Here is a 230,686-nt window from a genome sequence, read left to right as displayed (position 1 = left end):
GTGCCCCGCAGCACGAGCGGCGACGCAGGCCACCACGACCGCCGCGGCACCGCCGACGACGGGCCGGGTGCGGAGGAACTGAACGAAGCGGCCACCGCCTTCGGGCTGTTGGCCTCCCCGATGCGGCTGCAGATCATGTGGCTGCTGATCGCGGCGGAGAGCGATGTCGGCGGGCTGGCGGAACGGCTCGACGCGTCGATGCCCGCGGTCAGCCAGCACCTCGCCAAGCTCAAGCTGGCCGGGATGGTGCGCTCGCGCCGCGAAGGACGGCGGCAGGTCTACCTGGTGGACGACCCGGTGCTGGTCGACGTGGTCCGGCTGGTGCTGAGCCGCCGCACGGCAACCGAAAGCCGTCCCTCACTGGCCCGTCGCATCATCGGCGGCTGAGAACCGCTTCAGGCTTCAGCGCGCCGACCAGGCCGGGTGGGCGCGCAGCCAACGGCGGGTGGCCAGCAGCAACGCCGCATAGCCGACCAACACCGCGCCGAGCAGCGGGTAGAAGCCGAGCGGCAGCACGCCGAGGCCCAGCGCCGCGCCGAACGGCGTCGCCGGAAGCAGCAGACCGACGACCGCCAGGCCTCCGTTGGCGAGCCGAACCGGCCAGGTCGCCCGGGGGCGACCCTGCGCGCCGCCCGGAACCCGCAGCAGATGGACCGTCAGCGCCTGGGTGATCAGGTTCTCGGTGAACCAGCCCGAGTGGAACAGCAGTTCCTCGTGTGCGCCGGTCCGGCCGTGCGCGGTGGCCAACAGGACCGCGAAGGTCGCCAGGTCGGCGAGCGCGTTGACCACGCCGACGAGCAACGCGTACCGGGCCAGCGCCCCCCGCCTGAGCGGCCGTGGACGCTGCACGCCCCTGCCCGCGGGCTTGTCCGCGCGACCGCCCGGGCCCGCCGCGAGTGGCTGGTCGAAGGCGAGCGCGAGCTGCGCGGCGTCGAAGCAGAGGTTCTGCGTCAGCACCTGGGCGGGCAGCATCGGCAGGAACGGCACCAGCGCGCCGGCGGCCAGCATCGCCAGCACGTTGCCGAGGTTGGAAGCAAGGGTGATCCGCAGGTAGTTGCCGACGTTGGCGAGCGCCGTGCGGGCGGAGCGGACCGCGTCGCCGAGGACGGTGAGTCCCGGCGCGGCGAGGACCAGGTCGGCGCTGCTGCGCGGGCCCTCGTCCAGCGCGCCGGGAGAGCCGATCCCGACGTCCGCGGCGCGCAGCGCGGGCAGATCGTTGAGGCCGTCGCCGAGGAAGCCGACCACATGCCCGTTGGCGCGCAGAGCGGAGACGATACGCGCCTTCTGAGCAGGGGCGGCGAGCGCGAAGACGACCGTCGACTCCACCGCCCGGCGCAGATCGGCGTCGTCAAGGGCGTCGACGTCCGGTCCCAGCAGCGGGGCGCCGGGGTCGAGGCCGACATCCCGGCAGGCCTGGACGGCGGCCCCGGCCCGGTCCCCGGTGACGATCTTCACGGCGATGCCCTCGGCGGTGAGCTCGGTGAGTGCGGCGGCTGCGCTCGGGTCCGGCTCGTCGGCCAGCGCCACCAGGCCCAGCAGCGTCAAGCCGTCCAGGTCCGCGACAGCCGGAGCGGCGGGTCGACGTCCGGCCCCGGCCCGAGGCCGCGTCCCGGATACGGCGACGGCGAGCACCCGCAGGCCCTCACCGGCCAGGCGGTCGGCCAGTTCCAGCACACCGGCCCGCCGGTCGTCGTCCAACTCGACGGCGGCGGCGAGCAGTTCCGGCGGGCCGGTCGAGTGCTGGTGCCGGCCCGCGACCAACCGCAGGCCGCCGGTCCGACGTTCGGCGGGGTCGGCCCGCTCCGCGGGGTCGGCGTGGTCAGCATGGTCAGCGCGCTCTGCGGGGTCGGCCGACGGCGGGACGGCACCGGCCCGGACGCGCCCGCAGCGGGCGAGGATCTCCTCGACGGCCCCCTTGGCCACCAGGGCCTGCGCGGCCTGCGCCCCCGACAGCGTGAGCCCCGGCCCGGCCTGGGCGGCGACCACGACCGTCGCGACGCGTCGACCCGGATCGAACGGCAGGGCCGCGACACCCACCAGGCCTGCCGCGAAGTCCTCGTCCGGCCCGAGGCCGCCGGGCCCACCGAGACCGTCGAGACCGTCGAGCACCGACCCGGACGCGCTCGCTGCCGAACCCGAGCCCGCCTCGGCAGCGGCCAGCAACGCGTCGTCGACGGCGTCGAGTTCGGGCGGGTCGCCGAGCTCGGCGCAGATCAAGCTGTTGACGGCCGCCCAGCGCAGAACCTCCGGATCCGGACGGCCCGTCGCGTCCACGGCGGAGCGGAGGGTGAGCCGGTCCCGGGTCAGGGTGCCGGTCTTGTCGATGCAGACGACATCCAGCGCGCCGAGGTCGTGGACGGCGGTCAGCCGTCGGGCGAAGACGCGGCCCCTGGGACCGCGACGCAGCACGGCCGCCTGACGGGCCAGTGCGGCGGTCACTACCAGCAGCAGCATTTCGGGCGTCAACCCGACACCGACGGCCGCCGCATACGGCAAGGCCTCCCAGCGGTGGCCGTCCACCAGCGCGCCGACGAGCAGACCGGCCGCACCCGAGACCAGGGCGAGCCGGAGCAGCAGCCCGGACACCTCCCGCGCGGTCCCGTCGAACGCGGTCCGCCGCTCCCCTGCGGGCGCTCCCGCGCCCGACCCGGGCCGGCGGTCCGAACCTGCACACGCCCGGACCTTCGCGCGTGCCCCGGCGCTCGACGCCGCATTCGCTCCGGCGCTCGGCGCCCGATTGGCTCCGGCGAGGAAGGTGTCCGCGCCGGTCGCCAGGACGACGCCCACGCCGGTGCCGTGCGCCACCACGCTGCCGCGCAGGCAGAGCCGGGCGTTGTCCGGCGAGACCCGGCCGGTACGCACCGCGCCGCCACGGCCTGCGGCACGCTTGGGCACCGGCTGGCTGACGCCGGTCAGCAGCGCCTGATCGACCGTCAGCCCCTCCGCACGCAGCAACAGCAGATCTGCGGGGACCCGGTCCCCGGGAACCAGCCGCACCACGTCACCGGGGACGAACTGGTCGAACGGCAACTCCCGTTCGACCGATGACCCAGACCGTGACCCCGACCGTGACGCCGGTGACGGCGCCGGCCGACGGCGCAGCACCGTCGCCGTGCTGCCCACGTCGACGAATCGCCGCAGCGCGGCGGTCTCGCGCTCCGCCCGCAACTCGCCCACCAGGCGCAGCGCACAGCCCGCGGTGATCAGCAGCAGCAGGACCGCGGTGCTGGTGAAGGCCCCGGAGACGGCCGTCGCTCCGGCCAGGAGACAGAGGGTCATCGTGTAGGGGTCACGGAGCAGCAGCGCGACCCGCCGGGTACGGGTCGGACGCGGCGGCAGCGGCAGGGTGTTCTCGCCGTGCGCGGCGAGCCACAGTTCGGCGGTCTCCTCGGGCAGCCCCCTCCGGCTCGTCCCGAGCGCCCGCAGCACCTGAAGATCCGTCAGTTCGCTCAGTGCGCTCACCTCGCGGGGATCCACGCGCCGGGCGGACGGGGCCGAGGCAGCCAGGGGAACCTGGTCAGCGGAAAGGGCGGGAGCACCGTCCTTGCGGCGGTCCCGGCGTGCCCGCAGATCAGTCGGACCGGTCAGCGCTGCCTCCCCATCTCCACTTCGGCACCAGCGTAAACGCGCAGCCCGTAAGCATTTGACAGTGCCCTTACGCAAGGGCCATCATATGAATGTTCATTCATGAGACACCTCGTTCGGTGAGGCGTCTCCACGGACACAGGCCACTGATCCCAACCGTCGAGAGACGCTCCGGATCAGGACACCTCCTCCCGACCTAAGGGTTGAGGCCAAGTGGCTGCGCAGGCGGACCTGTCCCAGAACAGGCCTCGCGCTACGCCGTGGAGTGCCAAAGCTCTGACGAGTTGGGGTGTGCCGGACACGGCTGATGCCGTATTGGTCCGGGTTCGGTGTGCCCCCTGCCGCTGCGACGCGCGACGCGTCACGACCGGAGGGAGGCGAGAAGCAGTGGACTGCAGTCCGAGTAGCCCGGGCCATAAACGGCCCCACATCCGCTTGACCTCGTCTTCTTTCGGCATGCGGTAACCACCTGCTGATCCTTGATCCTTCTGCGCGCGCGGACGCTCGCAGGGTGGATGGATGCTGCATGCCCTCCGATCGGCCTTCACGGCCACAGGGAGGGACCATCATGACCACCACGATCGACCCGAAGGTCCAGGGCGACGCCGCCCGCACCACCGCGGTGCTGGACGACGCGCACCTCGGCGACATCCGCGGCGCGCTCGGCACCATCAAGCTGGACGACCACGGCGACCGCCGCGGCCTGTCCGCCAAGCTCAAGACGCTGCTCGCGATCGTCGGCCCCGGCCTGATCGTGATGGTCGGCGACAACGACGCCGGCGCCTTCGCCACCTACGGCCAGGCGGGCCAGAACTACGGCACCCACCTGCTGTGGACGCTGCTGCTGCTGGTCCCGGTCCTCTACGTGAACCAGGAGATGGTGCTCCGCCTCGGCGCGGTCACCGGCGTCGGCCACGCCCGGCTCATCCTGGAGCGGTTCGGCAAGTTCTGGGGCGCGTTCAGCGTCATCGACCTGTTCATCCTCAACGCGCTGACGCTGGTCACCGAGTTCATCGGGATCACCCTGGCCGCCGGCTACCTGGGGCTGCCCAAGGCCGCCGCCGTGGTGCTCGCCGCCGCGATCATCGTCGCCTCCGCGTTCACCGGGTCGTTCCAGCGCTTCGAGCGGATCGCGATCGCGCTCTGTGCCGGATCGCTGCTGCTGGTCCCGATCTACTTCATGGTTCACCCGAAGACCTCGCAGATGGCGCAGGACTTCGTGGTCCCGAACCTGCCGGGCGGCCAGGGCCAGCTGGCCACCGTGATGCTGCTGATCATCGGCATCGTCGGCACCACCGTCGCCCCGTGGCAGCTCTTCTTCCAGCAGAGCTACGTCATCGACAAGCGGATCACCCCCCGCTTCATGAAGTACGAGAAGGCCGACCTCTGGATCGGCATCGTGATCGTGGTCATCGGTGGTGCGGCGCTGATGGGCGCCACCGCCGCCGCCTTCGCGGGCACCAAGGGCTTCGGCAACTTCACCGACACTGCGGGCCTGGCCTCCGGCATCGCCGCCCACGCGGGCAAGGTCGCCGGTGTCCTCTTCGCCGTCGCGCTGCTGGACGCCTCGATCATCGGCGCCTTCGCGGTCTCGCTCTCCACGGCCTACGCCATCGGTGACGTCTTCGGCATCAAGCACTCGCTCCACCGCGGCGTCAAGGGTGCCAAGGGCTTCTACGCCGTCTACGCCGGCCTCGTCGCCCTGGCCGCCGGCATCGTGCTGATCCCCGGCTCGCCGCTGGGACTCCTCACCGAGGGCGTGCAGACCCTCGCGGGCGTGCTGCTGCCCTCCGCCACGGTCTTCCTGCTGCTGCTCTGCAACGACAAGCAGGTGCTCGGCCCGTGGGTGAACGGCCCGAAGACCAACGCCTTCACCTCCGCCGTGATCGGCATCCTGGTCACCCTGTCGATCATCCTGACCGCGTCGGTGCTCTTCCCGAACATCACCGCGGGCGCGATCCTCGACATCATGGCCGTCTGCGGCGTGGTGGGCGTCCTGGCCGCCGGGTACGCGCTGACCAAGCGCCGCACCGCGACCAAGGAAGACCCCATCGACCGCACGGGCCGCGACGACTGGCGGATGGCTCCGCTGGAGACGCTGACCCGGCCGGTCATGGCCACCGGCCGCAAGATCGGCATGAGCGCGCTCCGCAGCTACCTGCTGGTCGCGATGATCCTGGTGATCGTCAAGATCGTCGAGGTCGCCCTCGGCCACTGAGCCGAGCAGTTCCACACACCGCACGAGCCCGGTCCGGCCCCTCGGGGTCGGACCGGGCTCGCGTGCTGTTCCCGGGCGAACTTCCGGGGCGGAGTTCCGGGCGAAGTTCCCGTCCGAGAATGACCGAGAACGAGCGGTTGTCAGTCCGAGAAGCGTCCGGCGATCCACTCCGCACCACGGCGGGCGGCGACGAGCCGACGGTTGCGGCGGGTACGCGGCTGCGGCAGCCGCAGCGGCGAGGTCGGGCTCACGGGCGATTCGGAGGAGCGAGGGAGGGCGCGCTGCGCCTGGGCCGCCTCGGCAGCGAGGCGGGCACCGGCCTGGCCGAGCTCGGCCAGCAGCCGCTGCCGACGTCCCGTGCCCCTGGCCCGGAGCCAGGCGGTCCACAGCCCCTCGATCTCACCGACCACAGCGGCCAACCGCAGCTGCGACCGGCCGTTCTCACGCGACTCCCCCGACTGCACCTGAGAGTGCTTCCTCTCTCCCTGCACACAGATAAGCCAGTTGCTTATGTGCGCAAGTATAGAAAACACATCCGCTGATGCACCTTCAAAGCCGCTTCGGCCAAGGGCAGTCGGGACCGAGGGGGTGCCAGGCTACTCGTGCAGCTGTGGCGACGGCGTGCCGAGCAGATGGTGGAACCACCGGCCGGTGGGACGCACACGAGCCAACGCACATAATCTTTTCATTCACCGCCTAGGATGGCGTGAACCCGGGGGAATTGACCGACAAATCGGGCGAAAGAGAGCAACGTGAGGCGAGCCGGCGAGGCAAAAACCCTCCCCGACTACCGCGACTACCGCGCGGACTCGGGCCGCATCGCACGACTGCCCGTGCGACGGCACAACGCGCTGCTCGCGGGGTGGACGGTGCTCTGGTTCGTCCTGGTCGTGCACAGTGGCGGGGTGTCCTGGCACTACCTGCGCCAGGGCGAACAGCTGCTCTTCGGCAGCGATCCCGGCGGCGGGCTCTCCCTCTACGCCAACCACCCCGAGCTGCAGATCGGACCGTTCAGCCTGCTGGTGGCGCGGATCTTCGCGCCGTTCCCGCCCGCCACCGGCGAGTTGTTCGCCGAGGGGACGATGGCCGGACTGGGCCTGGTGATGGTGATCCTCGTCGGGCGGACCGCCGCCCAGCACTACCTCGGGACCGGCACCAACCACCGCCGTCTGCAACAGCGGATACTCATCGCCGGACTGGCCTTCATCCCGATGTGGATCGAGGTCACCGTCCGGTTCGCCCATCTCGACGACGCGCTGGCGCTGTTCTGCTCCACCCTGGCCGTCCACGCCCTGGCCCGCGGCCGGACCTGGGCGGTCGCCGTCTTCCTGGCACTGGCCGTCGACGCCAAGCCGTGGGCGCTGCCGTTCGCGGTGCTGCTGATGGCACTGCCGTCCGGCCGACGGCGCGGCCCCCTCCTCCTCTTCTGCGTCCTGGTCGCCGCCGCCTGGCTGCCGTTCTACCTGGGCAATCTGGACACCATGGCCGCGGCCAAGTTCGCGATTCCCAACCAGCCCGCGTCCTCGCTGCGGTGGCTCGGTGTCAGTGCGCCGTCCACGCCGTCGTGGGACCGGCCGGCCCAGTTCGCGCTCGGGGGACTGCTGGGGGCGCTCGCGGTGTGGCGGGGCCGCTGGCCGGCGGTGATCCTGGTCGGCGCGAACGCGCGCATCCTGCTGGACCCGAGCACCTACACGTACTACAGCGCCTCGGTGCTGCTCGGCACGCTGATCTGGGACGCCGTCGGACAGCGGCGACTGGTGCCGTGGTGGAGCTGGATCGCCCTGCTCTCCCTCTACGGCGGTGCCCTGTTCATCCCCGACGCGCCGACGCGCGGGCTGGTCCGGCTGGCGTTCGTGGTGGTCTCCGTCGCCTACGTGCTGCTGTGGCCGTCGAGGAACAACCGCACCCGCAAGCGCCGTCGCGTGGCGGAGTCCGCCTCGACGGGGGAGTCCGGGGCGACCGGGGAGTCCGGGGCGGACGCGCCGCCGACGGGGGCGTGGGACGGTTCCGGTGCGCGGGCGCACGTGGTCGCACCGCGCCGCTCCCCGGAGCTTGCCGACGCCTGGTGAGAACCGGGGGACAGAGCCTGGGCGCGGAGCCCGGGTGCTGCGACCAGCCCCGTCAACCTGGCCGTACTACCCGTGAGTTCGCCGATACGCTCGGCGAATGACCCAGATGACTGAGCGCCCTGACGATCCGGCAGAACTCGTTCCGGTGCGAGTCGACCCTGCGGAGCTCGCCGCCCTGGCGCGGCGCTACCCGCACCTGCACGCGCCGCAACGCTGGGCCTGGGGCAGTCTGGACGCCCGGTTCTCCGCACAGCTGCCCGAGGACCGGCTCATCACCAACATCCATCTCGTCGGGTTCCAGGACGACGGCGTGGTGCTCTGCCGCGACGAGCGCGACCACTGGTTCCTGCCCGGCGGGACGCGGGAGCAGGGTGAGAGCGTCCACCGCTGCCTGGCCCGCGAACTGCGCGAGGAGGCGGGCGCGCGGATGCTCGGCGCACCCGCGTGGATCGGCGCGCACCACTGCGTGACGGACAACCCGCGCCCCTACCGTCCCTGGCAGCCGCACCCGGAGAAGGCCTGGCTGTGGGGCTGGGCGGAGGTCCTGGTGGACTCCGAGCCGACCAACCCCGACGACGGCGAACCGGTCGTCGAGGTCCGCGTGGTGACGCCTGCGGAGGCCCAGCGGCTGCTGGTCAGGGAGCGCGAGCCCTGGTGGTCCGAGCTGGTGGCGCTCGCCGTCGAGTCCCGCGCCGGGGCGCGCACGCTGGGGAATTGACTGCTCGACGCGCCCCGTCACAGGCGTGACAGCGACGCCACCTTGCGGAACGATGTATGCCCTCTGTGCGTGTGTTGCACCTGGTACGCCAGAGCTGAGGGGATATGCCCGGTACACACCGCCTGTGGTGAGCAGTGAGAGGAGTGGAATGGCCGAGCAGTTGGCTCTGTCACACCCCGAGTCCGCCCGACCGCGACCTCCGCAGCGCGCTCAGGCGGGCACCCGGCCGAACCCCCAGCCCAAGCCGCGGCGGGCGTCGCGCTGCGGCGGACACACGGCCAAACCGCCCCAGCGCCGGGGCTGGCCGGTCGCCCGCCCGAAGCCGGGCTGGGTCCTCGTCGGACTGCCGCTCCTCGGCGCGGGCGTCGACGAGGTGCTGGGCAACCCGCTCGGCGTGGTCTTCGCCCTCTGCGCGGCGCTCGGCACCGCGTGGGCGGCACTCCTCTGCACCCGACGCGGACTGTGGTGGGTGCTGCCGATGCCGCCCCTGCTGGTGGCCGCGATCACGGTCGTCTCCCAACTGGCTCTGCACGGCGACCAACTCGCGGGCGGCCGGTCCCTCGCCACGGCCTCGGTGAAGTGGGCGGTCACCGACTTCCCGATCATGGCGAGTGCCGTTCTGGCCGCCGTGGCCGCCCTCGGCCTGCGCCGGGTGCTCGCGCTGCGCAGCGGCGAAGGCAGTGCGGTCCGCCCGCAGGACGCCCGCCCCCGCAGCGTCCGTCCCCGCGTCGTCCGCCCGCGCCGCGCGGACGCGGACGGAGGCCCGGCGTCGGCAGCGGCCTCAGCAGCGGCCTCCAGCGCGGCCGATGCCCAGCCGCAGGATCCGAGCCAGGTCCCCGTCCCGCGAAGGAACCACCATGGCTGACCGCCCCCGCAACCGCGCGGTGGGCCGTCGGTCCGCTCCGTCGCTGGTCCAGGCCGGACGCGCCGCCGTCGCCACCGCCTCCGCGGGCGTGCTGCTGGTCAGCGGCATCTCGTGGTTCGCCTACAACTCGCTGACGGACGGCCTGAACACCTCGGACGCCCTGGCGGTGGCGCAACGCCACGCCCCGCCGAAGATCGACAACTCGATCAACCTGCTGCTGATCGGCCTCGACAGCCGCAAGGACATGAACGGCAACGACCTGCCGAAGCAGTTCGTCGAGCAGGACCTGCACGCGGGGTCCAGCGACATCGGCGGGTACAACACCAACACCCTGATCCTGCTGCACATCCCGGCAGGCGGCGGCAAGGTGCAGGCCTTCTCCATCCCGCGCGACGACTACGTCCAGACGCTCAACGGCGACGGGACCAGCCAGGGCTTCCACAAGGTCAAGGAGGCCTACGGCATCGCCAAGGCCGCCGCCGAGCCCGCCCTCAAGGCGCAGGGCCTCACCGGCGCCGCGCTGGAGCAGCAGAGCCGCGAGGTTGGCCGGGAGGCGACGCTGGCCACCGTCCAACAGTTCCTCGGCATCCGGATCGACCACTTCGCCGAGGTCAACCTGCTCGGCTTCTACGACATCGCCCAGGTGGTCCAGCCGATCACGGTCTGCCTCAAGCACGCCACCAAGGACCCGGCCATGGCGGGCCAGGGCTCCGGCGCGGACTTCCACGCCGGCTACAACACGCTGGACGCGGCCCAGGCGCTGGCCTTCGTCCGCCAGCGCCACAACCTCACCAACGGCGACCTGGACCGCACCCACCGCCAGCAGGCCTTCATCTCCTCGGTGATGTACAAGCTGAAGCAGGAAGGTCTCTTCAACGACCTGGGCAAGATGCAGTCCCTCTTCGACGTGGTGAAGAAGGACGTGGTGCTCGACTCGCAGTGGAACATCCTGGACTTCGCCCAGCAGGTCCCCAGCCTGACCGGCGGCAACGTCGTCTTCAACACCCTCCCGATCCAGGGTTTCGCCACCCGCAACGGGGAGTCGGTCAACCTGGTCGACGAGCTGCAGATCCAGCGGATCATGCAGCGCCTGACCGGCCACGACGCGAGCCCGGCGGCGACGCCCGCGTCGTCCTCGCCCGCGTCCGGTGGTAACGGCGGCAGCGGCGGCGGGTCGGCGCCGCAGCAGGTCGCACCGGCGACGGTGGACGTGCTGAACGGCTCCGGGATCACCGGTCTGGCGGCGCAGAAGCTGAAGTCGCTGGTCGACGCGGGCTGGTCGCAGGGCCGGACCGGCAACGCCGCCCCGCACACCCGCACCGTGGTCCACTACGGCAGCGGCGCGCAGCAGGCCGCCCAGCAGATCGCGGCGAAGCTCGGCGGCAGCGGCATCACGGTGGCCTCCTCCAGCGCGGTCGCCCCCGGCCGCGTCGAGGTGGTCCTGGGCACGGACGCCACGCCGACGTCGCCCGGCGGCGCGGCGGCCTCCGGCGGGTCGGGCGGTGGGGCGGGCGGCCCCGGCGGCTCGTCCGACGGAGCGCAGGCCGGGACGGTTTCCGACATCCCCTTCCAGGGCTCGGCGGTCGAGATGGGCCAGGGCATCCCCTGCGTGGACTGACGGGCGCCCGGCCGGGCGCCCAGGGTCAAAACGGACTCTTGTGCGACCCGGCTAGGAGATCCGCAAACACGTAGGACACACTTGTTGTGATTGATCGCACTGTTTCCCGGTCGGGCATGATGGGGAACGCACCTCAAGCCTGCACGGCCGACTAGGAGGACCGAGTGGACGACGTTCTGCGGCGGGCACCGCTCTTCACCGCGCTGGACGATGAACAGTCAGCGGAGCTGCGTGCCTCCATGGCGGAGACCACGCTCGCGCGCGGCGAGTCGTTGTTCCACGAGGGCGACCCGGGCGACCGGCTGTACGTCATCGTCGAGGGCAAGGTGAAGCTGCACCGCGCTTCGGCCGACGGCCGCGAGAACATGCTCGCGGTGGTGGGCCCCAGCGAGATGATCGGTGAGCTCTCTCTCTTCGACCCGGGCCCGCGTACGGCGACGGCCTCCGCGCTGACCGAGGTCAAGCTGCTCGGCCTGGGCCACGGCGATCTGCAGCCGTGGCTGCAGACCCGCCCCGAGGTCGCGATCGCGCTGCTGCGCGCCATCGCACGCCGCCTGCGCCGGACCAACGACGTCATGTCGGACCTGGTCTTCTCCGACGTCCCCGGCCGCGTGGCCAAGGCGCTGCTTGACCTGTCGCGCAGGTTCGGCGTCCCGTCGGACGAGGGCATCCACGTCGTCCACGACCTCACCCAGGAGGAGCTGGCCCAGCTGGTCGGCGCGTCCCGCGAGACGGTCAACAAGGCGCTCGCCGACTTCGCGCAGCGGGGGTGGCTCCGCTTGGAGGCTCGCGCCGTGATCCTCCTCGACGTCGAGCGTCTTGCGCGCCGTTCGCGCTGAGCCCTTCGGGCAGACGAGGTAGTTGCACTATCCCAGTTGGGGCATGCGGGGCAGTTGCACTATCAGGGGCGCGGGGCTCTGCTGATCTGCGGCTCCGCCGCGTGGGCGCGAGTAACCACTGATGAGCGAATGGCCCTGTACGTTCGGGGCTCCACCTCGCAGGGTGGCTTGTCGCGCAGTTCCCCGCGCCCCTGACGTTTGCAACCAGATGCGGGAGCGAATCCGCCGCTACAGCGCGCCCTGCTCCCGCAGGTACTCCAGCTGCGCGCGCACCGACCACTCCGCCGCAGGCCACAGCGCGTGGTCGACGTCCGCGTAGACGTGGGCCACGACCGCCGCGGGCGTCGTGTGCCCCGCGGCCACCGCTGCGGCGACCTGGGCGAGGCGGGACTCGCGGTGGGAGAGGTAGTACTCGACCGCGCCGAGGGCGTCGGTGAGGACCGGGCCGTGGCCCGGGAGGATCGTGGTGACGTCGCGCTCCTGCGCGAGAGCGCGCAAGCGGCGCAGGGAGTCGAGGTAGTCGCCCAGGCGGCCGTCCGGGTGGGCGACGACCGTGGTGCCCCGGCCCAGGACCGTGTCGCCGGTCAGCACCGCGCCGTCCGCGGGGAGCGTGAAGCAGAGCGAGTCCGACGTGTGCCCGGGCGTGCCGACGACGCGGAGCTCCATGCCGCCGTACGTCAGCACGTCGCCGTCGGTCAGGCCCTCCTCGCCGAGCCGCAGGGACGGGTCCAGCGCCCGGACCCCGCTGCCGCTGAGTTCGGCGAAGCGGGCCGCGCCCTCGGCGTGGTCGGTGTGGCCGTGGGTGAGGAGCGTCGCGGCGACCCGGCAGCCGCGCGCCTCGACGGCGGCCAGCACGGCCGCGAGGTGGCCCTCGTGCAGGGGGCCCGGGTCGATCACCACGGCCTGGGTGGATCCCGGCTCGGCGACGATCCAGGTGTTGGTGCCCTCCAGCGTCATCGGCGACGGGTTGGGCGCGAGCACGAGAGCGGCTCGCTCGGTCGGCTGCTGGACGGTCACAACTTCCCCCGCAGCGCCAGACCCGGGTAGCCCGGCCAGCTGACCACGACCGCGCCGTCCTGCTCGATCCGCGCCTCGGCCATGATCGGCTGGACGGTGCGCGCGTCCGCCGCCTCCAGCGCCTGGGCCGGGGAGGCGAGCGGCTCCAGCTCGCGCAGCGTGGTGACGGTGGGCGGCAGCATGCCGAACTCGCCCGCCGCGTAGTGGGCCACCGCCTCAGCGGGGCTGATCCAGAGGACCCGGTCCGCCTCGCCCGGCACCTCGGCCGTGCGCTGGCCATCGGGGACGGTCGCGACGAAGAACCAGGTGTCGTAGCGGCGCTCCTCGAACGCCGGGGTGATCCAGCGCGACCACGCGCCCAACAGGTCGCTGCGCAGCACCAGGCCGCGCTTGGCGAGGAACTCGGCGAAGGAGAGCTCGTGCGCCTCCAGGGCCGCGCGCGCGGCGCGCCACTCCTCGCCGGAGACGTCAGCGACCACCGAGTGCGCATCCGGACCGGCCAGCAGCACGCCGGACTCCTCGAACGTCTCACGGACCGCCGCGCAGACGATCGCTCGTGCGTCGTCGGCGGGGACCCCGAGCCGCCTGCCCCAGGCCTCCGCGTCCGGACCGGCCCAGCCGACCTCGGGCCCGCTGTCGCGCTGGTCCACGGCCCCGCCCGGGTAGGCGTACATGCCGCCCGCGAAGGCCATGGAGGTGCGGCGACGCAGCAGGTACGCCTCGGTACCGCCCCCAGCGCCCTCAGCGCCCTCAGCGCCCCGACCGCCCTGCTCGGCGGCGCGCAGCAGCACGACCGTGGCCGCGCGGCGCGGCGTGACGGGGGTCAGTTCACCGCGTGCCTGCGCCGCGATCCGGTCCGCCCAGCTCGGCGGGAGTCGATCACTCATGGCCGGATCGTACGGCGCAGGCTGCGGATTGCCCATGGCACCCTTGTGCCCGGAGCCGGAAATACCCAGCTCAGGACGGGTACAGGCAGATTTGGGAACTCCGCGGGGTCAGTCGCGGACCTGGACCTGGATCTCCACCTCGACCGGCGCGTCGAGCGGCAGCACCGCGACGCCGACCGCGCTGCGCGCGTGCACGCCCGCCTCGCCCAGGACCGCGCCGAGCAGCTCGCTCGCGCCGTTGACGACGCCCGGCTGGCCGGTGAAGTCGGGGGCGGACGCCACGAAGCCGACGACCTTGACCACGCGCTCGACCTTGTCGAGGTCGCCGATCAGGGACTTGACCGCGGCCAGGGCGTTGATCGCACAGATCTTCGACTGCTCCTTGGCCTCCTCGGCGGTGACCTCGGCGCCGACCTTGCCGGTCAGGCTCAGCTTGCCCGCGACCATCGGCAACTGGCCGGAGGTGAAGACATAGTCGCCGGTGCGGACAGCGGGGACGTAGGCCGCAAGCGGCGGGGTGACCTCGGGCAGCTCCAGGCCCAGCTCGGCCAGGCGGCTCTCTACCTTGCTCATTGCTACTGCTTCTCCCGCTTCAGGTATGCCACCAGCTGCTCCGGGTTGTTCGGGCCAGGAACGACCTGGACCAACTCCCAGCCGTCCTCGCCCCAGGTGTCCAGGATCTGCTTGGTCGCGTGCACCAGCAGCGGCACCGTCACGTATTCCCACTTGGTCATGACACCGGACTCTAGCCCGTTCGCCCAACCCCCACGGGTTACGCTCGCCTGGACGGGACAAGACTGCTGGAGACAGCGACCACTGCCGAACACCGCAACCGATCGAACGAGATCGAACAAGACAGCCGACGCCCAGCGCCAGGGAGGCACGCCACATGCCCGCAGCCGCATCCGCCGGCCCGGACTGGGAGGGCGTGCGCCTGCACGTCGTCAGCGGAAAGGGCGGCACCGGCAAGACCACGGTGGCCGCCGCGCTCGCGTTGGCGCTGGCCAAGGAGGGTCGCCGGACCCTGCTGATCGAGGTCGAGGAACGCCAGGGCATCGCCGAGCTGTTCGGCATAGCGGCGCTGCCCTACGAGGAGCGCAAGGTGGCCGGCGGTCGCGGCCACGGCGAGGTGTTCGCGCTGGCCATCGACATCGAGCAGGCGCTGCTCGAGTACCTGGAGATGTTCTACAAGCTGGGCCGCGCCGGGAAGGCGCTCCGCAAACTCGGCTTCATCGACTTCGCGACCACGATCGCGCCCGGCCTGCGCGACGTGCTGCTGACCGGCAAGGCCTGCGAGGCGGTCCGCCGCCGACGCCCGGACGGGCGGCGCGTCTACGACGCGGTGGTGATGGACGCTCCGCCGACGGGCCGGGTGACCCGGTTCCTGAACATCAACACCGAGGTGGCCGGGCTGGCCCGGATGGGCCCGATCTACACCCAGTCGCAGGCGGTGATGCGGGTGATCCAGTCGCCGGAGACGGCCGTGCACATGGTCACGCTGCTGGAGGAGATGCCGGTCCAGGAGACGGTCGACGGGATAGAGGACCTGCACGCGGCGAAGCTCCCGCTCGGCGGGGTCTTCGTGAACATGGTCCGCCCGCCGGTCCTGGACGCGGCGGCCGTGCTGGCCGCCGACGGGGACGACCACGAGGAGGAGCTGGCGCTCGCCCTCACCGAGGCCGGTCTCGGCGGCCGTCGCGCGAGCGGCGGTCCGAGCGCGGCGGTGCGGAAACTGGTCGGCCCCCTCCTGGAGCAGGGCCGCGAACACGCGGCCCGGGTGGAGCTGGAGCGCGAACAGCGCCGCGACATCCAGGGGCTGAAGCTGCCCACCTACGAACTCCCGCAGCTGGCGGGAGGCGTCGACCTCGGCGGGCTCTACCGGCTGGCGACGGAACTGCGGAACCAGGGGGCGGCATGAGCACCGGCAACGGCGGCAGCAGCGGCAGCGGCAGTGCGGTGAACGGCGGCACCGGTGGTGAACTGACCGCGCGTCACCTCGATGTCGACGCGCTGATCGACGACCGCGGCACCCGGATCGTCGTCTGCTGCGGCTCCGGCGGCGTGGGCAAGACCACCACCGCGGCCGCACTGGGCCTGCGGGCGGCCGAACGCGGGCGCAAGGTCGTCGTCCTGACGATCGACCCGGCCCGCCGGCTGGCGCAGTCGATGGGCCTGACCGAGCTCGACAACACCCCACGCGTCGTCAAGGGCGTCAACGGGGACGGCGAGCTCCAGGCGATGATGCTCGACATGAAGCGGACCTTCGACGAGGTCGTGCTCGCCCACGCCGACCCCGAGCGGGCCCGGCAGATCATGGAGAACCCCTTCTACCAGTCGCTCTCCTCCGGCTTCGCCGGGACGCAGGAGTACATGGCGATGGAGAAGCTGGGCCAGCTGCACGCGACGGGCCGGTGGGACCTGATCATCGTGGACACCCCGCCGAGCCGTTCCGCCCTGGACTTCCTGGACGCGCCCAACCGGCTGGGGTCCTTCCTCGACGGACGGCTCATCAAGGTGCTGACCGCGCCCGCGAAGGTCGGCGGTCGCAGCGCGATGAAGATGCTGAACGTCGGCATGACGATGTTCACCGGCGTGCTGAGCAAGGTGCTGGGCGCGAACGTGCTCCAGGACGTGTCGACCTTCGTCTCGGCGATGGACTCGATGTTCGGCGGCTTCCGCGAGCGCGCGGACCGCACGTACGCGCTGCTGCAGGCGAAGGGCACGGCTTTCCTCGTCGTCGCCGCGCCGGAGCGGGACGCGCTGCGCGAGGCGGCGTACTTCGTCGACCGCCTCGAGGCCGACCATATGCCGCTGGCCGGCCTCGTCCTCAACCGCGTCCACCGCACGGGAGCCCCCCAGCTCAGCGCGGAGCGCGCGCGGGCCGCCGCGGAGTCCCTCGACGACGGCTCGGCAGGCGCGGGCGAGCAGTTGGCCGCGGGCCTGCTCCGGCTCCATGCGGAGCGCGTGCAGATGATGACCCGTGAGAGACGCATGCGGGACCGCTTCGTGTCCGTCTACCCGGACGTCCGCGTGGCGGAGGTCTCCGCGCTCCCGGGCGACGTCCACGACCTCGACGGCCTCCGCGAGATCGGCACCCGCCTCACCGGCGACTAGCCGCACCCTTGGGCAGACTGGCTGCCATGCACCATCCAGGGGCGCGGGGAACTGCGCGAACAACCACCCCATGCGGATGGCCCTGCTCGTTCGGCGAACCACCTACGTGGGTGGCTTGTCGCGCCCACGCGGCACAGCCGCAATCAGTAGAGCCCCGCGCCCTTGATGGTGCAACAGCCCGGCGTGCGAAAGGTCTCAGCCCGCCTCGGCGTAGTCCTCCACGTCGCAGACGCTGTAGCTCTGCTCGTACTCGGACCGGGCCGTCTCGAGCAGACGGCGCCAGGACACCACAGTCGGTCGACGGCGGAGCAGTGCTCTACGTTCGCGCTCGGTCATCCCGCCCCAGACGCCGAACTCGACACGGTTGTCGAGCGCGTCGGCCAGGCATTCGGTGCGTACCGGGCACCCCGTGCACACCGCCTTGGCGCGGTTCTGTGCCGCCCCCTGGACGAACAGTTCGTCCGGATCACTGGTGCGGCAGGCGGCCTGCGCACTCCAGTCCTCAACCCAGCTCATGCTGGCGCCGTCCTCTCCCGAATCGAGGCTCCCCCACGGCGGCAACGGCGAATATGCCGTTGCCAGTTGAGGACGTTACGGAAGAAGTGGGCGTTGCAACAGCCCCTTGGGGCCCAATCCTTATGGCCCATTTGGACTATGCGTGCTCGGGAGATCACCCGTTGGAGTGATCGCAGGCAGCAGGCCTGTGCGGGCTTCGGGGACCCGCTTCGCGCCTGCCGGATACGCTTCCGCCTGGCATATGCCGCTCATATGCCGACGATTCGGTCATCTCTCATCACCCACAAGAGTGAGTCGAGCGGGCAGACGGCGTCCTGCCGTGCGCTTGTGACAAGAGTAGGCGAACAGCTGCCCGCCTGTCCGGGGAACGCCGCGTATGGTTCTGCGCATGGCAGCGAAGCGGAAGGTATCCCCCCTGCAGCAGATCTCGCTCGGAGCCCGCCTTCTGGGCGCGAGCGTGCTGGCCGGTGGCCTGGTGGCAGGCCTGGCCCTTCCTGCCGTGGGGGCGTTGGGGCTGACGGCCAAGAGCGCGGTCAACGACTTCAACAACATCCCGGACGACTTCACCACGCCACCCCTCTCGCAGGCCTCCTACATCTACGACGGCCAGAACAACGTCATCGCCAAGGTCTACTCGCGCGACCGCACGGTCGTGCCGGAGAGCCAGATCGCCCCGCTGATGCGTGCGGCGCTGGTCGACATCGAGGACAACCGCTTCTACCAGCACGGCGCGATCGACCTGAAGGGCACCCTGCGCGCACTGAGCAACAACAGCGGCGGCGGTTCGACCCAGGGCGGTTCCACGCTGACGCAGCAGTACGTCAAGAACGTCTTCGTCGAGGAGGCGGGCAACGACCAGGCCAAGGTGCTGGAGGCGCAGCGGCAGACGGTCGGCCGCAAGATCCAGGAGCTGAAGTACGCGATCAAGGTCGAGGAGACCCTGACCAAGGACCAGATCCTCACCAACTACCTGAACATCACCTTCTTCGGTGAGCAGGCCTACGGCGTCGAGGCCGCCGCCGAGCGCTACTTCGGCGTCCACGCCGCCCAGTTGAAGGTGCAGCAGGCCGCGCTGCTGGCCGGCCTGGTGCAGTCGCCCACGTACTACGACCCGCTGGTCTACCCGGACGTGGCGCTCCAGCGCCGCAACACGGTGCTGGAGAAGATGGCCGAGTACGGCAGCATCAGCTCCGCCCAGGCCAAGGCCGCCGAGGCGACGCCGCTGGGCCTTTCCCCGCACAAGGCGCAGGAGGGCTGCATCACGGCCACCCACAACGGGGAGGCCTTCTTCTGCGACTACGTCGAGCACATCATCCTGCAGGACCCGGCCTTCGGTGCGACGACGTCGGACCGTCAGGCCCTGTGGGACAAGGGTGGCCTGCAGATCCACACCACCCTGGACCCGAAGGCCCAGGCGGCCCTCTACTCCTCCGTCACCAAGCACGTGTACGCGGGCGACCTGGCCGCCACGGCGATGACCATGGTCCAGCCGGGCACCGGCAAGATCCTGGCGATGGGTCAGAGCCGCCCGTACGGCGTCGGCTCCAGCCCGGCGGTCACCACGCTGAACTACAACGTGGACCGCACCATGGGCGGTGGCGGCGGCTTCCCGACCGGCTCGACGTTCAAGCCGATCACCGCGGCGGCGGCGCTGGAGCAGGGCCTCAAGATGGACAAGACCTATCCGTCGCCCTACCAGGAGCCGTACCCGTCCATGACGGACTGCAACGGCAACACCCTGGCCCAGGTCGACAACCCGCCGGACCAGAACGACTCGACGTCCCTGGTGGGCCCGTTCGACATGCCCGACGCCATGGCCAAGTCGGTCAACACCTACTTCGTGCCGCTGGAGAAGGACGCCGGTCTCTGCAACGTCGTCCACATGATGAACAGGCTGGGCATCACCAGCCAGGCGACCTACTCCCCGAACAGCACCACGCTGGCGCCGATCGCGCAGGTGCAGTCGCTGACCCTGGGCACCAACAACCTGACGCCGTTGGAGATGGCGAACGTCTACGCCACCTTCGCGGCCCGCGGCCTCTACTGTGCGCCGACCGCGATCACCTCGGTGACCACGGCGGACCACAAGTCGCTGCCGGTCCCGCAAGCCAACTGCCAGCAGGTGATGCAGCAGAGCACCGCCGACGCGATCACCACCATGCTCAAGGGCGTGGTCGAGGACGGCACCGGCGCCGCTGACGGCTTCTCCGACGGCCGCCCGAGCGCGGGCAAGACGGGTACCACCGACTCGCACTACCAGGTGTGGTTCGTGGGCTTCACCCCGCAGCTGGCGGGCGCGACCGTGGTGAGTGACACCGCCAGCTACGAGGACCTCTCCAACCAGTCGATCGGCGGCGTCACGCAGACCGCCTTCGGTTCGACGGTCGCCGGTCCGATCTGGCACGACGCGATGGACGGCGCGCTGGTGGGCGTCCCGTACGGGAGCTTCAACCTGGTGCCGCTGCCGAACAAGAAGCCCTCGTCGAGCGACGGGGCGAAGAAGGGCAAGAAGCCCGGCCAGAACGGCGGCCAGAGCGGTGGTCCCGGTGGCGTGGGCGGCGCGATCTTCGGCCAGGCCGGCGGCGCGACGGGTGGCACGACGGGCGGTCCGGGCGGCGGCAACGGCAGCACAGGCACCGTCTTCGGCGGAACGGGCGGTCCCGGCGGCACCGGAATCGTCGGCGTCGCCGGCGGCGGGCCCGGCGGCGGCAACGGCTTCGGCGGCTGACGCGTGCGGCGAGCAACGGCGGGACGTTGCAACACTTCTGGGGGCGCGGGGCTCTGCGCGAGAATCCACCGATGAGCGGATGGCACTGTTAGATCGGTGCTCTCCCTCGCAGAGTGGCTTGTCGCTCAGTTCCCCGCGCCCCTGGGTGAGTGCAACTTCCCTTATCGGAGAGCATTCAGCCCGCGAGGGCCTGCTTCACCAGGGCAGCGACCCTGCCGCCCTCGGCCAGGCCGGAGACCTTCGGGTTGACGATCTTCATGACCGCGCCCATCGCCCTCGGGCCCTCGGCCCCGCCCGCCTTCGCCTCGGCGACGGCCTCGGCCACGATCGCGGCCAGCTCCTCGTCGGACAGCTGCTTCGGCAGGTAGGCCGCCAGCACCACGCCCTCCGCCCGCTCGCGCTCCGCGGACTCCGCGCGACCGCCCTGGTCGAAGGCCTCGGCGGCCTCGCGGCGCTTCTTCGCCTCGCGGGTGATCACCTGGAGCACCTCCGCGTCGCTGAGCACACGCGCGGTCTTGCCGGCCACCTCCTCCTTGGTGATGGCGGCCAGGGTCAGCCGGATCGTGCCGGAACGAAGATCGTCACGGGCCCGGATCGCGGCGGTGAGGTCCTCCTGGAGCTGCTGCTTGAGCGTCGTGGTCATGACGTAAGTCTCGCATCTCCGGGCAAGCCTCCGCCCGGATTAACAGTCCGCTTCAGCAGTCCGGTCGCGCGTGCGGCACCTCGCGCACCGGCATCGCGCCGCTTCTGACACCATGGTCGAATGCGCACCCGATACGCCGTTCCGCTCAAGGCCCTGGGAGTCACCGCCGCCGTCGGCGCGGCCTGCGTCGGCTATGCCGCCGGGTACGAGGTGCGCTCGTTCCGGTTGCGACGGGTGGAGATCCCGGTGCTCCCGGCGGGTGCCAAGCCGATGCGGATCCTCCAGGTGTCCGACATCCACATGGTCAACGGCCAACGGAAGAAGCAGGTCTGGCTGCGCAGCCTGGCCGCGCTCCGCCCGGACCTGGTGATCAACACCGGTGACAACCTGTCGGACCCGGAGGCCGTGCCGCAGACCCTCGACGCGCTCGGTCCGCTGCTGGACTTCCCCGGCGCCTACGTCTTCGGCTCCAACGACTACTACGGCCCCAAGCCGAAGAACCCCGCCCGCTACCTGTCCGCGATGCTCTCCGGCAACCACGGCATGAACAACGCCGACGGCACGGCGCGACGCGGCATCGTCGGGGCCGTCCACAACCCGTGGACGGACCTGCGCGACGGCTTCGACGCGGCGGGCTGGGTGGACCTGACCAACCGCCGCGGCCGGTTGAAGGTCAACGGCCTGGACCTGGAGCTCACCGGGCTGGACGACCCGCACATCCGCCGCGACCGCTACCAGGCCGTCGCGGGCGGCCCGTCGGCCGACGCGGACGTCTCCTTCGGCGTGGTCCACGCGCCGTACCTGCGCGTCCTGGACGCGTTCGCCGCCGACGGCTACCCGCTGATCCTGGCCGGGCACACGCACGGCGGTCAGCTGTGCGTCCCCTTCTACGGGGCGCTGGTGACCAACTGCGACATCGACCGCGGCCGGGTCAAGGGCCTGTCCCGGCACGTGGCGGGCGGGCGCCAGGCCTACCTGCACGTCTCGGCGGGCTGCGGCACCAACCGCTACACCCCGGTCCGCTTCGCCTGCCCGCCCGAGGCCACCCTGCTCACGCTCCGGCCGCGCGACCGCGCCTGAAACAGACCGCGCCCGAAGCAGACCGCGCCTGAAGCGGGCCGCGACGACCGGGGCTACTCGCCGTCGGCCGCGCGTACCTCTCCGGGGACCTCGTACGCGCCGTCGATCACCCCGACGTCCGCACCGTCCAGCGCGCCTGCCGCGTGCAGGCCCAGCAGGGACGCGCCCCGCGCCGCCCGGGGCGCGCCGGACGCCTCGGCGGGCTCGCCCGCGTCCGTGGTGCCGCCCGGCGAGGCCACGTCGCCCGAGAGCCAGCCGTGCCGTCGCGACGTCTCCTCGGCGACCCGCAGCAGTCGGCTGACCGACGGCGAATGCTTGCCGGGGCGCGTCACCAGGTGCACCTCGATGAAGGCGCGCGGCGTCACCGGCAGCCAGACCAGGCTGCTCGGCAGCCCGATCCGGCCGGAGAGGCCGACCATGGTCACCGCGGCGCCGGACGCCACCGGCGTGTACGAGGCGTCGAAGTCCAGGCCCCGGTAGAGCACCTCCGGCTTGGCCCCGGCCCGCGCGCAGATCTCCATGATCTCGTCGTAGTGGCCTGGGTTGTGGTCGCGCGGGTGCAGCAGCAGCTTGAGGCCGTCCAGGTCGGCCGGATCGATCTCGGTGGCGCCCTGGGCCAGCGGATGGTCCCTGCTGATCACGATGCCCTGCGGCTCCCGGCGCAGCAGCGTCAGCTCCACGTCCACCGCCAGCGCGTCCAGCTGCGCGGAGCGGACCAGGCCCACGTCCAGAGTCCCGGCGGCGACGGAGTCGACGATGTCGGCGAAGGCCATGACCCGGGCCGACACCTCGATGCCGGGGGCTTCCTCGCTCATCGCGAGCAGCAGCTGCGGGGCGGTCTCGTAGCCCGCGCTCATCCCGTAGCCGAGGCTGAGTGCGCCGACCCGGCCGTCCGCGTACTCGCGCACTCCGCGCCAGAGGTTCTCCGCGGCCTCCAGCAGTGCGGGGCCGCGCTCCAGCAGCATCCGACCGGCCTCGGTCGGCTCGACCTTGTGCGTCGTCCGGGCCAGCAGCTCCACGCCGAGCTCGCGCTCCAGCTCCCGCACCTGTCGGCTGAGCGCCGGCTGCGCGATGTGGAGCCGCTCCGCGGCACGTGTGAAGTTCCGCTCCTCGGCGACGGCCAGGAAGTAACGCAGGCGGCGCAGCTCGGACATACGTCCATCTTAGGAGTACGGCCATGCCGTTCCGGTATGAAGCACCCGGTCCGTCCTTACCTCGGCCTCTCGGCCGGGCCCGGGGTGGGGCTCCTGGACGACTCCTGGGCGGTTTCCGAGCGACTCCATGGACCCTGCCCGAAACCACCCCCGCACGCACACACCCCGTCCGACCCCCGCCCGCCTGCGGAATCGGATTTCGTCTCCGGGGGGATGGTCCGCTAGAGTAACCATCGTTGCACCGGGGTGTAGCGCAGCTTGGTAGCGCGCTTCGTTCGGGACGAAGAGGTCGTGGGTTCAAATCCCGCCACCCCGACTGGTGACGCACAGAAGAGGGGGGGGGGGGGGGGGGGGGGGGCCCCCCCCCCGGGGGGGGGGCCCCCCCCGGGGGGGGGGGGCCCCCGGGGGGGGGGGGGGGGGGGGCGCCCCCCCCCCCCCCGGGGGGGCGCCCCCCCCCCCCCCCCCCCCGACCCTCTTCTCGTGTGCCCAGACCGTTCTCGCGCATTTTGTGTGCAGTTTTCGCACCGGTTGAGACCGCTTGAGGTCACTGTGAGCGGTCTCACCGAAGGGAACCGAACGGCCAGCCTCTGGTGTCTTCACCCGTCGGGACTAGGATCCCCGGAAACCGATTGCGTGTTGACCTATTGCGGCAAGGAGCGGGACCGTCGTGACACCACCCGAAGAGTCCTTCGGCGGCCGAGCCGCCGCCCGCCAGGCTGCGCGCGGAAAGTCGGTCCCCGGCCAGCGGACGGCATCAGGCGGCCACGGGGCGGGTGGCCATGGGGCACCGGGCGGTAACGGACGGCGCAAGCAGAAGGCCAAGAGCCGGGGCAAGCGGATAGCCATGGGCGTCGGCGCTTTCGCGATACTCGTCGCGGCGGCCGGATGCGCCTGGGTGTACCAGCTGGACGGCAACATCAAGCACACCGCACTGGACAGCGGCAGCCAGCCCCAGAAGGGCGCCGTCATCCCCGGCGCGCTGAACATCATGATCATCGGCTCCGACACCCGCCTCGGCGGGGACGCCACGCTCGGCGGCGCGGACAACTCGCTGCCGCACGCGGACGTGGAGATGCTGCTGCACGTCTCGGCGGACCACCAGAACGCGACGGTGATGAGCATCCCGCGCGACACGGACCTGCAGATTCCGTCGTGCACCGGGTCGGACGGGAAGACCTACAGCTTCCCGACCCACGACCAGATCACCAACAGCCTGAACTACGGGCCGGGTTGCACGGTCTCCGCGGTCAACTCACTGACCGGCGTGCACATCGACCACTACATGATGGTCGACTTCTCCGGCGTGGTGAACATGTCCGACGCCGTCGGCGGCGTCCAGGTCTGCAGCAGTGCCAACGTCTACGACCCGGGCTCGCACCTCAAGCTGACCGCCGGCACCCACACCCTGGTCGGCGCCGGCGCCCTCGCCTTCCTGCGCTCCCGCCACGCGTTCGGCGGGGCGAGCGACACCGACCGCACGCAGACCCAGCACATCTTCCTCAGCGCCCTGATCCACAAGATGAAGAGCGCGAGCACACTGGCCGACCCGACGAACGTCTTCAGCCTGGCGGAGTCGGCGTCGAAGGCCTTCCAGGTGGACGACGGTCTCGCCGGCGTGACCAGCCTGGTGAGCCTGGCCAACACCCTCGGGTCGATACCGACCGACCACATCACCTTCGCGACCATGCCGACGGCGCAGGACCCGTACAACCCGAACGCCTGGCTGGTCCCGGGCCCGGGCTCGCAGCAACTCTTCGAGGCGATCGCCAACGACCAGTCGCTGACGCCGGGCTCGTCGTCCAAGCCGACAGCGGGCTCCACCCCGTCCGCGTCCGCCACGCAGTCGATCGACCCGTCCACGATCGAGGTCCACGTCTTCAACGGGACCGGGGTCACCGGCAAGGCCGCCGCGGTGCAGACCGAGCTGGCCAACAAGGGGTACAGCAACGCCGCCGTCGAGCAGACGCCGATGTCGGTGAACGCGAGCGAGGTGGAGTACTCGACCTCCGACCCGAGCTACAAGGCCGAGGCCCAGCAGGTCGCCTCCGCCCTGGGGCTGCCCTCCTCCTCCCTCACCGTCGCCTCCGGCCTGACCACTGTCCACGTGGTCGTCGGCCCCGACCTCAAGGTCGGCGGCGGCTCCGGGAGCACCTCGAAGGCTCCGGTCAACATCGGCCAGGCGACGGCCCAGGCCCACACCGAGAACGCGGGCGCCGCGGTCCAGTGCGCCCAGGCCAGCCCCTTCCCGCTCGGCGGCCTCCCGGCCTCCGCCGCGGCCTACCAGGGCCTCACCGTCGAGCAGGCCTACGCGCTCGCCACCAGGAACGGCATCCCCGACTCCGACCAGACCAAGTAACTCTCCCGCCCGGGCCCCTGTCCGCGTCCCGGCCTTAGGCCTTAGAGGCCGGGGCCGGGCGGACGGAGGCTCCGGGTCGGGTAGAGTTAGCTCCCGTTGCACCGGGGTGTGGCGCAGCTTGGTAGCGCGCTTCGTTCGGGACGAAGAGGCCGTGGGTTCAAATCCCGCCACCCCGACTGGTGAAACAGTAGGTCAGGGCCGGTACTTCCCTTCGGGGAAGCTGGCCCTGACCCGTTTCCGGGGCGGCTTCGGGGAGCAGCGACGTCCGGTTCTCTCGCCGCTCCACACCGAGCTCAACTCCGGCCGTAGTGACCAACGGCGTTCAGCGGGTACGCCAGGCGCCGAGGAGGTCCTCAGGTCCGTAGGTCGCCTGGAGGCCGGAGCAGTTGACGCCGCTTCGGGATACGGCGACCAGGGGGATCGGGTCGTCGGTGAGTGCGGCCCGGTGCTTGTGCAGGGCGGCCAGGTCATGTGCGTCGAAGGGGGAGGTCTCCAACCACTTGATCGACCCCAGGAAGAGCAACTCTTTGGCGACGGGCTCGCGATCGGCGCCCACGAGATCGATCTCGACGTCGTTACTTCGGGTCCAGTAGCCGCCGACGACGGGAGCAGCGGGCAGTTCGCCGTCCGGCAGGATGCGGGCCAAGGCCTCGCGGATCAGGGGCTCGACTGCGCGTCCGCGCCAGCTCGTCCAGCGCTCTCTGATCCGGGCCAGGGTGAGGTCGCCGCGGATGCGCTCGATCTCTGCCATGTGCGGATCGAGAAACGCCAGCCAGAAGCGGAGGTAGGGGTCCGCCACCCGGTAGCGGCGCTCCTTCGAGGGATGGAGTGAGACGGGGAGTTCGGCCGCCACCACGCGCTTCTCGATCAGAAGGTCTGCCGCCCTGGTGAGAGTGGAGTGGGCGATGCCGCCCGCCACCCGGGCGATGTTGGTGAACGTCCTCTCGCCTGTGCCGATCGCCCGCAGTACCTCCCTGCCCATCGCCTGCGGGGGGAACTCGGCAGCCAGCGATCGCTCGGCGGAGACCAGGAGGGCGGAGATCGGGTTCTCCAGTGCTGCCTCAAGGAATTCCCACATCGTGGCCCCGGCCGGCCACTCCCGGCAGATCAGCGGGAGGCCGCCCGTGACGAGTGCGGCGTCGAAAGCGGCGGCCGGCTCCAGTTCGAGCATCTCGCTGAGGTCGGCCGGGTTGAGCGGTCCCACGACCATCTCCCGTCCACGCTGGTGGAACGGCCGGTCGTAGCTGTTGAGCGCCTTCATCATGGACAGATCCGAGCCGACCAGCAGCAGCAGGACGGGCTTGCGGCTGAGCAGGCGGTCCCACGCCCGCTGAAGCATCCCCTCAAAGGCGTCGATGCGTTCCATGAGGTAGGGCACCTCATCGATCACCAGCACGCTCGGCGAGTCGTCCGGCAGGATCTCCGCCAGCAGCCGGAAGGCTGCGTTCCACTGCTCCGGTGCCTCCTCTGCGAAGAGTGACTTCTGCGGCAGCGTGGAGGTGGAGACCGCGTCGAGCAGTTCCAACAGTTCGTCGTGGGCAGAGCCGCCCCCGGCGGTGAAGAACAGATGGGGGACTTCCGCTTGCTGCAGGAACTCCTCGACCAGGGTTGACTTCCCGACCCGCCGCCGTCCGCGCATGAGCAGGCACTGGCCGGGCCGAGCGGCGTTGCCCGCAGCACGGTGGACGTCTTCGAGCGCAACCGCCAGGGCCCGAAGCTCCCGGTCTCGGCCAATGAACCGATGCATGAGCGAACCCCCAATGAAGATGCGAAGACGGTATCCCTCAAGATAGTAGCACGAGAGATACTATCTCTAGCGCAACTATTATGGGGAGGTCGAGCCCTGCCTGTGGAGGAGGGGGTCAGGACGACGACGGAGTCGGCGCCGCCCTCTCCGGTGCGACCCGGACGTTGCCGCGTCACTGCCGCGCGGGGCGCGGGTTTCGGGGGAGGATCGCTTCGGCACGACGGGCAATCCGACAGTCAGTCAACGGTGGCGCGGAGGAGCGTGGCGATGGCAGAGCGCACGGTCGCGGAGCAGATGATCACGGTGCTGCGGCAGGCCGGGGTGGAGCGGATCTACGGGGTGGTGGGGGACAGCCTGAACCCCGTCGTCGACGCGATCCGGCGGACCGACGGGGCGATCGAGTGGGTGCACGTCCGCAACGAGGAGGCCGGCGCGTTCGCTGCGGCGGCGGAGGCGGAGACGACCGGGCGGCTGGCGGTGTGCGCGGGGTCGTGCGGGCCGGGGAACACGCACCTGATCCAGGGGCTCTACGACGCGCACCGGTCCCGGGTGCCGGTGCTCGGGCTGGCGTCGCACATCCCGTCGGCGCAGATCGGGACCGGGTTCTTCCAGGAGACGCACCCCGAGCGGGTCTTCGTCGACTGCTCCGGCTACTGCGAGATGATCGGCACGTCCAGCCAGATGCCCCGCGTCCTGCGGACCGCGATCCAGCACGCGCTGGGTGGGCGTGGGGTGTCCGTGGTCGCGTTCCCCGGGGACGTGGCCGCGCTGCCGGTCGCCAACCCAACCGGGACCAGCGCGTTCCTGACCGAGCACGCCACGCCGATCCCGCCGGACGCGCAGGTGTCCGCGCTGGCCGAGGCGATCAACGCGGCGAACCGGGTGGCGATCTTCGCGGGCGCGGGGGTGCGCGGCGCGCACGCCGAGGTGATGCAGCTGGCCGACACGGTGAAGGCGCCAGTCGGGCACTCGCTGCGCGGCAAGGAGTGGATCCAGTTCGACAACCCGTACGACGTCGGCATGAGCGGCCTGCTCGGCTACGGCGCGTGCCACCAGGCGCTGCACGAGGCCGACTTGGTGCTGCTGCTCGGCACCGACTTCCCCTACGACAGCTTCCTGCCCGGCCGGAACACGGTGCAGATCGACCACGACGCGACCCGGCTGGGCCGTCGCACGCCGCTGGAGCTGGCGGTGCACGGGGACGTGCGGGCGACGCTGCGTGCCGTGCTGCCGCTGTTGAAGCCGCGTCAGGACCGGTCGTTCCTGGACGACATGCTGCGGCGCCACGGATCGGCCCTGGAGAAGGTCGTCGGCGCGTACACCAGGAACATCGAGCACCACACCCCCATCCACCCCGAGTACGTGGCCTCGGTGCTGGACGACGTGGCGGCGGAGGACGCGGTCTTCACCGTCGACACCGGCATGAACAATGTCTGGGCCGCCCGCTATCTCACGCCCAACGGGCGCCGCCGGGTGATCGGCTCGTTCCTGCACGGCTCGATGGCCAACGCCCTTCCGCACGCGATCGGCGCGCAACTCGCGGATCCGGAGCGGCAGGTGGTGGCGCTCTGCGGGGACGGCGGGCTCGGCATGCTGATGGGCGAGCTGCTGACGGTGGCGAAGTACCGCAAGCGCATGCCGCTCAAGGCGGTGGTCTTCAACAACGGCGCGCTCGGGATGATCAAGCTGGAGATGATGGTCAGCGGCTATCCCGAGTTCGAGATCGACAACGGCAAGGTCGACTACGCCGCCATCGCCGCCGCCTGCGGGATCCACAGCGTCCGGGTCACCGAGCCGAAAAAGCTGCGCGGCGCACTGACCGAGGCCCTGGCCGCGCCCGGCCCGGCGCTGGTCGACGTCGTCACGGACCCGAACGCGCTCTCGTTGCCGCCGACGATCACCGCCGCCCAGCTCAAGGGGTTCGCCCTGGCGGCGGGGCGAACGGTGCTGGACGGCGGCGTGGGCAGGATGATCGACCTGGCCCGCAGCAATCTGCGCAACATCCCGCGCCCGTGAACGAAGCGTCAGGTCCGCTCGCGGGCGCGGTCGCGGGTGCGGGCGCGGTCAGGGGCCCGGAATCGTGGCAGCGCTCGGTTTACGCGCCCGGCGCGGGCGGCTGCTGGCCGTAGCCCGGCTGCGGGTAGCCGTAGCCGGGCGCGGGCTGTGGGTAGCCGTAGCCCGGCTGCGGCTGCGGCTGCGGCTGGCCCATCTGCGGTTGCTGAGGCTGCGGCTGGCCCATCGGGGGCTGCCCGATCAGGGGCTGCTGGGGCTGTCCGAACTGCTGCGGCGGCACCGGCTGCTGGACGGGCGGCGGGGTCGGCTGGAACTGTCCCTGCGGCTGCACCGGTTGACCCATCGGAGGCTGGCCTGGGAAGCCGGGCATGCCAGGCATCCCGACACCTGCCGGGCGCGCGGGGCGGCGGCTCGCGCTCATCTGGGCGAGGCCCATGCCGAGCGTCGCCAGAGCGACCAGCAACTGGACGATCGCGACCACGTTGAACAGGAGGTTGTGACCCTCCGTGAAAGCGCTGTGGATGACCGAGTCCAACAGGTCGGTGACGGTCGGATAGGCGAACAGCGCCATGACGGTGAGCACGACGGGCCGCCCCCAGGCACGGCCGCGGAACGCGCCGAACGCGCCCAGAGCCAGGGCAGCGCAGTAGGCGAGGTCAGCCGGTAGGAACTGGGAATCCGCGACGTACCGCACCAGGGTCACGCCGAACAGGCTGCCGAGCTCGGGGAGCACGCCGGTTTTCACCAGCGTCAGGATGAGCATCACCAGTTCCAGCCCCAGCATTGCCACCGCACCGAAGACGACCGTGTCCACGGTCGTCTTCTTGGGTGCGGGCGCGCCCATCGGCGGCGTGAACCCGACGGGCGGTGCCTGCAGGTACTGCGGACCGCCCGACGGGGGCTGCTGCAGCGGCGCCCCCGGCTGAGCCGACGACATCTGCTGTGGATACGACGGCTGTTGCGGCATCTGCTGCTGCATCTGCTGAGGCTGCTGCTGCGGTGCCATCGGCTGCCCCATCGGCGGTTGCTGCGGCTGCCCCATCGGCGGCTGCTGCGGCTGTGCGCCGGGATTCATCGGCGCACCAGGCCGGTCGAACGACATGAGGCCCTCCCCGTAAGTTCGGTGCGCGACCGTCGCGCCCAATCGGTCGTCGAGCCTATCTGCGGGCCTGCCTTCCGGTCACGCCCTCCTCAGCCAAGTCCCCCGCACGAGTCAGCGCGGTGCGGCCGGGAACGCTACGGTCGCATCGACCGCAGCGCACGGCACCACCGGACACGTACGTCAGCGCCGTACGTCAGAAGATCGACAGTCCCGAGAGTGTGGTGAAGGCGTCGAGCGCAGCGACCGCCGCGACGGAGTTGCCCGCCGGGTCCAGCGCCGGGCCCCAGGCGCAGATCGCCGCCTGGCCCGGGAGGATCGCCAGGATGCCGCCGCCCACGCCGCTCTTGCCGGGCAGGCCGACGCGGTAGGCGAACTCACCCGCGGCGTCATACGTGCCGCAGGTCAGCAGGATGGCGTTGATCCGCTTGGCCTCGCTGCGCGAGAGCAGGCGGCTGCCGTCGACACGGAGGCCGTGGCGGGCCAGGACCAGGCCGGTCTGCGCGAGGTCGCGGCAGCTGGCCGCTATGGCGCAGTGCGCGTAGTACTCGGTCAGCACGGTATCGACCGGGTTGACCAGGTTGCCGTGGCTGGCGATGAAGTGGGCCAGCGCGGCGTTGCGGTGGCCGGACTCGGCCTCGGAGGCGGCGACCTCCGGGTCGATGGCGAGGTCCGGGTTGCCGGACTCGGCGCGGACGAAGTCGAGGACGGCGTCGGCGGCGTGGCCTCCGGTCAGGCTGTGCAGGCGGTCGGTGACCACGACGGCGCCGGCGTTGATGAACGGGTTGCGCGGGATGCCGTGCTCCGTCTCCAGCTGCACCAGCGAGTTGAACGGGTTGCCGGACGGCTCGCGGCCGACCCGCTGCCAGACGTCGTCGCCGCCCTGGGCCAGGACGAGGGTGAGCGTCAGCAGCTTGGAGACGCTCTGGATGGAGAACGGCTGTTCCCAATCCCCCACGCCGAGGACGTCGCCCTCGACGGTGGCGACGGCCATGCCGAAGGCGTCGGGATCGACGCGCGCCAGCGCGGGGATGTAGTCGGCGACATGGCCGGTGCCACGGGTACGGCGGGCCGCCGCCAAGGCCGCGTCGAGGAGTTCCTGGTAGTCCACGTGCTCATTCTGGGGGTATTTCGTGCGTGAGCCGCCCGCCGACAGCTCGCCGACCGGCCACGGACGCATCACCGACCGCCTGCCCGCAAGCCGCCCCAAAAGCGACAGACAGCCGCAGAGGTCGCGGGTAGCATGACCGACAATTGGCTACCTGCTGGTAAGTCTCGTCCGGGGAAGCCGATTTCGAGACACCGCGCCACGAACCGACCAGTGCAGGAGCTGCGCCATGCCAGTGCTCGACCGCCAGGACGACGTCTTCGTCCTCGACATCGGGGACACCGAGAACCGCTTCCACCCCGACTGGCTGGCCTCCGCCAACGCGCTGCTCGACGAGGTCGAGGCCGCGGAAGGACCGAAGGCGCTGGTGACCGCGGCGACCGGGAAGTTCTGGTCGAACGGCCTCGACCTCGACTGGCTCTTCGCGAACGGCGACAAGGTCGAGGACTACGTCGCCGCTGTCCACGCTCTCTTCGCCCGCATGCTGACGCTGCCGTTCGTCACGGCGACGGCGATCCAGGGACACGCCTTCGCCGCCGGGGCGATGCTGTCGCTCGCGCACGACCTGCGGGTGATGCGCACGGACCGCGGCTACTGGTGCCTGCCCGAGGCGGACATCGACATCCCCTTCACGCCCGGCATGTCGGCGCTGATCCAGGCCAGGCTGACACCGCAGACCGCGCACGAGGCGATGGTCACCGCCCGCCGCTTCGGCGGCGCCGAGGCACTGGCACGCGAGATCGTCGACCGGACCGCGTCCGAAGGTGAAGTCCTGTCAGCCGCCGTCGAGTTGGTCCACCCGCAGGTGAAGAAGGCCGGGCCGACCCTGGGAAAGATCAAGCAGCGGATGTACGGGCCGGTCCTGGACGCCCTGCACGACAAGAGCGTCCTGATCGGCTGAACCGTTCGACGCCCTCTCCTCAGCTCAGTCCGACCGGCTGGGCCGAGCGGCTCGCGCCGGCCGGATCGAACCGGTCGGCCTGCGGGAGCGTCATCGCCGCGAGCCGACGTCGGCTCGCGGCGCTCTGCGCGACAGAGATACCGGTGACCGCCGCGCCCAGCACCGCCCAGCCGACCGGTCCCGCCGCCATCACCACGCCCGTGAGCAGCGGCGGACCGGCGGACTTCTGGATCGCCTGGGACATCCCGGCCACCCCGAGGTAGGCGGCACGGGCGTGCTCCGGGGCCAGCGAGACCGCGAGCTCCCACGAGGTCACCGAGCGGACCAGCTCGGCCAGGGTGACCACGACCGCCGCCGCCAGCAGCGCCAGCGAGGCGCTGATCGCGCCGCCCCCGGTCGCCGTGGCCAGGATCAGGCAGCAGGCCAACAGCGACACCCCGTACCAGACCACCGCGCGCACCGCCCGGCGCGGGCCCTCGGTCGCGGCGGAGATCCGCAGCTGCAGGACGACGACGAGCACAGTGTTGACCGCCAGGAACGCCGGGACGAACGCGTGCGGGGCCCGGGTGTGGCCGACCAGCCAGAGCGGCAGTCCGACGTTGAGCAGGGAGTCGTCCAGGCAGAGCGGGATGTCGCGGAGCACGAAGAGCAGATAGCCCTTGTCCCGCCACGGGTTGGCCACCGCCGACGGGCCCGGCGCGGCGGCGGCAGGGGCAGCGCTGGGCGCGTCCTCCGACGTGGCTACCGGCACTGGCACCGGGACCTGCTCTGGGACCGGGACCGCCGTCGTCCGCGCGCCGGGCTCGCGGGTGCGCCGGACCAGCACGGCGGCGAGCAGGTAGGTGACCACGTTGGCCAGCACCAGCGCCCGGTACGCGGCGAGCGTGCCGACGGCCAGGCCGATCGCCGCGAGGCCCGCGCCGAGTGCGTAACCCGCGTTGGCGGAGGTGCGGGTGAGCGCCTGGTAGGTGGAGCGCCGGTCGCCCGCGATCCGGGTGGCGAAGAGCATCTCCAGCATCTTCGCCGCGCGCTCGGCCAACGCGGTGACGGCGACGAAGGGCAGGAGCGCGGCGAAGCCGTGGCAGAACATCAGGGCGGAAAGGGCCACCATTCGGACGAGGTGACTGCCCATCAGTACCGTGCGCGCCGGCACGCGGTCGGCGAGCCACCCGGCGAGCGGTGATCCGGCGATTCCGGCGACGCCCGCAGCGCCCAGCAGCAGGCCGATCTGCTGGGCGTCGAGCCCGGCGACAAGGGCGAAGTAGAGGACGCCGGCGGCGGCCCACACACCGGTGCCGGCCCGGTCCACGAACTGGGCCACCAGCATGATCCGGGCGTCCCGCCCGCCGGGCGGGTTGCGCAGCTGGCTCCACATGGCGTCCCCCTCCGGACTTCCGGCCTCCCGCCTCCATCGCGGTATCTCGACATCAAGATACCTGGACCCGGGAGTCGTGTCGACATCAAGAATCTCGACATGGAGAGAAAATTGCGCCCGGTCGGCCGCGCCGGAGAAGCCAGGGGGAGCGCTTAGTGTTGATTTCCCGTTATACGTCCTGAATTCCACGGATTCCCGACCCGCGTCGCCACACCCAGCACCCAGCACCCGGAGCCGCTCATGACCGACCAGTCCACCGCGCCCGAGCCGGCCGAACCGGCTGAACCCACCGAACCGGCCGAACCTGACGAACCAGCCGACCGGCGGACCTGGCGCTCCCGTCTTCGCCCCGTCGGGCGGGTACGACGGGTACAACGGCGACGCACGCGACGGCTGCTGCTCTGGGGCTCGCTGACGGTGTGTGTGGGCGTGGTGGCGGCGATCGGCGTCCCGCTGATGAAGCACTACGAGATCCCGCCGTTCAGCCAGCGCGGTGAGCCGATCGTCTTCGACACCCCGGTCCCGGCGGGCCCTGACGGCCACGGCGCGGGCGACGGCGCGGTCTCGTCCGACGCGCGTACCGAACTGCCCACCGGCCCGGAGACGCAGTGGCGGATCGAGCACACGCTGGACGACGGGACGCACATCGCGGTCGCGACCATCACCGGTCGGAAGTCGGGCTACACCGGCAAGGTCTGGGTCTGGGCGCCGAAGGAGTACAGCGACCCGCGGTACGCGCACAGCGGTTTCCCGGTGCTGATCGCGCTTCCGGGCGGGCCCGGCTTCAACGACAACTACTGGAAGGACCCGGGCCTCAAGCTGGAGAGCAGCATCACCGACTGGTACCAGCAGGGGAAGAGCAAACCGTTCCTGCTGGCGATGCCGGTGCTCAACCCGGGCCCGGACGACCACTCCCACTACTGGGACGGCAGCGACATCCCCGGTCAGCCCAAGATGGGCACCTGGCTGGCGGAGGACATCCCGGACCTGATGCGGCAGAACTTCCGCACCCTCAGGTCCCGGGACGGGTGGGCCTTCATGGGGTCGTCGAGCGGCGGCTTCGCCGGGCTGAAGCTGGTGCTGCAGTACCCGGACCGGTTCAAGGCCGTGCTGGCCTCCGGGCCGGACATCGTGCCGGACTCGCCCTTCTGGAAGGGACACCCGGTCGAGCAGCAGCAGAACAACCCGCTGGTGCTGGCCCAGCAGCTGATCGCGCGCGGCGGCCCAGACGTCTACCTGGCGTTCCAGGTCGGCTCCCACGAGAACCGGGCGACGATCAGGGCGATCGAGAACTTCCTCGCGGCCTACGGCAACAAGGGGCCGGTCCACACCACGCTGAACCTGATCCCGGACGGGCGCCACAACGCGTACACCTACGTCCCGGCGATGGGCGCGGGCCCGATCGAGTGGATCAGCCGTCAGCTGGAGGGACCGGTCCCCTCCACCTGACGGATGGTCGGACCGACGGGAGTCAGCGGCGTTTGTGGTCGCCGGTCGCGCCGTCGATCAGCTCGCGCATGATGTCCATGTGGCCCGCGTGCCGGGCCGTCTCGGTGGTCATGTGGATCAGCACCCAGCGCAGCGTGACGGAGTCGCCGAACCACGCCGTACCGGCGGTGTCCAGGGACAGCTCGCCGATGGCCTGGTCGGCGGTGGCGCGGGCCCGGGCGTAGAAGGCGAGGATCTCCTCGGTCGACTCGTGCGGCTCGACGCGCATGTCCGGGTCGTCCTCGGCGTCGAGGTCGAACGGCAGCGGCCCCATCTCGCGACCGAAGGTCTCGCAGAACCAGGCCAGCTCGGCCCCGCTCAGGTGCTTGACCAGCCCGAGCAGGTTGGTCCCGGACGGGGTCATCGGCCGCCGGAGCTGCTCGTCGTCCAGGCCGCCGAGCTTCCACAGCACCGCGTCGCGGTGCCGGTCGAGGGCGACGTGCAGGCTTTCCTTCTCGGCACCGTGGAACGGGACTCGTTTCATGCGGCGAACGTAGCACCCGGATGCGCCGCCGTGTCCTGCGGGGAGGTCCACGGACGGTCACCTTGAATACCTCCCATGGAGCGAGAGCGGGTCCACGGCACCGGCGGCATCGGACGACGCATCAGAACCGCGGTCGCCTTCACCGCCCTCGTCGTGGCCGCCGCCGGGACGGCGTACGGCGTCGACATCGGCGGGCGCCACCACGCCGGGCCGGTCGGCGACGGCACCGCGTACACCCCGGCGGGCTGGCGGGTCGCGCCGGTCGGGCGGCAGACCGCGCTGGGCTCGCTGCCCACCGCGTCCGCGCTCAGCCCGGACGGTCGGCTGCTGTTGGTGCTCGACGCGGGTGACGCGCCCAAGGAGTCGCTGCAGGTCGTGGACACCGCGACCAGCACAGTGGTGCAGCGGTTCGACTACGCCAGTCCGGACGGCGTCTACGGCGGCGTCGCCTTCGCTCCGGACGGGCGGCACGCCTACGCGAGCGGCGGCGGATCCGGGACCGTTCACGTCTACTCCGTCGGCCCGGACGACCGGTTGACCCAGGCCCCGGACATCGCGCTGCCGACCGCCAACCCCGCCGGGCGGAAGGTGACGATGTATCCGGCGGGCCTGGCGGTCACGCCGGACGGCAGCCGACTGGTCGTCGCCGATCAACTGGCCGACGCCGTCACCGTGGTGGCCCTGTCGGAGGTGACCGGACCGAGAGCGGCCGCGCCCCCGACGACCTGGACCGTTCCCGTGGGCCACGACCCGTACGACGTCGCCCTCTCCCCCGACGGGCGGCTCGCCTACGTCAGCAACCAGGGTGCCGACACCGTCAGTGTGCTGGCGCTGACCGACGCGAGCCCGCTGCCGGTCCGCACTGTCACCGTCGGGACCCATCCCAACCGGATGACCGTCGACCCGCGTACCGGCACGCTCTACGTCGCCAACAGCGAGAGCGACTCGGTCAGCGTCGTGCACGCGGGCGGGCGCGCCCCAGCGCGCACCTTCGGCCTCGCGCCGTGGCGGGGCGCGCCCGTGGGGTCGAACCCGGACGGCCTCTCGCTCTCCCCCGACCGTCGCCGCCTCTACGTCGCCGACTCCGGCGACAACGACGTCGCGGTGCTGGACGCCGCCGACGGCCGGATGCTGGGCCTGATCCCGACCGCCTGGTACCCGACCGCCGTCACCCCGTCGCGCGACGGCCGCTCGCTCTACGTCGTCAACGCCAAGGGCCTCGGGGCGAGCCCGAACCCCCAGGGCCCCGACCCGTACACGGACGCGGTCCGTCGCGCCAGCGCGCACTGGATCGGCCAGTACTCCGGCACGATGATCGTCGGCAGCCTCTCCACCGTCCCCACGCCGGACGCCGCGACCTTGGCCGACTGGTCCCGCACGGTCGTCCGCGACGACGGGTTCGGCCGGTTCGACGGGTTCGGCCGTGCCGACCGCAGCGGGGCGCCCGGCACCCCTGTGCCGATGCGGGTCGGCGAGCGCTCGCCGATCACGCACGTCATCTACGTGGTGCGGGAGAACCGCACCTACGACCAGGTGTTCGGCAGCCTGGGCAAGGGCGACGGCGATCCGGCTCTGAACCTCTTCGGTGACGACTCCGCGCCCAACTCCCGTGCGCTGCAACGGACGTTCGTCACCCTCGACAACTTCTACGCCAACGCCGAAGTCAGCGCCCAGGGGTGGAACTGGTCGGTCGGCGCGAACAGCAACCCCTATGTGGAGCAGACCTGGGTGGGCGACTACTCGGGCCGCCACCATCCCTACGAGTACGAGGGAGGCAGCCCGGCCGCCGCGATGAACCGCGACCCGCTCGACGCGTACATCTGGGACCGACTGGCGGACAGGGGCGTCCCGTTCCGCAACTACGGCTTCTACGAGACCGGCCGGGTCTTCAACTCCGGCTCGTCCGGGCCCGATCCGCGGCTGGTCGCGCACAGCGACCCGGACTTCACCGGCTGGGACATCACCTGCCCCGACTCCGGCGGCACCTGGCCCAGCCGCAATCCGGCCTGCACGCCCCGGATCGACGAGTGGCAGCGGGAGTTCACCGGCTACGTGGCCCACCACGACCTGCCGACGGTCACACTGCTGCGGCTGCCGGGCGACCACACCGCGACCACCGCGCCCGGCATGCCGACGCCGACGGCGTACATCGCGGACAACGACTACGCGCTCGGGCGGCTGGTCGACACCGTCTCGCACTCGCCGTATTGGGCCTCCACCGCCATCTTCGTCGTCGAGGACGACGCCCAGGACGGACCGGACCACGTCGACGCGCACCGGACCGAGGCACAGCTCATCAGCCCCTACACGCAGACCGGCAGGGTCGACTCGACCTTCTACTCCACGGTCTCGATGCTGCGCACCATCGAACTCCTCGCGGGCATCGGCCCGATGACGCAGTTCGACGCGCTGGCCACGCCCATGTCCGCGGCCTTCACCGACCAGCCGAACCTGACCCCGTACACGGCGGTCAAGCCGTCGGCGGCGGTCCTCGGCGGCGTCAACCCGGCCACCGGGCCGCTGGCCCGGGAGGCGGCGGGCGAGGACCTGTCGCACGAGGACCAGTTGGACGAGCGGCAGGCCAACGAGGAGATCTGGGCCAGCGTCAAAGGCCTGGACAGCCCGATGCCCGGCAGCGGACCCGACGGCGGACCCGACGGCGGAACGAGCTCGCCGGACGGCGACGGGTGAGGTGTGACGGAGGTCACGAAGGGGCCTGTCACAACCCGACGCGCTGCCCCGTCGAGTGGGAGACAGCGCACCGAGGTCCCGAAAGGACGAAACCATGAGTGAGAACACCGCCGCCGCGCCGGGCCGCCTCAACTGGTACCGGATCGACCCCGACGCCTACCAGGCCATGATGCGCATGGAGGAGGTCGGCACCCAGCAGCTCGACCCGACCCTGCGCGAGCTGGTCAAGATGCGCGCCTCGGGGCTCAACGGCTGCGCCTTCTGCCTCGACATGCACGCCCGCGAGGCCGCCGCGCAGGGCGAGACGCTCCAGCGCCTGGTCGTCGTCGGGGCCTGGGAGGAGGCCGAGCACCTGTTCACCCCGCGCGAGCAGGCCGCCCTGGCGCTGACCGACGCGGTCACCCGGCTGGGGCAGCACGGCGTCCCGGACGAGGTCTGGGAGCGCGCCGCCGGGCAGTTCAACGAGAAGGAACTCGTTCATCTGCTGATGGCGATCGTTACGATCAACGTATGGAACCGGCTGGCCGTGACCACGCAGGCGTACGTCAAGCCGCAGGACTGAACCCCGTGCCGCCCGTCGCCGCGCCGGCCGAATCCGGCAGTGCCGCGTTCCTGGACCAGCGGCCGATGCTGCTGTCCCTCGCGTACCGCCTGCTCGGCTCGGTGCACGAGGCGGAGGACACCGTCCAGGACGCGTACCTGCGCTGGAGTGCGCTCGGCGCGGCGGAACGGGACGAGGTCGCCAACCCGGCGGCCTACCTCACCACCGTCACCACCCGGCTGGCCCTGGACCGGCTCCGCTCGGCCGCGTCCCGGCGCGAGCTCTACGTCGGCTCCTGGCTCCCCGAGCCGCTGCCCGCGTCGGTGGACGCTTGGAGCGACCGCGCCGACCCGGCCGAGCGGGCGGCGCTGCGCGACTCCGCCTCGATGGGCGTGCTGCTGCTCCTGGACCGGCTCGCTCCCGCCGAGCGCGCCGTCTTCGTGCTGCGCGAGGCCTTCGGCGTGCCGTACCCGGAGATCGCCGAGATCCTCACCCGCAGCGAGGAGTCCTGCCGCCAGCTGCTCAGCCGGGCCCGCCGCCGTGTCACCGCCGAGCCGCGCCGGACGGACCGGCTCGATCCCGAGCGGGGCCGACCGCTGGTCGACGCGTTCCTGGCCGCCGCCCGGGGCGGTGACCTCGCCCGGCTGGAGTCGCTGCTGCGCGAGGACGTGGTGGCGATCACCGACGGCAACGGCATGCCCGGCGCGGGGCGCAACCCGATCCACGGCTCGGCGAAGGCCGCCCGCCTCTGGACCAAGGTCTTCGAGCGCTTCTACAGCTCCGGCGACATCCGGCACGCCTGGTACAACGGCGCACCGGCGCTGGAGATCCGGACTCCGGTGCGCAGGGTGGTCTACGTCTTCGAGTTCGACGACGCGGGCCTGATCTCCCGTGTCTTCGCCGTGCTCACCCCCGAGAAGCTCAGCCACCTGAGCTGAACCCGGCCGTCCCGGCGGTGGACCCCGACGCGCCACGTCCGCGTGGCACGGTTACTCGGCGGCGAGCTGCCCCGTGGGCTCGATACTCTTGCCCCATGTCTGCTACTCCGGTACGTGTCCGCTTCGCCCCCTCGCCCACCGGCATGTTCCACGTCGGCGGCGCGCGTTCCGCTCTGTACAACTGGGCCGTGGCGCGACAGTCCGACGGCGGCGTCTTCGTGCTCCGCATCGAGGACACCGACGCCGCGCGCAACAAGCCGGAGTGGATCGACGGCATCATCAGCGCGCTCGCCGCGATCGGGATCAGCAAGGACGACCCGGCCTTCGAGGGCCCCTACTTCCAGTCCCACAACGCGGACCGCCACCGCGAGGCGGCAGCGCAACTGCGCGACGCCGGGCGCGCGTACTACTGCGACTGCACCCGCGAGGAGCTCGCCAAGCGCACCGGCTCCGAGCAGCTGGGCTACGACGGCTTCTGCCGCGAGCGGGGCCTTGCGTACGCCGAGGGCCGCGCGCTCCGCTTCCGCACGCCGGACGAGGGCGAGACGCTGGTCAAGGACGTCGTCCGCGGCGACACGGTCTTCCCGAACAAGGCCATCGAGGACTTCGTCATCGCGCGCGGCGACGGCTCCCCGGTCTTCCTGCTGGCCAACGTCGTCGACGACCTCGACGAGCGGATCACCGAGGTCATCCGCGGCGAGGAGCACCTCTCCAACACGCCCAAGCAGCAGCTGCTCTGGGAGGCGCTGGGCGCGACCCCGCCGGTCTGGGCGCACCTGTCGGTGATCGTCAACGAGAAGCGGCAGAAGCTCTCCAAGCGCCGCGACAAGGTCGCGCTGGAGGACTACCTGGCCGAGGGCTTCCTGCCGGACGCCATGGTCAACTACCTGATGCTGCTGGGCTGGGCCCCGGGCGCCGACGAGGAGATCCTGCCCTTCGCGGAGCTGCAGCGCCGCTTCCGGATCGAGGACGTCAACACCTCGCCGGCCTTCTTCGACATCAAGAAGCTGACGGCGTTCAACGGCGAGTACATCCGAGCCCTCAGCCCCGAGCAGTTCCTGGCCGCGTGCGCGCCCTACCTGGTCGCCCCGCACGCCAACTGGACCCCGGAGCAGTTCGACCGGGCCCTCTTCGAGCGGATCGCCCCGCTGGCGCAGACCCGCCTCGCGGTGCTGTCGGAGATCACCGCCAACGTCGACTTCCTCTTCCTGGACCAGCCGGTCGAGGACGAGGCCTCCTGGACCAAGGCGATGAAGCCGGGCGCGGCCGAGGTCCTGCGCGACGCCCGCGCCGCGTACGAGACGGCGGAGTGGGCGGCGGAGCCGCTGAAGCAGACCCTCCTGGAGATCGGCGAGCGCCACGGCCTCAAGCTCGGCAAGGCCCAGGCCCCGGTCCGCGTCGCGGTCACCGGCCGCACCGTCGGCCTCCCGCTGTTCGAGTCCCTCGAGGCGCTGGGCCGCGACCGCGTGCTGGCCCGACTCGACGCTGCGCTCGCGAAGCTGGAGCAGTAAGAGCACCGGGAAGTTGCACTGTCCGGGGGCGCGGTTCCCCGCGCCCCCGGACAGTGCATCTGACGATATGACTTGTTCCGCCCCGGAATTCCCGGGCAACCGCCCGGGTAGTCCCAGCGCGTGACTTCTGCCGCGCACGCGCAACAGCCCTTCGTCCTCCCCGAGTTCTACGTCCCCCACCCCGCGCGGCTGAGTCCGCACCTGGAGCGGGCGCGGGCCCACACCAAGGAGTGGGCCCGGTCGATGGGCATGCTGGAGGGCTCCGGCGTCTGGGACGAACGGGACCTCACCGCGCACGACTACGCGCTGCTCTGCGCCTACACGCACCCCGACGCGTCCGCCGAGGACCTGGACACGGTGACCGACTGGTACGTCTGGGTCTTCTTCTTCGACGACCACTTCCTGGAGCTCTTCAAACGCACGCAGGACCGTGCGGGCGCCAAGGCCTACCTCGACCGCCTCCCGGCGTTCATGCCGCTCGACCTCGCGGACGGGATGCCCGAGCCGACCAATCCCGTCGAGGCGGGTCTCGCCGACCTGTGGCGGCGGACCGTGCCGCATCTGTCGCCGGGCTGGCGGGCGCGGTTCGCGGAGAGCACCCGCAATCTGCTCAACGAGTCGCTGTGGGAGCTGTCCAACATCAACGCCGGGCGGATCGCCAACCCGGTCGAGTACATCGAGATGCGCCGCAAGGTCGGCGGCGCGCCCTGGTCGGCCGGACTGGTGGAGTTCGCCGCGCGGGCGGAGGTGCCGGAGCGGGTTGCGCACGGAAGGCCGCTGCGTGTGCTCCGCGACGCCTTCTCGGACGCGGTGCACCTGCGGAACGACCTCTTCTCGTACCAGCGCGAGGTCGAGGACGAGGGTGAACTCAGCAACGGCGTCCTGGTGTTGGAGACCTTCCTCAACTGCTCCACCCAGGAGGCGGCCGACGCCGTCAACGACCTGCTGACCTCACGGCTGCACCAGTTCGAGCACACCGCGCTGACCGAGGTGCCCGAGCTGGTGACGACGCAGCGGCTCGACCCCGTCGAGGTCGCCGCCGTCTTCGCCTACGCGAAGGGCCTGCAGGACTGGCAGTCCGGCGGGCACGAGTGGCATCTGCGCTCCTCCCGCTACATGAACGAGGGCGCGCTGGACGGCGCCGCCCGGACCCCGCTCGGACTCGGCGGCCTGCTGCCCGGCGTCGGCCTGTCGGCCGCCGACATCAAGGCGCTGACGAACCGTCTGGGGCTCAAGCGGATCCGCAGCTTCACCCATGTGCCGCACCAGCGCGTCGGACCGTCCCAGGTGCCGGTCCCCGCACCGCCGTTCCCGCTGACGCTGAGCCCGCATCTGGACGGCGCGCGCGAGCGGCTGCGGAGCTGGTGCGCGGAGACGGGGCTGTACAGCGAGGGCCTCTGGGACGACCAGTTGCTCGCGGAGATGGACTTCGCCCTCTGCGCGGCCGGGATCCTCCCGGACGGCAGCGCGGAGGACGTCGACCTGGCCGCGCAGTGGCTGGCCTGGGGCACCTACGCGGACGACTACTACCCGCTCGTCTTCGGCCGCACCGGCGACCACGCCGCCGCCCGGCTCGCCAACGCGCGACTGCGCACGCTGATGCCGGTGCGCCCGGACGATGCGCCCGGTCGACCGACCACGCCGCTCGAGCGTGGGCTGGCCGACCTGTGGCAGCGCACCGTCTCCGGCCTGGACCAGGGCGCGCGCTGGGCGGTCTTCGACTCCGTCGTCGTGATGCTGGACAGCTGGATCTGGGAGCTGGACAACCAGGCGCTGCACCGGATCCCGGACCCGGTCGACTACGTCGAGATGCGCCGCGACACCTTCGGCGCGTCGCTGGCCATGGCGCTGACGCGCCTCGGCAAGCCGGCCCTGCTGCCGAACGCCTTCTACGCGAGCGGCACGGTCCGCGCGATCGAGGGAGCGGTGGCCGACTACTGCTGCCTCCTCAACGACCTGCACTCCTATCAGAAGGAGGTCGAGTTCGAGGGCGAGCTGCACAACGCCGTACTGGTGGTGCAGAACTTCTTCGACTGCGACTACCCGACGGCCGTCGCCGTGGTCGCCGACCTGGCCGACTCCCGGCTGCGGCAGTACCAGCACCTGGTCACCGAGGAACTCCCGGTGGTCTGCGCGGACCTGGAACTCGACGCCGACCAGCTGGCGGCCGTGACCGGCTTCCTGCGGGAGCTGGAGGACTGGGCGGCCGCGATCCACCGCTGGCACGCGGAGAGCGGCCGCTACCGCGAACGCGAGCTCCTGGCTCGCTACGGCGGCGGACCGGCGGGCGCCCGGACCGGCCCCCGGCCCTCGGCCGGGGGTACCGCCATGGGCCCGAAGGCCCTCACCTTCCCCTCCGGCCCGTCGGGGCTCGGGACGCAGTCGGCGCGCATTCCCGTATTCGCGTCCCGGCAGGGGTGACGCGTCGGTCCTCGGCCAGAGGGCTGAACTCCGTACCGCTCGGCGGAGTTCAGCCCGACCGATCCCCCCTCACGCGAGGCAGCGTCAGGTCAGCACGACGCGAAGGATGGCGACCAGCCCGACCGCGACGATCACGCCGCGCAGCGCGGGCGGCGGCAGCCGTCGTCCGACCAGCGCACCCAGCTGGCCGCCGATCACCGAGCCGACCGCGACCAGCAGCACCGCCCGCCAGTCGATCGGCGCGCTGAACAGGAAGAACACCGCCGCGATCCCGTTGATCAGCAGTGCCAGCACGTTCTTGACCGCGTTGATCTGCTGGAGTCCCCTGTCCAGCAGCAGCCCCATCAGCCCGAGCAACAGCACGCCCTGCGCCGCGCCGAAGTAGCCGCCGTAGATCCCGCACAGGAAGACACCGACCAGCAGCGCCCGTCCGCCGAACTCCGGACGCGGCTTGTCGCTCTGCCGCGCCGCCAACCGCTTGGCCAGCAGCGGCTGCACCAACACCAGCACCAGCGCGGCCGCGATCAGCACCGGCACGGCCGCGGTGAAGGCCCCGGCGGGCAGCTCCACCAGCAGCGTCGCCCCGGTCAGACCGCCGAGCAGCGCTGCCGCGCCGAGCCGACGCAGCAGCCCGCCCTGGTCCGCGAGCTCGCGCCGGTAACCTATGGCGCCGCTGATCGAGCCCGGCACCAGGCCGAGCGTGTTCGACACGTTCGCCGTGATCGGCGGCAGCCCGGCTGCGAGCAGCACCGGGAAGGTGATCAGCGTCCCCGAGCCGACCACGGTATTGATCATGCCTGCGCCGATTCCGGCCGCACAGACGCCCAACTGGGTCCAGCCGGACGCACCGGCCAGCCCTGCTGCGGCAGTCGTCACCACTCCGCTCATTCATCGTCCCCTTGTTCGGTGATCCAGCCCGCGTACGAACAGGCGGTGCCGGTCATGGTCCGTACAGCGAGCTTCTCATCCAGCTCCCATGTAGCTCCCACGGGCGTCTCAGTGCGCAGGGGAAGTCTCGGAATGCGGAAGCAGACTTCGGCACCTCCGGTACCCCCGTAACGGCCGGTCACCTCCGCAACGAACGAACCCGGCGGAAGGGACACACCGATGGGCCTGCACAGCGGAACACGTCTGACGCGTGGCGTGGGCTACCGCTGTCGTGCAGGTGCGCTGGTCGGAAGCGGTCTGCTGCTCGCCGGGGTGACGCTCAGCTTCACCTCCGCACAGGAGGGGACGGCGTCGGCGGCGGGGACGCAGATGGTCCCGGTCGGGAGCACGACCCCGATGACACCCGCGCCCAGGTCCGCGCCCGAGCCGAAGTCCTCGCCCAAGGCGGCTCCCAAGGCCGCGCCCACGCACACCCCCACCCCGACACCAGCCCCCACAGTGACCGCCGTCCCGACGGCGGACGTGCCGGAGACCGCATCCGGGCAGTCGCAGGTGCTGTCCGCGTCCCAGCAGTCCGCCAAGGTCGGCGCGATCTTCTCCTCGTCCTCGATCGCCCCCGGCAACCACCACTGCACCGCGAGCGTCGTCGACAGCCCCTCCGGCGACGTGATCGTCACCGCCGCGCACTGCCTCTCCGCCGGCAACGGCGGCGGCGCGGTCTTCGTCCCCGACTACCGCGACGGCGGCACGCCGGACGGCGTCTGGCAGATCACGCAGGTGGTGGAGAGCAGCGGCTGGACCGGCGACGGCGACCAGGACGACGACGTGGCCTTCGCGGTCGTCGCCTCGCAGAACGGCCGCAGCCTCCAGTCGGCGGTCGGCGGCGGCTACACGCTCTCGACCCAGAGCACGACGACCGCCCAGGTCCAGCTCACGGGCTACCCGTCGGCGACGGACGAGCCGATCACCTGCACTGGCTCGGCGTCGGCGTTCTCCAGCACGCAGCTCACCATCTATTGCACGGCCTTCACCGGCGGCACCAGCGGCAGCGCGTGGCTCGCCGGCTACGACCCCGCGACGGACTCGGGCAGCATCATCGGCGTCATCGGCGGCTACGAACAGGGCGGCGACACCGCGGACACGTCGTACAGCATCGTCTTCACGCCGGCGACGCAGAGCCTGTACGACGAGGTCGCGTCCAGCTAGGCCCTGTCTGAGTGCCGTGAGGAGTTCACCAGAACCGTAACGACCGTGCCGCAGCAGGCCGCAGGCAGGCCTTGAGCAGGTAGGTTCCGGCTGTGCGATTCGATGCCGTGCCCAAGCCTCCGACCGTCGCCGACCGTCCGCAGGACGGGCGCGGCTACCCCGTGCCCGCGATCACCCCGTTCGAGGACGGGCAGCCGCAGTTCGCGCGGACCGACTACGCGCGCAGCGCGGACTGCGCGGTGCGGCGGCTCTGCTCGGTCTGCGGCACGGCCATGCCCGCCGGACCGGTCTGGCGGGTCGTCGGAGCGGGCGAGGCGGAGGCCATCGGCGCGGCGCGCGCCGCCGGGCGTCCGTACCGGAACCTGCAGCCCACCTGGGAGGGCCCGGGCCACCGGGCGTGCATGCTCTACGCCTCGATGGTCTGCCCGTACCTCGGCCGCCCGCAGGCGCGGCGCCGTGTCCTTGACCGCGGCACCGCGCGCGGCGCGACCGGCGCCGTGGTCGGGTTCGCCGACTACGAGTACGCGGTGCTGGAGTCCCAGGTGCTCTTCCGCTTCGTCGACGTCGTCGAGTTCCTCCCCCACGACGACGCTGCGACCACGCATCTGGCGGCACTGGAGACCGAACTCGCCTCCAGGCCGCCGAAGGAGCGCTCCTGAGCGAAGGAAGTGGCGAGTCCGGTGCGCGTGCTCAGGGACGGTAGGCGGGAAGGCCGGTCGCCGTGGTGACCAGGCGGGGTGCGGCGGAGCCGGTGAGCGGCAGGACCTCGATGCCCTGCGGAGTGCGGACGGCGACCGAGTGGCCGTCCGGAGAGACGGCCGGCTCGGTGTAGTCGGTGGTGGCGTTCGGCGTGAGGTCGACCGGGGTGGAGCCGTGCAGGCCGTTCTCCTCGAAGACGTGGTCGTGCCCGGCGACCGAGCGAACGAAGACCATATCCTCCGAGTCCTGGTCGGCCATCGCCGGCTCGGAGCCGTTGGTGAGCTTCCAGCCCATCTGCCGCAGGTAGTCGTCGCGGATGTAGACGTCGCCGTCGACGCTGTTGGCGTAAATGGTGTCGCCCATGTGGCCGCTGTTGATCCAGGTGTTGCCGGCCGTGGGCGGCGGCGTGGCGTTCGAGCCGAACATGCCGTTGAGCCCGAGGACCGTCGGGGTGGCGTCGACCGCGGTGGCCGGAACCTGCATCAGCTTGCTCGAAGCGCCGGATCCGGCGACGAAGAAGAGGTTGGCGCGTGCGGGAAGGTGGTCCGGGTTGCTCGCCGGGACGGCCTGCCAGGCCGGGTGCGACCACGGCTGGTTGCCGGGGTTGCGGGCGGCGGTGACCCGGTGGCTGCCGTCCGGGTCGGCGACGTCGAGGTTGCCGCTGCCGTCGATGAACGCGGCCTTGCTGCCGTCCGGCGACCAGGCCAGATCACGCACCACGACGCCGAAGTCGACCCAGGAGCCGTTGATCAGCACGCGGTCGGTGCCGTTGCTGACGGTCAGTCCGGCGGTTCCGGCCCCACTCCAGGAGGCGGTCGTCGCGGCGCCACCGCCGGTGGAGCCGCCGGAACCGCCGGTGGTACCACCGGAGTTGCCGCCGCCCTTGGCGGGCGCGGCGGGGGCGGACCCGGACCCCGAGGCGGTGGGAGCGGGAGGCGAGGACGACGACGCGGATCCGCCCCCGTTCGGTCCGCCTCCGTTCGGCCCGCACGCGGTAAGCAGGCCGCCGGCGGTCACGGACAGGACGAGTGCTGCGGCAGCTATGGTCGAACGAGCACGCATGACGGATCCCCCCAGAGATCAGGTCTCTCAACTGTGGTTCCGACCAAGCGTTCTGATCACTTCGGGATCATTGTGGGTTCGCTTGAGCGGCTGAGATGAGAGTGCCCGGATCCCGTCAGGAAACAGTCCGGCGGCTGTCACAGCCCTGCAACAGCCGCCGGTCATGCTTGCCACTCGACTCAAGGGCCGTCAGTCGACCTCGATCTGACCGCCGTTCAGCTCCTTGCGCTGCGGCTTGCGGTCCTCAGCGGAGCCGCTCGGGGTGCCCAGGTTGCGGCGGACCGAGTCCAGGATGGTCAGGCCCTGGCCGACCAGTCCGGCGGCGATCTCGCCCAGGCCGTCGGCACCGTTCAGCACGTTGACGTTGGCGCCCTGGAGACCGGCCGAGGCCTCCTTGACGATCTGCGGCAGCTGGTCGATCAGCATCCGGTCCAGCGCGACGCGGTCGTGCGACGCGGCGGCCTCGGCCTGGATCTTCATCCGCTCGGCCTCGGCCAGGGCCAGCACCCGGATCCGCTCGGCCTCGGCCTCGGCCGGCTTGACGATCTCGGCGACCAGCTGCTGCTGCCGCAGCTCGGCGGCGCGCTGGGCCAGCTCGGTCTGGGCCGAGAGCACCTCCTGCTGGGCGTGCGCGGCGGCCAGCGGACCGGCCTGCGCGGCCTGGGCCTGGGCCCGGTCGACCTCGGCGTTGTACTGGGCCTTGACGACCGCGGTCTGCCGCGCGTACTCGGCCTGGTTCCGCGCCGCCGCCTGCTCGGCCTCGGCCGCGGCCTGGGTGGCCTGGGCCTGGGCGATCTGGGCCGCCCGCTGGATGTTGGCCTTGTGCGGCGCGGACATCGCCCCGATGTAGCCGGTGTCGCCGTCGTCGATGGACTGGATCTGCAGCGAGTCGACGATCAGGCCGATCTTGGCCATCTCGGCCTTGGAGGTCTCCAGCACCTCGGTGGCCAGCTTCTGGCGCTCGGTGACGATCTCCTCGACCGTCATCGAGCCGATGATGGAACGGAGGTGACCGGCGAAGATCCGGCCGGTCAGGATCGACATCTGATCCTGGTCGGACAGGAAGCGCTGGCCGGCGTTGACGATCGACTCGTGGTCGTTGCCCACCTTGAACGCGATCACGGCGCGGACCGTGAGCGCGATGCCCTGACGGGTCACGCAGGTCTCGGCGACCTCCGACTCGCACATGGCGAGAGTCAGAAAGCGGGTCTTGCGGAAGACCGGCAGCACGAACTTGCCGTGGCCGGTGACGACCCGGAACGGTGCTCCCCCGAGCCCACGCCTGCCACCGGAGATCAACATCGCCTCGTCGGGGGCCGGAACGCGGTAACCGAACATCTCTCTTGTCTCCTCTGAAGAAGAAAAACCCCGTTTTTGCAGCTGTACGGCCCTCGTGGCGGGTTTCCCGTGGTCCCCATGGTTCCCTCGGATTCCCGGGTTACCCCTGGATTCCGTCGGTTTCCCTGGCTCCCTTGGGATTTCCCGCCCCGAGCCGCTTCCGGGCCGCCCCCGGACCTGGTCGCTCAGACCTGGTCGTCCGGGTCGGCCCACTCGATCACGTCCACCTGCCGCGCCCCGCGCGACTCGATGACCAGCACCGTGGCGCCGACCGGCAGTGGCTCCTCCGACCAGGCCATGAAGGCCTCGGTACCGCCGCGGACCCGGACCAGCACTTCACCGGGTCCGGCGCTGCCGCGGGTGGCGATGAGCAGTCGTCCGGTGCAGCCGATCACGGCCTCGTCGCCAGACATCCTCGCGCGCCCCTTTCCGGTGTTCCTGCCGTTCCGGTGTTCCTGCCGTTCCTGCTTGTCCCACGTTGCTGCGGATCAAGACCCTAGCGCTGTTCACCCGCGCTGAATGCGTCCGGGCGCCGGAAAACGTCCCAGCAAGGTTCAGCGCGGTGTGCAGCGAGGTGTGTGGGGCACCGAATGCGTCCGGGCGGCGCACTCTGCGTCTGCTTCCTATGCTGGTCTTGTCACTGGACTTGTCATCTCACCGGACACGTCACGTGCACAGTTGTCGCAGCCAGGCGCCGATATCGGTGGCGCCCCGTTCCCTCGGCCCGCTCGGGCGCCCCGATCGCACGGATCACCGGTATCGCCGACTCTGACCCGGTCGGAACGTCGGAACGAAGGTGAATCCGTATGGCTACCGCGACCGCGCCTTCCAAGGGGGCGCCCTCACACGCACTGAAACGTGACATCGGGCTGATCGGCCTGACCTGGACCTCCGTAGGATCCATCATCGGTTCCGGATGGCTCTTCGGCGCGCTGTTCGCCGCGCAGGCGGCTGGTACTGCGGCGTTGGTGTCCTGGGGCATCGGCGCCGGCGCCATCATCATCCTGGCCTTCGTCCACGCGGAGCTCGGGGCGGCCTATCCGGTCGCGGGCGGGACCGGCCGGTTTCCGCACTACGCCTTCGGCACCGCGGCGGGCGCGTCCTTCGGATGGTTCTCCTGGCTGCAGGCGGTCACCGTGGCGCCGATCGAGGTGCTGGCCGCGCTGAACTACCTCAGCGTCCACGCCACCTGGATCCAGACCGGTAAGAACCACCTGACCGGCGGCGGCTACGCCCTGGCCGTGGCCTTCATGGCCTTCTTCGTCGTGGTCAACTGGTTCGGCATCCGGGTGCTCGCGAACACCAACTCCGCCGCCACGTGGTGGAAGATCGCCATCCCGGTCTTCACCATCATCGTCTTCGCGTCCACCCATTTCCACGGTAGTAACTTCGCCTACCAGGGGTTCTCGCCGTTCGGGGCCAAGGGCGTGCTCTCGGCGGTGAGCACCAGCGGCATCATCTTCGCCCTGTTGGGCTTCGAGCAGGCCGACCAGTTGGCCGGTGAGAGCAAGAACCCCAAGCGCGACATCCCGGTCGCGGTGATCGGCTCGATTCTGATCGGTGCGACGATCTACATCCTGCTGCAGGTGGTCTTCATCGGCGCGTTGCCGCACAGCGCGTTCGCGCACGGCTGGGCCAACCTGTCCTTCGCTGGCAAGGCGGGCCCGTTCGCCGGTCTGGCCACCACGGTCGGCCTGGGCTGGCTGGCCACGATCCTGTACATCGACGCGGTGGTCTCGCCTGCGGGCACCGGCCTGATCTACACCACCGCGACGTCCCGCGTCTCGTACGGACTGTCCCGCAACGGCTATGTGCCGTCGATCTTCGAGCGGACCACCAAGCGCGGCGTGCCGTGGTTCAGCCTGTTCTTCGCCTTCGTGATGGGCCTGGTCGTCTTCCTGCCCTTCCCGACCTGGCAGAAGCTGGTCGGCTTCATCACCTCGGCGAGCGTGCTGATGTACGCGGGCGCGCCGCTGGCCTTCGGCGTGCTGCGGATCTCCGACCCGGCGCGCAACCGTCCGTACCGGCTTCCGGGCGGCGGGTTCTGGTCACCGGTCGCGTTCATCGTCGCGAACCTGATCATCTACTGGTCCGGCTTCGACACGCTGTGGCGCCTGGGCCTGGGCATCCTCCTCGGCTACCTGTTGGTGGGCACGTCGGTGGTGTTCAAGCTGAACCCGAACACGCCGCACCTGGACTGGAAGTCCGCACAGTGGCTGCCGGTGTACCTGATCGGCATGGGCGTCATCTCCTGGCAGGGCGGCTTCTGCAGCAGCGGCCCCGCCAGCACCACGTCCTGCGGAGCGACCAACCGCCTGCCGCTGTGGTGGGACATCATGACGGTGGCTCTGTTCAGCCTGGTCATCTACTACTGGGCCCGTGCGGTCCGGCTCCCGGCCGAGGAGACCCAGGAGTACATCGGCTCCGTGGACGTCGGCGGACCGGGCGAAACCGGCGGCGCGAACGGAACGGGTGGAACGGGTGGAACGGGCGGAACGGGCGGCGGCTCCGACAGCGATGCGGGCGGTCCGAGCAGCTCCGGCGGTTCCAGCGGCGGCCCCAGCGGCTTCGACGGCCCGACCGGACCCGGCGGCCCGGGCCTGTCCAAACGCTGATCCCCGGCCGTCCATCCGGCTTTCCCCGAAAGCTGCCTGACCTAGCGTCAGGCAGCTGTCCCTGTCGGCACCTTGGCGAGGCCGCTCGGAGCGTCAGCCGCGCAGGGCGGCCATCCAGGTCTCGATCGCGTCGGCGTCGCGGGGAAGGGCGGCGGAGAGGTTCTCGTTGCCGTCCGGGGTGACCAGGAGGTCGTCCTCGATGCGGACGCCGATCCCGCGGTACTCCTCGGGAACGGTCAGGTCGTCGGGCTGGAAGTAGAGGCCGGGTTCGACGGTGAGCACCATGCCCGCCGCCAGGGTGCCGTCGACGTAGGACTCGGTGCGGGCCTCGGCACAGTCGTGGACGTCCATGCCGAGCATGTGGCCGGTGCCGGCCAGGGTCCAGCGGCGCTGGAGGCCGAGCGCGACCACCTCGTCCACCGGCCGGTCGCCGAACAGGCCCCAGGCGACCAGGTGTTCGGCCAGTACGCGCTGCGCGGCGTCGTGGAAGTCACGGTAGGCCGCGCCCGGCTTGACGGCGGCGATGCCCGCCTCCTGGGCGGCGAGGACCGCGTCGTAGATCTTCCGCTGGAGCGGGGTGAACCGGCCGTCGACGGGCAGAGTGCGGGTGACATCGGCCGTGTAGAGGTGGCGGGTCTCCACCCCGGCGTCCAGCAGCAGGAGTTCGCCGGAGCGGACCGGTCCGTCGTTGCGGACCCAGTGCATGACCGTGGCGTGCGGGCCCGCGGCGCAGATGGAGTTGTACCCGACCGCATTGCCCTCGACGCGGGCACGCAGGTAGAAGACACCCTCGAGGTAGCGCTCGGAGGTGGCCTCGGCCTGCTCCAGCGCGCGCACCGCGTCCTCGAAGCCGCGGGCCGTCGACGCGCACGCGGAGCGCAGCTCGGCTATCTCGAACTCGTCCTTGACCAGCCGCTGTTCGGCGAGGAAGGCACGCAGCTCCTCATCCCGCCCGGCATCGGACCTGTCGCCCAGGGCGGCCTCGGCGCCTGCGTCGTGTCCACGCAGCACCCGGACCGCCGGGCCGGTGACGGCGGAGAGCTCGTCGGCGAGCGTGCGGACGTCGCGGCAAGGAAGGCCGAGCAGGCGCTCGTTCTCGGTCAGGCTGTTGCGGCGGCCGTCCCAGAGCTCACCGTGGTAGTCGAGCCAGAACTCGCCGGTGTCACGGTCGGAACGCGGCAGGACGTACGCGACGGCGTCATGGCCGCGGCCCTGCGCCGTCGGGGTCAGCACCAGCACGCCGTCCTCCGACTGGTCGCCGGTGAGGTAGGCGTACTCGGTCGAGGGCCGGAACGGGTAGTCCATGTCGTTGGCCCGGACCTTGCGGTTGCCGGAGGGGACGACCAGCAGTTCGCCCGGAAAGCGGGCGGAGAGCTCGGCGCGGCGGCGCGCGGTGTGCGCGGCCTGCGGGAGGGGCTCCAGGTCGTGCCGCTCGGTGTCGGCCCAGCCATGCCGCATGGCGTCGGCGAGCTCCGCGCTGACGCCCGGATAGAGGCCGTTCTTGCGCGCCTTGATGGCCGGCTCGGAACGCTCGGTCACGACTGCCTCCTGCACGACGGCCGGGACGCCCCGGACGATCTGGACGCCCCGGACGACCCGTATGGGTATCTGGCCCGTACGGTATCCCGCCGCACTGACAGCAACGGCGGTGCCGGCCTTCCGTGGCAGCCGGTGCGGAACCGGGACAACGTCAATGCACGTAGCCGTAGTTCACACGAGCAGGTGAGGTAGCCGTTGGCCACGGCGTTGCGCGGGCATGGCGGCCCTAGCATCGGCACCGCAACCGGACCTTCCTCTCCGGTTTCCGCCGACGAGGAGCGACGAGGAACGACGAGGAGTTCCGCGCCCCATGCCCAACCTCCCTGCCCCGACCGCGCACCTGCCGCTGCAGGCCGCACGTTGCCAGTACGAGGGCCTGCCGATCCATGCCCACCCGCCGTTCGGCGTGCTGCGCCCGACGCGCCGGATCCGCGAACACGCACGCATGCGTCTGTCCGGCATCCCCACCCAGGGCACCCCGTCGAGCTACTCGGTGGGCGACTGGGTCACCGTCCGCAGCGCGGAGGAGATCCGCGCCACGCTGGACGCGACGGACCGCCTGCGCGGCCTCTGGTTCACCGGCAGCCAGTGGAGCTTCTGCGGCGGCACGTACCAGGTCGAGCACGTGGTCCGGCGGATGATGGACGACCACTACCGGATGCGCCGCGTCGCCCGCACCGTCACCCTGCACGCCGCGACCTGCGCGGGTGCGGGCCCCGGCGACGCGGGCTGCGGCCTGGGCTGCGCGCTGCTCTTCCGCGACGAGTGGCTCCGACCGGCGCAGACGCCCGCGCCCCGGCCGGAACCCGCCCACTACGCCACCGTCCGCAGCCTGCAGGAGATCCAGCAGACACTGGACTCCTCGGGTTCGCTGTTGGGCGTCCCCTTCCACACGGCCATGGCGCGCTTCGTCGGTATGCGCCTGCCGGTCCTCGGCGAGGTCCGCTCGAGGGCGCTGCCGCGCTGGCAGTACCAGGTCGGCGAGTGGTACCAGCTGGACGGCGTCCGCTGCGCGGGCGAGCCGCTGGCCGGTCTGGGCTGCGACCGGCAGTGCGCGCTGCTGTGGCACCGCTCCTGGCTGGTTCTGGAGTAGCGAGCGGCGCGCCCTCACCTCACCGCTTCCGGTAGGCGAGCCGCTTCGGCGCGTCGAGCCCGGCGAGGTACTCCTCGAAGCCGATCCGCCCGTAGGGCTCGCCCGGCACCAGGTTGGCCCCGGCTCGCAGCGCGCCGAAGGCCCGGCCGGGGAGGCGCAGCGGCAAGAGTGGACGGCCCGCGCGCCCGGTCGCGGCGAGGTACGCGCGGGCCAGGTCCCGCGCGTCCCGAGCGGCAGGGCCGCCGATGTCCGGCGCCTGTCCGCCGACCGGCTCGGCGGCGGCCAACTCGGCGAGCCGAACTGCCACGTCCCGCACGTCGATCGGCTGGAACCGCACCGAAGGCACCGGCACCACCGGCAGTTTGGCCGCCGCCGCGAACAACGTCCGCACCAGGTCATGGAACTGGGTCGCCCGCTGGATCGTGTACGGCAGCCCGGACGTGGCGAAGACCTGCTCGGCCTCCGCCTTGGCCCGGTAGTAGCCGAGCGGGATCCGGTCGATCCCGACGATCGACACGTAGACCAGGTGCGGCCCGCCTCCGGAGGCGGTGGCCCCGGCAGCCCTGGCCCCCGCCACCAGGTTCCGCGCCAGCGCCGCCTCCTGGCCCCGCCCGAACGCGGTCGCGCAGTGCACGACCACGTCCGCACCGTCCAGCGCCTCGGCGACCCCGCTCCCGCGCTGCAGATCGGCGACAGCCCACCCGTACGCCCGCTCACCGCCGGTCGCGGGGCGACGACTGACCACCCGCACGTCCCGCCCCTGCTCCACCAGCCGCTCGACCACAACCCTCCCGAGCACCCCGGTCCCTCCGGTCACCACGACCGTGCCGCCGCTCATCCGCACCACGCCTTCCGCTCGCCTCATCTGCTGCCAACAGGAGGACAGCCGAGCGCCCCGGACCGTGACATGCCGCGCCGTACGGCAGTGCCTACTCCGCCGGATCGGCGGGATACGCGCCACCGCGGAAGAGCAGGCTCAGGTGCGGGCGCGGACGCGTCGCGTGGACATGGGCGGCGTCCGAGCGGTCCGCCGGGCGGTCGCGCTCCGGCGCGGCCAGGTCGCGCAGGCGGTCGAGTCCGGCCAGGACCTCGTCCCGGCTGTCGGCGCGCTTCATCCACAGCGGCAGTCGCGAGATCATCGCCAGGGTCGGCGTCGGTCCGCGCTCGCGCAGCCGCACGCCGACGAAGGCGGCCAACTCGTCGACGTGCTCCTCGTTGTAGGCCCACAGGATCCGCCCGACGCAACGGGTCTGGAGCCAGAGCGGTTCCCCGAAGAACGGGTCCTCCGTCCCGCCCGGCGTCACCCCGCGCAGGCCCGCGCGCTCCATGCCGGGCCGCCAACTCCGGTGCTCCCCGCACGCGGCGCAGGAGAGCCGACGCGGCAGGAAGAGCAGCGCGCTCGTGTACTTCACCTCCTGCGTCCCGGGCCTCGGCAACACCACCGCCCGTCCCTCGCACCTCGGGCACACCACGTACAGCCGCCCCGCGAACCCCGCCAACCACCGGCCGTCCCCCCGATGCCGCTCCGGGTCGCGCCCACCTCCGCCACCGCTCACGCCACTCACGCCAGTCATGCCGCCCACGCTGGCACGCCCATGCCCCGCCCCGCGACCGGATTCCCGCCCGCCGTCCCTCCCGTCCCCGCGCTCCCGGCGGGCGGGCGCAGACCCGCGGACCCATCCTGGAACCATGCGCCGCAGCAGCGTCGACTCCTCCTGCCTCCGCGCGGTCGGCTGCGACGCGTCGGGGCGGCTGCTGGAGCTGGAGTTCATCGCAGGGACGGTCTACGACTACGCCGCCGTCCCGCCGTCGGTCCACGACGGCCTGCTCCACGCGGAGAGCCTCGGCCGCTACTTCAACCGCCACATCCGCGGCCACTTCCGCTACCGCCGGGTCTCCTGATCAAGCCCTCTCAGACAACCCGGGCGCGACGGATCTCGCGGCCGATCTAGAGTGGCTGGAGATTTCCCGGTCCACGGGCACGGCGCGGAACCCTGCGCACCCTGCGCGTGGCCCGTTGCCAGCACCCACAAGGAGCTAAGGAGCACAGATGGCCAAGGCCCTCGCCGAGGCGGTCGCCTCGCTGATGCCGCGTGCGCGGGAGGAGCTCGCCGAGCTCGTCGCGTTCCAGTCGGTCGCCGATCCGCGGCAGTTCCCGGTCAGCGAGTGCGAGAAGGCCGCGCGCTGGGTCGCGGACGCGCTGCGCGCCGAAGGGTTCGCCGAGGTGGACGTGCTGGACACGCCGGACGGGACGCAGTCCGTCTACGGCTGCCTGCCCGGCCCCGAGGGCGCGCCAACGGTACTGCTCTACGCCCACTACGACGTGCAGCCGCCGCTGGACGTGGACGCCTGGGACACCCCGCCGTTCGAGCTGACCGAGCGCGACGGCCGCTGGTACGGCCGCGGCGCGGCGGACTGCAAGGGCGGCGTGCTGATGCACCTGCTCGCGCTGCGCGCCCTGCGCGCCGAGGGCGGCGTGCCGGTGACGGTCAAGGTGATCGTCGAGGGCTCGGAGGAGCAGGGCACCGGCGGCCTGGAGCGCTACGCCGAGGCCCACCCCGAGTTGCTCGCCGCCGACGCGATCGTCATCGGCGACTGCGGCAACTTCCGCGTCGGCCTGCCGACGGTCACCGCGACGCTGCGCGGTATGACGCTGGTCGAGGTCGGCGTCCGCACGCTCCGCGGCAACCTGCACTCGGGCCAGTTCGGCGGCGCAGCCCCGGACGCGCTCGCCGCGTTGATCCGGATGCTGGACTCGCTGCGCGACGAGACCGGCGCGACCGTGGTCACCGGCCTGGAGGCGCAGGCCGGGAAGACCTGGGAGGGCCTGCAGTACGACGAGGCCATGTTCCGCTCCGACGCCAAGGTGCTCGACGGCGTCGGCCTGATCGGTACCGGCACCGTCGCCGACCGGATCTGGGCCCGGCCGGCCGCGACCGTGCTCGGCATCGACTGCCCGCCCGTCGTCGGCGCCACCCCGTCCGTGCAGGCCGAGGCGAAGGCGCTGGTCAGCCTGCGCGTGCCGCCGGGTCTGAACGCCGCCGACGCGCAGGACGCGCTGGCCTCGCACCTGACGGCCGCCGCCCCGTGGGGCGCGCAGGTCGAGGTCACCCCGCGCGGCCAGGGCCAGCCCTTCCGCGCCGACGTCACCAGCCCGGCGTACGCGGCGATGTCCGAGGCGCTCTCGACGGCGTACGACGGCGAGGAGATGCAGGTGGCGGGCCAGGGCGGCTCGATCCCGCTGTGCAACACGCTGGCGTCGCTCTACCCGCAGGCGGAGATCCTGCTGATCGGCCTCAGCGAGCCGGAGGCGCAGATCCACGCGGTCAACGAGAGCGTCTCGCCGGAGGAGTTGGAGCGACTCTCGCTGGCCGAGGCCCTCTTCCTGCGCGGCTACGCGGAGAGCAAGGCGTAGCGGCAGCAGATACGCGCCCGGGCCCTCGCCGTCAGCTGCTCACCCCCAGGCGGGAGTTGGCGGCAAGGGCCACGGCGGTGGGGTCGGCAGCGTGGCCCCGTCCGCACCGGTGACGGCGAGCTCAGCGGCGAGCTTGCCGCCGGACTCGGCGCCCAGCTCGGCCCCGGGCTCAGCGCCGGGTTTGCCGCTCCGGCCGCTGAGCCAGCCGAGCAGCGCGTGGCCGGGGCCGGTCACCACCGGGTCACTCGCTGCGGCGGACAGCTGCCACTCCCGCCCCAGGTCGGTCGCCTCGATCCGGGTGACCGGGAAGTCCCGGGCAGCCAGGCCGGGGGCGGTGCTGTCGAGCGCCCAAGTGACGTACGCGGCAGGCCAGTCGGCGGGGCTGTAGTCGGCGGCGAGGTCGACGCGGTGGTGCTCCAGCTCGCGCCAGCAGCGGTACAGCGTGAACCACGCCGGATGCCGGTAGCCGCCGAGCGCGGTGACCAGCACCTCCCACCGCTCCGCCGGGACGGTCGCGGCGAGGTCCAGCAGCCCGCCCACGCTGCCACGCAGATCCGCCGCGAGCGCGGCGGCTCCGTGGTCGGCGCCCTCCGCGACGGCCCGCGCCAGCGCCGCCCCGTCCGCGCGCGGGCCGGGCTCACGGCCGGTCGCGGCCAGCGTCACCAGCCACTGGTACGCCTCGGCGGCGCGGGCCACATGGACCACGACCTGGCTCCGGTTCCACCCCGCCAGCGCTGACGGAGCCCGCACCTCGTCGTCGCTCATCCCGTCGAGCTGCCCGGCGAACCCGTCCAGCGAACGGCGTACCTCGTCGATGATCTCCCTCATGGCCGCACTGTACTGATCCCGCTCGGCCGTTGACGGCTGCTCAGCCGGACACGTCCTTCATCGCGACGACCTGGTCCACCCGCGCCCGGACCAGGTACTCGCCGGGAACGGCGTTGCGCGCGCCGAACTCCTCCGCCCGCGCCGCGCCCATGTAGCGACCACCGATCCGGGTCGCCCAGCGCCGCAACTGCTCCAGGTCCTCGACGAGTTCGAGCACCGTGCACTCCAGCATCACGAAGCTGAACGGCGGCTGCTGATCGTCCACGCAGAGCGCGAACCGCGGATCGCGCCGCAGCGCAGCGGCCTTGACCGACTTCTCCCCGGTGTTGAACAGCAGCACCGGCCGCCCGTCGACCTGCTCGTCCTCGTGCAGCAGGAACCACACGGGGGTGACGTGCGGCCGTCCGTCCCGCCGCGTCACGGCGAGCTTCCCGGTCCGCGTGCCCGCCAGCACGAACGCCTGCCACTCCGCCTCGCTCATCGTCGCCATTCCCGCATCCTGGCACGGCGCGGGCGCTTCAACCGGGAAGGAACGGGCCCGCGCCGTCTCCGACGATGTGTGCGCCGCTACGCCCGGACACTGGTGATCTCCGTCGTCATCACGAAAGAACGGTCCGGACGGAGTCGGGGACTACCGCGTCGTGTACACGGTGGAAAACGGTCAATTGAGCGTGTGGGTCCTGCGAGTCGGAAACCGCCGCGAGGTCTACCGCAACCTGTAGGAGAGGGACGTCCGCGACCTGCGCGTTTCGACGGTGGCAGACGCACCGCAACCGGGGCGGGCATGTTCATGCTCGGGCAAGACCTTGACGTGGGACGGGTGTGAATCCCTCCCAATCGGGCGGTTTCCTGAGGAAATTCTCATCTTGGCCGCAGAGCCTGCCCGCATGGCTACCAGTGTGCTCACCGCGCCTCCGGAGTCGGTGCCGGTCAGGCCCCGGCGTCGGAGAGCGTTCTGGCAATCCCCCGAAGACCAGCCCGGCTATGCCAGACCCGCGCTCCTCGGCATCGCCGTCGTCGCGGCCGTGCTCTTCGCATGGGGGATCGACCAGGCCGCCTTCCACAGCTTCTACGCGAACGCCGCCCGCAGTGGTTCGGAGAGCTGGAAGGCGTTCATCTTCGGCTCGTTCGACCCCGCGAGCACCATCACGCTCGACAAGCTGCCCGGCTTCGTCTGGCCGCAGGCGCTCTCCGCGCGGATCTTCGGGTTCCACCCGTGGTCGGTCGCGCTGCCGCAGGCGATCGAGGGCGTGCTGGCCGTGCTCGTGCTGTACAAGGCCGTACAGCGCTGGGCCGGAGCGAACGCGGCGCTGCTCACCTGCGGGCTGTTCACGCTGACCCCGGTGATCGCCGGCCTGTTCCGCACCTCCGTCGAGGACCCGGCGTTCACGCTGCTGCTGATCTGCGCGGCCGAGGCGGCGCAGCGCGCGGCGCAGACGGGACGGCTGCGGACGCTGCTGATGTCGGGCGTGTGGGTCGGACTGGCCTTCCAGACGAAGATGCTGGAGTCGTGGGCGGTGCTGCCCGCGCTGGCCGTGATCTACCTGGTGTCCGCGCCCTCGACGCTGCGCCGCCGGATCGGGCATGTGGCGCTGGCGGGCGTGGTGACGGTCGCCGTCTCGGCGTCGTGGATCCTGCTGGTGACGGTGACCCCGGCCAAGGACCGCCCGTACGTGGACGGGACGACGAACAACTCCGCGTTCAGCATGGTGGTCGGCTACAACTTCCTGAACCGCTTCTCCTCGGTCGGCATGAGCGCGTCCGACAGCGGCAGCGTCCAGGGCGGCATGTTCGGCGGCGGCAAGGGCGGCCACGGGGGCGGCGGCGCAGGCCTCGGCGCGCACTCGGGCACCGGCGCTGGCGCCGGGACCGGGACCGGGACGGCGGGTGGCGGCTCGGCCGCGTCCGGTGCCGGTTCCGGTTCCGGGACCACCTCCGCCAAGGCGATGGCCTCGGCGGCCATGGCGCTCGGCAACGGGAGTGCCGGCAGCGGCTGGGGCAAGATGTTCGGCTCCGCGATCACCTCGCAGACCGGATGGCTGTACCCGCTCGCCGCGCTCTCCCTCGTCCTCGGCCTGGTCTGGAGTCGGCGCAGGCCTCGAACTGACGCGCTGCGCGCCGGGTTTCTGATGTGGGGCACCTGGCTCGCCATGTTCTTCCTGGCCTTCAGCGCCGGAAGCGTCGGCGGCCACAGCTACTACATGGGCGTCATCGCGACGCCGCTTGCCGCGCTGAGCGGCGTGGGGCTGGTGCAGCTCTGGCGCGGGTACCGCGCGGGCGGCCGACGCGTGTGGGCGCTGCCCGTCGCGATCGTGTCGACGGTGGCTTACGCCGTGGTGCTCTCCGACCCCTACCCCTCCTTCCGGCCGTGGGCGATGTGGCTGGCGATCGTCGCGGGCGTGGTCTCGCTGGGGCTGCTGTACGCGGCGAAGATGCCGCGCTTCTCGGGTCGGCGGATCGCGGTGGCGGGCCTGGTGGCCGGTCTGGTCGCGGTGGTCGCGACTCCCGCCGCGTGGGCGACGTCGGTGCTGGGCGGTTCCGGCAGCGGCATGGCCGGGATGATGGGCACGGTCGGCCCCGCGTCCTCGCAGGGCTTCGGCGGCGGCGCTGCGGCGCCCGGCGGCGGACACCGTGAGGGCTTCGGCGGCGCAGAGGGATCCGGCGGATTCGGTGGCTTCGGCGGTGCCGCGGCCGGTGCGGGCGGATTCGGCGGGTTCGGCGACCGGTCCGGCAAGAGCGGCAGCGGTCGCGCCGGGATGGCCGGTGGCGGCGGGTTCGGATCTTCGTCCGGTTCGCTGACCGCGCAGCAGCAGCAACTGTTCACCTACGTCTCCGCGCACGCGGACGGCGCCCGTTACCTGATGGCGACCACCAGCTGGAGCACCGCGTCGCCGTACATCCTGGCCACGGGCAAGGAGGTGCTGCCGATGGGCGGCTTCTCCGGTGACGCACCGAGCCCGTCCCTGGCGCAGTTCCAACAGCTGGTCAGCAGTGGTCAGTTGCACTACGTGCTGCTCGGTGGCGGCGGCATGGGCGGCTTCGGCGGAGGCGGCGGCAGCACGTCGCCGACGACGGCCGTGCAGAACTGGGTCCGCCAGTCCTGCACCGTCGTCCCGGCCGGCGACTACGGCGGCACCTCGACCGGCACCTCGTCGACGAAGTCGCCCTCCGGAACCGCAGGCGGAGGCGGAGCCTTCGGCGGGTTCGGAGGGTTCGGCGGCGGCGGGTTCGGCGGAGGCGGGTTCGGCGCTGGCGGCTTCGGCGGCGCCCGCAGTGCCACGCAGCAGCAGCTGTACCGCTGCGGCACCGGCAGCTGACCTCGGCGGCACCGTCCCGCGTACGTGATCAGGCCCGGCTTCGGCCGGGCCTGATCCGTGTCCGCACCCCTTCGCTGATTCGCTCCTCGGATTCGCTCCTCGGATTCGTCCTCGCGAGCCTCCTGGCTTCCGCCCGCTCCCGTGGGTTAGCTGGGGATCCGGTCCAGGGTCCAGGGCCCAGGCCCCGTCACAGCACACCGCGTCGAGAGGCACTGCTTTGAAGGTGACCGAGATCATCCCAGGCTCTCCCTGCTGGGCGCAGCTGAGCACCAAGGACATGGAGGGGTCCAAGAAGTTCTACGGCGGGCTGTTCGGGTGGACCGCCGAGACCGACCCGGACCCCCAGTACGGCGGCTACACCACGTTCTCGCTTAACGGCTCCCCCGCAGCCGCCGTGGCCCCGCTGATGAACCCGCAACAGCCGGTGATGTGGCTGCTGTCGTTCGCCACCGCCGACGCCGACGCCACCGTCGAGACCGCCAAGTCGGCGGGCGCGCAGCTGTGGATGGGGCCGATGGAGGTCGGCGACCTGGGTCGCTGGGCCCTGCTCAGCGACCCGACCGGCGGCGCACCGCATGCGGTCTGGCAGGCCCGGGGGTTCAAGGGCTTCGGCGTGGTGAACGAGCCGAACTCCTTCGGCTGGATCGATCTGTCCAGCAGGGACCCGAAGGCTGCCGTGGAGTACTACAAGACCGTCTTCGGCTGGCAGGTCTGGCCGAACGACGTCTACCAGATGGTGGGTCTGGCCGACGACATGTTCGGCGGCGTGATGCAGATGGGCGACGAGTTCCCGCCGGAGGTTCCCTCCTTCTGGAGCCCGTTCTTCCTGGTCGCCGACGTGGACGCCTCGGCGGAGACCGCGAAGCGTCTGGGTGCCGAGCTCATGCACGGCCCGGTCGACGTCGAGATGGAGAACGGCCCGAGGATCGCCGTGATCCGCGACCCCGAGGGCGCCGTCTTCGGCATCTTCGCCCCGAGGGCCTGACACAGCGCAACGCCCGAACCCGAAGGCCCCGATCGCCGAGCGGTCGGGGCCTTCGCCGTGCCGCTGGGGAGCCGTGGCTATGCGGTCAGCGGCCACCTGGGCTTCGGCAACGCCGGCGAACGGGACAGCGCCCACGGCGTCGCAGCCGTCGGCCACCTGCTGACGTGATCTCCTCTTCCAGACCCGCCACCACCTGGCTGTCGGCGAGCAGTTGTTCATCTACTGCCCCGAGCTGCATGCCGTCCGAGGTCTACACGACTCCCCCGGCCCTGGCCGCGCAGATGACCCCGTAGCTACGTGGCAGGGCCCCGACCGGAACGCGGATGATGTTGGTCGATTCCGTCAACTCCGGGGACGGGGCGAAGTCGTGCGAAGTGGCTGGTACGGGTGCTGGTACGGGTGTGGGCCCGTGGCCGCAGGGCCTCCACCACATCTCCGCCGCTCCTCCGCCATGCCTTTTCTGCGCCTTTACCGCACCCACCCTCCGCAGAATGCGTCGATAACCCGTTCGCCTTGTCGCACGCCTGCTCTAGGATCCGTCCTGCCGAACACGTGACGCCTCCGCAGTCCCATCGCGGCAGGCCCCACGCGGCAACCACTCCTCCCGGTCATTCCGGGCTTTCCTCAGGGGGTACAACACTGTGCGCAAGCGCAGCCTCTGCACCGTGACCGCCTGCGCGGTCCTGCTCGGCGTCACCACCGCCGGGCCTGCGGCGGCGGCCGGATCGGCCGCCTCCGTCGAGCACACCAGCGGGGCCGGTCTCACGGCCCACATCACGGCACCGCCGTCGGGCACGGCTCATGTCGCGGTACCGGTTCCCGTCACGGCCCACACCGCCGCGGCGTCGGCACCGGCGGCAGCACACACCGCGACCCGCGCCTCGGCGCAGACCGCCGCATCGGCGCCGGTCACCGTCTCCGCCTTCGGCGGGATGGCCGTCGACGGACCCTTGGACCGGGTCTTCGTCGGCGACAGCACCGCCGGCTCGGTCACCGCCGCCGACTACTCGGGCGACAGCCTCGCCACGGTCAGCGGCATCGCCGGGGTCTCCGACCTGGCCGTCTCCACGGACGGCACGACGCTGTACGCCGCCGAGCCCACCACCCACGACGTGGTGGTGCTCAACGCGAGCACCCTCGCGGTCGAGGCCACCTACCCGGTGGCGACCACCAAGGGCCCGACCCACCTCGCCTTCACCTCGGGCAAGCTCTGGTTCACCTACGGCGACCAGTGGTCCGGCAACCTCGGCTCCGTCGACCCCTCGGTGAACACCTCCGGCGGGGCCGGCGCGGTGACGCTCGGACAGATGCCGGCGGGCGTCGGTGCCGGGCTCTGGAACCCGGCGTTGACGAGCACCCAGCCGTCCGCACCGGGCGCGCTCGCGCTCGCCGAGACCGGCCTGTCCACGGACTCGATGGCGGTACTCGACGTCTCCAGTGGGACACCTCAGCTGACCGCCTGGTACCAGGGCGACTACTCGCTGAACTCCGGCATCAACGACATCAGCCTCGTGCCGGGAGCCTCGCAGGTGCTCGTCAACGGCACCCTGCTCGACGGCTACGCGAACGGCAAGTTCAGCAAGGTCGGCAGCTACCCGAACAACGCCTCTGTGGGGACCGCCTCCCCGGACGGGTACGTCGCCCAGTCGAGCGGCGCGACCGTCTACGTCTTCAAGGCCGGCTCGCAGACCCCGCTGCACACCTACCCGTCCAACGCGAGTGCCCTGGCCTGGGCGCCCGACGACTCACGCGTCTTCGCGCTGGCCGGCCAGAACACCGCCACGGGCACCGCGTACGGCCTCCAGGTCCTGACCGACCCGACCAAGGTCCTGCCGACGCTCACCGCCTCCGCGCCCGCGTCGGGCACCGTCGGCAAGGCGTACACCGTCAGCGGCAAGGTGAGCTCGCAGCTGCCGATCCCGGCCGACACCCAACTCTCCGTCACCCGCGTCGACCTGGCGCACCCCGCGGGGTACCTGACCGCGTTCAAGCCCGTGACCGCTGCGGACGGCAGCTGGCACTTCACCGACACGTCCAGCATCGGCGGACCGGTCACGTACCGGATCGGCTACGCGGGCGACAGCGAGCAGAGCGCGGTCAGCGCGTCGGCAACGATCAACATCGCCCGCAGCGCGACCACGGTGAGCATCTCCGCCAACAGCAGCGGCTACTCCTACGGCGGCTGGGCCCACGTCACCGCCCACCTGGGCAGGACCTGGAACGGCCGCACGGTCGAGATCGACGCCCTGCCGGTGGGTATGCCGCAGACGCTCGTCGCGCGCGGCACGGTGGACCGGTACGGCAACCTCTCCGCCTGGTACAAGGTGACCCGGAACACCCGCTTCTCCGCCTGGTTCGCCGGTGACTACTTCTACGGCACCGCGTGGGCGGGCCGATGGGTCAACGGCTACGCGGAGATCGCGGACGTGCTCGACAACGCGTACGGCAGCAACTCGTACGCGGGCTACAGGTTCCAGCTGTTCCACCAGGCGAAGCCGCCGGTGATGGGCATCGCCGTGGGTCCGAACAAGGCCGACCAGTGCATCACCCTGACCGGCCAGTGGTACTACTCGGGCGGCTGGCACATCCTCACCCCGCAGGGCTGCTTCACCCTCGGCAGCAACGGGGTGGTCTGGATCCAGCTGAACCTCACCGGCTTCCCGCTGGGCTCGCACTTCCGGATCGCCCCCGAGTACGGCGGCGACGGCATCAACGCGGCGACCTGGGGCAACTGGCTCTACTTCAGCATCACCAGCTGACGGCCCGTCCGTCACCGACTGCCTTACCCGCCCGCACCGCCGGTCCCCGACCGGCGGTGCGGGCGGTCCTCATTCCCCGTGGGAACCTCGCTCACATCTGACGGAGCGTCAATACAGCACCGTCAGCCGACGGTCAGGCGGAACGGTCCGGCCAGGGCGGTGTAGCCGTTGTCGGCCAGGTAGTAGACGTCGTAGCTGCCCGCCCCGTTCAGCTTGCTGGTGGAGAGGGTGACAGCGCCGCTCTGGTTCGGGGCGTAGGCCCAGGTGAGCGAGGACTGCGCGCCCGGCTTCACCCCCGCCGGGTAGACGCCGATCCAGTTCTCCGCGCTCACCTGCGTGGCGGAGGGCAGCGAGTAGCGGAAGGTCACGTTGCCACCGTTGCTCACCGCGTTGAGATCGCCGGTCAGCGTCGGGGACTTCGCGGTCGAGGGTGCGAACGCGGCGTTCAGCGGGGTCGCGTACGTGTCGTTCGCGGTGAGGCCCGGCAGACCCAGGGCGCCCTCGATGGTGCGGGCGACGCTGTAGTGGTCGTAGTGGAGCGGGCTGGTGGTGCCGGCGGGCACAGTGCCCTGCGAGCCGACCGCGATGGTGGCGACGTGGTCGTAGCCCTCGTTCTCGCTCTCGTCCCAGGTGAGCAGGATCAGCGAACGCTGCTTGGTCCAGGCGGGCGAGGACATGATCGGCGCGAGCGTCTGCTGCAGCCAACCGTCCTGCGTCTTCAGGCTGGTGGCGTTTCCGTCGCCGGAGGACTCGCCGTCGTAGTAGTCGTCCGCAGCGATCCAGGAGAAGTTCGGCGTGGTCGCGGCCGACTTCAGGTCGGTGGACAGCTGCGTGGTGTCGAACAGGTGCGCCGCGCAGCGGGCCGCGTTGCCGCTGATGTCGGCGTAGTTGATGAACGGTGCGTCGTCGGGCTCGTAGTAGCTGTCCGCGCCGCCCTTGCTGGCGTTGCAGGGGGTGCCCATGCCCTGCTCGTACGCCTTCCAGGTCTTGCCGGCGGCCTCGATCGTGTCGCCCAGGTTCCGCTCGGGGGAGTTGATGTTCGGCCAGTAGGTGGCGCCCTTGGTGTAGGTGTCGCCGCCCGCGATGGCCAGATAGTTCTCGTCGCTGGGGTGGTAGACCGCGTGGGAGTCGGTCATCGTCGCACCCTTGGCCATCAGGCTGTGGATGAACGGCGTGTCCGCCGGGTCGTTCATGATCTCGGAGTAGTCCGTGTTCTCCATCATCACGGTGAACACGTGGTCGTAGCCCGGCACCTTCGAGACCGGCGGGGCCGGCGGCTTGGGAGCGGCGACCGGGGTGTCCAGGGTCAGCGCGAGGTTGTCCAGGTAGCCGGTCTCGTCGGAGGTGTCGAGGAACTGCACCTCGACCTGGATGTGCCGGGTGCCGACCGGCACGGATCCGGTGGTGCTGCGCGACAGGAACTTGCTCAACAGGCCCCGGTCGGTGGCGGAGACGGTAGGCAGCTTGGCGGCCGGGCCGACGGGGTTGCCGTTCGCGTCCTGGAAGTGCAGGCTCACCGCGACGTAGCCGCCGTAGACCGTCCAGCCGCCGAGCCAGCCGGACAGGTCGTAGTGCACGCCGCCGCCGTCGATCGCGGAGGCTGCGGAGGAGACGTCGACGTTCTGGCTCATCGAGCCGTCGCCGAAGTTGCCCGGCGCGAAGAAGGCCTTGCCTGGCGTGCTGCCGTCGCTCGGATAACCGAAGGACGCGACCGACTGGCACATCGCGTTGATGCCGCCGGACTGGACGGTCCAGCCGGGCACCGTGGTGGCCGCGCTCCAGTCGTTCGTGCAGAAGCCGCCGGCCTCCGCATCGCCGTTGACGATCAGGTTGCCGCTGGTCCTCGTCGCGGTCGCCGCCGTACTCCCCGCCGCCTGGGCGGGGGCCGGGGTGGCGACGATCAGCGTGCCGAGCAGGGCGAGCAGCCCGCCCAGGGCGCTCCGGCGCATACGCATGGTGTACCTCGTCCAGTCGTGAGGGTGGTGCCTGACGGGCGTCATGGACGGGACATAAGTACAGGCTGCCGCTGTCGACGGGAAGAATGTAGACCAAACTTGACCGGACAAGTTGCTGCAACTTTCCGCGACTTGATCAGACAAGTTCCTGCCCGTAAGCGGCATCAAAGCCGGCCCTACCGCAGTTCGCATCGCGCTCGTTCATCGATCCGACTCCGGAAGAGTCGCGCGCACGGCGCGCCGAAGAGGTCGATCGGGTCCCCGTCGACCTCGAACCGTCCGGCCGCGACCAGGTGCCGCATCGTCCCGTGCCAGAGCGGCAGGATCGGGAGTTCGGCGCAGACCGCAGCCTCGGCGTCCCGGTAGCGTCGCAGCCTCGTGACCGGATCGGCTGTGGCACGGGCCGCATCGATGAGCTCGTCGACGCGGGCGCTGCGGTAGCCGGCGTAGTTGCCACCGGCCTCGGCCGCGGCGGAGTGGAAGAGCGGAAAGAGCATGGTGTCCACGGACGGGTAGTCACTCACCCAGGTCGCCCGGAAGAGTGCGTCAGGCCGCTGCAACCAGCGCAGGTAGTCGGAGCGCGGCAGCGCGTCGACCTCCACCGTCCAATCGAGATGTGCCGCCAGCTGACGGGCGGCGGCGGCGACCCACTGGCCGTGTCCCCGGTCACCGTCGAGCACGATACGCACGGACCTCCGCTCGGCGCCGCACCCGGCCAGAATCCGACGCGCGGCTTCGGGATCGAACGGCAGCCCCGGCAGAGAGCTCTCGCTCCCTCCGGGGAGAAGTCTCGGCGGGATGACCGAAGCGGCCGGCAGCACTTCTCCTGCCCCCGCGATCTCGCACAACCGGCTCCGGTCGACCGCCATCGCCACCGCCCGGCGGACCAACGGGTCGTCGAAGGGGGCGTGTTGAACCGGGAACGCCAGATAGGTCAGCGAAGCACACCGGGTGACCCGGTACGCGTCCTGCGCGCGGCGGGCGTCCCCGGCACGGCCGTCGGCAACCTCCACGATGTCCACCCGGCCCGACTGCCAGGCCCGGTACGCGGCATCCGCGTCGTCGAGAACGTGGAACTCCACCCGCCGCGGCCCGCCCGCACCTCCCTCCGGGAAAGCCGAATTCGCGCCGTAGTAGCCGTCGAGGTGCTCCAGTACGAGCACCGCGTCCCCGGCGCCGGATCCCTCGGTGAAGCGATACGGCCCGGTTCCGACCGGGCTCCGACGGAACAGCCCTGGCCTGCCCTCGCACAGTTCCCGGGGCACCGCCGCGGTGATCGGATGGCTGAGAACCGCGGCGATCTCGTGGAACGGCCGGGACAGGGAGATCTCCAGCCGGTCGGCGGCGAGGGCCCGGACGCCGCTCAGGATCTCCGCACGGCCCGCGCGTACCTCGTCGAAACCGTCCACCAAGGAGAGGAGATAGGCGATCTGCGATCCGGTCGACGGCCGGACCGCCCGGGACAGCGAGTAGGCGTAGTCCGCTGCGGTGACCAGCCTCCCGTGGTGGAACCGGACGCCGGGCCGGAGCCGCAGAACGATCCGTCTCCCGTCAGGGGTGACCTCCCACGCTGCGGCCGCACCGGGCCGCAGCTCCCCGCTTCGGGGTTCGCAGGCCACGAGCGTGTCCGTCAGCAGTCCGAGGACGAGCGCTCCGTCGTGGTCGAAGCAGCTCGCCGGGTCGAGGGACTCCGGCGCGCCTATGCCGATCTTCAGGGTGCTTCTCGATGCTCTTGCCACCCTCACCGATCGAGCACCAGTTTTGTGACCGGCAACGAGGGGCAGCGCACCCGCGGCCCCGCGATCTCGCCCAGGGCGTCGACGCGTCGAACTGACGCTCCGTCAATTCATTAGCCAGGGCCGCAAGCCGCTGACGTTTCAGAACCGCTCTAGACAAGGCGAACCCCCCGATGGTGTAACAGGCACATCCACCGTGCTCTGGAGCCCCTGGAATCCCATAGAGCCAAATCGGGGCTCATGGCCAGGCAGCCGGGGGGCACTGCTCCGCTTCACCGGCATCGCCCCAGCAACCGAGCCGTCGAAAGCCCCGACTGCTGAGCAGTCGGGGCTTTCGTATGCCCTGACGGGCGAGGGGGGATCGGCCCGCCGCAGGGCGGTCAGGGCCTGCGTTCACGACGCGCTTCCCTCAGCGGTCAGCCGGCTCGCGATACAGCTTGTGCTGGGCGGCCTGTGCCCGGGGGCGGAGTACCAGGAGGTCGACGTTCACGTGGGCGGGCCGGGTGACCGACCACGTGATGGTCTCGGCGACGTCCTCGGCGGAAAGCGGATCCGCAACCCCCGCGTAGACCGCGGCGGCCCGTTCCGCGTCGCCGCGGAAGCGGTTGAGGGCGAACTCCTCCGTCCGCACCAGACCGGGAGCGATCTCGATGACCCGGACCGGCGCCCCGCACAGCTCCAGGCGGAGCGTTCCGGCGACGGCGTGCGTGCCGTGCTTGGCGGCGGCATAACCGGCGCCGCCCTCGTAGGGAGTCAGGGCCGCAGTGGACGAGACGATGACGAGGGTGCCGTCACCACTCGCCCGTAGCGCGGGCAACAGCGCCTGACTGACGTTCAGCACGCCAACGACGTTGGCTTCGAACATCTCCCGCCAGTCCTCCGGGTCGGAGGTCTCGACGGGATCGGCCCCCAGCGCCCCGCCGGCGACATTGACCAGCACGTCGCAGCGGTCCAGCCGGGCGGCGAGCTCGGCTACCGCGACTTCGTCCGTGACATCCAGCGTGTGCGCCTCCGCGTGGTGACCGGCGAGGGTCAGCTCATCGGCCAGCGCCTCCAGCCGGTCCTTGCGCCTGGCAGCGAGGACCACCCGGTATCCGGCCGCCGCCAACGCGCGGGCGGTGGCAGCGCCGATACCACTGCTCGCACCGGTCACCACCGCGCACTTCACGACGCGACCGCCTTCGGGCCGCGGGGCATGATCACGGCGGAGACCAGCGCCGGCAGCGCGCCGATCAGCAGCATCACCACAGGCCAGGAGGACACCGACAGCAGGGCGGGGATCAGCAGCGGGGTCACGAAGGCACCGCCGAAGACCATGGTGTTCTCCAGGCCGAGCGCCGTTCCGGAACGCTCCGCGCCGGCCATGATCGCGATCTCGGCGTAGTGCACGCCGTGCCAGCCGCAGGCCAGGAAGCCCGACACCACCAGGAGCGTCGCGTCCACCCAGCTCGGCGCGGACTGGAAGACCGCTGTCCCGATGAACCCGGCGGTGATCAGCCAGCTGTACACCACCACCATCATCCGACGGCTGCGTCCGCCCCGGCGGTCGGTCCAACGGCCGCCCCAGACCCGGGACACGGCGCCCAGCACCTGAACCACGACCAGCAGCACCGCGATGGTGGAGAGCTGCAGGTGCTCGACGGTGTGCAGGAAGACGGAGCCGAAGGTCAGCACGGTGAACTGCGGCAGGTCGAGCAGGAACGCGGTCAGGGCGACGCGCCAGATGTCCCAGCGCTTGAGGGGGTTGGCCACGGTGGTGGCGGCCATGCCGCCGCTCGCCTTGGTCGTGGCCAGCGGCGGCTCGTCCAGCCAGATGATCACGGCGAGCAGGGCGAGCAGGGTGAACACCGTGAGGAAGCCGAAGACCCAGCGGAAGCCCGCGCCCAGCGCCAGCGGCGGGAGCACGGCGGCTCCGATCGCACCGCCCAGCGGCACGGCCGCCACCCGCAGGCTGATCGCGAACCCGCGCTTGTGCGGCGGGAACCAGCCCATCACGGCTCGCCCGGACGCTCCGTTGACGCAGCCGCCGAACGCGCCGGCGAGGAAGAGCACCGCCGCCAGGGCCACGTACGAGGGGACGGCCCCGCCGTTCGGCACCAGGAACACCGTGACCGCGGCCAGCGCCAGAACGGTGCCGGTCAGGCCGGTGATCAGCACCTTCCGCTCGCCGATCCGGTCCGACACGATTCCCCAGAACACGTCGGTGATGAAGATGCCGCAGGTGACCGCGGCCATGACCAGGCCCAGCTCGGCGGGGCTGAGCCGGTAGGCGTTCTGAAGCAGCGAGCCGGACGTGGGGATGCCCTGAAAGGCTGCGCTGAAGGCCGCCTGGGCTCCGATCCCGACCCCGAGGATGCCCCATTTGTAGCGGGCGGAGTGCGTGCGCCCGGAGCGGCCGGTGATGATGTCGGGCGGTGCGGCGGTGGCTGAGCTCGTGACCGCAGCGGCGGACGAGGATGAGGTGGACGTGGACACGACGTCATCTCCTGGTGGTGCGTCAACGGGAAGGGGAGGGGCAGAGCGGCCGGCCCGGAACGTGACGGGCCGGCCGCCCTTCCCAGGTCACGCCGCCGGCGTGGACAGCGGGGCGCCGTCGAGGGCGAGTGCGGTGTCGGGCAGCTCGCCCTGACGCAGCGGCAGGGTGCGCTTCTCGCGGATCACGAGCATCTTGCAACCCTTCGGGCTGGAGACGCGGTGGATGCTGTCCGGGTGCTCGACGACGAGCGTCCCCGGCTGGTACCGGTCGCCGTTGTCGTTGACGAGCTCGCCGTCGAGGATGAAGAGCAGCTCGAAGCCGAGGTGGCGGTGGAGGTCGCCGTGTGCACCGGGCCGGAAGTGGGCTATGTACGCTTCGGCGCCGTCCGGTCCCGTGTCGTCGCCGGTGTAGAGCCAGCGGACGTCCACGGCCTCCCGGCCGGGCTGGACGTAGGGGCGCCACTCGACCTGGCCGTTGACCAGGCCCTCGCCGAGGAGGTCGGTCATCACCTCGACGCGGCGCGGCTGCGGGATGTACTCGAGTTCCGACATGACTGTCTGGTCCCTTTCGTGGATGCGGGTAGGTGCGACGGGCTCCGGGGGGCTGCCCGAAGCGCGCGAGAGCGTGGCGGGTGACCGCCCGGAGGGCGTCAGGCGAAGGACGTCAGGCGAAGGACGTCAACTGGCTTGTGTCACAGGCCCGGAGCGGACTGGAGGACGCCGCCGAGCAGGTCGTCCGAGTGCCACTCGGTGGTCTCGACGTCGGTGGCGTCGGTGGCGTCGGCCCGGGAGGTCGCCCGCCCGGCCCTGCGGGCCTCCTCGGCGGCGCGGAGTTCCGCACGGCGGATCTTCCCCGACGTGGTCTTGGGGAGGTCCGCGAACTCGACGGAGGCGATCCGCTGGTGCGGAGCGAGCTCCTCGGCCGCGAACTCCAGCAGGGAGAGCGCCGTCGTCCGGTCCGGGCTGGCATCCGCCGCGAGTGCCACGTACGCCTTGGGGACGAACATCCCCACCGGGTGGGACACCGGGATGACGGCCGCCTCGGCGACCAGCGGGTGCCGCAGCAGCACGCTCTCCAGCTCGAACGGCGAGATGCGGTGGTCGAAGGACTTGAAGACGTCGTCGCGGCGTCCCACGTAGGTGAGGTAGCCGTCGCTGTCGCGGTGGGCGATGTCACCTGTGTGGTAGTAGCCGTCCGCGAAGACGGCCGCCGTCTTGGCCGGATCGCCGAGGTACTCGGTCATCACCCCGGCCGGAGCCCGGGAGAGGTCGATGCAGATCTCCCCCTCGTCCGCGGGACGCTTGGTCTTGGGGTCGATGAGCAGGATCGGGTAGCCGGGCAGCGGCTTGCCCATCGCCCCGGGGCGGACGGGGAGCCCGGCGGTGTTGCCGACGAGCGCCGTGACCTCGGTCTGCCCGTAGCCGTCACGCACCGTCAGGCCCCAGGCGGCACGCACCCGCTCGATGACCTCCGGGTTGAGCGGCTCGCCCACGGAGGAGAGTTCGCGGAGCGCGGACGGGCGGCGGCCGAGGTCGTGCTGGACCAGGGTGCGCCAGGCGGTCGGCGGCGCGCAGAGGCTGGTCGCCCGCTCCTTGTCCAGGATCCCCGGCAGACGGTGCGGTTCGCCGGGCGGCAGATTCACCGCCAGGACGGTGGCCTCGGCGTTGAAGGGGCCGAAGAAGCTGGACCAGGCGTGCTTGGCCCAGCCCGGCGCGGAGATGTTGGCGTGCACGTCACCGGGGACCAACCCGTTCCAGTACATCCCGGACAGGTGTCCGATCGGGTAGGAAGCGTGGGTGTGGGCGGCCATCTTGGGCGCGGAGGTGGTGCCCGAAGTGAAGTACACGAAGAGCGGGTCGCCGGCCAGGGTGTCGCCGTCGGGTACGAAGCCCGCGGGGGCGGCGTAGGAGTCCTGGTAGCAGTGCCAGCCCGGCAGGCGGTCGCCGGTGGCTATCCGCACCAGGTGCGGCGGCGCCGGTTCGAACCGGTCGGTGAGATGCTCCTCGGTGATGACGTGGGTGACCTGACCGCGCGTCAGACGGTCCGCCAGGTCGGCGCCGGAGATCGAGGTGTAGGTGGGTATGACGACGGCGCCCAGCTTCATCGCGGCCAGGACCGACTCCCAGACCGCGAGTTGGTTGTCCAGCATGAGCAGGATCCGGTCGCCTCGCCGGGTGCCCAGTGCCCGGAACCAGTTGGCGACCCGGTTGGAGCGCTCGGCGAGTTCGGCGTAACTGACGCCGGTCGCCACGGGCACACCACCGGTGGTGTGCCCGGAGAAGGCGTCGACGAGGCGGACCGCGGTGCGGGTGTTGCCGACGGCGACCTGGTCGAACCAGTCCAGCGCCCAGTTGAAGCGGCTCGGGCGGGGCCAGTCGAAGCGCGCCACGGCGGCGTCGTGGTCCTCGCGCAGCTCCAGGAGGAGGTCGCGGGCGGCCATGAACTCGCGGGTCGCGTCGGGATTGTGACCGATCATGGTCATTCGCTCCGGGTGGCTCGGACGGCCGCCTGGAGACCGGGCAGGCGGGTGGCGGGCAGGTTGTGGTGGAGCTGCGTGTGTCCGGGCCGGCGGGGCTCGGCGAGCAGGTCGGCGGCGATGGCGTCCGCGTCGCTGTGGAAGGCGACCATCGGTCCGGGGCGGCCGTTTCCGATCTGGGTGAACCAGCGCAGTTCCTCGGTAGGGATGCCCAGCGCGTAGAGGCCTGGCGCAGGCCGGCCGGCCGCGTCGACGACGCGGAACGGCTTGCCGGTGACAGCCAGTGCCCCGGTGGTGAACCGGGCGCCGTCGCGAGGGCTGATGTTCACGTGCGGTGAGGCGAGGCTGTCGGCGACGAGCTGACGCATCAGCGGGGACGCGTCAGCGGTAAGGCTCGCCGGCGGGATCCGGGCGTCGATGAGCACCCGCGCGGTTGTCGCGGACTGCTGGACCCGGGGTGACGAGAGCACGAACTGCCCCGCGTCCTCGTCGGTTTCGATGCGCAGGTCGGGCCCGGCCACGGTGAGCACCCCGGCCTCGATCAGCGCGACGGTCTGCCGGATGCGCACGGACGGGGGCCCCGCCGAGACCATGGTGTTGATGGGGTTGAACCAGCGCAGGAACTCGTCGCGCTGCGACTCGGGGTGCAGGCTGGAGAACTCCACGGCCTCCCGCATGACGCCGCGGGTGTCGCGCAGGATGTCCAGCGCTGCCTTCAGCGGCCCGTCGACATTGCCCGCCTCGGCCTCGGCGGCGTCGCTGCGCAGCACCGCCAGCAGCCGCTCGTGGAAGGCATCCGGTCCGGTGAACTCCTCGCCGCTGAACGGTCTGGCCATTGCCTCCAGGTCGATCGGCGGCACATCGGACAGCCCGGTGTCGGCGAGCAGCTTGCCCAGCTCGCCCGGGTCGTCCGCAACACCCTGGTAGCGGGCGGTGAAGGCCTGCGCGGCCGTCTCGCCGTCGCGACGGCTGATGTGCGTGCGGTAGTAGACGTGCTCCACCTCACGCAGCACCAACGGCAACACGTGCTGACGGAACCTCAGTTGGAGGGTCCCCGCCTCAGCCATGGCGTCGGCACGGGCCTGCGCCACCGCCTCCGAGCTGAAGAAGAGCGGCGTGTAGCGGTAGTGGGCGTCCTTCTGGTTGCGGCCGCGGGCCAGCAGCGGAAGTCCGCTGCGCGACCCGGCCACCAGGTGCGGCTCCTTCCCCGAGGGGTGGTAGACGAGCTGTCCGTCCGGCGTCTGCTCGTAGCGCCCGCCGCGTCCCAGCGTGAGCAGGGCCGCCACGTCGTAGAAGGTGAGGCCGAGACCGAGGACGGCGACCTGCTGGCCCGCCTCGATGAAGTCCAGATCCATGTCGGCCGCGGAGTCACCCCGCAGATAGCGGACACCCCGGTGGCGAGAGGCGAAGTCGAGCAGGTCGCGGTCGAGCGCGCCTGCCTTGGTACGGGGGTGGCCGGTGGCCAGGACCACCCTGTCGGCGCGGACCGGTCGGCCGCCGACGGACAGGACGTACCCGCCGTCCTCCCCGCGCCGGACGGCACCGACCCGGCCCTGCACGGCCTCGACGGTGACCTGCGCCGGCAGGTTCGCGGTGATGTGGCGAAAGACGTCGCGCAGGTAGCGGCCGTACACGCGGCGCGGCGCATAGGTGTTGGACGACGGCTCCGCGTCGTCCAGGGACTCGTACCGGCCCTGCGCATACTCCTCGCACAGCCACGCGTGGAGCGAGGGGCCGGCCCCGGCCCGCCAGGGCCCTCCGTCCGGCTCGCCCGAGTAGAGGCTGACCTCCCCGGCGGCGGTGTTCATCAACAGCCATAGGGGCTGATCCGTACGCCAGATCCGGCCGGCGCCCGGCTCTCCCGGGTCGATGGTGCGGATCCGAACCGGGCGGGACTCCCCCGCAGCGGCCAGGCGTGCGATCAACCGCTCCAGCACGGACAAGCCGCGCGGCCCCATCCCGACGATCGCCACTTCCAGATGCTCGTGAGACATCGATGCCACTCCTTCCTTACCCGTTGCTCCGAACTGAACGCTCAAAATAATACCTTCGCAAAGGTATATTTCGAGAGCCCACGGAGTGACGTGCGCCACATCCAGTGGCACACGTCTGCCGCATCAACTCCGGCGCAGCACCACCGCCAGCACCTCGTCCACGCGCTCCCGGATGTCCTGACGGTCATTCAGAACCCAGGAGATGTGCTGCGCGCCGAAGAACGCGGAGACCAGGACCCGAGAGAGCACCTCCGGCGCGATCTCGGACGTGACCTCCCCGTCACGCTGCGCCTGCACCAGCAGGGCGGTGAGCATCTCGCCGTAGTCCACATACGGGGTGGGCAGCGCGGCGTCGATGAACGCCCGCTCGATCTGGAGCCGCGCACCGGCCCGGGTCACGATGTCGTCCGCGAACGCGACGGCGGTGCGGGTCAGCAGTTCCGTCACGGTGTCGCGCGCGGAGAGTCCAAGGCTCGTCACCTCCTGGGCCATGCGCGGCAGTCGGCGATAGAACGCGTCGGCCACCGCGAGAGCCAGCCCCTCCTTGTTGGCGAAATGGAAGTAGACGGCCCCCTTCGTCACTCCCGCCAACTGCGCCACGTCGAGCACGGTGACACTGGGGAAGCCCTTGTCGGCGAACGCCTGGGCGGCGGCGTTGAGCACGGCCTCGCGCGTGCGCAGCGCGCGTTCCTGCTTGAGTGCGTCCCCCTTCGCGTTGGTTGTCGCGCGGCTCCCCCGGTCCGGTCCGATGTCAGCAGTCGGCGTCACGTTTCCTCCTGGCACTGTTCTTGCTTGCAATATACCTTCTCGTAGGTATATTTTCCTTCTGCACCGCCTGCGATTCGAATGCTCGTTCGTAAGCTCGTGCCCATTTCAGGGGGATTTATACCATGCGCTCCAACGTGAATGGACAGACCCTAGTCGACACCGGCCGCCTGCTCGGGGTCAGCGAGTCGGGAGTCGACCCGAGACTCACGTTTCTCAGGCCGGTCCCGCGGCACCTGGTCCACCGGGCGGCGGTGGCGGAGGTGTTCCTCACCGACGCAGTGAAGGTGTCCGACGACCACTTCCTCGTCGCCGCCCAGTGGCCGCGCGACCACGCCCTGTACGCCCCGGACCCCGGCGGGCAGAGCGATCCACTGCTCTTCGCCGAGACGATCCGGCAGACGATCGTGTACCTCGCACACGAGTACTACGAGGTTCCGATCGGCCATCGGTTCATCGGACGCGACCTCAACTTCGAGATCACCGAGCCGGAACTGCTGCGCGTCGCGGGCGCCCCGCTGCCACTCGTCCTCGAGGCCACGTGGAGCTGGACCGACGGGTACCAGCCGAAGCGACACGGCATGCGCCTGGACGCAGTCCTGACCGTGGGCGGCCGGCCCTGCGGCCACGGCTCGCTCTCCGTCATAGCGGTGGACGATCGCCGCTACGGCATGCTGCGGCGCCGGTCCGGCCGCACCGCCGAACTCCCCTCGCCCAGCGCCCGCGAGGGAGCCCGACGGCTTCCCGCCCGCGAGGTGGGCAGGCTGCGGGACAAGGACAGCGTGCTGGAACGGACGCCCGACGGCGCGTGGCTGCTCGACGCGGATCCCGACCACGCCATCCTCTTCGACCACGCGACCGACCACATCCCGCTGATGGTCCTGCTGGAAGGCTTCCGGCAGCTCGGTCACGCGCTCTTCGACTCCGCACGCGGCCCGTTCGATGCGGCACGCGGCCCGTTCGATCCCGACCGTGGCCCGTTCGACGCCGACCGCGGCCCCGGCGCACTGACCGCGGTCCGAACCGACTGCCTGGCATTCGCCGAACTCGACGAGCCGATCGAGCTGGTGGCGCACCCGCACACGCAGGCAGCTCACGGCCCGCACGCAGCCGTGGTCAACAGCCTGCTGATCGAGGCCCGTCAGGACGACCGCGTCATCGCCTCCGCGACCGCCGAGTGGATCCGGTCCGCCGCATCCGGACGCGCGGTCGACTCCCCCTCCCTGTTGGCGAGCTGAGCCGGAGCACCACCGGCCTGACACCGCCTCAAACGATTGACGTGCTCCGCGCCGGAGCCGTCAGCGGTGCCCCCACGTCACGTCGCCGCCTCCGCCAACAGCAGCAGAACGCCCTGGATGCGGAGGAGCCGGTCGGGCAGATCCTCGACCGTGGAGCCCAGCCCCGGGCCGCAGAAGCCGAAAAGCAGAGCGAGAGCCAGATCGGCCACCGCCTCTGTGTCCGCGGCCCATCGGGGCTGGCCCTCCGGGCCCGCCACCTCGCAGACGGCCCGCACACCCTGCCGCACCGTCGCGACAACCATCGGCTCGCTGTCCGCGGCCCGGGCCTCCTCCAGGCAGAGCCGCAGGCCGGCCCTGAAGCGCACGTCCACGGCGATCCGCTCCCCGAACGCGCCGAACAACCGGCCCAGCGCGGTCGACACGGGCTGTCCCGGCGGAGCCTGGGCCACCAGGGCTGCGGCCACCTCGTCCACATAGTCGATCAGCACGTCAGCGAGCTGTCGCTTGGAGGCGAAGTGCCCATACAGGGCTCCCTTGGTCAGACCGGCCTGCTCGACGATCTGCTCCAGGACGGCTGCCGCGAAACCGTAGCGGTAGAACTCCACCGCGGCGGCAGCCAGGATCCGGTCGTGGCTACGCCGGGAACGATCCTGCTTCACAACGTCCTCCCTTCCACAGAGCAATCGTTGCGAATGAAACATACCGCCATGAACGAATTTTATGTACATCCACAACAGGACCCGACTCACAGGGAGCATTCCGTGCCATCCGCCAGTGTGACCGCCCTGGGGCAGGCCGCCGCAACAGCCGCTCTGCACGCCCCAGCGGCGGACCGGGACCGCATACTTCACCCCGACACCGTCGCGGCCGTCACCACCGCGGGCTTCCCCGGGCATTTCGTCCCACACCGCTGGGGAGGCCGAGCGGGAGGCTACGCCGAGCTCCTGACCCAGGTCGCGGCGCTGGCCGACGACTGCGCCTCGGCGGCCTGGTGCGCCGGTCTCTGGGCAACACACGGCCGCTACGCCGCCCTCATGCCCGAGAAATGCCAGGAGGAGATCTGGGGCGCAGGCCCCGACGTACGGATCTCAGCCGCTCTGATGCCGCCCAGCGGAAGCGCCACCGCCACGGCCGAGGGCTGGTCACTGCGCGGCGAGTGGCACTGCGTCAGCGGAGTCGAGCACGCGCAGTGGGTACTGCTCGCGGCACCCGTCCACGGCGAGGATGTCCGCGGCGGGGATGTCGACGGCGAGCAACCCCGCGGTCTCAGCGGCGACGTGACGGTGCGCGTCTTCGCCGTGCCGACCGAGCTACTACGCATCCAGGACACCTGGCACAGCACCGGACTGCGTGGAACGGGCAGCCACAGCGTCGTCCTCCCCGAGGTCGACCTGCCCCACTACCGCAGCGCACCGCTCACGACACTGCTCGGCGGGACGAGCGGGCCAGGCCTTTCGCGCTGCCACTCCGCGCCGGCGATGCTCGGCGGACCACTGCTCCTCGCGGCTCCCGCCCTCGGCGCCGCCCGACACGCCCTGCACGCGTGGATGACCTGGGCCAGCACCTCGCGGGCCCAGACCGCGGCCCAGACCGCAGGTCAGACTGCGGCTCAGACCGCGGGTCCGGCGGCCGAGACGCTGGCCCGTTCCTCGACCGAGATCGAGGCCGCCGCGCTGCTGCTGGAACGCGCGGCGGACCGGGCCGATGTCGAGCACCCGACTCCCGCCACGGTCGCGAGGAACCGCAAGGACGCCGCCTTCGCGAGCGACCTTCTGGTGACGGCGGTCGAGCGGTTGCTCCGCACCGGCGGCGCACACGTCCGCGACAACACCGGTGTGCTGCAACGCTGCTGGCGCGACGTGCACACGGTCACCGCCCACGGCGCGCTCCGGCTGGACACCGCCGCCGAGAGCTATGCGTCGACGGTCCTCATACCGGAAGCAGACGAGATGACCCTGACCTCGACCGTGGAGCCGGCATGAACACCCCGCGGCCCTACCTCGTCTTCGCGGACGTCGACGAGACCCTGATCCGCCCGAAGAGCCTCATCGACTTCCTCCCCTACTACTTCGCAGGGCGCCATGGCAGCACGGGCGCCGAGCGCGCCGACACCGTACTGCGGCACCTCGCGGCCCGCATCGCCGCGGGCGAGCCCCGAGCCGCGCTCAACCGCACCTACTACCGCACGTGGCGCGGGGAGACGGCCACCGCCCTGCACACCTGGGGTCGCCGCTGGTACGCCGAACAGACACGAGGTGGAGACCTCTTCATCCCCGCGACCCTGCAGGCCCTGCGTCGCCATCGGGAGCAGGGCGCGACCGTGGTCCTGGTCTCGGGTTCCTTCCCTCCGCTGCTGTCTCCCGTGGCGAAGGCGATCGGCGCGGCCCACACACTGTGCACCCGACCCGCCATCCAGCACGGCCGACTGACCGGCGAGATCACCGGCCCCCCGATGATCGGTGAGGCGAAGCGCGCCGCCGTCCGCCGCATCCTCGCCGAGCACCCCGACGTCGCCCCGACCGACTGCTACGCCTACGGCGACCACCCGTCCGACCTCCCCATGCTCGAGGAGGTCGGCCACGCGGTGATCGTAGGTCAGAACCCCCACCTCCACCGAGCCCTGCCAACTGCGGCACACCTGCCCACCGACTGACACTCCGTTCGGCCGGGGCGGGTCGGGGTCAGGTTCGGGGTCGGGATCGGGGTCGGGATCGGGATCGGGGTGGGCAACGGTTCACGCTGAGACGCTACGAGGTACTGAGCAGTCCTGCGATCTCCGCCGGCGCCCACGCGCCGACCGCGCCTGGACGGCTTGCCAGATAGTCGGCGATCTGCGCGGTGTCCCATCCGTGAGACTCCCGCAGCCCGGAGGCGAAGTTGAGGAGATAGGCAGCAGACGGCTTGTTGAGTGAGGCTTCGGACCTCCGCCATGCCGCTGTGAAAGTCAGTACGGGGTAGCCGTCCACCAGACCAGGGCAGACCAACGTCTCATATCGCCCCTCCCCCATCGTTGCCCGACCGACGGCGAGCACGTCGCCGAGGTCGAGATCCGCCCCGGGTTCCCGGTACATCTCCTGCGCGGCGATGTCAGAGAACTGCGAGACCGTCACGAGGTACGCCCGTGCCGGCATTTCCCCGGGATCGAGCGGGTCATAGAACCCCATACCTCCCGTCCACGCCCCTGACTCCAAAGCAAAATAGAGCTGACCAGGCAGTATGACGGGGATCATCTGCTGCGGCGGTCGCGGATCACGGCATCCCGGGTAGGTACGTGCACCGCCCGGAGGTCGGCCACCCGCAAGGTAGAAGTTGAGGCGGTCGAAGTGCATGTTGGAGCCATAGGCCGCGTACCACACCTGATCCGTGGTCGCGGTGCGTGTGGAGAGGCTCTCCGGTCTACGGGGGATGGTCACGGCTTCCAGTCTGGTCAGTCGACACGTCGTACCGGATCACTTCGACTACTCAGCGGGACGTCGGTAGCTCGTTGAGCGGCCCCTTCCCCCAAGTTGCTCTGTGCAGGCCGCCTCCAGACGGTGTCTGAGCTGTGGTTCTCCGCTTCCGCGCGCGAACTGGAAAGCCGATCCGCCGCTGGGCCCTCGATGGGATCATGTGACGCTTTTCGGCGCTGGAGCCAAGTAGAGACGTAGGCAGTCACTCGTTCGACCCAAGGAGCGTCCGTGCCCACGGAGCACCCAATAGCCCCACCCGTGGCAGACCCATCCGGGTTCGCCGAGTTCTACCAGCAGAACTTCGCCACGGTCCTCGGCTTCGTCACCCGGCGTACCGACAGCGTGCATCTGGCAGCCGACCTGACCGCCGACATCTTCATGACCGCGCTGGAACAGGTGGACAGCTACGACGCCCGGCGGGGCACGCCCGCGGCCTGGCTGTACGGCATCGCCCGCAACGTCCTGGCCACACACTTCCGTGGCAGCGCCCGAGAGCGGCGCGCTGTCTCCCAGATCGCCGGCCACCGGATGCTCGACGAGCAGGACGTCGCCGCGATCGAGGCCCGCATCGACGCGGCCCGCACCGCTCGGCGGTTGACCGGGCTCCACGCGGCGTTGTCCGAACCGCTGCGCGCCGTGCTGGACCTGGTCGCGGTCGACGGGCTGACCATCCGTGAAGCCGCCCAGACGCTGGGGATCAGCGCCGCCAGCGCACGGATGCGCCTGCACCGGGCCCGCAAGGCTCTGAAGAGCGTCACTCCGCAGACCAATCCATCTCTGAACACCCTTCTGGAGGCCGCCTCGTGAACACCCCCGTGGACACTCCCGTGAACTTCCAGCAGCGACTCGGGGACGAGCTGACCGCCCGAGCCGCAGCCCGACCCGTCCTCTCACTGACGCCCGTCCGGCAGCGCCACACCAGGCGTATCGCGGTCACCTCGCTCGGGTTGGCCGCCGCCGTCACCGCCGCCGTCCTGGGAACCCACGCCGTCGGCAGCCCCGCCACCCCCCAGGCAGCACCAGCTCCCTCCTCGGCCGGGAACAGCAACTCCACGCCCGTCTTCAGCGATGTCGGCTACACCGTGACGGTCCGCCCCGGCCACATCGTCGCCCTAGAGATCATCGGCACGAAACTCGCCGGGCTCCAGGCGGCGCTGCACCGAACGGGGTTGCCCGCCGTCGTACTGTCCCCCTCGGCCACCTGCCCCACCAAGGTCACCCCGGTCGACAGCAGCCACCTCGGCCAGGTGATGTCCTTGGACCCGAAGAACGGCCGCGTCGCCCTGCTCGACCCCGGCGCGGTCCCGCACGGCGACACCCTGCTGGTCGTCGACGAAGCCCCGCCAGGCGCACTCCACAAGTCCGTCGGGAGCCTGGCCGTCATGCTGACCAACCCGGCCCCGACCTGCTTCCCCTCCTCACAGGTCGACATCGGCGGGGGCTGATCGCACGTTCCGGCAGGCTCCGCACGCGCAGACCGATGAAGGGGTTCGCGCGGCCCATGGCGGACAACGCTGAGGGCAACCGCAACCCCGGAAAACGACGAGGACCCGGATGCAGAAGCATCCGGGTCCTCATCTGCCCTGGTGGGCGGGTGCGGAGGATACGAGATTCGAACTCGTGAGGGGTTACCCCCAACACGCTTTCCAACTGTTCGTCCGGGGGTTCAGCTGAGTACGCCACCGTCCCGACCTGCGGAGAAGTGCCCAGACGAGGGCTGGCCGGACACTCGCGGACGGAGGTGAATGCAACTGGAACTGCAACTGGCCGACATCCCCACCCGGGCCCCAACGCGTCGGGGCGATCAGGGCGAAACGAGCTACTTGCTGTAGTGGTAGCGGCAGGCGATGACGCACACCGTGTCGGCCTGCTCGTCTAGGACGTAGACCAGGCGGTGTTCCTGGTCGATTCGGCGGGACCAGGCCCCGGCGAGTTCGTGGCGCAGGGGTTCGGGTTTGCCGATGCCCTCGCGGCCGTTGCGGCGGATGTCGTCGATGAGTTGGTTGATGCGTTTGAGGAGGCGGCGGTCGTTCGCCTGCCAGTACAGGTAGTCGGTCCAGCCACCGTCGGTGAACTGGATCTTCATGCGGACTGCTCGGTGGCGTCCTCGGGGTCGATCAGTTCGCGGTTCTGGGTGCGACCTTCCTGGTAGTCCCGAAGGGACTGACGCAGATGGTCGGCGTTGGCGGGGGAGCGCAAGAGGTAGTCGGTCTCGCGGAGCGACGCGTAATCGGCCAGGGAGACGACGACCAGCGGCTCATGGCCGGCCCGGGTGATGACAAGTTCCTCGGCGTCGTTCTCGACAGAGTCGAGCGCGGCAGCGAGATTGCTGCGGAGCTCAGTCGCACTCATCGTCTTCATAGCGTACAGAATAGCGTACGTTCGTTGCCTGAGCTAGGAGGCGAGCCGCCTCGTGGCGTCGAGCCAGGGCTGGGGCTCGGGTGCATCCTCGGCCATCCTGACCTCCTCCTCTCACCAGCCAGTGCCGTCGAGCCAGGAATTCAGCCACTGTGCGAGTGACGGCGAGTCGGTGAACCAAGCCTCCGCCCAGTCTTCGGGGTCGGCGTTCGGCTCGAAGAGCAGGACCGGAGCATCTGGGTCCAGGCAGTCCACCGCGGCGTACATGCCGCAGCCCCAGTCCAGGATCGGCAGGACGCCGTGGGGCCAGTATTCGCAAGGGCCGTACCCGGCAACCGCTGTCCGGCTCTCGCCGACCAGGGGCAGCAGCAGGTACTCGGGACCGAAGCCGCCGTTGGCCACCTCCTGGTACAGCCGGACCAGCAATCGCGGTAGCGGGAAGCCGAGTTCGCGCTCCGCTGCGGCGACCTCTCACTCGCCGACCCGAGCGGGGAGCTCGCCCCTCTCTTGGAACGCGCGTTCGCGGACGCGAGCGACGATGTCCGAGGTGGCGCTCATGCCGACGACTCCCGCGTCGTGCTGATCGTCTATGCCTGTCATGGCCTGGAACATAGCGAAGGCCGCTGACGGCGTGACCTGTGGCTGCGGCGCCGTCGATTGAGACTGCAACTGAGACGAAAAAGCAGAGGGCCCGCGCCGCCGAAGCGGTGCGGGCCCTCTGACCTGCGGAGGATACGAGATTCGAACTCGTGAGGGGTTGCCCCCAACACGCTTTCCAACTGTGCGCACGGCCGTTCGATGGCGTCCGTGGGCGTTCAACACCAGGTAGGGATCGGTGAACGTACTCTGCTGAACAGAGGCGTCCGTCAGCGCACTGGACAAAGACCAGGACAACGCCACGCTCGGAAGGCGACCGGGTCGGCGCTGCCCAGCGGCGCGGTGGTACGCCGGGCAGCTCCCCTAGAGGAGATCATCATCTGCGCACAGGTCGATGGCACCCGCACACCAATCGGCCAGCCAATCAGGTCCGCGCACCTCCGCCACCAGCGCCTCAGCATCCTTTGTCAGCCGCTTGGAAGGGGAGGTCGATTCGAATCGAAGAGTCACGGCCCTGTCGAACCATTCGATTCCGTATGCACCGTCGAAGAACTCAATCGTGGGCCGAAACGTACTGGTTGCCTCAACGATAATGCAGAAGCACCAAAGCAGGAGTTCTTGCAGTTCGGCACCATGAGGCGCTGCAGCAATCTCCGCATAAGTGATCTCGCTGCGCCTTGCCATAATGAAGCTCAGCAGATCATCTATCGCCTCTGGGGAGGGGTCCGTCTCATACTCACGGACATGCGCTACCCATTGAGCGACAAGATGGCCATAAGTAAACTCATTGCCATCATGAGTCCAAATGGAGTCTTCCAGGTCCAATGCAACCGGCCCGGGCACCCAATCCCCAAAGGCCCGCACATAAACAGGCCAACAATCATCTACGCCTTCGATGGTGAAACTAAGGATGCCCTGGTCAAGCAGGAATCCCTTCAGGGCACCATCATCCGCAAGATCAGGGTCGAAGGAACGCGCAACTTCTAGGAGTTGCGTCCCCCAGCTCGGGTCAAAGTGTCCCTGCTCTCCCCGAAGGTAGAAACGGGCCCACCGCTCAAGTACAAGCCGAGCACGCTCCGGATTCTGACCAAGGCTAGAAATAAGTCGAGAACGGGGATCGCGATAGAGTTCAAACAAGGCTACTGAAGTAACCGCGGTGCGCTCAACGTCGCACTTAGCCCAGTACTTGAACACGGCATCGAAAATAAGGTCGGACGTAGCGCTCGGAATCGGCACCGCATTCATCAGACGCAAACACAACGGTATATATTTGTCAGCCTGCTGTCCGGCGATTTCCTTGGCCCTTTCCAACAGGGCCTTAATAATTTCTGTTGCGCCACCGTCATACTTGTCATCGGCGCACTGAAAGATGACGTCTGCCAGGACAGAACTCGCGTCTCGCTCGTATGCAGAAGTTACCTCCTCGACGATGTCGTCGAGACTGCGCGCCCTGCGGACGATTGCCTCTGCGGCGAAGTACTCCATGAAAGTTCTGTGAGTAAAGCCAAAAAGCCGGATTCCGCGCTCGCTTGCACCCTGAAGCGAAAGCAACCAAGCCCGATCTGCGCAAAACTCCAGGAAGTCTTCCGCGCGGCGCCTCGCTTCCTCTTCTTCGACAGAGGCCGTGTCGGTAAAGAACGAGGCTATGATCTTCCGCAGCTGTGGCTCTTCAACGCCGGCCTGAGCGTTCTGACTCCGACGGAAGAAGAGCGCCAGTTCCTGCATGAGCCTCGTACCATACTGACGATGGTCAGTCGGCTGCTCGATATGGCGCATGGCATCCCAGCGCTGGAACAGAAGGTCTGCGCAGGACCTGTAGACGTCTCGCCTATTCTGGGGAATGTAACCCCGAGCTCGATAGAGGGAGCAAAGAAGCGACAACATCAGCGGATTGACGCGGACGTCAGGAATAGTTTCCGTCTCCCGCAAGAAGTTCCAGCATTCCTGCTCTTCCCTCTTGGTGACTGAGAACCACTTCTGACTATACTCCACGACCTGCGCATTGCTAAAATCATCCAGCGCGAAAACCTGAAATTCCTTAGGATCGAGCGGAGCCTTCTGGTATCCCACGCGCCGTGCCGTTACGAGTATCGAGGTCAAGGGGTAGCGACGTCCGAACGACTCAATGGCGCTCACAAATACCCGACGGCGAGTTATGTCGATAATCTCGTCGACCCCGTCAAAGATGACGAAGAGCCTGCCCAAGGTGGCTAGATCATTGACGTGGCGCTGATCCACGTTATTGAGTTGCAGGCCTTCCTTGAGGGTTCTGACCATCGCTTCGAGAATGAAAGTTGACGTGTCAGCGCCCGCAAACTCCTTGCACTGAATTACTATGGGGGCATACTCGGCGTGCATCTCGTCGGACGAGGAGAGCTGCTGAGCCAAGTGGCGCACCATCGTGCTCTTGCCAACGCCCGGGCTCCCGACGACTACGCACCTGGGCCGCGTCACGGGTCGACTCAAGAACGAGTCATCAATGGCTTCGGGCTCATTCTGGACACGCAGAGTTCGAGAAACATATAGATCGGAGTATTCGAACCTAAAGCCTTCTGAATAATTAAGAGTATGAGCCAGGTTCAACTCGGTGTAATGAGAAGCGGAGGCGTCTCTGATGTCGTGGAGAGCCATCCTGGCCTCTGCATACCTGCGCGAATCTCCGGTTATGTCGACAATATCGCGGAAGGCGACGTTCGCAGGTTTGACACCCCCAGCGATCTTCGCAGTAACGCCGATATAGGAAGTCATACGAGCCAAGCCATCCGACGACAGGAACTGCACTGCCGATCGGCTTGGATACAGCGTTCCCATATACTGGAGCAGCAAATTCCAGATATCTTCGGCGAGGTTTCCCCAGTTGTAGCCATGCTCAGTGCAGAAATCTTCAGCCAAGGAGACGAAAGATTCCTTATAGTCTTCGGCTAGGGGCGCAGCATCGTTGTCGTTGCGGATTCCCAGCCGGAAGATCAATAGGAACTGGGTGAGTGCAATGCAGGATGGAAGGTCGAGAAAATCGCCTATTTGCATTACCTGATCTTGTGTCAGGATCGCAATTTCTTCACCGTTGGCATCCTGCAGGACAAGGCCACCGAAGAGGTCTAGGTCCTCTTCCCATTCTGGGAACCCAATGCCTTGCTGGCTTCTCACGGCGGCACCTGTGCGCTGGATGGCAGCGACGGCAACGCGCCCCAGTGCAGTCGCAACAGCAGGTTCCATCGGTGGCCTCCCCCAGTTGGCGATCAGAATGGCACAGACGGCCGATCCGTGGGATGACTTCTCTCAGTCTGCGCGAGCGCTGCGGCGGACACCAGTGGAGTCGGCGGCCGGCCGAAGCGTGCGAAGTTGGGCCAACCACCACGTTGGCATGCTCAGCGGCTGGTGGGCAGTGCCGCTGGCCCTGCGGCGCGATGGCGAGTGGCGGCTCTTGCCACCACCCGCCGCGGCATTGCTCAGCGCAGGCGGCCTAGCTAGTCGGCAACGCCAGCACGCTGGGCCAGACCCAGCAACTCAACAGGCGCGGAGCGCCCGGCGAGCAGGACCAGCTCTCGGATGCTGGCACGGGCCGCGGTGTGCGTCCGCACCGTCTCTGGTGCTAGCTCCTCCGCCCGCAGCAGCGAGTCAAGCGCCTCGCCGATATGTCGGCGCTGAGCGTGGGCCCTACCCAGGTCCATGAGCAACCGCGAGCGCCGTTCATTCGAGAGCGCGGATGCGTCGATCTGCTGCCCAATATCAAGCGCCTCCCCAGCGTCACCCAGGTCAACGGCGGTCGATACAGCTTGGATCTCCACATTTGTGGGTCCGAATTCCAGGTTGAAGTCGTTCCGGTCCTCACCGATCCGGGCTGCGACGCGGCGGGCATTCTCGATCTCCTGCCGCGCTTCAACGCGCTGGCCGGCGCGAGCGTGCACAAGGGCCAGCACGAGGTGCAGTCCGCCGAGTAGCGACAGCTCCTCAGGAGAGACGTCCTCAGCCACAGCATGGGGCCGAAGCGCGCTCACCGCAGAGGCGGCAGCGTGTTCGGCCTGGTCAAGGTGCTTGAGTCGGACGAACGCCTGAGCCAGTCGGTAGATGCCTGCGAAGACCTGCAGCGCCTGGCCCGACTGCTCTGCCGCCCTAATGGACCTGTCGGCCGCCACCCAAGCCGCGTCAGCCTCGTCCTGGCGAACAAAGGATGCGGCGAGGGCCTGATACGTGGTGCTCAAGAGCGTTTGGAACTCTGGCCGCAGTTCAGGTGCAGCCGTTCGACATGCCCGCTCAAGCCGCGGCAGGACGCGATTCAGGAGTGCGCTCAGTTCGGCAAACCGTGCGGCGTGCGTCAGGGCCCACACCTCGTCCACGGCCCCGCGAAGCTCTTCGAGGTCGGGTCGCTCCTGAGGGGCGGACTCCGCCAGGAGGGCATCAAGCGCGGGATGCCCGGAGATGAGCAACCGCGCTTCATCGAGATCGTTCTGTTCCTGCTCCTCAGGCGGAGGCGCAGGAAGCGGCGCCGCCGGCGCCTCCGGTCGGAGCGTCTGTGTCGAGACCCCCAGCCCGTCGGCAAGGAGTTGCAGCACGTCGAGGCGCACGACCGGCTGAACGCCTCGTTCGACCTGCGACACCCAGCTAGCGGTGCGGCCGATCGCTGCGGCCAGGTCTTCTTGCTTCATGCCGCGCTGCTTTCGGAGCTGCGCAACCATCGCCCCGAACGCGCGCCGCTCTTCTGCCTCTGTGGTCACTCAGCGGCTCCCGTGATCGATGTGCCTTTGCCTGCGATCTCGTCCAGGAACGTCACCTCGTACGAGGTGAGGTACTGCCCGCGCTCTTCGAGGAAGCGCCGCACGTGTGGCTGCTCCTCGTGCCGCTCGAACGCGGCGCGGTCCGCGTAGAGCTCATAGAAGACCCGGACGTTGGGTTCGTCGGGCACTGCGTGGTTGGCGTAGACGAGGGTCCCCGGTTCCAGGGTGCGAATCCCTTCCAGCGCTTCGGCTGCCAGCTCATCGAAGCCACGCGCGGCGGCTTCATCGTGAGCGACGAAACGGACGACAAGACCAAACCCCATGGTCACAGCCCTTCTCCTAGAAGCGACTCATAGTTTCGCATAGTCGCTGCGTCTCTGCGAGTAACAGTTTCCCTTGACTCGCAGAAACACTGTGAGTACGGTCGCAGTAGTTGATGCAGCGAATGCAGCAGCAACTAGGAGGGGCCTTCTTTGGGCTGCTCTGAGCTGTGCCGATGCGCCCGGAAGTCCTGCCTGGCAGGGCCAGGGATGCGCTCGTTCTTTGACAACTGCATGGGGATCACGCCGCCTCTCCTCGGTGCCAAGTAGGCGGCCACGCGGATCTCCGCGTGAGGAACAGCGCTACCCAACTTCCGTCGCATCGGCGCCGGCCGGTTGCCTCCTCCGCCCGTCTCGTACGGGCGGAGCCGAGGGGAGCCGGAATCAGCTGGTCCCACCAACGGCGCGCGGCTCCGGTGCGGGAACACCGGAGCCGCTGTAAGGGCCGTTCCTTGCGAAGGGAGCACGACCCGTGAAGTACATGGTTGCAGGCCATGAGGTCTACGACACGTTCGAGTTCACCGAGCTGGCGCTCGGCATCGACCGCGAGCTGTTCGCTGGTCTTGCGGACGAGACCGACACCGAGCACGCCGCCCGCCTCGACGCCGCCCGCGACGTGCTGACGGACCTGACGGGCGAGGACCCGGAGCTGGCCGCCTACGCCCAGTTCCTGATGCGTCAGGCCCCGGTCCCGCTCCGTCGCCCCGCCCCGGCGCGTCGCCGGACCCACCGGGCGGGGGTCGCGGCATGAAGCGTCGTCCGGTCTATGTCGAGGTCCGCCGCCCGGCGGCCACCGGTGACCGTCCGGTCGCCAAGGTCGCGGCCTGGTGCGCCGCGATCGCCGTGGTGTGGGCGTTCCACCGCTACGGCATTCCGGCGCTGGCTGGCGCTGCGGGGGCCTACCTGCTGGTTCTGATCGTGCTCAAGGCGTGGCTCGGGGGTGCCCGGTGAACGCCAAGAAGCTGGTGACCGTCGCTCCGGCTGTCGCCATGACGCTGGTCAGCATGGTCTTGACCCTGGCCGTGGTTGTGATGTGGCTGGGGGCCTCGATGCCCTGGCCCATCGCCCTGGTCGTCGGCCTGGGACTGGACGGCGGGTGGCTCGCCACGCTCGCCTACGAGCGCCGCCTCGCCGCGCAGGGCGACCACTCGACCGGCATCACGGCGGTCGGTTGGTGCTTCGGCCTGGTCGCCACCACAGTCCTGGTCGTCCACGCGATCGGGGAGCGATCCTCGGGTGCCTGGCTGGCCGTCGCCTGGCTCCCGATCGCGGCGAAGGCGCTGTGGCTGGTCCACGGGCTGTGGGAGCGCACCGCGCTGACCCCGAACGCCCTGGACGCCATCCAGTCCATTCAACAGGAGGCCCGGGACGAAGCCGCGGTGCTGCGAGCCCGGCTGCGCGCCGAGGCGGGCGCGGAAGAGACCCGGCTGACCGCCGTGACGGCCGCCGGGGCACGCGTCGCACGCGTGCAGGCCCGCACCGCCGGACACCTCGCGGAAGCCTGGTCGCGGCTGGAAGGGGCCCGGCAGGGTGACGGCACCGCACGCGCTCTGACCTGCGTGACGGACCGCGTCACACCCGGGGCACAGCCCCGCTGGACCCTGCCCGTGTGGGGGCCGATCGAGGCTGTCTTGCCCGCCCTGGAGGCCGCGCCCGGGCTGACCGATCTGACCGATGAGGAGCTGGACCGGATCGTCGCCGAGATGCGCGACAGCGAGACCCCGCCGCTCTCTTACCGCGAGCTGGCGATGCGGTTCCGCGCGGCCGGTCACAGCGCGGGAGAGACCCGCCTGCGGTCCGCCTGGCGGCGCGTCATGGCCACGGCCGAGGGAGCCTGATGCGTTTCTACGACCCGACCGGCGCCCGGTTCGGCATCCCCACGTTCCCGTTCCGGCTTGCCCCGGACGGCTACGCCACGCGCCGCCAGCTCCGCGCCCGTGATCTGCGCCCGGCCGGTCAGCCGGTCGCGGCGCAACTCCTGTGGCGGTCCCGCAAGGTCCGGGGCGGGATCCGCTGCGCGTACCTCTACCGCCTCGACCTCGCGCAACCGGTCCGGCCGATGACCGACGCGCAGCGCGCCGCGCTCGCAGCAGCCAACCGGGCCCGCCGCACCTGCCCGGGCTGTGCGCGGGATGTCGGCTACGTCATCCCACGCACGCTCGGAACCTGCGTGACCTGCCACGACACCACGGCACTCGCTGCCTGAGAAAGGACGCTTCAGTGAGCCACGACTACGAGTCGGCCGCCTCCGCGGTGGCCGTGGAAGACGCGATCCCCGACGGCTACGGGGCCGCCGTGCTGCCGTTCCCCGACCGGCTGGGCGAGAACGCTCCGGAGCCCAAGGCGGCACCGGTCCGGGCCCGGCGGATGCTGCCCCCGGGCCTGGTGCAGGCAGCCAGGAAGGTGCGCGCGGCGGCTACGCACGAGCGTACGAAGGCTGCCGCGCGGTTCACGGTGCGGCACGGCACGTTCGCCCTGGCCGGTGGCGGCATCCTGGCCCGGCGCGGTTGGGAGTCGCGCACCACCGCCCGGTACGAGCGGATGATGCGGGCCGCCGAGGCGGCCGGTCAGCCCGAGGTGGCGATGGAGTGGGAGCAGCGCGCCGCCGCGTTCCGTACCTCCCGGCACCAGCGGCGCATGGACTTCATCACCGCACCCGTGCGTCTCGCCAAGAGCCTGCTGGTCGGGTCGCTCGCCACCATGGCCGGTCTGCTGGCCCTGGGGATCGCCATGGCGATGACCAGCCATCACATCGCCGATGTGATCGCCCCGACCATGTTCGCGGTGCACCTGGCCAACATGGTGGTCTTCATCGCCTCCGTGGTGTGGGGACCGCTGCTTACCGCGCTGCCGTGGCTGGCGCTGCTGGCCTGCTGGAACGCGGGCCGCAAGCGCCAGGCCGCCCCCGCGTGGGCCCTGCCGGCGCGGAGCAGCGAGGGTGAGCCGGTCACGCCCGCTGCGGTGGTGCTGGCCCTGCGGGACCTGGGCATCTCCGCGCTGCGGAAGTCCATCCTGGAGATGGGCGACGGCGGCGGGAACATGCTCTCGTCGATCGTGATCGCCGGGTGCGGCGTCGAGGTCGACGTTCAGTTGCCGACGGGCGTCTCCACCGATGAGATCCAGAAGCGGCGCCGCAAGCTCGCGGAGAACCTGAACCGGCACGAGCACGAGGTGTTCATCACCATCCCGACCGCCGCGCGCACCGTACGGCTGTGGATCGCCGACTCCGGGGCGCTGGACGAGCCGATCGGCCCGTCACCGCTGGTCACCGACCCCACCACCACCGCGAACTACAAGACCGGACGCGCCCCCTGGGGGCAGGACCTGCGCGGGGATGCCGCCCGGCTCACCGTGTTCCAGCGACACATGCTGATCACGGGCCTGTCCAACCAGGGTAAGACCGCCTCGCTCCGGGCGCTGGCGCTGTGGCTCTGCCTCGACCCCGCGGTCGAGTTCCGCATCGGCGACCTCAAGGGCGTCGGCGACTGGAACATGTTCGACGGCCTGGCCACCGTGCTGATCCAGGGCCCGACCGATGACCACGTCATCGAGGTCACCGAGATGGTCGAGGACGGCGTGGAGGAGATGGAGCGCCGCCTGATGGCCCCGCCCGGAACCGTCCACCCACCGCTGGTGCTGATCGTGGACGAGGCGCAGGTGGCGTTCATGTGCCCGATCGTCGGGGCGGACAAGCGCCCCTACGGCGGCGTGAAGGCCACCAGCCGGTACTTCATGGCCGCCCGCAAGATTCACAACCAGGGCCGCGCCGTGAACGTCACCCTGTGGCAGGGCACCCAGGACCCCACCGACCAGAACCTGCCCAAGCTGGTCCGCGAGGGCGCGCACATCCGCGCCGCCCTCGTGCTCGGCACCGACTCGCAATCCCGCATGGCCCTGGGCGACAAGGCCGTGGACGGCGGCGCGTCCCCGCACCTGCTCCGCCAGGGCCTCGACAAGGGAACCCTGGTCGTCACCGGCGACGGCATCCAGATGGCCCCGGGCCAGTCCTCGGTGACCGTGCGGACCCACTTCATCGACGACGCCGCCGCAATCGAGATCACCGACCGCGCCAAGGCCGCCCGCACCGCCGTCATCACCCGCGCCGCCGAGAAGGACACGGAGCCCGTGGACCCCCTCGCGGACATCGCCGCTGTGCTGGGCGACACCGCGCGGGTGCGCACGCAGGAGGTCATCCAGCAGCTCACCGAACGCAACCGCGCCTACTACCAAGGCTGGACCTTCCAGACCCTCACCGAGGTCCTGGAGGCCGCCGGAGCCGCCCCCTACAAGTCCGGCGGACAGATGGTCGTCTCCCGCGCCAAGGTCCTCGCCGCCCTGGAGGAGCGCGACGCCGACACCGCCAGAAGTGACGCTGAGTAAAGGGAGCCACCGAGGGAGGCAGGGAGTTCTCCCTACCCGCCTCCCTCACCCTGCCTCCCCAACCTGACCTGTGACGACGCGTCACAGGGAGGCTGGGGAGGCACACCCTTCAACCTGCGAAAACCCCCGCCAGAACGCCTTCCCTGGCACCCCCATGCCCCCCTCCCCCTACACACAGTCACCAACCAGTCTCGAAGTGGAAGTGACTCCATGACCACACGCAGCACCACTCAATCGCGCCCGAGCGCGCTCCTGCTGCCGGACCTCTCATTCGTCGCCGACGGCGGCACCCTCGTGGCGGAGGTCGAGGCGTACTTGGCCTCTCTCCCCGCCACCGCGCGCACCCTCCCCGTGCCGCCACCGAACCCGTACGGCACCGTGGCCGCCGCGTGGGACCTGGGCATGGTCCGGCCGGTTCCTAACTGGCTCGACCGCATCCGCCACCGCACCCCGGCACCGACCCCGACCGACACCGCCACGCACCTGCGCCTGGTGGCTCGCTATCTCACCGCCCACGGCTGGACCCAGGGCCGCCTGTGGGACCAGTCGGGCGCGGTGTGCCTGCTTGGTGCACAGCTCATGGTGCTCCGCGCTGGATACGGCACCCCCGCCACCGCCTCCCGGGCCCGGGTGCTGCTCATGGAGCAGTTCGTCTCGCAGGGCGCGTTCCGCTCCGTCGACGACTGGAACGACCAGCCCGGCCGCCGCCTGGTCGAGGTCCACCGGCAGCTCGACATCGCCGCCGCACGCGCCCACTGACCGGAAGGACCCCACATGCAGACCAACACCAACAGTCCGGGTCGACCTCCGGTGGGCCTGCTGGCCGAGGCACTGACCCTTGCCGGGCGCGGCGTTCCGGCCCTGCCGCTCGCCGCCGGGAAGGTCCCGTTCGGGAACTGCCCCGCCTGCCGCAAGAGCCGGTGCGGAGACCGCCCGAACATGCTCAAGCCCGGCCCCTGCCAGTGCCCAAGGCCGTGCCACGCCTGGGCCGCCGCCACCACCGACCCGCACGTCATCACCTCGCCCCACTGGGCCGCCGCCTGGCGGCGCGCGGAAGCGCTGGCCTACCACCCCGGAGGCGCTGGCATGACCGTGCTGGACCTCGACAACGCCGCCGCGATCACCTGGGCCAGGGACGCCCTGCCACCCACCCGGACCGTGGCCACCACGCGTGGTGAGCACTGGCTGTACCGGGGCGTGATGCGCTCCCGCAACGGCGTGCGGGACGGCGTGGACATCAAGTCGCTGATGTCCTACGCCCGCTGGCTCGGCCCGGGCACGGGCACGCTGGTGGACCTGCCCGGCACCGTGCGCGCGCTCGCGGTCAAGGAGCCTGCCCCGGCCCGGTCGGCGCCGCAGGCCACCGCCATGCCTGGGGTTGCTGGCGGCGGGAAGTGCCCTCACCGTATGCCCGCCTACCTGGACCGTGGCGTCGCCATGGCGGAACAGCGCATCAGCGAGGCTTCCAGCGCGGTGCACGCCACCGTGTACCGGACGTTCCTCGCGGTGCTGTCCACGCACGGCCGGTGCGGCTGCCTGACCGACGCCCACATGGCGCGGCTGTTCACCGCCGCGGCTGCCAAGGGCGAAACCGCCCGGCACTGCACCGACGCGTGGACCAACGCCCTTAACCGCTTGGGACTGTAGCCATGTCCGAGGACGAGAAGACTCCCGCGCGCGAGGTCATCGCGGACTACGCCCAAGAGCACTTCCGGTACTTCCGCACCGCCGAAGGGACGGTGTACGCGCAGAAGAACGGCCACCCCGTGGCCCGTCCGATCCGCTCCCAGGGCACCACCGGCAGCCACCGCCAGGAACTCATGGTCGGCCTGTTCAAGGACGGATGCGGCGTGTTCAACGGGACCGCCCTCAAGGAGGCGCTGGACTTGATCGAAGCGCTCGCGCTATCCGAGGCGGTGCAGCCCGTCCACATCCGCGTCGCCCCCGGATTCGACGGGGCGACGTGGCTCGACCTCGGGCGCACTGACGGGCAGTCCGTTCGCATCCACCCGACCGGCTGGGACATCCTCACTCCCGACCCCCGCGAGGTGTGCTGGCGGCGCACCCAGCTCACGGGCGAGCTGCCCCTGCCCGCCAAGGACACCGACGGGAAGGGCATCGACCTGCTGTTCCGGCTGTGCAACTTCGCGAACGCCAGCTCCGAGTGCCTGGCCATGGCGTGGCTCATCGGCTGCCTCGGACCGTCCGTGCCCGTCCCGGCCCCGTTCCTCACCGGGCCGCAGGGCGCGGGCAAGTCCACCGCCGGCCGGATGCTCCTGCGGATCATCGAGGGCATGAGCGGTGACCTGCGCCGCGCACCGAAGGACGAGGAAAACCTGCTGGCCGCCGTGGCGGCCGGATGGATCACCGCTCTGGACAACCTCTCCCACATGACCCCGGACATGTCCGACGCGATGTGCTGCATCGTGACCGGGGCCGAGAACGTCAAGCGCGCCCTGTTCACTGACGGGGACGTGTTCCGCGTCGGCTACCGCCGCCCCATGCTCCTGACCGGCATCGACGTCGGTGTGATCCGGCCTGACCTCGCCGAACGCCTCCTGCCGCTACGCCTGGAACGGCCCGCCGTCCGCCGCACCGAAGCCGAGCTGTGGGCGGAGTACGCCGAGGCGCTGCCCGTCGTCCTCGGATCGCTGCTCGACCTCACGGTCCAGATTCGGGCGATGGAGGCGGAGACCCCGACCGATCTGCGGATGGCGGACTTCGCGCACCTGTGCGTGCAGCTCGACGCGGCCACCGGCCTCGGTTCGCTCGCCGCCTACCGGGCCAGCCTGGACGACCTCAACGACGACGTGATCGAGGGCGACCTGCTCGCGCAGACCGTCCTCAGGCACGCCGAGACCATCGAGTCGGGCACGGCGCAGCGCATGACCTCCACCGAGTGGCTGCACTGCCTTGGCCGTGTCTACAGCGGCGACGAGCTGCGGGCCCTGCCGAAGGGCTGGCCGACCACCGGCAAAGTGCTCTCCGACCGCCTCAAGCGCCTCCAGCCCACCCTGGCGGCCCGTCAGGTACTCATCGAGGCGGGCCGGACGAAAGAGGGGCGCTACCTCGAAATGATGCGCCCGGGCCCACCGCCCCCGCCCGAACAGCAGCGGATGCTCTGACCCGCGCCCACGCTCGCCCCAAACAGCAAGAGGAGCACCACCGCCCGCCCGGGTGCTCCTCTTGCTGTTCGGCGGAACGCCGCCCGAAGGACGAGCCGCGAAGCGGCTCCCTCTTTTCGCTCTGAGGCGCACCTAACTACCTACAGACACCCTCTTCTTTTTCCTAAGAGGGAAGACGCTGCGTCACCTGCGTCACCCGGGTCGGAAAACAGCCACTGACCTGCGGCAAAGGGGGTGACGCAGACGGCTGGCTCTGCGTCATCCTGCGTCACCTGCGTCACCCGGCCGCGTCACGGTGACGCAGCCGGTGACGCACCGATGACGCAGGCCCGGACCGCTGCGACACCCAAAGCCCCAGGTCAGAGGCGCGGATGACGCTGATGACGCAATGACGCAGAAATCCGCACCTCGGACAGCAGCGCACCGCCAACCCGCCGGTACGGAACCTCAGGTACCCCCGCCTGGAACCCCCGTCCATCACGCATGCCCGGATCGGGAGGAGTCCCCTCGTGACCACCGCCACGCCCGAAACCCCCATCGACCAGGACTCAACGCTGGTTCTCCTGACGGTCGAGGAGGCCGCGCGCCGACTTCAGATCGGCCGGACCACCTGCTACGCGCTCATTCGATCCGGCGAGTTGGAGTCCGTACCCGTGGGCCGATTGCGGCGCGTCCCGTCCGACGCGCCGACTGCCTACGTCGCGCGTCTCCGCGCCGCTCACCGTGCTGCTGCTTGACCCGCTGAGGCGGCGGCCCACACCAGCCGCCGCCTCGTCCCCGCTCCCGCAACCAAGGATCAGGAGTCTGCCTGTGGCAGAGGAGAAGAAGCACACCCGTCGGGCCAACGGCGAATCAGCCATCTACCTGGGGCAGGACGGTCGTTGGCATGCCCGAGTACCGATGGGTTACAAGGACGACGGAACGCCCTACCGCCGACACCTGACCCGCCCGACGCGCAAGGAGCTGGTGGAAGAGGTCCGGCGACTTGAGAAGCAGCGCGACGAAGGGTCGGCCCGCCAACCCGGCAAGCCGTGGACGGTCGAGAAGTGGCTCCTGCACTGGGTCGAGGACATCGCCAAGCCGGTCGTGAGCGAGAACACCTAGGACGGCTACGAGGTCGCGGTTCGCGTTCACCTCGTACCAGGCGTCGGCAAGCACCGCATCGACCGTTTGGAGCCCGAGCACCTGGAGAGCCTGTACCGCCGCATGCAGGCCAGCGGCAGCAAGGCTGCCACTGCCCACCAGGCGCACCGCACCGTCCGGACAGCGCTCGGCGAGGCGGTGCGGCGCGGCCATGCGGCCAAGAACGCCGCTGCGCTGGCGAAGCCGCCGCGGATGGAAGAGGAGGAGACGGAGGTCGAGCCCTACTCGGTGGAAGAGGTCCAGCGCCTCCTGATCGAAGTAAACAAGCGGCGGAACAGCGCGCGTTGGATGCTGGCCCTGGCTCTCGGTCTGCGACAGGGCGAGACGCTCGGACTGCGTTGGTCTGACGTGGACCTGGACAACGAGTACCTGAAGCTGCGCCGGAACCGATTGCGCCCGAAGTACGAGCACGGGTGTGGAGACGCCTCACCCTGCGGTCGGAAAGCGGGGTACTGCCCGGACCGCGTTCAGGTCCGGCGCGAAACCAAGAACACCAAGTCCCGGGCCGGGAGGCGTGCGGTGCCGCTTCCGGGCCCGCTGGTCACAATGCTGCGGTCGCATGCCGAGGTACAGGTGCGCGAGCGGGTGACTGCCGCGAATCTGTGGACTGAGTCGGACTACGTGTTCACCAAGCCGCTCGGTGGGCCGCTGAGCCCGAACACGGACTACCACGACTGGAAGCGTCTGCTCGAGGACTCGCGGGTAAGGGATGGCCGGCTGCACGACGCGCGGCACACGGCGGCCACTGTGCTGATGCTGCTAGGCGTCCCGGATCGTGTGATCGATCAGATCATGGGTTGGGAGCCGGGAACCTCTGCGCGGATGCGGGCGAGGTATCTCCACGTGCCGGACGCCATGCTCAAGGAGGTGGCCCGGAAGATCGCCGGTGCCATCTGGGGCCCCGCCGAAACGGGCCTTGTGGACAAAGACCAGAACAACGAGGGCTGAGAGAACAACGAAGGGTCCCACCGACATGCGGTGGGACCCTTCGTTTGCCCAGTTGGGCGGGTGCGGAGGATACGAGATTCGAACTCGTGAGGGGTTGCCCCCAACACGCTTTCCAAGCGTGCGCCCTAGGCCACTAGGCGAATCCTCCGTGGGAGAGCTTACTAGATGTTTGGGGGTGCTCGTGCACACGGTCGACGCAGGTGGGAGGTCGGCCCGACGTGGTGCCGAGGGGCGGTGAAGAGTGGGGCCGGGATCCGGTACTGTGGGGGTCAGCCCCTCGTGTGGCGCTATCTCGCTGAACCCCCCCAGGGCCGGAAGGCAGCAAGGGTAGGTGAGCTCTGGCGGGTGCACGGGGGGTCCTTGCGTTGTAGGCCACCGATTTGTCGGTGGGGACCGTTAGGGTCGGTGTCGTGTCGCTCGCTCTTTATCGCCGGTATCGACCCGAGACCTTCGCCGAGGTCATCGGGCAGGAGCACGTGACCGGGCCGCTGCAGCAGGCGCTGCGGAACAACCGGGTCAACCACGCCTACCTCTTCAGTGGGCCGCGCGGCTGCGGCAAGACGACGAGTGCGCGCATCCTCGCCCGGTGCCTGAACTGTGAGCAGGGTCCCACCCCGACGCCCTGTGGCGAGTGCCGGTCCTGTGTCGACCTGGCCCGTGGCGGGCCCGGGTCGATCGACGTGATCGAGATCGACGCCGCCTCGCACGGTGGTGTGGACGACACTCGTGACCTGCGGGAGAAGGCGTTCTTCGCGCCCGCCTCCAGCCGCTACAAGATCTACATCATCGACGAGGCCCACATGGTCTCGACGGCCGGCTTCAACGCCCTGCTGAAGGTCGTCGAGGAGCCGCCGGAGCATCTGAAGTTCATCTTCGCCACGACCGAGCCCGAGAAGGTCATCGGGACGATCCGCTCCCGCACGCACCACTACCCCTTCCGGTTGGTGCCACCGGGCGTGCTGCGCGACTACCTCACCGACGTCTGCGGCCGGGAGCACATCCAGGTCGAGGACTCCGTCTACCCGCTGGTCGTCCGCGCGGGCGCGGGTTCCGTGCGTGACTCGATGTCCGTCATGGACCAGCTGCTCGCCGGGGCTGACGAGCGCGGTGTGACGTACGCCATGGCCACGGCCCTGCTCGGCTACACCGACGCCACGTTGCTCGACGAGATCGTCGACGCCTTCGCCCAGCAGGACGGCGCCACCGTCTTCGGCATCGTCGACCGGGTGATCGAGGGCGGCCACGACCCGCGGCGTTTCGTCGCCGACCTGCTGGAGCGGCTGCGGGATCTGGTGATCCTCTCCGCCGTGCCGGACGCGGGCGAGAAGGGCCTGATCGACGCGCCCGCGGACCGGGTCGCGCTGCTGGAGCAGCAGGCGCAGCGCTTCGGCGCGACCGAGTTGAGCCGGGCCGCGGACATCGTCAACACCGGTCTCACCGAGATGCGCGGCGCGACCTCACCCCGGCTGCAGCTCGAACTGATCTGCGCGCGGGTGATGTTGCCGAGCGCGTTCACGGACGAGACGTCGACGCAGGCCCGGCTGGAGAAGTTGGAGCGGCGTGCCACGCTGCCGGCCGGCGTGGCGGGAATGGCGGGAACGGCTGGTACGACTCCCGCTCCCGTGTTCACCGAGGCGGCCGTGCCGACGCCGGTCCCCGCACCCACGCCCGCTGCGCCTGCACCTGCACCGGTCGCCCCCGCTGTCCCTGCCGCTCCGGCCGCCGCCGCGTCCGGCCACACGCCCGGTGCCTGGCCCGTGACGCCGAGCTTCGGCCAGTCGACTCAGCAGCAGACCCCCGCGCCCGCCGCCGCACCCGTTACGACGCCGGCGCCCACGCCTGCTCCCGCTCCCGCTCCTGCCGCGCCCTCCTCCGAGGCCTCCGGCGCGAGCGCTGCGCAGATCCGGCAGCAGATGTGGCCGCAGATCCTGGACGCGGTGAAGGGTCGTCGCCGGGTCACCTGGATGCTGCTGCAGCAGGCCCAGGTCGCAGGCTTCGACGGCGGCGCGCTGCAACTCTCCTTCGAACACGCGGGCACCCGGGACGGCTTCGTCAACGGCGGCCACGACGAGATCCTGCGCCAGGCGCTGCAGGACACCTTCAGCGTGAACTGGAAGGTCGAGTGCCTGATCGGCCCGACCAACGGCGGTTCAGGCGGCAGTGCCGCAGGCAACGGCGGCTTCGGCGGTGGGGGTGGGGGCGGGGTTCCGCCGCGCGCCGGGGGCGGCGGGGCGTCGTTCCCGCCCGCCGCCGCGCAGGCCGCGCGCCCCGCCTCCCCCGCGCCGTTCAGCGCAGGCCAGAGCCAGGGCTCAGGCGCGCCCGCACCCTCGACGTCGGCACCCCAGCCGAACGCGCAGGCGCAGGCGCAACCGCAGCCATACGCACAGGCGCAGGCGCCGGTGCAGCCCCAGGCTCAACGGCCGAGCGCCCCCGCCCAGACGGCGCCGTCTGCGCCCCCCGCGCCCGTGCCCTCCGCTCCACCGCCGTACGACGGTCCGGACGACGACATGCCGCCGCCCCCGTTCGATCCGGAGGAGGACATCCCGGAGCACGACACCACGTCCGTCTCCGGCCATGACCTGATCATCCGTGAGCTCGGCGCGACGGTGATCGAGGAGATCGAACGGAACCGCTGACACACGACCGCTGACACACGACCGCTGACGCACAGCCCGCTGAGATCGACCGCAGGCATCCGCGCGACTGACGCAGATCCGACACGGCGACCACGTAGGCTCGCCCTGGAGCGGTCCCGCTCCGCAAAACAGCGAACGTGCAGCAACGCCCGAGCAACACAGCAGCAAGCCAGACAGATGCAGGACAGGAGCGCCCATGTTCCCCGGTGGTGGCCAGCCCGACATGCAGGCCCTGCTTCAGCAGGCCCAGCAGATGCAGCAGCAGCTCGCCCGAGCCCAGGCCGACCTGGCCGCGGCGGTGTTCGACGGTTCGGCGGGCGGCGGCCTGGTCAAGGCGTCGGTCAGCGGTGCCGGCGAGCTCAAGGCCCTGGTCATCGACCCGAAGGCGGTCGACCCCGAGGACACCGAGACCTTGTCCGACCTGGTCCTGGCCGCCGTTCGTGACGCCACGGCCGCCGCGCAGCGCGCCGCCGCCGAGAAGCTCGGCCCGCTGGCACAGGGGCTGGGCGGCGGCGGAATCCCGGGCCTGCCGTTCTGACCCGCGTCCTGACCCGCGTCCTGACCCGCGTCCGACCTTTCTGACCAGCGTCCGACCCGCGTCCGACCCGCAAGCTCCGCGACGCGAGCGCGCAGGCGCCGCGCCCGAAGTGAGCGTGTCGGGACGGTGTGACAGCGGTCCGATCCGGAGGATGATGGGCCCCGAAAAGGCAGAAAGCGCGAAGCGCAGTGCGAAGAGCGAAGAGCGAGAGCGCAGAAGCGCACACGAGCAGCAGCAGCGACGAGAGCAAGAGAGCAGAGGTAGCGCGGCGTGTACGAGGGCGTGGTCCAGGACCTGATCGACGAGTTGGGCAGACTGCCCGGCGTCGGGCCCAAGAGCGCGCAGCGGATCGCCTTCCACATCCTGCAGGCCGATCCGGTGGACGTGCGCAGGCTTGCGCACGCCCTGGCCGAGGTCAAGGAGAAGGTGCGGTTCTGCACCGCCTGCGGCAACGTCTCGGAGTCCGAGCTGTGCCGCGTCTGCCAGGATCCGCGTCGTGACCCGTCGCTGATCTGCGTCGTCGAGGAGCCGAAGGACGTCGTCGCGGTCGAGCGGACCCGCGAGTTCCGTGGCCGCTACCACGTGCTCGGTGGGGCGATCAGCCCGATCGAGGGCGTCGGGCCCGACGACCTGCGGATCCGCGAACTGATGACCCGGCTCGCGGACGGAACCGTCACCGAGCTGATCCTGGCCACCGACCCCAACCTGGAGGGGGAGGCCACCGCCACCTATCTGGCCCGGCTGCTCAAGCCGATGGGTCTCAAGGTGACCCGGCTGGCCAGCGGCCTGCCGGTAGGGGGAGACCTGGAGTACGCCGATGAGGTCACCCTCGGGCGGGCCTTCGAAGGGAGACGACTTCTCGATGTCTGACGCCAGCGCCACGCCGCCCTCGTCATTGCCGTCGCCGCAGGCGGCGCAGTCGCCGACGGCGCACGACGACGCGTTGCCCATCGACGCCCTGCCCGACGAGTTCGCGGTGCAGATCGCGGACTCGGTGCAGAGCTTCCTGCTCTCCGTCCCGGAGATCGCCAAGGGCGACGAGCCCGGCAGCGCGATCAGTCTGCTGCTGCTGGAGGTCTCCCAGCTGCTGCTGACCGGCGGACGCCTGGGCGCCATCGAGGACGTGCTCCCCGAGGACCGCTACGAGCCGGACACCGAACCCGACGCGGACGAGGACGAGCTACGCCAGCGGCTGGCCCAGTTGCTCGCGCCCATCGACGTCTACCACGAGATCTTCGACCCGTACGGACCGCCGGACAAGCCGGTCCCGTGCCGGATCTCGGACGACCTGGCCGAGGTGGTCACCGAGCTGCGGCACGGCATGGTGCACTACCGCGAGGGCCGGATCTCCGAGGCGCTGTGGTGGTGGCAGTTCTCGTACCTCGCCAACTGGGGGTCCACGGCCACCAGCGTGCTGCGCGCGCTGCAGTCGCTGGTCGCGCACGTCCGGATGGACAGCCCGATCTCCGCGCCGGTGGACGGTACGGACACCGACCACGACGGCCTGACGGACGAACAGCTGGAGCAGCAGGCAGGCGACCTCATGGCCGCCGAGCTCGGCCTCTGACCAGCAGTCACACGCACTACTCCAGCCGACCCCGGCCAGGAACCGCCGCCGCTGCAGCGACCTGAGCCGGGGTCAGCTGCGTCCCAGCCGCGTCTCCGCCGAGCCGCGTGCCGACGTGCCGACGTGCCGACGTGCCGACGACCGCACGCGCCCCGTCCGCGCCTCACCGCAACCCGTCCCGCCCCCAGCCGCATCCCACCCGAACCCCACCCCGGCCCCACCCCGGCCACCGAACCCACAGAATGTGTCCAAGGCCACAGCCACCCGCCCCGTGACCTGCCCCGTCCGCAAATCCGGCAGATGCCTCCCCCGCCACCGGAAAATCTTCCGCCGCGGCCCGCATCACCCCGGACGCACCCCGAGCCCACGATGATCGCACTGTGATACGGCAGTATCAGCGTTCGGACACACCCCTTTCCCACCATCGCGCTCGCTAGACTGACGAGCGACCACAGGCCCACCGCGGAACGCCTCGCCCGGGCCCGGACCACAAGAGTCGAGGAGCGCACGTGGGCCTTGTCGTGCAGAAGTACGGCGGCTCATCCGTAGCGGATGCCGAGGGCATCAAGCGGGTCGCCAGGCGGATCGTCGACACCAAGAAGGCCGGCCATGAGGTCGTCGTCGTGGTGTCCGCCATGGGCGACACCACGGACGAGCTCATCGATCTCGCAGAGCAGGTCTCGCCCTTCCCGGCCGGCCGCGAGCTCGACATGCTGCTGACCTCCGGAGAGCGCATCTCCATGGCCCTGCTGGCGATGGCGATCAAAACGCTGGGCCACGAGGCACAGTCGTTCACCGGCAGCCAGGCCGGCGTCATCACCGACTCGGTCCACAACAAGGCCCGCATCATCGACGTGACGCCCGGCCGGATCCGGGCCGCGCTCGACCACGGCAACATCGCCATCGTGGCCGGTTTCCAGGGTGTCTCCCAGGACTCCAAGGACATCACCACGCTCGGCCGCGGCGGCTCCGACACCACCGCCGTCGCGCTGGCCGCCGCCCTGGACGCGGAGGTCTGCGAGATCTACACCGACGTGGACGGCGTGTTCACCGCCGACCCGCGCGTGGTGAAGAAGGCTCGCAAGATCGACTGGATCGCCTTCGACGACATGTTGGAGCTCGCCTCGTCCGGCTCCAAGGTGCTGCTTGCGCGCTGCGTCGAGTACGCGCGACGCTACGACATGCCGATCCACGTCCGCTCGTCCTTCTCCGGGCTGACCGGCACCTGGGTCTCCAACAAGCAGCTGACCAAGCCCGAAGGGGGCGAATCCGACATGGAGCAGGCCATCATCTCCGGTGTGGCCCACGACACCTCCGAGGCGAAGGTCACGGTCGTCGGCGTCCCGGACAAGCCGGGCGAGGCCGCCCGGATCTTCCGCGCCGTCGCGGACGCCGAGATCAACATCGACATGGTGGTCCAGAACGTCTCCGCCGCGTCGACCGGCCTGACCGACATCTCCTTCACCGCGCCCAAGAACGAGGGCCGCAAGGCGATCGAGGCGCTGGAGCGGGTCCAGGAGGGCATCGGCTTCGAGTCGCTGCGCTACGACGACCAGATCGGCAAGATCTCCCTGGTCGGCGCGGGCATGCGCTCGCACCCGGGCGTCACCGCGACGTTCTTCGAGGCGCTGTCGGCCTCTGGCGTCAACATCGAGCTGATCTCCACCTCCGAGATCCGCATCTCCGTGGTCACCCGCGCCGAGGACGTCACCGCCGCCGTGCAGGCGGTGCACAGCGCCTTCGGTCTGGACAGCGAGAACGACGAGGCAGTCGTCTACGGGGGCACCGGCCGATGAGCGCGTCCGGACGACGGCCCACGCTGGCCGTCGTCGGCGCCACCGGCGCCGTCGGGCGGGTCCTGGTGAACCTGCTCGCCACCCGAGCCGACGTCTGGGGCGAGGTGCGACTGTTCGCCTCGCCCGACGGGGTCGGCACCACCATCCCGGTGCTCGGCCGCGACGAGCCGGTGCGCGCGCTCGAACCGGGCTGCTTCGACGGCATCGACGTGGCCCTGTTCGAGGCGCCCGAGGACGTCGTCAAGATCTGGGCCCCGCTCGCGGTCGAGTCGGGCGCGGTCGCCGTCGACGGTTCGGCGGCGTTCCGGCTCAACGCGGACGTGCCGCTGGTCGTGCCGGAGATCAACCCTGCCGCGACGCGGATGCGCCGCCTCGGCATCGTCGCCGCGCCGCGCTGCTCGACGCTGGTCCTGACGGTCGCGCTGGCCGCGCTGCACGCCGAGTTCGGCCTGCGCGAGCTCGTCGTCACCGCGGCGCTGGCGGCGTCCGGCCGCGGCCGGATCGGCATCGACACCCTGCGTCGCCAGACGTCGGAGGTCGCCGGAGACCCGACCGTCGGTTCCCGCACCGGCGATCTGCGCCGCGCGGTCTCCGAGCAGGACGACGACCCGTTCGAGGCCCCACTGGCGCTCAACCTGCTGCCCTGGGCCGGCGACGCCGGCGAGGACGGTTGGTCGAGCGAGGAGCTGGGCCTGCGCAACGAGACCCGCAAGATCCTGGGCCTGCCCGAGCTGCGGATCTCGGCGACCTGCCTGCGCGTCCCGGTCGTCAGCGGCCACTCGCTGACCGTCCACGCGGTCTTCGACAACGAGCCGGACGTGGCCCGGATCCGGGAGATCCTGGACTCCTCTGCCGGCGTCATCGTCTACGACGACCCGGCGAAGGGCGAGTACCCGACCCCGGCGGACGTCGTCGGCTCCGACCCGACCTGGGTCGGCCGGGTCCGCCGCTCGCTGGACGACCCGCACGCGCTGGAGCTGTTCCTATGCGGGGACAACCTGCGCAAGGGCGCTGCGCTCAACTGCGTGCAGATCGCCGAGCTGATCGCCCAGGAACCGGCGGAGTCGACCGAGCACGCCTGAGCCCGCCTGACCTCGGACGGGACGTCACACCGCCTCGGGGGCGCGTGCCCCTGAGGCGGTGGCGGTTCAAACGCCGTGACCTCGCACGCAGCGGCCTCGAACCCCGTGGCCTCGAACGCCGTGACGAGGTTGCGTGCAGCGTTCGCCCGAATAAGGGGGAGTTCGTGCAGACCCCGGAACCGGCTTCCGTGCCGGTTGGACGCCCCGTACCGTAGAGCCCCTGAACACGGTGTCACGGAGGGGCCAGGTGACGTACAACCCTCGGGGCGGGTCATGCGTCCAACTGGCGTGCCGCAAAGCCTGGTGCTTCCGATGACCGCACCGTTCACACACACGCGTGCCGGTCGTACACAGGACGTCCTGCCGGCCGGCGAGTCGACGGCGGTCGCCGTCGGTGCCTCCGTCGACCACCTGACCGAGACGTACCAGGCCCACTACGCGTCCCTCCTCCGCCTCGCCGCCCTGCTGCTGGACGACACCGCGTCCTGCGAGGACGTCGTGCAGGAGGCGTTCATCCGGGTCCACTCCGCCAGGCGGCGGCTGCGCGATCCGGACAAGACCTTGGCGTACCTGCGGCAGACCGTGGTCAACCTCTCCCGGTCCACGCTGCGCCGCCGCATCATCGGTCTGCGCCTGCTGCAGAAGCCGATGCCGGACATGGCCTCCGCCGAGGAGGGCGCCTACGACGCGCTGGAACGGGACGAGTTGATCGTCGCCCTGCGCGGGCTGCAGCGTCGCCAACGCGAGGTGCTGGTGCTGCGCTACTTCTCCGACATGACGGAGGCTCAGGTCGCGGACACCCTCGGCATTTCCGTAGGCTCGGTCAAGGCCTACGGCTCGAGGGGGCTGGCCGCACTGCGAATCACGATGGACGCCGGGAACGAGATGCCGGACACCGGCGAGGGGAGGCAGTCGTGAGCGCGGACAGGCGCTCGCGCTACCTGCGCGTGGTTCGACCCGGGGCCGGCGGTCAGACCGTCGGCGCCACGGGTCCGGACGACGCATCCGTCGCGTCGGCAGAGACGACGCCGCCGGTTCCGGTCGCGCCCCCACGAGCTACCCCTCTCTGGCTCCACCGTCCGCTCGGGCAGCTCCGTCCGCTCGGGCAGCTCCGTCCGCTCGGACCGCTCCGGCCGCACGGGTCGTCCGGCCCGCTCAAGGCGTCCAGATCGCCCCTGCCGTCCGGGTCGGCCGGGGCCACCGGGTCGACCGATGCGGCGGGTTCGCCCGGGCCGTCCGGTTCACCTGGTTCGTCCGGTTCACCCGGTTCACCCGCCTTCGGCGACGTCGACGACGAGCTGTTCGACCTCGACAGAGGTCTGCTCGAACTGGACGAGGACCCCTTCGGCGGCGCGCTGCGCAGCCGCCTGCACGGGGCGGTGGGCGAGCTGCGCCCGGCCCCCGGCTCGTTGGAGCAGTTGCGGCGCGCGGTCCCCCAGCGTCGCGCCCTGCGCAGGCGCGCCTACGGCGGTGCGGCTGTGGCCGCTTCGCTCGCGCTGTTCGGTCTGACCGCGATGCACTCGATCGGTGTCGACAACGTCACCACCGCCCAGTCGTCCGCGTCCGGCGGCCTGGCCTCCGGCTCCGCGGCCCCGAGCCCGAGCAACGGCCGGACCGGCCGTCCCTCCTCCGGCACGTCCGGCGGCGCGACGACCGGTGGCTCGGTGGTCGCCACGCTGCTGCCGGGGCAGACGCCCGGCGGCGTGCTGGTGCCACTGCCCTCCGGCGGGGTGACCTCCGTCGCGACGGACGGCTCCACGCACCCCCAGACCGGCGGCGGAACGCTGCCGGTCTGCGCCCGCTCCCAGCTCGGCCAGGGCGCGGCGGGTCTGGCGCAGCCGGACTCCTCCGGCGTGGTCTACGGCTCGTTCGCGGTCAGCAACACGTCCAGCAGCGCGTGCCAGGTCGGCGAGCCCGGCGTGATCGACGTGCAGGACGCCGTCGGCACGCAGACGTCGCGGTTCAACGTGCAGCCGCACACCGCGGCCGACCCGGCCACCGGCCTTCCGGCACCGGACCCGCAGCATCCCCCGGTCAGCCTGCAGCCCGGCCAGTCCTACGTGATCGACTTCGCCTGGGTTCCGGCCTCCTGCGCGGGGCCCGACCCGAGCGTGGCCTCCGGCACCCCGAGCGTCAGCCCGACCCCGGACACCGCCTCCACCACCAGCGGCACGTCCGGCGGCACGGGCAGCACCGGTGGATCCGGCGGCACGGGCGGCAGCGGCGGCCCGACGGGCACGCCCACGAGCACGGACACCGGCGGTACGGGCGGCAGCGGGGGCCCGAGCGGGACCCCGGGCAGCCCCAGCGTGGTCCTCGCGCTGATGCCGACGGGGAGCGGCCAGGTGGCGGCCAGCACAACCCTGTCAGGGGCCTGTGCGGGCACCGTCTACCGCACGGACCCGCTCGCCGCGCCGCGATAGCGAGTGGTTACCGTAGTCGGGTGTACCGGTTCCTTCTGACCCCGCGCTGGCTCGGCCTCACACTGCTGGCGCTCGTCGCCGTGCCGGTGTGCATCGTCCTCGGGCTGTGGCAGTTCAGCCGCTTCGAGCTGCACAGCCACGCGCAGAAGCAGCAGACCGCGCTCGCCTCGGCGGACGCGGCACCCTCGGCCCTGGCCCCGATGATCGCCTCCGGCGACCGGAACGGCGTCGGAGGCGACGCCGGGCTCCGGGTCTCGTTCACGGGCACGTACGACGGGGCGCACCAGTTCGTCGTCCCACAGCGCCAGCTGAACGGGCGCAACGGCTCGCTGATCCTCACCCCGCTGAAGCTGGACGCCTCCGGCGCGGGCTCGGCCACGTACGTGCCCGTGGTGCGCGGGTGGTTGCCCGGCACGCCCGCGCACGCGCCCGCGGCGCCCACCGGCACGGTCTCGGTGACGGGCCGCCTGCAGGCGGCGGAGACCGAGGACTCGACGGGCGTCATCTCCAGCGGGACCCTGCCGAGCGGTGAGCTCGGCATGATCTCGCCGACCACCCTGGTGAACGTCCTGCCGTACACCGTCTGGAACGGCTGGGTCTCCCTGGACGCGGGCACGTCCGGCACGGTCGGACTGACCGCGCTCCCCGTCTCCCAGACGGCCGCCTCGGACAGCGGGACCAGTCTCAGCCTGTCGGCAATTCAGAACCTGGGCTACGTGGCCCAGTGGTTCGTCTTCGCGGGGTTCGTGGTCTTCATGTGGTTCCGGTTCGTCCGCAGGGAGGCCGAGCAGGTCCGCGACCGCGAGCTCGGCCTCTCCTGAGGCCTTCTCCAGGCGGGGCGGTTGCACTATTCAGGGGCGCGAGGCTCTGCCCCGCGCCCCTGACCTGCCTTACGGCAGGTGCCGCGCCACGAAGTCGAGTTCCAACCTGAGCTGCTTGACCCGCTCCTCGACTTCCAGCGAGCCGTGCCCGGCGTCGTAGCGGTAGATCTCGAACCGCTTGCCCAACTTCTCCAGCTCGGTGACGTAGTTCTCGATCTGCCGGATCGGGCAGCGCGGGTCGTTCACGCCCGCGCTGATGTAGACCGGCGCCTTCAGATCCGCCGCGTACGTCAGCGGCGACGACGCCGCATAGCGGGCCGGGACCTCCTCCGGCGTGCCGCCGACCAGTGTGCGGTCCATCGCCTTCAGGGCCTCCATCTCGTCGTGGTACGCCGTGACGTAGTCCGCGACCGGGACCGCGGCCAGGCCCAGCGCCCAAGCGTCCGGCTGGGTGCCCAGGCCGAGGAGGGTGAGGTAGCCGCCCCAGCTGCCGCCGGAGAGGATGATCCGCTCCGGGTCGGCCAGGCCGGAGGAGACCGCCCACTCGCGGACCGCGCCGATGTCCTCCAGCTCGATCAGGCCGACGCGGTGTCGCAGCGCGTCCGTCCAGGCGCGGCCGTAGCCCGTGGAGCCGCGGTAGTTGACGCGGACCACCGCGTAGCCGTGGTCGACCCAGGCCGCCGGACCCGCCGCGAACGCGTCGCTGTCGTGCCAGGTGGGGCCGCCGTGGATCTCGAAGACGCACGGCAGCGGACCGGCCGGGGCGTCGGCCGGGCGCTGGACCAGGGCGTGGACGGGACCGCCGGGCCCGTCGACCCAGACGTCCTCGACCTGGACCGACGGTGGCGCCTGCGGGCCGGGCGCGGCCAGCACGACCTCTCCGGTCGTGCTCCGCACCACCGGGGGCTGCTCGGAGGAGGACCAGAGGAACTCCACCGTCCCGTCCGGGCGGGCGGAGGCGCCGGAGACCGTGCCGGGCAGGGTGGGGAGCGGGGTGAGCTCACCCGACGCGAGGTCGTAGCGGTGGAGCTCGCTGCGGGCGCGGTAGGTGTGCTCGATCAGCAGCGCGCCGGCGTCCGGGTACCACTCGGCGGTGACGTCGCCGGGGAGCTCGAGCACGATCTCCTCCTCCGCACCGGTCGCGGTGTCCCAGATCAGCGGCTCCCAGCGACCCCGGCGCTGGTGGGCGACGAGCATCCGGGCGTCCCCGGGCAGCGGCGCGAAGCCGAGGCAGGACAGGCCCAGCGCCTCCTCGCGTCCGGTCGCGTCGTCCAGTTCGGCCACAACCGTGACCTGGTCGCCGTCGACCCGCAGCACCCGCAGCGCGGAGTGCATGGCGTCGCCGTGCTCGGTGTGGTCGACGGCGATCAGCGTGCCGTCGTGGGAGAGGTCGCCGACGCCGGCGGACTCGCGGTGCCGGTAGATCTCCAGCGGTTCCCGGCCCGCGCGGACCAGGTGGAGCGTCGAACCCTCCTCGTCCGTGGAACGGCCGACGACGGCCTCGCCGCGACGACCCAGGGCCAGACCGGCCGGATAGGAGGGGGCGAGACCGGGCACGGCCTCCTCGTCCCGCGCGGGTGCGGTGACGTTCGGGGCGCTGCCCGCGAAGGGCTGACAGCGCCAGACGCCGAACTCGTCGCCGTCGGTGTCGTCGAACCACCAGATCCACTCACCGTCGGGGGTGAGCGTCGCCTCGGTGGTGCCGTGGGGACGGTCGGTCACCCGGCGCTGGGCGCCGTCGACGCGGTTCCAGGCGTAGATCTCGTAGGTGCCGGTCGCGTTGGAGACGAACAGGGACCGCTCGGGAGCGTCCTCGGCCCACTCCGGCAGACCGACTCTCGCGGCACGGAAGCGCTGCTCCCACGGAGGGAGGGACTCGAACGCCGCCGTCGCGGCCGCGTTGCTCTGCTTCACGTCGCTGCTCACGTCGCTGCTCATGCCGACCATCATCGGGCACAGGCCGCCGACGTCACCCCCCGCATCGAAGCTTTGCCTCCCGCTCGGCCGCGTGCGCCTAGGCCGTGTCGTCAAACTCGCGTCGGATCAGCCCGGGTTGTCTGGTGCGGCCAGCTGCAAGGCGGAGGGTCGCCCTCTTGGGCCGTACTTGGGCGATCCGACAACGCAGCGTGGGGGTCCCCCCGGCCGAAGGCTGGGGGAGGGCGTGCCAGACGAGCCGGGCCCGGCGGGAGTTTGACGACAGGGCCTATGTGCCCGGCTTCCCGCCGACCCGGCCGGCCGGGATCATCAGCAGGCCGAAGGCCAGCAGCACCGCGGCCGCCGCGCGTTCGCCCGACATCCCGGGGACCACGTGCAGCATCAGCGTCACCGCGGCCACACCGAGCGCGGTGCCGAGGCCGCGGCCCATGTTGACCATGCCGCCGCCGGTGCCCGCCGACTCGGTCGGGATCGCGCCCATCACCAGGGTGTTGTTGGCGGGTGTGAAGACCCCGAGACCCAGGCCCAGCAGGACCAGGACGAGCGGCAGCACCGTCGTGGTCATGGGCAGAACGGTCAGCAGCGCCAGCGCGACGACGGTCAGCGCGGTGCCGAGGAAGGCCCGGCGGTGGTCGTCGAGGCCGCGCGGCAGCACCCGGTCGGCGGTGGTCGCGGCGAGCGCGAAGCCCAGCGGCAGCGCGGTCAGCACCACCCCGGACGTCATCACGCCGACACCCTGCCGGGACAACACCACCGGCACCAGCACCAGTGGGCCGAAGAGGACGAGGTACCCGCAGAGCCCGCTGAGCAGGCCGAGGCCGATGCCCGGCCGTCCGGGCCGGGAGCGCAGCAGCGAGAGGTCGACCAGCGGCTGGGCCCCGCGCTGCTGACGACGGATCAGCAGCCAGCCCGCGACCACGGTGGCGACGGCCAGCGCGGCGGCGGACCAGAGCGGCCAGCCCAGCCCGGAGAAGACCGACAGGCCGAGCATCAGGCTGGTGCTGGTCAGCGCCAGCAGCAGCACGCCGACGCCGTCGACCCGCGTGCCGGTCCGGCGCTGCCGGGTGCGCGGGAGCAGGTAGTGCCCCGCGACCAGGGAGACGATCCCGACCGGCACGTTGACCAGGAAGACCCAGCGCCAGCCGAGCGTGGCGACCAGCGCGCCGCCGACGGTCGGGCCGAGCGCCAGGCCGATGGCCTGACCCGCCGCCTGCATGCCGAGGGCGGTCCGCATCCGCGCGCGCGGGGCGCTGGTGGTGACCAGTGCGACGCTGTTGGCCTGCATCAGCGCCGCGCCGACCGCCTGGACCACGCGGAAGACGACCAGCGCGGCGAGGGTGGGGGCGAGTCCGCAGGCGGCCGAGGCGAGGGTGAAGACCCCGAAGCCGTAGAGGTACATCAGCTTCCGGCCGTGCGCGTCGGAGAACCGACCGACCGGGACCAGCAGTGCGACCAGGGTCAGCAGGTAGGCCAGCGACACCCACTCGACCGCGGCGGGCGCGGCGTGGAACTGCTGTCCGAGCGCCTGGTAGGTGAGCGTGACGATGCTGGCGTCGAGCTGGCCCATGAAGGCGCCGAAGCAGACGGTCGCCACTGCGAGCCGCCAGGCCCACGCGTGGTCGCGTATGCGCTCGGGTCGCGGGCGCTCGTGGGTCAGCAGCGCCCACCCGCGCGGCATCACCCGCGGGAGCGGGAGCTGGGACGTCTCGCTGGGGGCCATATCCACAGTTTATCTCTGCAGCAGACATATTCGGAAGGGGAGGCAACCGTCCACCTGCTGGGACGGCTTGCCCCGCGCCCGCCTCCGACGCCGTGACCTGGGGCGCCGTAGCGCAGCTGTGACCGATGCCGCACGGAACCGCAAGCTCGGCGCGGGAGCCTGGTCACCATGGAGGCCAGACGCAGATGAACGAGAGCCGAACCAAGGCCGGAACCGACACCGGCACGACGCACACCGCACGCCACGTACTCAGCCCCCGCACGCGTCGCCGGGCGGGCGTCGCCGCGGCCGTGCTGCTGACCGCGGGCCTCGCCGCCGCCACGGCACTGCTGCCCAGTCCGGCCCAGGCCCAGGAGCGGACCGGCGTCCCCTCGACGCACGCCACGACCGCGATCACCATGCAGGTCTAGACCAACCACCGTCCCGCTCGCTAGCGTGGGGCCGTCCGCCCGCACCGCGCGGTGACCGCCGCGCCGGCCGCGCCGCGTCCCGCCGCGCGACGCACCGCCGCGTCCCGGACGCTGGAACCCTGGAATGCCGCCGGAACGCTGGGAGCACCGCCGTGGAGTCGTCCGTCCTCGCCTTCGCCACCGACCTGCTGGACGAGGGGCCCGACGCCTTCTTCGGCAACCTGGCCGACCGTGCCGGCGTCGGCGGAGTGACTCTGGCCTCGGTCTACCACGAGGCCCGCGACGTCTTCCCGCACAACCCGCGCCGGGTGCTGCGCTACCTCGAGCCCGGCGCCGCCTACTTCCGCCCGGACCCGGCCGCCTGGGCCGGACGACGACTGCGGCCCACCCCGTCCACGGCACTCGACGACGCGGGCGCCACCGGTGACGGCGCGGACCCGTTCGCGCTCGCCGCCGCCGAGACGCAGGCGCGCGGAATGAAGCTGCACGCCTGGACCGTCTTCCTGCACAACGACCGGCTCGGCTTCCAGCACCCCGACTGCGCACCCGAGAACGCCTTCGGCGACCGCCACCTCACCGAGCTCTGCCCGGCCAATCCGGAGGTGCGCGAGTACGTGACGACGCTCGTCGCCGAACACGCCCGCTACGGAGTGGACGCGATCCGGGCGGAGTCGCTGCACTTCCACGGACTGCGTCACGGTTACCACCACGAACGTTATTTCGAGCATCTCGGCCCGGTCGCCGAGGCCTTGCTCGGCCTCTGCTTCTGCACCCACTGCCGTACCGCCGCGCAGGCCGCGGGAGTTCCCGCCGACTCGGTGCGCGAGCGGGTGCGCGCCGAGATCCGCGTCCGGTTGACCGACGAGCGGGCCGCCGCCGAACCGTGCCGACTGGACGAGCTCGCCGACGGCGCGGTCGCCGCCTACATCGACGCCTCGACCGCGACCGTCACCTCGCTCGCGCGGGAGGCGGCCGAGACCGCCGCCGGGCTCGGCATGCGCCTGACCTTCATGGACGGCGACGGCCCGGGGAAGGGCTGGCTGTCCGGGATCGACCTTCCGTCACTGGCGGCCGCAGTCCCGCAGGTGGAGACACTCGGCTACGCACCGACGCCGGAACAGGTACGGGAGAAGGTCGCCGCGTTCGCGCTGCACGGCGTGAAGCCCGGCGCGCTGGCCGTGATCCTGCGCCCCATGGCGGAGGACTGCGACAGCGCCGAGAACCTGGCCGCCAAGGTCGCGATCCTGCGCGACCTTGGCGTACCGGAGGTCGAGTTCTACCACTACGGACTGATGCGGCTGTCCTCACTGGACCGGATCGGCGCGGCGCTTGGCCTTTAACGGTAGGCTTTCCGTGTGATCTTCAAGCGCATCGGCAACGGGCGGCCGTACCCCGACCACGGCCGGGTCAGCACCCGCCAGTGGGCGGACGTCGCACCGCGTCCGGTCCGCCTGGACCAACTGGTCACCACCAAGGGCCAGCTCGACCTGGAGACCCTCCTCGCGGAGGACTCGACCTTCTACGGCGACCTCTTCGCCCACGTGGTCAAGTGGCAGGGAGACCTGTACCTCGAGGACGGCCTCCACCGCGCGGTCCGCGCGGCCCTGCAACAGCGTCAGGTCCTGCACGCGCGCGTGCTGGAAATGGACTGAACGGGTTCACTGATCATCCGTTAGTACTCCTGCGCAGGCCAAGAGCCGGTCACGCGGTCTACTGTGGGCTCAACACCCGTACGACGGCAATCACAGCCCAGCGCACAAGGGGGCCACCCGCTGTGAGCATGTTGACTCCCCCAGGCCTCAAGGGAAAGCAGTACCGCATCAGCGGTAAGGCCTACCCCCGGCTGTCCCGTCCGGGCCAGAAGCGCCGCAGGGTGCTGCAGATCGTCGCGGCGGTCGTCGCGGTGGCCCTGGTCGGCTGGGGCACGGTCCAGTTGGTCACGGTCTTCGGCGCGAAGAAGAAACCGGAGGCCGCAGGCAGCAACTGCACGCACGCCAACACCGCTGCGGCGGCAGGCGGCGGCGACGCGGCCAAGCCGGGCGCGTCGGCGTCCGCGCACCCCTCGGCCGGCGGTGCGGCGAGCCCGGGCGCGAGTGCGTCGGGCGCGGCGAGCGCGTCGGCCTCGGCCGTCCCGATCGTGGTGCCGAACGGCTTCCCGCAGCTGACCGCGTTCACGGTGAACGTCTACAACGCCACCGGCCACGCGGGTCTGGCAGCACAGACGGCCGCCTCCCTCAAGCAGCGCGGCTTCACCATCGGCAAGGTCTCCAACGCTCCGGCCGCACTGGAGAACAAGATCACCGGTTCCGCGCAGATCACCGGCGGCACCGGCGGCAAGAACGCGATGACCCTGCTCGGCACCGAGGTCTCCGGCGCGACGTCGACGCACGACACCCGCACCGACGGCAGCGTCGACCTCTACATCGGCAACGGCTTCACCGCGCTGCTGACCCCGGCTCAGGCCGCCCAGGCCCTCGCGGTCGCCGCCTCCCCGTCCCCGACGGCGGGCTCGCACTGCTGATCGCCCAGTTCTCGTGACAGTGAGGGCCGGTCCGAACGGACCGGCCCTCACTGCTTTCGCACGTGCATTCGCGCGTGGTGCGGATCAGTCCCCGGCGGTGCCGTAGAGGCGGTCGCCCGCGTCGCCCAGGCCCGGGACGATGTAGCCGTGCTCGTTCAGGTGGTCGTCGACCGCCGCGGTGACGATGGTCACCGGCAGTCCGGCCAGCTCCTTCTCCAGCACCGCCACGCCCTCAGGCGCGGCCAACAGACAGATGGCGGTGACGTCGGTCGCGCCGCGCTCGATCAGCAACCGGATCGCCGCGACCAGGGTGCCGCCGGTGGCCAGCATCGGGTCCAGCACGTACACCTGGCGCCCCGACAGGTCCTCGGGCATCCGGGTGGCGTAGGTGGACGCCTCCAGCGTCTGCTCGTTGCGCACCATGCCGAGGAAGCCGACCTCGGCGGTGGGCAGCAGCCGGGTCATCCCGTCCAGCATGCCGAGCCCGGCACGCAGGATCGGCACGACCAGGGGGCGCGGATAGCTGAGCCTGACGCCGGTGGTGACGGCGACCGGGGTGGTGATCTCCACCTGCTCGGTCCGCACGTCCCGGGTGGCCTCGTAGGCCAGCAGCGTCACCAGCTCGTCCGTCAGACGGCGGAAGGTCGGCGAGTCGGTGCGCTCGTCGCGCAGCGTGGACAGCTTGTGCGCGACCAGGGGGTGTTCCAGGACATGAATCCGCATAGACAGGACATTATCCCGAGCGGCGGGGGCCCGGCGACGGACTGGTGTAGGCCAGACCGGCGAGGGAGAGTAGGTGGGGACGATCTCCCCGAGCGACCCGAGGGGCCGACCGACGATGGCCAAGCCGAAGCGCTCCGCCGAGACGGAGCAGCAGCGCGCCCGCCCGACGCGCAAGCGGCGTGCCACGGCTGCCTCGGACGCCCCGTCAGGCTCGCCAGCGTCGTCGGGCTCGTCAGCCTCTCGGCGGACGGACGACGACACGCCTGAGCCCGAGCCGAAGTCGGAGACCCCGGCCGAGCGCCGCCGGCGTCGGGCGGTCTTCCTCCGCGAGCTGGCCGAGGCGCGTGAGCTGCGCGAGCGGGTGCACCCGCGTCGGACCAAAGCGGCGCGGATGCGGCAAGCCGCTCGGATGCGCACGTTCCGTTTCTGACCCGTTACGGACCGCTACCCGGTGGTAAAGAGACCTTCCACCAACAGCGAGTACGACTCGGATCTTCGTCACAAGTTCCCAACTCCTCGACACGACCAGCGAAGACGCGCACCCGAACACTCCCCGCGCGGCGCTCCTTTCTGTCACGATGCCGATAGGGCGTCCCTTCCTGGTCGCCCCGGACCGCTTGCCGGTCCTGACGGCCAATGACCTGGGAGAGTCGCTGGTGGCGTACTTCGCTGCATTGCTCGCTCGCACCGAGGACGGGTGGGACGTGAGCGAGACCGATCTCGACGACGTCGAAACCCTCGCCGACCTGGCCGACCTGGCACGCGGGGCCGCCGGGGACGCGGAGACCGTGCTGGTCTTCATCGAACAGGAGGATGCCTGGTTCGCCGTCGTCCGCGTGGACGGCGAGGAGGACCCCCGCGTCTTCGTCTCCGACGCGGCCGCCGCCTCACGCAGCGCCTACGGGGAACTCATCCTGACGGAGGAGCTGTTGGGCCGGGAGGGCGACGACGACCTCGACGACCTGGACCACCTGGTGGTGGACCTGGACGACGAGGACGCCGCGACCGACTCCGCCGAGGACGGCGACGAGGACGAGGACGACGACGCCTCCGCCGATCGCGAGGCCATCCCGAACGCCCCGCTGGGCGACGTGGGCCTGCTGATCGAGTTCGGCGTCGGCGCCAAGGAGCTGATGGACCTGGCCGCCGAGGGCTCGGTGCCGGGCGACGCCCTCACCGAGATCGCCGACGCCCTGGGCTGCGGCGAGGTCCTGGAGGCGGTCCGGTAAGGCCGGCGGTTCAGTAGCACCGGCGGTCCGGTAAGGCAGGCGGTTCGGCGAGACGGGTGGTTCGGCGAGACTGGTCGTATGCCCGGTCAGTCGCAGCCGCCCGTCTCCGTCCCGCTCATCCCGCCGTCGCCGTGGTCGGCGGTGCCCTCGGCATCGCCGCGCCACCGGCCCGACCCGGTCCGGGACCGCTGGGAACCGGCGATGCGCCTCGCCCTCGACGAGGCCGCGCTGGCCCCGGCGACCGGCGACGTCCCGGTCGGCGCGCTGGTCCTCGACCCTTCGGGGGCGATCATCGGCCGCGGCCACAACGCCCGCGAGGCCGTCGGCGACCCGACGGCCCATGCGGAGGTCCTCGCCATCCGCGAGGCCGCAGCAGCCCGCCAGGCCGCGGCGCGCAGCGGGGCACCAGAGGGCGGAGAGTCGGGCGAGGACAGCTGGCGCCTCTCCGGCTGCACGCTGGTGGTCACCCTGGAGCCCTGCACGATGTGCGCGGGCGCGATCGTCCTCTCCCGGCTCGACCGCGTCGTCTACGGAGCCCCCGACCCCAAGGCTGGCGCCGCGGGCTCCCTCTGGGACGTGATCCGCGACCGCCGCCTCAACCACCGCCCCGAGGTCATCCCGGACGTCCTCGCCGCCGCCTGCTCCGCACAGCTCCGCGCCTTCTTCGAGACCCACCGCGAGTGACCTGCGTCACTCGCCTGTGCACGGCCCGAAACCCGTTTAGGAGCACGACGCGACGTCCGGTAGGCTGTCCCACGGTAGCGTGTCCGAGCGGCCAAAGGAGCACGCCTCGAAAGCGTGTGTGGGGGCAACTTCACCGTGGGTTCGAATCCCACCGCTACCGCTCTGAGCAGCAAGAACGAAGGGCCCCGACCTTAGCGGTCGGGGCCCTTCGTCGTCGTGGTCTCAGTTTTGGTCTCAAAGGCCTTTCGGCGTGCGTTTCTGAGGCTGCCTCAAAGGGTCCGCTCCTCATCAAGGCTGGGCCTGTACTCCTAAGGAGCGTGGTCCCAACCATGCGAGCGGGCTCAGTCGCCGGTCGGCTCGGACAGCAGCAGGGCGAGGGCCGCACCCAGGAAGGGGATCGGGCAGAGGGCGAGGAGGACGCCTGGGGGGCCGTGGGCGTCGGCGATGAGGCCGAGGAAGGGGGCTACCAGGCCACCGACGCTGACTGCGAAGCCGCGGGTGACGCTGGCTGCCGTACCGGGGCGGTCGGGGAGGTAGTCCTGACCCAGCTTTCCCGGCCGGGGTCCCGCACGCGCACGAGGCACACGGGCCGACCCGGATGTGGACGCTGTCGTTCCCCGCGTCCGTGAACCCGCTGCGGGTCGACCAGCCGACCATGCTGGCCGTCGGGGCCGCTGCTGCGGGAGGTCGTCATCACCCTCACCGAAGGGGTGCCGGACGCCAACGACCTCTCCCCCCGACGAGCGCGCCAACCTCCTCCGGGTCGCCCTGGACCGCCTGCGGCGCGTGGACACACTGCCGCTGCACCTGCCCACGCCGAGCGACGCCCGGCTGCGCGACGACGCGGCGCTCCTCCACCGCAATCCGTCGGAGGACCTCACCCTCGCCGAGCTGGGTGCGGAGGTCGGGACCTGCGAGCGCACCCTGAGTCGACTCTGCTGGCAGCAGACGGGCATGACGTTCCCTCAGTGGCGAACCCAACTGCGGCTGCAGCACTCACTAACCCGCCGCGCCCGCGCGCTCCTCGTCTCCGGCCGGGATCTGGACCGGGATGCGGGGGCCGCCAGGGTCGTCGGGCGGCGTCGGGGACCGACCGAGGCGGCCGTGGGCGACGCGGCGGCCGAGCTTCTGCATCGGGAGCTCGACGTAGCGGTAGGTGAGCTGGCTGAGCGTCAGCAGCACCACGAAGAAGCCGACCATCCAGAGCAGCTGCTGCACCGTCCCGACCGGGCGCGCGGTGTGGGCGATCACCAGCCACATCGCCGCGATCAGGGGAACGTGCAGCAGATAGGTGGAGTAGCTGATCCGGCCGAGCCAGGTCAGCGCGGCCGGCATCCGGCGCCTGCGCAGCAGCATCGCGATGCCGAAGGTGAGCCACGCGGCGACGAACGCCAGGTACCAGGCCATCGGACCGTAGGTCCAGGTCCGCCAGGTAGTGCGGCCGGTGTTGAACAGGGCGGCGGTGACCACGCCCGCGACCAGCACGGTGACCGCCGCGGTCCAGGCCCAGCGGGGGCGGATCTGACCCTGCTCGGCGCGGTAGATCGCGGTGCCGCAGAACATCGTCCCCAGTATCAGCAGCGTCTCCCAGCCGGTGGAGCGGCTGTTGAGGAAGACCAGCAGCAGCGCCTGGACCGCCAGCAGCACCGCCGCGGCCCGCATCAACCGGCGACGTCCGCTCAGCAGCCCGGCGAGGCCGATCACCATGACCACCACGGCGACCGACGTCAGCGCCGTCGCACCGTACGCGTGCAGCAGGAGATAGCCGGGCAGCACGGGGCCGAGAACGAGCGCGGTCAGCCCCAGCCCGGTCGCAATCGGCGCGCTGCGCCGTTCCCACCCGAACACGAAGAGAGCCGTGACCAGGTAGTAGAAGATCATCTCGTAGGTGAGCGTCCACATCACCGACAGGCCGTTGTAGCTGCCGAGCAGGTCCTCCAGCATCGTCGCGTTGCCGAACGAGGTGAGCACCGGGTGCGAGTAGACCGCCGGCGCGACGCCTCCGGCGTGGAGCGGTCCCAGCACGGCGATCGCGCCCACGTAGACGAGGATGCAGACCGGGTAGAGCCGGAACAGCCGACCGATCCAGAAGCCGCGCACGTCCCCCCGCCGCTCCAGCGAGGCGGGCACGATATAGCCGCTGACCAGGAAGAACGCCACCACACCGTAGAGGCCGAGATCGAGGTGCCGGTGAACGACGTCGAACGGTCTGTGCAGCAGCGTGGACGTCAGGTGCTGGAAGACCACGCTGATCGCCGCGATCCCACGGACGACGTCGAGCCAGCCCAGGCGGGCTCCGGGCTTCGTCTGTTCTCCGGCGTTCCTCACATCGGGAACCTATCCCGGACACCCCGAACTACGGCAAACCCGATCACTCCGCCCGGCCTCGGCCCGCTGCGGGCCGCTCCGGGCCGCTGCTCCCCGCACCAGCCTGCCCGGGCGCGGGCCAGTGCGTCGGGCGGTTCAGACCCGCCGGGATGCGGGTGCTCGCGTCGCCGCGGGCCGCGTCCAGCTGAGGCTGGGTCAGGAAGAGCGCGTCGGTGAGATCCGCGCCCCGCAGGTCGGCGTTGCGGAGGTCCGCGCCGACGAGGTCGGCCGAGCGCAGGTCGGCACGGCGCAGATCCGCCGCGATCAGACAGGCACCGCGCAGGTTCGCACCCCGCAGGTTCGCGGCAGCCAGCTTCGCGCCGATCAGGTCCGCGCCGCGGTGGCTGCGCTTCCGGCCCGGTACGCGGGCGCGAACCAGTTCGCTCACCTCCAGCAGCAGCTCGCTCACGCCCCCGCGCACGGCCGCGACGTCCAGCGCGGCCAGCGCCGTCGCGTCCCCGCGCGTGAGCGCGTCGACGTCGTCGTAGGCCCGGCGCACGCGCGGGTGCAGCGGAGTCGCGGCCGAAAGGGCGAGCGCCTCCCGCAGGTGGCGCAGGAGCTCGTGGAGCTGCCGCATGACTGGGAAAGCCGTGAACATCGCGGGCGCGGAGTCGGGTTCCCGCCGCCAGTCCACCCCGCCGAAAGTGAGTTGGGAGACCTTCTGTCCCGCCCCGAAGCAGTCGAAGACCGTGCAGCCCGGGTAGCCGGAGTCGCGCAGCCGCGCGTGAATGCCGCAGCCGAAGTCGTCGCGCAGGTTGGCGCACGGCGTCCCGGCGCGCTTGTCGACGGCGAAGTCCGCGGACTTGGCGAAGGGCAGCGCGACGCAGCAGAGACCGAAGCAACTGCCGCAGTCCGAGCGCAGCGGGTCGGCGGCGAGCGTGGTGAATGGCGGTTCGGCGGGCATACGGACGATTTTTCCAGAGAGAGGAATCCGCAGGCCTCGAATATTCCGACCTCGTGCAGACGAGGTGGAGGAAAGGCCCTGCTCGGACGAGGCCTGCTCGGATGAGGGGCCCTGCTCGCGGGCGTTGACCACCCATGGCCACCCATGTACGCGAGCAGGGCCTCCACGAAGAAGGGGAGCAGCAAGGGGGACTGCCGCTCCCCCGGCGGAGCCCCACAATCAGCGACGCGCCGGGGGAGACACGTCGACCGATCCCACAGCGGGGGCTCCGGATCCACGTACCGAGCGGTTCCTGCCAGACCTGCCCGGTACGTCTTCCACTCTGCTCCGGATCGCGGCCGGGCGCATGCAGCGTTGGACCCGTTGTGAAGGGACCTTGGTCCTTTCGAGTTGACGCGGCAATTAGGTGGCGCAACCCGGCCGGGGCCGTCGACAGCGCTAGGCTTCGGCCATAAGAGTGAATGTCCATCAGGTGTGCGCAGGCACAGGATCGGCGAGAGCAAGGCATCGGCACGGGAGGGCGGGGCACCATGGGACAGGCCAGGAGGATCATCACCTGGGCCTTGGTGATCTTCGTGTTCTACACGATCATCACTTCGCCGACGCGTGCCGCCGATCTGGTCCAGATCGGTTTCACCGGCATCTCCAACGCGGCGAAGGCCGTCGGCACGTTCATGACCAGCCTGATCAAGTGAGCCGGTCCGCCCGCTGGACCACCGGACGGGGCCCCTGCTCGACCACCTGCCGAGCGGCCCGGTCGGGCAATACCGCAGGTGAAGTACCCTCGGGGCACTCAAACCCACAAGGAGTGCCGCGATGATCCGCCACCTGGTCCTGTTCAAGCTGAACGACGGCGTCACCAAGGACGATCCGCGCGTCCCGGCCGCGGTCGCCGCCTTCGAGAAGGTCGGCGAGAGCGTGAAGGAGCTGCGCGAGTGGCAGCTCGGCTGGAACATCACCGACCGCGACATCGCCTACGACTTCGCCATCAACAGCCTGGTCGACGACCGCGAGGCGCTGCAGGCCTACCTGGCCCACCCCGACCACCAGACCGCCGCCGGGCTGTGGCGCGAGTTCGCCACCTGGGTGATCGCCGACTTCGAGGTCTGAGCCCGCATCGAGGCCTGATCCGACGTCACCACCCGCGCCGGTTCCCTCTGGTGGCTTAGCGGAATCATTTATTCCACCAACACGCGTAAGGCCGGTGCTTGCCCGCGTACGTACCGGCTTGTGATGCTATGACCAGTTTTGCCAGATATGGGACTGGCACCGGACTGGCTCGCAGGAGCACACGAGGGGCGGCGTGGCGATGCAGGCACAGGGCACGCAGGGCAGTTCGCCCGAACCGCCCGGGGAGCCACTGACGCTGCCCAACGCGATCGAGCAGTCCCGGGTGGACGTGCGCGCACTCACCCGGGTCCTGTTCGAGCGGCTGGCCGAACTCCCGGCCGGTTCACCGGAGCACGAGCGGGTGCGCGCGGCGCTGATCGAGGTCAACCTGCCGCTGGTCCGCTACGCGGCGGCGCGCTTCCGCGGCCGGAACGAGCCGATGGAGGACGTCGTCCAGGTCGGCACCATCGGGCTGATCAACGCCATCGACCGGTTCGACCTCGGCCGCGGCGTCCAGTTCCCCACCTACGCGCTGCCGACCATCCTCGGCGAGATCAAGCGCTACTTCCGCGACAACGTCCGCACCATGCACGTACCGCGGCGGCTGCAGGAGTTGTGGGTCCAGGTCAGCGGCGCCATGGAGGAGCTCACGGTCGTCCACGGCCGCCAGCCCAAGGTGCCGGAGATCGCCGCGTCGCTGCGGATCCCCGAGGAGGACGTGCGCGCCTGCCTGGACGCCGGCCGCGCCTACAACGCCACCTCGCTGGAGGCGCAGCAGGAGCACGACGGCGGACTGGCCCTGCTCGACCGGCTCGGCTACGAGGACTCCGCCCTCACCCATGTGGAGCATCGGGACATGGTCCGACATCTGCTGGTCCAGCTCCCGGACCGGGAGCGACAGATCGTGATGTTGCGCTTCTTCGGCAACCTGACGCAGTCGCAGATCTCCACCGAGCTCGGCATGTCGCAGATGCACGTCTCCCGTTTGCTCGCACGGATCTTCGCCCGTCTGCGGAGCGGCAACCACTGGGAGATCTGAGCCGACGGGCCGTCAACGCCCCGGTCGCTGTGTGTAATCGACGGTCCGTCAATTGCACTAATTGTCGGACAAATCAAAGCATCCGCTTGCTCGTGACAGCGGGTTTCCACTCCGTGACATCTGGCCCCCGCGGGGTTTGCCGGGGTTGCTGCGCCGGTATCCCAGTGGAGGTACGGAGTCGTCGCCATGTCGACTCATCGATGGCAGGTACGCCGAGCTGCATTGCGAGTCGGCTGAGCTGAAGGGGGTACGAGCGTGTCTGATGCTCGCGTCCACAGCGCTGTGGTCCTCCCCGCCCCACGGGCGGCCGGCGCGGAGGAGGACGGGCTCGACACCCGCACCCTCTCGCGCTCACTCTTTCTGCGGTTCGCGGAACTGGACCCGGCGCACCCGGACTACGCCTACGTCCGCAACACGCTGATCGAGCTGAACCTGCCGCTCGTCCGCTATGCGGCCGCGCGCTTTCGCAGCCGCAACGAGCCCATGGAGGACATCGTCCAGGTCGGCACCATCGGCCTGATCAAGGCGATCGACCGCTTCGACTCCGAACGCGGCGTGGAGTTCCCGACCTTCGCGATGCCGACGATCATCGGCGAGATCAAGCGCTTCTTCCGCGACACCAGCTGGTCGGTCCGCGTCCCGCGCCGTCTGCAGGAGCTGCGGCTGGCGCTGACCAAGGCGGGCGACGAGCTCTCCCAGCGGCTGGACCGCTCCCCCACCGTCGCCGAGCTGGCCCAGTGCCTCGGCGTCAGCGAGGAGGACGTCGTCGAGGGCCTGGCCGTCGGCAACGCCTACACGGCGTCCTCCCTGGACAGCGCGCCCGCCGAGGAGGACGGCGAGGGCCCGCTGGCCGAGCGCCTGGGCTACGAGGACGCGGCGATGGAGGGCGTCGAGTACCGCGAGTCCCTCAAGCCCCTGCTGGCCCGGCTGCCCGCCCGGGAGCGGCGGATCATCATGCTCCGGTTCTTCGGGAACATGACGCAGTCCCAGATCGGCGAGGAGATCGGCATCTCGCAGATGCACGTCTCCCGGCTTCTGACGCGGACGCTGTCCACCCTCCGGGAGGGCCTGATCTCGGAGGGCTAGGCGCATGGTCCGGGGGGCGCGGAGGCCCTGGGGCGCGAGGTTTTGGGGGCGGGAGGCTCTGGGGGAGTGCGACTTCACCCTCGGCTGAACGCAGTGACCTCGCGTACCGCGTCGGCGACGGCCGGGTAGTCCTTCTTGAGGATGGCGCCGTGGTTGCTGGCGACCTTCGTGGTGGTGATGTTCGGGTTGCGGGTGGTCACCGCGTCGAGGCCGGTGCGGATGCGTTCCTGCTCGTCGCCCTTGCTGCCGAAGGACGAGCCCGAGGCGATGACGTAGCGCGCGGGGACGGTGATGTCGTCGAGTACCGGGCCGAGTTCGCGGGTGCGGGAGAGCCGGCCGAGCTCGATGTTGCTCTCCGCCTGCTGTGCGGCGGTCATCCGCGGGGTCAGGCCGGTGGGGCGCAGCAGGGGGGTGAACCAGCCCATGCGCCGGAAGAGCTTACGGATCCGCTGCTCCATGGCCTCGTCCAGCCAGTCGTAGGGGTAGGCGCCGTCGACCATGACGGCCCCCAGGGCCCGGTCGGGGTTGCGGTGGGCCCAGTGGGCGGCGACGAGCGCGCCGTAGGACCAGCCCACGACCACCGCGCGGTCCACGCCTCGGGCGGCGAGGACCGCGTCGACGTCGCGGACCGCGGCCTCGAAGGAGTAGTCGGCGGAGCGCTGCGACTTCTTGCCGCGGGCCCGCTCGTCGAAGGTGATGTGCCGCCACCCGGTGCCCAGTTCGGCGAGGACGCTCCGCCAGTAGCCCTGCGTGGCGAACTGGCCGTTGAGGTAGACCACCGGAATGCCGGGGCCACCGGTGTCGGTGACCGCCAGGGCCGTGTCGTCGACCGGCACCATGCCGGTCCACGGCGAGGCGGCGGAGGTGTTCTGGGGCGTGCTGTTCGCAGTCATGTGGTCCCCCTTGGGCACGTCGGACAAGTCGGTCCGGGCGGTTGAGCTGGGCGGTTGAGCTGGGCGGTTGAGGCGAGCGGTTGAGCTGAGCGGGTTGAGGTGGGCGGGCGGCCGGGTCAGTGGCGACGTCGAGGTTCGCTGTCGCGACCGACCCGGCCGGACGGCCCTGGTTGTGCTCTTCGGTGCCGTGGGATCACAGGCTGCGGGCGGTGATGTCGCCGTGGCCGGTGGTGGCACGGATGTCGAGCTCGGTGGTGCCGGTGTTCTTGAGGGCGTTGCCGACGCGGCCGTGACCGGTGCGGGCGTCCAGGGAGGCGGAGACGCCGGCCGCGGCGTTGACGGTGATGTCACCCATCTGCGTGGTGAGCTGGACCGTGCCGCGCAGGGCCTCACCGATCGTCACGTCTCCCCGGTTGGTGCTGATCTGCGCCGGGCCGCCCAGGCGGCCGACCTCGACGTCGCCGTCGACCGCGGTCAGGCGCACGCTCGCCGCCTCGTCGATCTTGATCTGCCGGTAGGCGCCCTCGAAGACCACGTCGCCCAGGCGGCCGACGCCGCGCAGCTCGCAGGAGCCGGTCTTGGCCTCGATGCGGGAGCCGGTGGGCAGTTGGACGGTGACCTCGACGGATCCGGAGGGGCCGAAGTACTGGTTCTTGGGTTCCGCGGTGCGGATCCGCAGGACGCCGTCGGCGTACTCGACCGTGGTCTGCTCGGCCGCCTTGACGTCGCGGCTCTTGTCGGGGTTGGCGGGCCGGACCTCGACGGTGGTGTCGGTGCGGTCGGCGGCGATGAGCTGGATGCGGCCGGCGGCGATCTCCAGGACGGTGTCGACCGGGGCTGCGGTGGCGAACTTCTGCATCGTTCTCTCCTGTGTGTTTGCTGCGCTGCTTGTTTCTTACATCGAGAACGCTACGTTGCGTTCATAGATATGGCAACAAGGAAGTTGCGTACTATCCGTGTTCCTGCTGGCAGTTGGCACTATTTCGTTGCAGCGAGCCAATATCTAACGCAATGACAGGCGCGGCTGATCGTTGCATTGGATGAAGAGTGAACGCTATGCTGACGGCGTCGGACATCGACGCAGCAGAGAGGGAGGTCCCGCATGTCGGGAGGCAGGCTCACCCAGCAGGAACGCCAGCAGATCGCGCTGGGCCTGGCCGACGACCTCCCCTACGCGGAGATCGCCCGACGCCTGGACCGCCCCACCTCGACCATCACCCGCGAGGTCGACCGCAACGGCGGCCCCACCGCCTACCGCGCCGACCTGGCCCACCGCGCCACCGAACACCGCGCCCGCCGCCGCAAGCCCACCGCGCCCCAGGGACACGGAGCGCAGACCCACGGGCGCGACGACCAAGCGCTGCGCGAGTACGAGGAGACCTTCACCACCCTGATGATGAGTCAGGGTCTGCCGAAGATGACGGCCCGCGTGCTGACCTGCCTGTTCATCGCCGACACCGGCAGTCTGACCGCGTCCGAACTCGCCCAGCGGCTCCAGGTCAGCCCAGGCTCCGTCTCCAAGGCCGTCGCGTTCCTCGAAGGCCAGGGCCTCATCCGCCGCGAACGCGACGAACGCCGCCGCGAGCGCTACACCGTCGACGAGGACGTCTGGTACCAGTCCACGATCGCGGGCGCCCACGGCATCGCCCAGGTCGCCCGCACCGCACGCCAGGGCGTCACCGTCCTGGGCCGCGACACCCCCGCCGCCGCCCGCCTGGAGAACATCGCCCGCTTCAGCGACTACATCAGCGAGACCATGCTCCGCGCCGCCGAACAGGTCCGCGACATCCTCCACACCAAACCAGAGGCAACCGCTGAGGATCGGCCGGCCTGACTTCCTCGCGCGCTCGCGTGCTCCCGCCCTCGCGCGCGAAACGCTCAGGCGAGGAGGTTCTTCCGCAGGCCCTCGAGGTCCGCCTCGGTGAGGCCCAGCCCCTCGGCAAGGAACTCGCCGAAGCTCGGCCAGCCCGCCTCGACGGCGGCGAACGACGCGTCGAGGTAGCGGCGGTCCGCGCGCATGATCGGGAGCATCAGCTCGGGCTCGCGCATGATCCCCTGGGTTCCCATGGTGACGAGGATCCGGTCGATCAGCTCCGCCGTGCGTGCGTTCGTCAGCAGGTAGTCCTCGTAGACCGCCTCCCGGTCCACCCCGAGTGCGGTGAGCACGATGGCCGCCGTCCAGCCGGTGCGGTCCTTGCCCGCCGTGCAGTGGAAGAAGACCGGTACCCGCTCCGGGTGGCACAGCGCCTTGACCGTGGCGGCGAAGCGCGCCCGGATCTCCGGCTCGTCGACGAACCAGCGGTACATGTCGATCATCAGGCGCTCCGCGCCGCCGTCCGCCAGCAGCGCGTGCTGCTGCTCCGCGTTCTTGCCGGCCAGGCTGTCCCGGAGGGCGCCGTAGATGTCGTGGTCGGTCGCGTAGACCGGCTGGGGCTCGAGCTCCGCACCGGAGGGGATGCGGTCGGCGCCGTTCTCGGCGACCTCGTTGCCGCCGCGAAGGTCGATCACCGTGCGGACGCCGAGCGACTCCAGGACGGCTATGTCCTCGTCCGTCGCGCGGTGCAGCGCGTCGCCGCGCAGGGCGACGCCGGAGCGGACCGTGCGGCCCTCGGCGGTGCGGTATCCGCCCAGGTCACGGGCGTTCACCGCCCCCTGCAGGCCCAGGCTGCGACCGGGAGCGCGGTCGGGAGTGCGGTCAGCGACGCGGTCCTGGTCGATCACGTGGGCTCCTCAGCGCGGTCTCGGGCGGGCTCGGACGTGCGTTCGCCAGTCTAGGCCGGTGCCGAGCAGGGCCAACGGTGACTCTTCTCATCTGATGACCCATCAGTAAACTGGGCCATCGGACGGACCCGGACTCCTGGGGCCGGACTCCAGGGGAGGGTGACCGACGATGGCGCGTCCCGTGACCGGCCTGCTCGTCGGCCGCATACTCGTCGGCGGGCTGCTGGGAGCCTCCCTGCTGGGGCTCACCGCCTGCGCCGCCGACCGAGGCGGCAGCATCGCCGTCGGAGGCGGCGCGCCCGCACCGGTCGCGTCCACGCCGTCCGGCAAGGGTGTGCTGTTCGTGCCCCTGGACCCGTCGACGTCCCCGGGCGGCACCACCGGCAACGGCGCAGGCACCACTCAGTCCGGCGACGGCACGGGCGGCACGTCGAACAGCAGCTCCGGCGGCACCACGGGAGGCGCCGGAACCACGGGGGCCACCGGCGCACCAGGCACGTCGGGCTCGCCCGACGGCGCAGTGCCGACGACCGTCCCACCCGCCGGTGGCGGCTCGGGCAACGGACGTTCGGGCGGGAGCACGCCACCGCCCGGCGGCACGCCGTCCGCGCCGCCCCCCTCGTCCACGCCGCAGACGCCGGCCAGCCTCGCGGTCACCAAGCTGACCACCGCGGCGACCGCCGACCGGTGGTGCCAGCAGGTGACCCTGCAGCTGGTGAACAGCGGCGGCCGGACCGCACCCGTGTCTGGCACGACGGTCACGTTCGCCACCCACGTCATCGGCCTGCTGGGGATCGACTGGTGGACCTACCAGACCAGCCAGGCGCTGTCCGCGCCCGTCCCCGGGCACGCCACGGTCAACGAGACCTGGACCGTCTGCCTGGACTCGTGGCGCGTCCCGGCCGGCATGCACCTGGACACCGAGGCGGCCACGCTCAGCTGACCTCGTAGTGACGTCGCAGTGACGTCGAAGCCGGTCGACCTCGAAGTCGGTCGACCTGGCGGACGACTGATCCGCTCGTGCGGGTGACTACTTCATCGCCAAGTAGACGACACCGGCCACGACGACCAGAGCGATGATCACGGTCAGCGTGATCACGCCGGTACGACGGCCCTCGCTCGGCGCCGTCGGCGGCTGCACGGCGGGCTCGTCGACGAAGGCGCGGAACATCTGCGTGCTCGCGGCGCTGTCCTCGTTGGCAGGCGGGAAGTTCTGGTAGTTCGACATGGGGCCTGACTCTAGCCAATCCGACCCGGAACCTGGACCCCCGTCTGTCCCAGATCTGTAATAGCCGCCCGGCTGAGGGAACCGGTGGGAACGTCCGGCGGACGACGCGTGGACGAGCAGGGGACGTACTGCAGAAGTGCCGTGGACGAGCGGCCCTTACGAGTCCGCACGGTGCATCGGAGGTCTGGACCAATCCTTGGCTCCGCCGTAGGGTTCCGTGCGTGCCGATACTCGAACTCCTCCGCGAGGACCGGCTGCTGGCCGTCCTGCGCGGTTCCGATGCCGACGTGCTGGTGTCCTGCGCGTCCGTGCTCGCCGACTCCGGCGTACGAGTGGTGGAACTCACTCTCTCCAGCCCGGCCGGACTCGACGCGTTGCGTCGGTGCACCGCCGAGCTCGCGGGCGACGTGCTGCTCGGTGCGGGCACCGTCCTCGACGCCGGGCAGGCCCGCGCGGCCGTCGACGCGGGTGCACGCTACCTGGTCACCCCCGGCGTCGCGGAGGGAGTGCTGGCGGTCGGGCAGGCGCTGGGCGTACCGGTGCTGTGCGGGGCGCTGACCCCGACCGAGGTGATGACGGCGGTGCGGTTGGGCGCGGCCGCGGTCAAGGTCTTCCCGATCAGCGCCATGGGCGGGCCGCGCTACCTGCGCGATCTGCGCGCGCCGTTCCCCGGGACCGAGTTCATCGCCATCGGCGGCGTGGGACTGACCGACGTACCGCAGTACCTGGACGCGGGCGCGCTGGCGGTCGGCGTCGGTTCGCCGTTGCTCGGGACAGCGGCCGAGGACACCGGCTGGGAGGCCCAGGACGGCCTGGCCCGCCGCGCCCGCGACTACCTCACGGCCGCACGACCCCGCGCGGCGCGGCGATGAGCGGCGCGGCGATGAGCGGCGCGGCGATGAGCGACGCGGCAATGAGCGGCGCGGCAACCCCGGTCCCCGGACCGCGCCTGGTGACGGTCGGCGAGGCGATGGCCGCGCTCACCACCCCCGGTGTCGGGCCGCTGCGGCAGGCGCGTTCGCTGGACCTGTCGATCGCCGGGGCGGAGTCGAACGTCGCCATCGGCGTCCGGCGGCTGGGCCATACCGCGGCGTGGGTCGGCCGGGTGGGCGCGGACGAGTTCGGTGCGCTGGTGCTGGAGCGGCTGCGCGCGGAGGGCGTCGACGTCACCGGCGCGCGCCGCGATCCGGACGCGCCGACCGGGCTGCTGGTCAAGGAGTTCCGCACGCCCGACGTGACCCGGGTCCAGTACTACCGCACCGGGTCGGCGGGATCGCGGCTGCGTCCCGACGACATCCCGACGGCGCTGGTCGCCGGCGCCGACGTGCTCCACATCACGGGCATCACCCCGCTGCTCTCCGCCGACGCGGCCGACGCCGTCGCGCACGCGGTCGGCCTGGCGGCGGCGGCCGGGACGGCGGTGTCGCTGGACGTCAACCACCGGGTCGCGCTGGGCAGCGCTTCGCTGCTCCGGGAGCTGCTGCTCCCGTTGCTGCCTCAGGTCCGCTACCTGTTCGCGGGCGAGGAGGAGTTGGAGCTGCTGGACGGCGCCGAGAAGTCGGCCGTCGGCGCGGACATCGTGGTCAAGCGCGGCAGCCGAGGTGCCGTCGTCCACCCGGCGGGTGGGGCGGAGCCGCTGTCGCATCCGGCGCTCCCGGTCCGGGCCGTGGACGCGGTCGGCGCGGGAGACGCGTTCGTCGCCGGGTACCTCGCAGCGGTCCTGGACGGCGGCGGCCCGGAGGACCGGCTCGCCCTGGCCTGCCGCACCGGCGCGTTCGCGGTCACCGTCCCCAGCGACTGGGCCGGCCTGCCGACCCGCGACGAGCTCCCCCTGCTCGACGCCGCAGCGGGGACCACGCTGCGCTGAGCGGCCCGTTGTCCGGGAGAGCGGTCAACTCATGCCTTCTGCCTGCCGCTTGTCGCCGGCCACGTCGTCACCGGCCTGACGCTGTACGCGACCCTGAACGTCGAGTGGCTGCACGTGGGCCGGCCGTTGGCCGCCGCCACCGCGCTCGCCTGCGGCCTCGCCGCCGGGCCGGGATTCGTCGCGGACGTCACCCGGCAGTACACGGGGGTCGTCCTGGCCACGCGAGGCAGGCTGCCGTGGCGTCTCGTCGGGTTCCTGCGCTGGTCCCACGGCGTCGGTCTGCTGCGGTCGGCAGGCACGGTGTACCAGATCCGCCACGACGAGCTGCTGGACTGGCTCCGCGGCTGAGCGGGGCCGACGGCCGCACCACTCGGCCACGTAAGCGCAGCTCAACGCCGTCAAACCAAGATCGTCAAATGTCACGCGCGTGACATTTGACGATCTTGGTCCATTTCGGGAATCAGGCGTCGCCGCCATGGAGTTACACCTCTACATGACCTTCTCCCGCACCACGCTCGGCAGTTCCGACCTCTCCGTCTTCCCGCTCGCCCTCGGCGGCAACGTCTTCGGCTGGAGCGCCGACCAGGAGCAGTCCTTCGCCGTCCTCGACGCCTACACCGCCGCAGGCGGCAACTTCATCGACACCGCCGACCTCTACTCGGCCTGGGCCCCGGGCAACTCCGGTGGTGAGTCCGAGACCGTGATCGGCGCCTGGCTGGCCGCCCGCGACAACCGCGACGAGATCGTGCTGGCCACCAAGGTCGGCGCGCACCCGGAGTTCAAGGGCCTCAAGGCGGAGAACATCAAGGCCGCCACCGAGCAGTCGCTCAAGCGTCTCGGCATCGAGCGGATCGACCTGCTCTACACGCACTTCGACGACGAGACCACGCCGGTCGAGGAGATCATGACCGCCCTCGACAAGCTGGTCCGGCAGGGCAAGGTCCGCCAGATCGCGGCGTCCAACATCTCGCCCGCGCGTCTGCGCGCCTCGCTGGAGTTCGCCAAGGCCGAGGGCCTGGCCTCCTACGTCGCGCTGCAGCCGCACTACAACCTGGTCTCCCGGGACACCTACGAGGGCGAACTGGCCGCCGTGGCCACCGAGTATGGGCTCTCCGCCGTCCCCTACTTCGCACTGGCCTCCGGCTTCCTGACGGGCAAGTACCGCACCGACGGCCCGGCCGTCGACAGCGTCCGGGCCGGAGGCGCGGCCAAGCACCTGGAGACCGAGCAGGGCCGGAAGGTCCTGGCCGCGCTGGACGCGGTCGCCGCTGCGCACGGCGTCGCACAGGCCACGGTCGCGCTGGCGTGGCTGGCCGCCCAGCCGACGGTCGCCGCGCCGATCGCCTCGGCCCGCACGGTCGAGCAGCTGCCCGCCCTGGTCTCGTTCCCGGAGCTGACGCTGACCGCCGACGAGTTGGCCGCGCTGACCGCAGCGTCGGCCTGACCCGGAGGTCCCGCCCCGTGCAGATCCGCCCGCTGACACCCGAGCTGCTCGCCGAGGAGTTGGCGGAGCGGATCGACGCGCTGGGCGCCTCGGGCACCGCGTCCCGGCAGGACGGCGGCACGCCGTCCTGGCTGCGGGTGGCTGTCGACGGTGCGGACGCCGCGCGTCCCGGAGAGCTGGCGGACGCGCTGGTCGAGCCGCTGCGGCTGCGCGGTCGGCCGGTGCGGCGGATCCGGGCGCGGGACTTCCTGCGTCCGGCCTCGCTGCGCTTCGAGTTCGGCCACCGGGACCCCGACGCCTACCTGGACCGCTGGCTGGACACGGGCGCGCTCTTCCGCGAGGTCTTCGACCCGACCGAGCCGGGCGCCACCGGTGAGGTCCTGCCGTCCCTGTGGGATCCGGTCGCCGACCGGGCCACCCGCGCCGCCCGGGTCGCGCTGCCGCCGGGCGGCGTGGTGCTGCTGGACGGGCCGATGCTGCTGGGCCGCTGGTTCCCGCTGGACCTGGCGGTCCATCTGCGGCTCTCCGCCGCCGCGTTGGAGCGGCGGACCGCCCCCGACGAGCACTGGACCCTGCCCGCCCTGGCCCGCTACGACGCGGAGGTCCAGCCGGAACAGGCCGCGGACATGACGGTGCGGGCCGACGATCCTCGTCGACCCGCACTCGTGGTCAGGGCGTGATGTTACTGCTTGGGCAGGCTCATCGCGGGCTGCCGCTGCTCGGCCAGTTCGACCGTGCAGAAGGAGCAACGGGTGGCAGCGGCCGGGATGGAGCTGAGGCACTCGGGGCAGTCCTTCTTCGGCGCCTCGACGTCCTCGGACTTGGGGGTGAACCGTTCCGTCAGCTTGTTCACCGGCAGCACCACGCAGAAGTAAATGACCCCTGCGACGATCACGAAGCTGATGAACGCCGAGACGAAAGCGCCGTACGGGAAGGTGACCGACCCGACCTGGAACGTCGCCTTGCTGTAGTCACCGGACTGCTTGGTGACCATGCCGATGATCGGCGACAGGAAGGCCGTGACGAAGCTCGTCACCACCGCGGTGAACGCTGCACCAATGACGATACCGACGGCCAGATCGACCACATTGCCGCGGAGGAGAAACTTCCGGAAACCCTTCATGGCGCGTCACCGTACCACTCGACCGTGACCGGACAGGGGCGCCCGGACACGGTCGAGTGATCCATACTTGCCATCAATGCGGCATTTGTTCGGTCTGTCAGACCATTTCCGATTCCGCCGCCGCAGCCTGGGCCTGGATGCCGGACACCTTGCGGAGCGGCACCTCCTTGATGATCAGCGTCAGCAGGAACGCGACCACCGCGATGATCGAGGCCAGCAGGAACACCAGGTGCATCGAGTCCGCGAAGCCCATCTTGAACGGCGCGGCCAGCGCGTCGGGCAGCTTCTGGATGAACGAGGAGTCACTCAGCACCGAGGACGAGCTGGCACCGTCCAGCGCGTGCGGGTTCTGCGCCATCGCGTGCTGGAAGGCCGGGGTGGCCTTGGCCGCCGTGAAGGCCGAGCTGATCCTGCCGCCGACCGTGCTGAACAGCACCGAGAGGAAGACCGCGGTGCCGACGGTCGAGCCGAGCTGACGGAAGAAGGTCGACGAGGCCGTCGCCACACCCATGTCCTGCGGCGGGACCGCGTTCTGCACCGCCAGCGTCAGCGTCTGCATCACGCCGCCGAGCCCGACGCCGAAGAGCGCCATGAAGACCATGGTCTCGCCGAGACTGGTGTTCCACTGCACCTCGAAGTGGAAGAGCAGCATCGCGACGATCATGACGCCGGTGCCGACCACCGGGAAGATCTTGTAGTGCCCGGTCCGGGCGATCAGTCGGCCGACGACGATCGAGGTGACCATCATGCCGAGCATCAGCGGCAGCATCAGCAGACCGGACTTGGTCGGGCTGGCGCCCTTCACGATCTGCAGGTACTGCGGGATCATCAGCATCCCGCCGAACATCGCCATGCCGGTGAGCACGGACAGCAGGCTGGTCTGACTGAAGACCTTGTTGGAGAACAGGCGCATCGGGATCAGCGCCGCGTCGCCCATCCGGCGCTCGACGAGGATCCAGGTGAGCGTGCCGACGGCGCCGATGCCGTAGCAGGCCAGCGACTTGGCGGAGAACCAACCCCAGCTCTGCCCCTGCTCGGCGACGAGCAGAAGCGGCACCACGCCGATGGCGATGGTCACCGCGCCCCACCAGTCGATGCGCTGCTCGCGGCGGTTGTGGGGAACGTTGAGCACCTTGGAGACCACGAACAGCGCGACCAGGCCGATCGGCACGTTGACCAGGAAGACCCAGCGCCAGCCGCTGATCCCGAGGATGCTGCTCTGACCGGCGAGGAAGCCGCCGACCAGCGGGCCGAGCACCGTCGAGGTGGCGAAGACCGACAGGATGTAGCCCTGGTAGCGGGCCCGCTCACGCGGGGGCACGATGTCGCCGATGATTGCCAGGGCGAGCGACATCAGACCACCGGCGCCGATGCCCTGGAAGGCGCGGAAGCCGGCCAGCTCGATCATCGAGGTCGAGAAGGTGCAGGCGATCGAACCGACCACGAAGATGCTGATCGCGGCGAGGAAGAACGGCTTGCGTCCGTAGATGTCGGAGAGCTTGCCGTAGAGCGGCGTCGCGATGGTCGAGGTGATCAGGTAGGCGGTGGTGGTCCACGCCTGCTCGCTCAGACCGTGCAGGTCGTCGGCGATGGTCCGGATCGCGGTGCTGACGATGGTCTGGTCGAGCGAGGCCAGGAACATGCCCATCATCAGACCGGACAGGATCGTCAGGATCTGGCGATGGGTCAGGCCGTTCTTGGCGGCGTCGTCGGGTATGGACCGCTCTGGTGCCGCGGCCGTACTGCTGTTGCTCACTGGGCTGCTCCCTGGGCTCCCTGGGCTCCGGCAGAGCTGGTCGCGGGGTGCGCGCTCGCGTGCTGCTGGCCATGGTGCGAGTGATGGTGCTGGGGGTGGTGCTGGGCAAAGTACTCGTCGTGGTGACGGCCGAAGTCGTCGTTCAGGCGGGTGAAGAGGCGCACCAGTTCGTGGCGGTCCTCCCCCGGCCACTCCTGGAGCATCCCGGCCAGCTCGTCGTTGCGCTGGTCCCGGTACCCCTCGAAGGCCGCCAGTCCCTCGGGCGAGACCGACAGCACGACGCCGCGGCGGTCCTCCGGGTCGGGCGTGCGCTCCACCAGGCCGCGGTCCACGAGCGAGCGGATCTGGCGGCTGACGGTGGAGAGGTCCAGATAGGTCTCGGCAGCAAGATCGGTGGCGCGCTTGGGTCCGCAGCGCACCAGCGTGGCGAGCAGCAGGCGGTCGCCGCCCTGCTCGTCGCGCGAGCGGTGCTTCCAGGCGGCGATCAGACGGAAGAACCGTCCGAGCTGCTCACCGAGCTGCGCCGCGGCCTCGTCGGCGGTGGCGGTCTGTGGCGCGGCCATGCCGACCCCCTTCTTCTGCTCTGCTGCTCCGCCGGGGCGGCGGGGCCGTCTTCATAGTTGCTTGTTCCTAGCAACTAAATGTACTCCACATCTGTCTGTTCGGAAACCGAATAAGCCAAAGGATCAACGTCTGCCACCACGGCGCGTTGTGTCCCTCAGTGCCCAACCGTCGCACCGGTGTGTTGCACGTCTGTGTCATGTCTTGTGTCATCTCTGACATCTACGACCGGGGCGTCCCCGGTCCCCTCTACCGTGGGCCCGCACGAACCTGATGACTCCCTCACACCCCTCTGGAGGGTTCTCCATGGTTCCACCCGTGCGCCGCCTGCTGGCGGTAGTCGTCGGCGGCCTCACCCTGGCCGTTCCGAGCGCAGGCATCGGCGCGGGCACCGCCGCGTCGGCGGCCGGCCCGGCCGCGTATCCCCTGCTCCGGCCGACGGTCGCCGAGTACACGCAGATGACCACCGGCACCACCCCGCCGACGCAGGCCCAGTGCTCCTCGGCCGGGCGCCGCTGCTTCGACCCGGCGTCCGTCCACGCCGCGTACAACACCGGCCCGCTCACCGCGGCCGGCTACGACGGGCACGGGATGACCATCGCCATCGTCGACTCCTACGGCAGCGACACCATTGCCCACGACCTGCACGTCTACGACCAGGCCTTCGGCGTCGCGCCGATGTGCGGCGAGGAGACCATCGCCTGCGCCTCCGGGATGCCGAGCTTCGGTGAGCTCCATCTCCAGGGCGCGCCCGCGACCGTCGCCCCGCCGCCGCAGAGCAACGGCACCGGCCAGGAGGACAAGGCCGGTTGGGACCTGGAGGTCTCCCTCGACGTCGAGACCGCCCACGCCATGGCCCCCGGCGCGAACATCCTGCTGGTGACCACGCCGAACTCGGAGACCCTCGGCGTCCAGGGCATGCCGCAGATGATGGCGGCCGAGGACTACGTGGTGCAGCACCACCTGGCCAACGTGATCTCGCAGTCCTTCGCCTCCGCGGAGGGCGCGTTCAGCAGCACGGCCGCGCTGCAGAACCTGCGCTACGCCTTCCAGGACGCAGCCGCGGGCGGCGTCACCGTGCTCGGCTCCTCCGGGGACAACGGGACCTCCGACTCGACCAAGAGCCCGGTGAAGAAGGGCGGCACGCCGATCCCCTACCCGTCGGTGGAGTGGCCCGCCTCCGACCCGCTGGTCACCGGCGTCGGCGGTACCTACCTCTGCACGGACGCGACCGCCACCAGCGGACGCACCGTCGACAGCACCAGCAACCCGGCCGCCTGCCAGACCAACGCCGGTCAGGCGGAGGTCGGTTGGACCGACTCCGGCGGCGGCTACAGCCAGATCTTCAGCCGCCCGGCCTACCAGGACGCCCTCCCGGCAGGCAGCACGGCGATCGGCGCGATGCGCGGCGTCCCCGACATCTCGCTCCAGGCCAGCGCCTCCACCGGCGGGCTGGTCTACGTCTCCCTCCCGCCGGACGGCAGCAGCGGCCTGAGCTGTGGCTCCACGCCGTGCAGCACCGGCTGGTACGACATCGGCGGCACCTCGCTCTCCTGCCCGCAGTGGGCGGGCCTGGTCGCCATCGCGGACCAGATCAACGGCGGCGGGCTGGGCCCGATCAACCCAGCGCTCTACAAGGTCGCCGCGAACCCGACGCAGTACGCGGCCGACTTCAACGACATCACCGTCGGCAACAACACCACCAGCTCCACCGTCCCGGGCTACCCGGCGTCGACCGGCTGGGACCCGGTCACCGGCCTCGGCACCCCGAACGCGGCCCTGCTGCTGCCCGACCTGGTGGCTGCCGCCCACTGACGGAGGCTCACTTCTCCGTCGAGTCCCTCTCCCCGTTCCTTCCACCCCCCGCGCGCCCCCGGCCTCCCCTCGGCCGGGGGCGCGCACCACGCCCGGACGCGGCGCGCGCCGAGACTGTCAGGTGCCCGCCGTCAGACGGACGCCTGCCGTTCCTCACCCGCGTAGAGCGCTGTCAGCCGCGGCAGGCGGCGGCGCATCTCACCGAGATCGTCGAAGTCGAAGTTCCATGCCTGGTCCAGCTCCGGGTAGCGCACGCTGAACGAACCCGGCGGCAACTCCTCACCCGTCGCGGCGAGATACGCCCGCCAGGCGATGCCCAGCGCCTCCTCGCCGGCCAGATCCTCCCGGCGGCGCGCAGCGGCCTGCACCGCAGGGAGCCGCGCCAGCGTGTCCGGCTCCGCGACGACCCGCTCGAACATCTCCCGCCCCTGCAGGATCAGCCACCCACGGAAGTAGTCGAACCCGTCGTCGGAACACCCACCATTGATCAGATACGCCGCCGCCCACAGCGGGCTCCGGTACGACTCCGCCATCAGCGACCACAACTCCCGCTGCGCCGCGACTATCTCCCCCACGCCGCGATCGGCCAACAACCGCGTCGCCGCCCCCGCGACCTCCTCCACTCCCGCGCCGGCCACCCACGCCCGCGCCTCCTCGATGAGCTGCCACCACGCTTCCCGCGACTCCATATCCGGAGCATGGCACGCACCACTGACAACTCCGGGCGCGGCGGAAGCAGGGGCGCGGTCAGCTTCCGCAGGCGCACTCGGCGGCGGCGGGCGGCTGCGTCGTCTGGCTGGTGCAGCAGCCGGCGGCGATCGGGAGCGGGGTCTTGCCCAGGTTGTCCGCGTCGGCCTTGACGACGTAGACCTCCCACGGTTCCCGGCCGGGGCCGTGCACCCAGACCTTGTCCTGGAGGGCGTAGCAGCACGAGGTGTCGTTCTCCTCGAAGGTGGCGAGGCCGGCGTCCTTGAGGCGGGTGGTGGCCGCGGTGACGTCGGCGGTGGTGGCGACCTCGACGCCCAGGTGGTCGAGGCGGGTCTGCTGGCCCGGCTCTCCCTCGATCAGGACGAGCTTGAGCGGCGGTTCGGCGATGGCGAAGTTCGCGTAGCCGGGGCGGCGCTTGGCGGGCTCGGTGCCGAACAGCTGGGAGTAGAACGCCACCGACGCGTCGAGGTCGGCGACGTTGAGGGCGAGCTGGACGCGGGACATGGCGGACCTCCACGGTCGTGAGCAGTCTGGGATCAGCTTGTTTCGACAGCCGTCGATACAGCCGAGCTTGCCTCGCTGGATCGATGGATGTCAACATAGACACATGTCGAATTCAGAGCTGACGGTCGTCGACCCGGACCAGGACGCGGGCGTCTGCTGCTCGCCGATGGTCCGCGAGCCGCTGGACGAGGTGGCCGCCGTCGACCTGGCCCACATGTTCAAGGCCCTGTCGGACCCGATCCGGCTGCGGCTGCTGTCGCTGATCGCGTCCTTCGCGGGCGGCGAGGCCTGCGTCTGCGAACTGACCGGACCGTTCGACGTCTCCCAGCCCACCATCTCCCACCACCTGAAGGTGCTGCGCGAAGCCGGTCTGGTCGGCAGCGAGCGGCGCGGGACCTGGGTCTACTACTGGGTGCTGCCTGCTGCCCTGGCCAAACTCTCCAGCCTGCTCCAGGCTCCTGCGGACACTCCGCCGACCGCGGACGGCAGCGCGAGATGACAGCTCCCGCCTCTCTCGCCCGTCGGGCTGCCGCCGAAGCCGTCGGGACCGGCGTGCTCGTCGCCGTCGTGATCGGTTCGGGCATCCAGGCCACCGAGCTGACCCCGGACGTCGGCCTGCAACTGCTGGCGAACTGCCTGGCGACCGTCTTCGGCCTCGCCGTGCTGATCGCGTTGATCGGCCCGGTCTCCGGGGCGCACTTCAACCCCGCTGTCACGCTTGCCGCTTGGTGGCACGGCCGTCGCGACGGGTCCGGCCCCGACCTGCGTGAGGTCGGCGTCTACGCACTCGCGCAGACCGCCGGAGCGATCGGCGGTGCCGTGCTCGCCAACGCGATGTTCGCCGAGCCGCTCGTGGCGTGGTCGACGCACCACCGTTCGGCGGGGCACCTCTGGCTCGCCGAGGGAGTGGCGACCGCCGGGTTGGTCTGGCTGATCTTCGGCCTCGGCCGCACCGGTCGCGACCGCTTCGCGCCGCTCGCGGTGGCGGCGTGGATCGGCGCTGCCTACTGGTTCACCTCCTCCACCAGCTTCGCCAACCCGGCCGTGACCGTCGGGCGGATGTTCAGCAACACCTTCGCCGGGATCGCGCCCGCGTCCGCCCCGGCCTTCGTCGCAGCCCAACTCGTCGGCGCCGCCGTCGGCCTGGCCCTGGTGGGCGTGGTGTTCGGCCGCCGCGAGCCCGCCGCTCCCGGCCCCGCAGCGACGCCCGCAGCGCCTGGGGACGAGCGCGAACTCGCCCACTCCCAGCGATAACCCACTCCCACCGCTAGTCCCCGCTAGCCCCCGCTCCCGGAATCGAGACGTCCCGTGCGCCAGCAACGCCCGACCGTGCTCTTCGTCTGCGTACACAACGCAGGCCGGTCGCAGATGGCCGCCGCCTTCCTCGCGCACCTCGCCGGTGACCGGGCGGAGGTGCTGTCGGCCGGTTCCGCGCCCGCCGACGCGGTCAATCCCGCCGTGGTCGAGGCCATGGCCGAGGTGGGCATCGACCTCTCCGCCAGGCGGCCGAAGGTTCTCACCACCGAGGCCGTGCAGGCCTCCGACGTCGTGATCACCATGGGCTGCGGGGACGCCTGCCCGGTCTTCCCAGGCAAGCGCTACCTGGACTGGAAGCTCGACGATCCGGCGGGCCGGGGCGTGGCCGCCGTCCGCCCCATCCGGGACGAGATCGAGCGGCGCATCCGCGGCCTGCTCACCGAGCTCGGCGTCGCGGGGTAGCACGCCGCGCAGCCTCCGAAAACTGCTGGAGGCCCCTCCCGTTCGATTCGGGAGGGGCCTCACGGCTGGTGCGCTCGGCAGGATTCGAACCTGCAACCTTTTGATCCGTAGTCAAATGCTCTATCCGTTGAGCTACGAGCGCGTGGCGCTACGGGTAGAACATTACACGACCACCGGTGGGGCCGACCGATTGCCTCGATCTACCTCCTCGGTCGCCGTTCGACCGACGACGGTGCCGCGGGTGCTCCGCTCAGGTCCAGGACTCCGGCCAGTTCGGACAGTCGGGCGAGTTGCTCCGCCTCGCTCCGGAGCCCGTTGGTCGGTTCCGGGGTCGAGCCGTCCCAGAAGTCGTGGGGCTCCCAGTCGGTCCGGTCCTTGAGCTTCTCCACGCTGCCGCCCGGGCCCTGTTGGGTGACCGCACCGTGGTGCGGGTGCTGCTCGGGGTGCTCCCCGGCCCGCAGCGGCTCGGCGGTCGCCATGGTCGCCGTCACCAGCGCCTGGGCGGCGTGGCGCCAGGTGAAGCTCTTCAGCGTCTCGTAGAGCCGGTCGGCGTCACCGCGCGCGGCCGGAAGCCTTCGGTGCAGCGTGGCGATGGCCGCGGCCCACGCCTGTGCCCGCTGGTCCCCGCCGCCGTCGACCTCGTGGCCACTCTCGGCGTCGATGTTGAAGGGCGCGTCGACCGTCATGCTGTCGCTGTAGTCGGTCACCTGCTTCAGGAACTGCGCCGCACCGCTCTCCCCGTTGACGAGGACCGGGATGCTGCGTCCCGCCGCCTCGGTGGCGACCAGCCCGAAGCCCTCGTGCAGCGAGGGCATGATCAGCGCGTGCGTGCGCTCCCGGTCGTTCTCCAGATCCGCGGGGTTCTTGCTGAAGGGAAGCATGGTGACGCCGCCCTCGCCTTCCGCGCTGATGATGGACATCCACTTGGCGTGCTCGGCCGCGTTCTTCTCCGGGTCCGGTCCGCCGCGGATCGTCAGGCGGACGTCAAGACCGTGGCCGCCCTGGGCGCGCGGGCGGCGCAGGATCCCGATGGCCTGGACAGCGGCCTCGACCCCCTTGATCTCGTCCGTGGCGCGTCCGGGGAGCAGCAGCTTCAGCTTCCTCGGCAGGTGCAGAAGGTACTTGGCCTTGTTGAGCATCGACGGCTCGACCGGAGTCCCGATCTCGGTTCCCGGCACGAAGCCGTGCAGCGCGGGGACCCGCAGGATCTGCTCCGACAGCCGCTCGGCCTCCCTCGCGAGCAGCGGACCGACGCCGGCCACCAGGTCGGCCTTGTGCATCAACTTGCGTTCCGTGGTGGCCTTCTTGGCGCCCTTCTCCGGCTGACGCTTGATCTTGTCCAGCCGCGCCGGGCTGGTGTGCAGGAAGTGCACCACCCGCGCGCCCGGGTACCAGGAGTCACGGATCTTCTGCGCGGCGGGACCGGAGAAGCGGGAGTGGCCGATGACCATGTCGAACGCGTCATCCGCCGCAGGCAGGCCGTGCTCGGCCGGAGCGCCCTCGGCCAGGACGTCGAGCCGGTCGCGGCCCTCCTTCACGCCGGGCACCAGGGCGTTGACGATCCTCGCGCCGCCGTGCTGGCGGGTCGTCTTCGCGTGGTCGTAGTCCTCGTGGTCGTCGACCGTGAGCAGCGTGACGTCGTGGTCGTGGTTGAGCCCCTTGACCAGCTCCATGTTGAAGACCGGAACCCCCCCGAGCCCCAGACCGCTCTCGTCGCAGACGACCAGCACCCTGCGGCGGGGCTGGGCGGCTGCGTCCTGCTGGTCGCCGTTCCCCCGCATGCGCTGCACGGTGGCCGGCTGCGCGGCGCTGCGCTGAACCGCCGGGTCGGGACCCTCGTGCGCATGGCCGCCCTCGGCGCAGCGCTGCACGGGCGCGGGGGCGTCAGCCAGACGCTCGTTGGCGCTCGCCGCCCGTTCGAAAGGGTCCCCCGGGTCCGAAACGCGCACGCCGTCGCCGCGGTCGGTGCCCGCGACGGGTCCCTTGCGCTGCTGCGAGACGTGGGTCAGCTCGTGGAACAGAGTCCGGTCGTCGACCGTGCCCGTCCCGGAAACGATCGCGTTGCCCACGGTGTACGCACGCGCACCCACGCTCGCCGCGGACCGCTGGGCCACCGCGTCGGTGTGCAGGCGTACGGCGGAGAAGTCCTCCCGGAACACCGACTCGGCCTGCTGCCGCTTCACCGGATCCAGCGGGGCCCCGCTCCTGGACGTCACTTCCTGGATCGCCGCCCCGGCGTCCGCTTGGGAGTCCGTTTCGGAGGGACGTCCCGAGCGCTGCAGCATCTGGACCACGGCGGCGTTGCCGACCGTCCCTTGCAGCGATCCCACCCATGTCGACGGTGCGGCGGACGACGGCTGTGGCGCTCGTCCCGACGATCGAGCTGGCCGCTGCCTGTCGGTTCGCTTGTCCTCGTACGTGCTCATCGCGATCCTCAGTCCGGGGCGCTGTACCAACAAGGGGACATATCACGGTAGTTGCAATGCTTCCAGCCGCACAAGAATCGGCGGCTACGGGCTGTGCCGCCGGAAGAGACGAAGGGGCCGCCCGTAGTTGACGGAGCGTCGACCACTGTCCACGGAGCGTCGGCGACCGCCGGGCGTGCCACGTGGGCCCGACCGGGACGTGGGTGGGTGGGCCCTTGCCTTCGCGCTGCGGGGACATCGACTCCGCGCCTGAGACCTGCGACACATCCCCGCTACCGGGCTCTCAACCCACGGATGCAATCACCCCATGACGCCAGAAGCCCCGCACTGTTCAGTGCGGGGCTTCTGATCTTGTGCGCTCGGCAGGATTCGAACCTGCAACCTTTTGATCCGTAGTCAAATGCTCTATCCGTTGAGCTACGAGCGCCTGTTCTGTTGTCTTGCTCGGTCTCTCAGGGCTTTCTCTCGTCCGCCCCTCGCGGCCTCACGGGAAGAACATTACACGACCTCCAGCCGGAGACGAAATCGACTATTCGCACCGCCGTCACCCAGCCCCACCTGCGACTGACGCACCGAGGCCCGGCCGCCGCGCGACGCCGCACAGGACGCGACGGCGAGGAGCCCGCGCGCAGAGCGTCCAGGCAGCTGGGCCCCGCGACACCCCCGAGCGCACAAGAGGCGACGCAAACATTCACACACCGCCACAAACAGCGAAGGCCCCGACCTGTGTGACAGGTCGGGGCCTTGCTCAGGGAGCGGAGGCTGAGGGATTTGAACCCTCGATGGGCTTTAAGGCCCAAACCGCATTAGCAGTGCGGCGCCATAGACCGGACTAGGCGAAGCCTCCTCAGGCGCTCGTGCTCACCGACTGGCGATCACGACCGTCTGCATGGATGATGCCACAACCCTGGGGGTCGCGGCTAACCCTCGACAACGTTACTAGGCAGGTCGCCGCGATCGCAAAAACAATGCGATAGTGCTAGCTGGCCGAATCCCGGCGTCGGACCCGTCCGGTGCCCGCTCGTCCGGGATCCAGCCAGCAAGGCAGCACGGATGCGAGCTAGGAGGACCTCCCGTCGTGAGCAGCAGGCCGACCCGAGGCACTGCTCGCCTCGCCGCGATACTCGACGCCCTCCCCGACGCCTTGTTGCTGGTGAACAGCAACGGCACCGTTGTCGACGCCAACGACGCAGCGGTGCAGAGCATGCAGGCCCCTGGGACGTCGCTGGTCGGACGGGGCGTGCTGGACCTACTCCCGGATTTCGACCCGAGTCGGATCCCCGGATCGATGCGCCCGCGCGGCAACAGCCGCGGCGACGGGTCGGACGGGGACGACGACGCACCCGTGCGGATGACCGCACGGCGCACGGACGGGTCGGCGTTCCCGGTCGAGGTGCAGGCCGCGGAGTTCGAGGACGACGGACGGACCTACGCGTCCGGTGGCGGCAACGGACTCGGCGGCGGCCTCGGGAGCAGCAGCCTCGGCGGGGGCGGCGGCTACTACGGCGCGACTGTGACCATCGCCTCGCCGAGCGAACGCGAACTGCTGCTGATCGTGGTGCGCGACCTCCAGCCCCGGCTCGAGGTCGAGGCCGAGCTGCGCCGTCAGCACAAGCAGACCGAGATGATCCTGCGCGCCGCGGCCGAGGGCGTCGTCGGCGTCGACACCGACGGCCGGGTGGTGCTGGTCAACCCGGCCGCCGCGCACATCCTCGGCCACCGGGCCGGTGAGCTGGGCGGCCAGGAGCTGCTGCCGCTGGTGATGCACTCCCGCGCGGACGGCTCGCCGCTGCCGCCCGAGGAGTCACCGCTGACGGACACGCTGAGCTCGGGCCGCCGTCACCGGGTCCGCTCGGCGACGCTGTGGCGCAAGGACGGAAAGCCGGTGACGGTCGAGCTGTCCACCGCACCGGTGCGGGACGGGGAGCAGTTCGTCGGCGCGGTGATGACGTTCACCGACCGGACCGCGTACCTGGCCCTCGAAGCCCGCCACGACCACCTGACCGCCGTGATGGAGCAGGAGCTGCGCAGCCCGCTGGACCGGCTGAACGAGACGCTGGAGCAACTCGCCCGCGACCCCGCAGGCCAGCTGTGGCCGGAGGCGAACTGGGTGCTGCGCCGCCTCGCCGACGAGTGCCGCCGCACCTCGCAACTGCTCGACGGGGTGCTGGAGTACCAGCGCTTCGACGCCGCGCTGGATGCAGGCCAGGAGCAGCTGCAGCGCGAACCGGTCGCGCTGGAGAAGGTGCTCAACGAGGCGATCGCCGAGGCCACGACCATCCTGGGCGAGGGCCGGGTCGAGTTCTCCGTGCACCCCTCGCCGGTCGAGGTCGAGGTGGACGAGAAGCGGCTGGCAGGGGCGGTCGCGCACCTGATCGCGGACGTGGCCCTCCCGACGGAGTCGGCGTCGACGGCGTCGAACGGCGAGGACGGCGACGGCGGCTCCGGTCACCGGGGCGGCAACGGTGGCCGGAACAGCGGCGGACGCGGCGCCGGCGCGCGGGGCAGCAACGGACGCGGCAGCGACCTGTTCGGCATGGCAGTCGGCATGGCGTCCGGGCTCTCCGGACGGCGTCACCGGGGCAACGGCCCTGAGACGGCCGTGGTGATAGCGGCAGCGCAGCGCGGCGAGGTGGCCCGGATCGAGATCCGCGGCCCCGGCGTCGGCGGCGGGGCGGCCCACCTGCCCATCGCACGCGGCGTGGTGGAGCACCACGGCGGCGTGCTGCAGTCGTACGAACTCCCCGGGCGCGAGGGGCTGACCTACGTGGTCGAGCTGCCGCTCGACCCGGAGAACGTGGCCGTGACCCGCCCCCTGCCCGCGCCCGGCGAGAACGCGACGGCGATCCTGCCGGACCTGCCGCCGGAGCTCGCCGCCATCGGCGAGGGCCGCGAGGGCCGCGAGGGACACGAGGACGGCACCGGCGAACGCCGTGAGGGCCGGACGGGGCGCGCCGCGGCCAAGGCCGGGAAGGCCGCCCAGGCCGGGAACACCCGGAACGCCGCGACCGCCGCCGAGCCGGCCGACGGGACCTCGGACGGGGCCGGACTGCCCGCGTTGCCCCCCGGGCTGTCCTCCCAGGACGAGGGCGGCGCCGCGACGGAACGGGAGGCGGCCGCAGCCGCAGCCGGATCGGCGGAGGCCCCGGCCACGGACACGCCGTCCCAGGGCACCGACCGGTCGCGCCGACGCAACCGCCTGCCCGCACCCGAGGTGGTCCGCCCGCCGCGCTCCGCCGCCCAGGCACAGGCCGAGGCCGAAGCGGAAGCAGCAGCCGCTGCAGCCGAAGCGCAGGCAAAGGCGCACGCGCAGGGCCAGGCCGCCGACGGCGCGCAGGGCTCCGGCTCGGGCGAGTTCCCGGGCCTGATCGGCGGGCCCGTCTACCCAGGGCTGGAGCACGCGCTGCCCCCGGCCGGGAGCATCGTGCAGCCCGAACCGCGCCGCGCGCCCAACGGCGGCAACGGCCGGCGTCGGCGTCTGGCCCTCGGCCCGGCGACGGGTGACGCCGCGCCTCCCGCCGCCTCGGCGGCGCTGGAGCCGGTGCAGCAGATGGGCCTACCGGAGATGTCGCCGGACAGCGACCTCCCCCACGCCGACTCAACCCTGCCAGAGCCGTTCGGCGGACGCTTCGGCGGCCAGGCGCAGCAGCAGGGCAACGGCCTCAACTCCCTGAACGGCCAAGGCCACGACCCGAACCAGGCCCCCAACCAGGGGCAGCAGCAGGGCCGGCACCCGAACCAGAACCCGTCCCAGGCCTCGGCACAGGCTCCAGCACAGCGCCGTCGCGCGCACGCCGCGCACCAGGCGCAGGCGCAGGCGCAGGGCCAGGGGCAGGCGCAGGGGCAGGCGCAGGGGCAACTGCAGGGCGGCCAGGACGCGCCCCAGGACCAGCCGGGCCAGCAGCGCGGCCCGCTCGCCCTCGGGCCGGGCGTGCCGTCGCAGGCCCGTCAGCGCGGCAACGGCCTGCACGGCGGCGCCCCGATCCCGCTGCCGCCCGGCAGCGGAGGCACGCTCGGCGGCAACACCGGCGTGATGAGCCTGTCCCAGTCGCCGCTCCAGTCGGTGCAGACGCCGCCCAAGGGAACACAGCTGACGGGTGGTCACCAGGATCCGCTGGGCGGACCGCAGTCCCACCTCCCGCAGCAGCAGGGACACCAGCAACAACCGCCGCTGAACGACAACGGCCCGACCGCCGAGAGCGGCCCTGAGTTCATCGCCGGCGCCGACTACCCGACCATGGTCACCCCCGCCTCCGACGGCCATCCGCGACGGCTGCTGGTCTGGCCGGAACCGGATCCGTCGACCCGTCAGGCGCTCCAGGACCGCGGCTACCGACCCGTCATCGTCCGCTCCCGCGAGGAGGTCGACGCGCAGGTCACCGGCTACCCGGCGGCGCTCTTCGTCGACCCGCTGACCGGGCCGATCACCCGGACCGCGTTGCAGTCGCTGCGCACCGCCGCCGGGGACGCCAACGTGCCGGTGCTGGTCACCGCCGGCCTCGGCCAGGCCACCCCGGAGGCCGCGTACGGCGCGGACCCTGCCGTCCTGCTGCGCGCCCTCGCGCCGCGCGACAGCGAACGCCACGCGCCCCGCGTCCTGCTGGTCGAACAGGACCCGCACATCACCGCCGCCTTCACGGCGACGCTGGAACGGCGCGGCATGCACGTCGAGCACGCGGCGTCGGAGAACGACGCGGTCTCGCGCGCTGGCAGCGTGCAGCCCAACCTCGTGGTGATGGACCTGATGCTGATCCGCCGTCGCCGGATGGGCATCGTCGACTGGCTGCGCAGCAACAACCGGCTCCACCGCACGCCCCTCGTCGTCTACACCTCTGTGGACGGCGCGGAACAGCGCGCGGGCCTGCGCTCGGGCGAGACCGTGCTCTTCCTCGCCGAACGCTCCACCTCCCCGGAGGTCCAGGCGCGCATCGTCGACCTTCTGGGCAAGATCGGCTCCCTGGGCGAGGCCTGACGGAGCGTCACATCAACGAACCGGGACCGATGCGAAGCGCATCAGTCCCGGTTCGAGGTCGCTCAGGCCAGGCCCGTCAGCCCTGGTAGGCGGGGAGACCCGCGTGGGTGGTGACCTGGACCGGTCCGCCGCGGCCGTGGTCGAGCATGACGTCGGTGCCGGTCGGGGTGCGGAAGGCGATGTCGGCGCCGTTGGCCGAGAAGGTCGGCTCGGTGTAGTTGGTCGTGGCGTGCGGCGTGAGGTCCTGGACGACGGGCTTCGAGCCGGAGAAGGTCCCCTCGAAGATGTGGTCGTGGCCGCCGACGGAGCGGACGAAGACGACCTCGTCGCCGTTGGGGGAGAGCCCGGGCTCGGAGCCCTGGAAGACCTCACTGCCCTGCTGGCGGATGTAGTCGTCGCGGATGTAGACGTCACCGGTGTGGGTGTTGTCGTACACGATCGAGCCGTAGGTGCCGCCCGAGTTCGGCCAGTTGTTCTCGGTCATGGGCAGACCGGACTCCCCGGCGTACGGGTTCAGCGACAGCAGGGCGGGCGAGCCACCGTGCGCGGTGGCGGCGACGGTCTCCAGGCGCGTGGTGCCGCTCTTCGAGGAGACGAAGATCAGGTTGTCCTTGCCGGGGATCCCGTCCGCCGAATCTGCCTTCGCGACCTGCCAGGTGGGGTGGGACCAGATCTGCCCACCGGGGTTCTTGGCCACGACGACGCGGCCGCTGCCGTTCGGGTTCGCGACGTCCAGGTTGCCGAAGCTGTCGACGAACGCGGCCTTGGTGCCGCTCGGGTTCCAGGCGAGGTCGCGGACGTCGGTGCCGAAGTCGACCCACTTGCCGTCGATCATGACCCACGGCGAGCCGTCGCTGATGGTCAGCCCGTTGGCCGCGCTCACACCGTTGCTCGCGGCACTGATGGCGAACGTCGGGGCCGCGGTGGACATACCGCGCGAGGCCGCGTCGGCGACGGTGGGCGCAAGCGCGCCGGCCACGGCGGCTGCAGCGATGACGACGGCGGCAGCGGTGCGGCGATGACGAACGGTCATGGCGGTGTCTCCCCTGGTACGGCGGTGGTCGCGAGCCGGAAACCGCAGTTGCCGCTCCGTGCGATGTGAGAATCGTGTCAACGGAAGGTCGTGGAACTGTGAGGCTGATGTCACCGCCTCGCAACAGCCCGCGATCACGTACCTGCCCAAGGTCGCACAACTGGACCACGAGCGGGCTGTGGTGACGTCACTCCGACAAGACCCCGCGGGGATCAGGCAGACCGCCAAAGCCTGACGAGGCCGAAGGCCCGGACTACACCGGCAGTTCGGGCCTTCGGCGTTAGTGGCCAGTGGGCCGCGTCAGGGGGCGTAGTAACGCCCTCGGCGACAGCCTGGCGACCTACCTTAGACGCGGAGTCCCAGGAGCAACCGACCTGGAGCGCCGCGCACGCGAGGCACTGTTCTAGCACCCGCACCGCCGGAAGGACCCACCGACGTGGTCCAGCAGACCGCCGACCAGCCCACCGCCCTCAAGCCTGCAACCGAGTCGATGACCCTGCTGGTCGCCGCCGTCATCGTCCACGACCTTGAGAGTCAGCGGGTCGTCCTGATCCAACGCGGCCCCAAGGCAAAGTTCGCGCAAGGCATGTGGGACCTTCCCGTCGGTAAGAGCGAGCCTGGGGAACCCATCACCGAGACGGCCGTGCGCGAGCTCAAGGAGGAAACCGGCCTGGTGGTTGCCGTGGATGATCTCCGACTGGCCCACGTCATTCACGGGGCTCGCGGGGTCGAAGCACCCAACGGTTTCCTGACCGTCGTCTTTGCTGCTCACCGCTGGTCCGGCAACCTCACCAACGGCGAGCCGGAGAAGCACGCGCAGGTCGCGTGGGTGGCTACGAACGAGATCCCGGAAGCCTTCGTGCCCACTACCGGCAGTGCGCTGACCCGGTACCTTCACGACGGACCGCAGGTCTCGGTGGACTCCTGGGGGTCCCAATGAACGAGCGGTCCGGTTCGGCGGCCACCTGAACCACCGGTGACCGCCGGAACACTCCAGCAGCTCAGCAGTAGCGAGCAGGCTCAGCCCTGCCCGCCCTTGCCTGGCTTGGTGTCGTCCCAGGTGACGTCCAACTCGCCCGCCGCGTACTCGGCGCGGATGACCTTCTTGTCGAACTTCCCCACGCTCGTCTTCGGGACCGACTCGATCACGGACCAGCGCTCCGGGAGTTGCCAGGAGGCGACGCGCTCGGCGAGGAAGGCGCGGAGGTCGGCGAAGCCGATGGTGGTGTCCGGGCGGAGGACGACGGTGGCGAGGGGGCGTTCGCCCCACTTCTCGTCCGGGACGGCGACGACGGCGGCCTCCAGGACGTCGGGGTGGGCCATCAGATGGTTCTCAAGCTCGACGCTGGAGATCCACTCGCCGCCGGACTTGATGACGTCCTTGGCGCGGTCGGTCAAGGTCAGGAAGCCGTCGGGGCTGATGGTGCCGACGTCGCCGGTGCGGAGCCAGCCGTCCTCGCTGAACTTGTCCGAGGAGAGCTGCTCGTCGCCGTAGTAGGACCCGGCGATCCACGGACCGCGGACCTCCAACTCGCCCGTGCTGACGCCGTCGTGCGGGGCGGGGCGGCCGTCGGGGCCGATGATCCGGGGCTCGACGGAGGCCGGGAAGCGGCCCTGGGTGAGGCGGTAGGGCCACTCCTCCTCGGCGGTCAGCCCGCCCGGCGGCAGGGCGAAGGAGCCCAGCGGCGAGGTCTCGGTCATGCCCCAGGCGTGGACCAGGGTGATCCGATGGCGCTCCTCGAACGCCTTCATCAGGGACGGCGGGCAGGCGGAGCCGCCGATCACGACGCGGCTCAGCGACGAGGTGTCATAGGGGTTCGCGTCCAGCTCGCCCAGCAGGCCGGTCCAGATGGTCGGCACGGCGGCGCTGACCGTCGGCCGCTCCGCCTGGATCATCTGCGCCAGCGGCTTGGGCTGCAGGAACCGGTCCGGCATCAGCAGCGAGGTGCCGACCATGAACGCGGCGTGCGGCAGGCCCCAGGCGTTGACGTGGAACATCGGGACGACGGTCAGCGCCTTGTCGGCGGAGGTGAGCGCGAAGTCCTCGGCGGAGATGACCTGGAGGCAGTGCAGGTAGATCGACCGGTGGCTGTAGACGACGCCCTTGGGGTCGCCCGTGGTGCCGGAGGTGTAGCACATCGCGGCGGCGGTGCGTTCGTCCAGGTCGGTCGGGAAGGGGTAGCTGGTCGGCCGGTCGGCGATCAGCTCCTCGTAGGTGTGGATCGCGATGCCGCGTGCGGCGAAGCCGTCCAGCAGCGCCATGCTCCCGGCGTCCGCCGGTCCCACAACCACGACATGACGCAGCGTCGGCTGGAGCTGCGGCAGCAGCGGTGCCAGCATCGGCAGCAGGGTGCTGTTGACAAGGATCGCGTGGTCGCCGGCGTGGTTGATGATGAAGGAGAGCTGGGCGGCGGGCAGGCGCAGGTTGAGCGTGTGCAGGACCGCGCCCATCGACGGCACCGCCAGGTAGATCTCCTGGTGCTCGGTGTTGTTCCACATCAGGGTGGCGACGCGCTGGTCACCGGTGACGCCCAACTCGTCGCGGAGCGCGTGGGCAAGCTGCGCGGCACGGGCCCCGACCTCGGCGAAGGTCCGGCTCTCGGTGCTCTCACCGTTCCAGGTGGCCACGGTCGATCCGCCGTGGAAGGTCGAACCGTGGGCCAGGATCCGGCCTACGGTGAGCGGAACGTCCTGCATCGTGCTGAGCACCTGGGTCCTCCTTGACCTGACCTGGCCTGAGCCGGTCGGAGCCGACTCCCCCTCCTCCCACCATGGTGGTCCGGGCGGCCTCGGCCGCGCGTCCTACTGGCGAGTAGGGGCGTACCGGGAGATTCTCGTCCCCACCAGGGCCCCAGGCAATGGCCGGGGCGCCGACCATCAGCCCGGATACGGGTGCGGCCGCACAATGCCCCCGCTGCGCTCAGCGGTCATCCGTCCGCAGGTCCGCAGTCAGCCGTCCACAGATCCGCAGGTCCGCAATCCGCAGTCACCAGTGAGCAGTGACCAGTGACCAGTGACCAGTCAGCCGACGACGGCGACGGGCCCGTCGACCGCGTTGCGGTCGATCAGCAGGCCCTGACCGCCGTGGTCCTCGACGTGGTTGGCGAGGTACTGGTGCAACCTCCGGTGCCCGGACCACTGGCTCGCGCCGAGCGCGTGGTAGCCGTCCGTCGAGTTGCGGCGGTCCCAGCGCGCGTACCAGATCACGTCCGGCAGGCCGTTCTGCTGGGCGGTACTGGTCAGCGCCGCCTCCCGGTAGGCGGAGAGGGACGCCAGGTCCGCCACGCCGGAGTTGGCGGAGCTGTAGAAGCCCGCCAGGTAGCCGCCGGAGTGCACCGCGCGGGACCACGCCGTGGTGTAGCGGAGCACGGCCAGGCTGCACCTGCCCCGGTCGCGCACGTACGCCTCCATGTCCAGGTAGATCGGGCTCGACGCGCCCAGTCCGAGTGCGCGAGCCGCCCTGACCGCGTCCGCACCCTCGCTCTGGCCCTGGTTGAAACCGGACCAGTAGCCGATCCGCTCGCCCCGGCCGTGCGGGCTGGCGACGCACGGGGCCTGCGCGCCGACGTAGAGGGGGAGCAGCCGCCAGCCCATGGCGGTGGCCTGCTGCACATACGCGCGGTTGAGCCGGGGCTGCGCGCAGCCGCGGTTGATGCCGCCGATGTAGATGCCGAGCGCGCCGTAGGGCGAGGATCTCCGCCAGGCGCGGAGCAGCGAGAGAGCCGGTGCCGAGCAGGTGTCGAAGGCCTGCCCGTGGAAGACCTGTGGTCCTCTGTACACGGGCTCGGCGGCCTGGGTCGGGGATGCCAGCGCCGGTACGGAGAGCAGCGCGAGCATCGTGCAGAGAAGAGAGCGCAGAGCGGTTCGCGGTTTGGTCACATCCGATCGTGAGCTGATTGTCCGTTATCTGACGATATGCCACGCCCGAGTAAGGACATTACCGTCTGGAGACTCCTTACCCCATGCTGGACCGTCAGCCCTCCGCACTTCCCGACGCGTCCGCCTCCGCCGCCTCCGCTGCCTTGATCAGCTTGCGCTGGGCCACCCAGGTCTTCGCGGGCCGGAAGCCGACCCGCTCGTAGACGGAGGGCGCGCCGGTGGGCGAGTCGGCGTCGACGCCGAGCGAGGCGGTGTCGAAGCCGTCCGCCTGCGCGATCCGCAGCACGTGCGTGAGCAGCGCCGACGCGATGCCGCGCTTGCGGCCCGCGCGTGCCGTGCCGACCAGGGCGACGTAGAGGTTGCGCTTGCCGGTGACCTGCCGCTGCTTCTCGAACTCCTCGCCGAGCACGATCCCCAGCGGCGCTCCGCCGGCCTCGTCGTAGGCGACGAGGCTGTACTGCGCACGGAACGCGGAACCCTCGACGAAGCGGGCCCAGCTCTCCGGGTCCATGGGCGTGTAGTCGAAGTGGTCGCGGAAGGAGTCGTTGCGCACCCGCAGCGCGTCCGCCGACCGCTGCGACGTGAACTGCCTGACCACGACGCCGCGGGGCGCGGGCGTCGGGGGCAAGCCGGCCACCGCCTCGGCCAGGTCGGCGACCTTCATGTCGTGGAACCACCGGATCTGCTCGTAGCCGAGCCGGTGGAACAGCTCCATGGTCGGCTCCGCGTCGACCGGGCAGCCCGAGTTCAGCGCCAACGCGCACCCCGGGAAGCGCTCCTCGTGCAGCGGCAGCGCCGCACGCTCCGCCCAGCGCAGCAACTCCGTACCGATGCCCCGGCCTCGGTACTCCGGGTCGACCCCGCCCCGCTGCCGGGACTCGTGCACCGGGTTGGTCGCACTCCTGGCGATCAGCACAGCGAAGCCGACCATGCGGTCGCCGTCCCAGACGCTCATGCTGCCGCGCGGGTAGTCCTGGTTGGGACTGTCGAAGTCCTCGAGCAGGTCCTGCTCCGAGAAGTTGTCGTCGGTCTGCTGGTCCGCCTCGATCGCGTCGATCAGCCGCACCCAGGCAGTCACGTCGGCGGTCCCGATCGGACGCCAGACGTAGTCGCTCGGGGCCTCGCCTGCACGGTCGGCTGCTCGGTCAGCGCTCATGGTTCGGATTGTCGACCTCGGCTGTGGACACAGCAAAGGATTTACCGGTCCGCCGTCAGCACCAGCCCCGAGGTCGGCACCCCGGTCCCGGCCGTGACCAGCACCTTCTCCGCGCCCGCGACCTGGTTGACCGAGCTGCCGCGCACCTGCCGGACCCCCTCGGCGATGCCGTTCATCCCGTGGAGGTACGCCTCGCCCAGTTGTCCGCCATGGGTGTTGACCGGCAGCCGCCCGCCCAGCTCCAGCGCGCCTCCGGCGGCGAAATCGGCGGCCTCGCCCCTGCCGCAGAAGCCGAACTCCTCCAACTGCATCAGCACGAACGGCGTGAAGTGGTCGTAGAGCACGGCGGTGTCGACCTCGTCGGGCCGCAGGCCGCTGGTGCGCCACAACTGCCGGGCCACCACGCCCATTTCGGGCAGGCCGGTGAGATCGTCGCGGTAGAAGCTGGTCATCGCCTCCTGCGCCCGGCCCGCGCCCTGGGCCGCCGCCGCGACGACGGCGGGCGGATGCGGCAGGTCCCGGGCGCGCTCCACCGAGGTGACCACGATCGCCTGGCCGCCGTCCGTCTCCTGGCAGCAGTCCAGCAGGCGCAGCGGCTCGACGATCCAGCGCGAGGCGGCGTGGTCTTCGAGGGTGATCGGCCGCTGGTAGAAGTACGCGGCCGGGTTGGTCGCCGCGTGCCGCCGGTCCGCGACGGCGACCGGACCGAAGGCGTCCGGCGTCAGGCCGTACGTGTGCAGGTAGCGGGCGGCGTGCAGGGCGACCCAGGAGGCCGGGGTGAGCAGCCCGTAGGGCATCGTCCAGCCCATCGCCACGCCCTCGGCCGACGGCTGTCGTGCCTGCAGCCCGGACCCGAACCGGTGCCCGGAGCGTTCGTTGAACGCCCGGTAGCAGACCACGACCTCGGCCACCCCGGTCGCCACCGCCATCGCCGCCTGCTGCACGGTCGCGCAGGCGGCACCGCCGCCGTAGTGGATCCGGCTGAAGAACGACAGCTCTCCGATCCCGGCCGCCTGGGCGACGGTGATCTCGGGGTTGGTGTCCATGGTGAAGCTGACCATCCCGTCGACGTCGGCGGGAGTCAGCCCGGCGTCGTCGAGGGCGGCGTGGACGGCCTCGACCGCAAGCTTCAACTCGCTGCGGCCGGATGCCTTGGAGAACTCGGTCGCCCCGATCCCGACGATCGCGGCCCGCCCGCCGAGGCTGTCGGCCCGGTGCAGACTCATGCGCCCTCCTCCTGGTCCCGTTGTCCGTGGCCCTCTCCCGACGACTGCTCTCCGAGCACCAGCCGGACCGTCCCGCTGACATGCACGCCGAGGCGGTTGCGCCCGCGTACCACGAGCACAAGGTGCCGTCCGTCTCCGCCTCGCTCGGTCACCTCGCCGCTGAACCGCAGGTCGTCGCCGGGATAGGCAGGAACCCCGAGCCGGATCGCGATCGCCTCGATCCGCGCGTCGGGCCCGGCCCAGTCGGTGACGTACCGGCCGACCAGGCCGTTGGTGGTCAGGATGTTCATGAAGATGTCCGGAGCACCCTTGGCCCGCGCCAACTCGGCGTCGTGGTGCACGTCCTGGTAGTCCCGCGAGGCAATTGCACCGGCGACGACCAGCGTCCGCGTGACTGGAACGCGTAGCGGCGGCAGTTGGTCGGGACCGGACGGGTGGAAGACGGGCAACTCCAACTCGTCGTCGAAGCGCTGGAATCCGAGCCGCACGGGCATCCCGATCGACACCTGCTCCGGCGGGACGTCCACCATGTTGCTCACGATCCGTACGCCCTCGGCGAGTTCGACCAACGCGACCGCGTAGGGCTTGCCGAACGCGGCGGGCAGGGGGTGGTGGACGGTGACCTTGGAGTAGACGACGCCTTCGCCGGACGCGGCCTCGGCCCGCCAACGGTCGCTGCCGCAGGCGTTGCAGCCCGCCAGCCAGGGAAAACGTGCCGTGCCGCAGTCGTCGCACCGCTGGAACCGCAGCTCGCCGGCGGCCACGCCGTCCCAGAACCCGGCGTTGTCGCGGTTGACCACGGGCCGGGGGCGCACCGGCTTCGCCTTCGCGCCCTCCGGCTCGCCTTGCTCAGGCCCGCTCGCCCTGTCGACCGGTATGAACTTCAGGATCCGGAACCGGTGCGAGCCCAGCGGCGTCGCGTCCCCGGGCTTCTCGCCGGCCGCCTCGTCGTAGGCGCGCAGGTCCATCCTGGTGGTGACGAAGTGGCCCGTGCCCAGCGCGGTCCGCTTCTCGTCCGAGACGGACTCGATCACCGCGTCGAAGAGCACCCGCTCCCCGATCCGCAGCGGACGCCGGTACTCCTGCTCGCAGTCGGTCGCGACGACGGAGGTGCAGCCGGCCGCCTCCAACGCGGCCATGAGCGCGTCGAAGTGCTCGCTGCGACCGCCGTTGGGCGACCGTGGTCCGCCCAGCCCTGGCAGCGTCCACGCCTGCAGCATCGCGGGCGGCGCCACGGCGTCGGCGCCGGCGTAGGCGGGGTTGGCATCACCCATCGCCTCGCACCAGTGGCGGATCATCGGCGCGTTGACGGGGTCGGGTGCGACACCGCCGCTCACCGAGGGAAGGCCGGTCCAGTTCTGGAAGTCCACGGATCTGACACTGCGTCAGATCCGTTGCGGCTGTCAAGACAACGAGGCAGGGCCCCGGGTCGGCGCGATCCCCGGGGCCCTGCGCTGCCGTGCTGCGCCTTGTCGGCGCTCATGAGTGACGCATCATCAGAAAACGGTTCAGAAGATGATGCGGACGTTCGTGTTCGACTGGTCGGCGAAGACCGCTCCGCTGTTGTCCTTCACCCCCAGCGTGTTGTTCGCGTTCGACGCACCCGAACCAGTGGCCGTCTGCTGAGTCCAGTTCGAGTTCCCGTCGACCCAGCCGGAGAGGTTGCCGGTGCCGTTGTCGTTCACGATGCTGCTGTTCGACCCACCACCCGCAAAGGCCCCGTTGGAGTCGGCGGACGCCACCCCGGCCCCGATGACCAGCGCGGCGGCGGCGAGCGGAACAGCGACGAGAGCGGTGCGGATACGGGACATGCGGTCCTCCTGAGTGCTGCTGACTACTGCGGACTTCCGAGTGCGGACTGCGACGTCGCACCATCAGAATTCCTCAATGAATCGACAAAGAACCAGACCTCCCGGGCCATTTCGCCCTTTGGTGTGGACCGGGGAAGTCGATGCATGAAGCACGCCCGGGCGGGCCACCTGCCCCGTTCCCGGCCGCCGAATCCTCCGGGCTCCGCAGGCGTCCCGACGCCCGTCGTAGGCCCGGCCGGAATGTGACACCAGGCCGTGGGAGGGACAATCTGTAGGTCGCATGTCCCCCTCTGCACGAGTCCGGAGGAACCACGATGACGACAGGCGCCAGTCCCCGTGCCGGCACCGAAGCCGCCGCCGAAGAGGCCGACTTCGCCGCCCTGGGCCTCGCTCCGCAGCTCCTGCGGGCGCTTTCCGCTCTGGGCTACGAGGAGCCCACCCCGATCCAGCGCGAGGCCGTTCCTCCCCTGCTGGCGGGCAGCGACCTGCTGGGCCAGGCCGCCACCGGCACCGGGAAGACCGCCGCCTTCGCCCTGCCGGTGCTGCAGCGCCTCTCCCGGCGGGAGGGCAAGCGGTCCGGGCCGGCCGCGCTGGTGCTCGTGCCCACCAGGGAGCTGGCCATCCAGGTGTCCGAGGCCGTGCACCGCTACGGCAGCGAACTGGGCGCCCGCGTCCTGCCCGTCTACGGCGGCCAGCCCATCGGTCGGCAGCTGCGCGCCCTGGAGCAGGGGGTCGACGTGGTCGTGGCGACCCCGGGCCGGGCCCTCGATCACATCTCCCGTGGGACCCTGCGTCTCCACGACGTCGAGACGGTCGTGCTCGACGAGGCCGACGAGATGCTCGACATGGGCTTCGCCGAGGACATCACCGCCATCCTGGAGAGCGCGCCCGAGGAGCGCCAGACCGTGCTGTTCTCCGCGACCATGCCCTCCCGGATCGACTCCATGGCGCGGCGTCATCTCCGTGATCCGGTAAGGGTGCAGATCGAGCGGGAGGCCCCGGCCCCTGGCGAGGCCCCGAGCGTCAGGGAGACCGCTTATGTGGTGGCCCGGCCGCAGAAGCCCGCCGCGCTCGGCAGGATTCTGGACGTGGAGGCTCCGGAAGCGGCCATCGTCTTCTGCCGGACCCGTGAGCAGGTCGACCAGCTCGCCGAGAGCCTCAACGGGCGCGGCTACCGGGCCGAGGCGCTGCACGGCGGCCTGAGCCAGGAGCAGCGGGACCGGGTGATGGCGCGGCTGCGCGGCGGGACCGCGGACCTGCTGGTCGCCACCGACGTCGCCGCGCGGGGCATCGACGTCGAGCACCTCACCCATGTGATCAACTACGACGTGCCCTCCGCCACGGAGTCCTACGTGCACCGGATCGGCCGGGTCGGCCGCGCGGGCCGCGAGGGCGTGGCCGTCACGCTGGCGGAACCGCGCGAGCACCGGATGCTCAAGTCGATCGAGCGGGCGACCGGGCGCAGGATCCCGGTGGAGAAGGTGCCCTCGGTCGCTGATCTGCGGGCCAGGCGCCTGGAGCTGACCCGGGCCGCGCTCTACGAGAGCGTCCTCGAGGACGAGGACCTGGACCGGTTCCGGGTGGTGGTGGAGAGCCTGGCGGACGAGTTCGACATCATGGATGTCGCGCTGGCCGCGGTGAAGCTGGCCCATGAGTCGGGTGGCGCCGCCTTCGACGAGGAGGAGATCCCCGAGGTGGCGCCGACGGAACGGGGCCGTGAGCGCACCCCGCGCGGGCGCAAGGGCGGCGGCCGGCCCTCCCAGGGGATGACCCGCCTGTTCGTCGGCGTCGGCCGCAGCGCGGGTATCCGACCGCAGGACCTGGTGGGAGCCATCGCCGGGGAGTCACGGCTGAGCGGACGGGAGATCGGCTCGATCGAGATCGCCGACCGCTTCTCCCTGGTCGAGGTGCCCGAGAACGCGGCCGAGTCCGTGATCCGCGCCCTGCGCGGCGCGACCATCAAGGGCCGCAAGGCGAACGTCCGCCGCGAGCGGGAGCAGCGCCGCTGACCACCCCCGCGCCGCACGAGGACATGACACAGCCCCCGACCGTTGTTGCTGGTCAGGGGCTGTTCCTCGGCGGAGTCTGTGGGATTTGAACCCACGGTGACATCACTGCCACGACGGTTTTCAAGACCGTTCCCTTAGGCCGCTCGGGCAAGACTCCTGGTGTGGGCGATCTCCTCGTCCACGCCAGGGATCTTCTCACGACTTCGGGGCCGTGTGGCGATGATTACTGGTTGTCGCCGACCCGCTTGCCCAGGGTGACCGTGGTCGTGTGGGACTGGCCGTTGCGGGTGTAGACGACGTTGACCTTGTCGCCCGGGTGGTGGGCCCAGATCTCGCTGACGAGGGTCGGGCCGGAGTCGATCAGGACGCCGTCGAGCTGGGTGATCACGTCGCCCGGCTTCAGGCCGGCCTGGTCGGCCGGGCCTCCGGGGGTGACGGCCGGGGTGCCCTGGACCGGGGTGGAGGAGATCTTCGCGCCGTTGCCCTGGTAGCTGTCGTCGCGGAGGACGCCGAGGATCGGGTAGACCGGGATGCCCGTCTGGATCAGCTGGGAGGCGACCCACTTGGCCTGGTTGATCGGGATCGCGAAGCCCAGGCCGATGCTGCCGGACTGGCCGCCGCTCGTGCTCGAGCTGGTGGACTGGATCGCCGAGTCGATGCCGATGACCTGGCCTTCGGCGTTCATCAGCGGCCCGCCCGAGTTGCCCGGGTTGATCGACGCGTCCGTCTGCAGCGCGTTCATGTAGGACGTCTGCGAGGTGGACTGGTCGCCGGAGGCGACCGGGCGGTTCTTGGCGCTGACGATGCCCGAGGTGACCGTGCCGGAGAGCCCGAACGGCGCGCCGATGGCGATGGTGGTGTCGCCGACCTGGACCGCCTCGGAGTCACCGAGCGGGAGCGGGACCAGCTTTTCCTTGGGAACCGAGTCGAGCTTGATCACCGCGACGTCGTAACCCTGGGCGCGCCCCACGACGGACGCGTTGTAGCTCGACCCGTCGGCGAACTTCACCGTGAGCTTGCCGCCGCCGATCGAAGGGGCGACGACGTGGTTGTTGGTGAGGATGTGGCCCTGGGTGTCGAAGACGAAGCCGGTGCCCGTGCCGGACTCGGAGGAGCCGCTGGCCTCGATGGTGACCACGCTCGGCAGCGCCTTGGCCGCGATCGCGGCGATGGAGCCCGCCGGTCGACTGAGGCCGTTCGGGTTGCTGGCGGCGGTCACCGTGGTGCTGGAACCGGCGGTGTTGCGGCCCTCCAACCAGGAGCCGATACCGCCGCCGACCGCGCCCGCGACGATCGCCGTGGCGGCGAGCAGCGCGATGAACACGCCACGACGGCTCCCCGCCGACCTGGGCTTCTCGACGATCTGGCCCGCCCCGAAGGGACCGACCGGGGCGTCCGGGAGCGGCGGCATGGGCGCGGTCTGCCAGATCGGCGGCTGCTGCGGAGGCTGCGGCGGCCCGGAGGGAGCCTCGACCATCGGAGCAGGGGCAGAGACCGGCGCCGGTGCAACAGGAGGAGCGGGCGCCGGAGCGGGCGGCTCGACGAAGGGCGGGATCGGCGCGGCCGGTGCCGCAGGCTCGGCCGGAGCCGTCGGCGGCTGGTCCGCGACCGGCAGGCGCGCCGGGGGTGCGGGGAAGCCGGCGAGGTCGGGGTCGGCCGGGGGCGCGACCGGGGTACTCGCGGGCGCCTGCTCCGCCGGACGATCCGCCGGAGTCGCATCGGGGGCGGGGCGTTCCGACCCGTCGGGCCCACCCTCGTGCTCGGTGCTCACGAATCGACCTCCTTGATACCGGACCAACGGGCCCTAGCATTCCGCAGACGCTGTCGGGGCATCGTAAGTCCCAGCCGTGCGCGTGGCACCCCGGCCGCACTCCGGCCACCGCCGTGTTCCCGGGCTGTTCCCGCCCTGTTCCGCCCCGATCCGCCGTGATCCACCCGGATCCGCCCGGATCCAGCAGGGCCCAAAACCGGCTGCGGAGAGGCCCGACCAGCGTCCCCACCGGACGCCCAGCCCCTGGACAGGCCTTGGACGGTCACCGTACAAGCCGTACCATGCCTCGAAAACACGTACCAGCGCGCGGCGACGCGTGCTGAACCTGCACCATATTCATACGTATTCATATGCGCGGGAGCTTGGACCTCACTCCAGGCTGAGAGGGCAGCAGGCCGCAGGACGCGGCAGGGCAGCCGACCGCCTGAACCTGACCGGGTAATGCCGGCGTAGGGAGCTCTGCAGACGGCCATGTCCGCAACCCTTCAGCACGACCCCGACCACCTGGGCGCGGCGTCCGCACACGCGGCCGAGGCTCCGCTCGTCCTCGACACCGCGCCGCCGCGCACCCTCGGCTTCCGCGAGCAGGGCGCGCTCTGGGCCAACCTCGGCGTCAGCCTGATCGGCTTCTCCAGCGCCGCGACGGTGATGGTCAACTCCAGCAACAAGAACCTGGCGCTGGCCGCCTCGTTCACGGCGATCGTGGTCGGCACGGTCATCGGCACGCTGATGCTCGCGCTGGCGGCGATCATCGGCACGCGGACCGGCGCGCCCGCCATGGCCGTGCTGCGCGGGCTCTTCGGCACGAAGCTCTCCTACGTGCCGACGGTGCTCAACATCATCCAGTGCGTCGGCTGGGGCGTCTACGAGCTGACCGTGATCACCCAGGGCGCGCAGGCGCTCTACGGCGGCATTCCGCGCTGGGTCTACGTGCTGGCGGCCGGGGCGCTGACGACGGCGATGACGATCCGACCGCTGGGCTCGATCGCAGTGCTGCGCCGCTACGTCGCGATCGCGGTCGGCGTGTCGATGCTCTTCTTCACCATCCAGCTGGTCCGCCACGGCGTGCACAACCCCGGTGGGAGCAACTGGAACGGCTTCCTCTCCGCGACCGACTACGTGATCGCGGTCTCGATCTCCTTCGTGCCGCTGGCCGCCGACTACACCCGGCACTCGCGGACCGTGAAGGGCTCGTTCTGGGGCACCTTCACCGGCTACACCGTCGCGCAGATCTGGTGCTACATCGTCGGCGCGATCGCGCTGACCCAGGTCGGCGGCGACCCGAACAAGATCTTCTCCACCTTCACCGGGCTGACCGCCGGGTGGATCTTCTTCCTGGTGCTGGTGCTGCGCGAGGCCGACCAGTCCTTCGCGAACGTCTACTCGACCGCGATGTCGCTGCACAACCTCTTCCCGAGGGTGGACCGGCGCTGGCTGGCCGGCGGGATCGGCGTGCTGGTCACGGCGGTCGCGCTCAAGGTGACCACGCTCGGCGCGAACTACCAGACCTTCCTCGGTCTGATCGGCGCGGTCTTCGTTCCGCTGCTGGCGGTGCTGGCGGTCGACTTCTTCCTCGGCCGCGGCCGGGACGGCTGGGACATGTCCGAGCAGGCGCCGACGCGCTGGCTGGTGCTACTGCCGTGGGCGATCGGCTTCCTGCTGTACGAGCTGATCTCGCCGGCCGCGTTCCCCTGGTCGTGGTGGACCAACTTCTGGGCGGACGCGCAGGCGGACACCCACATCCATCCGACGTTCTGGACCTCGGCGTCGCTCTTCTCCTTCCTCGCGGCGGGCGCGGTGACCTTGGCGCTGACCCCGGTGCTGCGGAAGCAGGCCGACGCGACGGGCCCCGCCGACGCGGAGCCGGGCCAGGCGGAGGACGGCCCGGCGGAGGACGCCGCGCAGGAGGCGTGACCCGGGAGGTGTGACGCGGGAGGCCTGACCGGGGAGGCCTGCCGCAAAAGGCGTCACGCGGGAGGCGTGACGCGGAGCCATGACATGGGAGGCGTGACACGGTTGGGGACGGCGACCGCGTTCACCTGCGGTACACGCACGCCGCCTATCGTGGGGACGTGCACCCCCAGCCAGGCCCGACCGTGTCCGTCCCCTACCGGTCCACCACCCGCGTCATCGCCCACCGCGGCGCTTCCGGCACCTACGCCGAGCACACGCTCGCCGCGTACAAGCTGGCGATCGAGCAGGGCGCGGACGGACTGGAGTGCGACGTCCGGCTGACCGCCGACGGTCACCTCGTCTGCGTCCACGACCGCACGGTCAACCGGACCTCGAACGGACGTGGCGTCGTCTCCACGCTCGAACTCGCTCAGCTCTCCGAACTCGACTTCGGCGGCTGGAAGGCGGGCGACATCGAGGAGACCGACTGGACCTCGGCCGACCACACGTCGGTGCTCACCTTGGAGCGCCTGCTCGAACTCCACGCCGACGCCGGCCGTCACATCGAGCTGGCGATCGAGACCAAGCACCCCACCCGCTACGCCGGGCTGGTCGAGAAGCGGCTGATGGAGCTGCTGGGCCGGTTCGGCCTCGTCCCCTCCAAGGGCGAAGGCCCCTCCCCGGTACGGGTGATGAGCTTCTCGCAGCTCTCACTGCGGCGGATCCGCCAGATGGCGCCGGAACTGCCGACGGTCTTCCTGATGGAGCGGGTGCTGCCGTGGCTCCGCGACGGTTCGCTGCCGCACGGCGCGCGGATCGCCGGTCCCGGTATCGACGTGATCCGCGCCAACCCCGGCTACGTGGCGGCCCTGCACCGTGCCGGACAGCGGGTCCATGTCTGGACGGTGGACGAGCCGGAGGACGTCGAGCTCTGCCTGCGGCTGGGCGTCGAGGCGATCATCACCAACCATCCGCGGCGGGTGTTGGACCAACTCGGGAGATAGGACCCATACCGGCCGATGGATGCACAGGATGCTCCGGAATGGCTGGAAATTCCTCTGGGTCGTGGCTGGAATGCCATTCCGAACCCGTAGTCGAATGCGTAGCGTCACTATTCGGTGACGCGCTGTGAAATGCGCTGTGCGCGCCCTCTTCGAGCCCCCGGAAAGCCCGCCAAGGTGCGCAGTTTTCCGTTTTCGACTTGCCCTTACCGGGCATTCACACCCTGGCGCAAGACGAAGGAGGAGGTCCGGGGGTGGCCGTGGTGGTGGCGCATGAGGTGCCGACTTCTTCGTCGACCATGGCAGTGCCACATGGTCCGGAGAGCGTACGGACGGCACGTCGTAGGTTGCGCGAGGATCTCGGTGAGCACCTGGTGCCCGAGGGCGTGATAGACGACGCGGTACTGATCCTCTCGGAGTTGCTCAGCAACGCGTGCAGGCACGCGAGACCGCTGGAGCGGGAACGCGGGCTCGCGGCGGGGCTCATGGGGACGCTGGCGGAGGAGCAGGAAGAGGTCCTGGTCGGCTGGGAACTGCACAGCGACGGGCTGCTGACCGTCGAGGTGACGGACGGCGGCGGACCCACCCGCCCGCGGCGGTCGGCCCCGTCCCTGACCGCACGGGGTGGACGCGGCCTGGGGATTGTCGGCCAACTCGCCTCGGAGTGGGGCGTCCGCGACGCGCCCGGCGAGGTGACGGTGTGGGCGGTGTTGCGCGTCCGCGCACGCCACGCACGCAGGGACGCGGAGGCGGAGACCGCGGCGGCCGCGAGCTGAATCAATCTTGGCACACGGGGAAGTTGCACCATCAGGGGCGCGGGGAACTGCGCGAGAAACCACGGATGAGCGGATGGCCCTGAACGTTCGGGGCTCCACCTGCGTGGGTCGCGCAGTTCCTCGCGCCCCTGAGGTGATTGCAACTACCTGCGGCAGCGAACATCCAGGCAGTCGCGCCCACGCGGCGAAGCCGCAGGGTGCCGCAGCGGCAGACGGACAACGGGCCCACCGTCAGACCCGTACGCTCTCCCGGAGGGAATCAGTTCCGTTCCGTTCCACCGGGAGTACGCACCATGGCCAAGAAGAAGGCCCCGCTCACCAGCACCCCCGTCACCGACGGGCCCGTGCCCGTTGTCGGCGCGCGCGAGGCGTGCCCCTGTGGGTCGGGGCGGCGGTACAAGGCGTGCCACGGGCGTGCCGCCGCGCATGCCGTCGCGGAGCTGGTGCAGCGGCCGTTCGAGGGGCTGCCCGGGGAGGGCGACTGGGTCGCCCTGCGCGAGCTGGTCCCGGCCGCGACCGCGCCGCTGACGGTGACCGCCGAGACGCTGGCGACGGCCGAGGGTGACGTTCCGTCAGTGACGCTGGTGACCGTGCTCCCGATGGCCTGGCCGGCCATGCGTCGGCAGGACGGCAGCATCATGCTCGGGCTCCAGACCCAGACCTCCTCCGGCGATCTGAGCCGAGACCTCGCGGACGCGCTGGTGCAGGCGCTCGCCGCCGAGCCGGGCAGCCCCGTGCCGCCGCGGCGTCCCGCGCCGGAGGGGCCGCGTCTGCAGCAACTGCTGGACCTGGAAGCGCCGTTCGAGCCGACCGTGCACACCGGCTTCGAGTACTGGCTGGAGGACGCCTCGGCCGCGACCGGTGAGGTCGCCGCCTCGCTGGAGCAGGCCAACGCCGCCGTCATCCCGACCGAGAAGCTGGAGTCGGTGCCGCAGGCGTACTGGTGCGCCGCGCCGGACCGGAACCACCTGCGCTGGGTGATGCCGCACGAGGAGGAGGCGCTGCTGGACGCGCTGGCCCGCCTGGCCGCCTCGGGCGAGGCCTCGCTGGGCGAGGGGACCAAGCTGGTCGGCTCGTTCCGGGCGCACGGTCTGGTCGTGCCGGTCTGGGACCTGCCGCAGTCGATGACCCCAGCGGACTGCGAGAAGCCGGCCGCCGCGTTCGCCGAGCGGCTGGCCGCCACGCTGGAGCGCGGGGGCGCGCTCAGCGCGGAGGAGCGGAAGGCGCGCGCCGGTCTGGTGAACCGCCAGGTCACCCTCAGCTGAATTCCCGTCACCTATCGCTACCCGATATCGGGACCGGGGCGGACTGACCGTCAGTCCGCCCCGGAATACCGTGATCTGCGTCACATACCTTGGTCGAAACCCGGAAATTCCGGGGAAAGACTTCGCTCCAGGGAATTTGCTTGCGGCCCGGAATTTGTTACGGTTTAAACAGCCCGGTCGCTGGTGCATCCCCCGTCGCCAGCGGCCGGGCCTTTGCCTGCTACCGGCAGGGTTGGCAACACCACCCGCCTGGGAGCTTTCACGGCGCCAGGGTCGCGCCGTCCGGCGTGGCGACGCTCGCCGCGACCAGGGCCTCCACCAGATCACTCACCGACGGCAGCCATGGCTGCTCCCGCGTCGAGAGCGGACGCCGGACCCAGCGCATCGCGCCCGCGCCGGTCCGCGAGGGCGGCAGTACGACGTAGCCGCCGGGGCCGTGGTAGCGCAGGCTGGTCGGCACCCACTCCTGGGCCACCAGCAGTTCGCCCAGCTCCGGGAACGAGTAGGGCGCGACGAGCAGCACGTAGCGGGTCGGCGTGGCGATCACCGGACCGATCGGCACGCGCAGCGCGTCGAAGTAGTCGAGCACCCGCGCACCCGCCTCCGCGGGCAGGCTCAGCGCGCAGACCTGGCCGCCCGTCGCCACCAGCACCGGCGCCTCGGGACGGCGGGACCACCACCAGCGGATCATCCGGTCGTCCGTCGTGGCCGCGAGCAGCTTCGGCTCGTGGGGATGGGCGCCGGGAACCTGGCAGTCCGGCCGAGGGCAGCGACAGCCGCCCCCCGGGGCCGCGCCGACGCCCGGCAGCACCGGCCACCCCCAACCCCTGGCCGCCGTTCTTGCCGCGCCGAGAAACCGGCCCCTGGTCCGCAGCCGCCCGGCCCTGCGCCCAGCCCTGTATACGGCCCTACCGACGGCTCTGCCGACGGCCTTACCGACGAGTGTTGACACCCCGCGCATGAGCACTCGTTCCTTTCCGTGACGGTCAAGGATCGGTAGGTGACCTCGCGCAACGAGAAGCGCACCACGCCCACCGCGCCTGCGGTACCTGGCTGGAGGTGGCGCCAGGGTGGCGCATGCTCGCCCGGCCGGATCGACCGACCGCAACACTGCCGCCCCGTAACGGTTCTGTACCCACCGAAGGCACGCACGAGCACGTTCTCTGTCGAGACTGACGCATCGTCCGGATTGACGCACGACGAGCGAGGATGGTTCCTCCGTTCGGGGTATTCACCCTGTCTGGTACGGAGGGGTCTGCTAGGGGGCAACCGACCGTACGATCCCCGGATGGACCCGGATTTCGCGTCGGCCCACGAGGCTGACACCTCATCAATTCCGCACCCCGACGGGGCTTCGGAGCAGAAGCCCGGCGAGAATCCCGGAGCGGGGCCCGACCCACGGCCCGCCGCTCCGGAGTTCGCCCTGGTGATCCGCGCGCACAACGACGCGTCGCGGATCGCCTTGACTGTACTCGCGGCGCGCCGACTACCGCAGGTCCGCGCCGTGCTGGTGCTGGAGTCGGGGTCGACGGACTCCACCCGGCGGGTCGCCCTGGACAGCGGTGCGACGCTGCTCGCGGACGAGGCCGATCTGGCCGGATACACGCCCCTGCCACTGCTGTGCATCCGCCCCAGCCGGGAGGGCGGCGCGACGCACGCACTCGACGAGGTGCTGCCGCTGGTGGGTCCGGTCGCCTCGGGCGCGGCGGACATGGCCCTCGGCTGGTGCCCGGCCGAGGGCCGGGGCCGGGCCGCCGAACGGCTGGAACGTCGCGGCCTGGCCCGCGCGGGCCTCGCACTGCCCCGTGCATCCGGTGCGTCCGGGGCGTCCGGCAGGCCCGGCGTGCTGACCGGCGAGTACTGCCTGACCAGCGCGGCTTTCGCCGCCAGCTGGCCACCGGCGTCCGGGGCGGGGGAGCTGGTCGGCAGGGCGGCGGACCTGCTCCGGGCCGGGCTGCGGGTGGCGCCGGTCCAGCTCGAACCGCCGCGCCTGATGCGTCCGCTGGGGCTGCGCGAGCGCCGGGAAGTGGCCCGTGCGCTGCGGGGACGACGTTCCGTTACCGGCGGGGGCGCATAAATCGATAGTTGAAACGATCAATCGCACCGATGTTTTTCGGCCAAATATTCGGGCAAAGACACCAACCACGTGGCAGCGGACAGTTCTGGACATCACCCGATCGGTGTGTGTAGAAGAGACTCATTAATTGCCGTATGGCATGACATGGGGGTGCATAGTGATTCAATTCAGACAAAACTTTAAGAATCCAGCATCACTCTTTGTAGTTATCGCAGGTGCGGGCCATGGCTGAGCATCACACCACCCTGGGGCTTCCCGCGCCCACGAGCCCTGCTGAAACGATCAGCGGAGAACCGATCGCTGCCCTCCGCGAGCGCTCCGCCGACGACCCCCTGGCTGATTTGACCACCCTGTACGACCTGACCGACCGGCTCAGCGGCGCAGCCGACCTGGAGGCGGCCCTCACCGGCCTGCTGGCCGACGGCGCCGCGCTGATCGGCGCCCGGCGCGGCATGCTGCTGCTGACCCAGCCGAGCACCACCCTCGGCCTCGGCCTGGACCGCGCCGCCCTGGGCGCGCTGGAGACCGTCCCGGCCGCGCAGATCCTGCGCGCCGCCGGCGGCGAACCGACCGGAGACCGGTTCCGGGAGGTCGCCCACCAGCTCGGCATCGGCGCGTCCTACGCCCAGCCGCTGGCCGACCTGGGCTCGGTCGTCTGGTTCTACGACACCCCCGCACAGCCGACCGAACGCGAGCAGCGCCTCGCCGGGCTCTACTGCGCGTCCGCCGCCCGGCTGCTGGCCAAGGAACTCGACCGCGACCGGCTGCGCCGCACCGCCGACGCGCTCCGTCGCGGCCTGCTCCCCGGCACGTTGCCGCGCGTCGGCGGCATGCGGCTCGCCGCGCGCTGCGTCACCGCCGGGCTGGAGAGCGCGGGCGGCTGCGACTGGTACGACGCGATCTCGCTCCCGGAAGGCGCCCTCGCACTGAGCGTCGGCAGCGTCACCGGCGGCGGCGCGGACTCCGCAGCCGCGATGGGCCGCCTGCGGGCGGCGCTGCGCGCGTACGCGGTGCTGGAGGGCGAGGACCCGGTCGCCGTGCTCGGCGATCTGGAGCTGCTGCTCAAGAGCACGGAACCCGCCCGGACGGCGACGGCGCTGTACGCATTCGTCGAGCCCTCGGCCCGCCGGCTCTCCCTGGCCGGGGCGGGCCAGTGCCCGCCGCTGCTGGTGACCTCGTTCGGGGCCTCGTTCGTGGAGACCTCGCTGAGCGCGCCGCTGGGCATGCTGAGCTGCTGGGAAGCGCCGGGCGTGGAGCTGCGGGCCGACCGCGGCGACGTGCTCCTCCTCTACACCGACGGGCTGGCCCGCCGCTGCGGCGAGGAGTCCCTCCACGCCGGCCAGACCCGCCTGCGCGCGGCCGCGGCGGAGGCGCCGCGGGATGTCCGCCAGGACCCGGAACGTTTCTGCGCGTACCTGCTCGACGCGTGCGTCGGCGCGGCGGAGCCGCTGCCGGGTGCGGATGACCTGGTGCTCCTGGCCGCACGCTTCGACTGAGGGACAGTTGCACCATCAGGGGCGCGAGGAACTGCGCGAACAACCCATGATGAGCGGATGGCCCTGCTCGTTCGGCCTGCTACCTGGGTGGCGTGGGGGTCCCCCCGCCGAAGGCAGGGGTGGGGGTCCCCCCGCCGAAGGCAGGGGTGGGGGTCCCCCCGCCGAAGGCAGGGGTGGGGGTCCCCCCGCCGAAGGCAGGGGGATTGTCGCGCCCACGCGGCGGAGCCGCACATGAGCAGAGCCCCGCGCCCCCAGATAGTGCAACGTCTCCGCCTGCCCAAAGCCCTGTCCTCCGACTCGGCCGCGGCCGTACTCTTGTACGGACTGCAAGCCGCTGACACCCCTGACAGCGGCCTTGCGTTCCCCGTACCACGAGGAGGCGACACAGCGTGACCGAGGACGATCTCGCTCCCGAGACCGACGAGCTGACCGAGGCGGCGGAGTCCGCCGAGGACAAGCCGATCAAGCAGCGGAAGAACGGTCTCTACCCCGCCATCTCCGACGAGCTGACCGCCGTCATGAAGAGCGGCTGGGCCGACACCGAGCTGCGGGACCTCGTCCCGGCCGAGCAGTCCGCGTACGCGGCCAAGCGACGGGCCGCGCTGTCCGCGCGTTTCCCCGGGGACCGGATCGTCGTGCCGGCCGGAAACCTGAAGACCCGGTCCAACGACACCGAGTACAGCTTCCGCGCCGCCACGGAGTACGTGCACCTCACCGGTGACCAGACCGAGGACGCCGTCCTGGTGCTGGAGCCGCGCGGTGAGGGCGACGAGGGCCACGACGCGTACCTCTACCTGCTCCCCCGCTCGGACCGGGAGAACGGCGAGTTCTGGCTGAGCGGCCAGGGCGAGCTGTGGGTCGGCCGTCGGCACAGCCTGACCGAGGCCGAGGCGCTGCTCGGGCTGCCGGCCAAGGACGTGCGCAAGGCGGCGGAGGAGCTGGCCGGGCAGGCCGACGAGCGTCCGGCGACGACCCGCGTGCTGCGCGGGCACGACGCGGCGATCGAGACCGCGCTGGCCCCGCACACCACCAAGCACGGTGACGACGAGCTGCGCGTCTTCCTCAGCGAGCTGCGCCTGGTCAAGGACGAGTGGGAGATCGGCCAGCTGCAGGCCGCCTGCGACGCGACCACCAAGGGCTTCACCGACGTGGTGCGCGAGCTGGCGCAGGCGGTGGCCACCTCGGAGCGCTGGATCGAGGGCACCTTCTTCCGTCGCGCCCGGGTCGAGGGCAACGACATCGGCTACGGCTCGATCTGCGCCGCAGGCCCGCACGCGACAACGCTGCACTGGGTCCGCAACGATGGCGAGGTCCGCCCGGGCGAGCTGCTGCTGCTGGACGCGGGCGTGGAGACGTCGACCCTCTACACCGCCGACGTCACCCGCACCCTGCCGATCAGCGGCACCTTCAACGAGCTGCAGCGGAAGATCTACCAGGCCGTCCTGGACGCCCAGGAGGCAGGAATCGCGGCCGTCAAGCCGGGCGCCCGCTACCGCGACTTCCACGAGGCGGCGCAGCAGGTCCTGGCCGAGCGGCTGGTCGAGTGGGGCCTGCTGGAGGGCCCGGTGGAGCGCGTGCTGGAGCTGGGGCTGCAGCGTCGCTGGACCCTGCACGGCACCGGCCACATGCTCGGCCTGGACGTGCACGACTGCGCCCACGCCCGCGTCGACTCCTACGTCGACTGCGTGCTGGAGCCGGGCATCGTGCTGACCGTCGAGCCGGGTCTGTACTTCCAGGCCGACGACGAGCTGGTCCCGGAGGAGTACCGCGGCATCGGCGTCCGGATCGAGGACGACATCCTGGTGACGGCCGACGGCAACCGCAACCTCTCCGCGGCCCTGCCGCGCACGGTCGAGGACGTCGAGAGCTGGATGGCGAGCCTCAAGGGCTGACACCGAAACGGGTGAGGGGGTCACGGAGCGGCGGCCTGCCGCTCCGTGACCCCGTGTCAGTTCACTTCGTGTCAGTTCACTTCGCCGCGGCCTCGCCGCGGTCCGCGTTGGCCAGGACGGCCTGACGGAACCAGACGGCAGCGCCCGGCGCGACCTTCTCGTAGTACTCGGTGAACCGCGGGTCCGAGATGTACATCTCGGCCATGCAGCGGTGGAACCCGAACGAGACGTCGTGGAAACGCCGGGTGATGTGCCGGCGGTGGTCCTCCGCGATCGCCATCGCCTGTTCGCTGTCCGGCGCGGCACCGGCCCCGATCGCCTCGGCGATGCGTGCGTTGAGCGCGTCGCCCTCGGCCTTGATCTCGACCCAGTCCTCCTTGGAGTACCGCGCCGCGCGCTGCTGGGACTGCTTCCAGGCGTCGGTGTCGCCCCAGCGCGCCTCCGCCTCCTCCTGGTGGTCGACGTAGTCCTCGCCGAAGACCTCGAACTTCTCCTCGGGGGTCAGTTGGATCCCCATCTTCCTCGCCTCCAGTGCGTGCTCCACGGACGCGACCATCTCCTGGAGCCGTTCGATCCGCCCCAGCAGCAGACTGCGCTGGCGGCGCAGGTGCTCGCTCGGGCTGACGCCCTGGTCGTCCAGGATGGTCGCGATGTCGTCGAGGGAGAAGCCGAGCTCCCGGTAGAAGAGGATCTGCTGCAGCCGGTCCAGGTCCGCGTCGTCGTAGCGGCGGTAGCCGGACGGGGTGCGACCGCTGGGCTGGAGCAGCTTGATCTCGTCGTAGTGGTGCAGGGTCCGCACGGTCACCTTGGCGAACCGTGAGACCTGACCGACCGAGTAGCTCATGGGGCTCTTTCCTCTCCCTCGTGCTCCCAGCCTGCGGCCTCACGTGACGTGAGGGTCAAGCGGGAATCGTGCCGGGGAGGGGAGGCCTGTTGTCAGGACGCCTGCGCGAACGGGCGGTCCCGGTAGGTGAGGGTCTTGTCGAAACGGACCACCGCGCCGCGTCTCGGGTGGTTGCGGAACTGCACGTCGTCGGAGAGCGCCCGGATCAGCAGCAGGCCGCGTCCGCTCTCGGACGAGTCGGGCACCGGCGCGAAGGCGACCGCCGCGCTCCCGACAGCCGAAGGGCGGGGACGCGAAGCGCGTGCCCGCCCGTGGCTCTGACCCAGGCCCTGGCTCTGGCTCTGGCTCTGGCCGTGACTCTGGCTGTGGCCGAGCGCATGGCGTCCCATACGGGCGGCGAAGCCGGGACCGGAGTCGGTCACCTCGATCCGCAGGCGGTTCCCCTCGATCGTCGCCGTCACCTGGAAGCCGTCGTCCTCAGCGGCGGCCGCGCCGGGACACGCGTGCTCGACTGCGTTGGCGCACGCCTCGGTCAGCGCGACGCCGACCTCGTAGGAGATGTCCGGGTCCACGCCGGCGGTGGCCATGGTGCCGAGGAGGATGCGGCGGGCCAGCGGAACGCTGGCGGGTTCGCGCCTGAGGTGGAGAGACCACCAGATGTCCACGGCAGGCTCCTTCTGGCTCCGGCTCCACATACCAGTAGGTATTGCCGACCCGCCGAAGAATGAACCGCTTCGGGCGGATCTTGTCGCTCTCTTGGCGGAGTGTCGGGGGCGAGGGCGTGGTCCGGGTCTCGTCCGGGCGGCCGCGCACCGCCAGGCGCACGCCGGAGCGCATGGGGGTCGCACGTTCGGTCCCGTTTCAGCCCTGGGTTTCCCTGGGCCCTCCCGACAAGGGAAGACTCCGGCCATTTCCGCCCCCGTGGGCCTGCTCCGTACACCCCTCTGAGAGACTGTCCCGCGTCATGACCGCCTTCCGCGCCCCGCGCGCCGCCAGCCTGGACCTTCGCCTGCTGCGGGCTCTGCCCTTCGCGACGGTCTGCGTCCTGGTGTCCGCGCTCGGGCACGCGCTGGGCGGCGGCGGCTCGGTGCCGCTGCCGACACTGCTGGTCGGACTCGTGCTGGTGCTGCTGGCAAGCACCGCCCTGGCCGGACGCGAACGCGGCCTGCCGGCGATCGCCTCGGCGCTCGCCGTCGGCGAGCTCGGGCTGCACGCCCTCTTCCACCTCTGCGCCGGTGCCTCCGGGATGAGCGGGATGACGGGCATGGCCGGGATGCCCGGGATGAGCGGGGCAGGCGGCGGAACGCCGTCCGCGCTGCTGCAGCTCGCGGCACGGCTGCTCTGCGGGCCCGGCCCCGACGGCACCCTGGCGCTGCCTCCGGGCACGACGGCCAGCCAGATCGTCAGCCAGGCCGGCTTCGACCCGCATCTCTATCTCGCCTCGCTCCCGACCGCTCCGGCCGCCCACGGTGTGGGCGCCGTCTGCGCGATGCTCGGGCTCACCCCGCTGATGGTGCTCGGCCACCTGCTGGCCGCGCTGGTCGCAGGCTGGTGGCTGCGGGGCGGCGAGGCCGCGGTCTGGCGGCTGCTGGGCCTGGCCCTCGCGCCGCTGGGCCAGTTGCTCCGGCTGGCCCTGGCGCTGCTCGCCGGGCTCACCACGATCGGCGTCCCCCCCGCACGGCGCTGGGCCGTGGACGACTGGCGGCTTCCCGCACACGCGCTGCTGCGCCACCAACTGGTCCGGCGCGGTCCCCCGCGCGCTCTCCTGGCCTGACCGTCCGTCCGCCATACCCGTCCCGCTTCCCCGACCTGCCTGTCCGGTCGGTGTACGCACGATGGGTCGGCGGGGTGGTTGGTCGGGCCCTGTGATTCCTGCCGAGTCCCGCCGGTGCGGCGACTCCGTTCCGCCCGCCGTGGACAACCGGTCCACCGGCGGCCACAGGTCTTCAGGATCTCCAGGAGAGAACCACCCATGCGCATGAGCGCCTTCTCTGTCCGCTCGCTCCGTTCCGTCCGCTCCGTCCGTTCCGCCCGCGTCGCGGTGCCCGCCGCGCTGGCCGCCGCAGGCGTCGTGCTGCTGGCCGTGCCCGCGTCCGCGCACGTCACCGTGCAGCCGAACTCCGCCGCCGCCGGTGCGGCGGACCAGGTCTTCGCCTTCCGGGTGCCGAACGAGTCGGACACCGCCTCGACGGTCAAGGTCGACGTCTACTTCCCGACCGACCACCCGATCGCCTCCGCGCTGGTCGAGCAGGTGCCGGGCTGGACCGCAGCGGTCCAGACGGCCAAGCTGGCCACCCCGATCCAGACCGACGACGGCCCGGTCACCAACGCGGTCTCCGAGATCACCTGGACCGGCGGCAAGATCGCCCCCGGCCAGTACCAGGACTTCACCGTCGACTTCGGCCAGCTGCCGACCGACACCAAGCAGCTCAGCTTCAAGACCCTGCAGACCTACTCCGACGGCACGGTCGTCCGCTGGATCGACACCCCCGCCGCGGCCGGTCAGCCCGACCCCGCGCACCCGGCTCCGACGCTCAACCTGACCGCCGCGTCCAGCAGCGCCACCACGTCCGGCTCCAGCGGCAGCACCGGCAGCACCACGCAGACGGCGTCGGCCACGTCCGACAGCGGCTCGGCGACCGACACGGCCGCCCGGGTGCTGGCCGGCGTCGGCCTGGTCGTCGGCCTCGCCGGTGTCGTCTTCGGCTTCCTCGGCTGGCGTCGCGGCGGACGCCGCGGCAGCGCCGCCTGATCCGGCACTGATCGGAGGGGTGGGGCCGCACCCCGGCCCTGCCCCTCCTCCGCCGCCTGACCGTCCGTCCGTCTTACCGTCCGTCCGCCTTACCGCTGCCGATCCCCGCGATCGCCAGAGAGCGAGTTCACCGCAATGGCCTCCCACCCCTTCTCCGCGCCCACCCGTCGTTCCGTGCTGCTCGGCTCGGTCGGCGGCGCCGCCGCACTGCTGCTGTCGGCGTGCGGCTCGTCCTCGTCCTCGACCGGCTCGGCAGGCGCCGGGTCCGGGGACCCGCAGATCGACTCCGCCCAGCAGAACGGCCCGTACCAGGGCACCTACATGCCGCGGACCTTCGACAAGCCTGCCGTCACGCTGACCGACACCAGCGGCAAGCCCTTCAACCTGGCCACCGGCACGGCGGGCAAGGCGACGCTGCTCTACTTCGGCTACACGAAGTGCCCCGACGTCTGCCCGACGACGATGGGCGACATCGCCGTGGCCGTCTCCAAGCTGCCCAAGGCGCAGCAGAGCCAGATCGACGTGGTCTTCGTGACGACCGACCCCGACCACGACACCCCGGGCACGATCCGCAGCTGGCTCAACTCCTTCAACCCGAACTTCATCGGCCTGACCGGCGACATCAAGACGGTCATCTCGGCCGCCGCCTCGGTCGGCGTCTACGTCGCCGCTCCGGCCAAAGGCCAGGAGCCCGTCCACGGCGCGCAGACGCTCGGCTTCCTGCCGACCGACAACAAGGCGCACCTCCTCTACACCAGCGGCACCACCTCGGCTGTCTTCGGGCACGACCTGCCGTACCTGATCAAGGGTGTGACGGTGTGACGGGCCGTCACCGGGCGCTGATCGCCCTGGCCGTCGCCGCGCCGCTGCTGGCGGCGGGTTGCTCGTCGCCGGGTACGTCGTCCCAGGCCACGTCGTCCGCAGCCGCGTCCACCACGGCGGACGCGGGGACCGGGACGCCCAAGCTGAGCGTCTCCGGCGCGTACATACCGCTGCCGTCCGCGCCGGACATGGCGGCCGGCTACTTCGTGCTCACCAACGCGGGTGACAAGGCGGCACGGCTGACCGGCGTCACGAGCACGCAGGCGCAGAGTGTGTCGATGCACCAGAGCACCGCCACCACCATGGTCGACCTGCCCTCGGTCACCGTCCCGGCGCACGGCCAGGTGGCTTTCGCCCGGGACGGCAGGCATCTGATGCTCATGGGGCTCGCCGCCCAGCCCAAGGTCGGTCAGCACATCGCGCTGACCCTGCGCTTCGACGACGCCGCTCCGCTCGACGTCGAAGCAACCGTCCAGCCGCTGACGTACCAGCCGGGACAGTGAGGACGTAACGATGAAGCGCACCGTCCGCTCCGCCGCGGCGCTGTTCTGCCTGCTTGCGACACTGCTGCTGGGAAGCGCGGGGGTGGCCTCGGCGCACGCCGCGCTGCTGTCGACCGACCCCTCTCAGGGGACCGTGCTGGCCGTCGCGCCGAGCACGGTGACGCTGCACTTCAGCGAGTCGGTGACGCTGGAGACCGGTGCGGTGCGCGTGTTCGACCCCAACGGCAAGCAGGTCGACACCGGCACGGCCGGGCACGCGGGGAGCGACCCGTCGACCGCGAGCGTGTCGCTGAACCCCGCCCTGGACCAGACCCAGGGCACCTACACCGTGGCGTGGCGGGTGATCTCCGCCGACACCCACCCCGTCGCCGGGGCGTTCACCTTCTCCATCGGCCGGACCACCTCCCCTGCGGCGCTGTCCGGAGTCGAGAGCAACTCGGGGTCCGCCTCGACCGGATTCCTCTACGGCCTCTCGCGTTCGGTCCAGTACGGGACGTTCGCGCTGCTGGCCGGGTCGGTGGCGCTGGTGCTGCTCGGCTGGCCGGGCGGGCTGCGGCTGCGCTCGGTGCAGCGGCTGATGCTCACCGGCTGGGCCGGACTGCTGCTGTCGACCCTGGCCGAGCTGGCGCTACGCGGGACGTACGAGGCCGGGACCGGGCTCGGCAAGGTCTTCGACCTGAGCCTGCTGCGGCAGGTGCTGGGCGAGAAGCTTGGCGTGCTGCTGGCCGTGCGGGTGCTGCTGCTCGCGGGCGCGGGCGTCTTCCTGGCGCTGCTCTCCGGACACACGGGCGCGAGCGACCCGGCGGGTCAGGACGCGGGCGCCGGCGACGGCGTGGAGCGGCGGCGACGGATCTGGCTGGGCATCGTGGGCGCGGTGCTGGCCGTCGCGATCGCGCTGACGTGGCCGCTCGGCGACCACGCCTCGGTCGGCATGCAGGTCCCGCTGGCGATCACGTCGGACACCGTCCACGTCCTGGCGATGGGCCTGTGGCTCGGCGGACTGGCGACCGTCCTGGTCGGCCTGCGTCGGTCCACGGCGGACGGTGGCATCGGCGTCGCGGGCGTGCAGCGGTTCAGCGCGGTGGCACTCGGCGCGGTCACCGCGCTCGCGGTCACCGGCGTCTACCAGGCGTGGCGCGGCCTCGGCTCCTGGTCCGCGTTGACCTCGACCACCTACGGGCGGCTGCTGCTGGTCAAGATCGGCGCGGTCGCGGTGATCCTCGGGGGTGCGTGGATGTCGCGCCGCTGGCTCTCCCTGCTGCGCGCCGACCCGGCAGAGCAGCAGGCCGACGCGGCGGAGGCGCTGGTCGCCGTCGGCGCACCGGCCGTCGAGGCGGGGGTCGAGGTCGGGGCGGATGTCGGGGCCGGGACGGAGGCTCAGGTCGGGGCTGAGGGTCAGGCCCGGGCCGGGGTCGGGTCCGGGTCCGAGGTCGGGTCCGGGTCCGGTCCCGGGTCCGAGGTGGACGCGGAGCGCGCCGCGCAGTTGGCGCGGCAGGCAAAGGCGCGGCGGCAGGCCAGCGTGCGCAAGGCGCACCAGGCCGCCCCCGCCCGGGGCATGCTGCTGCGGTCGGTCGCGCTGGAGGCGGTCTTCGCCGTCGTCGTGCTGGGCGTGACCACGGTGCTGACCAACTCCGCGCCGGGCCGTGCCGTCGCCGAGCAGCAAGCCGCGACCGCCGCCGCCAACCGGGGCCCGGTCGACGTGACGCTCCCCTACGACACCGGCGGCAGCACCGCGTCCGCCAAGGGAAAGATCACCGTCGACATCGACCCGGCCCGGACTGGGACCAACACGATGCACGCCTACCTCTACGACTCCACCGGCAAGCCGGTCGACGTCCCCGAGGTCGATGTGACGGTCAGTCTGGCCGCCCGCAGCCTGGGACCGATGCCGGTCAAGGTGGACCACCTCGACATCGGCCACTGGGGCGCGGCGGGCCTGGAGCTCCCGCTGCCCGGCACCTGGACCCTGGCGGTCACCATCCGCTCGGACGCCATCGACGAGACCACCGTGACCACCCCGGTCACGGTCGGTTGAGCCACCGGAATCCGAACCACGCACACACGCACGCGTACGAGAAGCAAGTTGAGCACAGGTTGAGCACAGAGCGATGACCGACGAGGACAACAACCACCCCCGCCCCACCCCCCGGACCGTCTCCCGGCGTCGCCTGCTCGGCGCGGCGGGAGTCGGCGGCGCGGCCGGGATCGCGCTCGGAGTCGGCGGCTACGCGCTGGCCGACGCCGGAGGCGACCCGGCTGCCACGACCGGCGGCAGCGGCGACGGCGCGGCGCTGGCCGGCCTCGGCGCCGACGCCGTGCCGTTCCACGGCACGCACCAGGCGGGCATCGTCGAGCCGATGCAGTCGACGCTGCACGCCACGGCGTTCGACCTCACCTCCGGGACCGGCCGCCCCGGGCTGGTGTCGTTGATGAAGCGCTGGTCCGCCGCAGCCGCCGCGATGGCGGAGGGCCGGACGCCACCAGGCCTGACGGATGATCAGGTCGCCCTGGACGCAGGCCCGAGCTCGCTGACGGTCACCTTCGGCTTCGGCGCCCCGGTCTTCACCAAGGCCGGGCTGACCGCCCAACTCCCCTCCCAGCTCACGCCGTTGCCGCCCTTCCCGGAGGACCAGCTGGACCGCGCGCGCAGCGACGGGGACCTGTGGGTGCAGGTCCGCGCCGACGATCCGCTGGTGGCGTACCACGCGATGCGGACGCTGCAGCGGCTCGCCGTGGGCCAGGCCGCGCCGCGCTGGCAGACGACCGGGTTCAGCCGCGCGCCCGGCGCGACGCGCGAGCCGATGACCGGCCGCAACCTGATGGGCCAGATCGACGGCACCAACAACCCCAAGCCGGGCAGCGCGGGCTTCGACGCGACGGTCTTCGTCCCGGCGAACGCCACGGCTGCCACCGCCGCCGGACAGCCGTCCTGGATGGCAGGCGGCAGCTACGCGGTCTTCCGGCGGATCCGGATGCTGCTCGACACCTGGGACCAGCAGTCGCTGGACGTGCAGCAGCGCACGATCGGGCGGCGCAAGGACAACGGCGCACCGCTCTCCGGCGGGCCGGGCAGCAGCGAGACCACGACCGTCGACCTCGAATCGTTCGACCCCGACGGCTCGCTGGCGATCCCGGGCGACGCGCACATCCGGGTCGCCGCCGCCGCGTCCAACCAGGGCGCGGCCATGCTGCGGCGCGGCTACTCGTACCACGACGGCTACCGCCCGGACGGTGCGCCCGACGCGGGGCTGCTCTTCGTCGCGTTCCAGGCCGACCCGATGAACGGCTTCGTCCCGGTGCAGCGGAAGTTGGCCCGCGGCGACGCGCTGTCGCGGTTCCTGGTGCACGAGTCGAGCGGCCTCTACGCGGTGCCGGGCGGCGCGAGCCCCGACGGCTACGTCGGCCAGGCGCTGCTGGAGTCCTGATCCCCGGGCCCAGCGGAATTCGAGGGGCCCGGCGAATCCTGGGACCCTGGGAAGGGACCTGGGTCGCCTTACCGTGGCCCGCGTCCAGCCCGCAAGACCACGCGTCCCCGGTGGCGCGGAGTCGTTAACGTTACGTCCGTGCAGCGAGCAACCAGGCGTGCACCCTTGGAGGTCACCGTGTCCCCGAACCGATACACCTACCTCGGTCCCGAGGGCACCTTTACCGAGGCGGCGCTGCGGACCCTGCCGGAGGCGGCGACCCGCGAGCTGGTGCCGTCCGTGTCCGTGCCGGCCGCGCTGGACGCAGTGCGCAACGGCGAGGCCTCGGCCGCGCTGGTGCCGATCGAGAACTCCGTCGAGGGCGGCATCCGGCAGACCATGGACGAGCTGGCCCAGGGCGAGCCGTTGATGATCTACCGCGAGGTGCTGCTGCCGATCGCCTTCGCCCTGCTGGTCCGGCCCGGCACCACGCTGGCCGACGTGAAGACGGTCACCGGCCACCCGGCCGCGCAGCCGCAGGTCCGGCACTGGCTCTCGCAGCACCTGCCGAACGCGGACTGGGAGTCGGCGGCGTCCAACGCCGACGGCGCCCGCCTGGTCCAGGAGGGCCGCTACGACGGCGCGTTCGCGGGCGAGTTCGCCGCGCCGCTCTACCACCTGGAGCCGCTGGCCGCCGAGATCCACGACGCGGCCAACGCGACCACCCGCTTCGTGCTGGTCGGCCGGCCGGGCCGTCCGTCCGCGCCGACGGGTGCGGACAAGACCTCGGCGGTGTTCTGGCTGGAGGACGACCACCCGGGCGCGCTGCTGGAGCTGTTGCAGGAGTTCGCGGTGCGCGGCGTCAACCTGATGCGCATCGAGTCCCGCCCGACCGGGGAGGGCCTGGGCAAGTACTGCTTCGCGGTGGACGCCGAGGGGCACATCACCGACCGCCGGGTCTCGGAGGCGCTGATGGGTCTGCACCGGATCTGCCCGCAGGTGCGCTTCCTCGGCTCCTATCCGCGGGCCGACGCGGTTCCGGCGACGGTCCGCCCGGGCACCTCGGACACCGAGTTCACCCGTGCTGCGGACTGGCTCTCCCGCTGCCTGGACGGGCGCGGCGACCGGTAGTCCGGTCGGGCCGTCCGGCAGGTGGTCCGGCCGGTGGTGCACAGGCCCCTGCGGGTTATCCACAGGATGGCGAGTTTTCCACAGGGTGGGGGTCGGTGTGCACGGGCTGCGGGATCGGCTTATTCACGCATTGATCAACAAAACTTGCAGATCGGACAAGACGGACATATAGGGATTCAGCTGCTCTGTTTCCCCAAAGTCCGCTTCCGGGACCCGGAAAATCACGCCTCCTGCCGCAAACCCGAGGTTTGACGAGCTCAGAGGCGTGATTTTCAACAATCCACAGGGACCTCCGCACCCCTGTGGATAACTATCTGCTCCTGGGGATATCCACAGCTGTGGATCCGCGGATCAGACGTCGGGGAAGTCGATCGTGTATCCCTGCTGGAGCAGCCACGGCACGATCTGGTTCAGCGCCGCCACGGTCTCGCTCCGGTCCCCGCCGCCGTCGTGCATGAGAATGATCGACCCCGGCCTCAGTTCCTTCTTCACCGTCGAGACGATCGTGGCGACACCGGGCCGCTGCCAGTCATTGGTGTCGACGCTCCACGCCAAGGGCCGCAATCCGTTGTCCGCGGATATCTGCCGGATCTCCGGAGTGAAATCCCCACCCGGGGCCCGGAACCAGGAGACCACGGTTCCCGGGCCGCCGGCCTGCTCGATCATGTGCTTGGCGTCGACTATTTCACTGGTCTCGTACGCGGTGCCACGGGTGGACATCGCCTCGTTGTGGTGGACCGAGTGGTCGCAGAGCCGGTCCCCGGCGGCGATGACCGCGCGCGTCGCCGAGGGATTGGCGGTGGCGTTCGGGCCTATTTCGCAGAAGGTCGCGTGGACCCCGTACTTCGCCAGCACGGCGAGGATCTTCGGCGTCCACACCCCGCTGGGTCCGTCGTCGAAGGTGAGCGCCACCGTCTTCTCCCCGCCGGAGTGGGAGATGTAGTACTCGAGGCTCTTGTCGGCCGCCTTCGTCCCACCGTTCGGAATGGTGTCACCCGAGGTGGTCTTGGGATCGGGCGAAGCGGAAGATGAGCCGCCGCCGTTCACGTTCTGGTTGGTGCCGCTGCCGCCGCATCCGCTCAGTGCCAGCACCGCCGCCAGGACCGAACCCGCGACCGCCACCACGCTCTTCTTCATACCCGTCCACCTTCCGTTCCCTGCCTGCCGGTTCACTTTCGCAGCCCGGACAGCCGGTTCTTACGGATCTGACAGGGTTGGGAAATCCTCGGGACGAAGATGTGACACAAATGCTCGGCCGAGGCCGCTTTCCCGGCCCGGCCGAAGGCTGAACAAGGCTCGGACAGCGGTTAATGCGCGAGGTCACGGCTCGCGGACCGGTACGCTCGTAGCGTGATTGACCTTCGCCTGCTTCGCGTAGACCCGGACCGTGTGCGCGCCTCCCAGCGCGCCCGAGGAGAGGACGTCGAGCTCGTCGACGCCCTGCTCGCCGCCGACGAGCGGCAGCGATCGTTCAGCTCCCGTTATGACGAGCTGCGCAACGAGCAGCGTCAGCTGGGCAAGCAGGTGGCGCAGGCCAAGGGTGACGAGAAGGCTGCCCTGCTGGAGCGCACCAAGGAGCTCGCCGCCGAGGTCAAGACCGCCAACACGGCGCAGACCGAGGCCGAGGCCGAGGTGCAGCAACTGCTGGGCGGGCTGGCCAACCTGCTCGACCCGGACGCGCCGATCGGCGGCGAGGAGGACTTCGTCACCCTCGAGGAGGTCGGCACCCCGCGCGACTTCGCCGCGGAGGGCTTCGAGCCGCGCGACCACGTCGAGTTGGGCAAGATCCTCGGCGCGATCGACACCGAGCGGGCCGCCAAGGTCTCCGGCTCGCGCTTCTACTACCTGACCGGCGTCGGCGCGCTGCTGGAGCTCGCCCTGGTCAACATGGCGATCGCGCAGGCCACCGAGGCCGGCTTCATCCCGATGATCACGCCCGCGCTGGTCAAGCCGCGCGCGATGGAGGGCACCGGCTTCCTCGGCCAGGCCGCGGAGAACGTCTTCCACCTGGAGAAGGACGACTTCTACCTGGTCGGCACCTCCGAGGTCCCGCTGGCCGCCTACCACATGGACGAGATCCTCGACGCGGACCAGCTGCCGCTGCGCTACGCCGGGTTCTCGCCCTGCTTCCGCCGCGAGGCCGGCACCTACGGCAAGGACACCCGCGGCATCATCCGCGTCCACCAGTTCGACAAGGTGGAGATGTTCTCCTACGTCGCGCCCGAGGACGCGGAGGCGGAGCACAAGCGCCTGCTGCAGTGGGAGCGCGACTTCCTGGACAAGCTCGGCCTCGCCTACCGCGTCATCGACGTGGCCTCGGGCGACCTGGGCGCGTCGGCGATGCGCAAGTACGACATCGAGGCGTGGATCCCCACCCAGGGCAAGTACCGCGAGCTGACCTCGACCTCCAACTGCGGTGAGTTCCAGGCCCGTCGCCTCGGCATCCGGATGCGCGGCGGGGAGGGCAACCGCCCGCTGGCCACGCTGAACGGCACGCTGTGCGCGGTGCCGCGGACCATCGTCGCGCTCCTGGAGACGCACCAGCTGGCCGACGGCTCCGTCGTCGTGCCGGAGGCGCTCCGCCCGTACCTGGGCGGACGCGAGGTGCTGGAGCCGGTCGGCAAGTAGTCCGGTCTGCCCGCAAGCACCATCTGAGAGAAAGTCAGACCACGTGAGCTCCGCCCCGCGGCCGTTCGACCTGATCGCGACCGACCTGGACGGGACGCTGCTGCGCGACGACCACACCGTCTCGGCGCGCACGCAGCGCACCCTGGAGGCCGCGAAGGCCACCGGGGCGCAGCACATCGTGGTCACCGGCCGCTCGGCGACGTGGACCAAGCCGACGCTGGACGCCATCGGCTACACCGGGCTGGCCGTCTGCAGTCAGGGCGGCCAGCTCTACGACGCGGGTGCGCACCGGCTGGTGACGTCCGTGACCCTGGACCGGCAGGTGGCCGGCCTCGCCCTCGCCAAGGCGGAGGCGGAGGTCGGCCCGCTCGCGGTGGCCGTCGTCCAGGACGGCCTCGACGGCGAGGTGCTCTTCTCCCGCGACTACGACATGCCCTCGTCCGGGACCCTGCTGTCCGACCCGGTCGACGACCTCGCCGCCCTGTGGGCCAAGCCGCTGAGCCGGGTGCTGATACAACACCCGGCGCTCAGCGACGACGAGTTGGCGACGGCGGCCCAGGAGGTCGCGGGCGCGCTGGTCACCGTCGTGGTGTCCGGACGGGGCTTTGTCGAGCTGCTGCCGCTCGGCCTCTCCAAGGCGACCGGGCTGGCGCTCGCGTCCGCGCGCCTGGGGACGAAGAAGGACCGCACCGTCGCTTTCGGCGACATGCCCAACGACATACCGATGTTCCGCTGGGTCGGCCACGCGGTGGCGATGGCCAACGCGCATCCCGATCTGAGGGCCGTCGCCGACGAGATCACCCTCGGCAACGAGGAGGACGGCGTCGCGGTCGCCATCGAGCGCATGTTCGAGCTCGATTAGTTGTTACCATAGGTCACGGTTAAGCCGGACATATCTGAGCAGAAAGGCAAGCGGACCATGCGCGGAGTGGAGCTGTACGCAGCCTGCCGCGCCCTGCTGGCCGAGCTCATCGACGCGAACATCAAGCGACCGGAGAGCTGACGTCGCGCGCCTCTGAGCGCCGTTCGACTCCTTTCTCCTGCCCACACTTTCTTTCTTCGCTTGAGAGTGACGCATGTCCCGCTCCGTGCTCGATACGCCCGTTTCGTATGCCTCTGCCCCTTCCGCCTCGCGGCTGACGCGCCTCCTCGCGCACCCCACGACCGCGCTGGTCGGCATCCTGCTGGTCTCCCTCAACATGCGCGCCGCCGTCTCGGCGGTCTCGCCGCTGCTCGGCGACATCAGCGCCAACTACCACCTGTCCTCCACGGCGGGCGGGCTGCTGACCACCATCCCGGTGCTGATGATGGGCGCGATCGCGCCCGTCGCCGCCCGCCTGATCCGCCGCTTCGGCGCGGAGCGGGTCGTCGCCCTGGCGCTGGTGGTGCTCGTCGCCGGCGTGCTGCTGCGGATCGCGCCGGGCGCGTGGGCGCTCTTCGCCGGCAGCATGGTGCTGGGCGCGGCGATCGCCCTGCTCAACGTCACCATGCCGGGCCTGGTCAAGCGCGACTTCCCGGAGCGCGCGGCGGCGATGACCGGTGTCTACACGACGTCGATGATCTTCGGTGCGACGCTGGCCGCGGCGCTGAGCGTGCCCTTCGAGCACGCCTTCGGCGGCTGGCAGGGCTCGATGGCGTCCTGGTCCGTACTGGCCGTCATCGCCTTCGCGGTGTGGCTGCCGCAGTTGTCCGCGTCGAAGACGCGGGGTGCGGGCGCGTCCGCGAAGGCGCAGCCATCCTCGGCGGCGAAGGTCCCCGGGCTGTGGAAGCACCCGCTGGCCTGGCAGTTGGCCGTCTTCATGGGGATCCAGTCGCTGCTCTCCTACACCCTGATCGCCTGGCTCCCGACGGTCCTGACCACACAGGGCATGGACCGCGGCACAGCCGGGATCGTCTTCGCCGCCAGCTCGCTGGTGCAGATCCCCGCCGCGTTCCTGATCCCGTTGGCGGCCGGACGCACCAACAACCAGCGGCTGCTGGTGGTCCTGATGGTCGGCTCGATGTCGACCGGCATCGCCGGTCTGCTGGTCGCGCCGACGGCGGGCGCGTGGGTCTGGGCGACGCTGATCGGCATCGCCCAGGGCGGCGGTTTCGGGCTCGCGATGGCGATGATCGTGCTGCGTAGCGGGAGCGCGCAGGTTGCTGCGCAGCTGTCGGGGATGTCGCAGCTGGTGGGCTACTTCATCGCCGCGAGCGGCCCGGTGGGCTTCGGTGCGCTGCACCAGGCCACGGGCGGGTGGACGCTGCCCCTCGCGGTCCTGCTGGCCTGCTGCGCGGTGGGCGTCACCGCGGGGTTGGGCGCGGGACGGAAACTCGTTCTCTCCGCCTGACCGTTTGCAAAGAGGGAAGTTGCACCACCAAGGGGCGCGGGGAACTGCGCGAGACACCACCCTGTGCGGATGGCCCTGACCGTCCGGCCCGCCAGCTGCGTGGGTGGCTTGTCGCGCAGTTCCCCGCGCCCCTAAGGTGCTGCAACTCCCCGTTGGCCCATGCGTTCTACTCTTCCCCGGCGAGCGTCAGCCGGCTGAGCCGGGCCGCCGCGAACGCCGCGCCACCCAGCGTTGCGACAAGGAGCAGCGGGACCGCCGTGGACAGCTGGACCGAGGACGTGATGACGCCCGGGTCCGCGATCTTCTCCGCCACCGAGAGCGCCCACTGGTGGACGCTCAACGTCCGCGCGCCCGGGACGTACTGGCCGACGATCGTCTCCCACAGGAGCGCGTACATCAGACCCCAGACCACCGCGTGGCGGGAGACCACGCCCAGCAGCAGGAAGATCGCGCTGTAGGCCACGCCCGCGATCAGCGCCGCGATCGTGAAGCCCAACGTCAGGCTCTCGTAGGTGCCGAAGAGGATCAGACCCGCGATGTACGTGGGCAGCGCCGCGAACACCACGGAGCAGCCGATGGCGACGACCAGCTTGGAAATGATGATCTTCCACCGCGGCTGCGGCTTCGCCAGCAGGTAGATGATCGAGCCGTCGTCGATCTCCGGGCCGATCGCGCCCGTTCCGGCGACCAGGCCGACCAGCGGGACCATCGTGCCGAGGGCGAGCGTGCCCAGGATGTTGGACGCGGTGCTCTCGTCCTGGCCCGCGACCGCGCGGATGACCACCGAGAGGACGATCAGCAGCAGAGGCAGGCCCAACAGCAGCAGGCCCCGGCGGCGGCCGAGCAGGCCGCGGACGGTCAGCCGGGCGACAGTGACGTTCATGATGAGGTCTCGGCCTTCCGTTACTTGGCGGCGACGAGGTAGGAGAAGACGCTCTCCAACGACTCGTCGGCCGGGGAGACGGTCAGCAGGCGGATGCCTGCCTCCTTGGCGACGCGCGGGACCAGCTCGGTGAACCGGTAGAAGTCGATCGCCTGGATCTGCAGGGCGCGCTCCTTCCAGTCCAGTTCGATGCCTGCCGTCGAGCCGTCGGCGATCAGCGCCGCCGCGAGGGCGCGGTCGTCGCTGGAGCGGACGGTGTAGCGGTGCGGACGGTCCGTCATCAGGCGGCGGATCTTGCGGAAGTCACCCGAGGCGGCGTGGCGACCGGCCACGACCACCTCGATGTGGCGGGCCAACTGCTCCACCTCCTCCAGGATGTGGGAGGAGAACAGGACCGTGCGGCCCTCGCTGCCGAAACGGCGCAGCAGCTCCATCAGGTGCATCCGCTGGCGCGGGTCCATGCCGTTGAAAGGCTCGTCGAGGAGCAGTACGGCCGGGTCGTGGACCAGCGCGGAGGCCATCTTGACGCGCTGCTTCATGCCCTTGCTGTACGTGGAGACCTGCCGGTCCTGCGCGTACTCCATCTCGACGGTGGCCAGCGCGCGCTTGGCCGCCTCGCCCGGGGCGGGCAGGCCGTGGAGCTCGGCGTTGGCCAGCACGAACTCCCAGCCGGTGAGGAAGTCGTACATGGCCTCGCGCTCGGGCACCAGGCCGATCTGGCGGTAGGCCCCCTGGTTCTTCCAGATCGGCTTGCCGTCGAGGACGACGCTGCCCGAGGACGGCGGCAGGAAGCCGCTCATCATGTGGATCAGCGTGGACTTGCCCGCGCCGTTCGGCCCGAGCAGGCCGGTGACGCCGGGCTCGATCGTCATGGTGACGTCGTTGACCGCGACGACATTGCCGAACCAGCGGGACGCCCGGTCGATGCTGATGGTGGTCATGGTTCTGCCTCCTCAGATCTTCCGGTAGCGACGGACCAGCAGGGCGAAGGTGCCGCAGACGAGCACGGCGATCCACACCAGGAAGACCACGCCGCCCAGGGTGCTCGGCACGCCGATGTTGGGGCGGTCGTTCGGCACGTTGAAGATCCACTGGACCGTGGAGTCGATCAGCATGCCCGGGTTGAGCATCGCCACCCAGTGGCCGGACACCTCATGGCCCTTGAACCGCATCACGCCGAAGATCGCCTGGGCCAGACCCTGGGAGACCATGAACGTCGCGATGATCGCCGCGACCCCGAAGCCACGACGCGGCGTCAGCGAGGCGAGCAGCGAGCCGATACCGGCGTAGACCAGCGCATAGAGCGCAGCGGCCAGCACGCCGTAGCCGAAGTGCTCCAGGTTGTAGGTGAAGGCCATCGAGCCCAGCATCGAGCCGATCCACATGATCAGCATCGGCAGCATGGTCAGGATGAAGATCGCCGACGCAATCGCCGCGAACTTGGCGCGCACGTAGTCGGAGGAGCGCAGCGGCCTGGAGAAGTAGAGCGGCACCGTCATGAAGCGGAGGTCTCTGGAGAAGAGGACCGGCGCCTGCGCGGCGGTGAAGACCGCGATCACGAACTGCATGATCGTGAGGTAGTAGGTGTACTCGATCGGCAGCTTGCCGGACTTGAGGTAGACCGAGACCGCGACCATGATCACCGCGGGCAGCGCCATGATCACACACATGGCCATGGGCAGGATCTTCGACTTGCCGGACCGCCCCAGGCCGAACGCGCCGCGCAGGCTGGAGGTGTAGAGCGAGCGGGTGGCGTAGCCGGGGCCGAGGCGCGGGCCCTCGTAGTGGCGGTAGCCGATGTCGTGGATGACGTCGGCCCGCGCGCCCTCACGGGTGTGGGCGTCAGGGGTGCGGATGTCAGACATGGGCCACCTCCTCCTCCACGGCGGGGTTCACGGCGAAGACCTCGGAGATGTGGTGGCGGCGTTGCTCCAACCGCACCAGGCCGACGCCCAGGTCCGCGACGGCGTCGCGGATCGCGTCGTAGACCTCGTCGCCGGTCAGCTCGACCAGGACGACGTGGCCGCCGTCCACCGTGGCGTTGAGGCCCGCCTCGGCCAGGCGCGCCAGCAGCGCGGCGTCCGCGTCGAACTCCGGCTCGCCCTGGCGCTCCGTCACCTCGACGGCGAGCATCTGGGTGTAGGCCGTCATGTCGGCGGTCGAGGAGCTGCGCAGCAGCTTGCCGCCGTCGATGACGACGACGTGGTCGCAGGTGCGCTCCAGCTCACCGAGCAGGTGCGAGGTGACCAGCACCGAGATGCCGAACTCGCTGTGGACGCGCCGGATCAGGCCCAGCATGTCGTCGCGGCCGACCGGGTCGAGACCGTTGGTCGGCTCGTCGAGCAGCACCAACTGCGGGTCGTGGACCAGCGCCTGGGCCAGCTTGACGCGCTGCTTCATGCCCGTCGAGTACGTGCCGATCGGGCGGTAGCGCTCCTCGTACAGCCCGACGTGGCGCAGGATGTCGGCGGTGCGCTCACGCGCCGCCGTGGCCGGCAGGCCGGACATCCGGGCCATGTGGACGACGAACTCGGTGGCGGTGACGTCCGGGGGGAGGCAGTCGTGCTCCGGCATGTAGCCGACGCGCTCGCGGATGGCGCCGCCCTCGGTGGCGACGTCCAGCCCGAGCACGCGCGCGGTGCCCTCGGTGGCCGGGGAGAGACCCAGCAGGATCTTGATGAGTGTGGACTTACCCGCGCCGTTCGCTCCGACCAGCCCGACGACTCCGGACTGCACCTCGACGGTGAGGTGGTCCAGAGCAGTGACCCGGGGGAACCTCTTGGTGAGGTTGTCCGTAGTGATGACAGACACAGGATGAGGCTAGTCAGAATGTCGGCCCCGTCACATCAGGTCGACGGCTGACTTTTCCCTGGTCCTGCCCTTAGCCCTGGGATGTACGCGGCCGGGGTCGTCCCCTAGGGGACGACCCCGTTCCGTGGCACGGCGGGACCGGTCAGGCCGAGAGCAACTGGTCCTGCAGCTCCACGACCTGGCGGAAGTCGACCGTGGGGATCTGCCTGGGGTTGGTCATCTCGATCAGCGCCTCCGTGTCGCCCACGGTGACGTACGCGTAGATCACGGCAGCGTGCCCGTCCTCGGCGTCGAGCGAGCGTACGGTCGCGGTGATCGACCCGAGGTCCACCCCCGTCGCGTCCTGTGCGAGCGAGGCGGACGCCAGGTACACCCCGTCGGCCTCGACCGAGTCGACGTCGCTCGCGGTGCTGCCGGAGCGGAACTGCTGCAGGTAGATCTGCGTGTGCGTGCCGTCCGGCATGGTCCAGCCGGTCGCCGCGATGTGCCGCAGGCCCGCGTCGTCGAACGCGCCGAGCAGCGAGGCGCTGGTGCTGTACATCTTCAGGAACGACGCGGTCGGGTACCAGCCGTTCCGGCCGGGGAGGGTCGCGTCCGGGGTCGCGCCGTCCGGTGCGGGCACCAGCAGTTCACGCAGGTCGACGCTGTGGACGTGCTCGCTGTCGGCCGGGGCCGGGGCTCCCGTGGGCAGCTCCGGCAGGCTCAGCGCCGGGAAGGTCCAGCGGCCGTCCGCGGGCGTCCGCAGTCCCGGGATGTCGGTCCGCGCCGGCACCGTCACCAGCGCGGCGGTCACCGCACCGGCCACCAGCAGCACGGCGGTCGCACTGCTCCACCGCGCGAAGGTCCGCAGCCACGTCCGCTCCTTGCGCGGCTTGGGCGCGTACGCGGCGGGCAGCGCCCACACGGTGGCGGGCACCGGCTGCGGCGGAACGCCGGGGTGGGGCGCGGGCGGCGCAGCCGGGACGGGCTGGGGTTGCGGGGTCGCGGCCGGGACGGGCTGGGGTTGCGGGGTCGCGGCCGGGACGGGCTGGGGTTGCGGGGTCGCGGCCGGCTGCGCGGTCGCGGGCGGCTGCGGAGTCGAAGGCTCGGGCTCGCGCTCCGGTTCGGGCTGGTGGAATTCGTCGGGATCGGTCGTCGTCATACCTGGGCCGCCGGGGTCGCGAGTCGGGAGAGTTGCTGGCCGAAGAGGTCCGCTGCCGCCGCCTGGTCGAGCGGGGCCACGCCCTCGATCTGCATGGTGATCAGCAGGTCGCCCTCGGCGTCGTCGCAGCGCAGCACGCCGAGCGAGGAGCCGTACGGGTTGGGCGGCAGGTAGCAGTGCGCGTGCGGGAAGCCCGACACACTCGGGCCGCCGCCGTCACCGCCGGTGGCGCCGCGCAGGGTGGCCAGCGCCGTGGACGCGGCGTTGCTGCCCGGCTTCTCCTGGATCAGCGTGATCTCGGCGGACAGCCCGTCGTCCGGGTCCGCGTAGCTGCGCAGCGCGTAGCCCTGGAGGCCGGACAGGCCGAGATCCGAACTGAGGGTGCTGCGGTTGCCCGCGCTCAGGAACCGGTACTCGGCGGTGAACGCCGACGCGTACTGGGACGGCGTCAGCACGGTGTCGTTGCCGAAGGTCCGGTCGTCGGGACCCGGCTCGTCGGAGGACGGCACCGGCAGCAACAGCTGGTCGAGCGAACCGAAGTGGCTGCCGTCCGCACGGACGCCGTAGCTCGGCGCGGCGGGCGACGCGGTGCCCGCCGCCGTCGCCGGGGACGTGCTGGACGACGACCGGGTCGCCAGGATCAGCGCACCGGTGCCGCCGCCGACCGCGACCGCGGACAGCACGAACGCGGCGGCCAGCGCGACGAACCGCCCACGTCGGCGCGGCTGTCCGTCGGAAGCTCCGGGCGCGTCGGTCGCGCCGGACTCGGCGGTCTCCGCGGACGGATCCGTCTCGGCGGGCGGGGGGAAGGCCTCGGTGCTCACAGGCGCTCCAACTGGCTCTGCATGATGGACATGACCACCGACTGCGGGACGGAGTTGGGGCTGTCCGCGAAGATCTCGACCATGATGTCGCCGTGACGGGCGTAGCCCACGCCCTGGTAGTAGCTGCCGCCGTTTCCGTCGCCGTGGGACTTCGTCCCGGCGTACACACCGCTGTCGGACGTACCGGGGACAATCGCGGGGCTCACCCCGGTGTCGGTCGCGGAGAAGCTCAACTGGCCCTCCATCGCGGTCCTGAGCTGGGACTCGTCGGACTTCTGGAACTGCACCAGCCGGACGCTGACGCTCTGGTCGCCGTTCTGGACCCACTGCACCTCGGCGGCGCGGCGGAAGCCGTTGGTGAGCAGGTAACGGAACTCGCTGCCGGGGTTGGTGTAGCCGTTCGCGTAGGAGCTGAGGGACAGCCAGCCGTCGGGGGTGTCCGGGACGTCCCACGGCTTGCTGCCGGAGGGCGCCGGGACGAGCAGTGCGGTCAGGTCACCGTCGGTCCGCACCGCGTCGTCCTCGCTCGCGGTGAGGGCGGGCGCGGCGCCGCGCGCAGCCGGGTACCGCGGTTGTGCGCCGACCAGCGGCGGCAGCGGCGTCGGCGGACGCCCGGCCTGGATCGCGTAGCCGATGCCGCCGCCTCCGGCGATGCCGAGCACCAGTGCGCCGGCGACCAGCGCGACGAGCTGCCCACGCGACCAACGACGGCGCTGCTTGGGCGGTTCGGCCGCTGCGATGTCTTCACTGGGGGGTCCGGCGGGGACATCGTCGGGGTCGACCGCCGACGGCCCGGGCACGGGAGTGCTCACTTCTTCTCCTGGTCGATGCGTCGTCGTCGGTGACTGACTCACTGGCCCGTGCTCAGGCGCTGCTCCTGACGCTGCATCAACTGCGTCAGGAGGGAACGGCTGGGCGTGCCCGAGCCGGTGATGTCGATCTCGTACTCCACGTCGCCGACGTGCGAGACGCCGATGATCTGACCGTTGCCGCCGTTGCTGCTGCTCGGCGCGAACGACTGGCCCTTGGCGTCCGAGATCCCGGACACGCTGAAGGAGTCGCCCTGGTTGAAGGTCAGCCCGCTGACCCAGTCGGAGGCGTGACCCGAACCGTCGAAGTGGATCAGCTCGACCTTGACGGTCCAGACCCCGTCGTTGGTCAGGAAGCTGCGCGTTGCGCCGCCCTGGCAGCCGAGCTGGTCGAGGACGGAACGGCTGGTGGAGGGGTCGTTCATCACCTTGGCGATGTCGCCGCAGCTCTCGCTCGCGCCGTTCACGTCGTTGTAGACCTGCGCGCCGTCGGGGACGGGCAGCAGGAAGAAGCGCAGATCGCCGCTGTGGACGCTGCCGCTGACGGAGCCCTTGACCGTCGGGCCGGGGGTCGGCGTCGGGGACGTCGGAGCAGCCGTGGTGGGGGCGGCCTTCGGCGACGGGGTCGCCTTCGCGTCGGCGGAGGCAACCGGGCTGGGACTCGCCGCGGCGGCCGTGGCACCCCCACTGCCGCTACCGCTGCCTCCGGCCGCGACGACCGCGCCCGCAGTACCGGCGGCGAGCACCAACCAGCCCGCGACACCGAGGGCGATGTACGCGCCGCGTCGCGAGGTCTTCTTCCCGGACGACCCGGTCGGCACCGGAGCGGGTGGAACCGCCGGATATCCGGGCGGCTGGCTTTCAGGTCCCAAGGAAATTCCCCAACGATGCGATACGGGGCAGTCGGGTCGGAGCAGCGCACATCCCGTCACGGAGACCGGCGCCACGACCCTTGCGAGCTGCGAGTATGCCGCGCCGCACAGGAACTGCCCAACTTCTTTATGCGATCGATACCGGCCACGGGATCGCTCTCCCGGATACGCCCCAATTATCCGCAGCAGTTCCACCTTTGACGTGCGGAGAACAAAAACGCGGGCCCCGCTGAAAAGCGGGACCCGCGTATGCCGACGAGCAGTGCTCCGCGTCAGCTGAGCTGCGTCAGCCGAGCTGCCTCAGCTGAGCTGCGCCAGACCGTCCGTGGCGATGCGCTCGAAGACCGCGAGGTCGTTCTCGAAGATCGAGTCCGGCACCGGCCAGTGCACGACGAGCTCGTCGATGCCGAGGTCGCGGTAGGTGCCGGCCCAGTCGACGAACGCGTCGACGGAGGCGAGGGGCCGCTCCGCCGTCGAACCCTGGAGCAGCATCTTGTCGATGCTGCCGAAGTCGCGCCCCTGTGCCTCGCACGCGGCGCGGAGCTTGCCGAGCTGCGCCTCGATCACGGCCGGAGCCTGCTCCACCGGCACGTCGCCGGGCCCACGCGGGTCACCGTAGGTGACCCAGCCCTGCCCGTACTTCGCCGCCAGCTTGAGCCCGCGCGGACCGGTCGCGGCGACGTAGAACGGCACGCGCGGCTGCTGGACGCAGCCGGGGATGTTGCGTGCCTCGACGGCGGAGTAGAACCGGCCCGGGGCGGTGGTCGTGTCCTGCGTCAGCAGCTTGTCCAGCAGCGGCAGGAACTCGTCGAACCGGTCGGCCCGCTCCTTCGGCGTCCACTCCTCCTGCCCGAGCGCCGTCGCGTCGAACCCGACCCCACCGACCCCGATGCCGACGGTGACCCGTCCGCCGGAGATGTCGTCGAGCGTCATCAGCTCCTTGGCCAACGTCACCGGATGCCGGAAGTTGGGCGAGGTCACGAGCGTTCCGAGCCGCAGCCGCTCGGTCGCGCAGGCCGCCGCGGTCAGCGTCGGAACGGCCCCGAACCACGGCTCGTCACGGAACGACCGCCAGGACAGGTGGTCGTAGGTGTACGCGGCGTGGAATCCGAGTTCCTCGGCCCGACGCCAGATCTTCTGTCCCTCGCTCCACCGGTGGATGGGGAGGATCACCGTACTCAGACGCATACCGCCGACCCTACGCGTTCGCTCTGGCAGGTGAGTTTGCGAACACCCCGCGTGACGGCGCCTGCGCGATCGCTAGCGTGGGCGCCGTGGACGTGCTGAGCAAGGCCGAACTCCAGGCGCTGATCGAAGAAGCCACCGTCGACGCCTACGGCGAGGACGAGCAGTGGACCTGCCCTTGCCAACGCCTCTGCCGGACGGCCCCGAATGGATCGAGGCCTACCGCCACTGGGCCGGCTGACGCCAAGCCGTTCGGACAGCACGTCCAACCGACTTGCCAGGGAGGGCAGGACATGGGGAGCACCACACAACGGGGCCACGGCATCAGCGATCGATCGCTCCGTGCCCTCCTCAAGCGCAGCGCCGAGTTGAAGGGTGAGCTGGTCGCCTTCGCGCAGAGCCGACGCTTCGACCGATGGTTGACTCCGGCTCTGCTGGAAGCAGCGGGGCCCGAGCGGCGGCTGGGCGAGCTCGAGGCAATCCGGATCATCGACAACTTCATCCTGCGGTACCGCCTGCCGGACAGCTCAACCGTGGTGGACAAGTTCGTCGCCGGGCGACGGGACCTGGCCGAGAGCGACCGGCAGATGCTGCTCGGCTGGCGTGACCCGGTGGGAGGGAATCTTCGAGATCCGACGCAAGGACGGGGACGCCGTCGTCCTGCTGAACCTGATCGACGACCTCGAGTACCGCACATACTCCAATGTCGGCCGCGCCGCGTTCCGCAGCGTCACCAAGGGTGACTTCCTCCTCGCCACCCTGGTGCCCGTCCACTCCGTCGATGGGGTGTGGCTGGCCTCCGGGGCCTTGGCGCCCTACCCGAAGACCAGCGCCACCGAGATCGCCCGGGCCGCGCTCGAACTGGCCACCAGTCATCCCGCACTCGTCTTCCGCAACCCCGAGAAGATCGAGCAGGGATGGGAGTCCATGCGGGCGGACCGGGCCGCGTTCGTCGAGTTCTGCGGTGGCGACGAGCTGGTCCTTTCCCCTGCCGACGGCGAGGACCGACTCAACTCCTACTACCGGCACCGGCAGGAAGCCACCATCGCCCAACTGCCCGAGCGCGCCCGCAGCAGGCGGCTGCCCAGCTTGGGCATGCCGTTCTTCGAACTTCCGCAGGAGCTCGCGGAAGCAGACACCGTCGGCGTCATCTACGACGACATCGACGGACTGAACTTCTACGCGGACTACGGGATGCTGCAGGAACTCTTCGCAGACCCAAACCTCACCGGGCGCAAGCAGCACCAGGATCTGCTGCGCACCTACCTGCGCGAAGAGTCGATCGCACCACTGCCGATCCGCCGACTGGCCGCCGCCCACCCAGAGACCGCCGACGCGGTCTTCCGCAAGCTGCTGCGAAAGCCCGGCTTCACCTGGTCCGAACACGGCGAGGATCTGCTACGCCGACGCAAGCCCTGGTACTACGTCCAAGAGCCGCGCCCCGGGGTGTCCGTGATCGGCGAGCGCCTCAGCGAACTCACCGCCAACGGCAGACAGCCTGCGCTGACCCGGGCGCGGCGCGTACCGCGTCAGCCCGATCGCCCGTGACAGGGAGGTCGACCTTCAGCGGCGGAGACTGCGGAAGATGCGAACTCCTTCGAATTGCCGTTCGCAGCTGCGCCGTGCCCGGCAGGTAGACACAGAAGCGTGTTAATACGCCATGTAATACACTGCTGCCATGGATGAGCCTCGCCGCGGCAAGACCCGCGTCACCAGCGTCTCCCTCCGCACCGAGACCCTGGAGGCCATCCGAGCGCGCGCGGGAAAGCAGGGCGTCTCCTCATACATCGAGAAGGCCGTGCAGCGACAGCTCCAGCGCGAGGCGATTGACGAGTTCATCGCAGCTGCCGAGGCCGAGCACGGGCCCGTCGATCCAGCAGAAGTGGCGGCGCGAGCTGAGCGCGTCCGGGCCCACCACGCCAGCCACCGAGGCGAATCCACTCCGGCGGACGCCGCGTGAGCGGCACTCTCGTTCTCGACAGCGAGGCTCTCTCCAAGCTCACCCGCCGACACCGCGACATGACCGTCTGGCTGGACGTCGCTCGCACTCTTGACCTGCTGGTTGTCACAAGCGCGGCCACGCTCGTCGAGGCACGCGATCCGAAAGTGCCGCAGGCGGCATTCGACCACGCCGTCTCACTGGTCAAGGTGCGCCCTGTCACGGAGGACGTTGCACGCGCCGCGAGCAAGCTGCTCACAGCCGAAGGGCTTCACGGCCACAAGTACGCGATCGACGCAATGCTCGCCTCGACGGCTCACCTGGAGCACGGCGACGTGACCGTCGTGACCAGCGACACCGAGGATCTACGCCGACTGTGCCACCGACGCATCGCAGTGGAACCGATCTGACCGGGCCACACCAGCAGCAGCACCCGCAGCTCAGACTGTGATGGGTGAACGAGGCTTGACCGAGGTCACGAGCGTTGGGACCGGAAGAGCGGGAGCAGCGACGGGGCAGAAGTCTTCATTAGACGCAGACTATCGTGCGCTTAATGCATACGCCTGCTTGAGGTAGGACTCCGCCGCAGATCAGACCCAGATGAGTGAATAAACGTTGGTGCCGGTCCGCGGCCCTCGACCGGCAGCAGGTCCGTCACGTCACGTGGGTCGAGCCCGTCCAGTCACCGCGCGGTGGCCGCCGGTGCGGGTGTGCAGAATTCCGACTCGAGCTCGGCGGTGAAGACGCCGACCGGGCTGCCGAAGGTGCCGTTGGCCCAGTCGCCGTTGACCTCGGTCGAGAGGAGGTGGCGGCCGTCGCGGGTCCCGAAGGTGTAGGACCACGAGCCGTCGATCGCGCCGCCCATGCCCCACACCGTGCCGCAGGAGAGGTTCACCGAGGCGACGCCCAGGCCGTACGTGGTGCCCGGGATCCAGTTCTTTCCCGGGTCCAGCATGGTGAACATCTCGCGCTGCTGGGTGGGCGGCAGCATCCGTCCCTGGAGCAGGGCGCGGAAGAAGGTGATCAGGTCGCCGTCGGTGGAGATGATGTCGCCCGCGCCGAAGCCCCAGGAGGGGTTGAGGTCGGTCACGTCGTAGAAGGGGGCGTTCGGGTCCTGCTCCATCAGCTTGGAGTAGAACCGGCCGTGCGGGCCGTCGATGCCCGTGTCGTCGCCGGTCGGCTCGTAGGTGTTGGAAAGGTGCAGCGGCCCGGTGATGCGCCGGGCGATTTCCTGGGCCAGGCTGTGCCCGGTGGCCTTCTCCACGATCAGCCCGGCCAGCACGTAGTTGGTGTCGGAGTACTCCCAGCCGGCCCCGGGGGCGAAGCTCGGCTTGCTGGCGACGGCGATCTCGACCAGCTGTCGCGGGGTGAAACTGTCGAAGCGGTTCGTCAGGAAGGCCTGGCCGACGAACTCGTCAGCCAGCTGCGGCGCGTTGGCGTAGTTGGAGATGCCGCTGGTCATGTCCAGCAGCTGGCGGATCGTGATCTCGGATCCGTCGTAGCCGTTGCCGTCCACCAGGCCGGGCAGCCAGTGCTCGACCGTGTCGTCCAGGCTGAGCTTGTGCTCGGCCTCCAACTGGAGGACGACGGTGGAGACGAAGGTCTTGGTGGTGCTGCCGATCCGGAACCCGTCCTGCGGCTGGAGCTTGCGCCCGGTGCTCAGGTCGGCGGTGCCGGCCTGGCCGAACCAGGTGGAGTCGCCGTTCTCGATCTGGGCCATCGCGCCCGGCAGACCGGCCTGGGTGACCGCCTGGTCGAGCACGGACTGGACTCCGGCGTGCTGGGCTCCGGCACGCGGGGCGTCCTGGGCGAAGGCGGCGGGAGCGGTCGCCAGCATGGCTCCGGTGAGGACGACGGTGACGGCGGCGCGGACGGTGTTCTTCACGGTGGTTCCCCCTGATGCGTTGTCGTACTGCAGGATTTTGCTTCGCGGTCTGTGAAAGACAGTAGGCCGATCTTTGCCGATCAGGCAACGGTCTAATGGCTCAACATGCCAGTTATTGCAGGTGAATGACGGTAAATCATTGCAATGAGCTTGACGATTAATGCAATGGACTCCCGCATCCGTTGCAATGGGCTCTGGATGAACGCATACTCGGCCGCAGCACAGTGGAAAGAAGGGGAGCGTCGACATGCCAGGTGCCAGGCTGACCCAGGACGACCGCCGCAGGATCGCCGTCGGACTGGCGGAGGGCCTCGCCTACGGGGAGATCGCCCGCCAGTTGGCGCGTCCGACGTCGACGGTCACCCGCGAGATCGCCCGCAACGGCGGCCCGTCCGGCTACCGCGCGGACAGCGCACAGCGCGGTACCGCACAGCGCTCGCGGCGCGGCAAAGCGGCGCCGCAGCGGCGGCCCGACGGCGGAGTGCGCGGCGGCGCGGACGGCCGTGATCCGGCCGCGGTCCAGGAGTACGCGACGCAACTCGCGGAGCTGCTGGTGCACATCGGCCTGCCGCGGATGGTCGCCCGGGTACTCACCTGCCTCTACGTCACCGACAGCGGCAGCCTGACCTCGGCCGAGCTGGTGCAGCGACTGCGCGTCAGCCCGGCGTCGGTGTCCAAGGCCATCGGCTACCTGGAGGGCCAGGCGCTGGTGCGGCGCGAGCGGGACGAGCAGGGCGAACGGAGCGAACACGGCCGCCGCGAGCGCTACGTCATCGACGACGACATCTGGTACCAGGCCATGCTGGCCAGCGCCCAACGCAACGCGATGCTCGCCGAGTTCGCCCGGAACGGCGCCGAGCTGCTCGGTCCGGCCACGCCGGCCGGAGCCCGGCTCGACACGGCCGCGGTCTTCCTGGAGCACACGGGAGAGGACCTCGTCCGCGCCGTGCAACGACGTCGCGACGAGGAGGGAGGGGCAGAGGAGGGACAGTCAACGGTCAGTCGGTGAGGAGTAGCCCCGTCACGAACGCGACCGCGTCCTTCGGATCGCGCAGCGCGCCGCGCGCGAACGCGGCGTCGTACGCGGTCGCGCCCAGCTCCTCGCGAAGGGACTCGCTGAGCCCGGCGACGTGACGTCGGGTGCCCGGGAGGGACAACGACTCGGCCACGCCGCACAGTTCGGCCGCCGTGCCGGGGCGGCCGGAGGCCGACTCCAACGCCGCCGCGGTGACCGCGAGTTCGCCGTAGGCGGGCAGGTTGCGGGTCCGGGCGACCACCTCGGACGCGGCACGGAGGCAGTCCCCGGCCTCCCTGCGGTCGCCCTCGCGGAGAGAGATCCGAGCAACCGTCATATGTGCTGCTGCCTCTGTCAGTTCGCCGCTCGTCCAGCCAACCAACCTGCTGGCCATGGCCGATGCGCAGAGCTCCCGGGCCCGCGCGGTCTCGCCCCGGTGGAGGGCGACCTCCGCCAGGCCGAGCCGGGCCTGGGCCAGGTTGTCGCTCACGCCGAGCGGCTCGACCAGGCGGACGGCGCGCAGCAGGTCGGCCTCCGCCGCCTCCAGGTCGTCCGCGCGGATGCTGAAGTCGGCGCGGCTCCAGAGTAGTTCGGCCATGTCCTCGACGGACTGCAGCTCGCCCGCGAGGGCCAGCGCGCGGTCGGTGCAGGCGGAGGACGCGGCCCGGTCACCACGGCGTCCCATCGCGCGGGCGAGCTCCATCAGGGCCATCACCATGCCCCACCGCTCGCCCTGCTGCCGGAAGCAGCCGAGCGCCTCGCGGAACTCGCGCTCCGACTCGGCCAGGTCGGCGCGGAGGAACCAGTGCTGGAACCCCATCCCGGTGTGCAGCAGGCCGCGGTACCAGGGGTCGTCGCCCAGGCTTGCGATGGCCTCGTTCTGCGCGGCCGTCGAGAGCTCGTCCGGAACGCCGACGAACGGCGCCCACTGCACGATCAGGAACGGGAACCGCAACGGATGCGCGAACATCAGCCGGTCCATGACCGGGCGGCACAGGTCGACCGCGGCGGCCAGCTCCGGGGTGTCCATGCCGCCGGAGATCGCGGTCATCACGGCCAGCACGAACTGCTCGTCCCGACCGGGCGGGATCACGCCACCGAGCCCGTCGAGCAGCCGGACGGCCAGGGCGCGACCCTCGGTGCGGAGGCCGCGCAGCATCCAGTAGCCGGACAGCGCGGCGAGCAGGTCCAGCGCCTGTTCGGGGTCGGTGGCGACAGCGTGCCGCAGCGCGGCGGTGAGGTTGCTGTGGTCGGCTGACAGGCGTGCCAGCCAGTCGAGTTGAGCGGCGGTGCGGAGCTGCGGCTCGGCCGCCAGGGCGAAGGCGGCGAAGTGGGTCAGGTGCGCGTCCGCGTAGCGGCGCTGCTCGTCGGCCGCGGCGAGCCGTTCGGCGGCGTAGGCGCGGACGGTCTCCAGCATCCGGTAGCGCATGCCGTCCGCGACCGCATCACCGCTGTCGCCTGCCGGGGCCTGATAGGCCACCACCAGGGACTTGTCGACCAGCGCGCCCAGCAGGTCAAGGGTGCCGTCGCCGGCGACGGGGTGGCCGCCGCAGACGGCCTCGGCGGCGTCCAGGGTCCAGCCGCCGCTGAAGACCGAGACACGGCGCAGGAGTTCGCGCTCCGGCTCCGGGAGCAGGTCCCAACTCCAGTCCACCACCGCACGCAGGGTCTGCCGGCGCGGCTGGGCGGTCCGGCTGCCGCCGGTGAGCAGACGGAACCGGTCGTCGAGCCGGTCCGCGATCTGACGTGGCGTCAACATCCGTAGCCGGGCAGCGGCCAGCTCGATGGCGAGCGGCAGGCCGTCCAGGCGGCGGCAGATCTCGGCGACGGCCGCCGTGTCGGCGGGATCGAGGGTGTCCGGCGCGAAGCCGGGGCGGACGGCGGCGGCGCGCTCGGCGAAGAGGCGCAGCGCCTCGCCGTCCGGGAGCGGGTCCAGCGGGCGGACGTGCTCGCCGGGGACGGACAACGGCTCCCGGCTGGTGGCGAGGATCCGCAGCTCCTGGCAGGCGCCCAGCAGGCTCTCGGCGAGCGGGGCCACCTCGGCGACGATCTGCTCGCAGTTGTCCAGTACCAACAGCAGGTCGCCGCGCCGGGCCAGTGCGGGGGCAAGCCGGGCGACGGCGTCGCCGGTCGGCGCGGTGGGGCCGAGGACGCCCGCCTCGCGCACTCCGAGCGCCCCCAGCAGCGCCTGCGTGAGCCCGCTGCCGTCGCCGACCCGGGAGAGGTCGGCGAAGCACGCGCCCCCGACGCCGTCCCCTGAGCTGGTGGCCTCCTCTGAGCTGGTGCCGCGCCGAAGTCGGCGCGCGGCGAGTTCGAGGGCGAGCCGGGTCTTGCCGGTCCCGCCGGGGCCGGTCAGGGTCACCAGCCGCGCGGTGCGGAGCGTGGCGTCGAGCGCGGCGAGCTCGGGTTCGCGGCCGACGAAGCTGGTCAGCGGACGCGGGACGGGAGGCAGGGCCGTGATCGCGGGCACGGACCCGCGCGGGGCCGAAGCCTCCGCGACAGCGGCCTCCCGGACAGCAGCCTCCAGGACAACTGCCGCCGGGACAGCCGCCGACGCCCGCAACGCCGGGTCGGCGCGGAGGATGGCCAGGTGCAGCTCGGCCGTCTCCGGTCCGGGATCCGCGCCCAGCGCGTCGGCAAGGGCCTCGCGCAGTGCCGCGTACGCCGCGAGCGCATCGGCCTGGCGTCCGGCGGCATAGAGGGCGCGCATCAGCAGCGTGGTCAACCGCTCGCGCAGCGGATCCGCCGCGACGGCCTGGCGCAGTTCGGCGATCACCTCGCCATGGCGGCCCAGACGCAGCGCGGCCTCGGCCCGGGTCTCGACCGCGCCCAGCCGCAGCTCGGTCAGGCGGACCACCTGCCCGGCGGCGAACGGCACGCCGCCGACGTCCGAGAGCGGCTCGCCGCGCCACAGCCCGAGCGCCTCGGTGAGTGCCGCATGCGCCTCCGCCGCCGCGCCGGCGGCCAGCGCGGACCGGCCCTCGGCGGCGAGCCGCTCGAAGACGTGCGCGTCGACCTCGTCCGGCGACACCGACAACCGGTAGCCGCCGGGCCCGCCCTCGATGGTGGCCCCGACCTGCGCCAGCGCTCCCCGCAGCCGGGAGACCTGCGACTGCAGCGCGTTGGCGACGTTGTTCGGCGGCGACTCGCCGTAGAGGCCGTCGACCAGCCGGTCGGTGCCGACCGTCCGTCCGGCGTCCAGCAGCAGCAGCGCGAGCAGCGCACGACGGCCGGGACCGCCGAGGGCGAGCTCCCCGCTGTCGCCGGTCCACGCCTGGGTCGTACCGAGAATGCCGAACCTCACCCGGTGATTCTGTCCCATGGGACACCGGGCGGGAGGGAGGTTCCGCCGGAAGATCCACACTGGAGGATGTGAGGATGGAGGGGTGATCCCCTCCCTCATCGCCACCGATCTCGACGGCACCCTGCTGCGCAGCGACGGCACGGTCTCGGCCCGCACCGAGGACGCCCTGCGTCGCGCCGAGGAGGCGGGGATCTGCATCGTCTTCGTCACCGGCCGCCCGCCGCGCTGGATGGGCGCGGTCAGTTCCGCCATCGGCCCGCACGGCGTGGCCATCTGCTCGAACGGCGGCGCGCTCTACGACGTCCGGCGCAAGGAGCTGCTGTCCACCTCCCCGATGCGCCGCGAGGACGCGCTGGCCACGGTGACGGCGCTGCGCTCGGCGCTGCCCGAGGTCAGCTTCGCCTTCGAGTATCCGGCGGGCTTCTCGCACGAGCCGCAGTATCCGCGCACCCTGTGGGACATGGACGCGGCCGAGCAGGTCGCCCCGGCGGAGGAGATCCTCGCCGGTCCGGCCGGGGACCAGGTCTTCAAACTGCTGGCCAAGCACCCGAGCCTGGACCCGGACGCGTTCCTGCGCCTGGGCCGCGAGGTGGTCGCCGACTCCGGCGAGGTGACCCGCTCGGCGTCGGTGGCGATGCTGGAGATCGGCGCGGTCGGCGTCAGCAAGGCCACCGCGCTGGCCCGCTGGTGCGCGGAGCGCGGCATCCCGGCCGAGCGGGTGGTGGCCTTCGGCGACATGCCCAACGACCTGCCGATGCTCGCCTGGGCGGGCACGGCCTACGCGGTCGCCAACGCCCACCCCGAGGTGCTGGCCACGACGGCGCGGCACGCCGCCGACCACGACGAGGACGGCGTGGCCCGGATCGTCGAACTCCTGCTGGACGGCGGCGTCTGAGGCGTCCAGCCCCGGCTGCCCTGGACCCCTCTCACCGCACGGCGGTTCTCACAGCACGGCGGTCCAGGAGACCGTGGTGCCCTTTCCGTTCGGGCCCGGTCCGTGCCAGGCGGAGCCGGAGAGGGCCTCGGCCCGCTGACGCAGGTTGCGCAGCCCGCTGCGGCGACCGCCCTCCGGGATGCCGACGCCGTCGTCGGTCACGGTGAGCAGCACGGCGGGCCGACCGGCCGCGCGCAGGGCCGAGTCGGGGTCCTCACCGTCGACGACGGTGTCCCGCACCGCCCCGGCCACCACCCCGGCCACCGGCGGCGGACTGTTCGTCAGGTGGCCCTCGGCGTCGATGTGGACGGTGCTGTCCACACAGACCTCGACCTTCGACGACCGCGCGTGGCGCGCCGCATTGGAGAGCATCTCCCGTAGTGCCGCCGTCAACTGACGACCCGTCGGCTCACCGATCATCGACTCGATCGGCCCCACGAACGTGATCGACGGACGGAAGCCGAGCGGTCCCACCGCCTGTGCGCCCTCGCGCAGCAGCTTGCTGCGCAGGTCCTCGTCGCCCTCCGGGGTGTCGTCGTGCTGGAGGGCGTAGATGGTGGTGCGCACCTCCTGGATGGTGGCGTCGAGTTCGTCGACCGCCTTGCCGAGCCGGGTCCGCACCTCGGGGACCTCGGCCAGCCGGGCCGCGCTCTCCAGCATCATGCCGGTGGCGAACAGGCGTTGGATGACCAGGTCGTGCAGGTCACGGGCGATCCGGTCGCGGTCCTGGTAGACCGCGAGCCGCTGCTGGTCGTGCTGGCCCTCGGCCAGCCGCAACGCCAGCGCCGCCTGGGCGGCGAAGCCCTCCGCCAGCGCCTGCTCGTCCGGGGTGAACGGGGGCAGGTCACGTCGACGCCAGACACTGACCGCGCCGAGCACCCGGCCGGCGCTGCGCAGCGGCAGCGTCATGCTCGCCCCGAACGCCTTCCGGACGGTGGAGCGGACCTCCGAGTTCTCCCGCATGTCGTCGATGATGACGCTGTCCCCGGCCAGCAGCCGGGCGGTCCGCTCGCTCGGCGGGATCAGCTCGCCGGTGACGAAGTCCGAGGCCTCACCGGACGCGTGCGAGATGCGCAGTCCGCCGTCGCCGGTCGGCAGCAGGATCATGCCGATCGCCGCGTCGGCCAGGTCGCGCAGCAGTTCAGCGGTGGTGATCAGCGCGATCTGCGCGTCCTCGGCGGTCAACATCACCGTGGTCACCTCGCGGGAGGCGGCGATCCAGCGCTCGCGGCGCAGGCCCTCCTCGTAGAGGCGGGCGTTCTCGATGGCGACCCCGGCGGCCGCCGCCAGCGCCTCGACCACCTGCTGGTCGGCGGAACTGAAGTGCCGTCCGTGGTGCTTCTCGGTCAGGTAGAGCGTGCCGAAGAAGTCGTTACGGACCCGGATCGGCACGCTGAGGAAGGTGTGCATCGGCGGATGGCCGTGCGGAAAGCCCGCCGCGCTGGGGTGCTGGGTCAGGTCCTCCAGCCGCAGCGGCTCGCAGTGGTCGGTGACGTAGCCCAGCAGGCCGAGCCCGCACGGCGGCCCGCCGATCTCCAGCTCCTGCTCGGCGCTGATGCCCACCTGGATGAAGTCCGACAGACCGTGGGTGTGCGGGGCGAGCACGCCCACCGCCGCGTACTCGGCGTCGACGAGATCCGCCGCGGTGGAGGCGATCCGCTGCAGCGTCGCGTGCAGGTCCAGCCCGGAGCTGACCGCGACGACGGCCTCCAGCAGCTCCCGCATCCGGTCGTTGACGGCGGCGACGGCGTGCAGGCGCTCGGCGACCTCCGACACCAGGGCGTCGACCTCGAGCGAGCCGAGATCGGGGCTGAAGTGTCCCTCGCTCTGTTCCATGGCCATGGTCAGAGCCTAGTTTGTCCGGATTGGCCTGCTCCGGATTGGTCAGCCGGGCCGGGTTCTCACCTGGGGAGGCGGGCCTGGAAGGTCGTGCCTTCCCGAGGGGTCTCCTGGTCGACGACGCCGAGGGTGCCACCGTGGTGGTGGGCGATGTCACGGGCGATCGGCAGGCCCAGGCCCGCGCCGCCGTGGTCGCGGCTGCGGGCGTCGTCGAGACGGGTGAACCGTTCGAAGATGCGCTCCCGGTCGCCGGGGTCGATCACCGGACCGTCGTTGCGGACCTCCAGCACCGCCTGCTCCCCCTCGGCGCGGACCCGGACCTCGACCGAGGCGCGGGCGTGGCGCTGCGCGTTGTCCAGCAGGTTGGTCACCAGCCGGCCCAGCCAGAGGTGGTTGCCCGGGACGACGACCTCCGGCGCGAGGTCCAGGTCGACGGGGCAGCGCTCCGCACCGCGGATGCGGACCGTGGCGGCGACCAGTTCGCCGAGGTCGACCGGGTCGGCGGGCCGGTCGACCGCGCCGGTGCTGCTGCTGAGCCGGGCCAGGAAGAGCAGGTCGGCGGCGAGGGCCTGGAGGCGCTCGGTGTCCTCCAGCGCGCCCTCGACCAGCTCGACCCTGACGTCCGGGTCCGGGTGGGCCAGCGCCACCTCCAACTGGGTACGCAGCACCGCGATCGGGCTGCGCAGCTCGTGCGAGGCGTCGGCGATGAACTGCCGCTGCCGCTGCCCGGCCACGTCGAGCCGGTCCAGCATCGCGTTCATCGTCGTCGCCAGCCTGGCGATCTCGTCTCCCCCGCGCGGGATCGGGACGCGGCGGTGCAGGGCCTGCTCGCCGATCGCGGCGACCTCGGTGCGGATCGCCTCCACCGGGCGCAGCGCCCGGCCGGTCACCCGCCAGGTGACGAAGGCGACCAGGAGCAGCAGCAGCGGGCAGCCCACCGCGAGGGTGAGCGCGGTGGTCGACTCGGCGGCGTCGGCGGCGACGAGGGAGACGCCGGTGTGGATGACGACCTCGTCACCCTTGGGCGTCACCGCGGCGATGGTGGTGACCTGCTGGTTCTCCTCCAGGCCGAGGATCTTCAGGTCCCACGGGGTCAGCGCGGTCACCAGCCCGCCGTCCGGTCCCGGCACGGCCTCCACCGCGCCGCCCAGGCCGGGGGCGGGCTTGATCCGCGGGACCGGGCTCAGTGCGGGGCGGCCCGCGACGTTCTGGCTGGCGGCCACCACCGCGCCGTTGGTGTCGACCACCTGGATGAAGTCGGTGCCGTCGCCGAGCGGCAGCACCCTGGTCAACTTGCCGTTCGTCACCAGCCTGGCCACTACGTCGGCCTGCGCGCGGGCACTGGTCGCCGCCCGTCCGTGCAGGTCCGCGCGGAGCAGGGAGAGCATCGACAGCGAGGCGACCGTCAGCGCGACGGCCACCACCGCGCAGGCCGCGAAGGTGGCCCGGGCGCGCACCGAACCGGGCGTCACCCGCATCCGGAACGCGCGGGCGCGACGACGCAGCAGGCGCAACAGCAGGATCCGCGCAGGCGGTTCAGCGCTCACGGGCCCGGACGGATCGACCACCTCAACCGCCTCAATCACCTCAGCCACCGTCCACCGCCAGCCGGTACCCGGCGCCGCGGACCGTCTGCACGGCGGCCCGGCCGAACGGCGCGTCGATCTTCCGCCGCAGCGCGCTGACATGGACCTCGATGACGTTCGGGTCGCCGTCGTAGAACTCGTCCCAGACGTGGTCGAGGATCTCCCGCTTGGAGACCACCTCCCCGGCGCGCAGCGCGAGTTGCTCCAGCACGGCGAACTCGCGGGCCGTCAGCCGCACCGGCGTGCCGGCGCGGGAGCAGATCCGCGCGGCGACGTCGACGACCAGGTCCCCGAGCCGGACCACCTGCGGCGGCCTGCTGCCGAGGCGCCGCGCGAGGGCGCGCAGCCGCGCGACCAGGACGACGAACGAGAACGGCTTGGAGAGGAAGTCGTCCGCGCCGGTGTCGAGCGCCTCCGCCTCGTCCCACTCGCCGTCCTTGGCGGTGAGCATGAGGATGCCCACGTCGTTCCCGGCCGCGCGAAGCCGGGAGCAGACCCGGTAGCCGTTCAGGCCAGGCAGCATGATGTCGAGCACGATCAGGTCGTAGGGCTGACGGGTAGCCTGCCGCAGTCCGGCGAGGCCGTCGTGCGCGACATCGACGGCGAAGCCCTCCGTCTCCAGCCCACGCTGCAGCGCGGCGGCGAGCCGCCGTTCGTCCTCCACCACCAGTACGCGCACGGGTTCAGGGTGACACGGCGCTCTGCGGGGAAGCTGAAGAGATCTTCAAGATCTTCAGCAGTGCTTCAGCGGTGGTCAGGCATTCTCGGCTCGCCCGGCACGACCTCCGAAGACCTGTGGAGCCGAGATGACCGACCCCGTGGACCCCCTGTTCCCCGCCTCGTCCGCCCCTGAGCCGGACCCGGCCGCTGACCTGGACCTCGACCTGACCAAGGAGCCCGCACCTGCACCCGCGCCTGCCACCGAGCCGACTCCTGCTCCCGCCCGATCCGGATCCGGTCTCCGCCGAGGGCTGGGCGGACGCCCGGCCCGGTGGGTGCTGACCGGCGTCGGAATCGTCGTGCTGGTCGGCGGCACCGCCGCGGTGACGGCGGCCGTGGTCAACCACGACAGCCGCGGCGTCGCGGTACGGGCGTTCCCCGGCGGGCCCGGCGGACTCCCCGGCAAGGTCGTCCTCGGCGGCCCCGCCGGTGTCGCGGGCGACGGGGGCGTCGTGGTCAAGGGCGGACAGGTGGTCGCCGTCACGGGTGCGGGTCCGGCGGGTGCGCTTCAGGGCCTCGCCCCGGCCCCGCTCCCGTCCCTCCCGGCGGACCAGGCCGCGGACAAGGCCGCGGCGGCGGTCCCGGGCGGCAAGGTCGAGACCCTGACCACCGTTCCCGAGCAGGGCGGCGGCAGCGCCTGGCAGGCCGTCGTCCTCGGCACGGACGGCGTCAGCCACCTGGTCACTGTCGACGGCACCTCCGGCACCGTCACCAGCAACACCACGGTGGGCGGCTGAGCTACACGCCGCGCGCTCCTGTGCGGCTCCGGTGTAGCCCGGCTCAGCCCACGGCCACCGGCGCGGCCTGCTGCTCGTGCGCCCACAGTGCACGCAACGGGCCGTCCACGGCGACCAGTTCGTTCCAGGCGCCGCGCTGCACCACACGGCCGTGGTCCAGGACGAGGACCTCGTCCACCGCCGCAAGTCCGGTGAGGCGGTGGGTGATCAGCAACGTGGCCCGGCCCTCGGTCGCCGCCAGCAGGTCCGCGGTGAGGGCGTCGGCCGTCGGGAGGTCGAGGTGCTCGGCGGGCTCGTCGAGGATCAGCACCGGGAAGTCCGCCAGCAACGCCCGTGCCAGCGCGAGGCGTTGGCGCTGGCCGCCGGAGAGGTTGGCGCCGTGCTCGCCGACCATGGTGGAAAGGCCGTCCGGCAGCTCGCGGACGAACGCGCCCAGCCGGGCGGCGTCGAGGGCCGCGAAGAGCTCGGTGTCGCCGGCGTCGGGGCGGGCCAGGCGGAGGTTCTCGCGCAGCGAGCTGTCGAAGACGTGGGCGTCCTGCGCACAGAGACCGACCGCACGGCGGACGTCCTCACCGGTCAGCGTGGTGGCGTCGGCGCCGCCCAGGGTGACGCTGCCCGACGCGGGGTCGAGGAACCGGAGCAGGACGTTGGCCAGCGTGGTCTTGCCTGAGCCGCTCGGGCCGACCACGGCGATGCGGCGCCCCGGCGTAAGGTCCAGGTCGACGTCGGCCAGCGCGGGCGTGGTGCGGCCGGGCCAGGTCGCGGTCAGGCCGCGGACCTGGAGCGGCAGCGGGTCGGCGGGCGCGGCGGCCGGGTGCTCCGGCTCACGGACCGGCTCGGGCGCGTCGAAGAGCTCCGCGAGCCGCGCGGCCGAGCGCGCGCTGCGGTGGCGGATCTGGGCGGCGGCGGTCAGGCCGGTGACGCCCTCGAACGCCGCCAGCGGCGTGAGCAGCAGCACCGCCAGGTAGACGCCGTGGAGCTGCCCGGCGGCGACGGCCGCGATGCCGACCGCACCGCAGGCGACAGCAGTCAGGCCGGTCAGCGCGGTGGTCAGGCCGACGCCGAGGCCGAGCCCGGCAGCGGAACGCCGCTGCAGGCCGGTCAGTTCAGCGTCCGTCGCGCGCAGCGCGGTGAGCCGGGCGGGGAGTGCGCCGCTGACGGTCAGTTCGGCGGCGCCGTCGAGCAGCCCGACGACCTCCCCGCTCAGCCGACCGCGCGCCGCCGCCTGGGCGCGCTCGGCGCGGAGCGAGAGCAGCACCGCGAGGCGCGGCACCACGAGCCCGGCGAGCAGCAGTCCGAGCGCGAGCACGACTCCGGCGAGCGGCAGCAGCCACGCCACCGCACCCACCGTCAGCACGCCCGCCAGCGCCGCGACGGCCAGCGGGAGGCGGTAGCGCAGCCAGTGGTCCTGCATCGCGTCGACGTCCGCGACCATCCGGGAGAGCAGGTCACCGCGCCGGAACGTCGCCCCGAGCCCGGCGGGCGCGAGGCGCTCCAGCCGGGCGTAGACGGTGGTGCGCAGCGCCCCGAGGCTGCGGAAGACCGCGTCGTGGCTGACCAGCCGCTCCCCGTAGCGGAGTACGGACCGGCCGATGCCGAAGGTGCGCACGGCCGTGACGGCGACCATCAGGTAGAGCACCGGCGGCTGCTGCGAGGCCCGCGAGATCAGCCAACCGGAGGTGCCCATCAGCGCGGTGGCGCAGACCAGCGCGAGCGCGCCGAGCAGGATCGCCAGGCCGAGCTTGGGCTTGGGGAAGCGCGACCACCCACCGACGGGGGAGTCAGCAGTTGCCGAGACGGCGACCTGCGGGGGAGCCGCCGCAGCGGTGCGCGCCGCCGGAACGAGGGGCGTCTCGACCGGCTCGGCAGCCGCCGCCACCGCACCGAGGTGGATCCGGCGGTCCGCCAGCGCCAGCAGCGCCGGGCGGTGCGCGGTCAGGATCACGGTCCGGCCGACGGCCAGGTCGCGGATCGCGGCGACGACCGCCGCCTCGTTCTCGTTGTCCAGGCCCGCCGTCGGCTCGTCCAGCAGCACCAGCGGGCGGTCGGCCAGGAAGGCGCGGGCCAGCGCCAGGCGCTGCCGCTGTCCGGCGGAGAGGCCGGTGCCGTCCTCGCCGAGGACGGTCCGCGTACCGAGGGGGAGTGCGGTCACGAACTCCCAGGCCTGCGCGGCGGTCAGCGCCGCGCACAGCTCGGCGTCGGAGGCGTCGGGGCGCGACAACCTGAGGTTGTCGGCGATGGTCCCGGCGAAGAGGTACGGGTGCTGCGGGACCCAGGCGATCCGGTCGTGCGCGGGCGCGGTCACCTCGCCCGAGGCGACCGGTACGAAGCCCAGCAGCACGCCCAGCAGCGAGGACTTCCCCGCGCCCGACGGGCCGGTGACCGCGACGGTCTTCCCCGGCGCGATCCGCAGCGACAGGCCGTCCAGCGCCGGGCGCTCCCGTCCGTTGTAACGGACCGTCAGGTCGCGTACCTCGACGCCGCCGTCCTCCGACGGGCGGACGACCGACTCCGGCGCGGGCGTCTCCAGCACCTCGAAGATCTGCTCGGCTGCCGCCAGGCCCTCGACGCTGGCGTGGTAGTGGGTGCCGACCTGGCGGATCGGCAGGTACGCCTCCGGGGCCAGTACCAGCACCACCAGGCCGGTTTCCAGGTCCATGCCGCCGTTGACCAGCCGCATGCCGATACTGACGGCGACCAGCGCCACCGACAGCGTGGAGAGCAACTCCAGTGCGAAGGAGGAGACGAAGGCGACCCGCAGGGTCCGCAGCGTGGCGCGGCGGTACTCGTCGGTGATCTTCCTGATCGACTCGGCCTGCGCCTTGGCCCGGCCGAAGACCTTGAGCGTCGGCAGTCCGGCGACCACGTCGAGGAAGTGGTGCGAGAGCCGTCCGAGCGTGCGCCACTGACGGTCCATCCGGCTCTGGGTGGCCATCCCGATCAGCACCATGAAGACCGGGATCAGCGGCAGCGTCGCCACGATGATCGCGGCGGATACCCAGTCGGCGAAGACGATCCGGGCCAGCACCGCGACCGGCACCACCACGGCCAGCGCCAACTGCGGGACGTAGCGGGCGAAGTAGTCGTCCAGCGCGTCCACCCCCCGGGTGGCCAGGGTGACCAGCTCACCGCTGCGCTGCGGCGACAGCCGCGATGGCCCCAGCGCCGCGGCCCGCTCCAGCAGTTGCTCCCGCAGCTGGGACTTGACCCGCGCCGAGGCCCGGTGGGCCACCGTCTCGGTGGCCCAGGCGACCACGCCGCGGCCGAGCGAGACCGCGGCCAGTGCGGCCAGCGGACCGCCCAACCGGCCCAGCCCCTGGCCGTGCTGGAAGCAGCCGACGACGATCTGGGCCACCAGCATCGCCTGCGCGACGACCAGCCCCGCACCGACCAGGCCGAGCGCGACCGAGGCCAGCAGGAACATCCGGGTGGCACGGGCGTGCCGCAACAGGCGCGGGTCGACGGGCTTCACGACGGGTACTCCTCGGACTGCGGGTGATGCTCGAACTACTGGGGTTGCGGGTCAGGCCGGGATGTTCGCGACGCTGATGCGGCGGCGGAACACCCAGTAGGTCCAGCCCTGGTAGAGCAGGACGACGGGGGTCGCGATCGCGGCGAGCCAGGTCATGATCCCCAGCGTGTACGCCGACGACGACGCGTTGCTGACGGTCAGCGACAGCGCCGGGTCGATCGAGGACGGCATGACGTCCGGGAAGAGGGTCAGGAAGAGCATCGCCACCGCGGCGACGATGGTCACCCCGGACAGCAGGAACGCCCAGCCCTCGCGGCCCAGCCGGTTCATGCCGATCGCGCCGACCAGCGCCACCACGGCCACGACCATGGCGAAGAGGCTCCAGCCGTCGCCGTGGTGCGCCTGGGTCCAGATCAGGAAGCCCAGCGCCAGCAACGCGGTGACCAGGCCCAGCTTGGTGGCCAGCGCGCGGGCGCGCTCCCGGATGTCCCCGGCGGTCTTCAGCGCGGTGAAGACCGCGCCGTGGAAGGTGAACAGGAAGAGCGTCACCAGTCCGCCGAGGATCGCGTAGCCGTTCAGCAGGTCGAGGAAGTTGCCGACGTACTCGAAGTTCGCGCCGATCTTCGTGCCGTGGACGATGTTGCCGAAGGCGACGCCCCACAGGAAGGCCGGGAACAGCGAGCTCCAGAAGATGGCGTGGTCCCAGTTGCGCTTCCAGCGCGCGTCGTTGCGCTTGCCCCGGTACTCGAAGGCCACGCCGCGGACGATCAGGCAGACCAGGATCAGCAGCAGCGCCAGGTAGAAGCCGCTGAACAGGGTCGCGTACCACTCGGGGAAGGCCGCGAAGGTCGCGCCGCCTGCGGTCAGCAGCCAGACCTCGTTGCCGTCCCAGACGGGGCCGATGGTGTTGATCAGGACACGGCGTTCCCGCTCGTCCTTGGCCAGCACCTTGGTGAGGACGCCGACGCCGAAGTCGAAACCCTCCAGGAAGAAGTAGCCGATCCACAGGACCGCGATGATCACGAACCAGACGTCGTCGAGATGCATGATCCAGGTCTCCTCAATACGCGTTCAGTACGCGTGATCAGTACGCGAACGCGAACGGCTTGTCGGCGTCCTCGGAACCGGCCGGGGGGCCGCCCAGGGTCGGGTCGTGGCGCGGCGGCTCCTCGTCCAAGGGGCCGGCCTTTGCGTACTTGACCATCAGCTTGACCTCGATCACCGCGAGGATTCCGTAGAGCAGGGTGAAGACGATCAGCGAGGTCCACTGCTCGCCGACGGAGACGCCGGGGGAGACCGCGTCGGCGGTGGTCATCAGGCCGTAGACGACCCACGGCTGACGGCCCATCTCGGTGAAGATCCAGCCCCAGGAGCAGGCGATCAGCGGGAAGAGCATGGTCCAGACGAAACCCCGCCACATCCACTTGTTGAGGAAGGGGCCGAGCTCCCGGTTCTTCGTCAGCATGAAGAGCGGCACCTCGTCACCGGCCCGTCGGTACTCCGGGGCCAGCCAGAACTTCCGCCTGGTCAGCCAGAGGCCGATGACGGCGATGACGAACGAGGTCATCCCGAAGCCGATCATCCAGCGGAACGCCCAGAAGGTCGTCGGGATGTTGGGCTCGTAGTTGGGCGCCTTGTCGCCGTACTTGGCCTTCTCAGCGGCGTTGATGTCGTTGATGCCGGGCACCGGTGAGGAGAAGTTGCCCTTGGCCAGGAAGGAGAGCAGTCCGGGGATGGTGATCTCGACCGAGTTGCGGCCCTTGGACACGTCGCCGTAGGCGAAGACCGAGAAGGGCGCGGGCGCCTGGGTGTCCCACAGCGCCTCGGCCGCGGCCATCTTCATCGGCTGTTGCTCGAACATGACCTTGCCCAGTGCGTCACCGCTGATCGCGGTGCCGAGGCCCGCTATCAGGCAGACCACCAGCCCGAGCCGGAGCGAGGACTTCATCGCGGCGACCGTCACCCGGTCCTGGTCGCCTCGCGCCAGCCGCGACGCCTTGCGCAGCTGGTAGGCGGCGATGCCGATCATGAACGCGCCGCCCACCAGGAAGGCCGCGGTCAGCGTGTGGAAGACGACCACCAGCGTGGTGTTCTGGAAGAGCACCTTGGGGAAGTCGGTCAGCTGGGCCCGCCCGTTGACGACCTTGTAGCCGACCGGGTGCTGCATCCAGGAGTTGGCGGCCAGGATGAAGTACGCGGAGAGGGTTGTGCCGATGGCGACCATCCAGATCGCGGCCAGGTGCAGCTTCTTGGGGAGCCGGTCCCAGCCGAAGATCCAGAGTCCGATGAAGGTCGACTCGAAGAAGAAAGCGATCAGCGCCTCGAAGGCCAGCGGCGCTCCGAAGATGTCGCCGACGAACCGCGAGTAGCTCGACCAGCTCATGCCGAACTGGAACTCCTGGACGATGCCGGTGACCACGCCCATGGCCATGTTGATCAGGAAGAGCTTGCCCCAGAACTTGGTGGCCCTGAAGTACTTCTCACGACCCGTCCGCACCCAGGCGGTCTGCAGGCCCGCGGTGAGCGCGGACAGAGCGATCGTCAGGGGGACGAACAGGAAGTGGTAGACGGTGGTGATGCCGAACTGCCATCGCGCCATCGTCTCGTGCGCGAGCGCGAGATCCACTGCGGTTCCCTCCTGATCATCCGAGCATCATGTCCATCTATGCACGGTTAATCCGACATAGGTGGGACGTCCCCACTGAACACAAAATGTTAGTGAGCTTGTGAACGTGAACACGATCACAAGCCATTATCACCACGGGTTTCCGCAGAGACTGACAGGGGGGTGGGGTGAGTCGGCAGAGCCACTACGTCCAGGCTGAGCTGGGCGAACAAGCCAAATCGGCAGTTGTCCGAGGGCCTCGGGTGTGTCGCCGGGCACACTCTCCGTCAGATGTGATGTGCGACTCAAGGACGGAGTCGGACGCGGTCAGGAAACTCAGGCGTGGACGGCCGGCGCCGGGGCTCCCGGCAGGAACACCCGGAAGGTGGCGCCCGCGCCGGGTGCGGTCTCCAGTTCGACGCGTCCCCCGTGGGCGGTCGTCAGCGCCGAGACGATGGCCAGACCGAGGCCCGCTCCCCCGCCGTCACGACGACTGCGGGACGCGTCCACCCGGTAGAACCGCTCGAAGACCCTGGCGGCCTGTTCGTCCGTCAGACCCGGTCCCTGGTCGCCGACCTCCAGCACGCCCTCGCCGTCGATCGTGCCCACGCCGATCCGCACCGCGGTTCCGGCCGGGGTGTGCTTGACCGCGTTGCCGACCAGGTTGGTGACGACCTGGCGCAGCCGCGCCTCGTCCCCCAGCACCACCGCCGCGCCGGGCGTCGGCGCACCGGCCGGGCCGGTCAGGCTGACGCCACGGGTCGGGTCGAGCGCGGTGGTGTCGTGCAGCGCGTCGATGGCCAGCGTGCGCAGGTCCATCGGCGCGAGCTGCAGCGGACGCTGCTCGTCCAGGCGGGCCAGCATCAGCAGGTCCTCCACCAGTCCGCTCATCCGGACCGACTCGGACTCGATCCGCTCCATGGTCCGCTTGACGTCCGCGTCGGTGGCCAGCGCGCCCATCCGGTAGAGCTCGGCGAAGCCGCGGATGCCCGCCAGCGGGGTGCGCAGCTCGTGGCTGGCGTCCGCGACGAAGCGGCGCATCCGGTCCTCGGAGCGGGTCCGCTCCGCGAAGGCCGCCTCGATCTGCGCCAGCATCGAGTTGAGGGAGCGGGCCAACCGGCCCACCTCGGTGTGCTGGTGGGCGTCCGAGTCGGGGACGCGGTGGGAGAGCGGATGCCCGGCGGCGATCGCCTCGGCTGTCTCCTCGATCCGGCGCAGCGGCTTGAGCCCGGTCCGCACCGCGAAGAAGCCCGCGACGGTCAGCAGCAGCAGGACGGCCGCGCCGACGGCGAGGAAGCCCTCGTTCAGCCGGGTGATCATCGCGTCGGTGTCGTCCAGCGAGGTCGCCACGACCACGCCCGATCCCGGCTGGTTGTTCACCGGCAGGATGAGCACCCGCCACTGGCCGCCGCCGTGGTCGGCGGGCACGGTGAACGGCTTGCCCATGGCGGCAGCCAGCGCCGTCGGGTCCAGCGTGGGCAGGACGGGCTTCGGGTCGCTCGCGTCGAGCTGCTGGGACTTCAACTGCCCGTAGGAGCCGTCCGGCCCGACCGCGACCGTCACGTACTGGCTGGGCAGCCACCCCGCGCCGTACCGCAGGCCCGGCAGGACCGGATGGCGGGCGGGTTTCAGCGCCACCCGCTCCATCTGCTGGCCGAAGCGGTCCAGTTGGCTGTCGACGCGCTGCATCTGGTTGTCGCGGACGCTGCCCAGCACGAGGGTGTCGCTGACCGTCAGCCCGAGCGCGACCAGCGCGACCAGCAACGCCAGCAACCGAACCCGCAGCGAGAACCGCCCGACGAGATGGTGCCGCGCCCGCCGCCGCAAGGCGAGCCGCCTACGCAGTCGGCCGGCGAAGGACATAGCCGATGCCGCGCACCGTGTGGATCAGCTTGGGCGCACCGTCCGCGCCGGAGTCCATCTTGCGGCGCAGGTAGGAGATGTAGGACTCGACGATGCTGAGGTCGCCGCCGAAGTCGTAGGCCCAGACGTGGTCCAGGATCTGCATCTTGGAGACGACGCGGCCGGTGTTGGTCATCAGGTACTCGAGCAGCTTGAACTCGGTCGGGGAGAGGGAGACCTGGCGTCCGCCGCGGGTCACCTGGTGCCCGATCGGGTCCAGCTCCAGGTCCGCGACCACCAGCCGGCCGTCCTCGGCGGGCCCGCCGGTCCGGCGCAGGATCGCCCGGATCCGGGCGATCAGCTCCTCCAGGCTGAACGGCTTGGTGACGTAGTCGTCGCCACCGGCGGTCAGCCCGTTGATCTTGTCGTCGACCCCGTCCTTGGCGGTCAGGAAGATCACCGGGATCTTGTCCCGGTCGCTGTCGTCCCGCAGCCGCCGCACCAGGGAGAAGCCGTCCACGTCCGGCAGCATCACGTCGAGCACGACGAGGTCCGGCCGCGCCTGCTGCACATGCGCGACCGCCTCCGCGCCGGACGCGGCGGAGGCCACACGGAAGCCTGCGAACCTCAGCGAGGCGGAGAGCAGCTCGCGGATGTTCGGCTCGTCGTCGACGACGAGCAGGCTTGCTTCGGCGGTGTCCATGGGCGCCCCCGGTGAGTTCAGGTCTGGCTCCGGCAGAGTAACGGGACTAGATGAGGACTTCATGAGTGAACGCTGTGGAGCTCTCTTTCCGAAGCATTAGGACAGAGGGACGCTGCAGACGTCTAGGCCCTGTCTGACAGACAGGGCCTAGGGGCGCGGGGAACTGCGCGGGCAACCACCCTGTGCGGATGGGCCCTGACCGTTCGGCCCGCCGGCTGCGTGGATGGCTTGCGCGCAGTTCCCCGCGCCCCTGAAGGCTTCAGCCGCCGACCTGGGTGACTGTCGATGCCGAGACGTCGCCGGAGGAGTCGGTCGTGCCGCGGACGGTGACCGTCGAGCCGGGCTTCAGGTCGGTGACGGTGCCTGTCGTGGAGAGGCTGACCTTGGTGCTGCCGCTGGTCGTGACCTTGACGATGTTGCCCGACGCGTCGGAGACGTAGATCGTGCTGCCGTCGACGAGCTTGACGGTACCGACCGTCGAACCCCCGCCGGCACCAGCCGCGCCGCCGCCGAACCCACCACCGCCGAATCCACCGAAGCCACCGCCGCCACCCGCGGCACCGCCCGTCCGGCCGGAACCCGTCGCACCGGAGCCCGTCGCGCTGGAGCCGGAGGCTCCCGCGGCAGCGAAGTTGCGGCCGCCGAAGCCACCCCCGCCCGTCGGGGCCTGGCCCTTCTCGACCTGGACGCCGCCGATGAAGCCGAGCCCCGCGACCACCGCGGCGCCGAGCACCAGCGTCAGCCACGGCAGCTTCCGCCGCGGCGGGGCCGCGAGCTCCGCGCTGATGTCCAGCGCGTCCGGCGGCTCGGCCAGGATGTCCTCGGGGGACAGCTGCTCCGTCGGTTCCTCGCCCATGTTCACGGCCTTCATGTTCACGGCGTTCATGTTCACGGCGTTCATGTTCACGGCGTTCCTCGCGTTCTCGTCCACGAGTTCCACGCGCACGTCCTCCTTCTGCAGATCACTCATGGCGCAGCGCCTCGATCGGACGCAGGCTGGCCGCCCGGCTCGCCGGGTAGCTGCCGAAGAACAGCCCGATGGCCACCGCGATGCCGAACGCGCCGTACACCGACGCCGGGATCACCACCGGCTTGATGCCGACGATGGTGAAGTGCGCGCCGATCAGCGCGATCACCACGCCCAGCCCGGCCCCGACCAGGGACAGCAGCGTCGACTCGGCCAGGAACTGACCGAGGATGACGCCCTTGGGCGCTCCGATCGCCTTGCGGATGCCGATCTCGCGGGTCCGCTCGGCGACCGTGACCAGCATGATGTTGGTGATGCCGATGCCGCCGACCAGCAGCGAGATCGCCGCCACCGCGCCGAGCAGCACGGTGAAGGTCTGCGTGGTCGAGCTACGGGTGCTCAGCAGCGAGGTCTGGCTGCTGACCCGGAAGTCGACCGCCGACGCGTTGGTGATCCCGTGGGTGCCCATCAGGATCGTGGTGATCTCGTTCTGCGCCTGCGTCGTGGTGTCGGCGGAGGTCGCCTCGACCAGGATCTGGCTCAGCGAACCGAAGCCGGTGTAGGCGTTCTGCACCGTCGGCAGCGGCGCGATGACCACGTCGTCCGGGTCGTTGAAGCCGCTGGTGCTGCTGCCCTTGGTGGCCAGCTCGCCGACCACCGTGAGCGGCGTGCCGCCCAGGATGATCTGCTTGCCGATCGGAGAAGCGGTACCGAACAGGTCCGACGCCGTGGTCGAGCCGATCACCGCGACCTTGCGCGAGGCCAGCACGTCGTCGTCGCTGAAGTAGTCGCCCTGGGCGACCTTGCTGTTGGACGCCTCGAAGTAGGCCGGGTAGGTGCCGATCACCGAGCTGACCGTGTGCGAGGTGCCGTCGTAGAGCGCCGTCTGCGAGGTCTGCACCTCGGGGGCGACGCCCTTGATGTCCGGAGCCTGGGTCGGGTCGGCCAGCGCCTTGGCGTCGGTGACCGTCAGCGGCTTGGTGCTGGTCGCGGTCGACTGGGCGCCGAAGCCCGCACCCGACGAGATCGTCAGCGAGTTGGTGCCGAGCGCGTCGATCGAGTTCTTGACCGCCTGCGACGAGCCGTTGCCGACCGCCAGCAGCAGGATGACCGCGGCGACACCGATCAGGATGCCCAGCATGGTCAGTCCGGAGCGGACCTTGTTGGCGGACAGGCCGTGGACCGCGAAGCGGAGTGTCTCGAAGGGGTTCACCGGATCGCCTCCTTGGCCAGGACGTCCGCTGCGGAAGCCGCGGCAGCTGCCGGACCTGCGGATGCTGCATTCGCCGCGGCCATCGCCGGGGGCGGCCCGACGACCGGAGCCTGTCGCACGTCGCTCACGATCAGGCCGTCGACCAGCCGGATCACCCGCTTGGCGTGGCGCGCGACCTCGTCCTCGTGGGTGATCAGCACGACCGTGCGGCCGGACAGGTTGAGGCGGTCCACGATGCCGAGGACCTCCCTGGTGCTGTGGCTGTCCAGGTTTCCGGTGGGCTCGTCCGCCAGCAGCATCGCCGGTGCGGTGACCAGCGCGCGGGCCACGGCGACGCGCTGCTGCTGGCCGCCGGAGAGCTCGTTGGGCTTGTGGTCGGCACGCTCGGCCAGGCCGACCATGCTCAGCGCGGCCAGCGCACGGCGACGCCGCTCGGCGGCCTTGACGCCCGCGTAGGCGAGCGGCAGCTCGACCTGGGCCACCGCCGAGGTGCGCGGAACCAGGTTGAAGGACTGGAAGATGAAGCCGATCTTGCGGTTGCGGACGAGCGACAGCTGCCGCTCGTCCAGCCCGCCCACGTCGATCCCGTCCAGCAGGTAACGGCCGGTGGTCGGCACGTCCAGGCAGCCGAGGATGTTCATCAGGGTCGACTTGCCCGAGCCGGAGCTGCCCATGATGGCGACGTAGTCACCCTGATGGACCGTCAGATCGACGCCCGCCAGGGCGTGCACGACCGCGTCGCCCATGCCGTAGGTCTTCACCAGGCTGCGGGCCGCGATGACGGGCGCGGGGCTCATCCGAGGCCACCCCCGCCACCGGCGCCACGACCGCCACCACGGCCACCGCCGCCACCACCGAAGCCGCCGCCACCGATGCCGCCCGGGAAGCCGGTGCTCGGGAAGCCGTTGCTGCCGCTGGTGGAGACCACCGTGATCTGGACCTTCTGGCCCAGGGTCACGCCGGAGAGGATCTGGTCGTCGGTGTCGCCCTGGACGCCCAGGGTGACCGGCGTCCGCTTGGTGGTGCCGTTCGGCTGGACCACCTGGACGCTGGCGCCGGAGCCGGTCCCGTTGACCGCCGAGGTCGGCAGGTAGAGCGCGTTGGAGGCGTCACCGACGTCCACCTGGACGCTGGCACTGAGGCCGGTGCGCAGGTTGGAGGTGTCGCCGAGGATCGCCAGCACCGCGGCGTACTGCACCGCGCTGGACGAACTGCCGCCGCCGGAGCCGGAGCTGGAGACGGGAAGCGAACTGATCGAGAGCACCTTGGCGTTGAACACCTGGCTGGTGTCGGCGTTCAGGGTCACCGTGGCGCCCTGACCGGCCTTGAGCTTGAGAGCGTCGCCCTCGGAGAAGTCGGCGTTGACCTCCATCCCGGTGGGGTTGGTGATCACTACGAAGCCGGACAGGGTGGACGAGTTGGACGAGGAACTGCTGGAGCCCGAGCCGCTGCCGCCAGAACCGGAACCGCTGCCCGAACCGCCGCCGGAGCCGGAGCTGCCGCCGGTCCCGGAGACCGACGCACCGACCTTGCCGGCCACGGAGGCGACGGTGCCGGAGACGGGCGCCTTGAGCACGGTGCCGTCGAGCGCACGCTGGGCGGCGTCGACGGCGTTCTGGGCGGTGGTGACCTGGTTCTGAGCACTGGCCAGCTGGGCCTGGTTGACGGTCGGGGTCGGCGAGGGCGCCGCAGCAGCCTGGCCGCTACCGCTGCCACCGCCAGAGCCCGAGCCGGAGTTGCCGCCGCCACCGCCCGAGCCGGAACTGGTGGACGTCTGCCCCTGCTCGACCTGGGTGAGGTTGGCCTGCGCAGCGGTCAGCTGCGTCTGGGCGGCGTTGAGCGACTCCTGTGCGGAGGTGGGGTCGACCTTGGCCAGGACCTGCCCGGCGGAGACCTTCTGACCAGCCGCCACATCGACTTCGGTGAGCGTGCCGCCGGTGGTGAAGCTCACCCCGGCGTCCGACGGCGAGGCCAGCGTGCCCGACCCGGAGACCGTCGCAAGGACATTGCCGCGCGCGACCGTCGCGGTACGCGTCGTCGTGGACGTCGTGGTGCTGCTGGAGCCCTCGGCCACGGTCGCCCACGCACCGCCGGCGACGGCCAGCAGCGCCGTGACGAGCACGGAGTTCAACAGGACGGACTTACGCCGTCGTGGAAGCACCTTCATGCGCCACACCTTGGCCGGGCGCTCCCAGCGGGCTCTGGGAGAAACCTTGGAGTTCGCTGGTTGGACATACCGGGCAGAACGCAGCATTGCCGTCTTTTGTGACTCCGCGCATCGGTTCGGGCGCCCCTGCGGGCGAATCCGGTCCCAGCGGATTCGAAGGATTCACCCAGGGCACCAACACCCCCGTGCGGTTCCTTCTTGACCCATGACGACACTCAGCCCTCGCACGGCCTGCGCAGCAGGTCTGCTCAGCCTCGGCGCGCTGCTGCTGTCCGGCTGTGCCTCCTCGGGCACCACCAGCAGTTCCTCGGCGTCCTCCCAGGCTTCCTCCTCGTCGAGCAGCCGCGGAGGTGCGGCGATGGCTGCGTACCGGCAGTGCCTCAGCCAGCACGGCGTGACCATGCCCTCCGGCCGCCCGACCGCTCACCCGAGCGGTGGCTACGGCGGCGGTGGCGGCTACGGCGGCGGTGGCGGCTACGGCGGCGGTGGCAACGGTGGTGGCGGCTTCGGATTCGGCGGCGGGGGCGCTTCCGCCAACCCGACGATGGCGGCGGCGATGCAGGCGTGCGCGTCGCTCCGCCCGAAGTTCGGCGGCGGCGGCAACGGCGGTCACGGTGGGTTCAACTCGTCCGCGATGGCGGCGTTCACGAGCTGTATGAAGGACCACGGCGTCACCCTCCCCGCGACCGGCGGCATGCGCGCCCTGAACACGGCGGACCCGAAGACGTCCGCGGCCTTCAACATCTGCAAGGTCCTGATACCCACCCGCAGCCCGGGCGCCGCGCCCTCAGCCTCGCCGTCGGCCTGAGGTTGCAACACCTGTAGGGGCGCGAGGAACTGCGCGAGCAACCACCCTGTCGGGATGGCCCTGCTCGTTCAGCGACACCACACACAGTGGCTTGTCGCGCAGTTCCCCGCGCCCCTTACGAGGTTGCAGCTACCGGCGGGAGCAAAGCACCCGCTTGCTCGCGCCCACGCGGCGGAGCCGCACATCAGCCGAGCCCCGCGCCCCTTACGAAGTTGCAGCTACCGGCGGGAGCAAAGCACCCGCTTGCTCGCGCCCACGCGGCGGAGCCGCACATCAGCAGAGCCCCGCGCCCCTTACGAAGTTGCAGCTACCGGCGGGAGCAAAGCACCCGCTTGCTCGCGCCCACGCGGCGGAGCCGCACATCAGCCGAGCCCCGCGCCCCTATGTGTTGCAACGTCCCCGGCGCCGAACGCTGAGGCCCCTGCCTACAGCTGCTTGCGGAACACTTCCGCAGTCTGCAGGAAGAGGTCGTTGGCCTCCGTCTCACCGATGGTGATCCGCGCGCCCTCGCCCGCGAACGGGCGGACCACGACGCCTGCCGCCTCGCACGCCGCCGCGAACTCCATCGTCCGCTCACCCAGCCGCAGCCAGACGAAGTTCGCCTGGGTCGTCGCCACCGTCCAGCCCTGGGCGACCAGCGCCGCCACGACCCGCTCCCGCTCCTCGACCAACGCGGCGACGCGCTCCAGCAGCGCGTCCTCCGAGCGCAGCGAGGCCACCGCCGCATCTTGCGCGAGCTGGCTGACGCCGAACGGCACCGCCGTCTGCCGCAGCGCCTGCGCCACCGGCTCGTGCGCGATGCAGAAGCCGACCCGCAGACCGGCCAGGCCGTACGCCTTGGAGAAGGTGCGCAGCACGCAGACGTTGGGGCGGTCGCGGTAGAGGTCGAGGCCGTCCGGCACCGCCTCGTCGCGGACGAACTCGTTGTACGCCTCGTCGAGGACGATCAGCACGTCACGCGGCACCGCGTCCAGGAACCGCTCCAGCTCCTCGCGGTGGGCAACCGTCCCAGTCGGGTTGTTGGGGTTGCAGACGAAGATCAGCCGGGTGCGCTCCGTCACCGCGGCCAGCATCGCGTCCAGGTCGTGGGTCTCGTCCGCCTTGAGCGGGACGCGGACACTGGTCGCGCCGCTGATCTGGGTGATGATCGGGTAGGCCTCGAACGAGCGCCAGGCGAAGATCACCTCGTCGCCCGGACCGGAGGTCGACTGCAGCAGCGACTGCGCGACGCCCACCGATCCGGTGCCGGTGGCGACATGCGCCTCCGGGACACCGAACCGCTGTGCCAGCTCGGCGATCAGGCCCGCGCAGGACATGTCCGGGTAGCGGTTGAAGCTCTGCGCCGCCTCTACCGCCGCCTCGAGGACGCCCGGCAGCGGCGGGTAGGGGTTCTCGTTGGAGGAGAGCTTGAATGCGGGCGTGCCGTCCGCGCCCTGCGCCGGCTTGCCCGGCTTGTACGCGGGGATGCCCGCGAGGGCCGCGCGCAGCCGGGGGCTGGGGGTGGTTTCGCTGCTCACCGTTCTCGTCCTCCATAAGTCGCGTCGCCCGCCACGTCTTCTTCGTCGTGGCACGCGTCGCCGTATCCGGTCGAGATCACCATACGAGCCGATAGCCGGAACCTCACCCGTGCGAGTGACATGTGCCGGTATGGCTCCGCGCAGACTCATGGGGCGACACCGTACGTCCATGGCCAAAACCCAGGCGATCTGCCCCGAATCGGTCGTTGGTGCAAGGAGAAAACACACCGATGTTCATGGAGAAACGTATCTCCGACCAACCGGGACAGACCATCCCCTTCTGACAGTTCCGCGCCATACGATCGGCCAGACATGACAGCAGCAGCGAATCACCACGGCCGTCGGGCGACCACCCGTGCGCGTCGGCTGGAACGCGCCGGGATCAGGGACGTCGCGGCGGCGGCCGGCGTCTCGATCACCACGGTGTCCGACGCGCTCAACGGCAAGGGGCGCCTGCCGGACGAGACCCGCAGCAAGGTGCGCGAGGTCGCCGAGCGGCTGGGCTACCGCCCCTCCGCCGCGGCGCGCACCCTGCGTACCGGCCGCTCCGGCCTGATCGGCCTGACGGTGACGACGTACGGGCAAGAACCGTTCACCTTCACCGAGTTCGCCTACTTCGCCGAGATGGCCAGGGCCGCGACCTCGGCCGCGCTCAACCGCGGCTACGCCCTGGTCGTGCTGCCGGCGTCGTCCCGGCACGACGTCTGGAGCAACGTCGCGCTGGACGGCACGGTCGTCATCGACCCGGCCGACCACGACCCGATGGTCGTCGACCTCTACCGCCAGGGACTGCCGGTCGTCAGCGACGGGAAACCGGGCAACTGCCCTGTCACCGCCTGGGTGGACAACGACCACCACGCCGCCGTGCTCGGCATCCTGGACCACCTGGCCCAGGCGGGCGCGCGCCGGATCGGTCTGCTCACCGGCACCAGTACGGACACCTACACCCGCCTCAGCACCGAGGCCTACCTGGGCTGGTGTCGCAACGTCGGCCAACAGCCGCTCTACGAGGCCTATCCGGCCCACGACCCGTGCGCGGGCGCGGTCGCGGCCGACCGCCTGCTGGCCCGGCCGGACCGGCCGGACGCGGTCTACGGCCTGTTCGACCCGAACGGCACCGACCTGCTCGCCGCCGCGCGCCGCTACAGCCTGCGCGTCCCCGAGGACCTGCTCTTGGTCTGCTGCAGTGAGAGCGACGTCTACGCCACCACCGAGCCGCCGATCACCACCCTCTCGCTCAAGCCCCGCCGGATCGGCACGACCGTCGTCAACCTGCTGATCGACGCGATCGAGGGCCTCACGCCGGACACCCAGGACGCCTCCGGGCAGGTGATGCCGACGGAGCTGATCGTCCGACGGTCGTCGCAACGGCGTGCCCACCGCACCACGGTGGCCGCCCCGCGCCCGCCCGGCGAGACGTGACCGGGAGCCGGGCCAGGTGAGTTGACGGAGTTCCACGGACCCCGCGGACCTCGTCGGAACCTGCCGGAGTCCCCCGGAGTCCACCGCAGTCCGCGGCAGTACGCCGGGTTCGGGGAAGGTCCGACGGATTTCGCGGGGCTCCGGAGGCGTCCGGGCGACTCCGACCGGTGGGCTGGAATCCGGTTCGGTCGCCGTCCGTCACCAACCGCCTGACCTGCCCCTTTTTGTCACTCATTGCTCCACCGTTGGCCGGTGGTCGATCCGCGCAGAGCGAACGATTTCAGCAGCCTGATCCCTCCCAGGTGCGGACGCCGGGAAGGACAGCTTTATACGATGGGCGGCATGACACCCGTGGACCGTCCCGCCTGGCCTGACCAGCCGGACCCAGGCCCGCACGCCACGCAGGCAGCGGACGGGTCCACGGCGTTCGACTTCTTCGCGCCCGCGACCCAGCCGCAGGCGCAGCGTGCGCCCCGAGAGGCGACGCATCCGGAGCCCTCGGGCACCCTGACGGAGTTCGGCATGCCCGTCGTGACGCGCAGCGAGACGCCGACGGTGGCACACGCAGGGACGCACGCGGAGACGCACGGGGGCGCGCAGGCGGGGATCCACACCGACCTGGGGCCGGAGATGAACCTCGACCTCTCCGCGCACATGGCCGTCGCCGCGCAGTTGGGCGGGCCTCAGATGAGCGTGCCGCCAAGGCCCGCCGCCGCGATGCCCGCGGCTGCGATGAACGTGCCGCCGGTGTCCGTACCGCCCGTTCATGCCGCGTCGCCGGTTCCGCCCGCGTCGTCCGTTCCGCCCGTGCCGACTGTTCCGCCCGTGCCGACTGTTCCGTCCATGCCACCGGTCTCTCCGGCGGCGGCCGCGGCCGGACCGCAGGTCGGCATGGCCGCCGCGCCGCAGGACCCGCCGACGCTGGAGCTGGGCGCGCCGATCCAGCCCAACGGCCCGGCAATGCCCGGCCCGGCGATCCCCGGCCCGGCCGACGCCACGCTCGTCGACGGCATCCAGCCCACCCCCGAGGGCCCGCTCTACGTGATCGGCGACGTGCACGGATACCTGCAGGAGCTGCTCGACGGCCTGCACGAGCAAGGGCTGATCGACTCCGAGGGCCGGTGGAGCGCCGGGCGTTCCCGGCTCTGGTTCCTGGGCGACTTCACCGACCGGGGCCCGGACGGCATCGGCGTCATCGAGCTGGTGATGCGTCTCGCCGCCGAGGCCGCCTCGGTCGGCGGCTACTGCCGGGCTCTGATGGGCAATCACGAACTGCTGCTGCTCGGCGCGGACCGCTACGGCGACGAGGCGGTGCAGTCGAGCGCGGGCACCGCGTCGTTCCTCGCCGCCTGGCGGCTCAACGGCGGTCAGCCCACCGACATGGAGCGCCTGGAGGACCACCACGTCGCCTGGCTCTCCCGGCTCCCCGCGATGTCCGTCGAGGACGGCCACCTGCTGGTCCACTCCGACACCACCGCGTACCTGGAGTACGGCGACTCGGTGGACGCGGTCAACGACGCCGTCCACCAGGTGCTGAACCACGGCGACGCGGACGAGTGGTGGGACTGCTTCCGGCGGCTGACCAAGCGCTTCGCCTTCCGCGGCGACAACGGCGCGCAGTCGGCGCGGGAGTTGCTCGACGTCTACGGCGGCCACCGCGTGGTCCACGGCCACAGCCCGATCCCGTACCTGCTCGGCGACGCGCCCAGCGAGGACGGCCACTCGGGCATCCAGGTCACCGGTCCGCACGTCTACGCGGAGGAGCTGGCCGTGGCGATGGACGGCGGCGTCACCATGGAGGGCGAGGGCCGACTCCTCATCGCCCGACTGCCGCTGAGCTGAGCCAGACCGAGCTGAACCAGGCTGAACTGAGCTGAGCCGAGCCGACAGTTCGTCCGTTCCTCCGTTCGCATGCCGCACGCATGCGCGAGCAGCTTGCACGCGGCAATTGCCAGAAGCAACTCCTGCCCCACCCGGCGCGGGAAATTCTGGAAAGCGACTGTCACTGTGTCAGTGCCCGCGCCTAGCATGAGGGTCAGTCACTCACCACTGACGAACAACCCCCAGCTGAGCAGCCCTGACGGCCTGCCTCACGGCAGGTCGCGATATTTCCACGGGGGAGCATAACGATGGATATCGCTCCGCACATGCAGGCCGAGGACAAGCCCGACTACGTGCGGATCCTGGACGAGGCCCTGCAGAGCTCGCACATCCGCGACTCCCTGCGCGCGGCCCGGGGCGACGTGACCGCCGCCCAACTGCACGACCGCGCCCTGCGCGACCTGGACGAGGTCGCGTCCGGGGCCTGGCCGGAGTACGAGCACTACCGCGCCCTGCGCGAGCAGTTCGCCGAGCTCGCCGCAGGTCCGGACACCGACCGGCTGGGCAGCGTCGACCCGCCCAAGTGGGTCGCACCGGACACCCCGCTCGAGGCGGCCAACCGGGCCGGCTTCACCGCGATGGCCGCGGTGCTGGCGCCGGTCCTGGCCTGGCTCAGCGCGCTGGTCCTCTGGCTGACCGGTATCGCGGTCCGCGCGGGGTCGCCCGGTCTCGCGCTCGGCCGTCAACTGGGCACCGCCGCAGGCGTGCTCGCGATCGCGGGCGGTGCGGCGCTGGTCGTCGCCACGGTCGGCCTGCTGCTGACCGCCCGTCGGGACGCGGCGGCCCCGCCGCTCCGTCCCCAGCCGGAACTGGCCGCCGACATCGCCAAGGCCCGCGAGGTGTGGCGCAGCGCGCTGCGCGACCGCGCGGTCCTGCCCTATCTGGAGCGCGAACTCGCCTCGCGCGCCGCCGCGAACCACATACCCAAGCCCCCGGCGCGCAGCCGCGTCGACCTCATCCGGCAGAGCCCCCGGCTGGGCTTCAGCAGTCCGGGTTTCACCAGCCCGGGCTGCGAGGGGATCACCGACGGGCACGGTGCGGAGAAACCGGAGAAGGAACGCGAGGACGAGATCTACTTCTCGTCCCCGGGGTTCAGCTCCCCCGATTTCACCTCACCTGGCTACAACGGGCCGGAGCACCTCGGCCGTTTCCTCCCGAACCCGGAGGACTGAGGGCCCGCCCCGCTGCTCCCGTTGGCCGCGTCAGCCCTGCAGCTCCGCGGCGACCAGCTCCGCGATCTGCACGGCGTTCAGCGCCGCGCCCTTGCGGAGGTTGTCGTTGGAGACGAACAGCGCCAGGCCGTTGTCGACGGTCTCGTCACCACGGATACGGCCGACGAAGGACGGGTCCTTGCCGGCCGCCTCCAGCGGCGTCGGGACCTCGGAGACGACCACGCCCGGCGCGTCGGCCAGCAGCTCGTACGCACGCTGCGGGCTCAGCGGGCGGGCGAAGCGGGCGTTGATCTGCAGGCTGTGACCGGTGAAGACGGGCACGCGGACGCAGGTGCCGGAGACCTTCAGGCCGGGGATCTCCAGGATCTTCCGGCTCTCGTTGCGGAGCTTCTGCTCCTCGTCGGTCTCGTTGCTGCCGTCGTCGACGAGCGAACCGGCCAGCGGCAGCACGTTGAAGGCGATCGGCTTGGCGAACTTCTGCGGCTCCGGGAACTCGACGGCGTCGCCGCTGAAGGTCAGCTGGTCCGACGCCTCGGCGACCTTGGCCGCCTGCTGGTGCAGCTCGGCGACGCCAGCGAGGCCACCGCCGGACACGGCCTGGTAGGTGGCGACGACCAGCGTCTCCAGCCCGGCCTCCTGGTGGAGCGGCTTGAGCACCGGCATGGCAGCCATGGTCGTGCAGTTCGGGTTGGCGATGATGCCCTTGGGGCGGTTGGCGATCGCGTGCGGGTTGACCTCGGAGACGACCAGCGGGACGTCCGGGTCGCGGCGCCAGGCGGAGGAGTTGTCGATCACGACGGCCCCGGCGGCGGCGACCTTCTCGGCCAGCGCCTTGGACGTCGAGCCACCCGCCGAGAAGAGCACGATGTCCAGGCCGCTCCAGTCGGCCGTGGCGGCGTCCTCGACGACGACCTCGCCGCCCTTCCACGGCAGCGTGGACCCGGCCGAACGCGCGGAGGCGAACAGCCGCAGCTCCGTCACCGGGAACTCGCGCTCCTCCAGAATCCGGCGCATGACGCCGCCGACCTGACCAGTGGCACCCACGATTCCAATCCTCATGCCCTCTACAGTAAGCGCCCGGCGCAATGAAGCGAGCGGATATCCGAGGGCCGGACAGCCCCTGAGCTGCGACGACGGGGCACGGACAGGAAGCCTTCCGGGCCGGACAGCCTCCCTGCCGCAAAGCGTCCGGGGGTGGCGTGAAGAACCCGTACGAAAATTTCCCGTGCACCCGCCGGTCCGGGCGGCGACATGGGTCGCGAG

The 230,686-nt window shown here is 71.0% G+C and carries 196 protein-coding genes, 8 tRNA genes, 1 other RNA gene, 3 pseudogenes and 2 riboswitches; of the genes and pseudogenes, 110 read left to right on the top strand and 98 right to left on the bottom strand.

The genetic code is table 11. From position 1 onward, the window contains the following. The first annotated feature begins 78 nt into the window (after positions 1–78). Positions 79–387, top strand: a complete 309-nt coding sequence (locus ABH928_RS12925; RefSeq protein ID WP_370065555.1) for an ArsR/SmtB family transcription factor — start codon at positions 79–81, stop codon at positions 385–387. 15 nt (positions 388–402) lie between these two features. On the opposite strand, the gene ABH928_RS12920 is transcribed toward ABH928_RS12925, so the two are convergent. Beyond that, positions 403–3,462 carry an HAD-IC family P-type ATPase gene (locus ABH928_RS12920; RefSeq protein WP_370065478.1) on the bottom strand — a complete coding sequence of 1,020 codons (3,060 nt, stop codon included), beginning with the start codon at positions 3,460–3,462 and terminating at the stop codon, positions 403–405. Between the two features lie 227 nt (positions 3,463–3,689). Continuing rightward, positions 3,690–3,881: riboswitch (M-box (ykoK) riboswitch) on the top strand. Between the two features lie 272 nt (positions 3,882–4,153). On the opposite strand from ABH928_RS12920, the gene ABH928_RS12915 reads away from it, so the two are divergent. Beyond that, a complete protein-coding gene (locus tag ABH928_RS12915) occupies positions 4,154–5,803 on the top strand; it encodes an NRAMP family divalent metal transporter (protein ID WP_370065476.1) in 1,650 nt (549 codons plus the stop codon). 140 nt (positions 5,804–5,943) lie between these two features. Here ABH928_RS12915 and ABH928_RS12910 read toward each other — a convergent pair whose 3' ends face one another. Next, a complete protein-coding gene (locus ABH928_RS12910; protein ID WP_370065474.1) occupies positions 5,944–6,267 on the bottom strand; it encodes a hypothetical protein in 324 nt (107 codons plus the stop codon). 363 nt (positions 6,268–6,630) lie between these two features. Between ABH928_RS12910 and ABH928_RS12905 the strand changes: the two genes are divergently transcribed. The 5 genes from ABH928_RS12905 to ABH928_RS12885 all read left to right on the top strand — a co-directional run bounded on the left by ABH928_RS12905 (position 6,631) and on the right by ABH928_RS12885 (position 11,912). Then, on the top strand, positions 6,631–7,872 hold the full coding sequence (locus tag ABH928_RS12905; protein WP_370065553.1) for a hypothetical protein: 1,242 nt from the start codon (positions 6,631–6,633) through the stop codon (positions 7,870–7,872). A gap of 97 nt (positions 7,873–7,969) precedes the next feature. Continuing rightward, positions 7,970–8,590: an NUDIX hydrolase gene (locus ABH928_RS12900; protein ID WP_370065472.1), complete on the top strand. Its 621-nt coding sequence runs from the start codon at positions 7,970–7,972 to the stop codon at positions 8,588–8,590. A gap of 148 nt (positions 8,591–8,738) precedes the next feature. After that, positions 8,739–9,455 (top strand): DUF6542 domain-containing protein, encoded by a 717-nt coding sequence (locus ABH928_RS12895; RefSeq protein WP_370065470.1) that lies wholly within the window; start codon positions 8,739–8,741, stop codon positions 9,453–9,455. Continuing rightward, positions 9,448–11,073 (top strand): LCP family protein, encoded by a 1,626-nt coding sequence (locus tag ABH928_RS12890; RefSeq protein WP_370065468.1) that lies wholly within the window; start codon positions 9,448–9,450, stop codon positions 11,071–11,073. Before ABH928_RS12895 ends, ABH928_RS12890 begins: the two co-directional genes overlap by 8 nt. 164 nt (positions 11,074–11,237) lie before the next feature. After that, positions 11,238–11,912 carry a Crp/Fnr family transcriptional regulator gene (locus tag ABH928_RS12885; protein WP_196195843.1) on the top strand — a complete coding sequence of 225 codons (675 nt, stop codon included), beginning with the start codon at positions 11,238–11,240 and terminating at the stop codon, positions 11,910–11,912. Between the two features lie 228 nt (positions 11,913–12,140). Here ABH928_RS12885 and ABH928_RS12880 read toward each other — a convergent pair whose 3' ends face one another. The 4 genes from ABH928_RS12880 to ABH928_RS12865 all read right to left on the bottom strand — a co-directional run bounded on the left by ABH928_RS12880 (position 12,141) and on the right by ABH928_RS12865 (position 14,550). Beyond that, complete coding sequence (locus tag ABH928_RS12880; RefSeq protein WP_370065551.1) at positions 12,141–12,869, bottom strand: MBL fold metallo-hydrolase; 729 nt, start codon at positions 12,867–12,869, stop codon at positions 12,141–12,143. A 56-nt stretch (positions 12,870–12,925) separates the two neighbouring features. Then, the gene (locus tag ABH928_RS12875; protein WP_370065466.1) at positions 12,926–13,816 is read right to left on the bottom strand and encodes an NUDIX hydrolase; all 891 of its coding nucleotides are present in this window, start codon (positions 13,814–13,816) and stop codon (positions 12,926–12,928) included. Positions 13,817–13,924: 108 nt separating this feature from the next. Continuing rightward, complete coding sequence (locus ABH928_RS12870; RefSeq protein ID WP_370065464.1) at positions 13,925–14,389, bottom strand: RidA family protein; 465 nt, start codon at positions 14,387–14,389, stop codon at positions 13,925–13,927. Between the two features lie 2 nt (positions 14,390–14,391). Beyond that, the gene (locus ABH928_RS12865; protein WP_143094391.1) at positions 14,392–14,550 is read right to left on the bottom strand and encodes a DUF4177 domain-containing protein; all 159 of its coding nucleotides are present in this window, start codon (positions 14,548–14,550) and stop codon (positions 14,392–14,394) included. Positions 14,551–14,705: 155 nt separating this feature from the next. Here ABH928_RS12865 and ABH928_RS12860 point away from each other — a divergent pair, with 155 nt between their 5' ends. Together ABH928_RS12860 and ABH928_RS12855 are read left to right on the top strand one after the other, a co-directional pair. Next, complete coding sequence (locus ABH928_RS12860; protein ID WP_370065461.1) at positions 14,706–15,734, top strand: ArsA-related P-loop ATPase; 1,029 nt, start codon at positions 14,706–14,708, stop codon at positions 15,732–15,734. Continuing rightward, positions 15,731–16,930 carry an ArsA family ATPase gene (locus tag ABH928_RS12855; protein WP_370065459.1) on the top strand — a complete coding sequence of 400 codons (1,200 nt, stop codon included), beginning with the start codon at positions 15,731–15,733 and terminating at the stop codon, positions 16,928–16,930. Before ABH928_RS12860 ends, ABH928_RS12855 begins: the two co-directional genes overlap by 4 nt. Positions 16,931–17,125: 195 nt before the next feature. On the opposite strand, the gene ABH928_RS12850 is transcribed toward ABH928_RS12855, so the two are convergent. Next, positions 17,126–17,446 (bottom strand): WhiB family transcriptional regulator, encoded by a 321-nt coding sequence (locus tag ABH928_RS12850; protein WP_196195848.1) that lies wholly within the window; start codon positions 17,444–17,446, stop codon positions 17,126–17,128. Between the two features lie 388 nt (positions 17,447–17,834). Between ABH928_RS12850 and ABH928_RS12845 the strand changes: the two genes are divergently transcribed. Beyond that, positions 17,835–20,174, top strand: a complete 2,340-nt coding sequence (locus ABH928_RS12845; protein ID WP_370065457.1) for a transglycosylase domain-containing protein — start codon at positions 17,835–17,837, stop codon at positions 20,172–20,174. Between the two features lie 175 nt (positions 20,175–20,349). On the opposite strand, the gene ABH928_RS12840 is transcribed toward ABH928_RS12845, so the two are convergent. Next, a complete protein-coding gene (locus tag ABH928_RS12840) occupies positions 20,350–20,817 on the bottom strand; it encodes a GatB/YqeY domain-containing protein (protein WP_370065455.1) in 468 nt (155 codons plus the stop codon). Positions 20,818–20,937: 120 nt separating this feature from the next. Between ABH928_RS12840 and ABH928_RS12835 the strand changes: the two genes are divergently transcribed. After that, positions 20,938–21,897: a metallophosphoesterase gene (locus ABH928_RS12835; RefSeq protein ID WP_370065453.1), complete on the top strand. Its 960-nt coding sequence runs from the start codon at positions 20,938–20,940 to the stop codon at positions 21,895–21,897. A gap of 53 nt (positions 21,898–21,950) precedes the next feature. Here the strand turns inward: ABH928_RS12835 and ABH928_RS12830 are convergent, their stop codons facing one another. Further along, positions 21,951–23,051, bottom strand: a complete 1,101-nt coding sequence (locus ABH928_RS12830) for a LysR substrate-binding domain-containing protein (protein ID WP_370065451.1) — start codon at positions 23,049–23,051, stop codon at positions 21,951–21,953. A 242-nt stretch (positions 23,052–23,293) separates the two neighbouring features. Between ABH928_RS12830 and ABH928_RS12825 the strand changes: the two genes are divergently transcribed. From ABH928_RS12825 to ABH928_RS12815, 3 genes are all read left to right on the top strand, one after another. Next, a tRNA-Pro gene (locus ABH928_RS12825) sits at positions 23,294–23,367 on the top strand. 351 nt (positions 23,368–23,718) lie between these two features. After that, on the top strand, positions 23,719–25,407 hold the full coding sequence (locus ABH928_RS12820; protein ID WP_370065449.1) for an LCP family protein: 1,689 nt from the start codon (positions 23,719–23,721) through the stop codon (positions 25,405–25,407). Between the two features lie 102 nt (positions 25,408–25,509). Next, positions 25,510–25,583 (top strand) — tRNA-Pro (locus ABH928_RS12815). Positions 25,584–25,729: 146 nt separating this feature from the next. On the opposite strand, the gene ABH928_RS12810 is transcribed toward ABH928_RS12815, so the two are convergent. Next, the gene (locus ABH928_RS12810) at positions 25,730–27,154 is read right to left on the bottom strand and encodes an ATP-binding protein (protein WP_370065447.1); all 1,425 of its coding nucleotides are present in this window, start codon (positions 27,152–27,154) and stop codon (positions 25,730–25,732) included. Positions 27,155–27,421: 267 nt separating this feature from the next. On the opposite strand from ABH928_RS12810, the gene ABH928_RS12805 reads away from it, so the two are divergent. Then, complete coding sequence (locus ABH928_RS12805) at positions 27,422–29,170, top strand: pyruvate dehydrogenase (RefSeq protein WP_370065445.1); 1,749 nt, start codon at positions 27,422–27,424, stop codon at positions 29,168–29,170. Between the two features lie 79 nt (positions 29,171–29,249). Here the strand turns inward: ABH928_RS12805 and ABH928_RS12800 are convergent, their stop codons facing one another. Beyond that, a complete protein-coding gene (locus ABH928_RS12800) occupies positions 29,250–30,269 on the bottom strand; it encodes a hypothetical protein (protein ID WP_370065443.1) in 1,020 nt (339 codons plus the stop codon). A 193-nt stretch (positions 30,270–30,462) separates the two neighbouring features. After that, positions 30,463–31,377 (bottom strand): glutaminase, encoded by a 915-nt coding sequence (locus ABH928_RS12795; protein ID WP_370065441.1) that lies wholly within the window; start codon positions 31,375–31,377, stop codon positions 30,463–30,465. Between the two features lie 226 nt (positions 31,378–31,603). Between ABH928_RS12795 and ABH928_RS12790 the strand changes: the two genes are divergently transcribed. After that, the gene (locus tag ABH928_RS12790) at positions 31,604–32,275 is read left to right on the top strand and encodes an enoyl-CoA hydratase-related protein (protein WP_370065439.1); all 672 of its coding nucleotides are present in this window, start codon (positions 31,604–31,606) and stop codon (positions 32,273–32,275) included. Between the two features lie 19 nt (positions 32,276–32,294). On the opposite strand, the gene ABH928_RS12785 is transcribed toward ABH928_RS12790, so the two are convergent. Further along, a complete protein-coding gene (locus tag ABH928_RS12785) occupies positions 32,295–33,650 on the bottom strand; it encodes an MFS transporter (RefSeq protein WP_370065437.1) in 1,356 nt (451 codons plus the stop codon). A gap of 240 nt (positions 33,651–33,890) precedes the next feature. Here ABH928_RS12785 and ABH928_RS12780 point away from each other — a divergent pair, with 240 nt between their 5' ends. Further along, positions 33,891–35,099 (top strand): alpha/beta hydrolase, encoded by a 1,209-nt coding sequence (locus tag ABH928_RS12780; protein ID WP_370065435.1) that lies wholly within the window; start codon positions 33,891–33,893, stop codon positions 35,097–35,099. Positions 35,100–35,121: 22 nt separating this feature from the next. Here ABH928_RS12780 and ABH928_RS12775 read toward each other — a convergent pair whose 3' ends face one another. Continuing rightward, a complete protein-coding gene (locus ABH928_RS12775; protein ID WP_370065433.1) occupies positions 35,122–35,622 on the bottom strand; it encodes a DinB family protein in 501 nt (166 codons plus the stop codon). Positions 35,623–35,697: 75 nt separating this feature from the next. Here ABH928_RS12775 and ABH928_RS12770 point away from each other — a divergent pair, with 75 nt between their 5' ends. From ABH928_RS12770 to ABH928_RS12750, 5 genes are all read left to right on the top strand, one after another. Continuing rightward, positions 35,698–38,313 carry a bifunctional YncE family protein/alkaline phosphatase family protein gene (locus tag ABH928_RS12770; protein ID WP_370065431.1) on the top strand — a complete coding sequence of 872 codons (2,616 nt, stop codon included), beginning with the start codon at positions 35,698–35,700 and terminating at the stop codon, positions 38,311–38,313. Positions 38,314–38,407: 94 nt separating this feature from the next. Next, positions 38,408–38,875, top strand: a complete 468-nt coding sequence (locus tag ABH928_RS12765; protein ID WP_370065429.1) for a carboxymuconolactone decarboxylase family protein — start codon at positions 38,408–38,410, stop codon at positions 38,873–38,875. Between the two features lie 5 nt (positions 38,876–38,880). Beyond that, positions 38,881–39,792 (top strand): RNA polymerase sigma factor SigJ, encoded by a 912-nt coding sequence (gene sigJ, locus ABH928_RS12760; RefSeq protein WP_370065427.1) that lies wholly within the window; start codon positions 38,881–38,883, stop codon positions 39,790–39,792. Positions 39,793–39,935: 143 nt separating this feature from the next. Continuing rightward, positions 39,936–41,303 carry a glutamate--tRNA ligase gene (gene gltX / locus ABH928_RS12755; protein ID WP_370065549.1) on the top strand — a complete coding sequence of 456 codons (1,368 nt, stop codon included), beginning with the start codon at positions 39,936–39,938 and terminating at the stop codon, positions 41,301–41,303. Positions 41,304–41,423: 120 nt separating this feature from the next. Next, the gene (locus ABH928_RS12750; RefSeq protein ID WP_370065425.1) at positions 41,424–43,724 is read left to right on the top strand and encodes a germacradienol/geosmin synthase; all 2,301 of its coding nucleotides are present in this window, start codon (positions 41,424–41,426) and stop codon (positions 43,722–43,724) included. Between the two features lie 84 nt (positions 43,725–43,808). On the opposite strand, the gene ABH928_RS12745 is transcribed toward ABH928_RS12750, so the two are convergent. Beyond that, positions 43,809–44,612 (bottom strand): sulfite exporter TauE/SafE family protein, encoded by an 804-nt coding sequence (locus ABH928_RS12745; protein WP_370065423.1) that lies wholly within the window; start codon positions 44,610–44,612, stop codon positions 43,809–43,811. Between the two features lie 219 nt (positions 44,613–44,831). On the opposite strand from ABH928_RS12745, the gene ABH928_RS12740 reads away from it, so the two are divergent. Both ABH928_RS12740 and ABH928_RS12735 read left to right on the top strand, forming a co-directional pair. Beyond that, positions 44,832–45,818 carry a serine protease gene (locus tag ABH928_RS12740; RefSeq protein WP_370065421.1) on the top strand — a complete coding sequence of 329 codons (987 nt, stop codon included), beginning with the start codon at positions 44,832–44,834 and terminating at the stop codon, positions 45,816–45,818. Positions 45,819–45,910: 92 nt separating this feature from the next. Continuing rightward, positions 45,911–46,477, top strand: coding sequence for a hypothetical protein (locus ABH928_RS12735; protein WP_370065419.1), 567 nt, complete (start codon positions 45,911–45,913; stop codon positions 46,475–46,477). A 31-nt stretch (positions 46,478–46,508) separates the two neighbouring features. On the opposite strand, the gene ABH928_RS12730 is transcribed toward ABH928_RS12735, so the two are convergent. The 3 genes from ABH928_RS12730 to ABH928_RS12720 all read right to left on the bottom strand — a co-directional run bounded on the left by ABH928_RS12730 (position 46,509) and on the right by ABH928_RS12720 (position 49,330). Further along, a complete protein-coding gene (locus tag ABH928_RS12730) occupies positions 46,509–47,579 on the bottom strand; it encodes a hypothetical protein (RefSeq protein ID WP_370065417.1) in 1,071 nt (356 codons plus the stop codon). A 189-nt stretch (positions 47,580–47,768) separates the two neighbouring features. Continuing rightward, positions 47,769–48,917 carry an SPFH domain-containing protein gene (locus ABH928_RS12725; RefSeq protein WP_370065415.1) on the bottom strand — a complete coding sequence of 383 codons (1,149 nt, stop codon included), beginning with the start codon at positions 48,915–48,917 and terminating at the stop codon, positions 47,769–47,771. A gap of 185 nt (positions 48,918–49,102) precedes the next feature. Then, on the bottom strand, positions 49,103–49,330 hold the full coding sequence (locus tag ABH928_RS12720) for a hypothetical protein (protein ID WP_370065413.1): 228 nt from the start codon (positions 49,328–49,330) through the stop codon (positions 49,103–49,105). Between the two features lie 393 nt (positions 49,331–49,723). On the opposite strand from ABH928_RS12720, the gene ABH928_RS12715 reads away from it, so the two are divergent. Further along, a complete protein-coding gene (locus ABH928_RS12715) occupies positions 49,724–51,532 on the top strand; it encodes an APC family permease (protein ID WP_370065411.1) in 1,809 nt (602 codons plus the stop codon). A gap of 93 nt (positions 51,533–51,625) precedes the next feature. Here the strand turns inward: ABH928_RS12715 and ABH928_RS12710 are convergent, their stop codons facing one another. Then, positions 51,626–53,071: an aminopeptidase P family protein gene (locus ABH928_RS12710; protein ID WP_370065409.1), complete on the bottom strand. Its 1,446-nt coding sequence runs from the start codon at positions 53,069–53,071 to the stop codon at positions 51,626–51,628. A 310-nt stretch (positions 53,072–53,381) separates the two neighbouring features. Between ABH928_RS12710 and ABH928_RS12705 the strand changes: the two genes are divergently transcribed. Further along, a complete protein-coding gene (locus ABH928_RS12705) occupies positions 53,382–54,164 on the top strand; it encodes a hypothetical protein (protein WP_370065407.1) in 783 nt (260 codons plus the stop codon). Positions 54,165–54,183: 19 nt separating this feature from the next. Here ABH928_RS12705 and ABH928_RS12700 read toward each other — a convergent pair whose 3' ends face one another. Both ABH928_RS12700 and ABH928_RS12695 read right to left on the bottom strand, forming a co-directional pair. Then, positions 54,184–55,002, bottom strand: a complete 819-nt coding sequence (locus ABH928_RS12700) for an SDR family oxidoreductase (RefSeq protein ID WP_370065405.1) — start codon at positions 55,000–55,002, stop codon at positions 54,184–54,186. A gap of 91 nt (positions 55,003–55,093) precedes the next feature. Then, positions 55,094–55,576 (bottom strand): hypothetical protein, encoded by a 483-nt coding sequence (locus ABH928_RS12695; RefSeq protein ID WP_370065403.1) that lies wholly within the window; start codon positions 55,574–55,576, stop codon positions 55,094–55,096. Positions 55,577–55,853: 277 nt separating this feature from the next. On the opposite strand from ABH928_RS12695, the gene ABH928_RS12690 reads away from it, so the two are divergent. After that, the gene (locus ABH928_RS12690; RefSeq protein ID WP_370065401.1) at positions 55,854–56,066 is read left to right on the top strand and encodes a KTSC domain-containing protein; all 213 of its coding nucleotides are present in this window, start codon (positions 55,854–55,856) and stop codon (positions 56,064–56,066) included. A gap of 148 nt (positions 56,067–56,214) precedes the next feature. After that, positions 56,215–57,579, top strand: coding sequence for a dipeptidase (locus ABH928_RS12685; protein WP_370065399.1), 1,365 nt, complete (start codon positions 56,215–56,217; stop codon positions 57,577–57,579). Positions 57,580–57,618: 39 nt separating this feature from the next. On the opposite strand, the gene ABH928_RS12680 is transcribed toward ABH928_RS12685, so the two are convergent. Continuing rightward, the gene (locus ABH928_RS12680; RefSeq protein WP_370065397.1) at positions 57,619–58,407 is read right to left on the bottom strand and encodes a maleylpyruvate isomerase family mycothiol-dependent enzyme; all 789 of its coding nucleotides are present in this window, start codon (positions 58,405–58,407) and stop codon (positions 57,619–57,621) included. Positions 58,408–58,447: 40 nt separating this feature from the next. After that, positions 58,448–58,897 carry a PPOX class F420-dependent oxidoreductase gene (locus tag ABH928_RS12675; RefSeq protein ID WP_370065395.1) on the bottom strand — a complete coding sequence of 150 codons (450 nt, stop codon included), beginning with the start codon at positions 58,895–58,897 and terminating at the stop codon, positions 58,448–58,450. Positions 58,898–59,030: 133 nt separating this feature from the next. On the opposite strand from ABH928_RS12675, the pseudogene ABH928_RS12670 reads away from it, so the two are divergent. The 4 genes and pseudogenes from ABH928_RS12670 to ABH928_RS12655 form a co-directional block, all read left to right on the top strand. Next, positions 59,031–59,129 (top strand): annotated as a pseudogene (locus ABH928_RS12670) (type II toxin-antitoxin system RelE/ParE family toxin); the annotation flags it as partial. A 165-nt stretch (positions 59,130–59,294) separates the two neighbouring features. Beyond that, positions 59,295–61,724, top strand: a complete 2,430-nt coding sequence (locus ABH928_RS12665; protein WP_370065393.1) for an ArnT family glycosyltransferase — start codon at positions 59,295–59,297, stop codon at positions 61,722–61,724. Between the two features lie 223 nt (positions 61,725–61,947). Continuing rightward, positions 61,948–62,709, top strand: a complete 762-nt coding sequence (locus ABH928_RS12660) for a VOC family protein (protein ID WP_370065391.1) — start codon at positions 61,948–61,950, stop codon at positions 62,707–62,709. 641 nt (positions 62,710–63,350) lie between these two features. Beyond that, positions 63,351–65,468, top strand: a complete 2,118-nt coding sequence (locus ABH928_RS12655; protein ID WP_370065389.1) for a YncE family protein — start codon at positions 63,351–63,353, stop codon at positions 65,466–65,468. 122 nt (positions 65,469–65,590) lie between these two features. Here ABH928_RS12655 and ABH928_RS12650 read toward each other — a convergent pair whose 3' ends face one another. The 8 genes from ABH928_RS12650 to ABH928_RS12615 form a co-directional block, all read right to left on the bottom strand. Further along, a complete protein-coding gene (locus tag ABH928_RS12650) occupies positions 65,591–67,423 on the bottom strand; it encodes an alkaline phosphatase family protein (RefSeq protein ID WP_370065387.1) in 1,833 nt (610 codons plus the stop codon). Positions 67,424–67,599: 176 nt separating this feature from the next. Further along, positions 67,600–69,162 (bottom strand): ABC transporter substrate-binding protein, encoded by a 1,563-nt coding sequence (locus ABH928_RS12645; RefSeq protein ID WP_370065385.1) that lies wholly within the window; start codon positions 69,160–69,162, stop codon positions 67,600–67,602. Positions 69,163–69,568: 406 nt separating this feature from the next. Beyond that, a complete protein-coding gene (locus ABH928_RS12640) occupies positions 69,569–70,327 on the bottom strand; it encodes an SDR family NAD(P)-dependent oxidoreductase (RefSeq protein WP_370065383.1) in 759 nt (252 codons plus the stop codon). Further along, the gene (locus ABH928_RS12635) at positions 70,324–71,634 is read right to left on the bottom strand and encodes an MFS transporter (protein ID WP_370065381.1); all 1,311 of its coding nucleotides are present in this window, start codon (positions 71,632–71,634) and stop codon (positions 70,324–70,326) included. Before ABH928_RS12635 ends, ABH928_RS12640 begins: the two co-directional genes overlap by 4 nt. An 87-nt stretch (positions 71,635–71,721) precedes the next feature. Then, positions 71,722–72,186 carry a cupin domain-containing protein gene (locus ABH928_RS12630; protein WP_370065379.1) on the bottom strand — a complete coding sequence of 155 codons (465 nt, stop codon included), beginning with the start codon at positions 72,184–72,186 and terminating at the stop codon, positions 71,722–71,724. A 140-nt stretch (positions 72,187–72,326) separates the two neighbouring features. Next, a complete protein-coding gene (locus ABH928_RS12625) occupies positions 72,327–74,111 on the bottom strand; it encodes an AMP-binding protein (RefSeq protein WP_370065377.1) in 1,785 nt (594 codons plus the stop codon). Between the two features lie 2 nt (positions 74,112–74,113). Next, complete coding sequence (locus ABH928_RS12620; RefSeq protein ID WP_370065375.1) at positions 74,114–76,105, bottom strand: FAD/NAD(P)-binding protein; 1,992 nt, start codon at positions 76,103–76,105, stop codon at positions 74,114–74,116. 123 nt (positions 76,106–76,228) lie between these two features. Then, complete coding sequence (locus ABH928_RS12615) at positions 76,229–76,873, bottom strand: ScbR family autoregulator-binding transcription factor (protein ID WP_370065373.1); 645 nt, start codon at positions 76,871–76,873, stop codon at positions 76,229–76,231. A gap of 134 nt (positions 76,874–77,007) precedes the next feature. Between ABH928_RS12615 and ABH928_RS12610 the strand changes: the two genes are divergently transcribed. After that, on the top strand, positions 77,008–78,108 hold the full coding sequence (locus ABH928_RS12610) for a ScbA/BarX family gamma-butyrolactone biosynthesis protein (RefSeq protein ID WP_370065371.1): 1,101 nt from the start codon (positions 77,008–77,010) through the stop codon (positions 78,106–78,108). 77 nt (positions 78,109–78,185) lie between these two features. On the opposite strand, the gene ABH928_RS12605 is transcribed toward ABH928_RS12610, so the two are convergent. Continuing rightward, entirely contained in the window at positions 78,186–78,767 is a 582-nt protein-coding gene (locus ABH928_RS12605; protein ID WP_370065369.1) for a TetR family transcriptional regulator, read from the bottom strand. A 102-nt stretch (positions 78,768–78,869) separates the two neighbouring features. On the opposite strand from ABH928_RS12605, the gene ABH928_RS12600 reads away from it, so the two are divergent. Both ABH928_RS12600 and ABH928_RS12595 read left to right on the top strand, forming a co-directional pair. Next, positions 78,870–80,090, top strand: coding sequence for an oxidoreductase (locus ABH928_RS12600; RefSeq protein WP_370065367.1), 1,221 nt, complete (start codon positions 78,870–78,872; stop codon positions 80,088–80,090). Further along, complete coding sequence (locus ABH928_RS12595) at positions 80,087–80,761, top strand: HAD family hydrolase (protein WP_370065365.1); 675 nt, start codon at positions 80,087–80,089, stop codon at positions 80,759–80,761. Before ABH928_RS12600 ends, ABH928_RS12595 begins: the two co-directional genes overlap by 4 nt. A gap of 94 nt (positions 80,762–80,855) precedes the next feature. Here ABH928_RS12595 and ABH928_RS12590 read toward each other — a convergent pair whose 3' ends face one another. Then, positions 80,856–81,521, bottom strand: coding sequence for a histone deacetylase (locus tag ABH928_RS12590; RefSeq protein ID WP_370065363.1), 666 nt, complete (start codon positions 81,519–81,521; stop codon positions 80,856–80,858). 294 nt (positions 81,522–81,815) lie between these two features. Between ABH928_RS12590 and ABH928_RS12585 the strand changes: the two genes are divergently transcribed. Continuing rightward, positions 81,816–82,364 (top strand): RNA polymerase sigma factor, encoded by a 549-nt coding sequence (locus tag ABH928_RS12585; RefSeq protein WP_370065361.1) that lies wholly within the window; start codon positions 81,816–81,818, stop codon positions 82,362–82,364. Then, positions 82,361–83,002: a hypothetical protein gene (locus tag ABH928_RS12580; protein WP_370065359.1), complete on the top strand. Its 642-nt coding sequence runs from the start codon at positions 82,361–82,363 to the stop codon at positions 83,000–83,002. Before ABH928_RS12585 ends, ABH928_RS12580 begins: the two co-directional genes overlap by 4 nt. Before the next feature lie 374 nt (positions 83,003–83,376). On the opposite strand, the gene ABH928_RS12575 is transcribed toward ABH928_RS12580, so the two are convergent. The 7 genes and pseudogenes from ABH928_RS12575 to ABH928_RS12545 all read right to left on the bottom strand — a co-directional run bounded on the left by ABH928_RS12575 (position 83,377) and on the right by ABH928_RS12545 (position 89,550). Beyond that, entirely contained in the window at positions 83,377–83,643 is a 267-nt protein-coding gene (locus ABH928_RS12575; protein ID WP_370065357.1) for a Txe/YoeB family addiction module toxin, read from the bottom strand. Then, positions 83,640–83,909, bottom strand: coding sequence for a type II toxin-antitoxin system Phd/YefM family antitoxin (locus ABH928_RS12570; protein ID WP_370065355.1), 270 nt, complete (start codon positions 83,907–83,909; stop codon positions 83,640–83,642). Before ABH928_RS12570 ends, ABH928_RS12575 begins: the two co-directional genes overlap by 4 nt. A gap of 120 nt (positions 83,910–84,029) precedes the next feature. Continuing rightward, positions 84,030–84,374, bottom strand: a pseudogene (locus tag ABH928_RS12565) (SMI1/KNR4 family protein); the annotation flags it as partial. Between the two features lie 12 nt (positions 84,375–84,386). After that, positions 84,387–84,515, bottom strand: coding sequence for a hypothetical protein (locus ABH928_RS12560; RefSeq protein WP_370065353.1), 129 nt, complete (start codon positions 84,513–84,515; stop codon positions 84,387–84,389). A gap of 360 nt (positions 84,516–84,875) precedes the next feature. Continuing rightward, on the bottom strand, positions 84,876–87,728 hold the full coding sequence (locus ABH928_RS12555; protein ID WP_370065351.1) for an NACHT domain-containing NTPase: 2,853 nt from the start codon (positions 87,726–87,728) through the stop codon (positions 84,876–84,878). Between the two features lie 251 nt (positions 87,729–87,979). Further along, the gene (locus tag ABH928_RS12550; RefSeq protein WP_370065349.1) at positions 87,980–89,227 is read right to left on the bottom strand and encodes a helix-turn-helix domain-containing protein; all 1,248 of its coding nucleotides are present in this window, start codon (positions 89,225–89,227) and stop codon (positions 87,980–87,982) included. Then, positions 89,224–89,550 (bottom strand): putative quinol monooxygenase, encoded by a 327-nt coding sequence (locus tag ABH928_RS12545; RefSeq protein ID WP_370065547.1) that lies wholly within the window; start codon positions 89,548–89,550, stop codon positions 89,224–89,226. The genes ABH928_RS12550 and ABH928_RS12545 overlap by 4 nt, the downstream gene beginning before the upstream one ends. A 478-nt stretch (positions 89,551–90,028) precedes the next feature. On the opposite strand from ABH928_RS12545, the gene ABH928_RS12540 reads away from it, so the two are divergent. The 10 genes and pseudogenes from ABH928_RS12540 to ABH928_RS12495 all read left to right on the top strand — a co-directional run bounded on the left by ABH928_RS12540 (position 90,029) and on the right by ABH928_RS12495 (position 99,143). Then, entirely contained in the window at positions 90,029–90,298 is a 270-nt protein-coding gene (locus ABH928_RS12540) for a hypothetical protein (RefSeq protein WP_370065545.1), read from the top strand. Then, positions 90,295–90,498, top strand: coding sequence for a hypothetical protein (locus ABH928_RS12535; protein ID WP_370065347.1), 204 nt, complete (start codon positions 90,295–90,297; stop codon positions 90,496–90,498). The genes ABH928_RS12540 and ABH928_RS12535 overlap by 4 nt, the downstream gene beginning before the upstream one ends. Positions 90,499–90,536: 38 nt before the next feature. Then, on the top strand, positions 90,537–91,385 hold the full coding sequence (locus ABH928_RS12530) for a protein spdB (protein WP_370065543.1): 849 nt from the start codon (positions 90,537–90,539) through the stop codon (positions 91,383–91,385). Continuing rightward, positions 91,385–91,753, top strand: coding sequence for an RRQRL motif-containing zinc-binding protein (locus ABH928_RS12525; protein WP_370065345.1), 369 nt, complete (start codon positions 91,385–91,387; stop codon positions 91,751–91,753). The genes ABH928_RS12530 and ABH928_RS12525 overlap by 1 nt, the downstream gene beginning before the upstream one ends. Positions 91,754–91,914: 161 nt before the next feature. Beyond that, on the top strand, positions 91,915–93,927 hold the full coding sequence (locus tag ABH928_RS12520; RefSeq protein WP_370065541.1) for an ATP-binding protein: 2,013 nt from the start codon (positions 91,915–91,917) through the stop codon (positions 93,925–93,927). Positions 93,928–94,137: 210 nt separating this feature from the next. Next, entirely contained in the window at positions 94,138–94,686 is a 549-nt protein-coding gene (locus ABH928_RS12515; RefSeq protein WP_370065343.1) for a hypothetical protein, read from the top strand. Positions 94,687–94,701: 15 nt separating this feature from the next. After that, positions 94,702–95,574: a DNA primase gene (locus ABH928_RS12510; protein WP_370065341.1), complete on the top strand. Its 873-nt coding sequence runs from the start codon at positions 94,702–94,704 to the stop codon at positions 95,572–95,574. A gap of 2 nt (positions 95,575–95,576) precedes the next feature. Continuing rightward, on the top strand, positions 95,577–97,052 hold the full coding sequence (locus ABH928_RS12505; protein ID WP_370065339.1) for an ATP-binding protein: 1,476 nt from the start codon (positions 95,577–95,579) through the stop codon (positions 97,050–97,052). Positions 97,053–97,561: 509 nt separating this feature from the next. Continuing rightward, on the top strand, positions 97,562–97,789 hold the full coding sequence (locus ABH928_RS12500; RefSeq protein WP_370065337.1) for an excisionase family DNA-binding protein: 228 nt from the start codon (positions 97,562–97,564) through the stop codon (positions 97,787–97,789). A 73-nt stretch (positions 97,790–97,862) separates the two neighbouring features. Then, positions 97,863–99,143, top strand: a pseudogene (locus ABH928_RS12495) (tyrosine-type recombinase/integrase). Between the two features lie 63 nt (positions 99,144–99,206). Here ABH928_RS12495 and ABH928_RS12490 read toward each other — a convergent pair. Further along, positions 99,207–99,291, bottom strand: a tRNA-Ser gene (locus ABH928_RS12490). 123 nt (positions 99,292–99,414) lie between these two features. Between ABH928_RS12490 and ffs the strand changes: the two genes are divergently transcribed. The 10 genes from ffs to ABH928_RS12440 all read left to right on the top strand — a co-directional run bounded on the left by ffs (position 99,415) and on the right by ABH928_RS12440 (position 110,006). Further along, an RNA gene (ffs, locus tag ABH928_RS12485) (signal recognition particle sRNA small type) lies at positions 99,415–99,505 on the top strand. 48 nt (positions 99,506–99,553) lie between these two features. Further along, the gene (locus ABH928_RS12480; protein WP_370065335.1) at positions 99,554–101,779 is read left to right on the top strand and encodes a DNA polymerase III subunit gamma and tau; all 2,226 of its coding nucleotides are present in this window, start codon (positions 99,554–99,556) and stop codon (positions 101,777–101,779) included. A gap of 196 nt (positions 101,780–101,975) precedes the next feature. Beyond that, entirely contained in the window at positions 101,976–102,317 is a 342-nt protein-coding gene (locus ABH928_RS12475; protein ID WP_196195902.1) for a YbaB/EbfC family nucleoid-associated protein, read from the top strand. Positions 102,318–102,587: 270 nt separating this feature from the next. After that, entirely contained in the window at positions 102,588–103,187 is a 600-nt protein-coding gene (gene recR / locus ABH928_RS12470) for a recombination mediator RecR (protein WP_370065333.1), read from the top strand. Next, positions 103,180–103,884, top strand: a complete 705-nt coding sequence (locus ABH928_RS12465; protein WP_370065331.1) for a DUF5063 domain-containing protein — start codon at positions 103,180–103,182, stop codon at positions 103,882–103,884. The genes recR and ABH928_RS12465 overlap by 8 nt, the downstream gene beginning before the upstream one ends. Positions 103,885–104,393: 509 nt before the next feature. Then, on the top strand, positions 104,394–105,680 hold the full coding sequence (locus ABH928_RS12460; RefSeq protein ID WP_370065329.1) for an aspartate kinase: 1,287 nt from the start codon (positions 104,394–104,396) through the stop codon (positions 105,678–105,680). Further along, positions 105,677–106,762: an aspartate-semialdehyde dehydrogenase gene (locus ABH928_RS12455; protein ID WP_370065327.1), complete on the top strand. Its 1,086-nt coding sequence runs from the start codon at positions 105,677–105,679 to the stop codon at positions 106,760–106,762. The genes ABH928_RS12460 and ABH928_RS12455 overlap by 4 nt, the downstream gene beginning before the upstream one ends. Before the next feature lie 312 nt (positions 106,763–107,074). Next, positions 107,075–107,680 (top strand): SigE family RNA polymerase sigma factor, encoded by a 606-nt coding sequence (locus tag ABH928_RS12450; protein WP_370065325.1) that lies wholly within the window; start codon positions 107,075–107,077, stop codon positions 107,678–107,680. Continuing rightward, entirely contained in the window at positions 107,677–109,185 is a 1,509-nt protein-coding gene (locus ABH928_RS12445; RefSeq protein ID WP_370065323.1) for a hypothetical protein, read from the top strand. Before ABH928_RS12450 ends, ABH928_RS12445 begins: the two co-directional genes overlap by 4 nt. 20 nt (positions 109,186–109,205) lie before the next feature. Further along, a complete protein-coding gene (locus ABH928_RS12440; RefSeq protein ID WP_370065321.1) occupies positions 109,206–110,006 on the top strand; it encodes an SURF1 family protein in 801 nt (266 codons plus the stop codon). 69 nt (positions 110,007–110,075) lie between these two features. Here ABH928_RS12440 and ABH928_RS12435 read toward each other — a convergent pair whose 3' ends face one another. Further along, positions 110,076–111,944, bottom strand: a complete 1,869-nt coding sequence (locus tag ABH928_RS12435) for a prolyl oligopeptidase family serine peptidase (protein ID WP_370065319.1) — start codon at positions 111,942–111,944, stop codon at positions 110,076–110,078. 265 nt (positions 111,945–112,209) lie between these two features. Continuing rightward, positions 112,210–113,661 carry an MFS transporter gene (locus tag ABH928_RS12430; RefSeq protein ID WP_370065317.1) on the bottom strand — a complete coding sequence of 484 codons (1,452 nt, stop codon included), beginning with the start codon at positions 113,659–113,661 and terminating at the stop codon, positions 112,210–112,212. Positions 113,662–113,846: 185 nt separating this feature from the next. Here ABH928_RS12430 and ABH928_RS12425 point away from each other — a divergent pair, with 185 nt between their 5' ends. The 4 genes from ABH928_RS12425 to ABH928_RS12410 all read left to right on the top strand — a co-directional run bounded on the left by ABH928_RS12425 (position 113,847) and on the right by ABH928_RS12410 (position 116,592). Further along, a complete protein-coding gene (locus ABH928_RS12425) occupies positions 113,847–114,071 on the top strand; it encodes a hypothetical protein (RefSeq protein WP_370065315.1) in 225 nt (74 codons plus the stop codon). A gap of 152 nt (positions 114,072–114,223) precedes the next feature. Continuing rightward, positions 114,224–115,411, top strand: a complete 1,188-nt coding sequence (locus ABH928_RS12420) for a hypothetical protein (protein WP_370065313.1) — start codon at positions 114,224–114,226, stop codon at positions 115,409–115,411. Positions 115,412–115,426: 15 nt separating this feature from the next. Beyond that, on the top strand, positions 115,427–115,723 hold the full coding sequence (locus tag ABH928_RS12415; RefSeq protein ID WP_030253738.1) for a type II toxin-antitoxin system VapB family antitoxin: 297 nt from the start codon (positions 115,427–115,429) through the stop codon (positions 115,721–115,723). 128 nt (positions 115,724–115,851) lie between these two features. Then, entirely contained in the window at positions 115,852–116,592 is a 741-nt protein-coding gene (locus tag ABH928_RS12410) for a LytR C-terminal domain-containing protein (RefSeq protein ID WP_370065311.1), read from the top strand. A gap of 84 nt (positions 116,593–116,676) precedes the next feature. On the opposite strand, the gene upp is transcribed toward ABH928_RS12410, so the two are convergent. Next, positions 116,677–117,315 carry a uracil phosphoribosyltransferase gene (upp, locus tag ABH928_RS12405; protein WP_370065309.1) on the bottom strand — a complete coding sequence of 213 codons (639 nt, stop codon included), beginning with the start codon at positions 117,313–117,315 and terminating at the stop codon, positions 116,677–116,679. Positions 117,316–117,430: 115 nt separating this feature from the next. On the opposite strand from upp, the gene ABH928_RS12400 reads away from it, so the two are divergent. From ABH928_RS12400 to ABH928_RS12385, 4 genes are all read left to right on the top strand, one after another. After that, positions 117,431–117,745 (top strand): hypothetical protein, encoded by a 315-nt coding sequence (locus ABH928_RS12400; RefSeq protein ID WP_370065539.1) that lies wholly within the window; start codon positions 117,431–117,433, stop codon positions 117,743–117,745. Positions 117,746–117,893: 148 nt separating this feature from the next. Continuing rightward, positions 117,894–118,544 (top strand): hypothetical protein, encoded by a 651-nt coding sequence (locus tag ABH928_RS12395; protein WP_370065307.1) that lies wholly within the window; start codon positions 117,894–117,896, stop codon positions 118,542–118,544. Between the two features lie 78 nt (positions 118,545–118,622). Beyond that, positions 118,623–119,228 (top strand): nucleoside deaminase, encoded by a 606-nt coding sequence (locus ABH928_RS12390; protein ID WP_370065305.1) that lies wholly within the window; start codon positions 118,623–118,625, stop codon positions 119,226–119,228. A gap of 73 nt (positions 119,229–119,301) precedes the next feature. Next, positions 119,302–119,388, top strand: a tRNA-Ser gene (locus ABH928_RS12385). A gap of 181 nt (positions 119,389–119,569) precedes the next feature. On the opposite strand, the gene ABH928_RS12380 is transcribed toward ABH928_RS12385, so the two are convergent. From ABH928_RS12380 to ABH928_RS12370, 3 genes are all read right to left on the bottom strand, one after another. Beyond that, positions 119,570–119,812 (bottom strand): hypothetical protein, encoded by a 243-nt coding sequence (locus ABH928_RS12380; protein WP_370065303.1) that lies wholly within the window; start codon positions 119,810–119,812, stop codon positions 119,570–119,572. A gap of 415 nt (positions 119,813–120,227) precedes the next feature. Continuing rightward, positions 120,228–121,556 (bottom strand): acyltransferase family protein, encoded by a 1,329-nt coding sequence (locus ABH928_RS12375; protein ID WP_370065301.1) that lies wholly within the window; start codon positions 121,554–121,556, stop codon positions 120,228–120,230. 43 nt (positions 121,557–121,599) lie between these two features. Then, positions 121,600–122,499 carry a pentapeptide repeat-containing protein gene (locus ABH928_RS12370; RefSeq protein ID WP_370065299.1) on the bottom strand — a complete coding sequence of 300 codons (900 nt, stop codon included), beginning with the start codon at positions 122,497–122,499 and terminating at the stop codon, positions 121,600–121,602. 530 nt (positions 122,500–123,029) lie between these two features. Here ABH928_RS12370 and ABH928_RS12365 point away from each other — a divergent pair. The 4 genes from ABH928_RS12365 (at position 123,030) to ABH928_RS12350 (ending at position 125,734) form a co-directional block, all read left to right on the top strand. After that, the gene (locus tag ABH928_RS12365) at positions 123,030–123,194 is read left to right on the top strand and encodes a hypothetical protein (RefSeq protein WP_370065297.1); all 165 of its coding nucleotides are present in this window, start codon (positions 123,030–123,032) and stop codon (positions 123,192–123,194) included. A 121-nt stretch (positions 123,195–123,315) separates the two neighbouring features. Next, positions 123,316–123,609, top strand: a complete 294-nt coding sequence (locus tag ABH928_RS12360; RefSeq protein ID WP_370065295.1) for a Dabb family protein — start codon at positions 123,316–123,318, stop codon at positions 123,607–123,609. Between the two features lie 199 nt (positions 123,610–123,808). Continuing rightward, complete coding sequence (locus tag ABH928_RS12355) at positions 123,809–124,648, top strand: RNA polymerase sigma factor SigF (RefSeq protein WP_370065537.1); 840 nt, start codon at positions 123,809–123,811, stop codon at positions 124,646–124,648. 282 nt (positions 124,649–124,930) lie between these two features. Next, positions 124,931–125,734, top strand: a complete 804-nt coding sequence (locus tag ABH928_RS12350) for an RNA polymerase sigma factor SigF (RefSeq protein WP_370065535.1) — start codon at positions 124,931–124,933, stop codon at positions 125,732–125,734. A gap of 74 nt (positions 125,735–125,808) precedes the next feature. Here the strand turns inward: ABH928_RS12350 and ABH928_RS12345 are convergent, their stop codons facing one another. Both ABH928_RS12345 and ABH928_RS12340 read right to left on the bottom strand, forming a co-directional pair. Then, complete coding sequence (locus ABH928_RS12345) at positions 125,809–126,627, bottom strand: alpha/beta fold hydrolase (RefSeq protein WP_370065293.1); 819 nt, start codon at positions 126,625–126,627, stop codon at positions 125,809–125,811. A gap of 193 nt (positions 126,628–126,820) precedes the next feature. Next, positions 126,821–127,486 (bottom strand): DUF4097 family beta strand repeat-containing protein, encoded by a 666-nt coding sequence (locus ABH928_RS12340; RefSeq protein WP_370065291.1) that lies wholly within the window; start codon positions 127,484–127,486, stop codon positions 126,821–126,823. A gap of 243 nt (positions 127,487–127,729) precedes the next feature. On the opposite strand from ABH928_RS12340, the gene ABH928_RS12335 reads away from it, so the two are divergent. Continuing rightward, complete coding sequence (locus tag ABH928_RS12335; protein ID WP_370065289.1) at positions 127,730–128,461, top strand: helix-turn-helix domain-containing protein; 732 nt, start codon at positions 127,730–127,732, stop codon at positions 128,459–128,461. Between the two features lie 44 nt (positions 128,462–128,505). Here the strand turns inward: ABH928_RS12335 and ABH928_RS12330 are convergent, their stop codons facing one another. Then, complete coding sequence (locus ABH928_RS12330) at positions 128,506–129,348, bottom strand: tyrosine-protein phosphatase (RefSeq protein WP_370065287.1); 843 nt, start codon at positions 129,346–129,348, stop codon at positions 128,506–128,508. Between the two features lie 169 nt (positions 129,349–129,517). Between ABH928_RS12330 and ABH928_RS12325 the strand changes: the two genes are divergently transcribed. Next, positions 129,518–130,291 (top strand): hypothetical protein, encoded by a 774-nt coding sequence (locus tag ABH928_RS12325; protein ID WP_370065285.1) that lies wholly within the window; start codon positions 129,518–129,520, stop codon positions 130,289–130,291. Positions 130,292–130,378: 87 nt separating this feature from the next. On the opposite strand, the gene ABH928_RS12320 is transcribed toward ABH928_RS12325, so the two are convergent. Beyond that, positions 130,379–130,576 (bottom strand): hypothetical protein, encoded by a 198-nt coding sequence (locus tag ABH928_RS12320; RefSeq protein ID WP_370065283.1) that lies wholly within the window; start codon positions 130,574–130,576, stop codon positions 130,379–130,381. 221 nt (positions 130,577–130,797) lie between these two features. Between ABH928_RS12320 and ABH928_RS12315 the strand changes: the two genes are divergently transcribed. The 5 genes from ABH928_RS12315 to ABH928_RS12295 all read left to right on the top strand — a co-directional run bounded on the left by ABH928_RS12315 (position 130,798) and on the right by ABH928_RS12295 (position 134,567). After that, positions 130,798–131,448, top strand: coding sequence for a bifunctional 4-hydroxy-2-oxoglutarate aldolase/2-dehydro-3-deoxy-phosphogluconate aldolase (locus ABH928_RS12315; RefSeq protein ID WP_370065281.1), 651 nt, complete (start codon positions 130,798–130,800; stop codon positions 131,446–131,448). Beyond that, positions 131,445–132,443, top strand: coding sequence for a sugar kinase (locus ABH928_RS12310; RefSeq protein WP_370065279.1), 999 nt, complete (start codon positions 131,445–131,447; stop codon positions 132,441–132,443). The genes ABH928_RS12315 and ABH928_RS12310 overlap by 4 nt, the downstream gene beginning before the upstream one ends. Positions 132,444–132,557: 114 nt before the next feature. Beyond that, positions 132,558–132,791 (top strand): hypothetical protein, encoded by a 234-nt coding sequence (locus tag ABH928_RS12305; protein WP_370065277.1) that lies wholly within the window; start codon positions 132,558–132,560, stop codon positions 132,789–132,791. Positions 132,792–132,918: 127 nt separating this feature from the next. Continuing rightward, positions 132,919–133,887, top strand: coding sequence for an aldo/keto reductase (locus ABH928_RS12300; protein ID WP_370065275.1), 969 nt, complete (start codon positions 132,919–132,921; stop codon positions 133,885–133,887). A gap of 17 nt (positions 133,888–133,904) precedes the next feature. After that, positions 133,905–134,567 carry a uridine kinase gene (locus tag ABH928_RS12295; protein WP_370065273.1) on the top strand — a complete coding sequence of 221 codons (663 nt, stop codon included), beginning with the start codon at positions 133,905–133,907 and terminating at the stop codon, positions 134,565–134,567. A 2-nt stretch (positions 134,568–134,569) separates the two neighbouring features. Here ABH928_RS12295 and mscL read toward each other — a convergent pair whose 3' ends face one another. The 3 genes from mscL to ABH928_RS12280 all read right to left on the bottom strand — a co-directional run bounded on the left by mscL (position 134,570) and on the right by ABH928_RS12280 (position 137,329). After that, entirely contained in the window at positions 134,570–135,010 is a 441-nt protein-coding gene (gene mscL / locus ABH928_RS12290) for a large conductance mechanosensitive channel protein MscL (protein WP_370065271.1), read from the bottom strand. Positions 135,011–135,107: 97 nt separating this feature from the next. Next, the gene (locus tag ABH928_RS12285; RefSeq protein ID WP_370065533.1) at positions 135,108–136,661 is read right to left on the bottom strand and encodes an MDR family MFS transporter; all 1,554 of its coding nucleotides are present in this window, start codon (positions 136,659–136,661) and stop codon (positions 135,108–135,110) included. A 101-nt stretch (positions 136,662–136,762) separates the two neighbouring features. Then, positions 136,763–137,329, bottom strand: coding sequence for a MarR family winged helix-turn-helix transcriptional regulator (locus ABH928_RS12280; protein ID WP_370065269.1), 567 nt, complete (start codon positions 137,327–137,329; stop codon positions 136,763–136,765). A gap of 304 nt (positions 137,330–137,633) precedes the next feature. Here ABH928_RS12280 and ABH928_RS12275 point away from each other — a divergent pair, with 304 nt between their 5' ends. Next, positions 137,634–139,142: a hypothetical protein gene (locus ABH928_RS12275; protein WP_370065267.1), complete on the top strand. Its 1,509-nt coding sequence runs from the start codon at positions 137,634–137,636 to the stop codon at positions 139,140–139,142. Positions 139,143–139,273: 131 nt separating this feature from the next. Here the strand turns inward: ABH928_RS12275 and ABH928_RS12270 are convergent, their stop codons facing one another. Further along, complete coding sequence (locus ABH928_RS12270) at positions 139,274–139,831, bottom strand: DUF4240 domain-containing protein (RefSeq protein ID WP_370065265.1); 558 nt, start codon at positions 139,829–139,831, stop codon at positions 139,274–139,276. Positions 139,832–139,889: 58 nt separating this feature from the next. Further along, positions 139,890–140,354 carry an ArsI/CadI family heavy metal resistance metalloenzyme gene (locus tag ABH928_RS12265; RefSeq protein ID WP_370065263.1) on the bottom strand — a complete coding sequence of 155 codons (465 nt, stop codon included), beginning with the start codon at positions 140,352–140,354 and terminating at the stop codon, positions 139,890–139,892. A gap of 103 nt (positions 140,355–140,457) precedes the next feature. Here ABH928_RS12265 and ABH928_RS12260 point away from each other — a divergent pair, with 103 nt between their 5' ends. The 3 genes from ABH928_RS12260 to ABH928_RS12250 are packed head-to-tail and all read left to right on the top strand — an operon-like array spanning position 140,458 to position 142,073. After that, the gene (locus ABH928_RS12260) at positions 140,458–140,853 is read left to right on the top strand and encodes an ArsR/SmtB family transcription factor (protein WP_370065261.1); all 396 of its coding nucleotides are present in this window, start codon (positions 140,458–140,460) and stop codon (positions 140,851–140,853) included. After that, on the top strand, positions 140,850–141,608 hold the full coding sequence (locus ABH928_RS12255; RefSeq protein ID WP_370065259.1) for an aquaporin: 759 nt from the start codon (positions 140,850–140,852) through the stop codon (positions 141,606–141,608). Before ABH928_RS12260 ends, ABH928_RS12255 begins: the two co-directional genes overlap by 4 nt. Before the next feature lie 54 nt (positions 141,609–141,662). Continuing rightward, positions 141,663–142,073 carry an arsenate reductase ArsC gene (locus tag ABH928_RS12250; protein ID WP_370065257.1) on the top strand — a complete coding sequence of 137 codons (411 nt, stop codon included), beginning with the start codon at positions 141,663–141,665 and terminating at the stop codon, positions 142,071–142,073. Positions 142,074–142,139: 66 nt separating this feature from the next. Here the strand turns inward: ABH928_RS12250 and ABH928_RS12245 are convergent. The 4 genes from ABH928_RS12245 to ABH928_RS12230 all read right to left on the bottom strand — a co-directional run bounded on the left by ABH928_RS12245 (position 142,140) and on the right by ABH928_RS12230 (position 145,346). Next, positions 142,140–142,215 (bottom strand) — tRNA-Arg (locus ABH928_RS12245). Between the two features lie 58 nt (positions 142,216–142,273). Next, positions 142,274–144,403 (bottom strand): DUF4157 domain-containing protein, encoded by a 2,130-nt coding sequence (locus ABH928_RS12240; protein WP_370065255.1) that lies wholly within the window; start codon positions 144,401–144,403, stop codon positions 142,274–142,276. A gap of 450 nt (positions 144,404–144,853) precedes the next feature. Beyond that, positions 144,854–144,926 (bottom strand) — tRNA-Arg (locus tag ABH928_RS12235). Positions 144,927–145,255: 329 nt separating this feature from the next. After that, positions 145,256–145,346 (bottom strand) — tRNA-Ser (locus tag ABH928_RS12230). Between the two features lie 231 nt (positions 145,347–145,577). On the opposite strand from ABH928_RS12230, the gene ABH928_RS12225 reads away from it, so the two are divergent. Further along, entirely contained in the window at positions 145,578–149,471 is a 3,894-nt protein-coding gene (locus ABH928_RS12225) for a PAS domain-containing protein (RefSeq protein WP_370065253.1), read from the top strand. Between the two features lie 76 nt (positions 149,472–149,547). On the opposite strand, the gene ABH928_RS12220 is transcribed toward ABH928_RS12225, so the two are convergent. Then, on the bottom strand, positions 149,548–150,504 hold the full coding sequence (locus ABH928_RS12220) for a hypothetical protein (protein WP_370065251.1): 957 nt from the start codon (positions 150,502–150,504) through the stop codon (positions 149,548–149,550). A 436-nt stretch (positions 150,505–150,940) separates the two neighbouring features. On the opposite strand from ABH928_RS12220, the gene ABH928_RS12215 reads away from it, so the two are divergent. Continuing rightward, positions 150,941–151,444, top strand: a complete 504-nt coding sequence (locus tag ABH928_RS12215; RefSeq protein ID WP_370065249.1) for an NUDIX domain-containing protein — start codon at positions 150,941–150,943, stop codon at positions 151,442–151,444. A gap of 80 nt (positions 151,445–151,524) precedes the next feature. Here the strand turns inward: ABH928_RS12215 and ABH928_RS12210 are convergent, their stop codons facing one another. The 6 genes from ABH928_RS12210 to ABH928_RS12185 form a co-directional block, all read right to left on the bottom strand. Further along, the gene (locus ABH928_RS12210; protein WP_370065247.1) at positions 151,525–153,213 is read right to left on the bottom strand and encodes a long-chain fatty acid--CoA ligase; all 1,689 of its coding nucleotides are present in this window, start codon (positions 153,211–153,213) and stop codon (positions 151,525–151,527) included. A 312-nt stretch (positions 153,214–153,525) separates the two neighbouring features. Further along, positions 153,526–154,383 (bottom strand): DUF1906 domain-containing protein, encoded by an 858-nt coding sequence (locus ABH928_RS12205; RefSeq protein WP_370065245.1) that lies wholly within the window; start codon positions 154,381–154,383, stop codon positions 153,526–153,528. 94 nt (positions 154,384–154,477) lie between these two features. Further along, on the bottom strand, positions 154,478–155,539 hold the full coding sequence (locus ABH928_RS12200) for a GNAT family N-acetyltransferase (RefSeq protein WP_370065243.1): 1,062 nt from the start codon (positions 155,537–155,539) through the stop codon (positions 154,478–154,480). 41 nt (positions 155,540–155,580) lie between these two features. Continuing rightward, positions 155,581–156,765 carry a lipid-transfer protein gene (locus ABH928_RS12195; protein WP_370065241.1) on the bottom strand — a complete coding sequence of 395 codons (1,185 nt, stop codon included), beginning with the start codon at positions 156,763–156,765 and terminating at the stop codon, positions 155,581–155,583. Next, positions 156,762–158,135 (bottom strand): OB-fold domain-containing protein, encoded by a 1,374-nt coding sequence (locus ABH928_RS12190; protein WP_370065239.1) that lies wholly within the window; start codon positions 158,133–158,135, stop codon positions 156,762–156,764. The genes ABH928_RS12195 and ABH928_RS12190 overlap by 4 nt, the downstream gene beginning before the upstream one ends. A gap of 138 nt (positions 158,136–158,273) precedes the next feature. Then, the gene (locus ABH928_RS12185) at positions 158,274–158,576 is read right to left on the bottom strand and encodes a hypothetical protein (RefSeq protein WP_196195968.1); all 303 of its coding nucleotides are present in this window, start codon (positions 158,574–158,576) and stop codon (positions 158,274–158,276) included. Between the two features lie 314 nt (positions 158,577–158,890). Between ABH928_RS12185 and ABH928_RS12180 the strand changes: the two genes are divergently transcribed. Beyond that, a complete protein-coding gene (locus tag ABH928_RS12180; RefSeq protein ID WP_370065236.1) occupies positions 158,891–160,585 on the top strand; it encodes a DEAD/DEAH box helicase in 1,695 nt (564 codons plus the stop codon). A 70-nt stretch (positions 160,586–160,655) separates the two neighbouring features. Here the strand turns inward: ABH928_RS12180 and ABH928_RS12175 are convergent. Continuing rightward, positions 160,656–160,742: transfer RNA gene (locus ABH928_RS12175), tRNA-Ser, on the bottom strand. A 66-nt stretch (positions 160,743–160,808) separates the two neighbouring features. Beyond that, entirely contained in the window at positions 160,809–162,356 is a 1,548-nt protein-coding gene (locus tag ABH928_RS12170; protein ID WP_370065234.1) for a S1C family serine protease, read from the bottom strand. Between the two features lie 344 nt (positions 162,357–162,700). Then, positions 162,701–162,829: riboswitch (TPP riboswitch) on the top strand. Between ABH928_RS12170 and ABH928_RS12165 the strand changes: the two genes are divergently transcribed. The 4 genes from ABH928_RS12165 (at position 162,828) to ABH928_RS12150 (ending at position 167,291) form a co-directional block, all read left to right on the top strand. After that, positions 162,828–164,270 carry a cytosine permease gene (locus ABH928_RS12165; protein ID WP_370065232.1) on the top strand — a complete coding sequence of 481 codons (1,443 nt, stop codon included), beginning with the start codon at positions 162,828–162,830 and terminating at the stop codon, positions 164,268–164,270. It overlaps the preceding riboswitch by 2 nt. Before the next feature lie 158 nt (positions 164,271–164,428). Further along, complete coding sequence (locus ABH928_RS12160; RefSeq protein WP_370065230.1) at positions 164,429–165,253, top strand: glycerophosphodiester phosphodiesterase; 825 nt, start codon at positions 164,429–164,431, stop codon at positions 165,251–165,253. Positions 165,254–165,504: 251 nt separating this feature from the next. Then, positions 165,505–166,026, top strand: a complete 522-nt coding sequence (locus tag ABH928_RS12155) for an ATP-binding protein (RefSeq protein ID WP_370065228.1) — start codon at positions 165,505–165,507, stop codon at positions 166,024–166,026. 293 nt (positions 166,027–166,319) lie between these two features. Continuing rightward, the gene (locus ABH928_RS12150; RefSeq protein ID WP_370065226.1) at positions 166,320–167,291 is read left to right on the top strand and encodes a DUF5926 family protein; all 972 of its coding nucleotides are present in this window, start codon (positions 166,320–166,322) and stop codon (positions 167,289–167,291) included. 259 nt (positions 167,292–167,550) lie between these two features. Here ABH928_RS12150 and ABH928_RS12145 read toward each other — a convergent pair whose 3' ends face one another. Then, on the bottom strand, positions 167,551–168,252 hold the full coding sequence (locus ABH928_RS12145) for a bifunctional DNA primase/polymerase (protein ID WP_370065224.1): 702 nt from the start codon (positions 168,250–168,252) through the stop codon (positions 167,551–167,553). A gap of 327 nt (positions 168,253–168,579) precedes the next feature. On the opposite strand from ABH928_RS12145, the gene ABH928_RS12140 reads away from it, so the two are divergent. The 3 genes from ABH928_RS12140 (at position 168,580) to ABH928_RS12130 (ending at position 172,756) form a co-directional block, all read left to right on the top strand. Beyond that, entirely contained in the window at positions 168,580–169,368 is a 789-nt protein-coding gene (locus tag ABH928_RS12140) for a hypothetical protein (RefSeq protein ID WP_370065222.1), read from the top strand. A 224-nt stretch (positions 169,369–169,592) separates the two neighbouring features. After that, complete coding sequence (locus ABH928_RS12135; protein ID WP_370065220.1) at positions 169,593–170,864, top strand: PP2C family protein-serine/threonine phosphatase; 1,272 nt, start codon at positions 169,593–169,595, stop codon at positions 170,862–170,864. A 425-nt stretch (positions 170,865–171,289) separates the two neighbouring features. Further along, positions 171,290–172,756 (top strand): aminopeptidase P family protein, encoded by a 1,467-nt coding sequence (locus ABH928_RS12130; protein ID WP_370065531.1) that lies wholly within the window; start codon positions 171,290–171,292, stop codon positions 172,754–172,756. A gap of 76 nt (positions 172,757–172,832) precedes the next feature. Here ABH928_RS12130 and ABH928_RS12125 read toward each other — a convergent pair whose 3' ends face one another. Both ABH928_RS12125 and ABH928_RS12120 read right to left on the bottom strand, forming a co-directional pair. Further along, the gene (locus tag ABH928_RS12125; RefSeq protein ID WP_370065218.1) at positions 172,833–173,600 is read right to left on the bottom strand and encodes a MerR family transcriptional regulator; all 768 of its coding nucleotides are present in this window, start codon (positions 173,598–173,600) and stop codon (positions 172,833–172,835) included. Positions 173,601–173,692: 92 nt separating this feature from the next. Then, entirely contained in the window at positions 173,693–174,265 is a 573-nt protein-coding gene (locus ABH928_RS12120; RefSeq protein WP_370065216.1) for an ATP-binding protein, read from the bottom strand. A 299-nt stretch (positions 174,266–174,564) separates the two neighbouring features. Here ABH928_RS12120 and ABH928_RS12115 point away from each other — a divergent pair, with 299 nt between their 5' ends. From ABH928_RS12115 to pheA, 7 genes are all read left to right on the top strand, one after another. Next, a complete protein-coding gene (locus ABH928_RS12115; protein ID WP_370065214.1) occupies positions 174,565–175,374 on the top strand; it encodes a hypothetical protein in 810 nt (269 codons plus the stop codon). 204 nt (positions 175,375–175,578) lie between these two features. After that, entirely contained in the window at positions 175,579–176,352 is a 774-nt protein-coding gene (locus ABH928_RS12110; RefSeq protein ID WP_370065212.1) for a YcnI family protein, read from the top strand. Between the two features lie 135 nt (positions 176,353–176,487). Further along, a complete protein-coding gene (locus ABH928_RS12105) occupies positions 176,488–177,174 on the top strand; it encodes an SCO family protein (RefSeq protein ID WP_370065210.1) in 687 nt (228 codons plus the stop codon). Continuing rightward, a complete protein-coding gene (locus ABH928_RS12100) occupies positions 177,171–177,677 on the top strand; it encodes a copper chaperone PCu(A)C (protein ID WP_370065208.1) in 507 nt (168 codons plus the stop codon). The genes ABH928_RS12105 and ABH928_RS12100 overlap by 4 nt, the downstream gene beginning before the upstream one ends. 10 nt (positions 177,678–177,687) lie before the next feature. Continuing rightward, a complete protein-coding gene (locus ABH928_RS12095) occupies positions 177,688–179,712 on the top strand; it encodes a copper resistance protein CopC (protein ID WP_370065206.1) in 2,025 nt (674 codons plus the stop codon). A 73-nt stretch (positions 179,713–179,785) separates the two neighbouring features. Continuing rightward, on the top strand, positions 179,786–181,102 hold the full coding sequence (efeB, locus tag ABH928_RS12090) for an iron uptake transporter deferrochelatase/peroxidase subunit (RefSeq protein WP_370065204.1): 1,317 nt from the start codon (positions 179,786–179,788) through the stop codon (positions 181,100–181,102). A gap of 177 nt (positions 181,103–181,279) precedes the next feature. Next, on the top strand, positions 181,280–182,212 hold the full coding sequence (pheA, locus tag ABH928_RS12085; RefSeq protein WP_370065202.1) for a prephenate dehydratase: 933 nt from the start codon (positions 181,280–181,282) through the stop codon (positions 182,210–182,212). A 351-nt stretch (positions 182,213–182,563) separates the two neighbouring features. On the opposite strand, the gene ABH928_RS12080 is transcribed toward pheA, so the two are convergent. Then, positions 182,564–183,349, bottom strand: a complete 786-nt coding sequence (locus ABH928_RS12080) for a polysaccharide deacetylase family protein (RefSeq protein WP_370065200.1) — start codon at positions 183,347–183,349, stop codon at positions 182,564–182,566. A gap of 213 nt (positions 183,350–183,562) precedes the next feature. Here ABH928_RS12080 and serS point away from each other — a divergent pair, with 213 nt between their 5' ends. The 3 genes from serS to ABH928_RS12065 all read left to right on the top strand — a co-directional run bounded on the left by serS (position 183,563) and on the right by ABH928_RS12065 (position 187,170). Beyond that, on the top strand, positions 183,563–184,840 hold the full coding sequence (gene serS / locus ABH928_RS12075) for a serine--tRNA ligase (RefSeq protein ID WP_370065198.1): 1,278 nt from the start codon (positions 183,563–183,565) through the stop codon (positions 184,838–184,840). Positions 184,841–184,883: 43 nt separating this feature from the next. Then, positions 184,884–185,702 carry an HAD family hydrolase gene (locus ABH928_RS12070; protein WP_370065196.1) on the top strand — a complete coding sequence of 273 codons (819 nt, stop codon included), beginning with the start codon at positions 184,884–184,886 and terminating at the stop codon, positions 185,700–185,702. 214 nt (positions 185,703–185,916) lie between these two features. Continuing rightward, positions 185,917–187,170: a CynX/NimT family MFS transporter gene (locus ABH928_RS12065; RefSeq protein WP_370065194.1), complete on the top strand. Its 1,254-nt coding sequence runs from the start codon at positions 185,917–185,919 to the stop codon at positions 187,168–187,170. A gap of 166 nt (positions 187,171–187,336) precedes the next feature. On the opposite strand, the gene ABH928_RS12060 is transcribed toward ABH928_RS12065, so the two are convergent. The 9 genes from ABH928_RS12060 to ABH928_RS12020 all read right to left on the bottom strand — a co-directional run bounded on the left by ABH928_RS12060 (position 187,337) and on the right by ABH928_RS12020 (position 195,698). Then, complete coding sequence (locus tag ABH928_RS12060; protein ID WP_370065529.1) at positions 187,337–188,056, bottom strand: ABC transporter permease subunit; 720 nt, start codon at positions 188,054–188,056, stop codon at positions 187,337–187,339. Between the two features lie 17 nt (positions 188,057–188,073). Continuing rightward, a complete protein-coding gene (locus ABH928_RS12055) occupies positions 188,074–188,994 on the bottom strand; it encodes an ABC transporter ATP-binding protein (protein ID WP_370065192.1) in 921 nt (306 codons plus the stop codon). A 12-nt stretch (positions 188,995–189,006) separates the two neighbouring features. Beyond that, complete coding sequence (locus tag ABH928_RS12050; protein WP_370065190.1) at positions 189,007–189,918, bottom strand: ABC transporter permease; 912 nt, start codon at positions 189,916–189,918, stop codon at positions 189,007–189,009. After that, positions 189,911–190,864 (bottom strand): ABC transporter ATP-binding protein, encoded by a 954-nt coding sequence (locus ABH928_RS12045; RefSeq protein ID WP_370065188.1) that lies wholly within the window; start codon positions 190,862–190,864, stop codon positions 189,911–189,913. The genes ABH928_RS12050 and ABH928_RS12045 overlap by 8 nt, the downstream gene beginning before the upstream one ends. A 142-nt stretch (positions 190,865–191,006) precedes the next feature. Continuing rightward, positions 191,007–192,005 carry a hypothetical protein gene (locus tag ABH928_RS12040; protein WP_370065186.1) on the bottom strand — a complete coding sequence of 333 codons (999 nt, stop codon included), beginning with the start codon at positions 192,003–192,005 and terminating at the stop codon, positions 191,007–191,009. Beyond that, positions 192,002–192,829, bottom strand: coding sequence for a hypothetical protein (locus ABH928_RS12035; RefSeq protein ID WP_370065185.1), 828 nt, complete (start codon positions 192,827–192,829; stop codon positions 192,002–192,004). The genes ABH928_RS12040 and ABH928_RS12035 overlap by 4 nt, the downstream gene beginning before the upstream one ends. Further along, positions 192,826–193,641: a hypothetical protein gene (locus ABH928_RS12030; RefSeq protein WP_370065183.1), complete on the bottom strand. Its 816-nt coding sequence runs from the start codon at positions 193,639–193,641 to the stop codon at positions 192,826–192,828. The genes ABH928_RS12035 and ABH928_RS12030 overlap by 4 nt, the downstream gene beginning before the upstream one ends. A 38-nt stretch (positions 193,642–193,679) precedes the next feature. Next, on the bottom strand, positions 193,680–194,459 hold the full coding sequence (locus tag ABH928_RS12025) for a hypothetical protein (RefSeq protein WP_370065181.1): 780 nt from the start codon (positions 194,457–194,459) through the stop codon (positions 193,680–193,682). Positions 194,460–194,810: 351 nt separating this feature from the next. Continuing rightward, positions 194,811–195,698: an LLM class flavin-dependent oxidoreductase gene (locus ABH928_RS12020; RefSeq protein ID WP_370065179.1), complete on the bottom strand. Its 888-nt coding sequence runs from the start codon at positions 195,696–195,698 to the stop codon at positions 194,811–194,813. A gap of 600 nt (positions 195,699–196,298) precedes the next feature. On the opposite strand from ABH928_RS12020, the gene ABH928_RS12015 reads away from it, so the two are divergent. The 3 genes from ABH928_RS12015 (at position 196,299) to ABH928_RS12005 (ending at position 198,044) form a co-directional block, all read left to right on the top strand. After that, positions 196,299–197,243 carry a hypothetical protein gene (locus ABH928_RS12015; protein WP_370065177.1) on the top strand — a complete coding sequence of 315 codons (945 nt, stop codon included), beginning with the start codon at positions 196,299–196,301 and terminating at the stop codon, positions 197,241–197,243. Between the two features lie 130 nt (positions 197,244–197,373). Continuing rightward, a complete protein-coding gene (locus ABH928_RS12010; RefSeq protein ID WP_370065175.1) occupies positions 197,374–197,655 on the top strand; it encodes a hypothetical protein in 282 nt (93 codons plus the stop codon). Continuing rightward, positions 197,652–198,044 (top strand): type II toxin-antitoxin system VapC family toxin, encoded by a 393-nt coding sequence (locus tag ABH928_RS12005; RefSeq protein WP_370065173.1) that lies wholly within the window; start codon positions 197,652–197,654, stop codon positions 198,042–198,044. The genes ABH928_RS12010 and ABH928_RS12005 overlap by 4 nt, the downstream gene beginning before the upstream one ends. 272 nt (positions 198,045–198,316) lie before the next feature. Here the strand turns inward: ABH928_RS12005 and ABH928_RS12000 are convergent, their stop codons facing one another. Beyond that, the gene (locus ABH928_RS12000; RefSeq protein ID WP_370065171.1) at positions 198,317–199,519 is read right to left on the bottom strand and encodes a serine hydrolase domain-containing protein; all 1,203 of its coding nucleotides are present in this window, start codon (positions 199,517–199,519) and stop codon (positions 198,317–198,319) included. Positions 199,520–199,766: 247 nt separating this feature from the next. Between ABH928_RS12000 and ABH928_RS11995 the strand changes: the two genes are divergently transcribed. Continuing rightward, positions 199,767–200,528: a MarR family transcriptional regulator gene (locus tag ABH928_RS11995; RefSeq protein WP_370065169.1), complete on the top strand. Its 762-nt coding sequence runs from the start codon at positions 199,767–199,769 to the stop codon at positions 200,526–200,528. Here ABH928_RS11995 and ABH928_RS11990 read toward each other — a convergent pair. Beyond that, positions 200,518–203,838: a BTAD domain-containing putative transcriptional regulator gene (locus tag ABH928_RS11990; RefSeq protein ID WP_370065167.1), complete on the bottom strand. Its 3,321-nt coding sequence runs from the start codon at positions 203,836–203,838 to the stop codon at positions 200,518–200,520. The genes ABH928_RS11995 and ABH928_RS11990 overlap by 11 nt on opposite strands. Positions 203,839–203,920: 82 nt before the next feature. Between ABH928_RS11990 and ABH928_RS11985 the strand changes: the two genes are divergently transcribed. Continuing rightward, the gene (locus ABH928_RS11985; RefSeq protein WP_370065165.1) at positions 203,921–204,733 is read left to right on the top strand and encodes an HAD family hydrolase; all 813 of its coding nucleotides are present in this window, start codon (positions 203,921–203,923) and stop codon (positions 204,731–204,733) included. Positions 204,734–204,781: 48 nt separating this feature from the next. Here ABH928_RS11985 and ABH928_RS11980 read toward each other — a convergent pair whose 3' ends face one another. From ABH928_RS11980 to ABH928_RS11970, 3 genes are read right to left on the bottom strand one after another with little or no spacing between them, the layout of a single operon-like run. Next, on the bottom strand, positions 204,782–206,614 hold the full coding sequence (locus tag ABH928_RS11980) for a GAF domain-containing protein (RefSeq protein WP_370065163.1): 1,833 nt from the start codon (positions 206,612–206,614) through the stop codon (positions 204,782–204,784). Between the two features lie 59 nt (positions 206,615–206,673). Further along, positions 206,674–208,158, bottom strand: coding sequence for an ATP-binding protein (locus tag ABH928_RS11975; RefSeq protein ID WP_370065161.1), 1,485 nt, complete (start codon positions 208,156–208,158; stop codon positions 206,674–206,676). A gap of 40 nt (positions 208,159–208,198) precedes the next feature. Beyond that, positions 208,199–208,876 (bottom strand): response regulator transcription factor, encoded by a 678-nt coding sequence (locus tag ABH928_RS11970; protein WP_370065159.1) that lies wholly within the window; start codon positions 208,874–208,876, stop codon positions 208,199–208,201. Positions 208,877–209,003: 127 nt separating this feature from the next. Here ABH928_RS11970 and ABH928_RS11965 point away from each other — a divergent pair, with 127 nt between their 5' ends. Continuing rightward, complete coding sequence (locus ABH928_RS11965) at positions 209,004–209,654, top strand: hypothetical protein (protein ID WP_370065157.1); 651 nt, start codon at positions 209,004–209,006, stop codon at positions 209,652–209,654. Between the two features lie 43 nt (positions 209,655–209,697). Here ABH928_RS11965 and cydD read toward each other — a convergent pair whose 3' ends face one another. From cydD to ABH928_RS11920, 9 genes are all read right to left on the bottom strand, one after another. Next, positions 209,698–213,126, bottom strand: a complete 3,429-nt coding sequence (gene cydD / locus ABH928_RS11960; protein WP_370065155.1) for a thiol reductant ABC exporter subunit CydD — start codon at positions 213,124–213,126, stop codon at positions 209,698–209,700. Between the two features lie 51 nt (positions 213,127–213,177). Continuing rightward, complete coding sequence (gene cydB / locus ABH928_RS11955) at positions 213,178–214,173, bottom strand: cytochrome d ubiquinol oxidase subunit II (RefSeq protein WP_370065152.1); 996 nt, start codon at positions 214,171–214,173, stop codon at positions 213,178–213,180. A gap of 37 nt (positions 214,174–214,210) precedes the next feature. Beyond that, complete coding sequence (locus tag ABH928_RS11950) at positions 214,211–215,752, bottom strand: cytochrome ubiquinol oxidase subunit I (protein ID WP_370065150.1); 1,542 nt, start codon at positions 215,750–215,752, stop codon at positions 214,211–214,213. 315 nt (positions 215,753–216,067) lie between these two features. Next, complete coding sequence (locus ABH928_RS11945; RefSeq protein WP_370065148.1) at positions 216,068–217,594, bottom strand: sensor histidine kinase; 1,527 nt, start codon at positions 217,592–217,594, stop codon at positions 216,068–216,070. Continuing rightward, positions 217,569–218,276 (bottom strand): response regulator transcription factor, encoded by a 708-nt coding sequence (locus ABH928_RS11940; protein ID WP_370065146.1) that lies wholly within the window; start codon positions 218,274–218,276, stop codon positions 217,569–217,571. Before ABH928_RS11940 ends, ABH928_RS11945 begins: the two co-directional genes overlap by 26 nt. Positions 218,277–218,535: 259 nt before the next feature. Then, positions 218,536–219,246, bottom strand: coding sequence for a hypothetical protein (locus ABH928_RS11935; RefSeq protein ID WP_370065144.1), 711 nt, complete (start codon positions 219,244–219,246; stop codon positions 218,536–218,538). Further along, the gene (locus ABH928_RS11930; RefSeq protein ID WP_370065142.1) at positions 219,239–220,456 is read right to left on the bottom strand and encodes an ABC transporter permease; all 1,218 of its coding nucleotides are present in this window, start codon (positions 220,454–220,456) and stop codon (positions 219,239–219,241) included. The genes ABH928_RS11935 and ABH928_RS11930 overlap by 8 nt, the downstream gene beginning before the upstream one ends. Then, complete coding sequence (locus ABH928_RS11925) at positions 220,453–221,253, bottom strand: ABC transporter ATP-binding protein (RefSeq protein ID WP_370065140.1); 801 nt, start codon at positions 221,251–221,253, stop codon at positions 220,453–220,455. Before ABH928_RS11925 ends, ABH928_RS11930 begins: the two co-directional genes overlap by 4 nt. Continuing rightward, on the bottom strand, positions 221,250–222,623 hold the full coding sequence (locus ABH928_RS11920) for an efflux RND transporter periplasmic adaptor subunit (protein WP_370065138.1): 1,374 nt from the start codon (positions 222,621–222,623) through the stop codon (positions 221,250–221,252). Before ABH928_RS11920 ends, ABH928_RS11925 begins: the two co-directional genes overlap by 4 nt. Positions 222,624–222,828: 205 nt before the next feature. On the opposite strand from ABH928_RS11920, the gene ABH928_RS11915 reads away from it, so the two are divergent. Next, a complete protein-coding gene (locus tag ABH928_RS11915) occupies positions 222,829–223,431 on the top strand; it encodes a hypothetical protein (RefSeq protein ID WP_370065136.1) in 603 nt (200 codons plus the stop codon). A gap of 425 nt (positions 223,432–223,856) precedes the next feature. Here ABH928_RS11915 and hisC read toward each other — a convergent pair whose 3' ends face one another. Continuing rightward, a complete protein-coding gene (hisC, locus tag ABH928_RS11910) occupies positions 223,857–224,948 on the bottom strand; it encodes a histidinol-phosphate transaminase (RefSeq protein WP_370065134.1) in 1,092 nt (363 codons plus the stop codon). Between the two features lie 312 nt (positions 224,949–225,260). On the opposite strand from hisC, the gene ABH928_RS11905 reads away from it, so the two are divergent. From ABH928_RS11905 to ABH928_RS11895, 3 genes are all read left to right on the top strand, one after another. Beyond that, positions 225,261–226,370, top strand: a complete 1,110-nt coding sequence (locus tag ABH928_RS11905) for a LacI family DNA-binding transcriptional regulator (protein ID WP_370065132.1) — start codon at positions 225,261–225,263, stop codon at positions 226,368–226,370. 342 nt (positions 226,371–226,712) lie between these two features. Continuing rightward, positions 226,713–228,212, top strand: coding sequence for a metallophosphoesterase (locus ABH928_RS11900; RefSeq protein WP_370065130.1), 1,500 nt, complete (start codon positions 226,713–226,715; stop codon positions 228,210–228,212). A 287-nt stretch (positions 228,213–228,499) separates the two neighbouring features. Further along, on the top strand, positions 228,500–229,423 hold the full coding sequence (locus ABH928_RS11895) for a hypothetical protein (RefSeq protein WP_370065128.1): 924 nt from the start codon (positions 228,500–228,502) through the stop codon (positions 229,421–229,423). A 30-nt stretch (positions 229,424–229,453) separates the two neighbouring features. Here the strand turns inward: ABH928_RS11895 and ABH928_RS11890 are convergent, their stop codons facing one another. Beyond that, complete coding sequence (locus ABH928_RS11890) at positions 229,454–230,482, bottom strand: aspartate-semialdehyde dehydrogenase (protein ID WP_370065126.1); 1,029 nt, start codon at positions 230,480–230,482, stop codon at positions 229,454–229,456. Positions 230,483–230,686 lie beyond the last annotated feature (204 nt).

Origin of the sequence: Streptacidiphilus sp. MAP5-3 (genome assembly GCF_041262505.1) — a bacterium.
Classification (GTDB): Bacteria; Actinomycetota; Actinomycetes; order Streptomycetales; family Streptomycetaceae; genus Streptacidiphilus.
Note: the sequence above shows the minus strand (reverse complement) of the source record. Positions and strands in the feature narration are given on the sequence as shown.

Excerpts from the sequence above, each read along its gene's own strand:
- ABH928_RS12915 (WP_370065476.1), top strand. The coding sequence starts at position 4,154 with ATGACCACCACGATCGACCCGAAGGTCCAGGGCGACGCCGCCCGCACC.
- ABH928_RS12900 (WP_370065472.1), top strand. The coding sequence starts at position 7,970 with ATGACCCAGATGACTGAGCGCCCTGACGATCCGGCAGAACTCGTTCCG.
- ABH928_RS12895 (WP_370065470.1), top strand. The coding sequence starts at position 8,739 with ATGGCCGAGCAGTTGGCTCTGTCACACCCCGAGTCCGCCCGACCGCGA.
- ABH928_RS12890 (WP_370065468.1), top strand. The coding sequence starts at position 9,448 with ATGGCTGACCGCCCCCGCAACCGCGCGGTGGGCCGTCGGTCCGCTCCG.
- ABH928_RS12880 (WP_370065551.1), bottom strand. The coding sequence starts at position 12,869 with ATGACGCTGGAGGGCACCAACACCTGGATCGTCGCCGAGCCGGGATCC.
- ABH928_RS12875 (WP_370065466.1), bottom strand. The coding sequence starts at position 13,816 with ATGAGTGATCGACTCCCGCCGAGCTGGGCGGACCGGATCGCGGCGCAG.
- ABH928_RS12870 (WP_370065464.1), bottom strand. The coding sequence starts at position 14,389 with ATGAGCAAGGTAGAGAGCCGCCTGGCCGAGCTGGGCCTGGAGCTGCCC.
- ABH928_RS12865 (WP_143094391.1), bottom strand. The coding sequence starts at position 14,550 with ATGACCAAGTGGGAATACGTGACGGTGCCGCTGCTGGTGCACGCGACC.
- ABH928_RS12860 (WP_370065461.1), top strand. The coding sequence starts at position 14,706 with ATGCCCGCAGCCGCATCCGCCGGCCCGGACTGGGAGGGCGTGCGCCTG.
- ABH928_RS12855 (WP_370065459.1), top strand. The coding sequence starts at position 15,731 with ATGAGCACCGGCAACGGCGGCAGCAGCGGCAGCGGCAGTGCGGTGAAC.
- ABH928_RS12850 (WP_196195848.1), bottom strand. The coding sequence starts at position 17,446 with ATGAGCTGGGTTGAGGACTGGAGTGCGCAGGCCGCCTGCCGCACCAGT.
- ABH928_RS12845 (WP_370065457.1), top strand. The coding sequence starts at position 17,835 with ATGGCAGCGAAGCGGAAGGTATCCCCCCTGCAGCAGATCTCGCTCGGA.
- ABH928_RS12840 (WP_370065455.1), bottom strand. The coding sequence starts at position 20,817 with ATGACCACGACGCTCAAGCAGCAGCTCCAGGAGGACCTCACCGCCGCG.
- ABH928_RS12835 (WP_370065453.1), top strand. The coding sequence starts at position 20,938 with ATGCGCACCCGATACGCCGTTCCGCTCAAGGCCCTGGGAGTCACCGCC.
- ABH928_RS12830 (WP_370065451.1), bottom strand. The coding sequence starts at position 23,051 with ATGTCCGAGCTGCGCCGCCTGCGTTACTTCCTGGCCGTCGCCGAGGAG.
- ABH928_RS12810 (WP_370065447.1), bottom strand. The coding sequence starts at position 27,154 with ATGCATCGGTTCATTGGCCGAGACCGGGAGCTTCGGGCCCTGGCGGTT.
- ABH928_RS12805 (WP_370065445.1), top strand. The coding sequence starts at position 27,422 with ATGGCAGAGCGCACGGTCGCGGAGCAGATGATCACGGTGCTGCGGCAG.
- ABH928_RS12800 (WP_370065443.1), bottom strand. The coding sequence starts at position 30,269 with ATGTCGTTCGACCGGCCTGGTGCGCCGATGAATCCCGGCGCACAGCCG.
- ABH928_RS12790 (WP_370065439.1), top strand. The coding sequence starts at position 31,604 with ATGCCAGTGCTCGACCGCCAGGACGACGTCTTCGTCCTCGACATCGGG.
- ABH928_RS12785 (WP_370065437.1), bottom strand. The coding sequence starts at position 33,650 with ATGTGGAGCCAGCTGCGCAACCCGCCCGGCGGGCGGGACGCCCGGATC.
- ABH928_RS12780 (WP_370065435.1), top strand. The coding sequence starts at position 33,891 with ATGACCGACCAGTCCACCGCGCCCGAGCCGGCCGAACCGGCTGAACCC.
- ABH928_RS12775 (WP_370065433.1), bottom strand. The coding sequence starts at position 35,622 with ATGAAACGAGTCCCGTTCCACGGTGCCGAGAAGGAAAGCCTGCACGTC.
- ABH928_RS12770 (WP_370065431.1), top strand. The coding sequence starts at position 35,698 with ATGGAGCGAGAGCGGGTCCACGGCACCGGCGGCATCGGACGACGCATC.
- ABH928_RS12765 (WP_370065429.1), top strand. The coding sequence starts at position 38,408 with ATGAGTGAGAACACCGCCGCCGCGCCGGGCCGCCTCAACTGGTACCGG.
- gltX (WP_370065549.1), top strand. The coding sequence starts at position 39,936 with ATGTTCCACGTCGGCGGCGCGCGTTCCGCTCTGTACAACTGGGCCGTG.
- ABH928_RS12745 (WP_370065423.1), bottom strand. The coding sequence starts at position 44,612 with ATGAGCGGAGTGGTGACGACTGCCGCAGCAGGGCTGGCCGGTGCGTCC.
- ABH928_RS12740 (WP_370065421.1), top strand. The coding sequence starts at position 44,832 with ATGGGCCTGCACAGCGGAACACGTCTGACGCGTGGCGTGGGCTACCGC.
- ABH928_RS12730 (WP_370065417.1), bottom strand. The coding sequence starts at position 47,579 with ATGCGTGCTCGTTCGACCATAGCTGCCGCAGCACTCGTCCTGTCCGTG.
- ABH928_RS12725 (WP_370065415.1), bottom strand. The coding sequence starts at position 48,917 with ATGTTCGGTTACCGCGTTCCGGCCCCCGACGAGGCGATGTTGATCTCC.
- ABH928_RS12720 (WP_370065413.1), bottom strand. The coding sequence starts at position 49,330 with ATGTCTGGCGACGAGGCCGTGATCGGCTGCACCGGACGACTGCTCATC.
- ABH928_RS12715 (WP_370065411.1), top strand. The coding sequence starts at position 49,724 with ATGGCTACCGCGACCGCGCCTTCCAAGGGGGCGCCCTCACACGCACTG.
- ABH928_RS12705 (WP_370065407.1), top strand. The coding sequence starts at position 53,382 with ATGCCCAACCTCCCTGCCCCGACCGCGCACCTGCCGCTGCAGGCCGCA.
- ABH928_RS12700 (WP_370065405.1), bottom strand. The coding sequence starts at position 55,002 with ATGAGCGGCGGCACGGTCGTGGTGACCGGAGGGACCGGGGTGCTCGGG.
- ABH928_RS12690 (WP_370065401.1), top strand. The coding sequence starts at position 55,854 with ATGCGCCGCAGCAGCGTCGACTCCTCCTGCCTCCGCGCGGTCGGCTGC.
- ABH928_RS12685 (WP_370065399.1), top strand. The coding sequence starts at position 56,215 with ATGGCCAAGGCCCTCGCCGAGGCGGTCGCCTCGCTGATGCCGCGTGCG.
- ABH928_RS12680 (WP_370065397.1), bottom strand. The coding sequence starts at position 58,407 with ATGAGGGAGATCATCGACGAGGTACGCCGTTCGCTGGACGGGTTCGCC.
- ABH928_RS12675 (WP_370065395.1), bottom strand. The coding sequence starts at position 58,897 with ATGGCGACGATGAGCGAGGCGGAGTGGCAGGCGTTCGTGCTGGCGGGC.
- ABH928_RS12665 (WP_370065393.1), top strand. The coding sequence starts at position 59,295 with ATGGCTACCAGTGTGCTCACCGCGCCTCCGGAGTCGGTGCCGGTCAGG.
- ABH928_RS12650 (WP_370065387.1), bottom strand. The coding sequence starts at position 67,423 with ATGCGTATGCGCCGGAGCGCCCTGGGCGGGCTGCTCGCCCTGCTCGGC.
- ABH928_RS12630 (WP_370065379.1), bottom strand. The coding sequence starts at position 72,186 with ATGTCGGAACTCGAGTACATCCCGCAGCCGCGCCGCGTCGAGGTGATG.
- ABH928_RS12625 (WP_370065377.1), bottom strand. The coding sequence starts at position 74,111 with ATGATCGGTCACAATCCCGACGCGACCCGCGAGTTCATGGCCGCCCGC.
- ABH928_RS12620 (WP_370065375.1), bottom strand. The coding sequence starts at position 76,105 with ATGTCTCACGAGCATCTGGAAGTGGCGATCGTCGGGATGGGGCCGCGC.
- ABH928_RS12595 (WP_370065365.1), top strand. The coding sequence starts at position 80,087 with ATGAACACCCCGCGGCCCTACCTCGTCTTCGCGGACGTCGACGAGACC.
- ABH928_RS12575 (WP_370065357.1), bottom strand. The coding sequence starts at position 83,643 with ATGAAGATCCAGTTCACCGACGGTGGCTGGACCGACTACCTGTACTGG.
- ABH928_RS12570 (WP_370065355.1), bottom strand. The coding sequence starts at position 83,909 with ATGAGTGCGACTGAGCTCCGCAGCAATCTCGCTGCCGCGCTCGACTCT.
- ABH928_RS12560 (WP_370065353.1), bottom strand. The coding sequence starts at position 84,515 with ATGACAGGCATAGACGATCAGCACGACGCGGGAGTCGTCGGCATGAGC.
- ABH928_RS12555 (WP_370065351.1), bottom strand. The coding sequence starts at position 87,728 with ATGGAACCTGCTGTTGCGACTGCACTGGGGCGCGTTGCCGTCGCTGCC.
- ABH928_RS12545 (WP_370065547.1), bottom strand. The coding sequence starts at position 89,550 with ATGGGGTTTGGTCTTGTCGTCCGTTTCGTCGCTCACGATGAAGCCGCC.
- ABH928_RS12540 (WP_370065545.1), top strand. The coding sequence starts at position 90,029 with ATGGTTGCAGGCCATGAGGTCTACGACACGTTCGAGTTCACCGAGCTG.
- ABH928_RS12535 (WP_370065347.1), top strand. The coding sequence starts at position 90,295 with ATGAAGCGTCGTCCGGTCTATGTCGAGGTCCGCCGCCCGGCGGCCACC.
- ABH928_RS12530 (WP_370065543.1), top strand. The coding sequence starts at position 90,537 with ATGACGCTGGTCAGCATGGTCTTGACCCTGGCCGTGGTTGTGATGTGG.
- ABH928_RS12525 (WP_370065345.1), top strand. The coding sequence starts at position 91,385 with ATGCGTTTCTACGACCCGACCGGCGCCCGGTTCGGCATCCCCACGTTC.
- ABH928_RS12520 (WP_370065541.1), top strand. The coding sequence starts at position 91,915 with ATGCTGCCCCCGGGCCTGGTGCAGGCAGCCAGGAAGGTGCGCGCGGCG.
- ABH928_RS12515 (WP_370065343.1), top strand. The coding sequence starts at position 94,138 with ATGACCACACGCAGCACCACTCAATCGCGCCCGAGCGCGCTCCTGCTG.
- ABH928_RS12510 (WP_370065341.1), top strand. The coding sequence starts at position 94,702 with ATGCAGACCAACACCAACAGTCCGGGTCGACCTCCGGTGGGCCTGCTG.
- ABH928_RS12505 (WP_370065339.1), top strand. The coding sequence starts at position 95,577 with ATGTCCGAGGACGAGAAGACTCCCGCGCGCGAGGTCATCGCGGACTAC.
- ABH928_RS12475 (WP_196195902.1), top strand. The coding sequence starts at position 101,976 with ATGTTCCCCGGTGGTGGCCAGCCCGACATGCAGGCCCTGCTTCAGCAG.
- ABH928_RS12465 (WP_370065331.1), top strand. The coding sequence starts at position 103,180 with ATGTCTGACGCCAGCGCCACGCCGCCCTCGTCATTGCCGTCGCCGCAG.
- ABH928_RS12455 (WP_370065327.1), top strand. The coding sequence starts at position 105,677 with ATGAGCGCGTCCGGACGACGGCCCACGCTGGCCGTCGTCGGCGCCACC.
- ABH928_RS12450 (WP_370065325.1), top strand. The coding sequence starts at position 107,075 with ATGACCGCACCGTTCACACACACGCGTGCCGGTCGTACACAGGACGTC.
- ABH928_RS12435 (WP_370065319.1), bottom strand. The coding sequence starts at position 111,944 with ATGAGCAGCGACGTGAGCAGCGACGTGAAGCAGAGCAACGCGGCCGCG.
- ABH928_RS12430 (WP_370065317.1), bottom strand. The coding sequence starts at position 113,661 with ATGGCCCCCAGCGAGACGTCCCAGCTCCCGCTCCCGCGGGTGATGCCG.
- ABH928_RS12425 (WP_370065315.1), top strand. The coding sequence starts at position 113,847 with ATGAACGAGAGCCGAACCAAGGCCGGAACCGACACCGGCACGACGCAC.
- ABH928_RS12410 (WP_370065311.1), top strand. The coding sequence starts at position 115,852 with ATGTTGACTCCCCCAGGCCTCAAGGGAAAGCAGTACCGCATCAGCGGT.
- upp (WP_370065309.1), bottom strand. The coding sequence starts at position 117,315 with ATGCGGATTCATGTCCTGGAACACCCCCTGGTCGCGCACAAGCTGTCC.
- ABH928_RS12400 (WP_370065539.1), top strand. The coding sequence starts at position 117,431 with ATGGCCAAGCCGAAGCGCTCCGCCGAGACGGAGCAGCAGCGCGCCCGC.
- ABH928_RS12395 (WP_370065307.1), top strand. The coding sequence starts at position 117,894 with ATGCCGATAGGGCGTCCCTTCCTGGTCGCCCCGGACCGCTTGCCGGTC.
- ABH928_RS12390 (WP_370065305.1), top strand. The coding sequence starts at position 118,623 with ATGCCCGGTCAGTCGCAGCCGCCCGTCTCCGTCCCGCTCATCCCGCCG.
- ABH928_RS12370 (WP_370065299.1), bottom strand. The coding sequence starts at position 122,499 with ATGCCCGCCGAACCGCCATTCACCACGCTCGCCGCCGACCCGCTGCGC.
- ABH928_RS12365 (WP_370065297.1), top strand. The coding sequence starts at position 123,030 with ATGGGACAGGCCAGGAGGATCATCACCTGGGCCTTGGTGATCTTCGTG.
- ABH928_RS12360 (WP_370065295.1), top strand. The coding sequence starts at position 123,316 with ATGATCCGCCACCTGGTCCTGTTCAAGCTGAACGACGGCGTCACCAAG.
- ABH928_RS12355 (WP_370065537.1), top strand. The coding sequence starts at position 123,809 with ATGCAGGCACAGGGCACGCAGGGCAGTTCGCCCGAACCGCCCGGGGAG.
- ABH928_RS12345 (WP_370065293.1), bottom strand. The coding sequence starts at position 126,627 with ATGACTGCGAACAGCACGCCCCAGAACACCTCCGCCGCCTCGCCGTGG.
- ABH928_RS12340 (WP_370065291.1), bottom strand. The coding sequence starts at position 127,486 with ATGCAGAAGTTCGCCACCGCAGCCCCGGTCGACACCGTCCTGGAGATC.
- ABH928_RS12335 (WP_370065289.1), top strand. The coding sequence starts at position 127,730 with ATGTCGGGAGGCAGGCTCACCCAGCAGGAACGCCAGCAGATCGCGCTG.
- ABH928_RS12325 (WP_370065285.1), top strand. The coding sequence starts at position 129,518 with ATGGCGCGTCCCGTGACCGGCCTGCTCGTCGGCCGCATACTCGTCGGC.
- ABH928_RS12320 (WP_370065283.1), bottom strand. The coding sequence starts at position 130,576 with ATGTCGAACTACCAGAACTTCCCGCCTGCCAACGAGGACAGCGCCGCG.
- ABH928_RS12310 (WP_370065279.1), top strand. The coding sequence starts at position 131,445 with ATGAGCGGCGCGGCGATGAGCGGCGCGGCGATGAGCGACGCGGCAATG.
- ABH928_RS12300 (WP_370065275.1), top strand. The coding sequence starts at position 132,919 with ATGGAGTTACACCTCTACATGACCTTCTCCCGCACCACGCTCGGCAGT.
- mscL (WP_370065271.1), bottom strand. The coding sequence starts at position 135,010 with ATGAAGGGTTTCCGGAAGTTTCTCCTCCGCGGCAATGTGGTCGATCTG.
- ABH928_RS12285 (WP_370065533.1), bottom strand. The coding sequence starts at position 136,661 with ATGATGGGCATGTTCCTGGCCTCGCTCGACCAGACCATCGTCAGCACC.
- ABH928_RS12280 (WP_370065269.1), bottom strand. The coding sequence starts at position 137,329 with ATGGCCGCGCCACAGACCGCCACCGCCGACGAGGCCGCGGCGCAGCTC.
- ABH928_RS12275 (WP_370065267.1), top strand. The coding sequence starts at position 137,634 with ATGGTTCCACCCGTGCGCCGCCTGCTGGCGGTAGTCGTCGGCGGCCTC.
- ABH928_RS12270 (WP_370065265.1), bottom strand. The coding sequence starts at position 139,831 with ATGGAGTCGCGGGAAGCGTGGTGGCAGCTCATCGAGGAGGCGCGGGCG.
- ABH928_RS12265 (WP_370065263.1), bottom strand. The coding sequence starts at position 140,354 with ATGTCCCGCGTCCAGCTCGCCCTCAACGTCGCCGACCTCGACGCGTCG.
- ABH928_RS12260 (WP_370065261.1), top strand. The coding sequence starts at position 140,458 with ATGTCGAATTCAGAGCTGACGGTCGTCGACCCGGACCAGGACGCGGGC.
- ABH928_RS12255 (WP_370065259.1), top strand. The coding sequence starts at position 140,850 with ATGACAGCTCCCGCCTCTCTCGCCCGTCGGGCTGCCGCCGAAGCCGTC.
- ABH928_RS12220 (WP_370065251.1), bottom strand. The coding sequence starts at position 150,504 with ATGACCGTTCGTCATCGCCGCACCGCTGCCGCCGTCGTCATCGCTGCA.
- ABH928_RS12200 (WP_370065243.1), bottom strand. The coding sequence starts at position 155,539 with ATGAGCGCTGACCGAGCAGCCGACCGTGCAGGCGAGGCCCCGAGCGAC.
- ABH928_RS12195 (WP_370065241.1), bottom strand. The coding sequence starts at position 156,765 with ATGAGTCTGCACCGGGCCGACAGCCTCGGCGGGCGGGCCGCGATCGTC.
- ABH928_RS12185 (WP_196195968.1), bottom strand. The coding sequence starts at position 158,576 with ATGTCCCGTATCCGCACCGCTCTCGTCGCTGTTCCGCTCGCCGCCGCC.
- ABH928_RS12180 (WP_370065236.1), top strand. The coding sequence starts at position 158,891 with ATGACGACAGGCGCCAGTCCCCGTGCCGGCACCGAAGCCGCCGCCGAA.
- ABH928_RS12165 (WP_370065232.1), top strand. The coding sequence starts at position 162,828 with ATGTCCGCAACCCTTCAGCACGACCCCGACCACCTGGGCGCGGCGTCC.
- ABH928_RS12150 (WP_370065226.1), top strand. The coding sequence starts at position 166,320 with ATGGCCAAGAAGAAGGCCCCGCTCACCAGCACCCCCGTCACCGACGGG.
- ABH928_RS12145 (WP_370065224.1), bottom strand. The coding sequence starts at position 168,252 with ATGCGCGGGGTGTCAACACTCGTCGGTAAGGCCGTCGGCAGAGCCGTC.
- ABH928_RS12140 (WP_370065222.1), top strand. The coding sequence starts at position 168,580 with ATGGACCCGGATTTCGCGTCGGCCCACGAGGCTGACACCTCATCAATT.
- ABH928_RS12135 (WP_370065220.1), top strand. The coding sequence starts at position 169,593 with ATGGCTGAGCATCACACCACCCTGGGGCTTCCCGCGCCCACGAGCCCT.
- ABH928_RS12125 (WP_370065218.1), bottom strand. The coding sequence starts at position 173,600 with ATGAGCTACTCGGTCGGTCAGGTCTCACGGTTCGCCAAGGTGACCGTG.
- ABH928_RS12115 (WP_370065214.1), top strand. The coding sequence starts at position 174,565 with ATGACCGCCTTCCGCGCCCCGCGCGCCGCCAGCCTGGACCTTCGCCTG.
- ABH928_RS12110 (WP_370065212.1), top strand. The coding sequence starts at position 175,579 with ATGAGCGCCTTCTCTGTCCGCTCGCTCCGTTCCGTCCGCTCCGTCCGT.
- ABH928_RS12105 (WP_370065210.1), top strand. The coding sequence starts at position 176,488 with ATGGCCTCCCACCCCTTCTCCGCGCCCACCCGTCGTTCCGTGCTGCTC.
- ABH928_RS12095 (WP_370065206.1), top strand. The coding sequence starts at position 177,688 with ATGAAGCGCACCGTCCGCTCCGCCGCGGCGCTGTTCTGCCTGCTTGCG.
- efeB (WP_370065204.1), top strand. The coding sequence starts at position 179,786 with ATGACCGACGAGGACAACAACCACCCCCGCCCCACCCCCCGGACCGTC.
- ABH928_RS12080 (WP_370065200.1), bottom strand. The coding sequence starts at position 183,349 with ATGAAGAAGAGCGTGGTGGCGGTCGCGGGTTCGGTCCTGGCGGCGGTG.
- ABH928_RS12065 (WP_370065194.1), top strand. The coding sequence starts at position 185,917 with ATGTCCCGCTCCGTGCTCGATACGCCCGTTTCGTATGCCTCTGCCCCT.
- ABH928_RS12055 (WP_370065192.1), bottom strand. The coding sequence starts at position 188,994 with ATGACCACCATCAGCATCGACCGGGCGTCCCGCTGGTTCGGCAATGTC.
- ABH928_RS12050 (WP_370065190.1), bottom strand. The coding sequence starts at position 189,918 with ATGTCTGACATCCGCACCCCTGACGCCCACACCCGTGAGGGCGCGCGG.
- ABH928_RS12040 (WP_370065186.1), bottom strand. The coding sequence starts at position 192,005 with ATGACGACGACCGATCCCGACGAATTCCACCAGCCCGAACCGGAGCGC.
- ABH928_RS12020 (WP_370065179.1), bottom strand. The coding sequence starts at position 195,698 with ATGCGTCTGAGTACGGTGATCCTCCCCATCCACCGGTGGAGCGAGGGA.
- ABH928_RS12010 (WP_370065175.1), top strand. The coding sequence starts at position 197,374 with ATGGATGAGCCTCGCCGCGGCAAGACCCGCGTCACCAGCGTCTCCCTC.
- ABH928_RS11995 (WP_370065169.1), top strand. The coding sequence starts at position 199,767 with ATGCCAGGTGCCAGGCTGACCCAGGACGACCGCCGCAGGATCGCCGTC.
- ABH928_RS11980 (WP_370065163.1), bottom strand. The coding sequence starts at position 206,614 with ATGGCCATGGAACAGAGCGAGGGACACTTCAGCCCCGATCTCGGCTCG.
- ABH928_RS11965 (WP_370065157.1), top strand. The coding sequence starts at position 209,004 with ATGACCGACCCCGTGGACCCCCTGTTCCCCGCCTCGTCCGCCCCTGAG.
- cydB (WP_370065152.1), bottom strand. The coding sequence starts at position 214,173 with ATGCATCTCGACGACGTCTGGTTCGTGATCATCGCGGTCCTGTGGATC.
- ABH928_RS11945 (WP_370065148.1), bottom strand. The coding sequence starts at position 217,594 with ATGTCCTTCGCCGGCCGACTGCGTAGGCGGCTCGCCTTGCGGCGGCGG.
- ABH928_RS11940 (WP_370065146.1), bottom strand. The coding sequence starts at position 218,276 with ATGGACACCGCCGAAGCAAGCCTGCTCGTCGTCGACGACGAGCCGAAC.
- ABH928_RS11935 (WP_370065144.1), bottom strand. The coding sequence starts at position 219,246 with ATGAGTGATCTGCAGAAGGAGGACGTGCGCGTGGAACTCGTGGACGAG.
- ABH928_RS11925 (WP_370065140.1), bottom strand. The coding sequence starts at position 221,253 with ATGAGCCCCGCGCCCGTCATCGCGGCCCGCAGCCTGGTGAAGACCTAC.
- ABH928_RS11920 (WP_370065138.1), bottom strand. The coding sequence starts at position 222,623 with ATGAAGGTGCTTCCACGACGGCGTAAGTCCGTCCTGTTGAACTCCGTG.
- ABH928_RS11915 (WP_370065136.1), top strand. The coding sequence starts at position 222,829 with ATGACGACACTCAGCCCTCGCACGGCCTGCGCAGCAGGTCTGCTCAGC.
- ABH928_RS11905 (WP_370065132.1), top strand. The coding sequence starts at position 225,261 with ATGACAGCAGCAGCGAATCACCACGGCCGTCGGGCGACCACCCGTGCG.
- ABH928_RS11900 (WP_370065130.1), top strand. The coding sequence starts at position 226,713 with ATGACACCCGTGGACCGTCCCGCCTGGCCTGACCAGCCGGACCCAGGC.
- ABH928_RS11895 (WP_370065128.1), top strand. The coding sequence starts at position 228,500 with ATGGATATCGCTCCGCACATGCAGGCCGAGGACAAGCCCGACTACGTG.
- ABH928_RS11890 (WP_370065126.1), bottom strand. The coding sequence starts at position 230,482 with ATGAGGATTGGAATCGTGGGTGCCACTGGTCAGGTCGGCGGCGTCATG.